The following is a 215,864-nucleotide window of genomic DNA, read 5'->3' as shown; positions in this document are numbered from 1 at the left end:
CAACCCGCCTCAGCAAGTCAGGCCAGAAACCCTCACCAGCGCTCCGTCCCGGTGTGAGCGGCGATATAGGCCCCACAGACACACCTGTAAACACCCTTGTCGCACTTTCCTCAGACGAAATGAAACGCGCTCAGGACGGTGAAGTTGCGCCCTGCACCCCTGCGCTGAAGTTTTCCGTGATGTGCTGGCCCAGCCTTCGCGCCAGCGGCAGGTCGTCGCGCACGCGCATCGCCACTCCGAACTCCGGCAAAGGCGGAAGCCCATCCTCTCCATCCAGGAACCGCAGCCCGGACGGCAGGGTACCGGAGAGGCCGAAGCTGACCGCGAGACCCGCCAGGGCGATGGCCTGCGTCCCCGTCTGGGAGGCCGAATGATAGGCCACCCGCCAGGCCAGGCCGGACTGATCCAGCCTCTCGATCACGGACCTGCCCCACGGGCAGCTGTTCGGGCACAGCGCCACCGGCAAGGGGCGGCGGAGATGCACTGGTCGGTCCGTGGCCCCGATCCAACGGAGCGGCCCCCGCCAGAGCAGCTCGGACTGCACGCCTGGCGCCTCGTTGCCGGCGGAAAACAGCGTCAGGTCCAGACTGCCCGCATCGTAGCATGTCAGGAGGTCCGTGCTCGGCAGGCAGATCACCTCGATCTCCACCGCCGGGTGGCTTTCCGCGAAGCGCGCGAGGATCTCCGGCAGCCAGACCAGGGCGTAGTCGTCCGGCGAGCCCAGGCGAACGTGGCCGGTCAGCTCCGGCGTCCTGAAGCCCGCGACGATCTCGTCGTTCATCTCCAGCAGCCGCCGTGCCCGGTCCAGGAGCCAGAGACCGGCGGCGCTGGGTGTGAGGCCGCGCGGCGAGCGTTGCAGGAGGCTCTGCCCCAGCGTGTCCTCGAGCCGCCGCATCTGCATGGACACCGCGGACTGGGTTCGCCCCACGGCCTGGGCGGCTCGCGTGATGCTGCCGCCCTCCGCCACGAGCACGAAGGAGCGCAGGAGGTCGGGGTCGATCCCGGGTGGCAAGGCGAGCATGGGTATCAACATCGCTGATGGAGAACGTCAAAACAACTCGTTTCCATCATCGCCACGGCAGGCCGATATCGTCGTCACGCTTCAACAAGGAATCGGTGCCATGTCGGCTCATCTTTTCCCCTCCTCCGGTCTTTCAAGGACGAGCCGGGCGGTTGCCAGCCCGGTCCGGCCGCATCCGCTCGCCCGCTCCACCAGTCTGATCGACGCCATTCGCGACATGACGCGTGTCATTACGAGCCGCCGCCTCCTGGGCCAGCTGGATGACCGGATGCTGTCGGATATCGGCATCAGCCGTAGCGAGGCCCTGGAGGAAGCGGCCCGCATGCCCTGGGACACGGCACCCCGCCACCCGCTGTGAGTCGCCCGCAGCCTCCCGGCACCGGCCCCTGCCCCGGCTGCGTCGGTTCCGAAATCGCTTGACCTCGCGGCAGGCCGCACCGAGAACACCATGGCAACATGGTTCGGGACCTGGGAGGCTTTCCGCGCGATGAAGCAGGTTCTGGACAAGGAGGCTCTGCGGGCAGCACTTCGTCGCAGGCAACTCCGGCGCGCCGCTGCGGGGCACGCTGACGGGAGGAGTGACCTCTCCTTCGGTGAAGCTCTCGACGCCACCCTGCCGTTCGGCCGCGGTCTCGTCGGCGCGGCAGTCCACGGCATTCTGGCGGCAGACCGGGACCGCGTGCTGAGCTTCGCCATGACGCTCGCGGCCCGCACCGAGGGCGACATCGCCTGGATCGCGGCCTCCCATCCCGTACAGACCCTGACGCACGGCAGGTTCGGGCTGGCGACCGCGCGGCTGCTTCTCGCGCGCAGCGAGGATGAGGACGAACTCCTCTGGGCCGCCGAGGAAACCCTGCGCTCGCCCGCCGTCTCCGTGACGCTGCTGGAGCTGGAGGGCTGGGACGACGCGGCGCTGCGCCGCCTGCAACTCGCGGCCGAGACGGGTGGCGGGATGTGCCTGTGCCTCCTGCCGGAAGACGGCGGGCGGCACCGCCAGGCGTCGCTTGCCACCCAGTGGCGGGTCACCGACGGCAGCGGCGGCCGGCGCTCCGCCAACCGCTTCGCCGACCCGTGGTGGGAGGTGGAGCTGCTGGGCGCGCGCGGTCCGGCGCGGAGGTGGAACATCACCTGGCGCGCGGCGGCGGAGGTCCTGGTGGCCGAGGACCTCGCCCATGCAGATCGTGAGGAAGCCTTCGCCGACTGAGCGGGCGGCCTATCGCAGAACCAGCGCCCTGGGATTGCCGCCGAGATCGCGCCGGCAGCCCAGAACCTCATAACCGTGTCCGCGGAACAGCCCGCTGACCGACACTTCCTGGTCGGACCCGATCTCCAGTACGGCGTGGCCGCCGGGAGCCAGCCGGTCGCGCAGCCGTTCCGCCAGCAGGCGATAGGCCACCAGCCCGTCCGCGCCGCCGTCCAGAGCGGTGCGCGGCTCGTGGCGCGACACTTCCGGCATCAGCCCGTCGATCGCATCGGTCTCGATGTAGGGCGGGTTCGACACGATGAGGTCGAACTGCCCCGACAGCGCATCGTCCCAGGAACCCGTCACGAAGGCTGCCCGTTCCGCCAGACCGTTGCGGGCGGCGTTGCGGCCCGCGAGCCTCGCCGCCCCTTCCACCAGATCCACCCCGATCCCGAAGGCGCGCGGCAGTTCCGACAGCAGCGCCAGCAGCAGCGCCCCGGTTCCGGTGCCGAGGTCGAGGATGCGCAGCGGCGCCTCACGGTCGAGCGGCAGCTCCAGCGCTGCCTCCACCAGTGTTTCCGTGTCGGCCCGTGGGATCAGCGTGTCGGGCGAGGTTTCGAGGTCCAGCGTCCAGAAGCCGGCGCTTCCCAGAAGGTAGGCCATCGGCGTGCCTTGCAGCCGGCGCTCCAGCATCGCGGCGAAGTCCCGCGCTGCCTCGGGCGCCACCGGCTGGCGCGGTTCCCGCAACAGCGCCGCCTCGTCGGTGTTGAGCGCGTGCGCCAGCAGCATCCGCGCTTCCATGCGCGGCTGCGGGATGGCGGCGGCGCGCAGGTGCTGCCCGGCCCGGCAAAGGAAGGCCCCCACCGTTCCGGCAGGATCGGCGCACTCCACCCCGCTACTCCCCTTCGGCCGCCAGGCGCGCCGCCTGATCCTCCGCGGTGAGGGCCGAGACGATCTCCTCGAACTCGCCCAGCATCACGCGGTCGATCTTGTGCAGCGTCAGCCCGATCCGGTGGTCGGTGACCCGCCCCTGCGGGAAGTTGTAGGTGCGGATGCGCTCCGAGCGATCGCCCGTGCCGACCTGGGCACGGCGCGCGTCGCCGCGGCTGGCATCGGCGGCGGAGCGCTGCGCCTCGAAGATCCGGGCGCGCAGCACCTTCATCGCCTTGGCGCGGTTCTTGTGCTGGGACCGTTCCTCCTGCATCGCCACCACGGTGCCGGTCGGCAGGTGGGTGATGCGCACGGCGCTGTCGGTCTTGTTGACGTGCTGGCCGCCGGCGCCCGAGGCGCGATAGGTGTCGATCCGCAGGTCCTTCTCGTCGATCTGCACGTCCACCTCCTCGGCCTCGGGAAGAACCGCGACCGTCACGGTGGAGGTGTGGATGCGCCCCTGCGTCTCGGTGGCCGGCACGCGCTGGACCCTGTGCACGCCGGACTCGAACTTCAGCCGCGCGAAGACGCCCTTGCCGGCGACCTCGGCACTGGCGCCCTTCACGCCGCCCAGCTCGCTCTCGTCGTATTCCAGCACCTCGAAGCGCCAGCCCTGCGCCTCGGCGAAGCGCTGGTAGGCGCGGAACAGCTCCGCCGCGAAGAGCGCCGCCTCGTCGCCGCCGGCGGCCGGGCGAACCTCCAGGATGGCGCTGCGCTCATCCGCCGCGTCGCGCGGCAGCAGCATGAGGCGGACCTCCCGCTCCAGCACCGGAACGGCTTCCCGCTGCGACTGGTATTCCGCCTCGGCGAGCTCGCGCATCTCCGGGTCGGATAGCAGCTGCTCCGCCTCGTCGCGCGCCCGCTCTGCCGCGCGCAGCTGCTCGACCTTCTCCACCAGCGGCTCGAGTTCGCTCAACTCCTTGCTGAGCGTGCCGACGCGCGAGCCTTCCGCCGTGTTGATGGCGGCGCGCAGCTCATCCGCGCGAAGGAGAAGCCGGTCGAGCTTCTGCGGCAGGGCCATGCGTCAGCCCCCAGCCAGCGCCGTGGCCAGCTCCGCCAGCGCGACCTCGCGCTGTGTGCCGGCGTCGAGGTCCTTGAGCTGCGCCACGCCGCGCGCCGCCTCATCCTCACCGATCAGCACCGCGGCGCGCGCGTTCAGCTTGTTGGCGCGCTCCATGCGGCGCTTGGTGTTGCCCTTGTAGGCGACCTCCGCCGCCACGCCCGCCCGGCGCAACAGCTGGACGGCCGAGATCGCGGCGGCCTCCGCCCCCTCGCCCACCGGGATCACCGCCACGGGACGCGGGGCCGCGGGCGCGGCCTCGCACAGCATGGACAGGCGCTCGATCCCCGCGGCCCAGCCGACGGAAGGCGTGTGCGGCCCGCCCATTTCCTCCACCAGCCCGTCGTAGCGGCCACCCGCCATCACGGTGCCCTGGGCGCCGAGGCGGTCGGTGACGAACTCGAAGGCGGTGTGGCTGTAGTAGTCGAGGCCGCGCACGATGTTGGGGTTGACGCGGAACGGCACGCCGAACCCGTCCAGGAAGCGGCGTACCGCGTCGTAGTGCGCCCGCGCCGCCTCGGTGAGGTGATCGTGGATCGACGGTGCGTCGGCCACCAGCGCCTTGTCGCCCGGGTCCTTGCTGTCGAGGATGCGCAGCGGGTTCTTCTCGAGCCGCGTCTGGCTGTCGGCCGACAGCGCCTCGCGGTGGCCGGAGAAGTAGCTTACCAGCGCCGCGCGGTGGGCGTCGCGGGAGGCTGCGTCGCCCAGCGTGTTGATCTCCAGCACGGTGCCGGCGCTGATGCCCAGCTCCTCTTGGATGTGCCAGCCGCAAGCGATCGCCTCGGCATCCGACAGCGGCTCGGATGCGCCGAGGATCTCGCAGCCGATCTGGTGGAACTGGCGGTAGCGGCCCTTCTGCGGCCGCTCGTAGCGGAACATCGGCCCAGCGTAGAAGACCTTACGCGGCAGGTTGCCCTGCGTCAGCCCGTTGCTCACCAGCGCGCGGCAGATGCCGGCGGTGCCTTCCGGGCGCAGCGTCAGGCTGTCGCCGCCGCGGTCAGGGAAGGTGTACATCTCCTTGGACACGACGTCCGAGGTTTCGCCGAGCGAGCGCGAGAACACCCGTGTGTCCTCGAAGATGGGCGTGGCCCATTCCTCGAAGCCGTAGAGCGAGGCGATGCGCCGCGCCGTGGTGATGACGTGGTGGTGTCGGGCGAAATCCTCGCCGACGAGGTCTCGGGTGCCGCGGGCGGGCTGAAGCTGGCTGGCCATGATCGGGCGATCAGTTACCACCGCCCGCGCCGTGGCGCGAGGCGGGGCAGGTTCCGGACCGACCATTCCGCGCACGTTATGCGCGCGGCTGGCACCCGTCGCCCGCCGTGCCGCCCCGCCGAGGGGCGCCGCCCGCCAGCATCAGCGCGGCGGACGGGGCCGGATCGGCCCGTCGTTTCCGCCTGGCCCCGGGGGGGCTTACTCCGCCGCCTGGGGCGCTTCGAGGGCGGCGGCGTTGCTCAGCGCCTCCAGCCGCGCGGCCTCGGCCTTCTCGGCCTGCAGCGCGGCCGCCTTGGCTTCCACCAGGCCCACGATGTGCTCGATCATGTCGCCGCCATCGACCGTGTGGTCGGTCTTGCCGGCGGCGTAGACCATGTGACGGCCGCCGCCGCCGCCGGTGACGCCGAGGTCGGTCATCAGCGCCTCGCCCGGGCCGTTCACCACGCAGCCGATGATGCTCAGGCTCATCGGCACCTCGATGTGCGCCAGCCGCTCCTCGAGGGTGGCCACCGTCTCGATCACGTTGAAGCCCTGACGGGCACAGGACGGGCAGGAGATGATCTTCACGCCGCGGTGGCGCAGGCCCAGCGTCTTGAGCATCTCCCAGCCGACATGGACCTCTTCTTCCGGCTCGGCCGAGAGCGACACGCGGATGGTGTCGCCAATGCCGGCCCAGAGGAGGTTGCCCATGCCGATGGCGCTCTTCACCGTGCCGGCACGCTTGCCGCCCGCCTCGGTGATGCCGACGTGCAGCGGGTGGTCGCAGGCATCCGCCAGCGCCGTATAGGCCGCCACCGCCAGGAAGACGTCGGAGGCCTTCACGCTGATCTTGAACTCGTCGAAGCCGTTCTGCAGCAGGTGGTCGGCGTGCCACAGGGCGGACTCGACCAGCGCCTCGGGGTTCGGCTCGCCGTACTTCTCCAGCAGGTGGCGCTCCAGCGAGCCGGCATTCACGCCGATGCGGATCGAGCAGCCGTAGTCGCGGGCGGCCTTGATGACCTCCTTCACCCGTTCCGGCGATCCGATGTTGCCCGGGTTGATGCGCAGGCAGGCGGCGCCGTTCTGCGCGGCCTCGATGGCGCGCTTGTAGTGGAAGTGGATGTCCGCCACGACCGGGACGTTCACCTCGTGGGTGATCTCCTTCAGCGCCGCGGTGGCTTCCGGCGTCGGGCAGGACACGCGCACGATGTCCACGCCCGCGACCTCGGCCCGCCGGATTTGCGCCACCGTGGCCTCGACGTCCTCGGTGGGCGTGTTGGTCATGGTCTGCACCGAGATCGGGGCGTCGCCGCCGACAAGCACCTTGCCCACCCGGATCTGACGGGAAGGACGGCGCTGGATCTGCTGGTAGGGGCGATAGGACATGCGTGTTCCCGTGCGGCCGGCGAAATCAGGGCCCGGTGTTTGCTGGCGCCGCGGAATATGGCGCCCACGGGCCTTCCGGCCAAGCCTTAGCCCGGAAACCGGGCCTGAGGAACCGCGCAGAGTGGCTGGCCAGCCCTGCGCGGCCGGGCTTCAGCCGGGGGCGGAGGCGCGGAGACGCTCCGGATCGAGCGAGAGGTCACGCACCACGCCGGTCCGGCCGGAGAGTGCCGAGCTCGCCTGGCCGTCCACCGTGATTTCCAGGGCTTCCGCCTTGCCGGTGGTCAGGGTCATGCCCTCCCCCATCGGCACGCTGTAGCTCTCGCCCGGGCGCAGCACGCGGCTGAAGAGCGGCCGGCTGGACCCCTTGGCCCGCACCTGGACCCAGGAGCCTTCCTCGGCGCCGGGACCCTGCCCCTGGGCGGCGCGCAGGACGATCCTGCCCTGGCCTTCCACCTGCACCGGCGCCGCGGGCGTCGTGGGCGCGGCCGGCGCCGCCGTCTGCGCCGGCGCGGCGGGGCCGGCCGGCGTGCCGGCGGTGGGTGCCGGACCGACTGGCGCGGGTGCGCCGCCCTGGGCGGGCTGCGTCGGCGCTCCCGGAGTTGGCCGGCCCTGCGGTGCGTTCGCGGCCACCGTGGATTGCGGCAGGTTAGCGCCCGCCGGCGTTTGCGGCGGGTTCGTGCCCGCGGGGGGCTGCGCAACGGTTGCGCTGGGGGAAGGCTGCGGCGTGACGGCCCCGCGTCCGGCGCCGGTCGCCGGCACGCCGGCTGGCCCCGGCGCCGGGGACCCAGCGGGCGGAACCGCGGCCGCCGGGGTGCCGGCAGCGCCCGGGGCGGGCGTCGTCTGGCCGAGGCTGGGCGGCACAACCGGCGCCGCGTCGCGCTGCGCGGTTTCCAGCCGTGCGGGCGGCTCCTGCACCTCGTCCACCGTTCGATTGTTCGAGCCGGTCCATTCCCACCAGGCGATATAGCTGCCGATCGCCAGCACGCCGCCGATCAGGATCACCGCACCCGCGGGCACCCCGCGCTTGGGGACGGGTTCCGGAAACACCAGGTCGGTGCGGGCGGCCGCCCCCGGCGCCACGCCGTCGCGGAAGCGGCGGGTGAGCTCCGCCGCGTCGAGCCCCATCGCCTGCGCATAGGAACGCACGAAACCCAGCGCGTAGGCCGGGGCCGGAAGGTTGTCCCCGCGCCCTTCCTCGATGGCCGCGAGGTAGCGGCGGTTGATGCGGAGATGGTCGGCCATCTCCTCGATGCTGACGCCGAGCGCCAGGCGCGAGGCACGCAGTTCCTCTCCGACCCGGGCGGCTTCGGCGGAGATCATGGCGGTATTCCTGGGCATGCGCGTCACGTCATCGGGCAAGAGCCGAGACCTATCGTGCCGCACCGGCGGCGGCAAACCCCCCGCCCGCCGAAACTCCGCGGGCCGAAATGGCGGCCGCGGCCTGGGCCACCAGCTCCGCCACGATGGCCGCGGCCGGCTCCTCGCGCGACACCATGCCGACGGACTGGCCGGCCATCACCGAGCCGTTCTCGACGTCGCCCTCCATCACGGCGCGACGCAGGGCACCGGCCCAGAAATGCTCGATGTCGAGCTGCGCGGCCTCCTTGGTCAGCTCCCCGGCCCGGAAGCGGCGGATGACCTCGGCCTGGTGCTGGAGAAAGAGCTTGGTGCCGGTGTTCTGCAGGGCGCGCACCGGGATCACGGGAAAGTTCTCGTCGAGCTGAACCGTGGGCAGGGCGTCGCGCGCCGCGCCGCGCAGGAAGGCCTGCTTGAAGCGTGGGTGGGCGATGCTCTCGCTGGCACACACGAAGCGGGTGCCGAGCTGCGCGCCGGCAGCCCCCATTTCGAGATAGGAGAGGATCGCCTCGCCACGTCCGATGCCGCCGGCAACGTACACCGGCACGTCGCGGATATGCGGCAGGATTTCCTGCGCCAGCACGTTCAGCGACACCGGGCCGATATGGCCGCCCGCCTCGCTGCCCTCGATCACCAGCGCGTCGGCGCCCGAGCGCACGAGCTTCTTGGCCAGCGCCAGCGCCGGGGCGAAGCAGACCACCTTCACGCCGCCATCCTTGGCCTTGCGGATCGCGGGGCCGGGCGGGATGCCGCCGGCGAAGACGATGTGGCTGATGCCGGCGTCGAGGCAGACCTGCACCAGCTCATCGAGGCGCGGGTGCATGGTGATCAGGTTCACGCCGAAGGGCTTCTTCGTCAGCGCCTGGGTGGCCGCGATCTCCTCCGCCAGGCGCGGCGGCTCCATCGCGCCGCAGGCCAGCACGCCGAAGGCACCGGCCTCGCTCAGTGCCGCCACCAGGTTGCGCTCGCTCACCCAGCTCATCGCCCCGCCCAGGATCGCCCAGCGCGAGCCGAAGAAGCGCGCGCCGCGCTCCATCAGCCGGTCGAGCTCGGCCACCGCCATGGCATCGGGGGCTGCGGGATCAGCGGCAGGAGTCTGGGTGGGCGTCAGCGCGTCCATAGAAGTGGCTTTCAGTTTGCCGGCGCGTCGAGGCCGTAGGCGGTGTGCAGGGCGCGCACCGCAAGTTCGGTGTATTCCACGCCGATCAGCACGCTGGTCTTGATCTCGCTGGTGGAGATGACCTGGATGTTGATGCCCTTCTCGGCCAGCGTGTTGAACATCGTGGCGGCGACGCCCGCGTGCGAGCGCATGCCGATGCCCACGATGGAGATCTTGGCGACCTCGGGATCGGCCAGGATCTTCTCGAAGCCGATCTTATCACGCGCGGCGTTGAGTGTTTCCTGGGCGCGCGGCAGGTCGGCCTTGCCCACCGTGAAGGTCATGTCCGTGGTGCCGTCGGCGCCCAGGTTCTGGACGATCATGTCCACGTTCACGTTGTTGGCCGAGAGCGGCCCGAAGACGTGCGCCGCGATGCCCGGCGTGTCCGGCAGGCGGCGAAGGGTGATCTTGGCCTCGTCGCGCGAATAGGCGACGCCGGTCACAACGGGCTGTTCCACGATTTCGTCCTCATCGACCACGAGGGAGCCAGGCTTGTCCTCGAAGGAGGACAGCACCTGCACCCGAACCTTCTGCTTCATCGCGAGCTCGACCGAGCGCGTTTGCAGCACTTTCGCACCCACCGAGGCGAGTTCCAGCATTTCCTCGAAGCTCACGCGCTCCAGCTTGCGGGCGCGCGGCACGATGCGGGGGTCGGTGGTGTAGATGCCGTCCACGTCGGTGTAGATGTCGCAGCGATCCGCCTTCACCGCGGCCGCGATCGCCACCGCCGACAGGTCGGAACCGCCACGGCCCAGCGTGGTAATGCGCTCGCGCGGGCCGATGCCCTGGAAGCCCGCGATCACCGGCACCTGGCCTGCCTGCATGCGCTCGATCAGCGCGGCGCCGTCGATTTCCTCGACGCGGGCCTTGCCGTGCGAGCCGTCGGTGCGGATGGGGATCTGCCAGCCCTGCCAGGAACGGGCGTCCACGCCCTCGGTCTGCAGCGCGATGGCAGTGAGGCCGGTGGTCACCTGCTCCCCGGTCGCGACCACGGTGTCGTATTCCCGCGCGTCGTGCAGCGGCGAGAGCTGCGTGCACCAGGCCACCAGCTGGTTGGTAGCGCCCGACATGGCGGACACCACCACGGCGACCTCGTGGCCGGCCTCGACCTCGCGCTTCACGCGGCGGGCGACGTTGCGGATACGGTCCAGGTCGGCGACGGAGGTGCCGCCGAACTTCATCACGATGCGGGCCATGGTGCCGGGCGTGTTCCGGTTTCTGGGCGGCCGCCGGTTGCGTGCCGCGAAGGGTCGGGACAGATACCGGTGAGGCGGGGAGGCTGCAACCTCCACCTCGCGTAAACTGGAGCACAGCATGTCCGGCACGGCGCGGCCCGATGAGATCCGCAAGTTCGATGCCCTGGCGGCGCGCTGGTGGGACCCGAGGGGTCCCATGGCGCCGCTGCACGCGATGAACCCGCTGCGCTGCGGCTGGATCGCCGAGCGGCTGGCGCCCGGGGGTGACCTCAGCGGATTGCGGATCTTGGACGTGGGCTGCGGCGCCGGCCTCGCCGCCGAGGCCCTGGCGCGCCGCGGGGCCGAGGTCACCGCGATCGACGCGTCCGTGGAAGCCCTCGCGGTGGCCCGGCAGCACGCGGAGGGCTCGGGCCTGCCCATCGACTACCGTTGCGCGCCGCCGGAAGCGCTGGAAGGCGAGTGGGACGCGGTGGTGTCGCTGGAGGTCGTGGAGCACGTCGACCACCGTCCGGACTTCCTGCGCGCCCTGGCGGCTCGGACCCGGCCCGGCGGCGCGGTGTTCCTGTCCACGCTGAACCGGACCCCGCGCTCCTTCGTGATGGCCAAGCTCGGCGCGGAATACGTGTTCCGCCTGCTGGCGCGCGGCACCCATGACTGGCGCAAGTTCGTGTCCCCGGCCGAACTCGGCGCGGAACTGCGGCAGGTCGGGCTGCGCGTGACCGACATCGCGGGCATGAGCTTCAGCCCGATCGAGCGCCGCTGGAAGGCGACGCGCGACGTCGGGATCAACTACATCCTGATGGCCCGCAGGGACTGACGGCGCCGGGCGGCGGCCTCAGCCGTCCGAGCGGGGTACCCAGGGGATACGGGCGATCTCGATGCCGTCGTCCAGCAGCGCCTCCGCCTCGGCCTCGGTCGCCTCACCGTAGATCCCGCGCCGTTCGCTCTCGCCCGCATGCATGCGCCGGGCCTCCTCGGCGAAGTCGGCGCCGACGTGGTCGCAGTTCTGCTCGACCTCGGCCCGCAGCCGCTGCAGCAGCGCCAGCATCTGCGCCGGCATCGGCCCGGCGGCGATCTGCTGCCGCGACTCGCTTTCCGGAGCCGGCTCCGGCGTTGCGGCGGGCTCGGCCCTGCCCTTCGCCAGGGCCGGCGCCATCAGGGCACGGGACACCTCCGTCGTACCGCAGACCGGGCATTCAACCAGGGCGGCGGCGGCCATCTTCTCGAAGCCGGTGCTGCTGTGGAACCAGCCGTCGAACTCGTGTCCGGCATCGCAACGCAGCTGGTAGTGAATCATCCTTGTTCCATCTTTCGTTGCCGGCGCCGCCCATCGGGGCGGCCACACGGCGTCCGGCCGGAGGGCCGTCGTCCGGCAGGTCAGGCGGCCAGCAAAGCGTCCAACTTGCCGGCGCGGTCCAGCGCGAACAGGTCGTCACAGCCGCCGATCGCGGCACCATCGATGAAAATCTGCGGCACGGTGGTCCTGCCGCCCGAGCGCGACACCGCGGCCTGACGGGCTTCGGACCCGTTCGGCGCGTCGATCTCCTCGAAGGAGGCGCCCTTACGGCTCAGCAGCATCTTGGCGCGCGAGCAGTAGGGGCAGAATGGGGTGGTATAGATCTCGACCTTGGCCATGTTGCTCAATTCGGGTCGCTCCGTGATCCGGTCAAGCGCTCTGCGCGTGGCGGAGGCATGTTGCCACGTTCAGCCTCCCGCAGTTGCGGATCGGGCACACGCGCCGCGGCCAGCACGTCCACCCCGGCGGCACCCGCGAGGAGCAGGACCTCCGCGCAGGCGCCGGCGGTCGCCCCGGTGGTGAGGACGTCGTCCACCAGCAGGATTCGCCTGCCATGGACCGCTCCCGCGGCCCGGCGATGCAGGGCGAAGACACCGGAAACCGCGCTGGCCCGCTGCGACGGGTTCAGGCCGCCCAGCGAAGTGGTGGGCCTGCATCGCCGCAACCCGTTGGGCAGCCAGGGCTTGCCGCTGAGCCGGGAAAGCTCGGCCGCCAGGAGCGCCGCCTGGTTGTAGCGGCGCCGCAGCAGCCGCCGCCAGTGCAGCGGCACCGGCACCAGCAGGTCCGCCGCGTCGAGGAGTTCCTGACCGGCCCGGGCCATGTGGCGCGCGATCGGGCGGGCGAGTTCCGGCCGGTCACCATGCTTGAAGGGCAGCAGGAGGCGCTTCGAGCCCCCGTCGTACAGGAAGGCCGAGCGACCGCGCCCAAAGGGCAGCGCGGCGTCGGCACAGCGCGGGCATAGGCAGAACAGGTCTTCCTTCACCCCCTGCCCTTCGTGCTGCAGCGGCACGCCGCAGGCGTCGCAGAAGGGTGGCACGATGACGTGCAGGCCGCGAAAGCAGTCGGCGCAAAGGCTCCCGTGATCCGAAACGATCTGCCGGCAGGCAAGGCACGTCGGCGGGAGAACGGCGTCGATGACCCGCGCGCCGGCCCTGCCAACCAGACGCCCGCCCCGGCGCAGCGCTTCGAGCGGCACCGCGCTGCCCCCGCTGCCCGAAAGCGAGGCGATGACGGACCGGAAGCGTAAGCTCATCGCGCCGCTCCCGCGCGAGGGAACCGGGCTTCCGGCGGTGCCCGCCGCAGCGCTGGCCTTACCAGCAGCTTCGGGCGGTCCGGAACCGGATTTCCCGACCGGTGACGCCCGCCCCCCTGGCGCCGCCCCGCCCGCTGCGCCATCTCGGCACCATGGCTTCCGCGCACATGATCTTTGACCGCCACCTTCTCGCGCTGCGCCGCGCGCGGGCGGCGCAGCGCGTCGAGCGGGTCCTGCCGGTTCTGGAGGACGCGGCGGACCGGCTGCTCGACCGGCTGGACGACATCACCCTGCGCTTCCGGCACGCGCTGGACCTGGGCGGGCGCGGGGTCGTGGCGCCGCGGCTGCGGCAGCGCGGCGTGGAACACGTGGTCTCGCTCGACCTCGCCCCGGCGATGGCCCGGATCGCCGGCGGCCATCCCGTGGCGGGCGACGAGGAATGGCTTCCCTTCGCGCCCGGCAGCTTCGACCTGATCGTGGCGAACCTGTCGCTGCACTGGGTCAACGACCTGCCCGGCGCCCTGATCCAGCTGCGCCAGGCGCTGCGTCCCGACGGACTGCTGCTGGCCAGCCTGCCGGCGCTGGGAACGCTGCAGAACCTGCGCGAAGCCCTGGCGACCGCCGAGCACGAGCAGCGGGGCGGCGTGTCCCCCCGCGTCTCGCCCTTTCCGGAGATTTCGGACGGCGCCGCGCTGCTGCAGCGCGCCGGCTTCGCGTTGCCAGTGGCGGATGCGGAAACCATGACTCTGGCCTATCGCTCGCCGATAGGGCTGCTGCGCGACCTCCAGGCCGCGGGCGAAAGCAACGCCGTGCTGGCGCGCGCACCTGGCGTGCCGCCCCGCGCCCTGCTGCCCGCCACCCTCGCGCAGATGCAGGATGAGCAGGGGCAGATCAGCGTCACGCTGCGGCTGCTGACCCTGACGGGCTGGGCGCCCGCGCCGACCCAGCAGCAACCCGCGCGGCCGGGAAGCGCCACGGTCCGCCTGGCCGACGCGCTGGGGGCCGAGGAGCACAAGCTGGGCGAAACGCCGCCCGGCCGCCTCCCCCACTAAAGGAACGGCCGCCAGCGGCATCGCCCGTCGTTCCGCGCCAGGTCGGGCGCCCCGCAAGGGCGCGCCGCAGCCGGCAACGTTGCCAGCGGCAGCAGCCCGTGCGGCCGCGTCATTCGAAGCGGTAGCGGGCGAACAGCATGCCCCGCGTCTCGTTCCAGTCGGCCGAGCGGTCATACCGCAGCAGACCGCCCAACCTGAGCTGCGGCGTCAGGCTGTATTCCAGGTCGAGGCGGACGCCGCCCACCACGGTGGTCTTGGTCTGCCCCGGGTAGTAGGCGAGCTTGGTCGAATCGGTCGCCGCCTGCGCCACCGCGGCCGCCTGCAGCCCGGGATCGTCCGGGAAGACCTCGGAGCGATCCTCCTTGAAGTGCGCCACGCCGATCTGGCCGCCCAGGCGATAAGCCAGGTTGCCGATCCGCTGCCGGTAATCGACCGGGATGTTCGCCGCCACGAAGTTCTGCGGGCTGAAGTAGCCGCCCTGGCCCGCGGTGAAGAAGCGCAGGTTCTTGTCGTAGCCGAAGTAAACGAGATCGAGCCCGGCCGTGAGCTCACTGTCGGGCCGGCGGAAGATGGTCTGGCTCAGGCCGGCACCGGCTTCCACGCGGGTGTTGTCGGCCACTCCCTTGCCCTCGAAGCTCGAGTAGCCGCCGCCGGCGTAGAAACTCGTATCGCCGACGGTGTATTCCAGCTGTCCGCGGCCGGTGTTGCGCACCACGCCACCCCAGCTGCGCCCGGTCAGCGGATCCTTCTGCCCGGCCCATGACAGCAGGCTGTCCGTCACGGCGCGACGTTCGCCGGTCACCCGCAGGCGGAGGTTGTCGGTCAGCCCGGGCGCGAGTTCCACGCCGCCCACCAGGTTCTGCTGGCGGAAGCCGAGCGGGGTGGAGCCGACATCCAGGCTGACGTTGTCGCGCGTGTAGCCGATGCCCAGCGCCACGCCCGAGGCGGTGCTGTCGGTGGGCTGGTAGCGCTGCGCCGCATCCGCGGTGATGGCCGTCGTGGTGCCGCCGAGCGACAACCCGTTGGTACCGAAGCGGCGCAGGCTGGCGGTGTCGGAGCCCAGGTTTCCGGCGTCCAAGGTATAGGCCTGGGCCCGCGCCGTGATGCGGCCGCCGATGCCGGGCATGGCGGCGGAGCTTTCCACGCCGCCCGAGAACTCCCGCAGCTTGTCGAGGCCGCTGCTACCCGAACGGAAGCGGGCCGCGAAGTTCGGTGTCAAGCGGGATGCTGCCTCCTCACGCACCTGCGCCAACTGACGGTCGATATCGGTCAGCAGCGGGTCGCTGACGCCGGGACCGGTGGTGCTGCTGGCCAGCTGCAGCGAGGCGGTGCCGCTGCCGGCCAGCGCCGCGGTGCGGAACGGGTTGCCGCCGCTGCTCGCCACGGCGGTTGTGGTCGCCGCCGGTGAGCCGGGGACGGTGGGCAGGTCGGGCGACACGCCGAGCTGTGCCCGGCGCTGTTCCGCAGCGCGCTCCAGCGCGGCCCTGGCGCGCAGGCTGTCGCCCTGAGCACGCGCGATCTGGGCTTCCAAGATCGAAATGCGGGGGTCGTTCGGCGTCAGGGCGCGCCCTTCCGCCAGGAGCTGCTCGGCACGCGATGAGTCCCGCGCGGCCACGGCGGCATTGGCGGCCGCGAGGCGGGCATCGGCGTTGCGCGGGTCGCGCTGCAGCACGGCTTCCGCGATCTGCTGCGCCTGCTCGGGCTGCCTGGCCCCCTGGTAAAGGCGTGCCAGCGCGAGGTTGGCCGCCGGGTCCTGCGGGTTGGCCCGCAGCGCCGGTGCCAGCCGGTCATAGGCCGCTGCCTGATCGCCGGCCTCGTTCAGCTGGTCGCTGCTGCGGATGGCGAAGCCGGTCTGCAGGCCGGCCAGCTGCCGACGGTCATCGGCGCTCAGGCGCGGGTCGGCGCTGGCCGCGCTCAGGATCGGCGCGGCATCCGCCGCCAAGCCTGCCTCCAGCATCGCGCCGGCCAGGGCAATCCTGGCGCCCGGCCCCGCGGCGCGGTTCGTGGCGAGGGCGACGCGCGCCACCTCGGCCGCGCCCTGCCGGTCACCGGCATTGCCGAGAACGCGCACGGCCTGGGCCGCCGCGTCGCCGGTCGGATCGGGCCGCGTCGCGATCTGCAGCAGCCGCTGCCGCGCGAGGTCGGGCCGGCCGTAGCGCAGCGGCTCGGCCGCCGCGGCGATCTCGCGCTCGGTCTGGGCGGTACGCAGGAGGCGCGACGCGTCGGCGGTGCGCAGCCGCACGGGGATGCGCTCCACGTAGCTCGCCGCGTCGGTGCTGCGCCCTTCTTCCTGCGCCAACAGCGCCGAGGCGTAGAGCGCGTCGGCGGATGCGTTGCGCCCGACCAGCTCGTCCATCACCGCGCGTCCCTCGGCACCGCGGCCCTGCCGCACCAGGGCGCGGGCAAGGTCGAGGCGCGTCCAGGGATCGTCCGGGTTGGAGGCTACGGCCACGCGCAGCAGCGCCGCGGCCGCTTCCGGGTCGGCGGTCCGCTGCGCTTCGGCCCGCAGCTGCTCGGCCCGCGTGGCCGCGGCGGCATTGGCGAAGCTGGCGCCGCGCTGCGCCGCAAGCTGCTCGGCCTCGGCGAAGCGACCCTGCGCCTGCAGCGCGTCGTAGAGGCCGGACAGAGCGCCCGGTAGGTTGGGGCGGCGGGCCAGCGCCGCGCGGTAGCGCTGCTCCGCCCCCGTGGCGTCACCCTGGCGCAGCGCGATGTCGCCCAGCAGCGTGTCCGCGTCGGGCTGCTCGCCGCCACCCTGGCGCGACGCGCGTTCCAGCGCCGCGATGGCCTGATCCGTCTGGCCGCGCGCCAGCTGCGAGCGTGCCGCGTTTACCACGCCGACATCGCTGGCGCCGGCCAGCGCCCTGCCCCACTTGCGCCGGCCGTCCTGCGGGTCGCCGGCGATGGCGCGGCTGAGCAGCTGCCGGGCTTCGGCATTGCGGCCCTGGCGCAGCCGCACCAACCCCAGACCGCCGAGCGCGTCGGGATCCTGCGGCGACTGGTTCAGCACGTTCTGGAAAGCGTCCTGCGCCGCCGCGACGCGGTTGCCGTTCAACGCGTCGAAACCGGTCTGGCGAAGCGTGGCCAGCTCGTCCTGCGGCGTGCGCGGCGGGTTCCGGGCTTGGTCGAGCCTTTGGCGCGCCTGCTGGTCGTCGGGGAAGCGCTGGAGATAGGACTCCAACCCCTGCGCGGCGGCCGGGCTCGCCCCTTCCCAGCCCAGGGCGTCGCGCCAGGCTGCCCTGGCCTGTGCGCCCACGGTCGGATCCTGTGAAAGCTGCTCCAGCCGCCGGATGCCTTCGGCGCGCGAAGCCTCGCGCCAGGTGAGCGTCTGGGCATAGGCGAGCTGGTTGCGGGCGTTCGACGGGTTGCTGCGGGCCACGCTTTCCAGCCCGTTGCGCCCTTCGGCGTAGTTCTCCGGAACACCAGCCAGCGTCTGGTAGTATTCGACCGCGTAGTTGTCGGGCGGCGTGCCGCCGGCGAACAGCTGCCGGTAGATCGCGACGGCCTCGGCCTGGTGGCCGGATTGCGCCAGGCGACGCGCTTCCGCGATCCGGGCGGGATCGGCGCTGGCGCCGCGCACCTGGGTCTCGGTGCGCGACACGCGCGGGTCGTTGGGTGCCAGGCGACGCAGCCGGGCCGTGTAGTTGTCCGCCTGCTGCCGGTCCCCCTGCTGCGCTGCGGCCTCGGCGGCGGCGGCCAGCGCGTCGGGGTTCTGCGGTGCGGAGACCAGGGCGCGCTGGAGCACGCGCAAGGCCTGATCCGGCCGGTTCTGGGCCTGCCAGTACTTGGCCTGATCGAGCAGGACTTGGACGCCGCGATCGACCTCCTGCGCGTTGCCGGTGGCGACCCAGGCCGGGATGATCGCACAGCCGGACAGCAGGGCCAGCGCGAAGCGCGACGGTGCTGGGTGCAAAGCCTTCGTCCTCATGAAGTGCGCGTGCGCAGGCGCAGCGCCGCACGACGGCGGATGAGCCAGTAGGAGGGGATCGCCAGGAACACGGCGGCCACCACCAGGATCAGCAGGATCAGGTCAGGCCGGTTGCCGAGGTAGAGCTGCGGCCACATCCAGACCGGCAGCTCGCCCACCGAGTAGGACGGGCTGATCCGGAAGGATTCCACCTTGCCGCCGGAGAGCCATGCGACGTCGCCCTGGATCCTCGGCTGCTGCGCCGGGTCGCGCAGGGCTGCCAGCATCGCCTCGACCCCCTGCGGGCTCGTGCCCGTCAGCGCCACCACCGAGCGGCCGCTGCGCAGCGGGCTCTGCACCGCCAGCAGCATGCCCTGCCCGTCGGAGGGCGCCGCGACCGTGGTGGACAGGCGCTCACGGTCCTGCAGACGGTCGTCCGACAGGAACAGGTTGCGGAAGTTTTCCAGCGCATCGGGCAACGCGACGTTGAGCCGGTTGCCCTCAAGGGTGATCGGCCCGTCGTGCAGGAGGCGGCTGAACGCCGGAACCCGGTTCAGCGCGCCCACGATCAGCAGGTTGCGGTCCGCGGCGGCCTCGACCCCGCTGGAGCGCACCACCTGTATCTTAGTGGCCGGGAAGCCGACATTGGCGGACAGGCGGCCCACCAGCCCCATGGTGGTCGACAGCTCCAGGCTGTTCGCCTGGTCGGGCAGTACCAGCGCCGTGTCGGACAGGTCGGCCAGCCGCGTGTAGGGGTAGCCGGAGCCCGCGAAGAAGGCGAGGTTCGGCAGGGTCGTGTAACGATAGGCGCGCGACAGATCGATGGTGCTGTCCGGATCCACCGCGGCCCGGATGTCGCCCGGGATCGCGGTGCAGTCGCCACGGTTGAGCGGGCGCATGTCGAAGCGCATCTGCAGCTCGTTCAGGCCGAAGATCAGGTAGGGCGGCAGGCCCGCCAGACCTTCCGCGCGGTCGCTCGACGCGGACTGGCCGAGCTGACGCTGCAGGAGGTTCCAGGGCCAGCCCGGATCACCTTCGCGCAGCGGCAGCGACTTCAGGTAGTTGTCGTTGAGCGACACGTCGAGGCGCGAAACCTGAAGGTCGAGCACCGGGCCGGGCGGGGCGCGGAAGCGCAGGTCCACCGGCAGGGGCCGCTGCCGCCAGGTATAAACGTCGGGCGCCGTGCGGAACGGGATGGCGATGTTGCCGGGCGCGAAGCCGTAGGACTGCAGTTCCGACGGATCCACGAGCTCGCCGAGCTTCACCGGCCGATCGCTGCGGATCCAGCGCGGGGCGTCGTAGGGCTGGCGCGCGGGCGCGTCCTGGAGCGTGACCTGCGCCACCTCACCCGACAGCGTGGCGCGCGAGGTGGCCAGCGCCTGCGCGGCGGTGGCGGCCTCGGGCGCGGTCCGCCCGCCGATGATCAGCAGCTGCCCGTCCGGGTCGTTGGGATTGGCCACTACGGCCAAGGTCGGGCCGGAGATCTGCGGCAGGGTGAGGCCCGGGACACTGTCGTTGCCGACCGCGATCACCACCGCGTTGCCGCGCGCCGGAAGGCTGGCGGACACGGGGAAGCTGGCGCCGCGATAATCCGCCTGCACGGCGAACCAGGAGGAGGCGATGATCGCCGCCCGCGCCGCGTCGGTGCCGCCGCGGTCCACCACCACGAAGGGCAGAACCAGCTCGGAGCGAAGCAGGCGCGCGTCGAAGAAGGGTGCCGGAAGCCGCGCCAGGTCGCGCGGCAGCGGCAGGCGCTCGGTGGTCAGCTGCAGGTAGGACTGGTCGGAGATCGTCGACCAGAGCAGGCCCGAGAGCGGATCGTTGCATTCCACGGCGTAGCGACCGGTGAAGCGGAAGTTCAGCCGGTTGGTGTCCGCGAAGAAGGCGGGATTGATCGGGAATTCCAGCGGTCCGAAGCTCGGCTTGGCGCGGTCGGGCGTGATGGTGCCGACGAACTGCTCGTTCAGCGTCACCGCCAGCTGCGACAGTTCGGGGATCAGCGAGGGGCTGGTGGCACCCTGGAGAACCAGTTTCGCGTCGGTGACCACCTCGTCCGCGCGTAGGCCGAACAGCACGCCCTGCAGGTCCGTCAGGCCGCGCAGCTGCATCGGCGAGCGCAGGCCGAGCTGCGTCAGCGTCAGCTTGCGCTGCCGACCGTTATCCGCGGCCGCTACGGCAGGAGTGGCCGTCGGTGCGGGGTCGGGCGCGAAGGCCGTAGGCGGGGGCGACACCGCGGGGGCCGACGCGGTCGGCGTCGGCAGCACGCCGGGAATGGCCGCCGGTGCGGGTGCGGCGCCGGGCCGCCCGGGCGGCACCTGCGCCGCCGCGTGCTGCGCCGCAAGGCCCAGGCCGATCGCGAGGAGCCACGACGCCGCGCGGCGCGATCCGCTTGCCGGCGGCGTCTTGGTGCGCGCCACGGCGCGCTGCCGAGCCTTGCGGTTGCGGCGGAGCGACAGCTGGCTGTCACCCCGTAGCAGGCCGCGGATACTGACGGCGACCTCGTAGAGCGCCCGCAGAGGGCGGTCGTGCCGGACGTCATCCCAGTGCAACCAGCTGTCGGCACGACCAAGAACAACTCGCGTCACGTTACCCTCATCGCGCACGTCTTTCGGTGCGAATCGCAGTTGGAGACGATTGTTCTGCCACCGAAGGATGCGGGCTGGCAGGGAAACTCGCTCGGAACCCAGGTCGACATCCATCGTCACCAGCTCGTCGTCGCCGATGTTCTCCGGCGCCGCCGCCTCGAGCGCGGCGCCACCGAGCGACAGGTCCAGCGTGCGCCCGCTCACGACCCGACCATCGGCCAGGATCATGTCGGCCGGCAGCACGGCGGCGACGCGCGCGCGCTCACGCACCTGCCGGCGTTCGCGGCCAACCGCGATGCCGGCCAGCACGATAAACAGCGACAGCGACACCCACAGTGTGTTCAGGGCATAGGCCTGGAAGGGCAAGGTGCCGAAGGAGGTGGTGAAGAGGCCCCAGAGCCCCGAGGCGAGGCCTACCGCCAGCACGGCAGCCAGGCAGGCATTCGGCCCCACGGCGCGACGGTCGAAGAAGCCTTCCTCGAGCACGCCGCCCTTGTCGGTGACGTTGAACTTGCCCTTTCGCGGGTCCCACAGCGTCGCCAGCATCACCGGCAGCAGCCAGAGCGTCAGCACGGTCTCGTAGATTTCGGACCAGAAGGAATGGCGCACCGAGCCCTGCAGGCGGCTGTTGGTGGCCACCGCGTGCACCACGTGCGGCCCGGCATAGGCGGCGATGGCCAGCGGCGAGGCCGCGATCAGGTTCTGACCGAACAGCAGGAAGGCCAGCGGCGAGGTCAGGAAGACGAAGCGTGGCAGCGGAAACATGAAGTGCCACATCGAGGACACGTAGCAGAAGCGCTGCGCCAGCTTCAGCCCGGGCCCCAGCAGCGGGTTCTCGACGCGGAAGATCTGGATCATGCCGCGCGCCCAGCGCATGCGCTGACCGATATGCAGCGCCAGGCGCTCCGTCGCGAGGCCGGCGGCCAGCGGCAGGCGGATATAGGCGGTGTTCCAGCCGCGGCGCTGCATCTTCAGCGAGCAGTGGCAGTCTTCCGTCACCGTCTGGTGCGGCACGCCGCCCACTTCTTCGAGCGCCGTCCGGCGCAGCACGGCGCAGGAGCCGCAGAAGAAGGTCGCGTTCCACAGGTCATTGCCGGCCTGGATCAGGCCGTAGAACAACAGGCCTTCGTTGGGCACGCGCTGGCCGGAGGCGAGGTTCCGCTCGAAGGGATCGGGGCTGTAGAAGTGGTGCGGCGTTTGCAGCATGCCGATGCGCTTGTCGCGCAGCATCCAACCCAACGTCATCTGCGGGAAGGCGCGAACCGGGACGTGATCGCAGTCGAAGATCACGATGAACTCGCCTGACGTCTTGGTCAGGGCGTGGTTGATGTTGCCGGCCTTGGCGCCCTTGTTGTCGGGGCGGATCATGTAGCCGCAGCCGATATCCTCGGCGAACTTGCGGAACTCCTCACGCCGGCCGTCGTCCAGGATGTAGACGTTCATCCGGTCCTTGGGCCAGTCCATGGCGAGCGCCCCGAAAACGGACGGCTTCACCACCGACATCGGCTCGTTGTAGGTCGGGATGAAGACGTCGATCACCGGCCACTGCTCCGGATCGTCGGGCAGCGGCACGGGCTTGCGCTCCAGCGGCCACAAGGACTGCAGGTAGGCCAGGAGCAGGGCCACCACGGCGTACATTTCCGCCATCAGCAGGCCTGTACCGAGGAAGGTCGCCCAGAAGCCCGAGTAGTCCAGCGTGTCGGTCAGGCGCCAGTAAAGGTAGCGTGCCGAGATCAGCACGGAGCTCATCACCAGGAAGAAGTTGGCGCCCCGACCGCGCAGCCGGCTGGCGATCAGGAACAGCAGGAAGCCGCCGATGGCCAGCCAGCTTTGCTGCTCGGCATCCAGCGGCGCCACGACGAAGGGAAGGCCCAGCACCAAGCCGAGCACGGTCAACAGGACGCTGACGGGTTTCTTCCGGGTGAGCGAACGCAAGGACCTCATCGGCTAACCCCAGGCCTGGAAGGACGCGGGCCGCGTTTGCGGCAGGAGTTCGGACAGGGCCTGTGTCACCTCGCGGATGTCATCAGCCGCCTGGGAACGTGTCGTCGTCTCGAGCAGGAGCTTCTGGCAGGCGAGCGCTTCCATCAGCGCCTCGTCGCGCGTGACCGCCCCCAGCAGGCGCCACCCGGCATGTCGCGCCACGGCTTCCGCGGCGGCGCGAGAGGGGCGCGAGGCCATGTCCACCTCGTTGATCACGACGCGCAGCCGCCGGGTGATCTCGGAGCCCACGGCCTGCCCCAGGAAGCGGCCGCTCTCGATCTCGGGCAGCAAGGCCGCGCTGATGACCTCCGCCTTGAGAACGCAGAGCAGCACCGTGGCCATCGGCGCCAGCAGCGCCAGCGTCGCGGAGGGGCCGGGCGGCAGGTCGGCCACGATCGTCAGGTCCGGGTCGGACAGCAGCGCCTGCATCGGCCCGCGGATCAGGTCCGGCTGGCGCGCCACGGCGGCGTCCAGCGTCAGGGCCGCATGGAGGTCCAGGCTGCCGTAAGGAAGCAGGGTGACGCCGCTGCTGGTGGAGCGAAGCGCGCTCTGCCAGTCCACCTGCGCCGGCATGCCGTTGGACCAGCCGGCGCCATCGCGCATCGACATGCCGAAATGCAGTCGCAGCGCGTTCTGGGGATCGAAGTCGATCGCGAGCACGCGGCGACCGTTGCGCTGGAGTTCGTGCGCGATGTTGGCCGACAGGGTGGTTTTGCCGACGCCACCCTTGGGCGAGGCGAAGCAGATCAGAGGCATTTTTTGCCCTACCTACGTTGCGCGAAAGGCGCGCTGAAATTCGGCTGGGTGGAAGGGGCCGCCCGCGCGACGCCACGCAGCAGCTCGGACAGGCTCGGCTTGGCGGCGGCCGCAGCCCCGCGGCCGTCCCCGGCATGGAGGTGCTCCATGGTGCGGTCGAGTTCTTCCAGGAGCTCGTAGCGCGGCTCGGCGGAAGGAATCGGCGGCCGGCCATGAGTGGCTGGCGCTTCCCGCTGTTCCGGCACTTCCCAGAACAGCTTCGCCTGCGCGTCCTGCCAGGCGGGAACCGGCGGCGGCGGCGCGGGCGGCATGCGCCCGCCCGGGAAGCCCACGGGCATGCCGTGTCCACCCTGGAACGCTGCCGCGGGCGCTTCCCCATGCGAAGAGCTCTGATTGGCGGGCGCCAACGGAGCCCTTCCGGGGAAAGCATCGTGGCGCTGGTGCTGCGCCACCGGGGCACCCTCCGCCATGGCGCCGGGCATGGCGCGGAGCATGGAACCCGGCGTGGCGCCCGGCATAACGGCCGGCATGGCACCGGGCACTGTCCCCCCCGCCGGCGACGGCGGCGTGGCCGGAGCAGGCGACCAGGCGGGAAAGGACGGCGCAGGCTGAACTGCGGCAGGATCGGTCGCCCGGAGGGGCTGAGGCATCCCGGCTTGGAGAATCCCGGGTTGGGGCATCGCAGCCTGAGGCATCGCAGCCTGGGGCATCCCGACCTGCGGCCCGACCGCGGCGGCGTGGACGGGCGGGGCCGCGGTCGGGATGGCCGGCGGGGCCGGGGGCGCCGGGTGGCTCAGTTGCTGCAGGAGCGAGGGAGCAGGCGCGCTCGCCTCCATGGCCGAGGGCTCGGACGGTTCCTCGGGCGGCGCGGGCTCGGCAGGGGGCGGCGGCACGCGGCGCACGGCCTCGTTGCCGAAGCTGCGATAGCGAAGCCCCGGGGCATTCAGCGCCACGGTGACGCGCGAAACGTCCGGATCAGACATTCGGCTGGGTTCCTTCGACGCTCATCGGGAGGATCGGATTTGCGGCGCCTGGGACGCCGGCGGAGGGAGGGTGCGGGGGCATGGAGACTCGCCGATCAGCGCTCATCGGCCGCCATCTGGGTGAGAAGGATGAGGGCCGAGGAGTAGTAGTCCATGGTGTCCGTCAGCAGCGGCGCGACCGCGTTCCCGCCCCTGCCTGGCGCGTCGCCCGACACGAGCCGGGCGACGGCCTCGATGCCGGGCGGGGCCGCGTAGGGGCTCACCTGCGCCGTCCGCAGGTTGACCCAGGCCGGAAGATGCCGCGCCGAGGCACGCCACAGCGCCTCCGGTCCGAGCAGCCCCGGTTCCTCGGACATGCCGCTCCAGTAGAGCCAGAGCGGAACGCGCACGGCATCGTAGGAGAAGCGCTCCGGCCAGTCGGCCGCGGCGTCGACGCTGCCGTCGCGGCGCGACACCGTCACCCAGTCGGCCGGCAGGGCGGCGGGGCCGAGGCAGGCGGCGCGGATCAGGTGGAGCCCGTCGCTCACCACGTCGATCCAGAGAGGGTCCGGCAGTGCAGCGGCCAGCGTCCGGATCATCGGAAAGGCGTAGTAGGACGGGTTGGCGACGATGCCGGCCTCCCGCTCGAAGCCCTTCTCGCCGGGCAGCAGGATGATCCTGCCGCCCACGCGCCGCAGCAGCAGGCGCAGGATATCCTGCGCGATCAGCCGGCCGCTGTCGCGCCATTCGGCACGGTTCCAGCGGCTGCCGGCCTCGCACAGCGCGGCGGCGATGAAGATGTCGCCATCGGTGGCGTTGTTGAAGTCGTCCGGCACTCCTTGCGCGGACGGGGTCCAGCGCCAGGCATGCAGGCGGTCCGTCGGCCGGCGCAGGTAGCGGCGGGTCCAGGCGTAGATGCGCTCGAAACTGTCCTGGTCACCCGCGCGCAGCGCGAAGAGCATGCCCCAGCCCTGCCCTTCCGAATGCGAGACCCCGTCATTGCCGGTGTCCACGATCCGTCCGTCCTGGGCGAGGAAGCGGGCGGCGAAGCGCTGCCAATTGTTCTGGAAACCCACGGTCGCCGCGCCAGCCGTCTCGAGGCACAGGGGAGCGGCTGCCAGGCACCGCAGTGCCTGCCGCCTCGACCATGCTGCTGCGTGAACGGACGCGATAACCAGAGCTCCCGAGCCGAATCCCATTTGCATCATAGACGCACGTTCTGGTTGTGCGAATCTGAATGGTGCGGCCTGCCACCCGAAAGACTGATCTTTCTTCGCACGCAGCAAGATAGGATTTGATTGTGGCTTTCGCGTCCCACCTCCTGCTTTGACAGGCAGAGGTGCTTGGTTCATGCGAACGGTGCATCCGGGCGGGCACCGGACGCGCATCGGCCACGGGAAGGATTGCGGAATGTCGACGGAACAAGGGTCGGGCGTGACCGTGGTGGATCACCCCCTGGTGCAGCACAAGCTCACGTTGCTGCGGCGCCGGCACACCGCGACCGGCGAGTTCCGCAACCTCGCGCGCGAGATCAGCCTGCTGATGGCCTACGAGGTGACGCGCAATCTTCCGCTGGAGCGCGTGACGATCGAGACGCCGCTGGAAACCATGGAAGCGCCGCTGCTGTCGGGAAAGAAGCTCTGCTTCGTGTCGATCCTGCGCGCGGGCGACGGCTTGCTGCAGGGAATGCTCGACCTCGTACCGTCGGCCCGCGTGGGCCATGTCGGCCTGTACCGTGACCCTGTGACGCGCGAGCCGGTGCAGTACTACCTGAAGTTGCCGGAAGACATCGCCTCGCGGCAGGTCATCGCGGTGGATCCCATGCTGGCCACGGGCCACTCCGCCGCGGCGGCCGTGACCTGCATCAAGCAGGCCGGCGCGAGCCAGGTCAGCTTCGTGTGCCTGCTCGCCGCCCCGGAAGGACTTGCGGTTTTCTCCGCGGCCCATCCCGACGTTCCGGTGTTCACGGCCTCGGTGGATCGGGAGCTCGACAGCCACGCCTATATCCGGCCCGGTCTTGGCGACGCGGGGGACCGCCTGTTCGGCACCAAGTAGCTTTCCTGCCATGCGCAGGACCCAGTTGATGATGCAAGCGATTATCATTAACTGGGCGCCTCGGCAGCAGGAGGCTCGTGGCCTTGTCCACTCCGCAGGCAGATCACGGCAGGCTGGCGTCGGCGCTCCCGGCCCTGGCGGAGTTGCTGCAGGGGCCCCTGGAGTTCGCGCGTGAAAGCCTGGTGCTCGGGGAGACGGTGCCCGGCGCCCTTCCCTGCCGCGAGCTGCTGCGGCCGGAGGTCCTGCGGGAGGTCCTGAACCGCTACGCCACCCGCTATCCCGGCCGGAACCGGCGGGCGGTGGTGTCGCTCTGGACCCAGGCCTACGCGCTGCGGCTGATCTACCCGGTGGTGGCGGCCAACCTCGCGCTGCACCGGCAGCTTCCGGTCTCGATCGAGGAAGCCTGCATCCTGCTGGACCCGCAGGGAACGCCGCTCGGCTTCGAGCTGCCGCATGCCGGCGAGGAACTCGCCGAGACCTCCTGCTTCGGCTGCTGCGCGGCGCTGTTGGACCACCACCTGACGCCCCTCGCCCGCGCTCTGGCGGAGGCCGGCGAATTGGGAGAGCGCCTGTTCTGGAGCAACGTCAGCGTCCGGGTCGCCGGCACGATCAGGCTGTTGCGGAACGTCCGGGCTGATATGGGCGGCGAGGAGCTTCTGAGTTCCCGCTGCCGTCCGGACGGCACGGAGAACCCCCTGTACCGCACCTTGCAGCCCCGCTCCTGCGAGCTCGGCTGCACGCTGCGCCGGCGCGTCTGCTGCCTGCGCTACATGCTTCCTGGGCTGGAAACTGGCTGCGGCGAAAGCTGCCCAATGTCCGCCTGCGACCGGGTGCCGGAAAAGGCCGCGCTGAACTAGGCTTCGCGCAGGCCAGGAAACGCCAGGGACGCGACACACCGTCCCCAAGGTTTTCCACAGATTTTGTGGGTAACTTCCCTCCCACACGCCGGCCTCTTCCGCTCGTCTCCCTTCGGAAACATTCCGGCATCCCTCTTGCTAGACGCCGCGGCGCGGGCATTACGGCCGGGCCGAGGCCGCGACGCGGCCGGCATGTCGCGCAAGGGGAGGTTCCATGGAAACGTCGCAGCCCTCGGCTGATCTGCTGATCGACGCCGACAACGAGGTCGCGATCCGTCAGGAATTGACCCTGGTGGCGATGGGCAAGCGCCCGGCCGACCGCTGCCTGCGCGTCGGACGGCTGCTGGACGTCCATACCCGCACCTGGATCGAGGATGCGGAGATTGTCATCCACGGCCGGCGCATCGCCTATGTCGGACCGGCCGGAAGCTTTCCGGGCACGGTGAAGGAGCGCGTCCACGAGCCTGATCTCGCGGCTGTTCCGGGCTTCGGCGAGGTGCACAAGCACATCGAAAGCTCACACCTGACGCCGGAATGGGAAGCGGCGCTGGTGCTGCCGCGCGGCAATACCTGGACCTGCGAGGCGAGCCACGAATTCTCCAACGTCGACGGCCCGAACAACCTGCCCTTCTGGCTGGAAGCGCGTCGTCGCGGCTCGCCGCTCAAGATCTTCCCCCTGCCCGGCTCCGCCGTGCCGCCCACGGCCTACGAGTCCGGCGGCGGCTGGTTCGGCGAGGCGGAGCAGTCCGGCTTCCTGCGCGACAGCCTGATGGTGGCGGGGCTGGATGAGGTCATGGACTGGCCCGCGGTCTGGAACCCGGAGAACCCGTCCTACGATCGCCTCTGGGGCATGATCCGCGCCACCTTCGCCGGCCGCGGCGTGGTCGAGGGCCACGGCGCCGGTCTGCGGGAGCTGCCGGAGATCAACGCCTTCGCCGCGGCGGGCCTCGCCTCCGACCACGAGGCCTGGAGCCCGGAGGAGGTGTGGGAAAAGCTGCGGCACGGCATCTTCACCGAGCTGCGCCCCTACTCGATGGACCAGGTGATTCCCTGGCTGCTGCAGAAGGGGCTGGCGGACTGGTCGCAGATCGCCTTCACCACCGACGACCGCAGCGCGTCCGACACGATCCGCCTGGGCGCCAGCGACCACAACGCCCGCACCGCGATCAAGCTGGGCCTGGCACCCGAGATCGCCATCCAGTGCGTCACGCTGAACCCCGCGCGCCACATGCGGCTGACGCCCTGGGTCGGCAGCCTGGCGCCCGGCCGCTTCGCCGACATCGTGCTGCTGCGTGACGTGGCGTCGCTGGAGATCGCCAAGGTCTGGGCCGACGGCCGCCCGGTCGGCGAAGGCACACGCTTCCTGGGTGAGGTCCCGCGGATCGAATGGCCGGCCTGGGCCACCCGCACCGTCAACATCCCGCAGCCTGTCACGGCGGAACAGTTCCGCATTCCCGCCCCGGGGCCGGGGGAGACGGCGCAGGCCGCGCTGCTGCGCCCGTTCCACTGGAACGACGGCTTCATCACCATGGCGCTGCCGGTGCGCGACGGCGCGGTGCAGCGCGACGAGGGGCGCAACGTCACCAAATTCGCCATCGTGGACCGCTTCCACGGGCAGGGCGCCGTGGCGCGCATGTTCTGGCTCGGCTGCGGACCGCGAACGCCGGGCACCGCCCTCGCCTGCTCCGTCGCGCACGACAAGCACAACATCTGGGCTGTCGGCTCCTGCGACCAGGCGATGGCCGATGCGGTGAACGCGCTGCGCGAGATCGGCGGCGGCTGGGCGCTGGTGCGCGAAGGCAGGCTCGTGGCCACCGTGCGCTACGAGGTCGGCGGGCTGATGACCTGCCGCCCGGCGGAGGAGCTGAACGCTGAGATGCAGCACCTCTACGACGAGGGCGAGAAGGTGGAGTGGATGTACGAACCCACCTTCCACCCACGCTGGTTCCCCGGTTTCCCCGAGCGGCTGATCTTCGCGACGCTGACCTGCGCACCCTGGCAATGGGTGCTGGTGGCGCCGTCGGAGCAGGTGCCGGAAGGCTTCGTGAATGTGCAGACCGGGCAGACGCACCCGGTCGTCTGGTGAAAGGCCAAACTCGATGAGCACCACGCTGAACCGCCCGGCCAGCGCGGCCCCGCCAGGCACGGCGGGCGGGCCGCTGGACCGTTTCTTCCGCCTGCGCGAGCGCGGGACCTCGGTGCCGCAGGAGATGATCGCCGGCCTCACCACCTTCTTCGCCATGGCCTACATTATCGCCGTGAACCCGGCGATCATGTCGCAGGCCGGGATGGACCGGGGTGACCTGGTGATCGCCACCGCGCTCGCCGCGATCTTCGGCTGCGTGATGATGGGGCTGACCGCCAACCTGCCGCTCGCGGTCGCGCCGGCCATGGGCTCCAACGTCATCTTCACCTTCACGCTGGTGAAGGGCATGGGCGTTCCCTGGCAGGGCGCGCTGGCGATGGTGGCCTTCACCGGCGCGATCTTCCTCGTGCTCAGCCTGACCAAGCTGCGCGAGAAGGTCGCCAAGGACGTGCCGGAGGTGCTGAAGGTCGGTATTTCGGCCGCGGTCGGCGCCTATATCGTGTTCATCGCGCTGCGCGGCGCGGGCTTCGTGGTGAGCAATTCCAGCACCTTCGTGGCGCTTGGCTCGCTGCGGGAACCCTCGGTGCTGCTGACGCTGGCCGCCATCCTGGTGACGCCGATGCTGGTGGCGCGGCGCATCCCCGGCGCGCTGGTGATCTCGATCGCCGTGCTGACCCTGATCGGCGCCTTCGTGCCCCTGCCCAACGGCACGATGATGACCAAGGCGCCGGGCGCCTTCTTCGCCCTGCCGCACTGGCCGAGCTCGACCTTCATGGCGCTCGACTTCTCCTACATGTTCGCGAACTTCTTCGTGATCCTGCCGATCCTGTTCTACTTCGTTTGCGCCGAGTTCTTCTCGACGCTGGCCACCGTGATCGGCGTGACCGGTGCCGCGAACCTCCGCCGCCCGGACGGCTCCATCCCCAACGCCACTGCGGCCTTCGCCACGGACGCCACCGCCACCGTCGTCGGCCCGATCCTAGGGACCTCGGTGGTGACAGCCTATATCGAGTCTGTCACCGGCGTTCAGGCGGGCGGCAAGACCGGCCTGACCTCGATCACCGTGGCGCTGGCTTTCGTGCTGGCGCTGTTCGTGTGGCCGGTCTTCACGGTGATCCCGGCGCAGGCGACCGCACCGGCGCTGGTGGTGGTGGGCGTGCTGATGCTGCAGGGCCTGGCGCGGATCGACATGACCGAGCTGATGAACGCCGTGCCCGTGGCGCTGACGATCCTGATCACGGTTCTCACCAACAACCTGATCAACGGCATGGCCATGGGCACACTGAGCTACATCCTGCTCCACCTCGCCACCGGCCGCGTGCGGGAGGTGACCGGCGTGGTCTGGGGTCTGGGCGTCGTGTTCATCGCCTATATCGCGGTGATGACGCGCCTGACCTGATTTCCCGGCATCCGTGCTGACCGTTTCCACGGAGGGATCGCCACAACGCGGGGCGATCCATCCCGTCGTCGAGGAACCAGGCTGACATGTCAGGAGAGACCGATTGGGCCGGGCAAACGCTCGGCGTGATCCTGGCTGGTGGACTGGCCCGGCGCATGGGCGGCGGCGACAAGCCGCTCCGCCCTCTCGGCCAGGGCACAATGCTGGATCAGGTGGTCGCGCGGCTGCGGCCGCAGGTGGCGGAGCTGGTGTTGAACGCCAACGGCGATCCTCAGCGCTTCGCCTCTTCGAAACTGCCCGTGGTGGCGGACCGGATGGCGGATCACCCCGGTCCCCTCGCGGGTGTTGCGGCGGCGCTGCACTGGGCCGCCGAGAACCGGCCCGCATTGCGCTGGGTCGCCACGGTGCCGGGTGACACGCCCTTCCTGCCGATGGATTTCGTCGCGCGGCTCCACGCGGCCCGGCTCCGGGCCGGCACCGTGCTGGCCTGCGCGGCGACGGCGGGCCGGACGCATCCGCCGGCCGCGCTCTGGCCCGTAGCCCTGCGCGATGATCTGGAATTCGCGCTTCGGGCAGGCGAACGGAAGATCGACCGCTGGACGGCGCGTCACGGCTGCGCCTCGGCGTCCTGGGACGATGGCGGGGCGGACCCGTTCTTCAATGCCAACACGCCCGAGGAACTGCACGAGGCGGAGCAACGCCTCCTGGCGAATACCGAGCGGCGCTGAGCCTTCGCGGCGTCGCCCGGGATGACCCGCTGTTGCGGACCGCCGGACGTTCCGCGGCTGTGTTCCCCGTGCTGGCGGCGAGGCGATCGGTGGCCGCGGAACACGCCGCCCAGTCGGAGGCTGCGTCAGCGGCTCCAGGGCAAGGCGGAGGCGAGCACCAGGTCCGCGATGCGCCCGATATCGTCCAGCGCCGCCCAGGGAAGATCAGCAGCCGGCGCTACGTCGGAGGCCACGGCGCGAATGGCGGGGTCTTCCGGGTGCAGCCACGGCTTGCCGTTGGCGGCACGGTGGACCTCAAGCTTCGGATGGCTGCCGCGCTTGAAGCCCTCGATCACGACGAGATCGACCGGCGAAAGCCGTGACAGCAGGAAGTCCAGTTCGGGCTCGGGCGCGCCGCGCAGCTCGGTCATCATGGCCCAGCGCCGCGACGAGGAAATCAGGACCTGCTCCGCACCGGCCAGGCGATGGCTGTGGCTGTCCTTGCCCGGCTGATCCAGGTCGAACTCGTGATGCGCGTGCTTGAGGGTGGAAACACTCAACCCCCGTTCCTTCAACACGGGAATGAGCCGGGTCACCAGCGTCGTCTTGCCGGCACCGCTCCATCCCGCAAGGCCGATGATGCGCATGGTTCCGCCCGGTCCAACCTCAGTCATGCCAACCGGATGAACCATGCCGCACGGGCTCGCAACCTCGCTTCGACGCGGCGAAGCGGAAAGCGCGATCAGAGATTCGGGAAGGGAGAGGAATTCGTTGCAAGCCGGCTCGGCTTGCAGCGACGCGGCCCGGTGATCCGGGCCGCGGCACTGAAGTCAGGGGCGAGGTAAACCCTCGCCCCTGTTTCGCTCAGGCCGCCAGGGCGGGCACGGCGCCGTTCAGGCGGGCGCGGATGGCCTGGACCACCTCGCCACCGTCGGCGGGCAGGCGGGGCACCAGGCGATCGGCGCTGTCGCTGCCCTCGAAGTCGGCGTGCAGCATCTCGGCCGCGCCGCCGTTGGTGAAGGCGTGGCGGTTGCCGGTGTCGAGGTAGCTTTCCGACGCGGCACCCTCGGCCACCAGCACGTCGTGCTGCTCGAGCTCCACGTGCCAGTAGGTCACGGTGGCGCGGGCGGTTTCCTGGACAATGCTGTCACCGTTGATCAGGAGGTGCGCCGGCACCAGCGCGCCGTCGATCCACATGCAGTGGTCGGGCGACACGACGAGGTCACGCACCGGCAGTCCCTCACCCAGCGAGCCGGCCAGGAAGCGCACCGGCTGAACCTTCGCCGGCTGCGGATGGCGCAGCAGGTCGACCTGGCGGAAGCCGATCCACTTCACCGGCGCCCAGTCGCCATGGCGACCCGACACCGTGCGCACCACGTCGCCGGCACGGAGGTCTTCCACCGTCACCAGGCCGCGGGTCGTCTCGATGCGCGTGCCCGTCACGTAGCAGGGAAGGTTCGCGAACGTGACGGTCCGGTCGGAGAAGACATAGTTGGTGAAGCCCTGGGTGGTCGTGGTGGCACCGTTGCCGGCCACGGTCGCCGAGTTGGTCGCGTCGTTCACCGTGAAGGAGTAGGTGGCGAAGGCGTTGGCGAACTGAACGGTGTCGGTGCCGCCGCCGCCGATCAGCGAGTCGCTGCCGCCGCCGCCGCTGATCGTATCGTTGCCGAGCCCACCGTTGATGGTGTCGTTGCCGCTGCCGCCGGTGATGACGTTGTCCAGGGCATTGCCGTTACCGATGAAGTTGCCGGTGCCGGTGAAGGTCAGGTTCTCGAGGTAGTTGCCGAGCGTGTAGGTGTTGAGCGTCGTGTTGACGAGGTCGGTGCCGGAATTGTCCTGCTCCACCACCACGTCGCCGACGTTGTCGACGACGTAGACGTCGCCGGAGCTGCCACCCACCATGGAGTCGGCGCCCGCACCACCATCGAGCGTGTCGCTGCCGCCCGAGCCGATCAGCGTATCGTTGCCGGCACCACCGTCGAGGCGGTCATTGCCGCTGCCGCCGGTGATGGTGTTGTCCTGGTCGTTGCCGGTGCCGATGAAGTTGCCCGAGCCCGCGAAGGTCAGGTTCTCGACGTTGGCCGTCAGCGTGGTCAGGTTGGCCGTGGTGACGACGGTATCGGTGCCCTCACCGGCTGCCTCGGTGACGAGGTCGAAGGCGCTGTCCGTGTAATAGGTGTCGTTGCCGGAACCGCCGGCCATGGAGTCGTCACCCGTGCCGCCGTCCAGCGTGTCGTTGCCGGCACCACCCACCAGCGTATCCGCGCCGGCCAGGCCGCTCAGGTAGTTGCTGGTGCCGTTGCCGGTGATGACGTTGTTCAGCTCGTTGCCGTTGCCGGTGATGGTGCCGGTGCCGACGAAGGTCAGGTTCTCGACATTGGCACCGAGCGTGTAGTTCGAGGCCGTCGTGTTGACGGTGTCGATGCCCTCGTTCGCCGCCTCGACGACGACGTCGCTGGGGTTGTCGGTCAGGTACAGGTCGTTGCCCGCGCCACCCACCATGCTGTCGATGCCCGCGCCGCCATCCAGCACGTCGTCGCCGGCGCCACCGAGCAGCGTGTCGTTGCCGGCGTCACCGAACATGGTGTCGTTGCCGGCGCCGCCGATCAGGCTGTCGTTGCTGTCGCCCGAGGCGCTCAGCAGGCTGAGGTCGAGGCCGACATTGACCTGGGCGATACCCAGCAGGCTGGCGTCGGCAGCGAGCGTGCTGCCGCTGCCGCCGATGATCAGGTCGTTGCCGTCGCCACCGTTGAGGGTGTCGCTGCCGTTGCCGCCGATCAGGGTGTCGTTGCCAGCGAGGGCGTCGCCGGAACTATCGTTTCCGTCAGCGATGTTGAGGAGGCCCAACAGCGACGCCGGAGCGTAGGTGTCGTTCCCGGTGGTTGGCGTACCGTTCGGGTTGCCGAGGGTCGGATTTGAGTACGGCAAATTTATCTCCTGTCAGAAATTTACCGACCCAACGGCCTGACCGTTCTGACAGGCGAACTGGATCGTCAGGAGCACTGGTAAATAAAGTATGAATGTTCCGCTAGCGAGAATCTTTTGCTCTGCACAACTTTTTGGCGAGTTGGGCAGAATCTCTGACGTTTTGGTTGCACCCTGCAGTGAAAAATCACGGCACTAAGCCAGGTTAGGCGCCGGGCCATGTCGAGTAGCTCTCAACCCCAGGTGACTGCCGGCTCGCGAAAAGGCTACGAATCGCTTTGTTTCGGACGTCGCAGACCACCAGGACCCGGATGAGAAACGATCAGATTTCCCTTTCCCGCCTCTCGGACGAGGTCGAGGCGCTGAGTCCCGCCTTCACCGCCGTCGCGGATCGCATCTGGGGCCATGCCGAACTGCGCTTTGCCGAGCACGCCTCTGTGGAGGAGCAGATCGCGGCGCTGGAAGCGCATGGTTTCCGGGTCACCCGTGCGGTGGCTGGTCTCCCCACCGCCTTCGTGGCGGAGGCGGGCTCCGGCGGACCGGTTGTCGGCTTCCTGGGTGAATTCGACGCCTTGGCCGGGTTGAGCCAGGAGGCCGGCCGCGCCGAGCAGCACGCCCTGGTTGCAGGCGGCAGCGGCCACGGCTGCGGCCATAACCTGCTGGGCGCCGGCGCCATGCTGGCCGCAGTCGCGGCGCGCGATTCGCTGGCGGCCAACGGGCTGGAAGGCACGATCCGCTACTACGGCTGTCCGGGTGAGGAAGGCGGCTCCGGCAAGACCTTCATGGCGCGCGAGGGTGTCTTCGACGATCTCGACCTCGCGGTGTCGTGGCACCCCGGGGTGGTGAGCAGCGTCATGTCGTCGCGCTCGCTCGCCAATTTTCAGGTGTATTTCCGCTTCCATGGCCGCGCCTCGCATGCCGCGGGCTCACCCTGGCTCGGCCGGTCCGCGCTCGACGCGGTGGAGCTGATGAATGTCGGCGTGAACTACCTGCGCGAGCACATGCCGCTGGACTGCCGCGTTCACTACGCCATCACCAACAGCGGCGGCGTGTCGCCCAACGTGGTGCAGGCCGAGGCCGAGGTGCTCTACCTGATCCGCGGCCCCCGGGTGCGCGAGGCGCAGGCACTGTTCGAGCGAGTGAAGGCCTGCGCCGAAGGGGCGGCCATCATGACCGGCACGCGCATGGAGATGGAGATCGACAAGGCCTGTTCCGACACGGTGCCGAACACGGTGCTGGAGATGCGGATGCACGAGAACCTGCAACAGCTGGGCGCCCCCGCCTTCAATGCCGAGGACCTGCGCCTCGCCGAGGCCATCCGCGCCTCGCTGAGCGAGGAGGACCTCGCCGACAGCGTCGCCTCTATGGGCGGCGAGCCGTCGCTGGCGGCCGAGCCGCTGCACCGGAGGGTGCTCCCCTTCGACGGAACCTCCCGCCCCGGCAACGGCTCCACCGACGTGGGCGATGTCAGCCAGATCGTGCCGACCGTGCAGTGCTGGGGCGCCACCTGGGCGATCGGCACGCCCTTTCACACCTGGCAGGCCGTGGCGCAGGGCAAGAGCCCCGGCGCACACAAGGGCATGGTGCAGGCCGCCAAGGCAATGGCGGCAACGGCGCTGGACGCGCTGCGCGATCCCGAGCTGCTGCGGCGCGCGAAGGAGGAGCTGCGGGAGCGGACCGGGGGCCGTCCCTACGAGTGCCCCATCCCAGCCGACGTCCTGGCGCCGCCGCTGCGCGCCGCAGCCCGGGCGGCCAAGCGAGCCGACTGATCGCCGCGGGCACGTCCTGACGCGCCCGCCCGTCGTGTCGGCGCGTTCAGCCGCGCCCCGGCAGGCGAGGCCAGCCCGCCGGCTGGCCTCACGTCTCTCTCAGCGACACATGAGTACTGGGATGGCGGCGTGCTCCAGCACATGCCGCGTGACGCCGCCCAGGATCAGCTGCCGCAGCCGCGAGTGACTGTAGGCGCCCATGCAGAGCAGGTCCGCGTCGAAATCGGTCGCCGCCGCGAGCAGGCCCGCGCCGACGTCCTTGCTGATCGGCTGGAACTCGCGCGTCTCGGCCTTGATGCCGTGCCAGCGCAGGTAGGACAGCATGCCCTGAACATTGGGGCCGCGGCGGTGATAGGCCGTGGAATGCAGCAGTTGCACCGCCTCGGCATGGTGCAGCCAGGGCAGCGAGGCCGCGATGGCGGCGGCGCTCTCGGCGGTGCCGTTCCAGGCGCAGCAGACCCGGGTGCCGATCGTCTGGGGCGGCTGCTGGGGGGCGATCAGCACCGGCCGGCCGCTGTCGAACAGGATGGCGTGCAGCGCGTCGGAAGAGGACACGTCCTCGCCCGCCTCGGTATGCGGCACCACCGCCAGGTCATAGAGGCGCGACTGCTGCGCCACGAGGTCTTCCTCGCGCCCGGCCACGCTCTCGAAGCTCAGCGTGGCGGCATCGGCCTTGTTGGCGCTCTCGGCGGTGGTGGCGATCACCACGTCCTTGCCGTCCACGAAGCGGTCGAACAGTTCCCGCACGCGGGAGGCGCGGTCGCCGCTTTCGCGCTCGGTGGCCGCCATCATCTCCTCGATCATGGCGCCCGACAGGCCCTCGCCCGCCAGCGGCGCGACGTCGCGGGCATCCACCCGGACGTGCATGCAATGAACGTGGCTGTGCCAGATGCGCGCCACCATCAGGGCGGTCTGGAGCGCTGCCTCACCGGAGGCGGTGCCGGTCAGCGGCAGGAGAAGTCGGCGGTAAGCCATGGTGCTGGTTCCTTATGGGCCCGGCGTTCCTGTGCGGGCGGCGCGGCAGGGACTCCGTCCCGCCGCGTCACCGCGCAGCCGCAGATGTGGCACAATCCCGGGGCGTCCCGCCAGCGGAGCGCCGCGCGGGACGTGAGCCCAGCTTCAGGGATACAGCCGCTGCGTGGCCCAGCCCTCGCCGGTCCGCGTGAAGACGCGACGGTCATGGAGGCGATACGGCGCGTCCTGCCAGAACTCGACCACCGTCGGCACCACCCGGAAGCCGCCCCAGTGCTCCGGCCGCGGCACGTCCTCGCCCGGGAAACGGGCCTCCACCTCGCGCAGCGCGGCCTCGAGCTCGGCCCGGTCGCGCAGCGGCTGCGACTGACGCGAGGCCCAGGCACCCAGCCGGGACGTCCGCGCCCGCGAAGCGTAGTAGCTGTCGGACTCCTCGGCCGAGGCACGTTCCACCCGCCCCTCCACCCGCACCTGCCGGTGCAGGGTCTTCCAGTGGAAGCAGAGCGCGACCTGCGGGTTGGCCGCCATCTCCTCACCCTTGCGGCCGGTGTAGTGGGAATGAAACACGAAGCCGCGCGGATCGACGCTCTTGAGTAGCACGATGCGCGCAGCCGGCCTGCCGTCGGGCGTCGCGGTGGCCAGGCACACGGCGTTCGGATCGTTCGGCTCGCTCTGCTCCGCGTCCGCCATCCAGCGGTCGAACAGTGGGAACGGATCGGTGGCACGCTCGAAGTCAGTGCTGGCGTCCAGGGTGGCGTTCATGGTCCCTTCCCTCTTGCCGGGTCAGGAGGCATGTGCCACCCCTCCCCGCCTGCCGCAACATACGCCAGCCGGTTTCCCCAGCCGGTTGCTGGGACTGTGATCCGCTATGAACGAAGCCGCCGCCAACGAACAACCTGCCACCGGAACCCTGATGGCGGGCAAGCGCGGCCTGGTCATGGGCGTGGCCAACGACCGCTCCATCGCCTGGGCCATCGCCCGCGCCGTTGCCGCCCAGGGCGGGGAGCTCGCCTTCACCTATCAGGGCGAGGCGCTGGAGAAGCGGGTGCGGCCGCTGGCGGCCAGCATCGGCAGCGACCTGGTGATGCCCTGCGACGTGACCGACGATGCCTCCGTGGAGGCGACCTTCGCCGCGCTGGCACAGCGCTGGGGCAAGATCGACTTCCTGGTGCACGCCATCGGCTTCGCCAACAAGGACTACCTGCGCGGCCGCTACCTCGACACGCCGCGCGACGCCTTTCTGCAGGCGATGGACATCTCCTGCTTCTCCTTCGTGTCGGTGTCGCGCCACGCGGCGGCGATGATGAACCCCGGCGGCTCGCTGCTGACGCTGACCTACCTGGGTGCCGAGCGGGTGATGCCGCACTACAACGTCATGGGCGTGGCCAAGGCGGCGCTGGAGGCCTCGGTGCGCTACATGGCCACCGACCTCGGCGTCGACGACATCCGGGTCAACGCCATCTCCGCCGGGCCGATCAAGACGCTGGCGGCCTCGGGCATCGGCGACTTCCGCTACATCCTGCGCTGGAACCAGTACAACGCGCCGCTGCGCCGCAACGTCGGCCTGGAGGAGGTCGGCAAGTCCGGCCTCTATTTCCTGAGCGACCTGAGCTCGGGCGTGACGGGCGAGGTCCATCACGTCGACTGCGGCTACCACGTCGTCGGCATGAAGAACCCCGACGCCCCCGACATTACCGTCGAGAAGGGCTGATCCGGCACCGGCCGGGCGCGCAGGACCCCGCATGTCGCACAACAGCTTCGGCCACCTGTTCCGGGTCACCACCTGGGGCGAGAGCCACGGGCCGGCGATCGGCTGCGTGGTGGATGGCTGCCCGCCGGGCCTGCGGCTCAGCGAGGCCGACATCCAGCCTTATCTCGACCGCCGCCGCCCCGGACAGTCGAAGCTGGTGACGCAGCGGCAGGAGCCTGACGAGGTCCGCATCCTGTCCGGCGTCTTCGAGGGATTGACCACCGGCACGCCGATCGCGCTGGAGATCACCAACCAGGACCAGCGCTCCCGCGACTATGGCGAGATCGCGCAGCGCTTCCGCCCCGGTCACGCCGACCTCGCCTATCACCTGAAGTATGGCGTTCGGGACTACCGCGGCGGCGGGCGCTCCTCGGCGCGGGAAACCGCGATGCGGGTGGCGGCAGGCGCCATCGCCCGCCTGGTGCTGGGCCCCGAGGTGGTGATCCGCGGCGCCATGGCCCAGCTCGGTGCCGACCCGGTGGATCGTGCGGCCTGGGACTGGGACGAGGTCGCGCGCAACGAGTTGTTCTGCCCGGACCCGACGGCGGTGCCCCGCTGGACCGAAACGCTGACCGCGGTGCGCAAGAACGGCAGCAGCCTCGGCGCGGTGATCGAGGTTGTGGCGGAAGGGACCCCGCCGGGACTCGGTGCGCCGATCTACGGCAAGCTCGACGCCGACCTCGCCGGCGCGCTGATGAGCATCAACGCGGTCAAGGGCGTGGAGATCGGCGAAGGCTTTTCCGCCGCCGCCCTGACCGGCGAGGCGAATGCCGACGAGATGCGCATGGGCCCCGACGGTACGGTGGAGTTCCTGAGCAACCACGCCGGCGGCGTGCTCGGCGGCATCTCCACGGGTCAGCCGGTGGTCGCCCGCTTCGCGGTGAAGCCCACCTCCTCGATCCTGCAGCCCCGCCGCTCGGTGGATCAGCAGGGTCGCGAGGTGGAGCTGGTGACCAAGGGGCGGCACGACCCCTGCGTGGGCCTGCGCGCCGTGCCGGTGGGCGAGGCGATGGTGGCCTGCGTCCTGGCCGATCACCTGCTGCGGCACCGGGCGCAGAACCCCGCCGCGCCGACGCAGGCACGCCTCCCACGAAACTGACCGTTCCTTCACGCAGACGTTCGTTGACGCTCCGCCACCGTTCTGGCTTTGAGAGGGTCCCGGCTGTGTGAGGATGGTTAAACGTGTCCGCCACCGAAACGCAGGCTGATCCTGGGTTCATGGAAAACTTCCTGGATCTGGCAGGCAAACCGGCCTGGCTGCAGCGCGTCGCCGAGATCAGCGAAACGATCCGCAACCGAACGCTGGGCGCCCGCGCCGCGCAGCAGCGGCACGCCATGGAACTGGCGCTCGCCCGCCTTTGCGCCCCGAGCAAGGAGGCGCGGAGCGGCGATCGGGCGGAGCGTTGCGTCACCACCTTCGCGCGGGAAGCCGTGCAGCTCGCGGCCAACCTTCCCCCTGGCCCGCGGGAGCGCTTCCGCGAGCTCCTGGCCGCGGGGCTGACGGGACAGGCGAACCTCATTCCCCTGTTTCACATGCTGCGCGTCGCCGCGCTGCAGCGCTCCCGGGGCTTCGAGGTCCATCATGCCGGCCTGCTCGACGGTGCCGCCTTCGACCTGCTGATCCGCCGCGACGGGGCCGAGGCCGAGATCGTCTGCGACACCATGTCGGCCGAGGAAGGCCGCCCGCTGCATCGCACGGGCTGGTGCGCCCTGGTGGACCGGGTGAACCCGGACCTGCACACCTGGCTGTCCGCCCATCCGGGCCGCTACGTGCTGAAGATGACCCTGCCCGAGGGGCTGAAGGCGCCGGACCACGTTGCGGAGCTGCACCGGCGCATCACCGCCATGCTGTCGGCCCGCTCGCGCCAGGACACGGATGCCGATGCCGTGCTGAAGCTCGACCCGCTGCTGCTGGCCGGAGCGCAGGCGGAACTGCCGAGCAGCCTGCGCGCCCAGTTCGGACCCGATGCCCACCTGGCGGTGGCCGGTAATCCCGCGGGCGGCAGCGTCTTCGTCCTGGCCGCGCGCTCGGGCCGGGAGAACGACATCGCCGCCGCCGTGTGCCGCCGCCTCGTCGCCGCCACCGAACGGCTGAGCGGCACCCGTCCTGGCATCCTGTCGATCTTCCTCGACGATCTCGAGCCGGGCGAGTGGCGCGGCCTGCGCGACCGGCTGGAGCTCGAGGGCGCCGTGCGCCGCTTCCTGACCACCGCCGAAGCCCGCAAGGTGGTGGCCGTGACCTGCGCGTCCCGGATGGAACTTCTGGAGGTGCAGCCCCCTGCCGGCGTCGCCGAGGGGGAGATGCGGTACCGCAACCCGTCGCATCCCCAGGCCAAGCTCGGTCCCTTGCAGCCGGCGATCGCCTCCTCGCTCTGATTCGGCAGCATCTTAAAACCTTGGTGAAGGCTGCACGTTTTTGTTGCTGCCCGTCGGGCGGCTGCGGCACACTCCTGACCTTGCTGCAGCGCAACATCAGTGTTGAGGGACAACCTTCATGACTGAGCCTTCCCTAGCGGGGCCTCGCATGACCGAGTCGGAATTCGAGGCACGGCTGAAGGAACTCGACCGGCTGATCAACGATCCGGAAGTTCGTATGGACCCGGAACGGGTCTGGAGCCTGCTGGCCGAGGTTTCTGCCGGTCCCAGCGCCACGCCCGTGCTGCCGGCCGTTACCGTGCCTTCTGCCGGGCTCCGCCTCGGCCACTGACCGCGGAGGCTCAGCGCCTCCGCGCGGCGATCAGGAACTCCCGATTGCCTTCCGGTCCCGTGATGGGACTGGCCTCGATCCCGAGAACTTCCCAGCCTTCCAGCCCGCCCCACCACTGGCGGATGGTGTCGCAGACATCCCGATGGACCTGCGGGTCGCGCACGACCCCACCCTTTCCCACCAGCCCCGGCCCTGCCTCGAACTGCGGCTTGATCAGCGCGACGGCCCAGCCGCCGCTGCCGACGCGCGACAGGGCTGCCGGCAGCACGGTGCGCAGCCCGATAAAGGAAGCGTCGCAGACCACGGCCTGCACCGGCTCGGGCACCTGTTCCTCGGTGAGGTGGCGAGCATTGGTGCGCTCCAGCACCACCACGCGGTCGTCTTGCCGCAGCTTCCAGGCAAGCTGCCCATGGCCCACATCCACCGCGTAGACCCTGGCGGCGCCCTTCTGCAGCAGGACGTCGGTGAAGCCGCCGGTGGAGGCCCCGACATCGATGGCCACCAGCCCGGCCGGGTCCAGCGCGAAGTGGTCGATCGCGTGGGCGAGTTTGATGCCGCCACGCGACACCCAGGAATGCTCCTGGCCGCGGACCTCCAGCGGCGTGTCGAGCCGCAGCATCTGCCCGGCCTTGTCGACCCGCGCCTCGCCCGAGAACACCTTGCCCGCGAGGATCAGCGCCTGTGCCCGCGTCCGGCTTTCCACGAGCCCGCGGTCGACCAGGATCTGGTCGACCCGCAGCTTGCCGGCCGGCTTGGTCCCGGCCTCCGTCACGCCCTGGCGGGTGCCGAGGTCGCGGACGCCGCGCCGCCCAGTGCCGAGAGCGCCGCCGCGATGATGTGCGGCGCGTTCAACTCGGCCTCGTCATACTGCTTGCGCGGCGCGTTATGGTCGATGTAGCGATCGGGAAGCGTCATCGGACGGAAGCGCAGCCCGCCGTCCAGCAACCCCTTCCAGGCGAGGTGCTGCGCCACCAGGCTGCCGAAGCCGCCCACCGAGCCTTCCTCGACCGTGATCAGCACGCTGTGCTCGCGGGCCAGTCGCTCCACCAGCTCGGTGTCCAGGGGCTTGGCGAAGCGGGCATCGGCCACGGTGCAGGACAGCCCGCGCGAGGCCAGCTCCTCGGCCGCCTTCATGCATTCCGCGAGGCGGGTGCCGTAGCTCAGCAGCGCCACGGCGCTGCCCTGGCGCAGGACGCGGCCCTTGCCGATCGGCAGGATCTCGCCCCGTTCCGGCAGCGCGAGGCCGGTGCCCTCGCCGCGCGGGTAGCGGAAGGCGATCGGCCCGTCGTCGTAGGCCGCCGCGGTGGCCGTCATGTGCACCAGCTCGACCTCGTCGGCTGGCGCCATCAGCACCATGTTCGGCAGGCAGCCGAGATAGGCGATGTCGAAGGAACCCGCATGGGTGGCGCCGTCGGCCCCCACCAGCCCGGCGCGGTCCATCGCGAAGCGGACTGGCAGGTTCTGCAGCGCCACGTCGTGCATCACCTGGTCGTAGGCGCGCTGGAGAAAGGTCGAGTAGATCACCACGAAGGGCTTCATCCCCTCCGTCGCCATGCCGGCGGCGAAGGTGACGGCGTGCTGCTCCGCGATGCCCACGTCGAAGGTGCGGTCCGGATAGGCCTTGCCGAACAGGTCCAGCCCGGTGCCCGAGGGCATGGCGGCGGTGATCGCCACGATGCGGTCGTCGGCCTTGGCCTCGGCCATCAGCGACTGCGCGAAGACCTTGGTATAGGCCGGCGGGCCGGGCGGGGCCTTCTGCTGCTCGCCGGTGATGACGTTGAACTTCTGCACGCCGTGGTACTTGTCGGCGGCGGCCTCGGCCGGGGCGTAGCCCTTGCCCTTCTTGGTCACGACGTGGAGCAGCACGGGCTGCCCCTTCTCGGCGTCGCGCAGGTTGCGCAGCACCGGCATCAGCGCGTCGAGGTCGTGCCCGTCAATGGGGCCCACGTAGTAGAAGCCCAGTTCCTCGAACAGCGTGCCGCCCGTGAGCAACCCGCGGGCGTACTCGTCGGCCCGCTCCGCCGCGCGGGCCAGCGGCGCCGGGAAGCGCTTGGCCAGCCGCGCCATCACGTCGCGGATCGACAGGAAGGGGCGCGACGAGATCAGCCGCGACAGGTAGGAACTCAGCGCCCCCACCGGCGGCGCGATCGACATATCGTTGTCGTTCAGCACCACGATCAGGCGCGACTTCATGGCGCCGGCGTTGTTCATGGCCTCGTAGGCCATGCCCGCCGACATCGCGCCGTCACCGATCACCGCCACCACGTTGCGCGCATCGCCCTGGAGGTCGCGCGCCACGGCCATGCCGAGGCCGGCCGAGATCGAGGTCGAGGAATGCGCCGCGCCGAAGGGGTCGTACTCGCTCTCGCTCCGTCGCGTGAAGCCGGACAGCCCGCCCGGCTGGCGCAGGGTGCGGATGCGGTCGCGGCGCCCGGTCAGGATCTTGTGCGGGTAGGCCTGGTGGCCGACGTCCCACAGCAGCCGGTCGCTGGGCGTGTCGAACACGGCATGGATCGCCAGCGTCAGCTCCACCACGCCGAGCGAGGCGCCGAGGTGACCGCCGGTGGTGGAGACCGCGTCGATGGTCTCGGCGCGAAGCTCGGCCGCGATCTGCTTCAGCTGCTCGGTCGAGAAGTTCCGCAGGTCGGCCGGCGTGCGAACGCGGTCGAGCAGCGGCGTGCTGGGTCGTGACATCGTTTCCTCCGGCCGCGACTTGAGATCAGTTCCGCCGGGCAATGGCGTAGTCGGCGAGTAGCCGCAACAATTCTGCCTTCTCGCCGAAGCTGTCGAGATGCGATCGGGCCTGGGAGACCAGTCGTTCCGCCTGCGCACGAGCACGCTCGAGGCCCAGCAGGCTCACCAGCGTCGCCTTGCCGGCGCCGGCGTCCTTGCCGGTCGCCTTGCCGGTTTCCTCCGCCGTGGCGGTGGCGTCCAGCAGATCATCGGCGATCTGGAAGGCGGTGCCGAGATCGTGACCGTAGTTGCAAAGTGCCGAGCGCTGCGACTGGTTCGCCTTACCCAAGATCGCGCCGGCCTCGGCCGAAAATTCAATGAGGCGCCCGGTCTTGAGCAGCTGGAGTCGACCGACCTCCGCCTGGGTCAGCGGCTCAACGGCGCTCTCGGCCAAGATGTCGAGCATCTGCCCGCCCACCATGCCGCGCGCGCCCGAGGCCAGTGCCAGCTCCAGGCACAGCTCGGCCCGCACGGCGGGTTCGGGATGGGTGTCGGGCGCGGCCAGCACGGCGAAGGCCTGTGTTTGCAGCGCGTCGCCCACCAGGATTGCGGTGGCCTCGTCCCACTTCTTGTGAACGGTCGGCTTGCCGCGGCGCAGGTCGTCGTCGTCCATCGCCGGCAGGTCGTCATGCACCAGCGAGTAGGCGTGGAGCATCTCCACCGCGGCCGCGACGCGCAGCGCCGAGTTGCGCGCCACGTTGAACTGCCGCCCGCCTTCCAGCACCAGGAAGCCGCGCATCCGCTTGCCGCCGCCCATGGCGGCGTAGCGCATCGCAGCAAACAGGGAGGCCTCGGGCCCTTCCTCGCGCGGCAGCAGAACGTCCAGCGCCTGCTCGATCTCGGCCTGCGCCTGGGCGAGGCCGTGCTTCAACTCGATCGCGCTCATTCCTCGATCTCCCGCAGGGCGGGCCCGTTGGGTCCGGGAACAATGGCCTGAACACGCTGCTCGGCCTCGGCCAGCTTGCGCTCGCAATGGGTGCGCAGCTCGGTCCCGCGGGTGTAGCTCGTGATCGCGGCTTCCAACGAGGCATCCCCCCGCTCCAGCCGGCGGACGATGTCCTCGAGCTCGCGCAACGCGTCCTCGAAGGACAGCGTCTCCACGGGAGGCGGCGTATCGGTCATAGATCTCGTTTTCCAGCAGGCATCGTGTCAGGCGTCCATCAGGGCCTGAACATGCGTGGCCACGGAACGGGCCAGCGCGGCGAGGTCGTAGCCTCCTTCGAGCAAGGATACCACCCTTCCCCCGCAAACCTCACGCGCCACCTCGCAGATGGCAGCCGTGACGCGGCGGAAATCCTCCTCCTCCAGCCGCAGCTGCGCCAGCGGGTCGCGCGCATGGGCGTCGAAGCCGGCCGAGATCACGATCAGCTCCGGCGCGAAGCGGCGAAGCTCGGGCAGGATGGTGCCCTCCCAGGCCTGGTGGAAGGCTTCGGAGCGGCTGCCCGGCGCCAGGGGCAGGTTCCAGATGTTGCCGCAGCCACGCTCCTCCGCCGCGCCGGTGCCGGGATAGAGCGGCATCTGGTGGGTGGAGGCGAAGAACACGCCGGGATCGTTTCCGAAAGCGGCCTGGCTGCCGTTGCCGTGATGCACGTCGAAGTCCAGCAGCGCCACGCGGCGCAGCCCGTGCACCTGCTGGGCGTGGCGCACCGCCACCGCGGCGTTGCCGAACAGGCAGAAACCCATGGCCTGAGCGGGCTCAGCATGGTGGCCGGGCGGCCGAACGGCGCAGAAGGCCCGGCGCACCCCGCCGGCCAGGACGGCGTCCACCGCCGCCACCCCGGCACCGGCCGCCCGCAACGCCGCCTCGGTGCTGTGCTCGCCCACCGCCGTATCCGGATCGAGCCGGATGGTCTCGCCCGGGCCCGGATGCAGGCTCAGGAGGGTTTCGACGTGGTCGGGCGTGTGGACGCGGAGCAGCTGTTCCCGCGTTGCCAGCGGCGCTTCCTCGCGCAGCAGGGTAGAGAATTTCTGCGCTTCCAGCGCCTCGACGACCCGGCGCAGCCGTTCCGGGCACTCCGGCGCCTCCGGCCCCATGTCGTGGCCGAGGCAGGCGCGGTGCGTCAGCAGAAGCACGCTCACCCCGCGTCCTTCGCCACCTCGTCGCGCTTTCGCAGGGTGAAGCGGTACAGGCCCGAGCCCTCGCTGAAGCCCACCAGCGCGTGACCGGTTTCCCGCGCGTAGGCCTGGAAGTCCTTCACGCTGGCCGGATCAGTGGCGAGGACCGTCAGCCGCGCGCCGGCCGGAAGTGACCGCAAGGCCTTGTTCGCCTTGAGCACTGGCAAGGGACAGGTCAGCCCTTTCACGTCGAGCACGGTTTCGCTCATGGAGAATATACCAACACCCCGCACCCATCGCTGTCCAGCCGCTTCCCGTGCCCCGTGGGTGCGCTAGGTTGCGACGCAGATCGGAGGAGCACGGACAAGGCATGTGGATCAAGCTGGGCCTGGACCTCGGCGGCACGAAGACCGAGATCGTGGCCATGGACGAGGCCGGGCGCGTGCTGCTGCGCCGCCGCCGGCCGACGCCGCAGGCCTACGGGGAGATCCTGGGCAACATCGTGGGCCTGGTGACCGAGGCGGAGGCCGAGCTGCGCTCCCCGCCCGGGACGCGCCACACGATCGGCCTGGGCATCCCGGGCAGCATCAGCCCGGCGACGGGGCTGGTGCGCAACGCCAACACCCAGGAGCTGAACGGCAACCCCCTCGACCGCGACCTTCAGGCGGCGCTGGGCCGCGAGGTGCGGATCATGAACGACGCCAACTGCCTGGCGGTGAGCGAGGCCGCCGACGGCGCTGGCAAAGGCTACGGCGTGGTCTTCGCGATCATCCTGGGCACCGGCGTCGGGGCCGGCATCGTGGTGCACGGCCGCGCGCTCGACGGGCCGAACCGCATCGCCGGGGAATGGGGGCATTCGCCCCTGCCCTGGATGAAGCCGGAAGAACTGCCGGGCACCCGCTGCTGGTGCGGCCACAGCAACTGCCTCGAAACCTACCTGTCCGGGCCGGGCCTCGCGGTGGATACCTTCGGCCCCGGGCAGCGGGACGCCTCCTCCATCGAGCAGAAGGCCGCGGCCGGCGACCCGCTCGCCCGGGCCGGCCTCGCCCGCCACGCCGACCGGCTGGCGCGCGCGCTGGCGAACCTCGTGAACACGCTGGACCCGGACGTCATCGTGCTGGGCGGCGGGGTGTCCAACATGCAGCACCCGTACCGGGAGGTGCCGCGGCTGATGGAGCCGCTGATCTTCGGAGACTCGCACAGCATCAACATCGTTCAGGCCAAGCACGGCGACAGTTCGGGCGTATTCGGCGCGGCCCGGCTCTGGGATCACGGCTGAGGCGGCCGGGGCGGCGAGCAGCACGCCGTCCGCCGGGGCGCCCGTCAGGAAGGCGGGATCGGCACCGGTACGGTCTCGCCCTGCCGGGCGGCGCGCAGCTCGTCGCGGATCTCGGTCAGCAGCTTCTCTTCCGCGGTGGGTCCCGCCTCCTTCTTCTCGCCCGGGATGCTCCCGGTCAGGTGCAGGCGCGCCAGGATCTTCAGGAGCCAGAAGATCGCTAGCGCCACGATCACGAACTTGATCAGCGTGTTGATGAAGTTGCCGATCGCCAGAACCGCGGCGCCACCCTGGCGCGTTGCTTCGAGCGACGTAGCGCGATCACCGGCCAACACGATGAAGATGTTCGAAAAGTCGATCCGGCCGACCAGCAGTCCGAGAACCGGGTTGATCAAGTCTTCCACCAGGCTGTTGACGATGCCGGTGAAGGCGGCACCGATCACCACGCCGACCGCGAGATCGATGACGCTGCCGCGGGCAATGAAGCCCTTGAACTGACGTAGCCAGGCCGGTTCGCGCGAAATTCTCTCCAACAACATCCGCTGTCCTTTCCCTTCAGGTTCTGGGGCGACCCGCGATCGCGCGTTCCCGAGGTGCGAACGGGTCAGAGGCTGTCGGGCTGCGCGTGCTGCGGTTTCGACGGGACCGCGGCCCAGCGCTGCATCTTTGTCATAATGGACCACAAACTCCCGCTTCGCACCGTCGTTACGCGATCAGACATGCTTTCGCCCCGCGAAGCCTTGTAGCTTCCGCCGCGCGGCATGATCCGGCCGATTCGTGGAGAATGAGAATGAACAGGAACTACCTCACGGCGCTTGCCGTGGTGCTCGCTATCGGCGGCGGGAGCGTTGCGGCCCAGGCGCAGGTCCCGACCACCCAGAACACCCCGGGCGCCACGCCGCGCGACAACAGCGGCGCCGGGTCGTCGGCGATCGACACCTCGCCCCGCCTGAGCGCGCCGCCGACCTCACGCAGCCAGTACGGCGCCTCGCCGCGCGACAACAGCGCGGCCGGCTCTTCCGCCGTCGACACCCGCCCGATGAGCCGCCAGCGGACGACCTACTCGACCGCAGGCTCTACTCCCCGCGACAACAGCGACGCCGGCTCCTCCGCGGTGGAGGGTGGCCCCGGCACCGGCCCGGCTCGCCTGCGCCGCCTGAACCCGCGGACGTCGCGCGCCGCGGCGCCTGCCGCGAGCAGCGCCTACATGGGCGGCGGCGGCGTGTTCGAGCGTGGTGCCGACGGCACCCTGCGCCCGATGCGCTGAGTTCGGATGGATGGCCCCACGGGCCGTCCCCCCTGCTTCGGAACGCCGCCGCGGACCCCCGCGGCGGCGTTTCTCGTTGTACCGCCCGGCCGTCAGGCCGCGACGGGAGGCTTCGCGGCTAAAGTGGTTCCCGCGAGCTGCGTCCGCACCAGTTCCGCGAAGCGGCCGTTGAGGGCGACGAGCTCGTCAAAGGTCCCGCGCTCCGCCACCAGCCCCGCCTCGAAGACCAGGATCTCGTCGGCGTCGCGCACGGTCGACAGCCGGTGGGCGATGATGAAGGTGGTGCGGCCGGTCATCAGCGCCTTGAGCGCCCGCTGCACGCGGGCCTCGGTTGCGGTGTCGAGGGCGGAGGTCGCCTCGTCCAGGATCAGCACCGGCGGGTCCTTCAACAGCGCCCTCGCGATCGACAGGCGCTGCTTCTGCCCACCCGACAGCGTACTGCCGCGCTCGCCGATCAGCGTGTCGTAGCCCAGCGGCTGGCGCACGATGAAGTCGTGCGCCTCCGCCATCCGGCAGGCGTGCTCGATCTGCTCCTGCGTCGCGTCGGGCCGGCCGACCAGCAGGTTTTCCCGGATCGTCCGGTTGAACAGCATGGAGTCCTGGAAGACCACGCCGATGTTGCTGCGCAGGCTGTTGAGCGACAGGTCACGCAGGTCGTGACCGTCCAGGGTGATGCTGCCTTCCACTGGGTCCCAGATGCGCTGCAGCAGCGACATCGCGGTGGACTTGCCCGCACCTGTCTGACCGACCAGCGCCACGGTCCGGCCGGGCGGCGCGTCGAAGCTCACGTCGCGCAGGATGCGCGGCCCGCCGGGATAGCCGAAGGCGACCTTCTCGAAATGAACCGCGCCCTGGGCCCGCGGCAGGTTCACGGCTCCCATCTTCTCCGGCACCGAGGACCGGGCGTCGAGCACCGCGAACATTTCGCGCAGTGCCGGCGCCTGGAGCAGCAGGCGCGACGCGAAGCCGACCGCTCCCTCCATGCGGGCGATCAGCATGTTCGCGAAGCCCATGAAGGTGACGATCTCACCCACCGAGGCTTGGCCGCGCATGTGCAGCCAGGTTCCCAGCACGAAGATCGAGATGATGCAGATGGTGGAACAGGCGCGGGTCAGCACCGTCACCACCGCCCACCAGTTCAGCACCGGGAACTGGTGCGCCAGAACCTGGCGGACGATGTCGCCGAACATCTGGCTCTCGGCATGGACGCGCGTGAAGGCCTGCACCACGGTCACGTTGGACAGGGCATCCTGGACGTTGCCGGCGAGGTTCGACTGCAGCCCCTCGACCTTCTCCTGCGCCGACTGCGTCCGCCGGATCACGAACACCGACACGCCCGCGAAGACGATCACCAGCGCGATCAGCAGCAGCGACAGGCGCCAGTTCAGGAACACCGTCAGCGGCAGCAGCACCAGCGCCGAGATGAAGGTCATCAGGTGTTCGCGGAAGAAGCCGAGCCAGATGGAGAACAGATTGTCGGTTCCCGCCAGCATCACCTTCATGATGCGGCCCGACTGCGTGTCACCGTGGAAGGACAACGGCAGGTTCAACACATGCTGGAAGAACCGGTGCATGGAGCTCAGCCGGTTGCGGTGAGACATGCGGTCGGCCAGCAGCGAGGTCGCGACGTTGGCGGCGATTCCCGTCACGCCCACGGCGGACCAGACGACCAACAGGGCCGTCGCTTGGCGCCAGATTTCGTTGGAAGGCAAGCGTCCGGTGGCGGACAGAACATCAATGACCCGTCCGAACAGCACGGGCTCCAGGAACTGCAGGCCGGCCAGGGCGAGTGCCGCGAGGGCAAGCCCGATCGCCACCCAGCGATCCGGGGCGAGAAGGCCGAGAACCCGGCCGTAAAGACGCAGAAATCCCATGAACCTGTTCCGTGCCCCTACGCCCTGCTCCGCCCCGGCTGATTGCCGGTGCGGCGCTGCCCACAGTGGTCAACCGCATGCCCGATTGCTGGCGGGAGGTCGAGACCAAGGCGGATGAGCGGGTAGCGCGCCGATTACGGATCAGTTGCAGCGCGACAGGACGCCTCACGCGGCCCCGGCCGCCGGCGGGGGCCGGAAAGGGAGAGCCGGTTCGCTCCCCCTTCGATCGCGTAGCCTTACTTCGGCGCGAGAACCATGATCATCTGGCGATTCTCAAGGCGCGGCATGGACTCCACCTTCACGGTCTCGCCCAGTTCGGTGCGGATGCGCTCCAGCACCTTGGCGCCGAGATCCTGGTGCGCCATCTCGCGACCACGGAACCGCAGCGTCACCTTGACCTTGTCGCCTTCCTCGATGAAGGAGCGGGCCGCGCGCATCTTCACCTCGTAATCATGGTCATCAATGTTCGGGCGAACCTTGATTTCCTTGATCTCGACGATCTTCTGCTTCTTGCGGGCCTCGTTGGCCTTCTTCTGCTGCTCGTACTTGTACTTGCCGTAGTCCGTGATCTTGCAGACGGGCGGCACGGCGTTCGGGCTGATCTCGAGCAGGTCCATGCCGACGTCGTAGGCGCGCAGAAGGGCATCACGCGCGCTCATCACGCCGAGCATCTCGCCATCCTGGTCGATCAGTCGGACCTGCGGAACGCGGATATCTTCGTTCACGCGCGGACCGTCGCGGGTGGGCAGCTGGTTCGGAATTGGGCCTCTGGCCAGGGGTATCTCCTGTTGTAATTTCGGGAATGGGATGAGTTATGGTGCGCGGCCTAGGCCGCTGCAACCACGATCTCGGTCTTGCTGTCAGGCGGTGCAACCTCGGCCGCCAGCCGGGCCACCGCCTCGGCCAGGGTCAGGGTTTCCTGCTCCCGCCCCGGCAGGCGGCGCAGCACGAGCTTGCCTTCCTCCGCCTCGCGCCGGCCCAGCACCGCCAGGACGGGCACGCGGGCGGCGATGTGGTCGGCCACCTTGCGGTTGATCTTCTCGTTGCGCACGTCGAGCTCGGCCCGGACGCCCGCAGCCCGCAGCGCCTGCACGACCTCACGCGCATAGGTGTCGGCGTCGCTGACGATGGTCGCCACCACCACCTGCACCGGCGCCAGCCACAGCGGGAAGCGCCCGGCGTGCTCCTCGATCAGGATGCCGAGGAAGCGCTCGAAGGAGCCCAGGATGGCGCGGTGCAGCATCACCGGCCGCTTGCGGGAGCCGTCCTCGGCCACGTACTCGGCACCCAGGCGCTCGGGCAGCACGAAGTCGACCTGCAGCGTGCCGCACTGCCAGTCGCGGCCGATCGCGTCGCGCAGCACGAACTCCAGCTTGGGGCCGTAGAAGGCGCCCTCGCCCGGGTTCATCTCGTACTCGACGCCGGCGATGCGGCAGGCCTCGTGCAGCGCGCCCTCGGCCTGGTCCCACACCGCGTCGGTGCCGGAGCGGCTTTCGGGGCGGTCGGAGAACTTCACCCGGAAGTTCTCGAAGCCGAGATCCCGGTAGATCGAGCTCAGCAGCGCCACGAAGCGCGCCGTTTCCGCCGCCACCTGCTCCTCGGTGCAAAAGATATGGGCGTCGTCCTGCGTGAAACCGCGGACCCGCATGATGCCGTGCAGCGCGCCCGAGGGCTCGTAGCGGTGGCAGGCGCCGAACTCGGCCATGCGCATCGGCAGCTCGCGGTAGGAGCGCAGGCCGTGGTTGAAGATCTGCACGTGGCAGGGGCAGTTCATCGGCTTGAGCGCCAGGACGCGGTCCTTCTCGGACTCATCCTCCACCGTCGCGATGAACATGTTCTGCCGGTAGTTGTCCCAGTGGCCGGATTCGACCCAGAGGCGCCGGTCCACCAGCTGCGGCGTGCGGACCTCCTGGTAGTCGGCCTCGTCGAGCCGGCGGCGCATGTAGTCCTGAAGCACCGAGTAGAGCTTCCAGCCCTTGGGGTGCCAGAAGATGCTGCCCACCGCCTCTTCCTGGAGGTGGAACAGGTCCATCTCCCGGCCGATCTTGCGGTGGTCGCGGCGCTCCGCCTCCTCAAGCTGGAGGAGGTGGGCGTCGAGTTCCTTCTGGTCGCGCCAGGCCGTGCCGTAGATGCGGCTGAGCATGGCGTTGCGGTGGTCACCCCGCCAATAGGCGCCGGCGACCTTCATCAGCTTGAAAGCCCCGCCCACGTCGCCGGTGCCGCGCATGTGCGGGCCGCGGCACAGGTCGAGCCACTCGCCCTGGCGGTAGATGCTGATCGGCACGTCCACCGGCAGGTCGCGGATCAACTCGGCCTTGTAGCGCTCGCCACGCTCCTCGAAGAAGCGGATCGCTTCCTCGCGCGGCCATTCCTCGCGCTCGAAGGGGCTGTTGCGCGCCACGATCTCGCGCATCTTGGCCTCGATCGCGGCGAAGTCCTCCGGCGTGAAGGGCTCGTTGCGGGCGAAGTCGTAGTAGAAGCCGTTCTCGATCGACGGGCCGATCGTCACCTGCGTGCCGGGAAACAGCGCCTGCACCGCTTCCGCCAGCACGTGCGCCGCGTCGTGCCGGATCATCTCCAGCGCTTCCGGGTCCTTGCGGGTGATGAAGCGGACCTTGGCATCCCGCTCGATCGGGGTCGCGAGGTCCACCAGCTTGCCGTCCAGCTCCATCGCCAGCGCGGCCTTGGCCAGCCCCGGGCCGATCGAGGCCGCGACCGTGGTGCCCGTGACCGTCCCGTCGAACGACCGGGAAGATCCGTCGGGCAGCGTGATCGCGAGCATCTGTATCAACCGTTCCTCATGGGTGGGAAAACCGGCGCGACCTTTGCGGTGCGCCGCCTCCAGCGTCAAGGAGATGGAGATGGTGATCCAGCCCTACCCGCGTCGAGATCGCGCAGGGCTGTCATGACCTCCCCGGCCGGGAGCGCCGACAACGGCTCCCGCCGCAGCAGCCGCACCGCCCGGCCGCGCGGGGCGGCGAGGCGCGGGTCGCTGTCCTCGCCGAACAGGGCGAGAGTCGGGCAGCCCACCGCCGCGGCCAGGTGCGTCGGCCCCGTGTCGTTGCCCACCGTGGCCCGGGCACGCCGCGCCACGGCGCCGAGCTCGAACAGGGTGGTCCGGCCGGTCAGGTCAACGGCGTCGGGCCGCGCACTCAGGATCGCGGCGGCGAGGTCGCGCTCGGAGGGGCCGCCCGCCACGGCGACTGGGCCGGGCAGCAGGGCCGCCAGCGCCGGGAAATGCGGCCAGCGCTTGAGCGGGCGCTGCGGGCTGGCGCCGGGCACCAGCAGCGTGAAGCCGTCCGGCAGCGCCAGCTGCGCGAGCCCGGCATCCAGCCAGCCGAGATCGGGCGCGGGGAAGCGGGTGATCCCCGCCTGCTCCAGCTGTTCCCGCTGCCGCTCCAGCGTGTGCATCGCGTCCCGGTCCGGGTTGCGGTGCGGGTGGCTGGCGCCCGCGGCGATGCCGGACCACTCGGCACCCCCGCCCACCAGCCAGCGGTAGCGCGACGAGCGGGACGAGGTCTGGAGGTCATAGACCCGGTCGAATCGCGCCCCGCGCAGCTGCCGCGCCAGTTGCCACGATGCCGCCAAGCCGCGCGGGCGCCCGTTCTCCCACACCGCATCGAACCAGGGCGAGCGCCGGGCGAGTTCCGCGAAGGGCGGCGTGGTCAGCAGGGTGATTTCGGCACGGGGATGATGCGCCCGGATCGCGGCGAAGGGGCCGAAGCCCAGCACCACGTCGCCCAGCGCCGAAAGCTTGATAACCAGGATCCTCACAGCAGCTCGCGGTACACGGCCAGCGTCGCCTCCTGCATGGCGGCGGTGGTGTAGCGCGCCTCCACCGCCATCCTGGCGCGGCGGCCCATGGCCTGCCGCTCGGCTTCCGGCAGCGCCAGCGCCTGGCCGATCGCCGCCGCCAGCGCCGCCGGATCGTCCGGTGCGACGCGCCAGCCGGTGACGCCCTGCTCCACGGTTTCGCGCGGCGCGCCGAGGTCGGAGGCGATCACCGGGCGCTCCATCGCCTGCGCCTCGATCACGGTGCGGCCGAAGGGCTCCGGCTTGGTGCTGGCATGGATCACGAGGTCGGCCAGCGTCAGCGCCGCCGGCATGTCGCGCTCCACCCCCGGCATCACCACCCGACCGGTGAGACCCAGCGCCGCGATGTCGCGCTCCAGCTCCGCGCGATAGGCGCCCTCGCCCACCAGCACCCCGAAGGCGCCTGCGGCCTCGGGCCGGGCGAGCGCGCGCAGCAGCACGCCCTGCCCTTTCCAGCGCGTCAGCCGGCCCGGCAGCATCACCACCGGCCGTTCCGCCGGGATGCCCCAGCGCCGGCGCAGCGCCTCAGCCCGTGCCGGCGACACGCGGGCGGGGTCGAAGCTGTCCACCTCCACCCCGCGCGGGATCAGCCGCAGCCGGTCCGGCCCGACCCCGTACCGGCCGCGGATCACGCCCGCGACGTGCTCGCTGATGGCGATCACCCGCTCGCCCCGCGCCATGACGGAGTTGTAGAATCGCTTGCCCGGAAAGTCCTCGCTGTAGACGCCGTGATAGGTCGTCACGAAATGCGCCCCGCTTCGCCGCGCGGCGATCAGCGCCGACCAGGCCGGGAAGCGGGAACGGGCGTGAACGATCCCGATCCCCTCCTCACGGATCAGGCCACTCAGGGCCGCGGCATTGCGCCACAGTGCCAGCGGCGACTTGCGGTGGAGCGGCAGGGTGACGTGCTGCGCCCCGGCGGCCTCCACCTCCTCGGCCAGGGCACCGCCGGCCGAGGCCACGAAGGCGCGGAAGCCGCCCGCCACCAGGGCGCGGGCGATCTCCACGGTGCCGCGCTCCACGCCGCCGGAACGGAGCGCGGGGAGGACCTGCAGGACGGCGGCGCTGGCTGGCATCACGGCGCGCTGTAGAGCAGTTTCGCCCTACGTGAAATCAGGGGGCGAAATCAGGGCGCGAAATCGGCCGGCCCCGGAACCTTCCGGCGCCGCCCCGCGTGCCGTGACCCCGATGCCCCCTGGACGGCGCGGCGGCGCGGGTCCAGCACTTGCGCCGGGAACACCAAGGAGGATCGCATGACCATGCAGGCGGAACTGCCGCAGGACTGGCAGCAGGGCAGCTTCGCGGCGCGGCTGGCCACGCCGGAGGGGCCGGTGGTGCTCGGTGTCACGGGCGGCCGGGCCTATGACCTGACCCCCGCCTTCGGCACGGTCAGCGCCTGGTTCGAGAGCGACGACCCCGTGGCCGCGATCACCGCCCGCGGCGTGCCGCTGGAGCTCGACCTCGCCGCGGCGCTGGCGGAAGGCCGGTTGCTGGCGCCGGTGGACCTGCAGGCGATCAAGGCCTGCGGCGTCACCTATGTCCGCTCGATGCTGGAGCGCGTGATCGAGGAACGCTGCCGCGGCGATGCCTCCCGCGCCGAATCGATCCGTGCCGAGGTGCGCGAGATCATCGGCGACGACTTGGCCGAGCTGCGCCCCGGCAGCGAGGAAGCGATGCGGGTCAAGGAAGCGCTGATGGAAAAGGGCTGGTGGAGCCAGTACCTCGAGGTCGGCATCGGCGCCGATGCGGAGGTCTTCACCAAGGGCCAGCCCATGAGCGCGGTGGGCCCCGCGGCCGCCATCGGCGTGAACCCCGCTTCCGCTTGGTCCAATCCGGAGCCCGAGGCGGTGCTGGCGGTGGATTCGCAGGGCCGCATCCTCGGCGCCACGCTGGGCAACGACGTGAACCTGCGCGACATCGAGGGCCGCTCGGCGCTGCTGCTCGGCCGCGCCAAGGACAACAACGCCGCCTGCGCCCTGGGCCCAGCGATCCGCTTCTTTGATGGTGACTTCACCCTCGACGACGTGCGCGGGGCCAAGGTGCAGCTCACCATCGAGGGCCGCGACGGCTTCCACCTCGACGACCAGGGCGAGATCGGCAGCATCAGCCGCGACCCGGAAGACTTGGTGAGGCAGTCCATCAACGCCCACCACCAGTATCCGGACGGCTTCGTGCTGTTTCTCGGCACGCCCTTCTCGCCCACCAAGGACCGCGGCGCGCCGGGAATGGGCTTCACCCATCAGACGGGCGACCGGGTCCGCATCGCTTCCCCGCGCCTGGGCGCGCTGTGCAACACCGTGCTGCCCACCGATCAGTGCCCGCCCTGGCGCTTCGGCACGGGCGCGCTGCTGCGCTCGCTCGCCGCGCGCGGCCTGCCCCGGGCGGCGCCCTGATGCGGGAGGAAACCGGCACCCTCGATCGCGACGGCACCGCGCTCGCCTGGGCGAGCCTGCCCGGGGCGGGGCCGACGGTGGTGTTCCTGGGCGGCTTCCGCTCCGACATGACCGGCAGCAAGGCGATCTTCCTGCGCGACCACTGCGCCGCGCGCGGACAGGCCTTCCTGCGCCTCGACTATTCCGGCCACGGCGCCAGCGGCGGCCGCTTCGAGGACGGCACGATCACCCGCTGGACGGAGGACGCGGCCGCGGTGATCGCGGCCCGCGCGCCCGGGCCGCTGGTGCTGGTGGGCTCCTCCATGGGGGGCTGGATCGCCCTGCTCCTGGCCCGACGCTGGGGTCCGGAGCGTGTCCGCGCCCTGGTCGGCATCGCCGCCGCGCCGGACTTCACCGAGGAGCTGATCCCGGCCGAGCTGACGGTGGCCGACCACGAGGCGCTGGCGCGCGACGGCGTCACCTATCGTCCGTCGGAATACGGCGACCCGGTTCCCTTTACCGCCGCGCTGCTGCGCGACGGCGCCCGCAACCTCGTTCTGCGCGACCGGCGCCGGCTAGGGTGCCCCGTTCACCTGCTGCAGGGCATGGCCGACCCGGACGTGCCCTGGCGCCACGCGCTGCGGATCGTGGAGGCGCTGGACGACCCGGGCGTGCTGCTGACGCTGATCAAGGACGGCGACCACCGCCTGTCCCGTCCGTCAGACCTCGTTCTGCTCGCCCGCGCCCTCGACCCGCTCCTGCGCAAGGATGCCGCGTAGCCCCTCACGATAGGTCGGATACCGCCACTCAAGACCCAGCGCGACCTTGGTGAGGCGGTTCTCCACCCGCCGGTTCTCGCTCCAGAAGGAGCGGGCCATGGGCGACATCGTCGCCACCGCCTCCTCGAAGGGGATCGCCGGCGGCACCGGAAGCCCGAGCAGCCGCGCGGCCTCGGCCACCATGGCGGCGGTTTCCACCGGCTCGTCATCCACGAGGTGCAGGACCCGGCGCCCCTCTGCCGGTTTGTCCGCCGCGGCCACCACGGCCCGCGCGATGTCGTCGCGGTGGATGCGGGAAAACACGTGGCCTGGTCTCGCCACCCGCCTGGCCTGTCCCGCGCGGAGGTCATCGAACGGGCTGCGCCCCGGACCGTAGATGCCGCCGACCCGGAACAGGTCGAGCGACAGGCCCGGACGCAGGAGCGCCGCCCATTCCTCCTCCGCCCGGAGCCTCCGCCGGGACCGGTCCTGCTGCGGCCGCGGCTCCGTCCGCTCGTCCACCGCCGCACCGCCACGATCCCCGTAAACGCCGGTGGTGGACAGGTAGCCGAGCCAGCGCAGCGCCGGAGCCGCCCCGATCGCACTGGCCCAGGCCAAGAGAACGGGATCACCCTCCTCGCGGCCCGGGGGAACCGTGGAGATGACGTGCGTCGCCGCAAGGATGGCCGGACCGGCCGCGCCGAACGGCACCACGGCGAAGCCGTCGCGCTGCTCCACCGATTCCGCGCCGCGCGAGGTGACCTGCACCGCGAAGCCCGCCGCCGCGGCCGCGCGCGAGATCGTGTAACCGGTGTAGCCCAGGCCGAAGACCAGCATCCGCCCGCGCGACGTCGCACCGAGTGGCGCCGCCGCGGAGGGAGCGTTAGATTGCGGCACGATGCGTCGTCCTTTCCGAACACTGCTGCTGGGTGCATTCGCGGCAGCCGTGCTGGCCGCGGCAGCCGGTGGTGGGGTCTACCTTCAGCGCCGCGGCGCCGCGCCCGTTCCGGCCGCGACCGAGGAAAGCCTGCCGATCCCGCCGGAGCCGCCCCTGGTCGAGGATAGTCCGGAATATGTCCGCTGCCTCGCCCTGGTCCGCAGCGACCCGCAGGAAGCGCTCAGCACCGCGGAAGCCTGGATCGCCAATGGCGGCACCGACGGGGCGCGCCATTGCCAGGCGCTGTCGCTGCTCGCCACCGGGGAGCCGGAGCGCGCCGCGCCGCGCCTCGAGGAACTCGGCACCCATGCCGGCATCAGCAACACCGCCCGGGCCGCCATCTACGGTCAGGCCGGGCAGGCCTGGATGGCGGCGGGCGACGTGAACCGCGCCTACGGCGCCGTCACCCTGGCGCTGTCGCTGACGCCCAACGATCCGGACCTGCTGGTGGACCGGGCCGCCGCCGCCGGCGCGCTGGGCCGCTTCAACGAGGCGCTGGACGATGCCACGCACGCCACGACGCTCGACGCCGACCGGCCCGATGCCTGGGTGTACCGGGCGGCGGCGCTGCGTCACCTGAACCGCACCCAGGAAGCGCTGCGCGACGTGGAGCGGGCGTTGAACATCGAGCCGGACAACGCCGAGGCCCTGCTGGAACGGGGCATCCTGCGGCAGCTCAACAGCGACATGGAGGGTGCACGCCAGGACTGGGAGCGGGCGATCACGGCCGCGCCCGACAGCGCCGCGGCCGAGCTCGCCCAGCAGAACCTCGAGCTGAGCGAGGCCGGGCCGGCGGCACGCTGAGGCTCTAGCCGGCGACCGTGGCGACCGAACCGCCGTCGATCCGCAGGTTCGCGCCGTTGATGAAGCTGGCCTGTTCCGAGCACAGGAAGGCCACCGCCGCCGCCACTTCCTCGGACCGGCCGCGCCGCCGAAGCTCCAGGTGCGGCCGTTCCTCCCGCAGGAAGCTGCTGACCGCCTCGTCGAAGGAGGTGCCGTTCTTCTCGGCCCGCTTCTCCATCATCGCGTCCGTCATCGGTGTCGCCACGAAGGCCGGCGCCACGGAATTCACCAGCACGCCGTGCCGGGAATAGGCCTTGGACAAGCCCTTGGTGAGGTTCTGCAACGCCGCCTTGGCCGCGCAGTAGGGAAGCTCGTCCGGATAGGGCTGCATCGCGTCCTCGGAGGAGAACAGCACGATCCGCCCCCAGCCGCGGTCGCGCATCCCGGTCACGACGCCGCGGACGATGCGCACCGCCGTCATGAGGTCGGCGTTCAGTGCCTCCATCCAGTCCTCGTCGGTCAGGGTATGGAAGTCGCCGGTCGGACCGGTGATGCCTGCGGCGTTGACCAGGATGTCGACGGGACCGAAGCCCGCCTCGGCGGCCCGGATCAGCGCCTCGACCTCCGCGGGCTTCGTGAGGTCGGCCGCGACGGGGAGGACCTCGCCCGACAGCGTGGCGGCCGCCTTTTCCAGGCCGGCCTGCTCCTTGTCGGACAGGACGACCCTGACCCCTTCGGCCAGCAGCAGGCGCGCGGTGTCGAGGCCCATGCCCGAACCGCCGCCGGTGACGATCGCCACCCGCCCCTTGATGCCCAGATCCATCGCCTCGTCCCTCCTCCGGTTCAGGCGGATGACGTGGGGCTGCCCGGTAGTTTGCAAAGGCGCCTCGGCACGAAAGGGCCCCATGGAGGACCCGGCGGGGACCCGGCGGCGGACTGCGCCCGGGCCCGGCCTTTCCCGAAGCGGAGTGCCTTAGAAGTCGAGGTCCGCGTAGTGCGGCGGCGGGGTGACGCCGCTCACCCGCTCGCTCAGCAGCGGGCGGAAGGACGGGCGCGACTTGACGCGGGCGTACCACTCCTTGGCCCCATCGGACTGCGTCCAATCCACGTCGTTGATGTAGTCCAGCGACGACAGGTGGGCCGCCGCCGTGAGGTCTGCCAGCGACAGCGAGTTCCCCGCGAGCCAGGTGCGGGTTTCCGCCAGCCAGCCGAGGTATTCGAGGTGGCCCTTGATGTTGCTGTAGCCCGCCCGCAGCGCCGTTCCGTCCGGGTTGCCCCGGTTGAGAACGCGCTTGAACTGCTTCTCGTGCAGGAGGTTGCGCGTCACCTCGTCGTTGAACTTGCCGTCGAACCAGGCCACCAGCCGGCGGACCTCGGCCCGTTCCGCATGGGTGCGGCCCAGCAGCGGCGTGTCCGGGTAGGCCTCGTCCAGGTACTCGCAGATCACGTAGGAGTCCGCGAGGACCAGCCCGTTCTCCTCCACCAGCACGGGAACCATGCCGGCGGGGTTGAGCTGCAGGAACTCCTCGCGCCGCTCCCAGACCCGCTCATTGCGCAGGTCAAAGGGAATGCGCTTCTCCTGGAGAGCGAGGCGCACTTTGCGGCAATGGGGCGAAAGGGGGAGATGATACAGGACGCGCACAGGGCTGAATTACGGCAGCAGGCGCGGGGCGCCAACTCCCGATCCGCCGTGTTGCGCGCTGTTAACGCCGGAATTGCGAGATTACCGTGCCCATAGCGTGAACGATCCGGAATTGGCGTAAAAACATCCGACGTGCCGGGCGGTGTGACACCTTCAGCCTGCCCGGGCGGCGTGACCGTGCGGGTGCCGGGGCAGCATGACACGTTCGGCGTGCCAGGGCGGCACGACAGGTTCGGCGTGCCAGGGCGGCACGACGCGATCGCCGTGCCGCCCCACCGGTGCCTCACTCCGCCGCGACGGCGATCTCCTGCCGCGGGTGGCTGAGCAGCTTGGCGTAATCCTTCGGCACGATGTGCCAGAAGTTCTCGCGCTCCACCGCCCAGTCGTTCAGCAGGCGCGCCGCGAGCGGCGAGCCGGTTTCCTTGGCGTGGCGCCCGATCAGCCCCAGCAGGTGCTTTTCCCAGTGCAGCGAGGCCAGCCGGCCCCACAGCAGGGTGTCGGCGTTCAGCCGCCGCTCGAAGGTGCGGTCGGCATCCCAGGCGAAGGCCATGCCGCCGGTGAAGCCGGCGCCGAAGTTGTCGCCGACCGGGCCCAGGATCACCACCGTACCGCCGGTCATGTACTCGCAGCCGTTGGCACCCACGCCCTCGATCACCGCGTCGGCGCCGGAGTTGCGCACGGCGAAGCGCTCGCCCGCCTGCCCCGCCGCGAACAGCTCACCCGCCGTGGCACCGTAGAGGCAGGTGTTGCCGACGATGCTGTTCTCGTTCCACACGATATTGGCGTTGTTGCCCGGCCGGATCACGATCGTGCCGCCCGACAGCCCCTTGCCGACGTAGTCGTTGGCATCGCCCCGCACCTCGAGCTTGAGGCCCTGCACCGCGAAGGCGCCCAGCGACTGCCCGGCATTGCCGCGCAGGCGCACCGTCAGGTGCCCGGGCTGCAGCCCCTTCATCCCGAACTGCCGCACGAGTCGCGACGAGGTCTTGGTACCGATCGCGCGGTGGGTGTTCCGGATGTTGTACTGGAGCTGCATCTTCTCGCCCCGCTCGAACAACGGCGCGGCGTCGCGCAGCATGTCGGCGTCCAGCGTCTCGGGCACCTCGTTGCGGCCCTCGATCGTGCAGTAGGGCTTCTGCCCGCCCGAATCCGCCTGCACCAGCAGCGGGTTGAGGTCGAGGTCGTCCAGGTCCTCGGCGCCGCGGCTCACCTGCTTGAGCAGGTCGGTGCGGCCGATCACGTCCTCCAGCTTGCGGAAGCCGAGCTCGGCCAGGATCTCGCGCACTTCCTCGGCAATGAAGGAGAAGAGGTTGATGACCTTTTCCGGCGTGCCGGTGAACTTGGCGCGCAGCTTCTCGTCCTGGGTGCAGACGCCCACCGGGCAGGTGTTGCTGTGGCACTGGCGCACCATGATGCAGCCCATCGCCACCAGCGAAGCGGTGCCGATGCCGAACTCCTCGGCGCCCAGCATCGCCGCCACCACCACGTCGCGCCCGGTCTTGAGGCCGCCGTCGGTGCGCAGCTTCACCCGGTGGCGCAGCCGGTTCAGCTGCAGCACCTGGTGCGTCTCGGTCAGCCCCATCTCCCAGGGCAGGCCGGCATACTTGATCGAAGTCACCGGGCTCGCACCCGTGCCGCCGGAATGGCCCGACACCAGGATCGCGTCGGCCTTGGCCTTGGCCACGCCCGCCGCGATGGTGCCGATACCCGAGCGCGCCACCAGCTTCACGCAGACCGTGGCATCCGGGTTGATCTGCTTGAGGTCGTAGATGAGCTGCGCCAGGTCCTCGATCGAGTAGATGTCGTGGTGCGGCGGCGGCGAGATCAGCGTCACGCCCGGCGTGGCGTGGCGCAGCTTGCCGATCAGCTCCGTCACCTTGAAGCCGGGCAGCTGCCCGCCCTCGCCCGGCTTGGCGCCCTGCGCCACCTTGATCTCGATCTCGCGGCAATCGTTCAGGTACTGCGCCGTGACGCCGAAGCGCCCCGAGGCCACCTGCTTGATGGCGCTCGACGCGTTGTCGCCGTTGGCGCGCGGCTTGGCGCGCTCCGGGTCCTCGCCGCCCTCGCCGCTGTCGGAGCGCGCCCCGATTCGGTTCATGGCGATGCTCAGCGTCTCGTGCGCCTCGACGCCCAGCGCGCCCAGCGAGATACCCGGCGCCAGCAGGCGCTTGCGGATCTCGGTGACGCTCTCGACCTCCTCCAGCGCGATCGGCCTGGCGACCTCGGAGCGGAAATCGAGCAGGTCGCGCAGCGCCACCGCCGGCTGTCGGCGCACCGCCTCGCTGTAGCGCTTGAACAGCTGGTAGCTTTCGGAGTCGACGGCCTTCTGCAGCGCGTGGATCAGCGTGCCATCGAAGGCGTGCGCCTCGCCGCGGCGACGCAGCTTGTAGAGGCCGCCCACCGGCAGCGTCACCGCGTCGGCGTTCCAGGCGGTGCGATGGAGGCGCAGCAGCCGCTGGGCGATGCCACCCAACCCGATGCCGGAGATGCGCGACGGCGTGCCGGGGAAGAACTCCGCCACCAGCGAGCGGGACAGGCCGATGGCCTCGAAGTTCATGCCGCCGCGATAGGAGGACAGCACGCCGATGCCCATCTTGGACATCACCTTCAGCAGCCCCTTGTCCACCGCCTTGCGGTAGCGCTCGACGCACTGCTCCAGGCTCAGGTCGCCCAGCAGCCCGCGGCGGTGCCGGTCGGCGATGCTGTCCTGCGCCAGATAGGCGTTCACCGTGGTGGCGCCGGCGCCGATCAGCACCGCGAAGTTATGGACGTCCACGCACTCGGCCGAGCGCACGTTGACCGAGCAGAAGGTCCGCAGCGAGTGGCGCACGAGGTGCGTGTGCACCGCGCCCACCGCCAGGATCATCGGGATCACGCAGCGGTCCGGCCCCTGCGCCTCGTCGGTCAGGATCACGTGGGCGCAGCCGGAGCGCACGCCCTCCTCCGCCTCGCGCCGGGCGCGGTCGATGGCGCGGCGCAGGCCGGCCTCGCCCTCGGCCACGGGGAAGGTGCAGTCCACGGTCGCGACGCTGGTCCCCATGTAGGACCGCATCGCCTCGAACTCGCCGTTGCTCAGCACCGGGCTGTCGAGCATCAGCATGTCGCACTGCGTCGGGTCCTCGTCGAGGATGTTCCCGAGATTGCCCAGCCGGGTCTTGATCGTCATCACCCGCGTTTCGCGCAAGGAGTCGATCGGCGGGTTGGTGACCTGGCTGAAGGTCTGGCGGAAATAGTGGTGCAGACCCCGGTACTGTTCGCTCAGCACCGCGATGGGCGTGTCGTCGCCCATCGAACCGATCGCCTCGGCCGCGTCCTCCACCATCGGGTGCAGGATCTGCTCCAGCTCCTCCAGCGTGTAGCCGACCGCCAGCTGGCGGCGGCGCAGCTGCTCCACCGAGGGTGCCTGCGGCTCACCCTGGTCAGGGCGCACGAGGCCGTCGATGCGGGTGGTGCGATTGATCCACTGGCCGAACGGCTTCCGGGCGGCGAGCGTGTCCTTCATCTCCTCGTCGGAGAAGAACTTCGCGTCTTCGAGGTCCACGCCGATGCACTGGCCGGGCCCGACGCGGCCCTTGGCCAGGACCTTGTCGTCGGCGATCTTCACCATGCCCGTTTCGGAGCCCACGAAGAGCAGCCGGTCCGTCGTGGTGGTGTAGCGCAGCGGCCGCAGCCCGTTGCGGTCGAGCCCCGCGATCACCCAGCGCCCGTCAGTGCCGCACACCGCGGCCGGCCCGTCCCAGGGCTCCATCACCGCGTTGCAGTACAGGAACAGGTCGCGGTGCGCCTCGGGCATGGTGGCGTTGCTGCCCACGCTCTCGGGGATCAGCATCGACTTCACCATCGGCGCGTCGCGCCCGGCCCGCACCAGCAGCTCGAACACGTTGTCCAGCGTCGCGGTGTCGGAGCCGCCGGCCTGCACCACCGGCTTGATGTCGTCCATGTAGGGGTCGAGCAGCGGGTGGGAGAGCCGCGTCTCGTGAGACTTCATCCAGTTGATGTTGCCGTGGACGGTGTTGATCTCGCCGTTATGGGCGATCATCCGGAAGGGCTGCGCCAGCCGCCAGGTCGGGAAGGTGTTGGTGGAATAGCGCTGGTGGAAGATGGCGAAGCGCGAGATGAAGCGCTCGTCCAGCAGGTCCGGGTAGAACTCCGTCAGGCTCTCGGCCAGGAACATGCCCTTGTAGATCACCGAGCGGCAGCTCAGCGAGCACAGGTAGAGCTCCGCCACCTGCGCCGCGATGGCCTCCTTCTCGATCCGCCGGCGGATCACGTAGAGGTCGCGCTCCATCACCGCGGGGTCGCGGTTCTCCGGGTCCCAGATCAGGATCTGCTCGATCTCGGGGCGGGTGGCATTGGCCTTCTCGCCGATGCACGACACGTCGATCGGCACCTGCCGCCAGCCATAGATGGCGTAGCCGGCGTTGAGGATCTCGACCTCGATGATCTGGCGGCAGCGTTCCTGCGCGCCGAAATCGGTCTTGGGCAGGAACACCATGCCCACGCCGATGCGGCCCGGGCGCAGCCGGTCGCCGCCGCGCTCCACCACCTCGGCAAAGAAGTTCTGCGGGATCTCGACGTGGATGCCGGCGCCGTCGCCGGTCTTGCCGTCGGCATCCACGGCGCCGCGGTGCCACACGGCCCGCAGCGCGTCGATGCCGGCCTGCACGACCTCGCGCCGTGCCACGCCGTCGAGCGCTGCCACCAGGCCCACGCCGCAGGCGTCGTGCTCAAACGTGTCCACGAAGGCCTGATCCCTCAGGACCGCCTCGTCGCGCGCGTGCGCGGCCAGGTACTCGTTCATGTCGGCGGTGTTCATGTCTGCGGCCTCCCGCGGCGTCACAGGTTGATGCCCTTGGCGCGCAGGGCGTCGCGGTTCTTGGCGATGGCGTCGGTGATCACGCGGCCGGCCCAGCCCTGGGCCACCGCCATGGTCTGCTGGGTGATCTGCGGCGTCAGCGTCAGGCTCTTGCGGCCCAGCGGCGTGTCGTAGAAGGCCTTGAGCTGCGCGATTTCTTCCACTGTGAAGTTCTGCGCCCAGACCCCGGCCGCGAGCTCCACGAAGTCGCCCGACTGCGCCTTGATCTCGGGCAGGATGGCGTCGTCCAGCACCGTGGCGATGTCGGCCGCCGGCACCTTAGGCGCCACCGCCTGCATCTGCTGCAGCATCGAGGAGCGCATCAGCGGCATCATCTGGTCGATGGTCGCCTTGAGGTTCAGCGAATTGGCCAGTTCCCGCGCCGCCGCCATGCGCTCGGGCGCCACGGGCTGCGTCGCGCCACCGTTCGGCATCGCGGGCATCGGCGCCGCGGGCACGGGCGCCGTGGGCGCCGGCCTCGCCGGTGCAGGCGCCTGGGCCAGCGCGCTGCCGCCGGCCAGCGGCAGCAGGACGGCGACGGCCAGCGCCGCGCTCCGGAAGCTGTTCATGCGCGTCACTCCGCCGCCTGCGGCACGCTGCCGCGCGCCTCGTACCAGAGCTCGATCCGGTCCGCCGCGTCGCGGCCGTCGCGGATGCCCCAGACCACGAGGCTGGCACCCCGCACGATGTCGCCCGCCGCGAAGACGCCCGGCACGCTGGTCATCATGCTGCGGTGGTCCACCTGCAGCGTGCCCCAGCGCGACACCCGCAGCGACGGCTCGTTGAACATCGCCGGCAGGTCCTCGGGGTCGAAGCCCAGCGCCTTGATCACCAGGTCGGCGGGCTCGGTGTATTCGCTGCCAGCCAACGGCACGACCTGCTGGCGGCCCGTGGCGTCGGGCATGCCCAGGTGCATCCGCACCGCCTGCACGCCGGTCACCTGCCCCTGCTCGCCGGTGAAGAACTTCGGCGCGGCGAGCCAGGCGAAGCGGATGCCCTCTTCCTCGGCGTTCTTCACCTCGCGCATCGAGCCCGGCATGTTGGCCTTGTCGCGCCGGTACAGGCAGGTGACCGAGGCCGCGCCCTGACGGACGGAGGTGCGCACGCAGTCCATCGCCGTGTCGCCGCCGCCGATCACCACCACACGCTTGCCCTCGGCGTTCAGCGCCCCGCTGTCGAAGGCCTCGACGGCGTCGCCCAGCCCCTTTCGGTTGGAGGCGATCAGGAAGTCCAGCGCCGGCACCACGCCCTGGAGGTCGTTGCCCGGAACCTCGACGTCGCGCGCCCGGTACACGCCGGTGGCGATCAGCACCGCGTCGTGGCGCCCGCGCAGCTCCTCGAAGGAGATGTCGCGGCCGATCTCCACGTTCAGCTCGAAGCGGATGCCGCCGGCCTCGAACTGCCGCCAGCGGCGCACCACGATGTCCTTCTCGAGCTTGAAGTTCGGAATGCCGTAGATCATCAGCCCGCCGACGCGGTCGTGCCGGTCGTACACCGTGACCTGCCAGCCGCGCGTCCGCAGCCGCTCCGCCGCCGCCAGCCCGGCCGGACCCGCGCCAATGATGCCGATCGATCGATCCAGCTCCCGCAGCGGGGTCGGCGGCTTGACCCAGCCCCGGTCCCAGGCGGTGTCGGTGATGAACTTCTCCACCGCGCCGATGGTGACGGATTCGAAGCCCTTCTCGATGACGCAATTGCCTTCGCACAGCCGGTCCTGCGGGCAAACGCGGCCGCAGACCTCCGGAAAGGTGTTGGTGGCCGCGGCGATCTCGTAGGCCTCTTCCAGCCGGTTCTCGGCCGTGAGCTTCAGCCAGTCGGGGATGTTGTTGTTGAGCGGGCAGTGAACCTGACAGAAGGGCACGCCGCACTGCGAACAGCGGCTGGCCTGTTCTTCCGCCCGAGCCGTGGCGAAGGGCGCGTAGATCTCGCCGAAATCCTCGCGACGTGCCTGGGCTTCGCGCTTGTCCGGCTGGTGCTGCTGCAGGCGCACGAACTGAAGCATGCGTTCGGCCATGTGTATTCCTCCGCTCGGCACGCCGGGCAGGACACGGCGCATCAGTCGGAGCGCCTATGCCACGAGAATTTTCAGTCCGCGAGCCGAAAAGCGCCGACTATGTCAGTATACCTGACCCGAAAATCCACGCTTTCCAATGCGAATGATTATCGACTGTCAATATCGCCAGATGTTGCGTCCGTTCCGGACCTATCCGACCTCGCTCCGCTTACCGCCGCCGACACGGTAACGCCCAAGATAGGATGGCAGCACAACCTCCATCGGCGTTGGTTCCACCCCCAGCTCCGCCAGCCCCGGCAGAGTGCCGGACACCACGTTGTCCTGCCTTAGCATCACGATCTGGTCCTGCGTGATCGGCGGGTTGGGCAGGAAGCCGAGCAGCTTGGCCTGAAGCCTTGCGATCCCTTCCGGGATTTCCACCACCCGACGCCGGCGTTGGACGATCTCCAGCATGGTTTCCATCAGCTCCCGGAAGGTCGCGACGCGGGGACCGCCGAGCTCGAAGGTTTTGCCGGCGGCATCCTCGCGGGTGATCGCCGCCTCCACCGCTTCCGCGACGTCGCCCACGTAAACCGGCTGGAAACGGGTGTTGCCGCCGATCACCGGCAGCACCGGCAGGAGGCGGGTCATCGCGGCGAAGCGGTTGAAGAACTGGTCCTCCGCCCCGAACACGATCGAGGGGCGCAGGATCACCGCTTGCGGAAAGGCCGCGCGGACCGCGGCCTCGCCTTCCGCCTTGGAGCGGCCATAGGCGCTCTCGCTCCCCGCGCTGGCGCCGATCGCCGAGATCTGCACCAGGTGCCGCACACCGGCCGCAGCGCTCATCCGCGCGATTCGACCCGCCGCCTCGGCCTGGAGGCGCCCGAAGTCGCCGGCCTTGCGTTCCGCCAGCACGCCCACGAGGTTGACCACCACCTCGGCACCCGCCACCGCCCGGGCCACGGAGGCGTCTTGGCTGAGGTCCACCGACAGCGCGACGATCTGCCCGACCCTGCCCGAGGTCATCCGGCGGCGCGCCGCGTCCGGGAAACGGGTGGCGATCCGCACGACGTAGTCCAACCGCGCCAGCCGCTGCACAACGTAGTGCCCGATGAAGCCCGAGCCGCCGAAAACAGTCGCCACCCGCCGTGTCGTCATCTGGTCCTGTCTTCCGCGCCTGCGTTGCAGCGAAACAATATGGAGCGCCCCGCCAGCCGCCAAGCCGAGCACCGGACACGCCCTCGGCAGCGACCCCTTGAGGAACCGCCGCAGGGCCGCTTGACGGGTTCCGGCCTCCCCCTTATGAGCGGCCCCACACCGCGCCGAATTGCCCAGGTGGCGGAATTGGTAGACGCGCTGGCTTCAGGTGCCAGTGATCGCAAGGTCGTGAAGGTTCGAGTCCTTTCCTGGGCACCATCGGTTCAGCCGTTTCGGCGGTAACGGATGGTTCGGCAACTGGTTCAAACCGCTCGTTCAGCGGACTGAGAATGAACGGAACTCCACCTGCCCAGGTGGCGGAATTGGTAGACGCGCTGGCTTCAGGTGCCAGTGATCGCAAGGTCGTGAAGGTTCGAGTCCTTTCCTGGGCACCATGCCCGTCCCTGCCCGCAGCTTTCCCTCTCCACCTCGGCTGAATACCGTTCGCCCGCCACCCGTGCCGGGCGCAGGGGCACCAGAGCCATGGGAAGCAGCACCCTCTTCATGCCGAGCAGCACCGTCCACCTCCACCGGCACGACCTGCCGCCCGACCTCAAGCTCGGTCCGATGGTGGCGGTGGACACCGAGACGATGGGCCTCAACCCGCATCGCGACCGGCTCTGCCTCGTGCAGCTCTCCGCCGGCGACGGCGTGGCGCATTGCGTGCAGATCGTGCCGGAAACCTTGGGCGGCCGCGGCGCCGACTGCCCGAACCTGAAGCAGCTGCTCAGCGACCCGGCGACGGTGAAGCTGTTCCACTTCGCCCGCTTCGACGTGGCCATCCTGCGCAAGAGCCTGGGCGTCACGGTCGCGCCGGTCCGCTGCACCAAGATCGCGTCCAAGCTGGTGCGGACCTTCACCGACCGCCATGGGTTGAAGGAATTGTGCCGGGAACTCCTGGGTGTGGACATCAGCAAGCAGCAGCAGAGCAGCGACTGGGGCGCGGCCGAGCTGACCACGGAGCAGCTGCAATACGCCGCCTCCGACGTGCTGCACCTTCACGCCCTCTGGGCCCGGCTGGAAGCGCTGCTGGTGCGCGAGGGACGGCTGGAGCTGGCGGAACACTGCTTCCGCTTCCTGCCCGCGCGCGGCGAACTCGACCTCCTGGGCTACGTCGAGCCGGACATCTTTTCCCACTAGATCCGGCGCATGGGGCACGGCGCCGCCATGGCACGGTTCTTGATACAATCCGCCGTTCGAGGCGCGTTGACCGGATCGGGGCGCCACCCCATAACGGCACGGTGAACGCCCCTTTTCACGATCCGGACCTCGCCGCGGGCCGCCGCGTGCTGGAGATCGAGGCAGCGGGCCTTTCCGCCATGGCCTCGTCGCTCGATGGCAGCTTCGCGGCCGCCGTGCTGCTGCTGTCGCGCGCCACCGGCCGCGTGGTGGTGTCGGGCATGGGCAAGTCGGGCCACGTCGCTCGCAAGGTCGCGGCCACCTTCGCCTCCACCGGCACGCCCGCGCAGTTCGTCCACCCTGGCGAGGCCTCGCACGGCGACCTCGGCATGATCGTGGCGGGCGACGCGGTGCTGGCCATCTCCAACAGCGGCGAAACGAGTGAGTTGTCGGACCTGGTGGCGCATACCCGCCGCTTCGCCCTGCCGCTGATCTCGATCTCAGGACGTGCCGGCAGCACCCTGGCACGCGCCGCCGACGTGTCGCTGGTGCTGCCCGACGTGCCGGAAGCCTGCCCGCACGGGCTGGCGCCCACCACCTCCACCACGCTGCAACTGGCCCTCGGTGACGCGCTGGCCGTGGCGCTGCTGGAACGCCGCGGCTTCACCGCCGCCGATTTCCGCGTCTTCCATCCCGGCGGCAAGCTCGGCGTCCAGCTGCAGCGGGTGCGCGACCTGATGCATGCCGGCGAGGCCGTGCCGATCGGCGCGCCGGAGATGCGGATGGATGCGGCGCTGGTGCTGATGACGGCCAAGCGCCTGGGCTGCCTCGGCGTGGTGTCGGAGAACCGCCTCGTCGGCATCATCACCGATGGCGACCTGCGCCGCGCCATGGATGCCGGCACCGCCGATCTCCTGTCCCGCCCGGCCGCGGCGGTGATGACGCAGCACCCGCTGACCATCGGACCCGACGCGCTGGCGGCCGAGGCGCTGCGGATCATGAACGAGCGCTCGATCACCACCCTGTTCGTGGTGGATGCGGCGGGCGCCCCGGTGGGACTGCTGCACGTCCACGACCTCCTGCGGGCCGGCGTGGCATGAGCGGCGCGCGCCAGCCGCGGCCGGACCGCCCTTCCCCGGCTGCAGCGCCCGTCGGGCGGACGGATTTCGTCGCGCGCGACGCGGTGCGCGACATCCCCGTGCCCTCCCGCGCCCGCCGGAGCTATTCGCGCGGCGCCATGCTGCGGCGGCGCTGGACGGTGCGGCTGGCGAAGTTCCTGCTGCCGCTGGGCGCGCTGGCGCTGCTGGCGGCGATCGCCTTCTGGCCGGAGCTGCAGCGCAACGAGGACCAGGCGCGCGTCGCCTTCCGGCGGATGAGCCAGAACGTCGCCGACGCGGTTCGCGTGGTCGCCCCCCGCTACCAGGGCGTCGACGACGAGAACCGCCCCTACAACGTGACCGCCGACAGCGCGACGCAGGCGGGCCAGGACGCGCCCATCGCGCTGGAAAAGCCCAAGGCCGACCTGATGCTCTCGGGCAACGAGTGGGTCTACCTTGAGAGCGACAGCGGCCTCTACGACAAGACCAGGGATATGCTCGACCTGCGGGGCAATGTGACGATCTTCCACGACAACGGCATGACCTTCCGCACCGAGGTCGCGCATGTGCAGATGAAGGAAGGCCGCGCCGAAGGCGACAGGCCCGTGGCCGCCCAGGGCTCCTTCGGCACCATCACCGGCGACGGCTTCCGCATCGAGGATCGCGGGCAGGACGTGTTCTTCACCGGCAATACCCACGCCATGCTGGAAGGCAGCCGCTGATGCCCCGCCTCACCCTCGCCGCGCTGCTGGCCGGCACGGCACTCGCGGCCGCCCTGCCCCTCGCCGCGCCCGCGCTGGCGCAGCCGGTGGACATGACCGGCGGCGGGCCGGTCGAGGTCACCTCCACCAACGGCATCGAGTGGCGCCAGAACGAGCAGGTGGTGATCGCCACCGGCAATGCCCGGGCCGTGCGCGACGGCGTGACGCTGCAGGCCGCGCGCCTGATCGCCCGCTACCGCAACAAGGCGGGCGGTGCCGCGCCGGCCGGCCAGCCGGCCTCCGCCCAGCCTGCGCCGGCGCAGCCGGCCGCCGACACCGGCGCGACCCCGCTCTCGGGCGGCGAGATCTGGCGCCTCGAGGCCGAGGGCAACGTCCATATCGACACCGACACCGACCATGCCCAGGGCGACCGCGCCGTGTACGACATGGACCAGGCGGTAATGGTGCTGACCGGGCGCAACCTGAAGCTCACCACCACCGACGACACCATCGTGGCGCGCGACAGCCTGGAATACTGGCCGCAGAAGCGCATGGCCGTGGCGCGCGGCGCCGCCAGCGCCGTGACCAGCGACAACCGTCGCATCGCCGGCGACACGCTGGTGGGCTACTTCCTGGAACAGGCGGCAACCCCGCAGCCCCCGGCACGCCCCGCCGCGGCCCGCCCGAACCAGCCGCCGCCCCGCCGCGTGCCGGGCGAAGGCTCCAAGCTCGACCGCGTGGAGGTCTTCGGCAACGTCGAGATCCGCACCGAGCAGGAGGTCGTGCGCGGCGATCGCGGCATCTACAGCCCCGTCACCGGCACCGCGCGCCTGCTGGGCAGCGTCCGCATCACCCGCGGGCAAAACCAGCTGAACGGCTCCGAGGCCATCGTGGACATGCGCTCCGGCGTGGCGCGTCTGGTCTCGGCCCCCGGCACCCGCGTCCAGGGCCTCGTGGTGCCGGGCAGCAACCAGCCGCCGGCGGGCAACGCCGCGCCCGCGAACCGCAACGGAGCCCCGGCACGATGAGCGTTTCCACCGCCGACCGGCTGGCCTCCGCCCAGGGTGACACCCGGACCGGCCTCGTCGCCCGCGGGCTGGGCAAGCGCTACAAGAAGCGACCCGTGGTGCGCGGCGTGTCGCTGAACCTCCGGCGCGGAGAGGCCGTGGGGCTGCTGGGGCCCAACGGCGCCGGCAAGACCACGACCTTCTACATGATGACCGGCCTCGTCCGCCCGGATGAGGGCCAGGTGTTCCTTGACGGCCACGACGTGACGATGCTGCCGATGTACCGGCGCGCGCGCCTGGGCCTGGGCTACCTGCCGCAGGAAGCCTCGATCTTCCGCGGCCTGTCGGTGGAGGACAACATCCGCGCGGCGCTGGAGGTCGTGGAACCCAAGCGCGAGCGGCGCGAGGAAATGCTGGACGGGCTGCTGAGCGAGTTCGGCATCGCCCACCTGCGCCGCGCCCCGGCCCTGGCGCTGTCGGGCGGTGAGCGCCGGCGCTGCGAGATCGCCCGCGCCCTGGCCACGCATCCGGACTACATCCTGCTCGACGAGCCGCTGGCCGGCATCGACCCCATCGCGGTGGGCGAGATCCGCGACCTGGTGAAGCACCTGAAGAACCGCGAGATCGGCGTGCTGATCACCGACCACAACGTGCGCGAAACGCTCGAGATCATCGACCGCGCCTACATCCTCCACGACGGGCAGGTCCTGATGGAAGGCAGCCCGCAGGACATCGTGGGGAATGAGGACGTGCGCCGCGTGTATCTCGGGGAAAGCTTCACGCTCTAGCGCATGAGCTTCTCCCTCGGGCCAAGGCTGGATCTGCGTCAATCCCAGTCGCTGGTGATGACGCCGCAGCTGCGGCAGGCCATCAAGCTGCTGCAGTCCTCGAACCTCGAGGTCGTGGCCTTCGTCGAGGAAGAGCTGGAGCGCAACCCGCTGCTGGAGCGGGAAGAGAACGACGCCCCCGCCGAGCCGCCCCCGGACGAGCGGCACCTGGGCGACACCCCCGCCCCGCGCGAGGAAACGCCGCTCGACCTCCACGACACGCAGAACCTGTACGAGGCGACGGAAGCGCCGGCCGGCGGCCGCGCCGGCGGCTCCGGCTTCGAGGAGGATGATCGCGGCATCGACGAGCTGGCGCGCGAGCGCCCCCGTTCGCTGCGCGACGAGCTGGCCGAGCAGGCGCGGCTGGCCTTCGGTGACCCGGGCGAGCGGCTGATCGCGGGCCAGATGATCGCGATGATCGACGCCGCCGGCCGCCTGCCGGTGACCGACGCCGCGATCGCCGCGGCCCTGGGTTGTGCCGAGGCGATGGTGGCCGGGGTGCGCCGCCGGATGCAGCGCTTCGAGCCGGTGGGCCTGTTCTGCCGCGACCTCGCGGAATGCCTGGCGGTGCAGCTGGCCGAGAAGAACCGGCTCGACCCCGCCATGCAGGCGCTGCTCGACAATCTCGACCTCCTGGCCCGGCGCGACCTGCCGGCGCTGCTGCGGCTGTGCGGCGTGGACATCGCCGACCTGACCGACATGATCGCCGAGATCCGGCGCCTCGACCCGAAGCCCGGCGCCTCCTTCGACGACACGCCCGCAGCGACGCTGGTGCCCGACGTGCTGATGCGACGCGCGCCCGACGGCAGCTGGCTGCTGGAACTGAACCCGGAAACGCTGCCGCGCGTGCTGGTGAACCGCGGCTTCCACGCCACCGCCCACGTCGCCGCCCGCACGCGCGAGGAGAAGGCCTTCCTGGCCGAGAAGCTGCAGAGCGCCAACTGGCTGGTGAAATCGCTGGAACAGCGCGCCAGCACCATCCTCAAGGTGTCGGCCGAGATCGTCCGCCGTCAGGACGGCTTCTTCCAGCACGGCATCGCGCACCTGCGCCCGCTGATCCTGCGCGACGTGGCCGAGGCTGTGGAGATGCACGAGAGCACCGTGTCGCGCGTCACCGCCAACAAGTACATCGCCACGCCACGCGGCACCTTCGAGCTGAAGTTCTTCTTCACCACGGCGATCGCGGGCACCTCGGGCGAAACCTTTTCGGCCGAAGCCATCCGTCATCGCATCCGCGGCATGGTGGATGCGGAACGTCCGGATGACATCCTGTCAGATGACGCAATCGTGGAGGTTTTGCGTCAGGAAGGGGTGGACATCGCCCGCCGCACGGTGGCCAAATACCGGGACGCGCTGCGCATCCCCAGTTCAGTGCAGCGCAAGCGGGAAAAGGCCGCTCCGGTCTTCTAGACTGGTGAAACTTGGACCGGAGGGGAACCTTTCCGCACCTGAGGCAGAAAGGAGCTTCACTCCAAGATGCATATCATGGTTGCTGGGAAGCAGGTCGAAACGGGTGACGCCCTGAAGGTCTACGTGGCCGACGGGCTGGAAACCATGGCGCGCAAGTATTTCGACGACGCGCTCGAAGCCAACGTCACCTTTCATCGCAGTCGCGGGTTGTTCGGCTGCGACATCAATCTTCATGCGGGACGCGGGGTGAGTTACCGCGCCGAGGGCGAGGGCGAGGATGCCCACCGCGCCTTCCAGGACGCCGTCACCCATGTCGCCAAGCAGCTTCGCCGCCATCGCCGGCGGATCAACGAGCACGCGCGCTGCGAGGCCGGCGTCCGCAAGCCGGACGTGGCGGATGCGGGCGAGATCGGCCTGGTGGAGCTGCCAGCCCTCCGCATGTAAAAAAACGGGCCGGGGCCTCCTGCTGGGAGGAGGCCCCTAACCCGCCCTGTCGCATTGCCCTGCGGCGCGAAGCCTTGCGCACCCCACCTCAGTGGAGGGAAACGGGCTCCATGTCATTCTGGATGATCGCCGCCTTGGCCAGGTCCGCCGAAGGCGCGGCGCCGATCGGCGTGCCGTCGGCCGAGTGGATGGCCACCGCCTGCACGCCGTCCACCAGGACCGGACGGAGATAGGCCATCTGTTCCAGCCCGAAGCTGGCCCAGTCGGCATCGGAGAGCGGCGCCAGCATGGTCGGCTGCGGCTGCATGTCATGGTTCATCGGGCAGCACTCCCGGGGCGCCCCCGCATCGCGGCAAGACAGCCCCTTCCTTCTGTGGCCTCCTTCCCGAACGCCAGGATCGGCGCCGGGTTCGGCCTAACTGTTTGAAAAAAGGTTGGCGACGAGTTCAGTCGCCGGAATCCACCGGCTCAGCCTCGCCACTGGGCAGCGGCCGGCCCAATCCGTTGATGCGGATGGTACGGACGCGAACCTCCGGCTGCGGCCGGCGAAGGTCGACGTGCAGCAGCCCATTGTCGAGCCAGGCGCCCTCGACCTCGATCCCCTCGGCCAGCACGAAGGCGCGCTGGAACTGACGGGCGGCGATGCCGCGGTGGATGAAGACGCGCCCCTCGACCTCGTCCTTCTGCCGGCCGCGGATCACCAGCTGGTTGTCTTCCTGGGTGATCTGAAGGTCGTCCATCGAGAAGCCGGCGACGGCCAGCGTGATCCGCAGCCGGTCGGCGGCGGTCTGCTCGATGTTGTAGGGCGGGTATCCCTCGGCGTTCTTCTGCACCCGGTCGAGCATCTGCTCGAGGTGGTCGAAGCCGAGAAACAGCGGCGAGCCGAAAACGGACGAACGTGACACGATCCCTGGTGCCTCCTCGTGCATGAGCGAGACGCGCAGCCGGCCCGAAGCACCGCGCTGCGACCGGCAATGTCGTGTGGCGGCGGCCTCGTTGCAAGCCCGGTGCCCCACGCCGCAACGGGTCGGCGCAACAGCGTCTATAGAGTGCTCCCGCAGTGCATTGCGCAGGCCCCGCCCGGTCGCTAGATGCGGCGCATCATGGCGGATGCCCCTCCTCTCCCGATCCTGCTGCTTCCCGACGCGCGGCTGCGCCTCAAGGCGCGCCCCGTGGCGGAAGGCGACGCGGACGCCGTGCGCGCGCTGGCGCCGCGCATGCTGGCGGCGATGTACGCGGCGCCCGGCATCGGCCTCGCCGCGCCGCAGGTCGGTGAGTCGCTGCGCCTGATCACCGTGGACCTGCAGCCGGAGGAGCGGCGCGAGCCCTTCGTGATGGTGAATCCGGAGATCGTGGAGGCCAGCCGCGAGATCGCGCAGCGCGAGGAAGGCTGCCTGTCCATCCCCGACCAGTACGCGGAGGTGCAGCGGCCCGCCACGGTGAAGGTGCGCTGGCGCGACCTCGACGGCACGCGGCGGGAGATGGTGGCCGACGAGCTCATGGCCACCTGCGTCCAGCACGAGATCGACCACCTCGACGGCGTGCTGTTCATCGACCACCTGAGCCCGCTCAAGCGCAACATGCTGCTGCGGCGCTACAACAAGGACCAGCGGCTCAAGGCGCTGGAAGGCTGATGGCCCCCGCGCCGGCAGCGCTGCGCCTCGCCTTCATGGGCAGCCCCGACTTCGCCGTGCCCGCCCTGCGGGCGCTGGTGGAGGCCGGGCACGAGGTCGCTGCCGTGTACTGCCAGCCGCCGCGTCCGGCCGGGCGTGGCCAGCGCGAAACCCCCTGCCCCGTCCACCGCGCGGCGCTGGAACTCGGTTTGCCGGTGCGCACGCCGGCGCGCGTGCGGCGCGACGCGGCGGAGCACGCCGCGTTCCGCGCGCTGGATCTCGACGCCGCAGTGGTGGCGGCCTACGGCCTGATCCTGCCGCCCGAGATGCTGGAAGCGCCGCGCCGCGGCTGCCTGAACATCCACGCCTCGCTGCTGCCCCGCTGGCGGGGCGCCGCGCCGATTCACGCCGCCCTGCTGGCCGGCGACCGGGAAACCGGCATCACGACCATGCAGATGGACGAGGGGCTGGACACCGGTGCCGCCCTGCTGCGCGAGGCGACGCCCATCGGCCCGCACGACACCACCGCCACGCTGCACGACCGCTTGGCCGAGATCGGCGCGCGGCTGATCCTGCGCACCCTGGCCGAAGCCCCGCCTCCTGTGCCGCAGCCGGCGGAGGGCGCCACCTACGCGCCCAAGCTCAGCAAGGCCGACGCCGCGCTGGACTGGACGCAGCCCGCCGAGGCGATCGAGCGCCGGGTGCGGGCGATGAATCCCTGGCCCGGCACGCAGTTCCGCGTGGGCGAGGAGGTGGTGCGGGTGCTTGCCGCCGAAGTCGCGGAGCCGGCGCCTGACGCTGCGCTGCCCGGGACGGTGCTGGATAACAGCCCGCGCGTGGCCTGCGGCAACGGCACGGCGCTGCGCCTCCTGCGCCTCCAGCGCCAGGGCCGCGGGCCGCTGGAGGCCGCCGCCTTCCTGCGCGGCTTCGCGCTGCCGGTCGGGACGGTGCTTTCTTGATCGCTCGGTCGGACAGGCCGGGCTGATGCCGTTCTACGCCCTGCAGATCGAGTATGACGGCGCGCCTTATGCCGGCTGGCAGCGCCAGGAGAACGCCCCCAGCATCCAGCAGCTGATCGAGGAGGCCGCGGCGCCGCTGAACGGCGGCCAGCCCGCCGCCACGGTCGCCGCCGGGCGCACGGATGCCGGCGTGCACGCCGTGGGCCAGGTGGCGCGGATCGAGATCGCCCTGGACCTGCCGCCCGAGCGGGTGCGCGAGGCGATCAACGCCCGCACCCGCCCCCATCCCGTCGCCGTGGTGGCCGCGGCCCGCGCCCCGGAAGGTTGGAACGCGCGCTTCTCCGCCACCAGGCGCGGCTACCGTTACCGCATCCTCGACCGGCCGGCGCGCCCGGCCCTGGACCTCGGCCGGGTCTGGCACCTGCCCCGCCGCCTCGACGCGGCGGCGATGCACGCGGCCGCACAAGGGCTGCTGGGCCGGCACGACTTTTCCGCCTTTCGCGCCAGCGCCTGCCAGGCCAAGGACGCGCTCCGCACCCTCGACCGCCTCGATGTATTCCGTGACGGTGACGAAATAATAATTCTGGCTGAGGCGAGGTCCTTTCTTCATCATCAGGTCCGCAACATGGTGGGCACACTGGCCGAGGTCGGATCAGGTCGTCGTTCCGTCTCGTGGCCGGCAGAGGTGCTGGCGAGGTGTGAACGTCGCCTGGCTGGCCAGACCGCGCCCGCCGAGGGACTATGTTTCACCTTTGTCAGCTACGATGCGCCGCTCGAATGGGGTTAGGCCCTTGTGCCGTGTCGTCTGATCCTCAATGAGGCATGACCATGGCCGACATGATGACCGCTGATCCGACTCGAGAGCATGCCGAGGCCGCGGAAGCGCGCGGCGACTTCGCCGAGGCCGCCGCTCTCTGGTCGAGGCTGGCGGCCGCCTCGCCCGACAGCGCCGATCTTCAGTACCGCCTCGGCAATGCGCTGCGGGTGGCGGGGGACCAGCAGGGGGCCATCACCGCGCTGGAGCGCGCCGTGTCGCTGGGCTACGGCCCGCCCTGGGCGCACATGGCGCTGGGTCACATGGCAACCGGTGCCGGGCGCAACCTGATGGCCCTGACGCATTTCCGCGCCGCCTCGGCGATCGACCCGAACTACCTGGAGCCCCGCTTCATGCAGGCCTTCAGCGCCAAGGAAGCGGAATGGTTCGACCTCGCCCGCAGGCTGTTCCGGGCGCTGCCGGCCGAACTGCCGGCCTGGTGGGACAGCACGCGCCACCAGGCCTACGTCCATCACGATCGCTCCCTCGAGGTCGCCCGGCGGCTGCTGCGGCAGCGTCGCACGGGCGGCGCCTTCGGCACGCCGGAAATGCTGCACCTGTCGGAAAAGCTGATCGAGCTCGGCAGGCTGCGGCGCGCGGAGCGGCTGCTGGAGAAGGTCACCCCGAGCCATCCCCGCCGCACCATGCTGCTGCTCCGTCTGGTGCTGCGCCGCGACGGCGCCGCCGCCGCGGCCGAGATGGCCCGTGCCGTTCCCGGCGAGCTCGTCAGGCAGCCCGACGTGGCGGTGCAGGCGGCGCGGAACTGCCTCGAGGCGAACCAGCTCGATCAGGCCATCGCCCTGCTGGAAGCCGTGCCGCCGGAACAGCAGAACGGGGCCACCCGCGTGGTCCTCAGCAACATCCTGCTGACGGGCAGCCGGGCGGAGCAGCTGCGCGACATGACGCGACGCTGGGTCGCCGCCATGCCCGAGGTCACCGAGCCGCACCGCTACCTCCTGTCGGCGGAGCGCCTGGCCGGGCGCCTGCCGCTGCTGCAGGAAAGCGGCGAGCCGATCACCGACCTGCCGCCGATCCCGCTGATCCAGTACTGGCACGACGGCAAGGTGCCCGAGGACGTGGCGCAGCTCATGGCGGGGTGGCGGGAGAACAATCCCGGCGTGCAGCACCGCGTTTACAGCGAGGAAACGGCCCGCGACTTCCTCCGGAACCGCTTCGGGGCCGACGCCATCACCTGCTTCGAGCGCTCCACCCACGCCGCCATGCAGGCCGACCTGTTCCGGCTGTACTTCCTGGTGGCCGAGGGCGGTATCTACGTGGATGCGGACGAGGTCAGCCAGCGCCCGCTCGACCCCGTTCGGGCGGCGCTGCGCGAAGCGGAGCTGGTGCTGGCCCTGGCTGATGGCGTGCCGACCTATGCCAACAACTTCTTCTTCGTGGCGCGGCCGAACTCCACCGTGCTGACCCGGGCGCTGGAGGATGCGCAAAGCCGCCTGCTGGGCGATCCCAATCGCAAGCCGGCCATCTGGGACGTCACCGGGCCCGGCTGCATCACCCGGGCGCTCGGCAACGCGTTGCTGGCGATCGAGGACCCGGCGGAAGCACGCCGTCTCGCGGTCGCGCTGACGCTGAAGCACTACCGCTCCTTCTCGCTGACCGAGGACAATCTCGGCTACAAGAAGCGGCCCGAAGGGAACTGGCGCCTGGCCTGATCCGTCGCGGGCGCCCGGCCTGCCGTGGGCGCCCAGGCGAGGCGTCCGCGGGGCAGGCCGGGCTCCGCGGAGCGCGGGACCTCCGCCGCACTGCCTTGAGGCCGTGTTGCCGGACCACGCCGTCGTCGCCCGCCATTCATCTCGGAATGCTTACCGGAACGCGGCCGCGTCAGCGCCGTCAGTGTCCCGACAGCAGTTCCACGAAGCCCGTCAGGAACAGGCTGATCGCCACGTCGAGCGCCACGAAGCCGACGGCGCGGCCGCCCGGCAGGCCCAGCGCCTCGCGCGCCACGAACCATTCGAGCCAGAGCGTGTAGCCCGCCGTGACGATGCCGAGCCAGCTGCCCACGAGGCCCGTGGGCACCGGCAGGATCAGCACCAGCAGCAGGTACTGCACCACGTTGCACCAGTTCCAGGCGGCGATGAAGCGCGGCCAGCGCTGGAGCACGCCCAGGCGCTCCGCCGTCCAGCGCGAGGCCAGGGCGTAGCCGGCCCAGGAGGCGGCATAGGCCGACAGGTCGGCCACCAGCGAGGCGAGGTCGGGCGAGCTGTCCGACGAAAGGAGGCGCAGGCCGAGAAAGGCCGGCAGGCAGAGCGCCGCGGCCCAGAAGGAGCGCGCCACGCCCTCCGGCGACAGCGCCGCCAGCAGCAGCCCTTCCGCCCGGCCGCGCGCCAGCAGGAAGGCGCCGTGCAGCCCGGCCGAGATCTGCAGCCGCAGCGGCGGAATTTGCGCCGGGTCGTTCAGCCCAGGCACTCCCGGATGATGGCGTCGTAGGTGCGGGCCAGGGCACGCAGCTCCTCCACCGGGGTACACTCGTCCACCTTGTGCATGGTGGTGCCCACCGCGCCGAACTCCGCCACCGGGCAATGATGCGTGATGAAACGCGCGTCCGAGGTGCCGCCGCCGGTGTCGAGCTGCGGCTCCTGCCCGGTGGTGGTGGCGACGGCGCGGCGGATCGCCTCCACGAAGGGCCCTGGCTGCGTCAGGAAGCTTTCGCCCGAGCACGAGAAGCGCGTCTCGTGGCGCGGCGCCTCGGCCTCCAGCGCCGCGCGGATGCTGGCCTCCAGGCTCGCCGCGGTGTGGAGGTTGTTGAAGCGGATGTTCAGCGTGGCCCGCGCCTCGGCCGGCACGACGTTGGTGGCGGGGTTGCCCACGTCGAAGGTGGTGACCTGGAGCGAGGAGGCCTCGAACCACTCGCTGCCCCGGTCCAGCGGCGCGGCCGTCAGCCGGTGCAGCACGCGCACGAGGCGGTGCACCGGGTTGTCGGCGCGCTGCGGATAGGCGACGTGCCCCTGCGTGCCCTGAACCGTCAGGTAAGCGGTCAGGCTGCCGCGGCGGCCGATCTTGACCGTGTCGCCCAGCACCGCCTTGGAGGTCGGCTCGCCCACCAGGCACATGTCCGGGGTGTGGCCGTTGGCCGCCATCCAGTCGAGGACGCGCACCGTGCCGTCATGGGCGTCGCCTTCCTCGTCGCCGGTGACCAGGAAGGAGAGCGAGCCGCGTCCCTGCGGCCGGTGCGCCGCCGCGATCATGGCTGCCAGCCCGCCCTTCATGTCGGTGGCGCCGCGGCCGAACAGCGTGCCGTTCTCCACCGTGGCCGCGAAGGGATCGTGCCGCCAGCCCTCGTAGCCGCCATCGGCGCGCGCGGCACCAGGCGGCACCACGTCGGTATGGCCGGCGAGGCAGAGATGCGGCCCCCCTTCGCCGCGGCGGGCGAAGAGGTTCTCGGTCTCGTTGAAGCGCAGCCGGGTGCAGTGGAAGCCCAGCGGCCCGAGGATGCTCTCGATCACCGCCAGCGCGCCGTCATCGGCAGGCGTGACGGAACGGCAGCGGATCAGCGCCTGCGCGATCGGCAGCGGGTCGGCGACGAGGCCGTGCACGGGGGCACCCGACGCGATGGCATCGGAGGCATCCATCCGGGGTTCTGCTGGGGCTTCCATGCTGGTCGGGCTCAGTCGCGCAGCAGCTCGTTGATCGAGGTCTTGGAGCGCGTCTGCGCGTCCACGCGCTTCACGATCACGGCGCAGTAGAGGCTCGGCCCCGGCGTGCCGTCCGGAAGCGGCTTGCCGGGCAGCGAGCCCGGCACCACCACGGAGAAGGGCGGCACATGGCCCACGAAGATCTCGCCGGTGGCGCGGTCGATGATCTTGGTGGAGGCGCCGAGGAAGACGCCCATGGAGAGCACCGAGCCCTCGCCCACGATCACGCCCTCGGCCACCTCGGAGCGCGCGCCCACGAAGCAGTTGTCGCCGATCACCACCGGGTTGGCCTGCAGCGGCTCCAGCACGCCGCCGATGCCGGCACCGCCGGAGATGTGGCAGTTCTTGCCGATCTGGGCGCAGGACCCGATCGTGGCCCAGGTGTCCACCATCGTGTTCTCATCCACGTAGGCGCCGAGGTTCACGAAGGAGGGCATCAGCACCACGCCCTTGCCGATAAAGGCGGAGCGGCGGACCACGGCGCCCGGCACCGCGCGGAAGCCGGCCTCGCGGAAGCGGTTCTCGCCCCAGTCCCGGAACTTCAGCGGCACCTTGTCGTAGGCGCCCAGGCCGACCTCCATGGGGGCGCTATCTTCCAGGCGGAAAGACAGCAGCACCGCCTGCTTCAGCCACTGGTTGACGCGCCAGCCGCCCTGCCCGTCCGGCTCCGCCACGCGGGCCCGGCCAGCGTCGAGCAGTTCCAGCGCGGTTTCCACCGCCTCGCGGTCCGCACCCTGCGTCCCGGGGGAAAGCTCGGCCCGGCGGTCCCAAAGGGCCTCGATGGTCTGTTGCAGCGCCGTGAGTTCCATGGCCGGTCCGTGTTCCGCGAATTTCGCCGGTCGAGGGCAAGGTGGGGGAGGCGCGCAGGGCCGACACCCGCCGGCAGATCCGGCGGAACCCGCGCCCGGCCCCTGTCGCGCGGGCGCCCCGGCCTGTCAACGGCGCGGAGGAGCGGCGCGGGGCAACGGCGCGGCCGCACCGCCGGCGGCCAGTGCGGGGATGGCGGGCAGGCCACCCTTCGCCTTACCATCTTACTATCTTACCATCTTACTTCCTTACTTTCCTGCCACAGGCGAGGTGCCGGCGCGATGTTCTGGATCGGGGGCGGCACCGTGCCGCGCAGCAGCGGCCGCGTGCCGCGCGGGGCGGCCAGCCTGCACTACGAGAGCGTGGGCGAAGGCCCGGCGGTGATCTTCGCGCACGGCATGGGCGGCAGCCACATGAGCTGGTGGCAGCAGGTGCCGGCGCTGGCGGAGCGCTTCCGCTGCGTCACCTTCGCCCATCGCGGCTTCCACCCCTCCACCGACCCCGACGGGCTGGGCCCCGACGGCTTCGCCGAGGACCTGCTGGCGCTGCTCGATCACCTCGGGATCGAGCAGGCGGCGCTGGTGGGGCAGTCCATGGGCGGCTGGAGCTGCCTCGAGGTGGCGCTGCGCTGGCCGGAGCGGGTGCGGGCGCTGGTGATGTCGGCGACCTCGGGCACGATCGACCACGCCACCGCCACCGGCCGCTCCGACTGGGACAACCAGGCGGTGGTGACGCGACAGGCGCTGCTCGGGCGCGGCATCCACCCCGCGATGGGCGAGCGCGCGGCGCGGGAACAGCCGGCGCTGCACCTGCTCTACCGGCAGATCGACGAGGCCTCGGCGGTGCGCGACAAGGAGGCGCTGCGACGGCGCCTCGCCGCCGGCCGGCTGCGCCACGCCGACGCGGTACGGCAGCTGCGGATGCCGGTGCTCTTCGTGGCGGGCGCCGAGGACGTGGTGTTCCCGCCCGCCGCCGCGCTGGCGCTGGCGGAACGCTGCGGCGCCCGGGTCGAGATCGTGCCGGAATGCGGCCACTCGCCCTATTTCGAGCGGGCCGAGCTGTTCAACCGCATGCTGGCGGGTTTCCTCGCTTGAGCGGGGCCGCGGGCCGGGTGGTGGCGCTCAGCCGGTCCGGCGAGCACCGCTTCAGCAAGGCGCCAACCGACTCGGTGCGGCTGCTGGAAGGGCTCGGCGTCGAGGGCGACGCGCACCTGGGCACCACGGTGCAGCACCTGTCGCGCGTGGCGGTGGATCCCACCCAGCCGAACCTCCGCCAGGTTCACCTGATCCACCGGCAACTGCTGGAGGAACTGCTGGAGCAGGGCTTCGCGCTCCGACCGGGCGACCTCGGCGAGAACGTGCTGACCGAGGGGCTCGACCTGCTGGGGATGCCGGTGGGCACGCGCCTCGCGCTGGGCGAGGCGGAGGTGGAGCTGACCGGTCTGCGCAACCCCTGCGCCCAGATCGAGCGGTTCCGCCCGGGGCTGCTGGCACGGGTGCTGGGGCGCGACGCGCGGGGCCGGGTGGTGCGCAAGGCCGGCGTCATGGCGGTGGTGCGACGCGGCGGGATGGTGCGGCGTGGCGACGCGGTGGTGACGCAGCTGCCGCCCCTGCCCCACCATCCGCTGGAACGGGTCTGAGGGCGGTTGGTTATAGGAATTTAAACCTTTAAGTGGCGGCGGGTCAAGCCCGGACTCAGCCGTTCAGGAACAGGTGCTCCACCAGGATCTTGCTGCCGAGGCCGACCAGGAACAGGCCGCCCAGCCCTTCGGCCCAGCGCCCGCAACGGCCGCCGACATGGCGGCCCACCACCATGCCGACCATGGCCATGGCGCAGGTCGCGAGGCCGATCGCCCCCGCCACCACCGCGATGTTCACATCGAGGAAGACCAGCGACACGCCCACCGCCATGGCGTCGAGGCTGGTGCCGACGGCGGTGGCCAGCAGCACGCCCAACCCGTGGCGGCGCGGCCTCGCCGCCTCGGTGTCCGCCTTGGGGCGCAGGGCGCCGAGCACCATGCGGCCGCCGATCACCGCCAGCAGCGCGAAGGCGATCCAGTGGTCCACCGCCGCGATCACGGCGCTGGCGGCGAAGCCGGCGAGCCAGCCCAGGAGCGGCGTGATGGCTTCCACCGTTCCGAAGACCACGCCGGTGCGGAACACCTCGCGCCAGCGGGGCCGGTCCAGCGCGGCGCCTTTGGCCAGCGAGGCCGCGAAAGCGTCGGCCGACATGCTCAGCGACAGCAGCGCGATGGCGATGGGCGACATGGAGGAAACATCCCGGCTGAAACGGCAGAGCCGCCGCCTTAGCGGGATGTTCTCAATGAATCAACAGCTGAACAGCTGTTTGATTGTTTGTTCCGACCTTCAGCGCTTGATCAGCGTGCCGGGCCCGGCATCGGTGAACAGCTCCGCCAGCACGGCGTGCGGCACGCGGCCGTCCAGGATCACGGCGCCCTCGACGCCCTGTTCCACCGCCTCGATGCAGGTTTCGACCTTGGGGATCATGCCGCCGGAGATCATGCCGCTGGCGATGCCCTCGCGCACCTCGGCCACCGTCATCTCGGGGATGAGGTTCTTGTTGCCGTCCAGCACGCCGGGCACGTCGGTCAGCATCAGCAGCCGCGCGGCCTTGAGCGCGCCGGCGATGGCGCCGGCCGCGGTGTCGGCGTTGATGTTGAGGGTCTGGCCGGTGCTGTCGACGCCCACCGGCGCTACCACCGGCACGATGTCGGCGCCGATCAGCAGCTGCAGCACCTTGGTGTCCACGCGCTCGGGTTCGCCCACGAAGCCCAGGTCGATCTCGCGCTCCTCGCCGGTCTGCGGGTCGCGCAGGCGGCGCAGCGCCCGGCGCGCGGTGATCAGGTTGCCGTCCTTGCCGCTGATGCCGACCGCGATGGCGCCGGCGCGGGTGATGGCCTCGGCCACCTGCTTATTGACGGAGCCGGCGAGCACCATCTCGACGATGTCCACCGTGCGCTCGTCGGTGACGCGCAGGCCCTGGATAAAGGTGGACTGCACGTCGAGCTGCTTGAGCATGGCGTTGATCTGCGGGCCGCCGCCATGGACCACCACCGGGTTCACGCCGACCTGTTCCAGCAGCGCGATGTCGCAGCCGAAGCGGAAGGCGGTGTCTTCCTCGCCCATCGCGTGGCCGCCGTACTTCACCACCACGATCTGGTCGTCGTAGCGCTTCAGGAAAGGCAGGGCGCCGGAGAGCAGCGCGATGTTGTCGCGGGGGGTGTCGGACATGACGGGCGCTCCGATCAGCTTTGGCGGCACGGCCGGAGGGGACCGGGCGCGCCCCTCGCCCTTTGCGGGCAGGGCGGGGATGGGTCAAGGGGGCGGCGTTCCCGAGGGTGCGGCGGGCTGGGCCGGCGGCGGCGAACACGAGAAGGGGCTTCGTCCCACACGGCCGGCCTCGTCCCGGAGGACAGCCCCGGACGACAGCCCCGGACGACAGCAGCAGCGGAGTGCCGCGCTCCCGGAACCGGAAAGGTCACGAAGCTGTCCATGATCCTTCACCCGCACCGCCTCGGTTCCGTGCCGTAACGTCACCGAACTGCCCCACCATTGCGGTGTGCGGGAAGCGTGGCGAGCGGGGGCGAGGTGGGCGTCAGGAACTTCCTGATCGAAGGCGTGTCGGGGACGGGCAAGACATCGGTCGCCACCGAGCTGCAGCGGCGCGGCTTCCACGCCATCCACGGCGACCGCGAACTGGCCTACCGGGGCGATCCCCTGACGGGGACGCCGCTGGAGGGCCCGATGCCGGACGATCCGGCGGTGGATTTCGCGCACCGGCACCACCTCTGGGACCTTGGCAAGGTCCGCGCCCTCTTGGGTGACCGGACGCGGCCGGTGTCGTTCTTCTGCGGCGGCTCGCGGAACGTCGGCCGCTTCGTGGAGCTGTTCGACGGGGTCTTCGTTCTCGAGGTCGACGCGGCGACGCTGAGGCAGCGGCTGTCCGGCAGGCCCCGGGACGAGTTCGGCGGCGGGGCGGCGGAGCAGCTGTTCATCCTGCACCTGCATGCGACGCGGGAAGACGTCCCCCGCGATGCGACGGTGATCGACGCCACCGCACCGCTCCGCTCGGTGGTGGACGAGATCCTGCGGCGGTGCGGGGAGGTTGCGGCGGACCGGTCGGGCTAGTCGCGTTCGCCCGTGGTGGCCGGTGTTGGGGGCGGGTCTGGCCTGGGGCCGCTGCGACGAAGGGAAGTGCCTGGTCCGGCGGCCGGCGTGCCGGTCAGGTCGGCGACACGCTCCCCGACGCGGCCTCCAGGCCCGCCGCTTCCCTGAGCCGGGCGCCGCCGCGCGGGGATGCGGGGCGCGGCGTCTCCGCGCGCGCGGGCTGTGCCTGCTCCTCCCCGGCCGGCGATGCCGGGGCACGCGACCGCGCCCCGAAGCGCAGGCGGGGCCGGCCGTCCATCGCCGGCTGCTCCACCGCCAGGTGCGCGACCCAGGCGAGCGGCAGCGCCACCGAGATCGACAGCACGGCGATCAGCGCGATCCGTTCCGCCGGGCCGGTCAGCGCGGCGGCCGCCACCACCGGCCCCGCGATCGCCGCGCCCAGCGGGTGAAGAAGGTAGAACGGGTAGCTGATGCGGCCGAGCAGCACGAGCGGGGCGCGCCGCAGCACCGCCGGGTTCAGCGCGCCGGCACTGCCCAGCAGGGCGACGGCGCCCGCCATCTCGGCCAGGCGCCCGGCGCCGGAGCGGCCGAGGAACAGGTTGCCGCAGCACAGCAGCAGCAGGCCGAGCCACAGCGTCGCGGGGCGCCACAGCCGTCGCGGCATCGCGTCGATCAGGGCGCCGAGCAGGAAGGCCGGAAAGAACAGGGCGAAGTTCCAGCCACGAAAGAACACGGCCACCGAGCCCAGCGCCAGTAGCGCCAGCAGCGCCCCGCCGGGGCGGCCGCGCACCAGCCGGTGCAGCACGAAGAGCGCCAGCGAGCAGACCAGCTCCACCTGCAGCGTCCAGGTCACGCCCAGCAGGTCCGTGCGGAGCAGCAGGATGTTCTCCACCAGGGTCGCCACGCTGGCACCTTTCAGCAGCGCCACCGGGATGCTGGCCACCAGCACCGTGGGCAGGAGCCGGTACAGGCGGCCCGCGACGTAGTCCGGCAGTTCCCGCGTGAAGCGCAGCGCGGGTGGCGCGGCGTCGCCGCGTTGCCGCGCCAGCGAGCGGTCGAAGGAGCGCCAAAGCACGTGGCCGCTGAGCACGAAGAACAGCGTCACCGCGGCGTCGCTGGGAAAAACGAGGTAGAGCAGCCGGCCCAGCAGCGCCGTGCCGTCGAGATGTGGCAGGTCGCGCCAGGTCGCGGCCCAGGCGGCAAGGCCGGTCACCGCGAGGTTGCTGTGCCCCAGCGCCACGGCCAGGGCGGCCAGTCCGCGAAGGCTGTCCAGCGCGTGATTTCTCGCCGCCACCCGCGACACTCCCCCTGCCTCGGGGCGTTTCTAGGAAAGTTCTCGGCGCTGTGAAACAGAGGAGGCGTGAGGATGCCGTCATTGTCCGGAGTGGGTGAACAAGCCTTCCGGCATGCGCCCGATTTTCGCGATGTTGCGGCGCACCAAGTCTGGAGCCTCAGTCGGCCGTCCCTTGCCGGGCCTGGCCGCGATCATCTCCAGGACATCTTCCCGTGTTTCGTTTTCGTCCGTTCCTCCTTGCCGTCGCGCTCGGCCTCGCCGCCACCGGCGGCGTGCCGGCCGCCCGTGCGGCGGAGGGCTACGACAGCCTGCGGCATTTCCCGGTGAGCCGCTTCACCGAGGGCTCGACGCCCCGCGACAACAGCAACACCGGTTCCTCGGCCGTGCGCGGCGGACCTCGCTACGGCATGGCGGTGAGCCGCTTCACGCCCGGCTCGACGCCGCGCGACAACAGCGGCGCCGGTTCCTCGGCCGTGCGTGGCGGGCCGCGCTACGCGATGGCGGTGAGCCGCTTCACCCCGGGCTCGACGCCCACCGACAACACCGATGCCGGCTCCTCGGCGCGGGGCGGCTTCGGCACGGGGCCCTTCGGCCAGGGGATCGACGATGTCGGGCGGTGACAGGTGGGGCGGCGACGGGCCGGGCGTTGCCGGCCACCCCTTTCGGGGCGGCGAAGCCGGGTGGGGTTAGGCACCGATCCTCGTGGGGATCAGACCGGTGCCCCCGACTTCGCCGCGCCGATCAAGCGGTGCGGAATTGGGGGTTCCGACGCACCGCTGGGACGCCACAGGGATGTCCAGGCAGGAGGGGACGTTGCGGGGGGAGCTCTGCGGCGCGTCGGGGCGAGGCGTCGGGGTCGCCTGCCTCGGTGACGTGCGGCTGGGCTCCGGCCTCGTGCCGGCATCGGAGCAGTCCGGCCGGGCGGCTTGGACGGCTAGGGGCCGGGGCGACGACACAGAGCACAACGAGTTCCTGCCTTAACGGACCTTCCCTGGGGCAGAACGGTCTTACGATCTCGTGAGGATTCGCGGAAAGCACGCTACGGTTGAAATGCGGCAAGTGAGCCGCACTGTTGCCGTTATGCCTCAGTTCCCGTGAGGCGGGGGTCGGGGGCCGCCAGCGCGGCGAGCTCCGCCCGCAGTTCCTCGATGCCGGTGCCGTCCTCACTGCTGGTGGTGACCACCACCGGGTGGGCGGCGGCGCGTTCGCGCACGAAGCCGGCCACTTCCTCCTGCCGCTTGCGCAGCCAGTAGGGCTTGGCGCTGTCGGCCTTGGTCAGCACGATCTGGAAGGGCACCGCGGCCTCGCCCAGCAGGTCCATGGCCGCGAGGTCGGAAGCCTTGGTCTCGATCCGTGCGTCGAGCATCAGCACCACGCGCATCAGATTGGGGCGGCCGCGCAGGTAGTCGAACATCAGCCCCTGCCAGTCTTCCTTCACCTGCTTGGCGGCCTGGGCGTAGCCGTAGCCCGGCATGTCCACCAGGGTCAGGCGACCGCGCCCTTCCTCGCCGAGTTCGAAGAAGTTCAGCTGCTTGGTGCGGCCGGGCGTGTTGCTGACGCGCGCCAGCGTCTTCTGCCCGGTCAGCGCGTTGACCAGCGACGACTTGCCGACGTTGGAGCGGCCGCAGAAGGCGACCTCCGGCAGGGTGAAGGCCGGAAGCTGGTCGATGCGCTGCGAGGCGTAGGTGAAGCGGCAGGGCCGGGCAAAGAGCAGCCGCCCTGCCTCGAGCCAGGCCCGGCGTTCCGCCGCATCGGCCGGACCGCCCAGGAGTTCCGGGGCGGGTGGCGGCGCTTCCACGACGGGTGCCGGGCGCGGGGGCGGCGCCGGACGTGGGGCGGGCTTCGCCGGCGGGGTTGCCATGTCGTCCGCGTCGTCCTCGGCCCAGGTCGCCGCGCCGGAGGAAGCCATCCGGTCCGGCGACGTCAGGGCTTCCGGCGAGGAGTCCGGCCGGTTTGCTCCCGCGCCAGCGCCCTGCCCCGGCCGCTGGCCGCGCGGCCCCGGGCGGGCGCCGGCGGCCTTGCCGCGGGAAGGAGGGCCACCGCGGCCCTTCGCTCCGCCCCTGGTGCTCACGTGCTGGGGATCGCCTTCTGCGCCCGGCGCTGGGCGCGGTCGTGGCGGCTGATCCAGGCCTGCTGGATCACGGTGAGCAGGTTGTTCCAGCTCCAGTAGATCACCAGGCCCGCCGGGTAGCTGGCCAGCATGAAGGTGAAGATCAGCGGCATCCAGGTGAACAGCTTGGCCTGCACCGGGTCGGGCGGCGCCGGGTTCAGCTTCTGCTGCGCGAACATGGTGAAGCCCATCACGATCGCCCAGGCCGGCATGTGCAGCATCTGCGGCGGATCCCAGGGGATCAGGCCGAAGAGGGTGAACAGGTTGGTCGGGTCGGGCGCCGACAGGTCGTGGATCCAGCCGAAGAAGGGCGCGTGGCGCATCTCGATGGTGACGTAGAGCACCTTGTAGAGCGCGAAGAAGACCGGGATCTGGATCAGCAGCGGCAGACAGCCGGAGGCGGGGTTCACCTTCTCCGTCTTGTAGAGCGCCATGGTCTCCTGCTGCTGGCGCGCCGGATCGTCCTTATACTTGGCGCGGATCTCCTGCATCTTCGGCGCCAGGTTCTTCATGCGCGCCATCGCCTTGTAGGACTTGTTGGCGAGCGGGAAGAACAGCGCCTTGAGGCAGATCGTGAAGATCATGATCGCCACGCCGAAGTTGCCCACCAGCCCGAACAGCCAGTCCAGCGCGTAGAAGAAGGGCTTGGTCAGGAAGTAGAACCAGCCGAAGTCCACCGCCTTGTCGAAGTCGGGGATGCCGAGGTTGTCGCGGTAGGCATCCAGCGTCTTCACCTCCTTGGCGCCCGCGAAGAGGCGGGTGGCGAAGCTGGCATTGGCGCCCGGCGCGACGGTCAGCGGCGCGGTGGTGGAGAAGTCGACCTGGTAGCGGTCGTCGGAACCCGCGGGCGAGCCGGGGGGCGCGGCCTCGGCGCCGGTGGCGGTGCTGTGGCGGAAGGTGGCGCGGTCGGCGGCGTCCTGCTTCACGGGCGCCAGCGCGGCCAGCCAGTACTTGTCGGTGAAGCCGGCCCAGCCGCCGTTCGAGTCCTCGGTGAAGGCCACGCCCTGCGCCTTGTTGGCGGCGTCCTTGCCGGCGGCCCACTTCACTTCCTGCAGCCGGCCGCCGAGCACGCCGACGTAGCCCTCGTGCAGCAGGTAGGAGCTGGCGGTCTGGGGCGTGTGCTCGCGCCGCACGCGGCTCCAGGGCAGGAGCTGCACCGGGGCAGCGCCGTTGTTGATCACGCGCTGCTCGGCGGTGAACATGAAGCGGTCGTCCACCGACACCACCAGCTCGAACACCTGGCCCTGGCCGTTGTCCCAGCGCAGCGTCACCGGGGTGGAGGGCGTCAGCGATCCGGTGCCCTCGCGCGTCCAGTCGGTGTCCGGGCCGGGCACGGGAGTGCTGTCGGCCGCGGTCCAGCCCCACTGCGCGTAATAGGGCGCGGGCTCGCCGCGGGGCGCGAACATCCGCACCTGCGGCGAATCCGGCGCCACGGTTTCGCGGTAGTTGCGCAGCACCAGGTCGTCGAGGCGGGCGCCGCGCAGGTTCAGGCTGCCCGACAGGCTCGCGGTCTGGATCGGCAGGTGCTCGGCCGGGTTGCGCGGCGGCGGGGCATTGGCCGGCGTCGGCGCGGGCGAGGCGACGCCGGGCGGCAGCGGCTGGGTCGGCGCCTCGCGGGCCTGTTCCTGCTGCTGTCGCTGCTGCTGGACGCCGGGGCGGTTCCAGAGCTCGAAGCCCAGCAGGATGGCGATCGAGATCGTGATCGCGACGAGCAGACGCTTGTTGTCCATGGGTTCAACCGTTCTCGCGGGCGGCAACAGCAGGTGGGACAGGGTCCCAGCCGCCCGGGTTCCAGGGGTGGCAGCGGAGGATGCGCCGGGCGCTCAGCCAGGCACCGCGGGCGGCGCCGTGCGTGCGAAGGGCCTCCAGCGCGTAGTCGCTGCAATGGGGATGGAAGCGGCAGTGGCTGCCGATCAGGGGGCGCAGCCCGTAGCGGTAGCCGTGGACGCCGGCGGTCAGCACGGCGGCGGCAGGCGTCAGGGGCTCGCGCGGCGGGGGCCGGTGCAGCGGGGCGGCGGTCACGATTCGGCCCTCCCCCCTCCGGCCGAAGTGGCGACGGGTGCCGTGACAACGGCCTCCGTGCCGGGGGACGCGCTGGTGGCGGGCGCCGGCAGCGGACCGGCGCCGGATGGCGCGGCGTCGGGCGATCGGTCGTGGGATGTCACGCGGCTGGCCGGGGGCATGTCGGCTCGCGGTGCCCGCTCCTCGCCAGCGCGCTCGCGCGCGGTGCCGTCCCCGGACGCGGTCACACCAGCGGCGGCCACACCGGGCGCCGTCACCCCGGCCTGGCGCAGCGCGCCGCGCAGGTCGCCCAGCAGCGTGTTCCAGGGGCGCGTGATCGCGCCGTCGCGCGCCACCAGCACGAGGTCCCAGCCCCGCGGCGCCTGTTCGGGCGCGGAGCCGTGCAGCATCTCGTGCGCGGCCGCGCGCAGCCGCCGCTTGGCCCGGTTACGGACCACGGCGTTGCCGAGCTTCTTGGTGGCGGTGAAGCCGACGCGCAGCGGCGCGCCGGTGTCGCCCAGAGCCTGCAGGAGCAGGCCCGGCCGTGCCGCGCGCTTGCCTTGTCCGGCGACGCGAAGGAACTCGCGCCGGCGCTTCAGGCGCGGCAGGGCCATGGTGGTGTTGCCGTGCGCCGTCCGCTCAGGCGGACAAGCGCTTGCGGCCCTTGGCACGGCGGTTGGCCAGGACCTTGCGGCCGCCCACGGTCTCGAGACGGGCGCGGAAGCCGTGCCGGCGCTTCCGGACGAGCTTGGAGGGCTGATAGGTACGCTTCACGGCTCAGGGCTCCGTCAGAAAATCAGTATGTGCCGGGGATTTCACCCGTGCGCGCCACCGGTGCCGGTCGGGCCGGGCATGGCGTCGCGCATGACAGGGGGCGCCGAACGGGGTTCGACGCGGTGGGGCGCTGTATAGGAACGGTGCGGCGTGCTCGTCAATCACGCAGGCGGCCCCCGGGGGCGTTCCGGCGCGGTTTCGGGCGATTCCTAGCCGTTGGCCGGGTACGGGCGATGACGTTTCGCCCCCGCGCCGCCATAACGGGGGCCATGCCCGATACCGACATCGCCGTGATCGGCGCCGGCAGCGCCGGTCTCGCCACCGCCCTCCTTGCCGCGGCGCTCGGCCGCAAGGTCACGCTGTTCGAGCGTGACGAGCCCGGCGGCCGCCGCCTCCATGAACGTCTTCCCGCCGAAGCCCTCGCCGCCTGCGCCCGACGCGCGGCCGCGGTGCGCGAGGGCGGGCGCTTCGGCGTGGCGGCGGCGGACCTGCGGATCGACTGGGCCGCCGTGCGCCGGCACGGGCGCGACACGGCGGACGCGCTGCGCCCGGAATCCGGCTTCGCCCGGCTGCGCGCCATGGGCGTCGAGGTCGTGCCGGCCGCCGCGCATTTCGCCTCGCCGGAGGAGGTGGAAGCCGGGGGCCGCCGCTGGCGCTTCCGGCGCTGCGTGGTGGCCACGGGCTCGCAGCCCGCGCTTCCGGCGGGGCTGCTGGGGCTGGCGGAGGTCGCGGCGCTGACGCCCGCCACGCTGCACCACCTGTCCGACCCGCCCGGTCACCTGCTGGTGCTGGGCGGCACCGAGGACGCGGTGGCGGCGGCCGAGGCGCATGCGCTGCTGGGCTGCCTGGTGACGCTGGTGGTGCCCGGCGGCGCGCTGCTGCCGGACCACGATGCGGAGGCCGTGTCGCTGCTGCGCGAATCGCTGGAACGGGCCGGGGTCGCGGTGATCGAGGGCGAGGCCGTGCGGGTCGAGCGCCGCCCCGTTCCCGCCACGGCGGGAGCATCGCCGGCGGGAGGCATGGCCGCTTCGGGAGCGTCGCTGGTGGGCGACGAGGCGGTGCGGGCCGCCGAGGTCGAGCTGCTGCTGGCCGACGGGCGCCGCGTCGCCGGCACGCACCTGCTGCTGGCTGTCGGGCGGGTGCCCAGGCTGGTGCCGCTGGACCTCGCGGCGGCGGGGATGGAGGCCGGCGCGGCGGGCCTGCGCTGCGACCGCCGGCTGCGGGTGCCGGGCAACCGCCGGGTCTGGGTGGCGGGCAGCGTGGCCGATCCGCAGGGCACGGGGCCGCGCCTGGACGCGGCGGAGGATCACGCGGGGCAGATCCTGCGCGGCATGCTGTGGCGCCTGCCGGGCGGACGGCCCGCGGCGCCGGCGCGGCTGGTCGGCACGCGGGCGGAGCTGCTGCAGATCGGCGAGACCGAGGCGGCGGCGCGGGGGCGGTCCGACGCGGTGCGGGTGCAGCGCCTGGGCCTGGGCGACAACGGTCGTGCGGTGGCGGGCGGCGCCGGCCCCGGGCTGGTGAAGCTGGTCACCGGGCCGGGCGGTCGGCTGCTCGGCGCCACGGTGCTGGCACCGGACGCGGGCGAGATGGCGGGGATGTTCTCGGCGCTGCTGGGCCAGCGGCTCGGACGCCTGGCCTCCCTGCCCTTGCCGCCCGAAGCCGTCGCGCGGGCGGCGCGGCGCGCGGCGGTGGAATTCCACGCGCCGATGCTGCGCGAACCCTGGCTGCGGCGCTGGACAGGTTTCGCGCGGTTCCTGCCTTGACGCGCGGCGCCGGCCTGCAGGGGCGGGCCGGCCCTGCCCCGCCACGGGGCCAGGCGTCTCCGTTGATGTTTACCGGGAACCGGCCGGGCGCCAGCCTCAATCGTTGGCCTGGCGCAAGGCTTCGCAAACGGCCTCGGTGACCTCCTTCGTGGTCGCCCTGCCGCCGAGATCCGGCGTGTGCAGCGCGGGATCGGCCGTCACCTTCTCCACCGCACGCATCAACCGCTCCGCCGCCGGCTTCTCGCCGAGGTGCTCCAGCATCATCGCCGCGGTCCAGAAGGTGGCGACCGGATTGGCGATGCCCTTGCCGGTGATGTCGAAGGCCGAGCCGTGGATCGGCTCGAACATGGAGGGCGCGTCGCGCTCGGGGTTGATGTTGGCCGTGGGCGCGATGCCGAGCGACCCGGCCAGCGCCGCCGCGAGGTCCGACAGGATGTCGGCGTGCAGGTTGGTGGCGACGATGGTGTCCAGGCTCTCGGGCTTGATGACCATGCGCATGGTCATGGCGTCCACCAGCATCTTGTCCCAGGTCACGTCCGGGAACTCGGCGGCCACCTCGGCCGCGATCTCGTCCCACATCACCATGGCGTGCCGCTGGGCGTTGCTCTTGGTCACCACGGTCAGCAGCTTGCGCGGCCGGCCCTGCGCCAGCCTGAAGGCGTAGCGCATGATGCGCTGCACGCCCGCGCGGGTCATCAGCGACACGTCCTGGGCGGCCTCGATCGGCAGGCCCTTGTGGACGCGGCCGCCGACGCCGGAATACTCGCCTTCCGAGTTCTCGCGCACGATCACCCAGTCCAGCTCCGGTCCGGATACGTTGCGCAGCGGGCTGGTGATGCCGGGCAGGATGCGCGTCGGCCGGACGTTGGCGTACTGGTCGAGCGGCTGGCAGATGGCCAGGCGCAGGCCCCAGAGGGTGACGTGGTCGGGAATGTCCGGAGCGCCCACGGCGCCGAACAGGATCGCGTCGAAGGCGCGGAGCTGGTCGGCGCCGTCGGCCGGCATCATCACGCCGTGCCGGCGGTAGTAGTCCGAGCCCCAGTCGAAGTCCTGGAACTCGAGGGCGAAGCCGCGGTCACGTTCGGCACAGGCCTTGAGCGCCTGGACGCCGGCCTCGACCACCTCGGGGCCGATCCCGTCGCCGCCCATCGAAGCGATTTTATAGGTGCGCACCTGTGTCTCCTTGTCTCGGTGGAAGCGCCGCGTCGTGCCGGTCACCCGGCTCCGGGCCGGCACCGTTGCGACCATGCCGGGGGGGGGCACCCGGATCGGGGCGCCGGCATGTCAGGCCCGGAAGTCAGGCTTCAGTCGGCGTAAACACCGGCCGCCTGGATGATCGGCCGCCATTTCGCGACCTCCTGCGCCAGGAACTGCCGGTGGAAGGCCGGCGTCGCCTGTTCCGGTGGCGCCACCTCCGTCACCAGCTCCGCGAAGCGGGCGCGCAGGCGGTCCTCGCGCAATGCGGCACGGAGTGCGGTGGAAAGGCGCTCCTGTACCGCCTGAGGCGTGGCGGCGGGGACGTAGAGGCCGTGCCACGTGCTCATCACGATGCTCGGCTGGCCTGCCTCGGCCGTGGTGGGCAGGTCCAGCCCCGGCACCCGCTGGTCGAGCGTAACGGCGTAGCTCCGGATGCGATTGTCGCGGATGAACGGGGCCGTATTGGTCGCCTGGTCGCAGAAGACGTCGATGCGCCCCGCCATCATCTCCGTCAGCACGGGCGCGGAGCCACGGAAGGCAACCGTGGTCAGGCTTTTCTGCGCCGCGTACTGCATGAGGATGCCGCAAAGGTGGTTCGCGCCGCCCACCCCGGCATGCGCGAGGGTCAGCCGGTCCCCTTGCCGCCGGATCTCTGCCATCAGCCCGGCGAGGTCGCTCGCCGGGAAGTCCGGCCGGGCCACGATCGTCATGGCGGCATTGGACACGAGGCCCAGCGGCGCGAAGGATTTTTCCACGTCGTAGGGCAGGTTGCGGTACAGCGTGGCGGAGGTCGCGTGGCCGATGTGGTGGGCCAGGATCGTGTAGCCATCCGGCCGGGCGTTCGCCACGCGCGCCGCGGCGATGGTGCCGCCGGCCCCCGTCACGTTCTCCACCACCACCGGCTGACCGAGGTCCTTCGCCATGCCCTCGGCAACCAGCCGGTTGATGACGTCGGTCGGACCGCCGGCCGCGAACGGAACGATGATGGTGACCGCGCGGGTCGGGAACGGCGTTTGTGCCTGCACGGTCGGGGCGGCCAGCACCAAGGGCAGGACAGCCAGAAAACTGCGACGTTTCATGCGGAGATTCCCCCTTTCTTCTTGTTCTGTTGAGCGAAGTCACACCCGGCGCCTGGCGCTCGTCCTTCCGGCTTCGTTGCGATGCGGTCCTTCTGGTGACGTCTGCAGCGTGCCGTTGCCGCCGGAGCGCCCGGTTGAACGCCGTTTCGCAGGATGTCCCGGCGCCGCCGAGTAATCCACCTTCGTCCTCCTGTTCGCCGGAGGAAAAGCAGGTCGGAGAGCGTGATCAGGCCTGTGGCCTGTCTGCTTGCGGATCCCTCCAGGTCTGGGCGGTGCCTCCGCCCGCGGCCGAGCACGACCGATCAGGCCGGCCTCAGCGGCCGCCACGATGCCATCAGCCGAAGACGGCGCCGCGTCCGGCCCGTGACCATGAGCATCTTCCGAGCCCTCTTCCGGATGCACCGGCGGAGGGCAAAAACGATTTTCGGCTCCCGCTCGGGCTCCGGAAAGCAGAACCATCCCCTCCGGCGCCGATCTTTGCACGCCACGGCTACTGCGGATCGTGGTGCGTCGCGGCGAAGATGGGGCGCATGAACCAGACGCCGCCCGGGTCCGCCCGACGCTCCTTCCTGCTCGCCTCGGCGGGCCTCCTGTCCGCCGCAGCACTGGCCCGGCCGCACCTCGCGCGGGCCGCGGCGCCGCCGCTGCGCGTGGCCAATCAGAAGGGCGGGCTGCGCTCGCTGCTGGAGGCTTCGGGCGAGGCCGCGAAGCTGAGCTTCCCGATCGAGTGGAGCGAGTTCCCGGCGGCGGCTCCGCTGCTGGAAGCGCTGTCGGCCGAGGCGGTGGACGTGGGCACCATGGGCGACCTGGCCTTTCTGGGCGTCTTCGCCTCGGGCGCGCCGGTGCGGGCCTATGCCGCCACCCGGGCCGATCCGCGCTCGCAGGCGATCCTGGTGCGGGGCGACTCCGCGGCGCGCGGGCTGGCGGACCTGCGCGGCAGGAAGGTCGCGGCCAATCGCGGCGGCTGGGGGCAGTTCCTGCTGCTCGCGGCGGCGGAGCGGGCGGGGCTGCCGCTGGATGCCGTGGAGCCCGCAGCACTCGGGCCGGCCGAGGCGGCGCTGGCCTTCCGCTCCGGCTCGGTGGACGGCTGGGCCATCTGGGAGCCCTACGTGTCGATCGAGGTGGCGCAGTTCGGGGCCCGGGTGATCGAGGACGGCACCGGCATCACGCCCACCGTGAGCTTCCTGGCGGCGCACCAGCGTCCCTTGCGGGAGCGGCGGGACCAGCTGGCGGAGCTGCTGCGGGCGCAGCAGGCGGGCTGGCGCTGGGCGGCCGGGAACGTCGATGCCTATGCCGCGGCCAATGCGCGGCTGACGCGGCTGCCCGAGGCGCCGGTGCAGGCGGCCTTTCGCAGGCAGGCGACGCGGGCGATCCCGATCGACGCCGCCGTGGTGGCGGAGCTGCAGGCGGCGGCCGACCGCGCCGCGCGCTACGGCGTGATCCGGCAGCGGATCGCCGTGGCGGATGCGCTGGACACCGGCTTCAGCCTGGCCGCCGGCTGAGGCGCGGGGCCGGACGGGGCAGAAGGGCACACGGCGTCCGGCTTCTCAGCGCGCGACCCAGCGGAGTTGCGGCGCCTGCCCGTGGCGCAGCAGCACGAAGGCGTTCTGCCCGAAGCGCCGGGCCAGCACGGCGCCCCGCCGGGCGTCGAGGGGCAGGAGGCGCTGCGCCTCCTGCCAGCGCCCAGTGCCGGAACAGCCCGCGAGGGTCGGAACGCGGTGTGTCGCGTCCGCCAGCCGTCGCGCGGCGCGGCGGTTCCAGCCGGGCGCGCGGCGTCGACTGGCGGGGTTGTCGGCGGTCAGCAGCACGGCCTCCCGCACGCGCAGGGCACGCAGCAGCGCCGCGGCGGCCGGGTCGCGCCGACCGATGCGCAGCACCACCGGGCCAGCGGGGCCGTCCACGCGATAGGGCGTGCGGCGATAGGCGGGCTCCAGCGTCGCGCGGCGGGTGGTCAACGGTGCAGCGCCACGACGGCCCCGTTCCCGTATCCCGCCGCGCCGGCCGCCGCGCCCATGCGTCCCCTCCTCCGTTGCAACCTTGCCCGTCGCGGCGCGTCGAACCCCGTGGCCGAGGAGGCGACCCATGAAGCTTTACCGTGCGCAGCATACCTGCGCGATCGGCATCCACGTCGTGCTGGAAGAGATCGGTGCTCCCTACACCACCGAGGAACTGCCGGTGGCGGCGCTGTCGGAGCCGGCGTTCCGGCGCATCAACCCCAAGGGCAAGGTTCCGACCGTTGAGCGCGACGACGGCTCGGTGCTGACGGAATACGGCGCCATCGCGACCTGGCTGGCCCGCCAGCACCCGGAGGCCGGGCTGCTGCCTGAGGACCCGGAGGCCGAGGCGCGGATGCGGGAGGCCATGGATTACGCCGTGGGCACGCTGCACGCCCAGGGCTTCGGCCGCATCTTCATGCCGGCGAAGTTCGAGCCGCCGGACCTCGTGCACAAAGCCGGGCTCGGCGCCTCGTCGGTCAAGGCGCTGGGGCGGGAGATGGTGGAGCAGGGTTTCGCCATCCTCGATGCCGGGCTGGCCGGCCGGGAATGGGTGGCGGGGGACCGCTACAGCATCGGCGACTCGGCGCTGTTCTACTGCGAGCGCTGGGCGCCGCAGGTCGGGATCGAGCTGCCCGCCAACCTCGCCGCGCATTTCGAGCGGATGAAGGCGCGGCCCGCGGTGCGCCGTGTGCTGGAGGTCTGGGGCGAGGCGCCCTGAGGCAGGCTCACCCGTCTGGCCCGCGGCGACCTGGTTCACCCGATCGGTTCGAGGTGGCCCGGTTCAGCCGACCTTGCTGCCGAACGGTTCACACGACCGGAGCAACGCGCGGCGGGCGGAGGCGGGCGGGGTTGCCGACCGCGACGCCGCCGGCAGGCACGTCGCGCGTGACCACGCTGCCGGCGCCGATGATGGCGTCGTCGCCCACCGTGACACCCGGCAGGATCAGTGCGCCCGCGCCGATCCAGACATTGGCGCCGATGCGGATCGGCTGGCCGAACTCCAGCATTGCGCGCCGCTGCGCCGGGTCGCGCGGATGATCGGCAGTGAGGATCTGCACGCCTGGGCCGATCTGGGTGCCGTCGCCGATCGTGACCGCGACCACATCGAGGATGCAGCAGTTGAAGTTGAGGAACACGCCGCGGCCGAGACGGATGTTGTAGCCGTAGTCGCAGTGGAAGGGCGGGCGGATGTTGCAGTTCGCGCCGACGCTGCCGAAGGCTTCCTCCAGCAGCGCCTGACGCTCGGCCTGCGTCAGCGTGTTGGTGCGGTTGTAGCGGTCCATCCATTCCGAGATGCGGCGGTTGTCGGCCGCGAGCTCGGGATCGTCGGCGGTGTAGAGCTCGCCGGCCAGCATCCGCTGCTTCTGGCTTCGCATGGTCATGCCTTCTTCCTCGCGCGGCCCCTGCCCTGCCGGACGCGGCGCCCGGGGCTGCCGTTTCGCGCAGGGTGGCCGTGACACCCGGCCGATGCGTACATATGTACACATAGCCTGGGGCACAAGTCACGGCCTCTGCCATCCTGGCTCTCGATCAACCGGGGGAACCTGCGTGCCCGCTGCCCAGCGACGCCACGATCCGGATCGCCGCGCCCGGATCGTCGCGGCCACGCTTGACGTGATCGCCGAATTCGGGGTCGCGGGAACGACGCACCGGCGGGTCGCCGCCGCGGCGGACGTGCCGCTGGGCTCGATGACCTATCATTTCAGCGGCATGGACGCCCTGCTGACGGAGGCCTTCACCCTGCTCGCCGACACGGTCTCGGCGCGGTTCACGGAGCGGCTGGCGGCGGCCACCGGCCCCGAGGAGGCCTGCGAGGCAGTGGTGGATATCGTGATGGGCGAAGGCTGGGCGACGCCGCGCAACATGCTGCTCACCTACGAGCTCTACGCCTTTGCCGCGCGCAGGCCCGCGCTGCAGGACGTGATGCGCGGCTGGATGCGCAAGAGCCGCGTGGCGCTTGAGCAGCACTTCCCGCCGCACACGGCCAGGGTGCTCGACGCCATGATCGAGGGGCTGTCGATCCACCGCTCGGTGGATGCGCGGCCGGCGGACCGGGAGGAGGTCCGCTCCGTCGTTCGCCGGCTGGTGGGCTGAGATACCGGCGCGGGCCGGGTGGCGGGACCGCCGTCGGGTCGGCGCCCGGCGGAGTGTGCCCCGCCCCGTACTCAGTCCAGCTGCAGCAGCACGCCCTTGAGGTAGGCGCTCTCGGGCAGCGCCGGGTGGACCGGGTGGTCGGGCCCGGCGCCGTGAATGCCCAGGATGCGGCCGTCGCGGCGGGCGCGTCGCATGCCCTCGATCACGGCGTCGGTGAACTCGCCGGTGCCGACGTGGTGCGAGCAGGAGGCGATGAACAGGAAGCCGCCGGGTGAGACCAGCGCCGCCGAAAGGCGCGCCAGGCGGGCATAGGCGCGGATCGCGGCGTCGTGGTCCTTGCGCGACTTGGCAAAGGCCGGCGGGTCCGACACCACGACGCCGAAGCTGCGGTTCTGGTCCCGCAGGCGCGCCAGCACCTCCATCGCGTCGCCGCGCAGGAACTCCACCCGGTCGATCAGCCCGTTGGCTTCGGCGGTGCGGCGCGCGGTGTCGAGCGCGTGCTCGGAACGGTCCAGCAGCGTCACGCGCTCCGCCCCTGCCCGCGCCGCCTGGAGGCCGAAGCCGCCGGTATGGGTAAAGGCGTCCAGCACCGTCTGCCCCGCCGCCAGCGCCGCGACGCGGGCGCGGTTGGGCCGCTGGTCGTAGAACCAGCCGGTCTTCTGCCCGGCATCCGGGTCCACGGTGAAGCGGACGCCGCCTTCCTCGATCGTGGCCGAAGCGTCCTGGCCATGGAGGAGCCGGCTTTCCAGCGGCAGTCCTTCCAGGGCGCGGACGCAGCTGTCGTTGCGCGCCACCACGGCGCGCAGCGGGATGAGGTCGAGAAGCGCCGCCAGGATTTCCGACGTCGCCGCTTCCATGCCGGCGGTGTTGGCCTGAAGCGTGGCGACCTCGCCATGGCGGTCGATCACCAGGCCCGGCAGCCCGTCGGCCTCGGCGTGGACCAGGCGGTAATAGGGCGCGTCGCGCAGTTTTTCGCGCAGCCGCAGCGCCGCGGCGAGGCGGGCGCGCCAGAAACCGCGGTCGATGACGGCTACCGGGTCGGGCGAGAGGCGGCGGGCGGCGATCAGGGAATGCGGGTTGAAGTGGAAGGTGCCGAAGCGGGTGCCGTCATCGCCCTCGAGCCGCACCACGCTGCCGGGCGGCAGGGCGCGCGCGGCGGCGGTCATGTTGATCTCGTTGGAAAAGGCCCAGGGGTGGCCGGCGCGCAGGCGGCGGTCGCGGCCGGGCTGAAGGCGCAGGGTCGGGCAGCGGCCCTCCGGGCGGGAGGCGGCGGCCGTGTCGGCTTGGGGATCGGTCATGGGGCGGCGGACCATGCCGGTGCGGGCGCGCGGTGGCAATGTGCGCGCGCGCAACGCTGGTGCCGGCGCCGCGTGAAGGGTGCGGGCGCCCTGTCCCCGGTGCCCTGCCCTGCGACGCGGCCCCAGTGATCTGGCTCCTGTGAGTTGGCCCCTGTGAGTTGGCCCCAGCGACTTGGCGCCTGTGATCTGGCGCCCGTGAGTCGGCGTCTGCCACCTGAGCCCTGCGACCTGGCCTTCGTGCTCCGGCCATCACGGCCTGGCACCCCCGCGCGGTGTTCCGCCCGGTGTCCCCGCCTGCTGCCTCAGGGGTGCTGGCGGTGGCCGGAAACGCCCTGCCTCAGCTGCCCACCCAGCGCGCCACCAGGTAGGCCACGCCCGCCGCCAGACCGCCGATCAGCGCCGTCTGCAGCGCACTGCGAAGCGGCGGCATCCCGATCGCCCGCGCCTTGAGCCAGCCGAAGCCCAGCAGCGCCAGCCCGGTGAGGACGCAGGACAGTTGCAGCGCCGCGTGCGTGTCGGCCAGCAGCACGTAGGGCAGCAGCGGCACGAGGCCGCCCGCCACGTAAGCGCCGCCGATCGTCACCGCCGAGCGCGGCGCCTCCGCAGGGTCGGGGGCGCTGAGCTCCAGCTCGTGGCGCATCATGAAGTCGATCCAGCGTTCCCGGTCGGCGCAGATCGCGTCGGTGGCCTGTTGCAGCGCCGGGCCGCGCAGCCCGTCGCGGTGAAACACGGCCATGACCTCCCAGCGCTCGCGCTCCGGGTAGAGGACGGTTTCCTCCGCCTCGCGGCGGCGCTCGTTGCGGTAGTGGTCGAGTTCGGTGCGGGCGGCGAGGAAGCCGCCCAGGCCCATCGCCACGCAGCCCGCCGCGATCTCGGCCAGGCCGGCGGTGACGATCACCGCGTTGGCGGCCACCGCGCCGGACAGCCCGGCCGCCAGCGCGAAGGGCACCGTCAGCCCGTCGGCGGTGCCGATCACGAGGTCACGCACGGTCTGCGAGGCGGTGAAGTGTTCTTCCCCGTGCGGGGGTCCGGCCGGCATCGGCGGCAGGGAATCAGGGTCGGCGAGAACGGCGTCCATGCGGCGCAGCCTAGGCGCCGCCGCCGGCGTCGCCCAACCCCAAAACAGCGTTACCGCTTTGTTTTCGCTATTGATAATGACTTTGCGTCGCCGTCGCAACCGCGGCGGCGTCGGACGGGCCCGGCGCGAGGGATGGCCCGGTCGGGTTGGCGAGGCGCCCGCGCGCCTTTATGAGGGGCGGCGTCGGAGAACCCTGCCTTGGCCACTGCTGAACCAGATTCCGGGGCGCCCGCGCCGCCGAACCCCTCCCTCGCGGCACAGGCCGCCATCCTGGCGCAACCCGCCACGGCACAGCGGCGGATGGCCGATGCCATCCGGGTGCTGGCGATCGACGCGGTGGAAAAGGCCAAGTCCGGCCATCCCGGCATGCCGATGGGCATGGCCGACGTGGCGACGGTGCTGTGGACCCGCTTCCTGAAGATGGATGCCGACGACCCGCGCTGGGCCGATCGCGACCGTTTCATCCTGTCGGCCGGCCACGGCTCCATGCTGATGTACGCGCTGCTGCACCTCACGGGTCAGGCGGGCATGGGCATCGAGGAGATCAAGCGCTTCCGGCAGCTGCACTCGCCCGCCGCCGGCCACCCCGAATACGGCGAGCATCCGGGCATCGAGATGACCACCGGGCCGCTGGGCCAGGGCATCTCGACGGCCGTGGGCTTCGCCATGGCGGAGCGGATGATGGCGGCGCGCTTCGGCAAGTCGCTGGTGGACCACCGCACCTGGGTGATCGCCTCGGACGGCGACCTGCAGGAAGGCATCAGCCACGAGGCCTCGTCGCTGGCGGCGCACCTGAAGCTGAACAAGCTCTGCGTGCTGTGGGATGACAACCACATCTCGATCGACGGCGACACGGCGGTGTCCTTCACCGAGGACGTGCTGGCCCGCTACCGCGCCTATGGCTGGGCGACGCGGCGCATCAACGGCCACGACCACGAGGAGATCGCCTCGGCGCTGAGCTGGGCGCAGAAGTCGCGCAAGCCGGTGATCATCGCCTGCCGCACCATCATCGGCTTCTCGGCGCCCAAGAAGGCCGGCACCGCCGCCAGCCACGGCGCGGCGCTGGGACCGGACGAGGCCTCGGCCGCCAAGTCGGCGCTGGGCTGGAACCACGCGCCCTTCGAGATCCCGGAAGGGATCAAGGGCGAGTGGGAGGCGGCCGGGCGCCGCGATGCCGGCACGCGCCGTTCCTGGCTCAAGCGGCTGGCCAAGCACCCGCAGCGCGACGAGTTCGAGCGCGCCGTGGCGGGCCGCCTGCCGGAAGGCTGGCAGGAAAGCTTCGCCGCCTACAAGGCCAAGGTCGCCGAGGACAAGCCCAAGATCGCCAGCCGCATCGCCTCGCAGCGCGCGCTGGAGGTGCTGGTGCCCGCGATCCCGGAAATGGTGGGCGGATCGGCCGACCTGACCGGGTCCAACAACACCAACGTCAAGGGCATCCCCTCGATCAACCCGGACAACTTCGCCGGGCGCTACGTGCATTACGGCATCCGCGAGCACGGCATGGCGGCGGCGATGAATGGCATGGCGCTGCACGGCGGCGTCATCCCGTATTCGGGCACCTTCCTGGTGTTCGCCGATTACCTGCGGCCGTCGCTGCGGCTGGCGGCGCTGATGGGCATCCGCGCCATCCACGTGCTGACGCATGACAGCATCGGGCTGGGCGAGGACGGGCCGACGCACCAGCCGGTGGAAACGCTGGCCTCGCTGCGCGCCATTCCGAACCTGTGCACCTTCCGCCCAGCCGACACGCTGGAAACCGCGGAATGCTGGGAGATCGCGGTGCGGCGCCAGGACGGGCCGAGCGTGCTGGCGCTGAGTCGGCAGAACCTGCCCGCGCTGCGCGACGATGCGGGCGAGAACCGCTCCGCCCGCGGCGGCTACGTGATCCGCGAGGCTTCCGCCGAGCGGAAGGCCACGATTATCGCCACGGGGTCCGAGGTGCATATCGCGGTGGCCGCGGCCGAGACGCTGGAGGCCGAGGGAATTCCCGTGGCCGTCGTGTCGATGCCGTGCTGGGAGCTGTTCGCGCTGCAGGACGTGCAGCACCAGCAGGCCGTGCTGGGCACCGCGCCGCGCGTCGGCGTGGAAGCGGCGCTGCGCTTCGGCTGGGACCGCTGGATCGGCGCTGACGGGATTTTCATCGGAATGCAGGGCTTCGGCGCTAGCGCGCCGGCGGAACAACTGTATCCCCATTTCGGCATCACCGCGGACGCCATCGCTGCGGCCGTGCGCAAGTCCATTTCGTAACAAGAGCGAAGGAAGGGTCTACGCCATGGCCGTGAAGGTTGCCATCAACGGGTTCGGGCGCATCGGGCGCCTGGTTCTGCGCGCCGCCTGCGAGAGCGCGCGCGACGACGTCGAGTTCGTCGCGATCAACGACCTCGGCTCGGTCGAGGCGAACGCGCACCTGTTCCGCTACGACAGCGTCCATGGCCGCTTCCCCGGCGAGGTGATCGTCGAGGGTGACAGCATCACCATCAAGGCCCATGGCAAGACCTGGGGCCCCATCAAGGTGACGGCCGAGCGCGACCCGACCAAGCTCCAGTGGCAGGGCGTGGACGTGGCGGCCGAGTGCACCGGCATCTTCACCGCGCGCGAGAAGGCGCAGGTCCTGCTGGGCACGGGTGCGCGCAAGGTGCTGATCTCGGCGCCGGGCGAGAACTCCGACAAGACCGTCGTGTACGGCGTCAACCACGAGACGCTGACGGCCGAGGACAAGATCGTGTCCAACGCGTCCTGCACCACCAACTGCCTCGCGCCGGTCGCCAAGATCCTGCACGAGAAGTTCGGCATCCTGCGCGGCTACATGGTCACCATCCACGCCTATACGGGCGATCAGAACACCGTGGACACGCTGCACAAGGACCTGCACCGCGCCCGCGCCGCCGCCGTTTCCGCCATCCCGACCTCGACCGGTGCGGCCAAGGCCGTCGGCCTCGTGCTGCCGGAGCTGAAGGGCAAGCTGGACGGCACCGCCATCCGCATCCCGACGCCGAACGTGTCGCTCGTCAGCCTCGACTTCGTGCCGGCCAAGACCGACGGCCTGACCAAGGAGGCGATCAACGCGGTGATGAAGGAGGCCTCCGAGAGCGGGCCGCTGAAGGGCATCCTCGGCTACAACACGGCGCCGCTGGTCTCGATCGACTTCAACCACGACCCGCATTCCTCGACCTTCGACGCCACGCAGACGCAGGTGGTCGATGGCGGGCTGGTCCGGGTGATGAGCTGGTACGACAACGAGTGGGGCTTCTCCAACCGGATGAGCGACACCGCGGCCTACTACGGCAAGCTGTAAGGAACGACGCGCATGGCCGCTTTCCGCACGCTCGACGATCTCGCCGACCCGCGTGGGAAGCGGGTGCTGGTTCGCGCCGACCTGAACCTGCCGGTTCGGGACGGCGTGATCACCGACATGACGCGCATCGAGCGGCTGGTGCCGACGGTGCGCGAGCTGTCGGACAAGGGGGCGCGGGTGATCCTGTGCTCCCACTTCGACCGGCCCAAGGGCAAGGTCGTGCCGTCCATGTCGCTGCGGCCGATGGCGGACGCGCTGAGCAAGGCGCTGAACAAGCCGGTGGCCTTTGCCGACGACTGCGTGGGCCCGGTGGCCGAGGCAGCGGTGGCGAAGCTCTCCGATGGTGAGGTGCTGCTGCTGGAGAACACCCGCTTCCACGCGGGTGAGGAAAAGAACGACCCGGCGCTGGCGCAGGCGCTGGCGAAGCTGGCCGACGTCTACGTCAACGACGCGTTTTCCGCGGCCCACCGCGCGCACGCCTCGACCGAGGGCGTGGCGAAGCTGATCCCGGCCTATGCCGGGCGGCTGATGCAGGAGGAGCTGCAGGCCCTCGACGCGGCACTAGGCAATCCGGCGCGGCCGGTGGTGGCGATCGTGGGCGGGTCCAAGGTGTCCACCAAGCTCGACCTGCTGGGCAACCTGTCGCGGAAGGTCGACGTGCTGGTGATCGGCGGCGCCATGGCCAATACCTTCCTGGCGGCGCAGGGCCATTCCGTCGGCAAGTCGCTGCAGGAAGCCGAGATGCACGACACGGCGCGGCAGATCCTGCGGGACGCCGCGGCGGCGAACTGCGAGATCCTGCTGCCGAGCGACCTCGTGGTGTCGCCGCGCTTCGAGGCGAACCCGCCCACCAAGACGGTGCGGGTCGACGCGGTGCCGGACGACATGATGGCGCTCGACGTCGGGCCTGACACGGTGGAGGCGATCGAGGGCAAGCTTCGGCAGGCCTCGACGCTGGTGTGGAACGGGCCGCTGGGCGCCTTCGAGACGCCGCCCTTCGACACCGCGACCGTGGCGGTGGCGCAGAGCGTCGCGGCGCTGGGCGACAGCGCGGGCCTCAAGAGCATCGGCGGCGGCGGCGACACGGTGTCGGCGCTGCGCCACGCCGGCGTGTCGGAGCGCATGACCTACGTGTCCTCAGCCGGCGGCGCCTTCCTGGAATGGCTGGAAGGCAAGACCCTGCCGGGCGTGGCGGCGCTGGAAACGCACTGAGGCGCAACCGCTTCGGGTGATCGGGGCCGCGGCGGGGACACCTGCCACGGCCTTTTTCGTGCCCGCCCGCGACGGGGCAGCACGATGGGAGCGTTCAGCCGCCGCGACGCGCCGGGCGCGCTACTTCGCCGGCCAGGACGCCGTGTCGCCCAGGAGGCGGATCGGCCGGCCATCGAGGAAATGGAGGATGTTCTCCACCGTCTGGCCGTACATCTGGCGATAGTTCTCGCGCGACACGTAGCCGATATGCGAGGTCGCCGTGACCTTGCCCATGGTGCGGAACGGGTGGACGGCGGGCAGCGGCTCGGCATCGAAGACGTCGAGGGCGGCGCCGGCCAGCCGGTCCTCGCGCAGCGCGGCGATTAGCGCGGCCTCCTCCACGATCGGCCCGCGCGAGGTGTTCACTAGGATCGCGTCGGGCTTCATCAGCGCGAGCTCCGCGGCGCCGATCAGCCCTCGCGTACGCTCCGACAGCACGAGGTGGATGCTGACGATGTCGCTGCGTCGCAGCAGGTCTTCCTTGGGGACCCAGGTGGCGCCGTGCTCGGCCGCGCGATCGGGCGTCAGGTTCTGGCTCCAGGCCAGGACATCCATGCCGAAGGCGCGGGCGTAGCGGGCCATGGCCTGGCCGATCTTGCCCAGGCCCAGCAGGCCCAGCGTCCTGCCCGACAGTTCCCGCCCCACCGAAACCTGCCAGCCGCCGGAGCGGAACGAGGCGAACTCGGCCGGCAGATGGCGGGCGGCCGATTGCAGCAGCGCCCAGGCGAGCTCCGGCGTGGCCGTGCTCGCGCCGCCGGTGCCGCACACCGTGACGCCGCGCTCGCGCGCCGCGTCGAGGTCGATGGCGGCGTTGCGGGCGCCGGTGGTGGCGATCAGCCGCAGCCGCGGCAGGGCTTCGATGGTGGCGCGGTCGAAGGGCGTGCGCTCGCGCATCGCGACCACCGCGTCGAAGGGTGCCAGCCGCGTGAGCGTGGTTTCCGGCTTGGTGGCGGGGCCGGTGAAGACGGTGATGTCCGCCCTGCCCCGCAGCGCGCCCCAGTCGGCGGCGGTGCTGGCGACGTCCTGGTAGTCATCGAGGATCGCGAGGCGGAAGCCCGGCTTGCTGGCACTCATAGCGTGACTCCGGAGGACACGGATTCTGCGGATGATCTTGGCACAGGATGCCCGCGCCGCCAGGGCTGGCTTCGCTGCGGCAATGGGCTGCACGGCATGGTTGCGGAACCGCGTTGCAGCACGATGTGCGCGACCCCCGCAATTGGTTTCGCCTCGCGGCCGCAACATCGTCCGCTCCCGCTCTCGTGATTGGCGGGTTCGGGAAACCGGCCGATTTCCTTGCGACAACTTGGTTTGGAGACCTCATGTCCGTGGCAATGAGTGGGCGCCGTCTCGGCGTGGCCATCGTCGGTGTCGGTGGCGCCGTGGCGACCACTGCAATCGCCGGCATCGAAGCCATCCGGCGAGGCTCCAACGCGCGCGACGGACTGCCGCTGGCCAATGTCGCCGTGCCCGGCCTGGTTCCCTACGGGGACATGGTGTTCGGCGGCTGGGACCTGAACGGCCAGGACCTGCACGCGGCCGCGGCCGAGCACGGCGTGCTGACGCCTGTTCAGCTCGACGAGGCGCAAGGGTCGATGGCGGCGATGAAGCCTTGGCCGGCGGTGGGCAGCGGCGAGTTCTGCCGCAACATCGACGGCGCCAACAAGTACGAGGCCGAGGGTCATCGTGCCGCGGTGCGCAAGATCCGCGCCGACCTCCAGCGCTTCCGCCAGGACAGCGGCGCCGAGGGCGTGGTGGTGATCAACCTCGCCTCCACCGAACGCTGGCCGGAGGATGTCGAGGCCTTCTTCTCGCTCGACGCCTTTGAGCGGGCGATGGACGACAACCATCCGGCGATCGGGCCCGCGATGCTCTACGCCTATGCCGCGATCGAGGAAGGCGTCGGCTACGGCAACTTCACGCCGTCGCTCGCGGCCGACATTCCGGCGCTGGCGGAGTTCGCCAGGCAGCGCAACGTCCCGGTGGCGGGCAAGGACGGCAAGACCGGCCAGACCTTCATGAAGACGGTGCTGGCGCCGGCCTTCCGCGACCGCGCGCTGCACGTCGACGGCTGGTTCTCCACGAATATTCTGGGCAACCGCGACGGTCTCGCGCTGAAGGACCCGAGCAGCCTGCAGTCGAAGCTCAACACCAAGGGCGACGTGCTGGCCGGCATCCTGGGCTATCCGGTCGAGGATCACCTGGTGGATATCCGTTATTACCGCCCGCGCGGCGACGACAAGGAAGCCTGGGACAACATCGACGTGTCAGGCTTCATGGGCCAGCGGATGCAGATCAAGGTGAACTTCCTGTGCAAGGACAGCGTGCTGGCGGCGCCGCTGGCGCTGGAGATCGCGCGCGTGCTCGACCTCGCGCAGCAGCGCGGCGACGGCGGGGCGCAGGACCAGCTGGGCGTGTTCTTTAAGGCGCCGCAAACGCGCGACGGCCGCCCGCCCGAGCACGGCTTCCCGGCGCAGCAGCGCAACCTGATGGACTGGCTGTCGCGGGACAGCTGAGGTGGAGGCGAGCGCGGCGGGTCACGCGACGACCCTGACCCCTGCCCTGCGGCCGCTGCTGGAGGAGCTGGGCGAGCTCAAGCGCGTCCGCTCTGCCGGGCGCGAGGGTTCCATCGCCACGCGGCTGTTTCAGGCGGGCTGGGCCCGGCTGGTGGCGGGCGAGACCACCGAGGCCGCGATGCGCGCCACCGTGGCCGACGCGCTGGCGGCGGCGCGCCTGGGCGACCTCGACGCCGCGGCGCTCGGGGCTGCCGGGATGACGGCGGCGGAGATCCTGGCGGTGCGGCGGCGGGCGGTGGAGGAGGTTTCGGCCGAGTTCCCGCCGGAACTGCGGGCGCTGCTGCAGGCAGGGCTGGAAGCGGCGCCGGCGCCGCAGGTGGCGCTGCCGCGCTTCGTTGGGCAGCTGGCGGAACAGCCGCGGGCGGGCGTGACCTGCCCCGGCAAGCCGCGCCTGCTGCTGGAGCCGCCGGAAAACCATGCCGAGCACTGCCTGATCGTTGCGGTCTACGGCGTGGTGCTGGCGCCTCGCTACGGTGCCGACCCGGCCACGGTGTTCCTGGCCTCGATGGCGCACCACCTGCACAACGCCCTGCTGCCCGACAGCGGCTTCACCGGTGAGGTTCTGCTGGGCGACCGGCTGGAACCCGTCTTCGCGCGGGCGACGGAGATCGCGCTGGAGGAACTGCCGGGGCCGCTGCGCGACGCGGTGGTGGTGGCGCGGCGGATCCTGCCCGATGCCGAGAGCGGTGACAGCAAGACCTTTCACGCCGCCGACACGCTGGACCGGGTGCTGCAGATCGCGCAGCACCTGCGGGCCGGGCAGACCACGATGCACTACGTGCTGCACGACATGGCACTGGTGCACGAAGGTGCGGTGAAGGACTTCCAGGACGTGGTTCTGCGCGAAACGGGCCTGTTGTGAGCGGCGGTGCTGCCGCGACGGGGCTGCTCTCGCCGGCGACCGGCCGGGTGCTGACTCAGGACACGCCGCACTCGCTGACCGATGGCGAGACGCGCTGGCCGCTGGTGGACGGCATCGCCTTCCTGCGCCTGGGGCGCGAGGCGCTGGCGGCTTCGGCGATCGAGCGGCTGGATGCCGGCGACCGCGAAGGCGCGCTGGTGGTCCTGTTGGCGGATCAGGACGACTGGTGGCGCGGCCCCACGGCCGAGCCCGAGGCACTGCGGCGACTGGTGCGTGAGGCTGACACGCTGACGCTGCGCGATGCCATGGCGCTGCTGAGCTGGGGGCCGGTCGCGACCTATTTCGCGCATCGTTGGAGCGACCCGACCTTCCTGGCGGGCCTGGCGCTGGTGCGGGCGCACTGGGCGGGGCCGGCCACGGCCTTCGAGCTCGCCTGCGGCATCGGGCACCACCTGCGCGCGCTCGGCGAGCAGGGCGTGCGGGCCAGCGGCGGCGACGTGGTCTTCGCCAAGCTCTGGGTGGCGCGGCAATGGGTGGCGCCGGAGGCGGAGCTCGTGTGCTTCGACGCCGGAAAGCCCTGGCCGATCGCGGCGGGCAGCATCGACCTCGTGTGCTGCCACGACGCCTTCTATTTCCTGGAGCCGAAGCGCGAGATCCTCCATCGGCTGCGGGCGCTGCGCGCGCCGGGCGGCGTGCTGGCGGTGTCGCATATCCACAACCGCGACTGGCCCAACATGTCGGCGGGCTCGGCCATGCAGGCTGGGGACGTGGCGGCGCTGTTCCCCCAGGCCACGGTCTACGACGATGCCGAGCTGACGCGGGCGCTGGCGGAGGAACGGGCGCCGGTCGGCGCGCCGGTGGCCTCGCTGGGCGGGGTGGAAGCCTTCTCGCTGGCGGAAGGGCCGGGTGTCGGCCCGGCGCAGGCGGTCACGGGCGGGATCGCCCTGCCGGCCGGGGGCGCGGCGCTGCGGCGCAACCCGCTCTACGGCGAGGACGGCACGGTGCGCTGGCCCTCGGAGCGCTACGAGACCGAGTACGGGCCGCGGGCGACCTATCCGCAGCACTCCGACGCGCCGGAGCGCGGGGTGATGGACTCGGCGACGCGGACCCGGGCGCTCCGTCGCGAGATGCTGCATCTGCCGGACCGCTGGTGATGGCGGACGGCGACAGGCCTTTCGGCTGGGGCGTGGTGGGCTTCGGCTGGGTGGCGCGCGACTACGCCGTGCCGGGGCTCCTGGCCTCGGGCGGGCGGCTGGCGGCGGTGTTCGACCCGGATGCCGAGGCGCAGCGGCTGGCGGGGGAGATGGGCGCCACGGCGCACCCGACGCTGGACGCCCTGCTGCGCGATCCGGCGGTGGAGGCGATCTACGTCGCCACCCCGAACCACCTCCACCGCGCGGCGGTGGAAGCGGCCGCGGCGGCGGGCGTGCCGGTGCTGTGCGAGAAGCCGATGGCCGCCACGCTCACGGATGCCGAGGCGATGGCGGCGGCCGTCGAGCGTGCCGGCGTGCTCTACGGCACCGCGTTCGACCAGCGGCACCATCCGGCACATGTTGCGCTGCGCGAGGCGATCCGGGGCGGGCTGATCGGCACGGTGACGGCGGTGCGGATCGCCTATTGCTGCTGGCTGGGGCGGGAATGGACTTCCCTGCCCGGGCACGGGAACTGGCGGGCGGATGCGGCGCAGGCGGGCGGCGGGGCGCTGATGGACCTGGCGCCGCATGGGTTGGACCTCACGCAGTTCCTGCTGGAGGAGCCGGTCGTGGAGGTCGTGGCGATGACGCAGCGGCGGGTGCAGGACTACGCCGTGGACGACGGTGCCGTGATCCTTGGGCGCACGGCGTCGGGCGTGCTCTTGCAGCAGCACAACAGCTACAACTGCCCGGACGCCCTGCCCCGCCGGCGGCTGGAGGTTTTGGGCAGCCGCGGTCAGGTGGTGGCCGAGAACACCATGGGCCAGACCGCCGGCGGCACGCTGACTCATACCGATGCGGCCGGTGTCGTGGCCGCCCTGCCCTTCGGCGACCAGGATGTTTCGCCCTTCGCGCGGCAGATGGCCGCCTTCGCGGCCGCGGCGCGCGGGGCTCCGCATGATTTCAGCGGCGCGCGTGACATCGCCACGATGCGCCTCCTCCACCAAGCCTACGCGAGTGACCCACGATGCCGTTGAAGCCCTATGCCTGCGGGAATTGCGGGTTCTGGCAGAAGTACTTCGCCACGCCGCCCGACTGCCCCGTCTGCACCGACACGCGCAACGACCTGCCGGAGGATGGCTGGGACTTCTGGGACGAGGGGCGCGTGGCGGCGCACCTCACCGGTTCCTGGCGCGATCTCGGGCGCGGGCTGATCGCCTTCCGGACGGCGCCGCGCTTCGGGCTGGACGGGATCGGCTGGCTCCTGCTGCACGAGGACGGCAACGTCGCGTTCGAGGCGGCGCCCTACTACACCGCGCCGATGCGGGATGAGATCCGCCGGCTGGGCGGCATCCGCTACCTGTCGGGCTCGCATTGCCACGGCTACGGCGCGCTGTGGCAGTTGCAGGACGTGTTCGAGCCCGATTTCCTGGCGATCCAGCGCGAGGACCTGCGCATGACCAAGGCCATGCGGGTGAACTACCCCTATGACGACGTGCTGGAGCTGCGGCCGGGCGTGACGCTGCACCATGTCGGCGGGCACTACGAAGGGCAGTCGGTGCTGCACGACGCGACGCGCGGCATCCTGTTCTGCGGCGACGCCTTCAAGGTCGACCAGGACGCGGCCGGCAACAACCTGGCGGTGTCGTCGCACAAGGCCTTCCACAAGGACATCCCGCTCACCCGGCGCGAGGTGGAGAAGTACCGCGACGTGATTGGGGCACTGCGCTTCGACACGATCTGCACGCCCTTCGAGTACGCGCCGGGCATCACCACGGAGATGGCGGTGCGGGCGCTCGACGCGCAGGTGGTGCCGGTGCCCGAGGTGCGTCGCGTGCCGATGGCGACGCTGCGGGCGGATGCGGCCGGGGCGACGGGCGGCGCTGCGGCCGGTGCCGTGGGCGCTGGTACGGCAACAGGTGCGACGGAAGCCGGTGCGACGGAGATGGGCCTGTGAGCATGAGCCTCGAAGACGTGGCGGTGGCCTTTCGCGAAAGCCTGCCGGCCGAAAGCGAGATCAGCGTCTTCCGCATCGACGCGCTGGACCGCACCGGCATCCCCGTGTCGCAGGCCAACCTGCTGCTGCCCGATGAGCCGGCGACCACCGGCTACGGCTACGGCTTCGAGCCGATCGAGGCCGAGGTCGGCGCGCTGGGGGAGCTCTGCGAGGAGGTCCATGCCGGCAAGGCGGTGGCGCGCATCCCGGCGGTGACGGGTTCCTACGGCGAGATGGTACGCCAGCACGGCCGGCGCGGCGTGGTGGACCCGATGACGCTCTGCCTTTCGGCGGGGAGCGACTACACGGATGAGCTGCCGCTGCGCTGGGTCGAGGGGCGGCGGTATCCCAGCGACGAGTCCGTCTGGGTGCCGCGGGAATGGGTGGCGGCCTACCCTTATCAGCTCGGCGAGGCGCCGCGGCTGATCACGCCGATCACCAACGGTCTGGGCGCGGGCTTCGACCATGCGCATGCGCTGGCGCACGGCATCATGGAGCTGACGCAGCGCGACGGAAACGTGGTGAGCTTCCGCGCACTGGACCAGGGCGTGGTGGTCGACCCGGAAGGCATCCAGGACCGGCAGGTCGTGGCGCTGATGGAGCGGCTGCGGGCGGATGGCATCAACGTCACCGTCAAGCTGGCCTCGGCGGACATGGGCATCCCTGACCTCTACGTGGTGGGCGATGATCGCGGGCAGCCTGTCTGCCCGATCCAGGTCACGGCCTGCGGCGAGGCCTCCCACCCCGACCGGGAGCGCGCGCTGCGCAAGGCGCTGCTGGAATTCGCCGGATCGCGCGCCCGCAAGGCGGCGACGCACGGGCCGATCGAGCTGCTGCGCAGCGTGATGCCGCGCGGCTATGCCGACCGGCAGATGGCGGTTGCCATGGTCGAGGAAGAAGAGAACCGCGCGCTGGAGGCGATGACCGATTGGGTGGCGCAGGACGCCGCCTGGCTGAAGCAGCGGCTGTCCAACAGCGTGTTCAGTGAGCGGCGGCGCGTGCGCTTCACCGACCTGCCGACGGTGGAGCCCGCGGCGATCGCGAACAGCACCGACCGGCTGAACCTCCTGCAGGGGCGCCTTGCGGATGAGGGGCTGGATCTGATCATGGTGGACCTGTCGCCGCCCGACGGGCCGGTGAAGGTGGTGCGCGCGGTCGTGCCGGGGATCGAGATGGAAACCATGTCGTACCACCGCATCGGCTGGCGCGGCGTGCGGCGGCTGCGCGAGCGCGACGATCCGCTGATCCTCGGTGCGCCGCGCGAGGGTGCGAAGCGCGTGATGCTGCGCCCCGCCGACGAGGAGCGCTGTGGCGGCCCGGCCTGGTTCGACGCGGCGCTGGCGGACCGGATCGTGGGCGACCTTTACCCGCTCTATCGGGAGCCCGGCACCTTTTCCGCCCAGATGCGTCTGCGGCAGCGGCGGGAGCGCGGGGCATGAGCTTGCGCTACGCCTTCAACACCAACGGCACCGCGAACCACCGCATCGACCACGCCGTGGCGCTGATCGCCGACAGCGGCTTCGACGGCGTGGCGCTGACGCTGGACCACGGCTTCCTCGACCCGATGGAGGAGGGCTGGGAGCAGCGAACCGAGGCGCTGGCGCGCGATCTTTCCGCGCGGGGTTTGGGCAGCGTGATCGAGACGGGCGCGCGCTTCCTGCTCGACCCACGGGCCAAGCACGAGCCGACCTTCGTGTCCGCCACGGGGCGGGAACGCCGGGTGGCTTTCCTTCAGCGCGCGGTGGATATCGCGGCGATGCTGGGCAGCGAGGCGGTGTCCTTCTGGGCCGGCGTGCCGAAGCCCGGCGTGGACGTGGTGCAGGCGCAGGCCTGGCTGATCGAGGGCGTGGCGCAGGTCCTGGAATACGCCGAAAAACGTGGCGTGGTGGCGGCGCTGGAGCCGGAGCCCGGGATGCTGTGCGAAACCGTGGATGACTGGAACGGCATGCGCAAAAGCCTGCCCGGGCTCAAGCTGGCGCTGGACCTCGGCCACCTGCTGGTGACGGAGGAGCGCGAGCCGCCCGCCGCGGTGCGAGAGTTCCGCGACGTGCTGGGCACGGTCACCATCGAGGACATGCGGCGCGGCGACCACACACACCTGCCCTTCGGCGAGGGCGACATGCCGGTGGCGGAGTGCCTCGCCGCGTTGCGCGAGATCGACTTCCGCGGCCTGATCTGCGTGGAGCTTTCGCGCGAGAGCCACCGGGCGGACGTGATGGTGCCACGCTCGCTCGCCGCGCTGCGGGACGCCGAAGAGGGGCTGGCGGCATGAGGGTCCTGTTCTGCTCCCGCCGCTTCTGGCCGGCGATCAGCGGCATGAGCGTTTATGCCGAGAACCTCCTGCGCGAGTTGGTGGCGGCGGGCCACGACGTGACCATGGTGAGCCAGTTCCGCGGCGACGCGGCGGGCACCAAGGTCTACGGCGGCGGCGACCCGCCGCCGGTGGAGGGCGTGCGGGTACTCGGCCGGCGCTCGCTCGGTGAGGAAAACGGCGGCGACTTCGAGCGCGACGTGCAGGACATGGTGGACACCATCCTGGCGGAGCATCGTCGCGAGCCCTTCGACCTCCTGCACGCGCAGTACGGCTATCCGAACGGCTGGGCGGTGCTGCTGGCGGCGCGCGAACTCGGCATTCCGACCGTCGTGTCGATCCAGGGCGGAGACGGGCATTGGGTGGGCTCGTGTTGCGAGACGCACCGGCGCGCCATGGTGGACGTGATCGACCATGCCAACGCGGTGCTGATCGGCTGCGAGAGCTTCGCGCAGGAGGTGGTGGAACGTCTCGGCGTGGCGCGCGACAGCTTCACCATCGTGCCGGGCGCGGTGGATGTGCGCCGCTTCACCCCGGCGCCGGAGCGCGAGCCGGGCGATGCGGCGGAGCCGGTGCGGCTGCTGTACCACGGGCGGGTGGACCGGCGGAAAGGCGCGCTCGACTTCCTCGACGCGCTGGCGATTCTGCGCGACGAGGGCACGCCTTTCGCCGCCACGATCTCCGGCATCGGGCCGGATTTCGACCCGTCGCGCGAGAAGGCCGCGGCGCTGGGGCTGGAGGTCGCCTTCCCCGGCTACGCCGATTACCATGCGGCGCCGGCGCTCTACCGCGAGGCGGACGTCTTCGTGTCGCCGACCTATGCCGAGGGGTTCAGCAACACGATCCTGGAAGCCATGGCGAGCGGGCTGCCCTCGGTGTCGTGCTACGCCGTGGGCGTGGTGGACTGCCTCCGCGATGGCGAGAACGGGTTGCTGTCGCAGCCGGGCGACATCCCTGCGCTGGCCAGCAACCTGCGGCGGATCATCACCGACGGGCCATTGCGGCGGCGGCTGGCGGCGGCGGCGCTGCGGGAATGCCGTGACACCTATTCCTGGACGGCGGTGGGGCGGCAGATCATGGGTGTTTACGCCGAGGTCGCGGGACAGAAGCCCAGCCTCGGCTTCGACCCGGTGCTGCCGGTGGACCCGACTTGCCGCTTCCGGGCGACGCCGCACCTGCTCTGACGCATGCCCACCGTTCTCGCCATCTCGCCGCACCTGGACGACGCCGTGTTCTCGGCGGGCGGCACGCTGGCGCGCCTCGCGGCCGAAGGGTGGGAGGTGGTTGTGCTGACGGTGTTCACCGGCAGCGTCGCCGACCCCACAGGCTTCGCGCTGGCCTGCCAGCTGGACAAGGGCCTGTCGCCCGAGGTCGACTACATGGCGCTGCGGCGGGCGGAGGATGCGCGAGCCTGCGCCGCGTTGGGCGCCCGGGCGGAATGGCTGCCGTTCCGGGAAGCGCCGCACCGGGGATACCGCAGCGCGCCGGAGCTTTTCGCCAATGTGCGGGAGGATGACCGCATCGACGCCCCGGTGGCGGAGGCGCTGCGGAAGGCCGTGGCGCGCTGGCAGCCGGCGATGATCCTGGCGCCGCAGGCGGTGGGTGGGCACGTCGACCACGTCCAGGTGGTGCGGGCGATCGACCAATCGCACCCGTCGGCGCCGGTGCTGTGGTGGACGGACTGGCCCTATGCCGCGCGGCCCCACAGCCACCCCGCCCGGCCTTTCGCCGTGCGGATGGAGGCGCTGCCGGAGCAGGCCGTCGCCATCGACCCGGCGCCGAGGCTCGCGGCCTGCGCGGCCTACGCCACGCAGCTGGGCTTCCAGTTCGGCGGGGCGGCGGGGCTGGAGCGGGCGCTGGCGGAGGCCGGCACCGTGGAACGGTTCCGGGTCGAGCGCGACCTGGCGAAGGCCTGGCCGGGGGTTGGCGGAGCCTCGCCGGACGGGGCGCGGTGAACGCGCAGCCGGCGGCGGAAACCGGTGCCGGCGGCCCCGCCGCGACATCGGGTGGCACCGCGCGCGGCATCGCCACGCCGGCGGCCCTTGCCAACCCGGCCGAGGTGGAACGGCGCCGCCTGCTGCTGCGGGAGCCGCATATGCGCGCCCTGGCGGCGCTGTCGCGGCGGCTGCGGCGGGACACCGGCATGGCCGTGCCGGATGCGGACCCGTTGGACGGCGGCGTCGCGGCGCGGGTGCTGATCCTGCTGGAAACGCCAGGCCCGGCGATCGGCCGGACGAATTTCGTGTCGCGCGACAATGCCACGCCGACCGCGCGCAACCTGCGCCGCTTCACCGTGGCGGCGGGCCTCCGTCGCGAGGACACGCTGATCTGGAACACGATCCCCTTCGTGATCCACGCGCCCGGGGCGCTGAACCGCTCGCCCAAGGCTGCCGAGGTGCGGGCGGGCGTGGCGCTGCTGCCACCGCTGCTGCGCCTCCTGCCGGCGCTGCGGGTGGTGGTGCTGGCGGGCCGCGTCGCGAGGTCGGCGGCAGCCGCATGCCATGAGGCACTGAGCGGCGTGACGGTCATGGAGATGCCACATCCGAGCCCTACGATTGTCTGCACCAGCCCGGAGGTTCCGGCACGCATCCTGGCGACCCTCAGCGAGGCCGCCGCGATCCTGGCGCGTGAAGGGGTTCCGGCTGTGCGGGAGATAAAGGTTTGACCACGGTTCTGGTCACGGGCGGCGCCGGCTACATCGGCAGCCACGCCGTGCTGGCCTTGCGCGATGCGGGCTTCGAGGTCGTTGTGCTGGACAACCTGTCCGCCGGCTTCCGGGAAGCCGTGCCCGAAGGCGTGCCGCTGGTGGAAGGCTCGGTGCGCGACACCGCGCTGGTGACCGACGCGCTGCGCCGGCATGGCGCCACGGCGGTGCTGCACTTCGCGGGCTCGCTGGTGGTGCCGGAAAGCCTGGAGCAGCCGCTGCTGTACTGGGAAAACAACCTCGGCGGCACGCTCTCGGTGCTGCGGGCCTGCGAGGCGGCGGGCGTCGGGCAGCTGGTCTTCTCCTCCACCGCCGCGGTCTACGGCATGCCGGACTCGGGGCTGGTGGACGAGGACGTGCCGCCCTGCCCGATCAACCCCTACGGCGCCAGCAAGGCGGCGGCGGAGCGGCTGGTGGCCGACGCGGCCGGGCCGCTGGCCTTACGCAGCGTGGTGCTGCGCTACTTCAACGTGGCGGGCGCCGACCCGGCGGGACGCGCGGGGCAGCGCACGGCGCGGGCGACCCATCTCCTCAAGGTCGCCTGCGAGGTGGCGGTGGGGCAGCGCGCCGAGGTCCAGGTTTTCGGCACCGACTACGCCACGCCCGACGGCACGGGGGTACGCGACTTCATCCACGTGTCCGACCTGGCCGAGGCGCATGTGGCCGCCCTCCGGCACCTCCAGCGGGGCGGCGACAGCCTGTTGCTGAACTGCGGCTACGGCACCGGCCATTCCGTGCTCGAGGTGCTGCGGGCGGTGGAGCGCGTCAGCGGGCGCGCGCTGCCGGTGCGCAACCTCGCGCGCCGGGCGGGCGACGCCCCGGCCCTGGTGGCGCGGGCGGAGCGTATCCGCACGCTGCTGGGCTGGCAGCCGAGGCTGGAGGGGCTGGATGGCATCGTGTCCTCGGCCCTCGCCTGGGAACGCCGGATGCAGGCGGAGCGCCTGGAGAACGTGGCGTGAGCGCGCTTCCGGATTTCGGCGCCATCACGCGCGTGGACCGGCATTCCGCCACGGGCACCGTGCCCCGTGGGCCGCGCGCCGTGCCGCCGGCGGTGCTGCGGCGCCGTCGGGCGCTGCTGCTGGCCCTGACGGTGCTGAGCGCGCTGGCGATGCTGGCGTTGGTGGTGCGCGTCCTGGCGCCGGGCGGATGGAGCGCCTGGGAAGTCCTGATCCTCGTCTGCGCGGTGGTTCAGCTGCCGTGGTTCGGCCTGTCGGTGGCCACGGGGCTGATCGGCGGCGCGATCGCGCTGTTCGCGCGCGATCCGGCAGCGGCGGTGCTGCCGGCGCTGCGCGGTTTGCAGCCGGAGGCGCCGATCCGCACGCGGACGCTGCTGGCGATCTGCGTCCGCGACGAGCCGATGAGCGAGGTCCTGCCGCCGGTGGAGAGGCTGCTGCGGGCGCTGGAGGCTTCGGGCCACGGCGCTGCCTTCAGCATCGGCGTGCTGTCGGACACGGCGCGGCCGGAGAACGCGGCCGAGGAGGAGCGCGCGATGCGTGTGCTGGCCGCGGCCCACCGGCCCGGCGCCGTGCTGTACCGCCGACGCCTGAGCAACGAGGGCTACAAGGCCGGCAACGTCATGGAGTTCCTGGACAACCACGCCCGGGACTTCGACTTCATGATGGTGCTGGATGCGGATTCCGAGATGTCGGCCGCGACGGTGCTGCGCATGGTGCGGGTGGCCGAGGCCGACGAGCGCTGCGCCATCCTGCAGTCCAACATCGCCGGCGCCCCGGCGCGGGCGAGCTTCGGCCGGCTGACCGGCTTCGGCGCCCGGCACGGCGGCCGCATCTGGGTGTATGGCCAGGCCTGGTGGCAGGACGACCAGGGCCCCTACTGGGGGCACAACGCGCTGGTGCGCATCGCCCCGTTCCGCGCGCATTGCCGCCTGCCGGCCATGGCCGACGGCACGCCGATCCTGAGCCACGACTACGTGGAGGCCGCGACGCTGCAGGGCGCGGGCTGGGCCGTGCGCGTCCTGCCGGAGGACGAGGGCTCGCTGGAAGCGCATCCGCCGCACGCCATGGCCTACCTGAAGCGGGAGCTGCGCTGGGCGGCGGGCAACATGCAGTGGATGGGGCTGCTGCGCGAGCGGCGCCTGTCGACGCTGGGGCGCTTCCAGATGGCGCAGGCGGTGGCTTACTACCTGCTGATCCCCTTCTCCTTCGCGCTGATGCCGCTGGCCGCGATCAACGCCGCGACGGGCGGTGCGGCCGGAACGCCGCGCCCCTGGTTGCTGCTGCTGCTCGTGCTGCTCTGGGGCCTGCCGCAGCTGGCGAAGTTCGCGGGCTACGCGCAGGCCATCCTGCGGCCGGGTCCCGGCGTGACGCGCGGGCCGATGCTGGCGGAGCTCCTGTTCACCACCCTGTTCGAGCCGGTGGCGGGCTTCGACCGCGTGGTGGTGCTGGGGCGCCTGCTGCTCGGCGGCGGGCGCGGCTGGCCGGGGCAGGAGCGGCTGGAGCGGGACCTCGAATGGTCGGAGGCGGTGGGCTATTTCTGGCCGCACACGCTGTGCGGGCTGGTGATGGCGGCGCTGTTCGCCTCGGCCGGGCTGTTTCCGCTGCTGGCCGCCCTGCCCTTCATCGGCGGGCTGATCCTGGCGGTGCCCTTCGCGGTGGTGACCTCGGTCGTGTCCGACACGCGGTTCCCGACCGGCGGATTGGCCGAGAGCCGGGAAAAGGTGCGCGCCTGACGCCTGGGCGCGGGGGTGTTCCCCGCGCCGTTCCGGCTCCAGGCAGGGTCAGTGGCCGGGTCCCGTTTTACCGAGCTGCCCCCGGCCCCGTCCTGCTTGGACACCCCTTGCCTGGAGCGGCCCTTCGTCTGGCCTCCTGGCGCAGACCTTCCTGCTCAGGCGCCGCCCCAGTTCATCGTCAGGCCGCCATCCATCACGAAGGTCTGGCCGGTGACGTAGTCCGCCGCGTCGGAAGCCAGGAACAGGGCGAGGCCCGCGATTTCCTCCGGCTGGCCGACACGGCCCCAGGGGATTTCCTTCAGCGCTTCCTCGAGCTTCTGCGGGTCCTGAACGCGCTCCTCCGTCATGGGGGTCTCGATCAGGCCGGGGGCGATGTTGTTGACGTTGATCTTCATGGGCGCGAGCTCGACCGACAGCGAGCGGGTGAGCGAGCCGACGCCGGCCTTGCTCATGCCGTAGGGGGCGCTCTCGTCGGTGGGCAGGTGCTGGGCAACCGAGCTGATCGTCACGATGCGGCCCTTGCCGCCGTGCTGCTTGCGCAGGCGGATGAACTCGCGGCAGCAGAAGAGCGGGCCCATCAGGTTGGTGCGCAGGACGCGCTCCATCAGCTCGTCCTCCATCTCGGCCACGGGCACGCCGCCCATGCCCTTGCCGGCGTTGTTGACCAGCAGGTCCACGGTGCCGAGCTCCGCGGCCTTGGTGAACATGGCCTTCACCGCGGCCGGGTCGCCGACATCGCCCTGGAAGACCACGGCGCGGCGGCCGGCGGCCTCGACGCGGCGGCGGGTCTCCTCGGCGCCCGCCTGGTCGGTGTGGAAGGCGATGCAGACATCCGCGCCCTCCTGGGCGAAGAGCGTCGCGATGGCCTGACCGATGCCGGAATCCGCGCCGGTGACGATGGCGATGCGGTTCTGGAGCTTCATGGTGGCGTTTCCCTGGGCTGCTGGGACGGGGGTCCACCCCACCAACGCTCGGGCCACTGGATCGGCATCAGCTGAACAGGCGCCGGATGCGCTCTTGATCCGGCAGACGGAACCGGCTGCGGGTGGAGCGGTCCTTTCAGCGCTGACGCTTTCCACGCTGTTCAACAGGTTGGCGAACTATCCTTCATCGTTTTCTCAGCTGAGCAATGTCGGCGAGGCCGCGACGGTAGCATCGCCCGGCGCTCGCGGGCGGCCCGTGGTGCCGTTCAGGCCAGCGGCGGTTCGCGCAGCAGGTCTTCGAGGTCGAGGCGGCGGGTGAACATCGCGAGCTTGCCGTCCGGACCGTGCGGCCACTCATTCTCTGCCCGGTCCCAGTAGAGTTCCACGCCGTTCTGGTCCGGGTCGCGCAGGTAAAGCGCCTCGCTGACGCCGTGGTCCGAGGCGCCGTCGAGCGGGATTCCGGCGCGGCGAAGGCGGCGCAGCGCGTCGGCCAGGGCGGCGCGGGTGGGATAGAGGATGGCGGTGTGGAACAGCCCGGTGGTGCCGGGCGCCGGCGGGCGGCCGCCCAAGCTCTCCCAGGTGTTGAGGCCGATGTGATGGTGGTAGCCGCCGGCCGACAGGAAAGCCGCCTGCGTGCCGTAGCGCTGGGTCAGCGCGAAGCCCAGCACGTCGCGGTAGAAGCCCAGCGCCCGGTCGAGATCGGCGACCTTCAGGTGAACGTGGCCGATGCGGGTGCCGGGATGCACCGGCGTGACGACGACAGCTTCGGAGGGTGAAACGCGGTCGGACATGGGGGCGGCTCCTGCTTCAGGACCGAACCCTAGGGCGCCGCGCCCCGCTGCCGCCATCCCGCACGGTGAATGAACGCCATCAGGTGCCGCGCCGCCGGGGTGTTCCCAGTCGGGCGCCCCCCGAGAGCTGGCGCATTCTGGGTCGGCGCACCGTGGGCCAGGGCGCCGGCTGCCGCGGCGCCGTCAGGCCGGGGCGCCGTCCAGCACGTGAAGGCAGCTCGTCACCGTGCCGTTCCAGCTTTCGGCCCGCAGCAGCCCGCAGAGATGCACGGCCGAGCCGTTGGCGCCCAGCAGCAGCTGCGCCAGCGGCCCGTCCTTGGCGCGGAAGCACACGGCCTTGAGGCGCGCGCCGTCCTCGCCCTCCAGGAAGGCGCGCACAGTGGCGCCCTCCTTGCCCACGCGGTCGGCGCGCACGATGCGGGCGCGGCGCAGGGCGAAGACCGGTTCCTCGTTGCCGGCGCCGAAGGGAGCCAGGCGCCCGACCTCACCCGCGAAGCCGGTGGTGGCGGCGGCAACCGTCAGCGTTCCCTCGATCGGTAGGTCGGCGGCGGTGGGCAGCGCGTTGGCGTGGCCCAGGCGTTCCTCAAGGAAGCGGCGGACCTCCTCGAGGCGTTCCAGCGGAAACGAGAAGCCGGCGGCCATGGCGTGGCCACCGCCGGTCAGGAACAGGCCTGACTGCCGCGCGGCGATCACCGCGGCGCCGAGGTCCACCCCGGCGACGGAGCGGCCGGAGCCGCGTGCCACGCCTTCGGCCACGGCGGCCACCAGGGCGGGGCGGTTGAAGCGTTCCTTGACCCGGCCCGCCACGATGCCGACGACGCCGGGGTGCCAGCCCTCGCCGGTCACTAGGATCACCGGCAGGCCGGACTCGGCCTGCGCCTGGGCATCGGCGAAGGCGCGCTGGAGGACTTCGGCCTCGACCTCCTGCCGGCGGCGGTTGGTCTGGTCGAGGCGCTCGGCAATGGCGCGCGCTTCGATCGGGTCGTCGCCGGCCAGCAGCCGCAGCGCGAGGTCCGGTTCGCCGATGCGGCCTGAAGCGTTGATGCGCGGGCCCAGCACGAAGCCCAGCGTATGCGCGGTGGGCGCGTCCTTGACGGCGCCGACTTCCAGCAGCGCGGCGATGCCGGGGCGCTCGCGCCGCGACATGACCTTGAGGCCCTGCGCCACCAGCGCGCGGTTCAGGCCGATCAGCGGCATCACGTCGCACACGGTGGCCAGCGCCACGAGGTCGAGGTGACGCAGCAGGCGCGGCTCGTCGCGATGGGCGAAGAAGCCGGTGCGGCGCAGGTCGCGATGGAGGGCGACGGCGGCCAGGAACACCACCGCGGCGGCGCAAAGGTAGCCGAGCCCGGAGGTGCAATCGAGGCGGTTGGGGTTCACCGCCGCCACCACCGCGGGCGGCGGGCCTTCGGACTTGTGGTGGTCGAGGATCACCACGTCGGCGCGGCCCTGCGCCACCGCCAGCGCGTCATGCGCCGCGATGCCGCAGTCCACGCAGATGATCAGCGCCGCGCCCTCGTCGCACAGGCGCGCGATGGCGGCGGGGTTGGGGCCGTAGCCTTCCAGCACGCGGTCGGGGATGTAGTGCGCCACCTCCACGCCCAGGTCGCGCAGCACCAGCACCGCCAGCGCGCCGGAACAGGCGCCGTCCACGTCGTAGTCGCCGTAGACCGCCACCCTCTCGCCGCGGCGCACAGCCTCGGCCAGGCGCGCGGCGGCGGCGTCCATGTCGCGCAGGGTGGAGGGGTCGGGCATGGTGGCCCGCAGCGTCGGGTCGAGGAACTCGGCCGCGCGCTCCGGCCCGACGCCGCGCGCGGCCAGCATCCGACCGACGATCTCGGACAGGTTCAGCCGCTGCGCGATGGCCATGCCGGTGCGCTCGTCGCCGCCGCGCCACAGCCAGCGGCGGCCGGTGACGCTGCGGTCGACGCCGAGCACGGTGCCGCCCGCCGCCGGCGGAGCGGCTGGGGAGGCCGCGCCGGGCAACCCGCTGTCCGGCGCCGTCCCGGCGAGGGCTGTTCCGGAAAGCGCCGGGTGATCAGCCAAAGAACTTGCCGGGCTTGCGGGTCAGGTTGTGATGGCCCTCGACGTAGCGGACGGTGCCGGTCTTGGAGCGCATGACGATGGAATGCGTGATGGCGCCGAGCTTGGTGCGGCGAACGCCGCGCAGGAAGGCGCCCGAGGTCACGCCGGTGGCGGCGAACATCACCTCGCCCTTGGCCATCTCGTCCACGGCGAACTTCTTGTTCGGATCGGTGATGCCCATGGCGCGGGCGCGCTCGATCTGCCCTTCGTCCTCATACAGGAGGCGGCCCTGCATCTGGCCGCCGATGCAGCGCAGCGCGGCGGCCGCCAGCACGCCCTCGGGCGCGCCGCCGGAGCCGATATACATGTCCACGCCGGACTCCGGCTGGGCGCAGGCCACCACGCCCGCCACGTCGCCGTCGGGCAGCAGCATGATGCGCGCACCGGCCGCGCGGCAGGCCGCGATGATCTCGGCATGGCGGGGACGGTCGAGGGTGCAGACCACGAGGTCGTTGATCTCGACCTTCTTGGCGCGCGCGAGTTCACGCAGGTTCTCGGCGGGGCTGGCGTCAAGGTCCACCACGCCGGCGGGCAGGTCGGGGCCGACCGCCAGCTTGTCCATGTAGATGTCGGGCGCGTGGAGGAAGCCGCCATGCTCGGCCACCGCCAGCGTCGCGATGCTGTTCGGCCCGCCGGTGGCGCAGATGTTGGTGCCTTCCAGCGGGTCCACGGCGATGTCCACCTTCGGGCCGCCGGAGCCGACGGTTTCGCCGATGTAGAGCATCGGCGCCTCGTCCATTTCGCCCTCACCGATCACCACGGTGCCGGAGATGGCGACGGTGTCGAAGGCGCGGCGCATGGCGTCCACCGCGGCGCCGTCGGCGGAGTTCTTGTCGCCGCGGCCGATCCAGGAGGAACAGGCGAGCGCCGCGGCCTCGGTGACGCGCACCAGCTCCATCGCCAGGTTGCGGTCGACGGGAATGGGATTGCGCTTGATCTCGGACATGCGGCGGTTCCTCAGAAGGTTTCGATGCGGATCAGGGCGGGCGCCTCGACCACGGTGTCGAGCGATTCGATGCGGCGGATGGCGGCGCGGATGTTGCGCTCGGTGCTGTCGTGGGTGGTGAGCACCACCGGCACCGCCTCGCCCGGCGCGCGGCCGCGCTGGAGCATGGATTCCAGGCTGATCCCGGCGTCGCGCAGCGCGGCGGTGACGTCGGCGATCACGCCGGGGCGGTCCACCACCATCAGGCGCAGGTAATAGGCGCCGGCGCGGTTCTCCATCGGGATGGAGGGCACGGGCGACAGGTCGGCCAGCCCCGCGCCCCAGACCGGGGTGTGGCGTTCGCGCGCGATGTCGATCAGGTCCGCCACCACGGCCGAGGCGGTCGGACCGGCGCCGGCGCCCCTGCCCTCCAGCACGACGCGGCCCACGAAGTCGCCTTCCGCCACCACGGCGTTGAACACGCCGTCCACGCGGGCGAGCGGGTAGTCGGCCGGCACCATGCAGGGGTGCACGCGCGTCTCGATCCCGGCCTCGGTCCAGCGCGCCATGCCCAGCAGCTTGATGCGGTAGCCGAGGTCCTCGGCCAGCTTGATATCGAGGGCGGAAACGTTGCGGATGCCCTCGACATGCACGGCCGAGAAATCCACCGGACGGCCGAAGGCGAGGGCCGCCAGGATCGCCAGCTTGTGCGCGGCGTCGATGCCGTCGACGTCGAAGCTCGGGTCCGCTTCGGCGTAGCCCAGCTTCTGCGCCTCACCCAGCGCCTCGGTGAACTCCCGCCCGCGGTCGCGCATGGTGGAGAGGATGTAGTTGCAGGTGCCGTTGAGGATGCCGGTGACCTGGGTGAAGCGGTTGGCGGCCAGGCCCTCGCGCAGCGCCTTGATCACGGGGATGCCGCCGGCCACCGCGGCCTCGAAGGCGAGCGGCACGCGCTTGGCCTCGGCGGTGCGGGCGAGTGCGGCGCCGTGCACCGCGAGCAGCGCCTTGTTGGCGGTGACCACGGGCTTGCCGGCGGCCAGCGCGGCCTCGACGGTGGCGCGCGCCGTGCCTTCGGAGCCGCCGATCGCTTCCACCACCACGTCCACGGCCGGGTCGTTGGCCAGCGCGGTGGCGTCGTCGTACCAGCGCAGCCCTTCGATCGACAGGCCGCGGTCACGGGTGCGGTCGCGCGCCGCCACGGCGGTGACGGTGACGGCGCGGCCGGCGCGGGCCGCGATCAGCTCGGCATTCTTGCGGAGAAGTTCCAGCGTGCCGGCACCGACGGTGCCGAGGCCGGCGAGGCCGACTGCGAGGGGACGGGTCAAGCGCGAACGAGCTCCGGCGCGGTCTCGGAGGACGGACCGCCATTATCGGTGGCGAGGAAGGAGCGGATGCCGCGCAGCGCCTGCCGGATGCGGTGCGCGTTCTCGACGGTGGCGATGCGGACGTGGGTGTCGCCGTACTCGCCGAAGCCGATGCCGGGTGCCACCGCGACCTTGGCCTTGGCCAGCAGCAACTTGGAGAACTCGACCGAACCCAGCTGCGCGAAACGCTCCGGGATCGGCGCCCAAACGAACATCGAGCCCTCGGGCGTGGGCACGTCCCAGCCGGCCAACTTGAGGCCCTTCACCAGCAGGTCCCGGCGCTCGCGGTACAGGGTGCGCATCTCGGCCACGCAGTCCTGCGGGCCGTTCAGCGCGGCGGTGGCGGCGACCTGGATCGGCGTGAAGGCGCCGTAGTCGAGGTAGCTCTTCACCCGGGTCAGCGCCGCGATCAGCTTGCGGTTGCCGGCGGCGAAGCCCATGCGCCAGCCGGGCATGTTGTAGGTCTTGCTCATGGAGGTGAACTCCACCGCCACGTCCCGGGCGCCCGGCACCTCCAGGATCGAGGGCGGGACCTTGTCGCCGAAATACAGCTCGGCATAGGCGAGGTCGGAGAGCACGTAGAAGCCGTGCTGCTTCGCCATCGCCACGATCTCACGATAAAAATCGAGGTCCGCCAGCAGCGCCGTCGGGTTGGACGGGAAGTTCACGATCAGCGCGGTGGGCGTGGGCACCGAATGGCGCACGGCGCGGTCGATGGCGCGCAGCATTTCCTCATCCGGCGTGTGCGGGATGGAGCGAACTGACGCGCCGGCGATGATGAAGCCGAACTGATGGATCGGGTAGCTCGGGTTGGGCACCATGATGGTGTCGCCGGGCGAGGTGATCGCCTGCGCCAGGTTCGCCAGGCCCTCCTTGGAGCCCAGCGTGGCCACGACCTCGGTCTCCGGATCGAGCTCGACGTTGAAGCGGCGGGCGTAATAATTCGCCAGCGCCTTGCGCAGACCGGGGATGCCGCGGGACGCCGAGTAGCGGTGCGAGCGCGGGTCCTGCACCGCTTCCACCAGCTTGGCCACGATGTGCGGCGGCGTCGGGCTGTCCGGGTTGCCCATGCCGAGGTCCACGATGTCCTCCGCGGCCGCGCGCGCCCGGGCCTTGGCGCCGTTCACCTCGGCGAAGACGTAGGGCGGCAGGCGGCGGATGCGGTGGAAGTCGTCGCTCATGGCGTGGGGTGCTCTGTCGGGACGGCGCAGGGGTTGCAAAGGGGGATGCAGGGTAGCCGCAGCGGTCGCGCGACGCGAGGGTGCCGGTGCGGGAAAAGGGGGTGCGGGAACGGCGAGCAGGAAACGGGTGCGGGACGGGAGCGCGCCCGGCCGGCCGTTTCCCGCGCGGCCGCCCGCAACGCTGGGCCGGATGGGGCCGCGGCGCGCGGGTGCAGCGCCCGGGCGTCAGGGCGCGATGCGCGGCGGCGGCGGGGCGGCGGGCGCCAGGAGGTCGGGCGACGGCGGCGCCGGCGCGGTCAGCTCGGCCGGCGGGGCGGCCGGGGCGCTGCCGGGATCGGGCGTTCCGGCGCGAAGCTCGGCATTGGTGGGGGCCGGGCCAATCGGCGGCGCCGCGGCCAGGCGTGGCGGCGGCGGGGGTGCCGCCGGGATGATCGAGGCGCCCTCGGTCGCGGGTGCCGCCGGCACCGGCGCGCCCGGGGTGATCGGCTGGTCCACCGCGGCGCGGTTGGCGGCGAGCGAGGTGGTCAGCTCTTCCCGCACCGAAGCCTCGCCGCGCGTGGGCCGCACGGGAATGGTGCTGAGGTTGCGGTAGCCGTCGTTCTCGCCGGGCGGGGATTCGCGTCCCTCGAAGGGCTTGGCGGTGACCTGCCGGTAGAACTGCAGCGGCCCCTCGCCCGACGAGGTGGCGCAGCCCGCGAGCACCGGCAGCAGCACCAGCGCCGCGATGCGAAGCGCGGGTCGGGGCAGCATGGGCCGGGGCAGCATGGGCCGGAGCAGAAGCGGCCGCGCATCTGCGGCGCGCGGCCAAGGGCGCGCTTGTTCCGGCACCTGGGGACGCCTAGGTTTGACCTGCCTGTGGACCATCTCGCTCGCCTGTTCCCGCACCGGTGCGGTTTGCCGCAGTTCGGGCAGGGCGTGAAGCGGCCGCGCCATCGTGCCCTTCCCGCGCGGTCGCCCGTCGCGCGGGTGAGCGTCCACGGGCGGGGAAGCGCCGGAGGCAAAAACACGCCATGAGCCAGGAACCGACGGGCGGGAACGCCAAGGGCCAGGACTCCGGGAACGGGGACGCCAAGGGCCGCAAGCCCGCCGCGAGACCGGGCCGCCGCGCGCCGGGGGCCGTCCGGACCGTGGGCGCGAAGGAGCAGGTGCATGCCCAGCCCGCGAACGACCCGGGCATGGGCGACGCCGGCAGGAAGCAGGCGCGCGCCGCGCAGCCGGGTGCGAAGGGCCAGGACACGAAAGCAGGCACGAAGGTGCACGGCACGGCCCGGCCGAGCGCCGCCCAGCCGGATAAGAACGAGCCGGACATGAACGAACCGGGCGCGGCTGACCGGGTCGCGGCTGACCGGGGCGCGGAAAGCCGCGTCGCGGACGGTGGCGATACGCCGCGCAATGGCGACACGTCGCGGGATCAGACCGCGGCGACGGCAGCCCGCCCGGTGGAGGTGGCCCGCGAAGCGGCCGCCGGCGGCCTGGGCGCCGGCGAGAAGGGTTTCCCCGGCGGCAGCGCCCCGCGGCGCGGCGCGGCGGCTCCGCGCGCGCAGGCCACCACGCGCACGCCGGTTTCCCCGCGCGGCGCGGCGGAGGCGGGCTTCCGCCTGCCCGATCCGGAACTGGTGAGCCGCACCATGGCCGACGTGGCGGAACGCTCGCAGCGGCTGGTGAGCGAGTTCCTGCGCCGGCAGGAGGACGGGGTGCGCCAGCAGCCCGGCACCGGCGCGCGCGGCGGCGTGCTCGATCCCTTCAACATCGGCGGCGCCTTCGCCGAGATGACGGCGCGGCTGATGCAGAACCCGGCGCAGCTGATGCAGGCGCAGGTCGGCTTCTGGGGCGACTACCTGACGCTGTGGGGCAACACCGCGCGGCGGATGATGGGCGAGCAGGTGGCGCCGGTGATCGCCGAGGACGCGAAGGACAAGCGCTTCAAGGACGAGGCCTGGCGCGACAACGAGATCTTCGACTTCATCAAGCAGAGCTACCTGCTGTCGTCGCGCTACCTGCAGAACGTGGTGCGCGGCGCCGAAAGCAAGGACGATCCGAAGGCGGCGCAGAAGGTCGACTTCTACACGCGGCAGTTCGTGGACGCGATGAGCCCGACGAACTTCGTGATGACCAACCCGGAGGTGCTGCGCCGCACCGCCGAGACGGGCGGCGAGAACCTGCTCAAGGGTTTGAGCAACCTCCTGGCCGACCTGGAGCGCGGCAAGGGCAACCTGCGCATCTCCATGGTTGACCGCACCAAGTTCACCATCGGCAAGAACATCGCGGTGACGCCGGGCAAGGTGGTGTTCCGCAACGACCTGATGGAGCTGATCCAGTACGCGCCCACCACCGACAAGGTGCTGAAGCGGCCGCTGCTGATCCTGCCGCCCTGGATCAACAAGTTCTACGTGCTCGACCTCAAGCCCAAGAACTCCTTTATCCGCTGGGCGGTGTCGCAGGGGCACACGGTGTTCGTGTGTTCCTGGGTGAACCCGGACGAGTCGCTGGCCGAGAAGGGCTTCGACGACTACATGCGCGAGGGGCCCTACGCCGCGCTGGACGCCATCGAGCAGGCCACCGGGGAGCGGGAGGTGAACGCGGTCGGCTACTGCCTGGGCGGCACGCTGCTGGCCGCCACGCTGGCGCACATGGCCGCGAAGAACGACACCCGGGTCAAGAGCGCGACCTTCCTGACGACGATGGTGGATTTCGAGGAAGCGGGCGAGCTCGGCGTGTTTATCGACGAGGGGCAACTGCAGACGCTCGAAACCAAGATGAGCGAGCGCGGCTACCTGCCCGGCAGCGAGATGGCCAACACCTTCAACATGCTGCGCGCCAACGACCTCATCTGGAGCTTCGTGGTGCAGAACTACCTGCTGGGGCAGGAACCCTTCCCCTTCGACCTGCTCTACTGGAACGACGACAGCACGCGCATGCCGGCGCGGATGCACTCCTTCTACCTGCGTCGGATGTACCAGCAGAACGACCTGGTGAAGCCGGGCGCCATCACGCTGGACGGCGTGGCGCTGAACCTGCGCAAGATCGAGGTGCCGAGCTACCTGCTGTCCACGCGCGAGGACCATATCGCGCCCTGGCGCAGCGCTTATCGCGCGACGCAGATCTTCGGCGGGCAGACGCGCTTCGTGCTGGCGGCCTCGGGCCATATTGCCGGCGTGGTGAACCCGCCCGAGAGCGGCAAGTACAGCCACTGGGTCAACGAGACGCTCGACCCCTCCCCCGACACCTGGCTGGAGGGCGCCACGGAGCTGGCCGGATCCTGGTGGCCCGACTGGCAGCGCTGGGTGTCGGCGCAGGACCGCAGGCAGGTGCCGGCGCGCGTGCCCGGAAGCGGCAAGCTGCCGGCGCTGGCGGACGCGCCGGGCGACTACGTGCGGGTGATGGCGGGCGACTGAGCCGGTCGGGGATGGCGAGGCCTCCGCGCCGCCGTTCCGGCTCCGGCGACGGGACTCGCGCGTCGGAAGCCCCGGCGGTTCCCCTCCGCCGGTGAGACGTCAGTAGCCGGGCTGCAAGGCCCGGGTGCCGGTCACGCCGGGATCGGTCGCGGGCTGGACGATCCAGCCGCTCGTCTCGTCGAGGCGCGTGACCTCGCGCGCCAGGGCGCCGAGTGCGATCTCGCAGTTCGGCAGCGGGCCCGCATCCTTCAGCCGCTCCAGCGTGCGGTCGCCGCCGTCGCGGAAATGGCGCGCCGGCAGGGCGTCGGAGGCTCGGCCGGCATGGCCGGTCGAGAGTTCGCGCGCCGCGCGGGCCAGTTCCGTCGCGACTTCCTCGCCCGGGGAATTGGCCAGCACGCCCAGGCTCGCGCGCATTTCGTCGCGGCCGGCATAGACGCGCTCCTTCACGCCGGTGGGAATCGGGTTCCAGCGCGGATTCGCCGCGAGGTCGACGCTCAGCCATTCCAGGATCGCGGCCGCGCGGGCGGTGGCGGCCTGGTCGCCGCGCAGCGCGGCGCCGCCGTTGCGGAAGCTGCGGTCGAGCTCGGAGACGGCCTGGTGGCCCGGATCGCTGTCGTTGAGCAGGCCGGGCGGCGGCGGCACGAGGCGACGCGGCGTCCTCAGCTCCGCACAGGCGGAGAGTGCCAGAACCCCCGACGCGAGGGTGGCGGCGGGCAGCAGGTGGAGGAAGGAGCGACGGCGCATGGGCGGAGGCTGTAGCGCAGAAACCGCCGCGCCGGAATGCGGCGCGGCCTTTCGGATCACAGCAGGTCGCCGCCGAAATCCAGGTCCTTCTGCGCCAGCAGCAGCGCCAGGTTGGCTTGCGGCAGCTGCGGCAGGGCCGTGAGGCGATCCAGCGTGTCGGCCGAGAAGCTGGGCGGGCTGAGCACCTGCCGGGCGCGGGCGGTGTTGCCGTCGCGCAGCGCCGCCGCGGCATCCGACAGCCTGGACAGCACCACCGGGGACGGGGTGGAAGCCGGGATGCCCAGCGCCATGCGGAGGTTATCGCGCGCCGCCAGCGTGGCCGGGATGGTCAGCCGCTTGCTGTTCTTGAAGGCGAGGTCGTGCGGCATCTCCGCCGCCAGCCATTCCAGGCGGATGGCGGCGATGGCGGCGTCATAGGGCTTGCCGGCCACCCGGCTGGTGTCGCGGAACACCGGCTGCGCGCCGTACACGGCGGCCAGGACCGGTTCCTGCTGCGTGGCCGCGATGGCGGGCAGCGAGGGCGCGTTGTCGGGCGTCGCGCAGGCTGCGAGGCCAAGGAGCAGCGGCAGGACGAGGGCAGGACGTCGGAACATCGGCTTTACTCGGCGCGGAATTGTCTGAGGCAATGACGTCCCGTTGCCGCGGCGGTTTCTTCACCGTCGCGGCAACGGTTGCACCGGGGTCAGGCCGCCAGACGATCCAGCCCGGTGCTGAGGTCGAGGCCCAGCATGAGCCCGAGGTTCTGCACCGCCGCGCCGGACGCGCCCTTGCCGAGGTTGTCGAGCCGCGCCACCAGCACCGCGTGGTGCCGGGCCTCGTTGCCGAAGACCCGCAGTTCCAGCGCGTTGGTGTCGTTCAGCGCCTCGGGCTCCAGCTTGTTGTCGGCGGTGGCGGGCACGACCCGGACCCAGGCGGCGTTGCGGTAGCGTGCTTCCAGCGCCGCGCTCAGGTCGGCCGGGGTCGGGCTGCCTGGCAGCATGTCGAGGTGCAGCGGGATCGAGACCAGCATGCCCTGCCGGTAGTGCCCGACGCTGGGCACGAAGATCGGCCGGCGAGTCAGGCCGCCATACTTCTGCATCTCGGCCACGTGCTTGTGCTCCAGCCCCAGGCCGTAGAGCTCGAAGTTCGGGGCGCCCGTGCCCTCGTGCTCGGCGATCATCGCCTTGCCGCCGCCCGAATAGCCGGACACGGCATTGACGGTGACGGGATGGTCCGCCGGCAGCAGCCCGGCATCCACCAGCGGCCGCAGCAGCGCGATGGCGCCGGTGGGGTAGCAGCCGGGGTTGGACACGCGGCGCGAGGCCGCCACCGCCGCCGCCTGCTCGGGCGAAAGCTCGGGGAAGCCGTAGGTCCAGTTGGGATCGGTGCGGTGGGCGGTGGAAGCGTCGAGCAGCTTCGGCCCAGCCTCGCCGAGTTCGGCCACCATGGCCGCGGTTTCTTTGGCCGCGGCGTCGGGCAGGCAGAGCACCACCGCGTCCACCTCGCGCAGGAGGGCGCGCTTGGCCTCCGGGTCCTTGCGGCGCTCGGCCGGCAGGGAGCGCAGCGTGACCTCGGGCAGGTTGTTCAGGCGCTCCACGATCTGCAGGCCGGTGGTGCCGGATTCGCCGTCCACGAAGACGGCGGGCTGGAGACCCTTGAACATCATGCGGTGAAGCTCCTCGTCGCAGGAAGGCGCGGTCACGGGGGAATATGGACCGGGACCGGCCGTGGGAAAGCGGCAGCAGAAAAAGCAAGAAGGGCGGCCCCTCGCGGGACCGCCCTCCGTGTGTCGCGAACCTGTCGGGGTCCGGGCGCCAGCCGGCGCCCGCCCCGGCTCAGCGCTTGCTGAACTGGAAGCTTCGGCGGGCCTTGGCCTTGCCGTACTTCTTGCGCTCGACCACGCGCGGGTCGCGGGTCAGGAAGCCGGCCTTCTTCAGGATCGGGCGCAGGCCCGGCTCGTAGTAGGTCAGCGCGCGCGAAAGACCGTGACGGACCGCGCCGGCCTGGCCGGACAGACCGCCGCCGACCACGGTGCAGATCACGTCGAACTGCTGGTACCGGTCGGCCACCAGGAAGGGCTGGGCCAGCAGCATGCGCAGCACGGGGCGGGCGAAGTAGGTCGCCTGCGGCTTGCCGTTGATCACGATCTCGCCCTTGCCGGGCTTGATCCAGACGCGGGCGATCGCGTTCTTGCGGCGGCCCGTGGCGTAGGAGCGGCCCTGGGCGTCGCGCTTCGGCTCACGCGTGATCGCGGTGCCCTCGAGGCCCTCACCGGCCGGGGTGCCGGCGACGAGGGTCTTGAGGTCGGCGAGGGAGTTGGTGGTCTGGTTCTCGCTCACGATCAGGCCGCCTTGTTCTTGCGGTTCATCGCCGCGACGTCGAGCGTCGAGGGGGTCTGGCCGGCATGGGGATGCTCGCCGCCAGCGTAGACGTGGAGGTTGCGCATCTGCGCGCGGCCCAGCGGACCACGGGTGATCATGCGCTCCACGGCCTTCTCGATCACGCGCTCGGGGAAGCGGCCCTCGATGCGCTCACGGAAGGTGCGGCCCTTGACGCCGCCGGCGTAGCCGGTGTGCCAGTAGAAGACCGACTGCTCGGCCTTGGCGCCGGTGACGCGCACCTTGTCGGCGTTCACGATCACGACGTGATCGCCGCAGTCGACGTGCGGGGTGAAGGTGGGCTTGTGCTTCCCACGGAGGCGATTGGCTACGATGCTGGCGAGGCGGCCGAGCACGAGGCCCTCCGCGTCGATGAGCACCCAGTCCTTCTTGACCTCCGCCGGCTTGATCGAGCGGGTCTGCGTCGAGAGCATGTTGGTCCGGTGACTACTGGTAAATGACGGGGGCCGTATCGCCGTCCCGGCCCCGGGTGTCAAGCGAATTGCGCGCAGAATGGCGTGCAAAGCGGCGGAAAACCTTGGTTTTTGCCAAGTGGTAACGGGATACCGCATCCAGCAACAGCCGCTGCCCGCGCGGGCCGGTGCGCCCCGCCCGATCGTGTTACATCCTGTGGCGCCACGCTGCCCCGGCATGCCGGCGCCCCCATCTGTGCCCTGTGCGCAAGCTGCTCCTCCTGCTTCTCCCGCCCGTGCTGGTTCTCGCCGCCGCCTGGGGCGGGCTGCTGCAGCTGCCGCCGCGCTGGGATCCCTTCGCGCCGCTGGACCTCAGGGCCGAGCCGAATTTCATGACCGGCCCCAAGCTCGCCCGCATGGACTGGCAGGGGTCGAGCTGCTTCGCGGCCTTCGAAGCCTCCGGGCTGCCGCTGACGCGGTTGCCCGACAGCGCCGGCGGCCAGTGCCCGCTGGAGGACGTGGTGCGGATGCCCGCGACCGAGCCGGCGCTGGCGCCCGCAGGCCCGGTCGCGACCTGCGCCATGGCGGCGTCGTGGGAGCTGTTCGCCCGCTTCGCGGTGCAGCCCGCGGCGCTGGCGCATCTCGGGCAGCGGGTGGTGCGGGTGCGGCAGCTGGGCACCTTCAGCTGCCGCCCGGTGCGGACCGACAGCGGCCTCGGCACGCGGCTCAGCCAGCACGGCCGCGCCAACGCCCTTGATGTGGCGGGCTTCGTGCTGGAAGACGGGCGGGAGGTGAGCGTCGCGCGCGACTGGAACGATCCGGGCCCGCGCGGCGCCTTCCTGCGGGACGCGCACCGGGGCGCCTGCCGCTTCTTCAACGCCGTGCTGGGGCCGGACTACAACAACGTGCATCGCGACCACTTCCACCTCGACCGCGGACCCTGGCGGGCCTGCCGGTGAGCGGACTGCCCTCCCCTGCCCCGCTGCCCGGACCGGTGGCGGTGATCGGCGCCTCGGGACGGTCGGGGCAGGTGCTGTGCCGGGCGCTGCTGCAAGCCGGCGCGCAGGTGGTGCCGGTGGTGCGCGACGTCGCCCGCTGGCGGGATGCCGCGATCCACGGGGCCGAGGCACCGCGCCTGGCCGACCTGCGCGACGGGGAAGCGCTGCGGCGGGCGCTGGACGGGGTCGGGGCCGTGGCTTCCTGCGCCCATGCCCGCTTCGCCGAGGCCATCATCGCCGCCACGGCCGAGGAGGTGCGGCTGGTGCTGCTGGGCAGCACGCGGCGCTTCTCGCGCTGGGCGGACCGGCATGGCGACGGCGTTCGGGCCGGCGAGGCCGCGCTGATGCGCAGCGGCCGCCACGGCGTGATGCTGCACCCCACCATGATCTACGGCGCCCAGGGCGAGGACAACGTGCAGCGCCTGGCCGCGCTGATGCGCCGGTTGCCGGTTGCGCCGCTGCCGGGCGGCGGCCGCTCCCTGGTGCAGCCGATCCACCAGGACGACGTGGTGCGGGCGGTGATCGCCGCGCTGGGCCTGGACTGGGAGCAGCCGCGCGCCCTGGTGGTGGCGGGGCCCGAACCCCTGCCCTATCGCGATTTCCTCGGCGCGGTGTGCCGCGCGGCCGGCGTCCGCGTGCCGCCGGTGGTGCCGCTGCCGCTCTGGCCGCTGATCCTGGCGGCGCCGTTGACGCGGCTGTTGCCGCGCGTGCCGGTGGTGCGGGCGGCGGAGCTGCGGCGGCTGACGGAGGACAAGGCGTTCGACGTGGCGCCGATGCGCGCCGTGCTCGGGGTGGAGCCGCGGCCGCTCGTGCAAGGGCTGCGGCAGACCTTTGCGGCGTGAAGCCGGGCGGCCGGCGGCCCTGGCGGTAGGCCGCCCATAAGAAAGTCGTTCCGCGCTATAACATCGTGTCGAAGCCGGTTGTTTCGGCCTTCCACGGTGGGGCAGGACATAGGCTGCGCATCTCCTGCGTCGGGTCGGGAATGTGCGGGAGGTTTCAGCATGCCGCCGGGAATGAGCCGCCGCAGGGATCTGCTTCTTGTTGCCGGGGCGGGCGTCGCCTCGTTGGCGGCACCCCGCCGCCTTCGGGCGCAGGCGACGCCCGCGCGGAAGGTCAACATCGTGATGACCCAGGGCGTGTCCGGCCTCGCCCTGCACGAGCTCGCGCGGCAGCAGGGCTACTTCACCGAGGCCAGGATCGAGCCGAACGTCCTGCTCGTGTCCGACGGGGCCAAGTGCGTGGCGGCGCTGCTGAGCGGGGCCAGCGAGATCTGCATGTGGTCGGGCTTCAACCAGGTCACCCCGGCGATCGAGCGCGGCGGGGCGATGAAGATCCTGGCGGGCTCGCTCAGCCTGCCGTCGCTGGCGCTGTATTCCGCCAAGCCCGGCGTGCGGAAGTTGAGTGACCTAGAGGGCAAGGTGGTGGGCATCGGCGCGCCGGGCACCGTGCTGCACCAGATGATGGTCTATCTCATGACCAAGGAGAACGTCTCGGCCGACAAGGTGATGTTCCGCAACGTCGGCAGCAACGCGGACATCCTCAAGGCCGTGGTGGCGGGCACCGTGGATGCCGGCCTGTCCGACGTGGACGTCTTCGACCAGCAGGAGAAGTACGGCATCCACACGGTGGAGGGCGGGCTGCTGTGGGAAGCGATCCCGGACTACACCAACCAGGCCACCTACGCCTCGGACGCCGCGATCCGCGAGCATCGGGACGATCTGGTGCGGCTGCTGGCCGCCTATGCCAAGGCGTACCGCTACGTTTGCAGCCCGGAGTCCCGGGATGCCTTCATCAAGGCGCGGCAGACGGTCACGGGCGAGGCCGACACGCAGCACGCGATCAGCCAGTGGAGCTGGATCCAGAAGACCCAGCCCTATGCCAAGGACCTCATCCTGACCGACGAGCAGATCAACCTCGTGCAAAGGCTGAACATCCAGTTCAAAACGCAGCGGCAGGTGCTGCCGATCGAGAAGGTGGCCGACATGTCGCTGGCCCGCGATGCCGTGAAGATGCTGGCCTGAGGCAGCGCTGTCCCGGGCGGATCGACCCCGTGCCGGCGCCGACATTACGGGGCCGGGCGCCGGCCAAGGCGTGCCGGCAGGCACAGCGCGGCACGCCGCCCCCGACCGGACGCCCCCTTGGCTTGCCTTGGGCCCGGTGGTGCCGCTAACCCCCTTCGCCACGTTCCGGAGACCGCCATGCCCGTGCACAATCGCATCGCCGAATTCCACGACGAGATGACCGCCTGGCGGCACGACTTCCACCGCCATCCGGAGCTCTCCTACCAGGAGCACCGCACCGGCGGCCTGGTGGCGGAACGGCTGCGGGCCTTCGGCTGCGACGAGGTGGTGACCGGCCTGGCGCAGACCGGCGTGGTGGGCGTGATCCGCGGGAGCCGCGAGGGCGGGGCGATCGGCCTGCGCGCCGACATGGACGCGCTGCCGGTGGTGGAGGATACCGACCTTCCCTTCCGTTCCGCCACGCCCGGCGTGATGCACGCCTGCGGCCATGACGGGCACACCACCATGCTGCTGGGCGCGGCCAAGTACCTGGCGGAAACGCGCAACTTCGCCGGTACGGTCTACGTGATCTTTCAGCCGGCCGAGGAGCAGTTCGGCGGCGGCGGCGCCATGGTGCGCGAAGGCCTGTTCGAGCGCTTTCCGATGGATCGCATCTTCGGCATCCACAACTGGCCGGCGCTGCCGGCGGGGCAGTTCGGCTGGCGCGTCGGCCCGCTGATGGCGGCGGTGGCCAATATCGACATCACGGTGCACGGCACCGGCGCGCACGGCGCCATGCCGCACCAGGGCAACGACCCGGTGGTGATCGCGGCGCAGATCATCTCCGCGCTGCAGAGCGTGGTGTCGCGCAACGTCGAGCCCGCCGAGGCCGGCGTGGTCACGATTGCCCATGTCGAGGGCGGACACACCTTCAACGTCATTCCCGAAACGGTGCGGATGCGGGGCACCGCGCGCTGGTTTAAGCGCGAGGTCGGCGACCTGATCGAGCGCAAGGTGGTGGAGATCGCCACCGGCATCGCCGCCGCCTTCGGCGCGAAGGCCGAGGTGGTGTTCGAGCGCACCTACCCGGCCACCGTGAACGAGAGCGAGAGCACCCGCCTGGCCGAGCGCGCCGCCGCCACTGTGGTCGGCGCGGCGAAGGTGCGCGAGCTGTCGGCGCCCACCATGGGGGGCGAGGACTTCTCCTTCATGCTGGATGCCAAGGATGGCGCCTACCTGTTCCTGGGTGCCGGCACCGGGGCGGGCGATGCCGGGCTGCACCACCCGCAGTACCGCTTCAACGACGCGATCCTGCCGATGGGCGCGTCCTTCTTTGCGACGCTGGCGGAGCAGCTGCTGCCGCGCTGAGGACGCGGCGCTTGCGGCGGGGGGCGGCGGCCGCCAAGCTGCGGCGATGCGCCTGATCCCCTTCGCCGTGCTGATGCCCGTGGCCGTCCTCCTGGGGGGCTGCGTGCAGGTCGTGGCCCCGGACCCCTATTATTACGGCACGCCCGGCTCGGCCGCGGCGGCGGGGGCGGCGGCCGGCGCGCTGATGGGGGCCGCGGTGGATGCCGCCAATGCCCAGGCGCAGGCGCCGTACTACGAACCGCCCCCGCCGGTGCCGCCCTACGCGCCGCGCTACTGAGCCTCAGCCCGGCGCAGTCAGCGCGGCGGCGAGCCGGCTCCAGGCGGGCTCGTCCGGCGGCAGACCGAAGCGCAAGCGGTCCGGCATGGCGGCGAAACGCCTGATATGGATCCCGGCGCGACCTAGCCGGTCGTGGATCGCGACGGCCTCGGGATGGCGGGCCAGCCGGAACAGCGAGGTGCCGCCAACGATCTCCAGACCCGAGGTTTCCAGCAGCCGGTCCAGCCTTGTTGCCGCCGCCGCGCAGCGACGGGCGGCATCCCTGCGCCAGTCCTCATCTCCCAGCGCGGCGGTGCCGATCGCCAGCGCGGGGCCCGACACGCACCACGGCCCCAGCGCCTCGCGCAGCCGCGCCGCAAGCCTGGGCGGGGCCAGCGCGAAGCCGAGGCGCAGACCGGCCAGCCCGTAGGCTTTGCCGAAGGAGCGCAGCACCACCAGCCCTTCCCGCGGCAGCGAGGGCGCGAGGCTGAGGCCCGGCGCGTCCTCCATGTCCGCGAAGGCCTCGTCCACCACCAGCAGCGGCATCCTCGCCGCCAGGCCGAGCAGCGCCGCCGGATCGTGGCGGCGCCCGTCGGGATTGTTGGGGTTACACAGCACGCCCACGGGATGACGGGCCAGCGCCGCGGGCTCGGCGCAGGGAACCACCCGCGCCCCGGCCGCGGCCCAGCTGGCGGCGTGCTCGTTGTAGGTGGGCGTCAGCACCCCGACCGCGGCGGCGGGGATCAGGCGGGGCAGCAGGCCGATCAGCAGCTGCGTCCCGGGCGCCGCCACCACGGCCGCCGGGTCGCGCAGGCCAAAGGCGCGGGCTGCGGCGGCCTCCAGCCGGGCCTGGGCGGTGGGTTCGGGCAGGCGCGCCCAGCTTTCGGGCGGGAGCGGCGGCACGGGATAGGGCCAGGGGTTGATGCCGGTGGACAGGTCGATCCAGGGCTCCGGCGCTTCGGGAAAGCGGGCGCGGGCCGCGGCGAGGCTGCCGCCGTGCTCCCGCAAGGTGGCGCCGGTGGGCGGCGCCGGTGCCTCGCCCCGTGCTCCAGCGGGCACCGGGCGCTCTGCCGCCGGGCGCTTCGCCGTGCTAGCCCCCTGCCCGCGCCTCACGCGAGGGTCCGCCCCGACACCATTCCGACCCGAAGCGGCTTCACGTGCTCAACCTTCTTGTTCTGCTGCTGGTTCTGATCCTGGAGGCCGCCTTCGGCTACCCCGACGCGCTGTTCCGCGCCGTGCGGCACCCGGTGGTCTGGATGGGTGCGCTCATCGCATGGCTGGAGCGGAAGATGAACCGGCCGGGGGACCCGCCGCACCGTCGGCACGCCCTCGGCGTGGTGGCGCAGGCGGTGCTGCTGGTCGCCGTGGTGCTGCCCTGCGGCCTCATGCAGTTCGCGTTGTTCCGGCTCGGCGATGCCTGGGCGGCGGTGCCGGTGCTGGCGCTGCTGGCGGCGACGCTGCCGGCGCAGCGCTCGCTTTGGTCGCACGTGCGGGCGGTGGCGCTAGGGCTCGAGCGCGACGGCCTCGCGGGCGGACGGCGGGCGGTGGGGATGATCGTCGGGCGTGACACCGCGGTGCTGGACGAGGCCGGGGTGGTGCGGGCGGCGATCGAGAGCCTGGCCGAGAACTTCTCCGACGGCGTGGTGGCGCCGGCCTTCTGGTGCGGCGTGGCGGGCCTGCCGGGCATCGCGGGCTACAAGGCCGCCAACACCGCCGACAGCATGGTGGGTCACCGGACACCTCGCTACGAGCAATACGGCTGGGCCGCGGCGCGCTTCGACGACGTGGTGAACCTTCCGGCCTCGCGCCTCGCGGCGGGGTGGATCATCGCGGCGGCGGCGCTGACGCGCGGGGCGGATGCGCGCGGTGCCTGGCGGGCGGTGCGGCGCGACGCCGGCCGGCATCGCTCCCCCAACGCGGGCTGGCCGGAAGCGGCGATTGCCGGGGCGCTGGGGCTGCGCCTCGCCGGGCCGCGCGTCTACGGCAGCGTGCGGGTGGAGGACGGCTGGATGGGCGACGGGTGCGCGGAGGCGGGGGTGGCGGACCTTTGGCGGGCGCTGCACCTGTTCCGGCTGGCCTGCGCGGTGCAGCTTTGCGCCGTGGCGGCGCTGGTGCTGGGGCTGGCATTGGCGGGCTGAACGGGTGGGGGCCGCTGTTCCGGCCGGCCTGCGCGGTGCAGCTCTCCATCGCGCGGCCCGTGCTGGCGCTGGCGGGCTGAACGGCGTTTCCGCTGTTCCAGCCGACTCCCGCGAGCGCAGCCTTCCGCCGTGGCGGCGGGTGCGGCCGGGCTGCCGTCCGAGCATCGCCGCGCCGGCCTGACCCTGCCCTGACGCGCCGGGCGTCGCGTGTCAGGCGGCGATGGACAGCAGACGGTCCAGGTCGATATGCCGTTCCAGGTGCGCGGCCAGCGCGTCCAGCGCCGCCTCGACCTCGCCCTCGTGGTGGCGCGGTGCTGCGGCGTGGTTCAGCGAGGCCAGGAAACCGGCGCGCTGCCGGTCATCCCCGAACAGCCCATGGACGTAGGTACCCCGCACCAGCCCATCCGTTGACACCGCGCCGTCGTCGCGGCCGTCCGCCAGGCGCAGCAGCGGGCGTGCCGCGTCGGGACCGCCGGTTTGGCCCATGTGCATCTCGTAGCCGGTGAAGGGCGCGCCGTCGGCGAGGCTGTGGCCCGTGGCCGGGCTCAGCCGCTTGGTGCCGGTCAGCACCGTGTCCACCGCCAGCAGCCCGAGGCCGGCGACGGTGCCGGCGGGGCCTTCGATCCCCTCCGGGTCGGAGAGCGTCCGGCCGAGCATCTGGTAGCCACCGCAAAGCCCCAGCACTGCGCCGCCGCGCCGGCGATGGGCGGCGATGTCGATGTCCCATCCCGCCTCCCGCAGCGCCGCGAGGTCCGCGATCGTGGCCTTGGAGCCGGGCAGGATCACCGCGTCGCAGCCGGCGGGAACCGGCGTGCCGGGGCGCAGGAGAAGGAGCTCCACGCCCGGCTCCGCGGCCAGCGGGTCGAGGTCGTCGAAGTTGCTGATGCAGGGCAGCACCGGCACCGCGATACGCAGCGCCGCGTCGGGGTTGCGTGGGGCGGCCAGGTCCTGCGCGTCCTCGGCCGGCAGGCGGCGGGCGGCGTCGAGGAAGGGCACGAGGCCCAGCGGTGCCCAGCCGGTGCGGCGGGCGATCTCGGTCATGCCCTCGGCGAACAAGGTCGGGTCGCCGCGCATTCGGTTGACGATGAAGCCGCGGACCGTGGCGCGGTCGCCGTCGTCGAGCACTGTGTGGGTGCCGACGAGGCTGGCGATCACGCCGCCGCGGTCGATGTCGCCGATCACCACCACGGGTGTCGCGGTCACGCGGGCGAAGCCCATGTTGGCGATGTCGTTGCGGCGCAGGTTGATCTCGGAAGCGCTGCCGGCGCCTTCCACCAGCACGAGGTCGGCCTCCTCGCGCAGCCGACCGAAGCTGTCGAGCACGTGGGGCATCAGCGTCGGCTTGATCAGCTGGTAGTCGCGGGCCCTGGCGGTGCCGTGGACACGGCCCTGCACCACGATCTGGGAGCCCGTCTCGCTCTGAGGCTTCAGCAGCACGGGGTTCATGTGGACCGTGGGCGCCACGCCGGCCGCGCGGGCCTGCAGCGCCTGGGCCCGGCCGATCTCGCCGCCATCGGCGGTGACGGCGGCGTTGTTGCTCATGTTCTGCGGCTTGAAGGGACGCACGCGCAACCCGCGCCGGGCAAAGGCGCGGGCCAGACCCGCCACGATCAGCGACTTGCCGACCGAGGAGCCGGTGCCCTGGAACATGATCGCGCGGGTCACGGACAGCCCTTCCGGCGAGGCGGCAGGCCGCCCCCTGCCCTGGCTTGGCACGGCGCAACGGCTGCCGGGTGGCCCGGGCTTCCGCCGCTGTGCATCGGGCGACAAGCCCGCTGCCATCCTTGGCCGTGCATGGGCTAGAACTCGATGCCCTGCTGCGCCCGGACGCCGGCGGCGAAGTGGTGCTTCACCGGCTGCATCTCGGTCACGAGGTCGGCGGCGTCGAGCAGCGCCTGGGGCGCGTTGCGGCCGGTGACCACGACATGGAGGTCGGGCCGGCGGCCTTGCAGTGCCGCCACCACGGCGCCGGTGTCGAGGTAGCTGTAGCGCAGCGCGATGCAGAGTTCGTCCAGCACCAGCAGCGCAAGGTCGGGGCGCGCCATCATCGCGAGCGCCCGTTCCCAGGCGGCCGTGGCGGCGGCGACGTCGCGGGCGCGGTCCTGGGTTTCCCAGGTGAAGCCTTCCCCCATCGAGTGCCATTCCACCAGCGGGCCGAAGCCTTCCAGCACGGTGCGCTCACCGGTGCTCCAGGCGCCCTTGATGAATTGCACCACGCCGCAGGGCCGCCCGTGCCCCACCATGCGCAGCAGCAGGCCGAGGGCGGCGGTGGACTTGCCCTTGCCCGCGCCGGTGTTGACCAGCAGCAGCCCCTTCTCGACCGTCTTCGAGGCGACCTCCGCATCCTGCACCGCCTTGCGCGCGGCCATCTTGCGCCGGTGGCGGGCGGCCTCGTCGTCGGTGTCGCTGGCTGCGGGCGCGGCCGTGTTCGCGGGTGCGGCAGGGGCATCGTCGCGCATGGACGATTCGCCGGCCGTCATTTCACCACCATCGGCAGGCCCGCCACGGTGAAGACCACGCGGTCCGCCCGCGCGGCCAGGCGTTGGTGCAGCGTGCCGGCGGCGTCGCGGAAGCGCCGGGCGAGCGCGTTGTCGGGCACGATGCCCAGGCCGACCTCGTTGGACACCAAGACCGTGGCGGCGGTGCGCTGCATCAGCGCCGTTTCCAGCGCGTTCGCGGCGGCGTCGAGGTCGCGCTCACCGAGCAGGAGGTTGCTGAGCCAGAGCGTCAGGCAGTCCACCAGCGCCGGCTGCGTCCGGGCGCGCAGCAGGGCGGCCGGCAGGTCCAGCGGCGCTTCCACCGTCTGCCATTCCGCCCCGCGGCGTTCGCGATGGGTGGCGATGCGCTCGCGCATCTCGTCGTCGAAGGCCTGCGCCGTGGCGAGGTAGAGCCAGGGCTGGGGAAGCGCGGTGAAGAGTGACTCGGCGTGCCGGCTCTTGCCGGAACGGGCGCCGCCGAGAACCAGGGTAAGGCTCATGCGCGCGAAACTGCGCGGTTTGCGGCGCGGCGCCAAGGGCGGGCCGGGGCGGCGCGAAGATCGTTTGACTCGCACCCCGGGCGCCGCCTACGACCTCAGGCCGTGATGGTTCCCCCGCGAGGGGGATGAAAAGGGAACGCGGTCCGGGGCCCGTTCCGTGTCTGGCCGGTGCGCATCGCCGGCCGGACACCTCAGGTCCCAAAACCGCGGCTGCCCCCGCAACTGTAGGCGGAGAGCGTCCTGATCCAGAGCCACTGGCCCCCTCCGGGCGGCCGGGAAGGCGACCGGGACGCGCCTGTATCCGCGAGCCAGGAGACCTGCCATCCGCGTCTCGATCGTGCCACCGGGCGGGGTGCCCCGGCGGGCAGAGGTGCCTGGCCGCCGTGCCCGGCGCCGACCCTGCGTGCCGCCAGCGGGCGGTGTTCAGGGCGGTCCCACGCATCCCGGGTTGCTGCGCGTCGGGATCATCACGTTTTGCCAGAAGCCGCCTTTCTGCCGCCGCCCGACATGCCGGCCGACGCCGTGACATCGCATGAGCGCGCCTTGGCCGCTGGCGCGACCGCGCCGGCCCCGGGTGACCAGGGCTCCGGCCGCCCTGCCCCATCCGCACCGGAAACCGCCGTCGCCCCGGCCGCGCCGGTCACCACCCTGCACGTCTGCACCACCTGCCGCGCCGGCCTCGCGCTGGGCGAGGGCGAGGTGCCGGAAGGGCAGAAGCTGTTCGACGCCGTGGCCGCGGCGCTGGCCGCCGCGCCGGAGGCGCCGGTGGTGCTGCGCGCCTCGACCTGCATGGCCAATTGCGAGCGCGGCTGCTCGGCCGCCCTCACGGCGCCCGGCAAGTGGCAGTACCTGCTGGCGGGGCTCGATCCGGCGATGGGGGCGGACCTCGTGAGCTACGGGCGCGCCTACGCCGCCACGGCGACGGGCACGGTGATGCCGTCGAAGCGCCCGGCCTCGCTGCGCCACGCGGTCCTCGGCCGCGTGCCGCCCTTCACCCCGGCGGGCGACCCTGCTCCCGCCACGCGGGCGTCGGTCATCCAGGCACCGGTTCCTCAGCCGTCGGTCCCCCAGGCGTCAGTCCCCCAGGCGTCGGTCTCCCAAGTGCCGATCTCCCCGGCACCGGGCCTTCAGGCACCGATCCTCGAGGCATCGACTTCCCCGGCAACGGCGACCCGGACACCGATTCCCCAGGCAACACCAGTTCCCCAGACGAGCGAGAACGCCTCATGAGCGACGTGCGAAAGATCCCGGCCACCATCGTCACCGGCTTCCTGGGGGCCGGAAAGACCACGCTGGTGCGGCACCTGATGACGCAGGCGAACGGCCGGCGCATCGCCATCATCGTGAACGAGTTCGGCTCGCTGGGCATCGATGGCGAGACGCTGCGCTCCTGCGGGATCGAAGGCTGCGAGGAGGAGAACATCGTCGAACTGGCCAATGGCTGTCTGTGCTGCACCGTGGCGGACGAGTTCCTGCCCACCATGCAGGCGCTGCTCGACCGCCCCAACCCGCCCGAGCACATCCTGATCGAGACCTCGGGTCTCGCGCTGCCCAAGCCGCTGATCAAGGCCTTCAACTGGCCGGGCATCCGGTCGCGCGTCACGGTGGACGGGGTGGTGACGGTGGTGGACGGGCCGGCCGTGGCGGCGGGCCGCTTCGCCGATGATCCGGAGGCCGTGGCGGCGCAGCGCGCGGCGGACGAATCGCTCGACCACGACAACCCCTTGGCCGAGGTCTACGAGGACCAGCTGATGTCGGCCGACCTCGTGGTGCTCAACAAGTCCGACCTGCTGGACACCGCCGAGGCCGGGCGCGTGCGGGAGGAGATCACGGCGGCCATCCCGCGCGCGGTGAAGGTGGTGGCGGCCGAGAACGGGCGCCTCGACGCCGCGGTGCTGCTGGGGCTTGAAGCGGCGGCGGAGGACGACCTGGCGGCGCGGCCCTCGCACCACGATGCCGAGGACGGGGCGCACGAGCACGATGACTTCCGCTCCTTCGTGGCGGTGATGCCCGAGGCGCCCTCCCCCGAGGCTGTCGTGGCGCGGCTGCGCGCCGTCGCCGAAGCGCACGACGTGCTGCGGATGAAGGGCTACGTGGCGGTGGAGGGGAAGCCGATGCGGCTGGAGGTGCAGGGCGTCGGCGCCCGCTTCCGCCACGGCTTCGACCGCGCCTGGACGCCGGGCGAGGCACGCGCGGGGCGCGTGGTGGTGATCGCGCAGACCGGCATGGACGAGGCCGCGATCGCGGACGCCATCGCGGCGCCGTTTACGGCGGACGCCGCCGCCGCGGTCGCGGCGGGATAGCACGCGGTGCACATCCTTCTCCGCGAAGCGCGCACGCTGGATGAGGCCGAGGCGGCGGTGGATCTCGAGCAGGAGCCGGCGCCGCTGGCCCTGCTGAGCTTCTCCGACAGCGACCTCGGCGCGGTGGCCGGCGCCTGGGAGCGGATGCGGGATGTGCCCGAGATGCGACTGGCGCGGCTCGCTTCGCTGCGCCACCCGATGTCGGTGGACCTTTACCTTCAGCAGACGCTGGCGGCGGCGCGCTGCGTCGTGGTGCGGCTGCTGGGCGGGCTGGAATACTGGCGCTACGGCGCGGAGGAACTGGCGGCGCTGTGCCGGGCCGAGGGGATCGCGCTGGCGCTGCTTCCCGGCGACGGGCGCGACGACGAGCGGCTGCGGGCGATGTCCACGGTGGCGGCGGCGCAGTGGGGCCGGCTGGACGCGCTGCTGCGCGAGGGCGGGCCGCGCAACGCGGCCTCGGCGATCCGGCTGATGCGGCACCTGGCCGGGCTCGGCGCGGATGACGGCGCGCTGGTGGAGCGGCTGCCGGCCTGGGGCGAACATCCCCTGCCCAGCGAGGACCCGCCGGACGCGCCGCTGGCGGCGGTGGTGTTCTACCGGTCTCACCTGCTGTCGGGCGACACCGCGCCGGTAGAGGCACTGGCGGCGGCGCTGCGGGCGCGGGGCCTGCGGGTGCGCGCCCTGTTCGTGGACAGTTTGAAGACCGCCGCCACGGCGGCCGGCGTGGCGGTGTCCTTGCGGGGCTGGTGCCCGGCGGTGGTGCTCAACGTCACCGCCTTCTCGGCCCGCCGCGAGGACGCCGGCTCGCCGCTCGACGCCGCGGGCGTGCCGGTGCTGCAACTGGTGGTGGCGAGCTCCTCGCGGGACGCCTGGGTGGCCTCGTCGCGCGGGCTGGGGCAGAGCGACCTGGCGGCGCAGGTCGCCCTGCCGGAGCTGGACGGGCGGCTGCTCACCGGCGCGGTCGCCTTCAAGACGGAAGCGCCTCCGGTGGCCGGGCTGCAATTCGCCCGCGCCGTGCTGGCGCCCTCGCCGGACGGGATCGCGCTGGCGGCGGAGCGGGCCGCCGACTGGGCGCGGCTGCGGCTGGCCTCGCCGGGTGAGCGGCGGGTGGCGGTGGTGCTGTCGGACTATCCGGGCGTCGGCGGGCAGGAAGGGCACGCCGTGGGGCTCGACAGCTTCGCGAGCCTGGCCGCGCTGCTGCGGCGGCTGCGCGAGGCGGGGTACCGGGTGGGCGGTGGGGATGCGCCGGACACGGCCTCGCCGGCTGGGGCGCAGTCGGACGGAGTGCTGCCGGACAGCGACGCGCTGGCAGAGGCGCTGTGCCGGGGCGAGGCGCGGCCGGTGCTGACGCTGGCGGCCTATCGCGACGGCTTCCGCACCTTGCCCGCCGCCCTGCGTGAGGCTGTCCTCCAGGCCTGGGGGGAACCGGAAGCCGATCCGCTGCTGCGCGACGGCGCCTTCCACCTGCGGCACCTGCGCCTCGGCCAGTGCCTCGTGGCGGTGCAGCCCGATCGCGGCGACCCGGCGGCGCGGAAGGCGAGCTATCACGATCCCGACCTGCCGCCGCGGCACGGCTTCCTGGCCTTCTACCTTTGGCTGCGCCGGGCGGAGCGCATCCATGCCCTGGTGCATCTCGGCACCCACGGCTCGCTGGAATGGCTGCCGGGCAAGGCGGTGGCGCTGTCGGACGGCTGCGCCCCGGTGGCGATCGCGGGCGGGCTGCCGGTGATCTACCCTTTCATCGTCAGCAATCCCGGCGAGGCGGCGGTGGCAAAGCGCCGGCTGGGCGCGGTGACGGTCGGTCACCTGACGCCGCCGCTGCGTCCTGCCGGCCTCGGGGCGGAGGGCGCGGTGCTGGAGCGGCTGATCGACGAGTACGCCGCGGCCGACGGGCTCGACCGCCGGCGCACCGCGATGCTGCGGGGCGAGATCCTCGGGCGCGCGGCGGCTTGCGGGCTACTGCGGGAAAGCGGTGCCGAGGTTCCAGCCGGCGAGGCGTCGGAGGAACAGGCGCTGGCGCGGCTGGATGCCTACCTGTGCGACGTGAAGGAAATGCAGATCCGCGACGGGCTGCACGTTTTCGGTGAGCCCCCGGCCGCCGAGCGCCGCGCCCTGCTGCTGGAAGCGCTGGAGCGGTCCTGCCCGGAGGTCGCGCCCGCCGCGCTGGCCGCCGCGCTGGACCGGAGTGCGGGGGCCGAGGCGGCGGCGCTGCTGGCGGCGCTGGACGGGCGGATGGTGGCGCCAGGCCCGGCGGGCGCGCCGAGCCGGGGGCGAGCCGACGTGCTGCCCACCGGGCGCAACCTGTTCGCGCTCGATCCCAGGACGGTGCCGACGCGATCGGCGCTGGTGCTGGCGGAAAAGGCGGCGGCGGAACTGCTGCGCCGGCACCGGCAGGAACAGGGCGACCACCTGCGCTCCGCCGTGATCGACCTTTGGGGCAGCGCCACGCTGCGCACCGGTGGCGAGGAGCTGGCGCTGGCGCTGGTGCTGATGGGCGTCGTGCCGCTGTGGGATGCGGGCTCGGGCCGCGCCAGCGGGGTCGAGGTCGTGCCGCTGGCGCTGCTGGACCGGCCGCGCGTGGACGTGACGCTGCGGATCTCGGGCCTGTTCCGCGACGCCTTCCCGGCGCAGATCGCGCTGTTCGACATGGCGGTCGCCGCGGTGGCGGCGCGCGACGAGGCGGCGGCCTGGAACCCGCTGGCGGCGGCGTTGTCGGGGATGGAGGACGCGGCGCGGCGCGAGGCCGCGGTGCGGATCTTCGGCGCGGCGCCGGGACAGTACGGCACGGGGCTGGAGGACCGGCTGGCGCGCGGCGGCTGGAACGGGCGGGCGGAGCTGGCGGCGCTCTACGTCGAGGGTTCGGCGGCGGGCTATGCGCAGGGGCGCGAGGGCGTCGCGGCGCCGGCGGCCTTCCGGGCGCGGGTCGCCGCGGCGGAAGCCTTTCTCCACACGCAGGACCATGCCGAGACGGACCTGCTGGACAGCCCCGACTACGCCGCCCATGCCGGCGGCTTCGCGGCGGCGGCCGCCGCCGAGGGGAGCGCGCCGGCGCTCTACCACGCCGACACCAGCCGGCCCGACGCGCCGCGCCTGCGTTCGCTGCCGGAGGAGATCGCGCGGGTGGTCCGGGGGCGCGCCGCCAACCGGCGCTGGATCGAGGGGCAGATGCGCCACGGGCGGCGCGGCGCGGCCGAGATCGCGCGCGCGGTGGAGGCGTTGCACGGTTTCGCCGCCACGCTGCCGGTCCGCCTCGACGCGCAGTTCGACCTGCTCCACGCCGCCACGCTGGAGGATCGGGAGGTGCGCGACTTCCTCGCGCAACACAATCCGGAGGCGCTGGCCGCGCTGCGCGCGCGCTTCCGCGAGGCGCTGGAGCGCGGGTTCTGGCAGCCGCGCCGCAACGCCGTGCTGGCGGAGCTCGACGGGCCGTGACGGTGCGCGGCTGGTGCCCCAGCCTGGCGGAGCCGATGCGCTCCGGCGACGGCTGGATCGTGCGGATCAAGCCGCGCCGGCACGGGCTGTCGGCCGCGCAGGCCCGGAGGCTGGCGGCGGAGGCACGGCGGTGGGGCGCGGGCTGGATCGGGTTGACCAACCGCGCGAACCTCCAGGTGCGGGGCCTCGACGATGGTGCGATCGGGCCCTTCGCCGCGGCGATGCTGCGCGCGGGGCTGGCGGAAGCCGACCCGGCGGTGGAGCGGCAGCGCAACCTCCTCCCGCCGGTGCTGCTGGGGAGCGACCCGGCACTGGGCCAACGGTTGGAAGCGTTGCTCGACGGGCTGGAGGCGGTGCTGGGCGACCGCTCCGCCGGCGCGCTGCCGGGCAAGTTCGGGCTGACCGTCGAGGGTGGCGGCGTCCTGCCGCTGGGCGAGGTGGCAGGCGACCTGCACCTGCGGGCGGTGGGCGACGCGGTGTGGCTGCGGCCCGACGGTGCGCGCCTGGCGCTGCGCTGCCGCTGGGACGAGGCGGCGGAAGCGGCGTCGCGGCTGATCCGCCTCTTTCTGGACCGGCGCGGCGAGGCGCGGCGCCTGCGCGGGCTGGTCTCGGCGCTGGGCGAGGACGGGTTCTGGGCGGCGGCAGGCCTGGTGGCGGAACAGCCCCCTACCCCCTTCGCCTCGGCACCGGCGGCCGGGTTCCGGGGCTACGCGGGCACGGCGCGCGGCTTCGCGGCGGCCGGCCTGCCGCTGGGGCGGCTGGACCCCGAGGCACTGGATGGGATGGCGACGCTGGCTGAGCGCTTCGGCGACGGCACGCTGCGGGTGACGCCCTGGCGGCTCCTGCTGCTGCCGGGCGTGGCGCGCGCGGATGCGGCGGAGGTGCTGCAGCGGCTGCGGCGGGTGGGCGGCATCACTGAGGCGGCGGACCCGCGCCTGCGGCTGCTCGCCTGCCCAGGAGCGCCGCATTGTGCGAGCGGCACCGTGGACACCGCCGCGGCGGCGGCGCGGCTGCTGGCGCTGGGCGCCGTGCCGGCGCGGGGATTGCTGCACCTCTCGGGCTGCGGCAAAGGCTGCGCGCATCCCGGCACGGCCGGGGCCGTGCTGGTGGGCGGCGCGGACGGCCGCTACGGGCTGGTGCGCGGCGGCACGGCGCGCGACCTGCCGGCGGCGGTCGGCCTCACCATCGAGGAGGCCGCGTCGCTGCTACGGGCCACGGGGGATGCCGAAGGGCAGGAAACGGCATGAGCTACGACTACATCCGCGACGGCGCCGAAATTTACCGCCAGTCCTTCGCGACGATCCGCGCCGAGGCCGACCTGTCCGGCTTCTCGCCCATCGAGGCGCGGGTGGCGGTGCGGGTGATCCACGCCTGCGGCATGGTGGAGGTGACGCGCGCCCTGCGCTTCGGGCCGGGCTTCGCGGAAGCGGCGCGAACGGCACTGCTGCGCGGCGCGCCGATCCTGTGCGACGCCAAGATGGTGGCGCACGGCATCACCCGCCCGCGCCTGCCGGCCGGCAACGCCGTGGTCTGTACGCTCGACGCGCCCGAGGTGCCGGCGCTGGCGAAGCGCATCGGCAACACGCGCTCGGCCGCGGCGCTGGATCTGTGGGGCGAGCAGCTCGGCGGCGCCGTGGTGGCGATCGGCAACGCGCCCACCGCGCTGTTTCACCTGCTGGAGATGCTGGACGCCGGGGCGCCGCGCCCGGCCGCGGTGATCGGGTTGCCGGTGGGCTTCGTTGGCGCGGCCGAGAGCAAGCAGGCGCTGCGGGAACGCCACGACGTGCCCTGGATGATCGTTGAGGGCCGGCTGGGCGGCAGCGCCATGACGGTCGCCGCAGTGAATGCGCTGGCAAGCGAGGCGGAATAGGTGGCGGGAACGCTCTACACGCTGGGCCTGGGACCCGGCGATCCGGAGCTGGTGACGGTGAAGGCCGCCCGGCTGCTGCGCGAGGCGGCGACGGTGGCCTACTTCGCCAAGGCCGGCCGGTCGGGCCACGCGCGCACGATCGCCGCCGGCTACCTGCGGCCCGAGGTGCGGGAGCTGCGCCTCGAATACCCCTTCACCACCGAGGTCCCGCTCCGCGACCCGCGCTACGCCGAGGGCATGACGCGGTTCTACGAGGACTGCGCCGCGCGGCTGGCGGAGGCGCTGCGGGGTGGCGACGTGGCGCTGCTGTGCGAGGGCGACCCGTTCTTCTACGGCTCCTCCATGTACCTGTATGACCGGCTGCGCGACGAGTTCCCGCAGGAGGTGGTGCCCGGCATCACCGCCATGAGCGGCTGCTGGACCCGCGCCGGGGAGCCGATCGTGCACGGCGACGACGTGCTGACGGTGCTGCCCGGCACCCTGTCGGCGGAGCGCCTGGCGGAGCGGCTGCGCGGCGGCGACGCGGCGGTGGTGATGAAGGTGGGCCGCAACCTGCCCAAGATCCGCGCCGCGCTGGAAGCCGCTGGGCTGGCGGAGCGCGCGATCTACGTGGAGCGCGGCACCCAGGCGACGGAGCGCATCCTGCCGCTGCGCGAGGCGGGCGACGGGCCGGCGCCGTACTTCTCGCTCGTGCTGGTGCCGGGGCGGCAGCGGCCACGATGACGGGGAACGGAACGGACGGCGCCGACACGGTGCCTGCCCAGGGCAAGGCCGGTGGGGTCGATGCACGGGGCTCCGCGGCTGACGGCGTGACCGGCACGCGCGCCGGGGCCGGCGCCGGCGGCGCGGACGGTCCACCGGTTCCGGGCGGATGGCTGCGCGTCGTGGGGCTGGGCCCCGGCGGCGCCGGGCTGGTGACGCCCGAGGTGTCCGAGACTCTCCGCACCGCCACCGACGCGGTGGGCTACGGCCCCTACCTCGCCCGCGTGCCGGCGCGGTCGGGCCTGCGGTGCCACGCCTCCGACAACCGGGTGGAGCTGGAGCGCGCCGCGGCGGCGCTGCGGCTGGCGGCGGAAGGCCGCCGCGTCGCGGTGGTGTCGGCCGGCGATGCCGGCGTCTTCGGCATGGCCGCGGCGCTGTTCGAGGCAATGGAGCGGGGGCCCGTCAGCTGGCGGGAGATCGACCTCGCGGTGCTGCCTGGGGTCTCGGCGATGTTCGCGGTGGCGGCGCGGGCCGGGGCGCCGCTGGGGCATGATTTCTGCGCCATCTCGCTGTCCGACAACCTCAAGCCCTGGGCACTGGTGGAGCACCGGCTGCGGCTGGCGGCGGAAGCGGGGTTCACGGTGGCGCTCTACAACCCGATCTCGCGCGCCCGCCCCTGGCAATTGGGCCGGGCCTTCGAGCTGCTGCGCGAGGTCCTGCCGGCGGTCATCCCGGTGATCTTCGCCACGGCCGTGTCGCGCGCGGATGAGCGCGTGGTCGTCACCACGCTGGGCGAGGCGCTGCCGGCCATGGCGGACATGCGGACGCTGGTGATGGTGGGCACGGCGGAAACGCGGCTGCTGCCCCGCGCCGACGGCGGGTCCTGGGTTTACGCGCCGCGCTCCGCCCCGGACAGCGGCCCGGCCTCGCTGGCGGGCGACGCGGCGCAATCCGCCGTCGCGCCGGGCGAGGACGCGGCGCCAGCTTCCGCCCGTGTCACTGTCCCCGGCGGCAGCACGGGCGCGGGCCAGGCGACGGAGCCTGCCGCGGCGGGCGAGGACGCGGCGCCGTGACGCAGCAGCCAGCGCAGCGCCGCCCCGGCATCGGGCACGGTCTCGGCCGCAGGCAGCGTTGGCCGCGCCACCATCACCACCGGCAGTTCCAGCGCCCGCGCCGCCGCGAGCTTCGCCGCGCTGGCGGTGCCGCCGGAGTTCTTGGACACGATCACCTCGACTCCGTGCCGGAGCAGCAGCGCCCGTTCCGCCGCCTCGGTGAAGGGGCCGGCATCGGTGATGCAGGTGGCGCCGGGCGGCAGGCTGTCCGGATCGGGCGGCTCGATGGAGCGGACGAGGTAGCGGTGCTGCGGCGCGTCGCGAAAGGGCCGCAGCTCCTTCTGGCCCACGGTCAGCAGCACGCGGCGCGGCACGGTGCCGAGCGCGGCCGCGGCGGCCGCTATGTCGGGCACGATGGCCCAGCGGTCGCCCTCGCCCGCCGTCCAGGCCGGCCGGTCGAGGCGGAGCAGCGGCAGCCCCGCGAGGCGGGCGGCCGCGACGGCGTTCGCCGACATGGCCGCGGCGAAGGGATGGGTCGCGTCCACCAGCAGCTGCACGCCCGCCCCGCCGAGGAAGCGCGTCAGACCTTCCACGCCGCCGAAGCCGCCGCTGCGGCTCGGCAGGGGCTGCGGGCGCGGCGCGCGGGTGCGGCCGGCCAGCGAGAGCAGCGCGTCGAAGCGCGCATGGCCCGCCAGCAGCCGGGCCAGGGCGGAGGCCTCGGTGCTGCCGCCCAGGATCAGGACGCGGGTCGGTGGGATGCTCATGCGGCCGACCGTAGCACGCGGCGGCCGCGGCTCCGCCCCTGCCCGCCTCTTCCGCCACGCCCGGTCCTTCCATGGGCGCATCTCCCCTGTGTCCGGGCGGCTCCGGCACCATGACGGGCCTTCCCTCATCCGCGGGGCCAGCCATCAGCCCCGCTGCCCACTCCGCGCCCTGGCTCAGCGTGCTGGGTATCGGCGAGGACGGGCCGGAGGCGATGGCGCCCGCAGCCCGCGCGCTGCTGGGTGCCGCCGCCCATGTCTTCGGCGGGGCGCGGCACCTAGCGCTGGCGGCACCGCTGATCCGCGGCACGGCGCATCCCTGGCCCAGCCCGATGCGGGACGGCTACCGCGCGATCCTCGAACATCGTGGGGAGGCCGTGGTGGTGCTGGCCTCGGGCGATCCCTTCTGCTTCGGCGTCGGGTCGGCGCTGCGGGCGTTGGTGGGGGACGGCGAGATGCTGTGCCTTCCGGCGCCCTCCGCCTTCTCGCTGGCCCGGGCGCGGCTGGGCTGGGCCATGCAGGAGGTGGCGGAGCTTTCCTTCTGCGGCCGCCCGATCGAGGCCATGCGGCCGCGCCTGCAGCCGGGCGCGCGGCTGCTCTGCCTGTCGGCCGATGCCGCGACGCCGGCGCAGGTGGCGGCCTACCTGCGGGCGGAAGGCTTCGGCGCGAGCCGACTGATCCTCCTGGAAGCGCTGGGCGCGGCGCGGGAGCGGGTGCGCGACATCACGGCCGGCGTTCCGGCAACGGTGGACCCGCTGAACATGCTGGCGGTCGAGGTGGTGGCAGAGCCGGGTGCCCGCGTCCTGCCGCTCGCGCCCGGGCTGCCGGATGCGTGGTTCGAGAATGACGGGCAGATCACCAAGCGCGAGATCCGGGCCATGACGCTCTCCGCCCTGGCGCCGCGCGAGGGCGAGCTGTTGTGGGACCTGGGCGCGGGCTCCGGCTCGGTCTCGATCGAGTGGATGCTGCAGCACCCGCGCAATCGCGCCGTCGCGGTGGAAGCGCGCGCGGACCGGGCGGCGCGGGCCACGCGCAACGCCCTGTCGCTGGGCGTCCCGGGCTTGCGGGTGGTGACGGGCACGGTGCCGGAGGCTCTGGCGGGGCTGGAGCCGCCGGATGCCGTCTTCGTGGGCGGCGGGGCCAGCGTTCCGGGTGTGTTGGACGCCGGCTGGGCGGCGCTGCGGCCCGGCGGGCGGATCGTGGCCAACGTGGTGACGGTGGAAGGCGAGATGGCGCTGCTGCGCGCCTGGGAGCGCTGGGGCGGCGCGCTGACGCGCATCGGCGTGGAGCGGCTGGACCGGGTCGGCCGGATGCACGGGATGCGTCCGGCCATGACGGTGACGCAGTGGAGCGCGGTACGCGCCGGGGCGGCCTCGTGACCGCCGCGACGAGCGCCGTCGTGGCCGGGATCGGCTGCCGCCCGGGATGCGAGGCGGCGGAGGTCGTGGCGCTGGTGCGCCGGGCGGAGCGCGAGGCCGGGCGGCGCGCCGGGCTGCTGGCGGTGCCGGCCTTCCGCGCTGCGCTGCCCGCCCTGCTGTCCGCCGCGGACGAGATGGCGCTGCCCGTCGCGACCGTGACGCAGGATGCGCTGCTGGCGGTGCAGGACCGTTGCCCGACGCGTTCGGAGCGAGCGGCGCGGGAACATGGGATCGCCTCGGTGGCGGAGGGCTGCGCGCTGGCGGCGGCCGGGGATGGCGGGCGGCTGATCCTGCCGCGCATCGCCTCGGCCGCTGTGACCTGCGCGCTAGCCGAGGTGGAGGAGGTTCGGTGACGGTCCATTTCATCGGCGCCGGGCCGGGTGCGCCCGACCTGCTGACGCTGCGCGGGCGCGACATCCTCGCGCGCTCGCCCGTTTGTCTTTACGCCGGCTCCATCGTGCCGGCGGCGATGCTGGAACACTGTCCGCCGGGCGCGCGGCTGGTGGATACGGCGCCGCTCAGCCTCGACGAGATCGAGCGCGAGGTCGTGGCCGCCCACGCGGCGGGGCAGGACGTGGCGCGGCTGCACAGCGGCGACCTGTCGATCTACTCGGCCCTGGCGGAGCAGCTGCGTCGGCTCGACGCGCTGGGCATCCCCTACACGCTGACGCCGGGCGTGCCGGCTTTCGCCGCCGCCGCCGCGGCCCTGCGCCGGGAGTTGACGGTGCCGGAGGTGGCGCAGAGCGTGGTGCTGACGCGCATGCCGGGCCGCGCCTCGCGGATGCCGGAGCGCGAGGACCTGGCGGCTTTCGCGGCGACCGGGGCGACGCTGGCGATCCACCTGGCGGTACACGCGCTGCCGCGGATCGTCGAGGTGCTGCAACCGATCCACGGCGCGGAGTGCCCGGTTGCCGTGGTGGTGCGGGCGAGCTGGCCGGATGAGCGCGTGGTGCGCGGCACGCTGGGCGACATCCTGGACCGGATGGCGGAGGCGCCGGCCGAGCGCACGGCGCTGGTGCTGGTGGGGCGGGCGCTGGAGACCGAGGATTTCCGCGAGAGCGCGCTGTATTCGCCCGACTACCAGAGGCGCTTCCGCGGCCGCGACGGCGGCGCCCAGTTCGCGCCTGCCGAGGCCGAGCCCGCTCAGGCACCTGCTGCCCAGCCTGTCTCCGCTCAGGCCACCCCGTCCCGAGCCGAAGGCGGCGAGACGTGACGGAACGGCGCCTGCCCCATCGGCCGGCCCTCGCGGTCGAAGATCAGCACCTCCAGCTGCGTATCGGCGCCGAGCAGCACGTGCGCGGCGGTTTCCCAGGCCCGCAGCGCCACCGCGTCGCCCAGCGCGAAGCCGGCCGCCGCGGCATGGTTGAAGGCTTCCGCCACGGTGTTGCTCGCGCGGATCGCGGCGGGCAGCGCGTCGGGCGCCGCGAGCTCGGCCGCCAGCGCCGCCAGGGCGTCGAGGTCGGCGCTGCCGCGCTTCGAGTGGAGGTCGAGGCGGCCCTGCGCCAGCTTGGTGATCTTGGCGACGCCGCCGGCCACGGTGACGCGCTCCACGGGGTGGCGGCGGAGGTATTTCAGCATGCCGCCGACGAAGTCGCCCATGTCGATCAGCGCGGCTTCCGTCAGCCCGTGATGGGCGCGCACCGCGGCCTCGGAGCTGCTGCCGGTGGCGCCCGCCAGGTGGGTCAGGCCGGTGGCGCGGGCCACGTCGATGCCGCGATGGATGCTGTGGATCCAGGCGGAGCAAGAATAGGGCACCACGATGCCGGTGGTGCCCAGCACCGACAGCCCGCCCAGGATGCCGAGGCGGCCGTTGAGCGTCCGCTCGGCCAGCACCTCGCCGCCGGGGATCGAGACCTCCACCACCGCGTCGGCCGCGCCGTTGGGTGCCAGGGCGTCGAGCGCCGCGGTGATCATGCGGCGCGGCACGGGGTTGATCGCGGGCTCGCCGGGCGGCAGCGGCAGGCCGGGGCGGGTGACCGTGCCGACGCCGGGGCCGGCGCGGAACTGTATGCCGCTGCCTGGTGCGGCGTGGCGCACCGTGACGCGGATCAGCGCGCCGTGGGTCACGTCCGGGTCGTCACCCGCATCCTTCACCACCGCAGCGGTGGCCGAGCCCTCACCCAGGTTGGTTTCCGCCAACGCGAAGGCGGGCTCCTCGCCACCGGGCAGGTGGATGGAGATGGGATCGGGGAAGTCGCCGGTCAGCAACGCGGCGTAGGCGGCCTTGGCCGCCGCCGTGGCGCAGGCCCCGGTGGTCCAGCCGCGCCGCAGCGGGGGCACGGAGGCTGCCTCGGCTGGGGGTTCCGGTTCCACGCGCGGCAACATAGGGGCTCGCGCCGGAACTGTCATGCCGCGGGGCTTACGCGGAAGGGCGGAGTGGGTGCGGAGGCCTGCGTGCGGGTGGTGCTATCCCTGTCTTCCTGGCCCTGCGCCGCGTCACTCCCCCGCCCTCCTTCGCAGCCGAAATTCCCGGCGTTCTCCCACTCCTCATGCTGTCAGCGGAGCATCCCGTGAACGGCCCCGATCCGCGTGGCCTGATGGTGGCGGCCCCCCGCTCCGGCTCGGGCAAGACCACGGTGATGCTGGCGCTGCTCTCGGCGCTGCGCCGGCGCGGCGTGCGGGTGCGGGCGGCGAAGTCCGGGCCGGACTACATCGACGGCGCCTTTCACGAGGCGGCCACCGGCTTTAGCAGCCCCAACCTCGACAGCTGGGCCATGCCGCCGCCGCTGCTGCGCGCGGTGGCCGCGGGGGCTGTCGGAGGGCCTGCCGCGCCGGGTGCGGCGGTTCCGGGGGCTTTCCCCACGGCCGGCGGTGATGCCGACGGTTCCGGCGGCGCGCTGCTGCTGGCGGAGGCCTCCATGGGGCTCTTCGACGGGCTCGGCACCGAGGACGGGCGCTCCGGCAGTTCGGCGGACGTGGCGGCGGCGCTGGGGTTGCCGGTGCTGCTGGTGCTCGACGTCAGCGGGCAGTCGCAGTCCGCGGCCGCGGTGGCACGGGGCTTCGCCACGCATCGGCCCGACGTTGCGGTGGCCGGCGTGGTGCTGAACCGGGTGGCGAGCCCGCGCCACCGCGACGGCGCCGTCAGGGCCATGGAGCAGGCCGGGATCGCCGTCCTGGGCTGCCTCGGGCGCGAACCCGCGATCGCCCTGCCGGAGCGGCACCTGGGGCTGGTGCAGGCGCGCGAGCTCGGCACCCTGCCCGCGCTGCTGGCGCGACTGGCGGAGCTGGGCGAGAGCGCGCTCGACCTCGACGCGATCCTGCGCGCCGCGCGGCCGGTCGCGGCCGTGGCGGAGCCGGGCGGCGCGGCGCTGCCGCCGCCGGGACAGCGCGTGGCACTGGCCTCGGACGCGGCGTTCAGCTTCGCCTACCCGCATCTCCTGGCAGGATGGCGGCGGCTGGGGGCGGAGATCCATCCCTTCTCGCCGCTGGCGGACGAGGCGCCCCCGGAGGGGTGCGACAGCTGCTGGCTGCCGGGCGGCTATCCCGAGCTGCATGCCGGGCGGCTGGCGGCGAGTGGGCGCTTCCTCGGTGGCTTGCGGGACTTCGCGCGGGACCGGCCGGTGCATGGTGAGTGCGGCGGCTACATGGTGCTGGGCCAGGCGATCACCGATGCGGCCGGGGAGCGGCATGCCATGGCCGGGCTGCTGGGGCACGAGACGAGCTTCGCCCGGCGGCGCATGACGCTCGGCTACCGCGAAGCGCGGCTGCTGCGCGACGGTCCGCTGGGGCCGGCCGGCACGCTGCTGCGCGGCCACGAGTTCCACTACGCCACCGAGAGCGAGGCGACCGGCGGCGAAGCGCGCTTTGCCGCGCTGCGCGACGGCCACGGCAAGCCGCTGGGCGAGGCCGGCGGGCAGCGGGGGCGGGTCAGCGGCTCCTTCTTCCACGCCATCGCGCGGGCGGAACCCTGACACCGAAGCCCCGACACGGGGCAGTCCTGACATGGGAAGGCTCTGACGCCGGGCGGACGCACCGCCCAACCATGACCAGCGCCGCGACGCCCCGGATGCGCGCGGAACTAGGAGTTTCGATGCCGATCATCGAGGATTTCGCCGCGCTCCGGCGGCTCTGCACCGAAGTATCGGTGGGCGACGAGGCCGCCGCCGCGGCGGTGGTGTCGCGCCAGGCACGGCTGACCAAGCCCGCGGGGAGCCTGGGCCGGCTGGAAGCGCTGGTGGCCTGGCTCGCCCGTTGGCAGGGCCGGGCGGAACCCGCGCTGGAGCGGGTGGAGGTGCTGGTCTTCGCCGGCAATCACGGCGTGGTGCAACAGGGCGTCTCGCCCTTCCCGCCCGAGGTGACGGCGCAGATGGTGGCCAACTACGCGGTCGGGGGGGCAGCCATCAACCAGATCGCCGCGGTGGCCGGGGCGCGGCTGCGGGTGGTGCCGCTGCGCCTCGACGACCCGACCGGCGACATGACGGACCACCCGGCGATGGACGAGCCCGCCTTCCTCGACGCGGTGCGCGCCGGGTGGGATGCCGTGGAACCCGGCACCGACCTGCTCTGCCTCGGCGAGATGGGGATCGGCAACACCACCGCCGCGGCGGCGCTGGCGGCCGGGTTGTTCGGTGGCGGCGGGCGGCGCTGGGCCGGGCGCGGCACCGGGCTCGACGAAGCCGGCCTCGCGCGCAAGCAGGCGGTGGTGGACGCGGCCGTGCGGCGCCACGCCGCGCTGGCGGGCGATCCGCTGCGCCTCGCGGCGGCGCTGGGCGGGCGGGAACTGGCGGCGATCCTGGGCGCCACCCTGGCTGCGCGGCACCACGGCGTGCCGGTGTTGCTGGACGGTTTCGTGTGCGGCGCGGCCGTGGCGCCGCTGCGGGTGCTCCGGCCGGACGGGCTGGACCACGCGGCGGCGGCGCACCGCTCGGCGGAACATGGCGGGGCGGAGCTGCTGCGCGAACTCGAACTGGAGCCGCTGCTCGACCTCGGGCTGCGGCTGGGCGAGGCCAGCGGCGCGGCCCTGGCGGTGCCGATCCTGCGCGCGGCGCTCGCCTGTCATCAGGGGATGGCGACCTTCGGCGAGGCCGGGGTGTCGGACCGCCCCGCGTGACGCCGCTGCGCCGCCGGGGTGCCGAGCTGGTGCTGGCGGCCATGGTGCTGACCCGGCTGCCGGTGGCGCGCTGGGCCCCGCGGGAGATGCTGCCGCTGGGCGGCACCGTCTGGGCCTTCCCCCTGGTGGGCGCGGCGGTCGGGGCGATCGGAGGGCTGGGCTACGGGCTGGGCTGCGCGGCGGGCCTGCCGACGGTGCTGTCGGCGGGGTGGACGCTGGTGGGGCTGCTGATGCTCACGGGCGGGTTGCACGAGGACGGGCTGGCCGACACCGCCGACGGCTTCGGCGGCGGTCGCACCGTGGCGCGGAAGCTGGAGATCATGCGCGACAGCCGCATCGGCTCCTACGGCGTGCTGGCGCTGATCCTGTCGCTCGGCCTGAGGGGCGCGGCACTGGTGTCGCTGCGGGAGCCTACGCTGGTGCTGGCCGCGCTGGTGGCTGCCGGGGCGCTGGGGCGGGGTGCGATCCTGGTCCTGCTGCGGCTGGAAGGTGCGGCGCGGCCGGACGGGCTGGCGGCGGCGCTGGGGCGACCGGGCGCGGGCGTCACCGCGACGGGGCTGTTGCTGGCAGGGTTGTCGTGCCTCGCCCTGCCCCCGATGGCGGCCGCGCTGTCGTCGGTGGCGGCGGTTGGCTGCGCCGTGGCGGTCGGCAGGATGGCCCGCCGGCAGGTGGGCGGCCACACGGGCGACGTGCTGGGCGCGGCGGAGCAGGTGACGGAAGCGGTGGTGCTGAGCCTCCTTGCCGCCATGCTCGCGCGCTGAGGTCAGGCGGAACGGCGCGGGCCAGCATCCGTCGGCAGGGTGACTAGCGTGACGCTGCCGCAGGACGGTGTGGCGGCCAGCAGGTCGGGGTTCTCGCCGCGCAGCATCGCCGGCAGGAGGCGCAGAGGGCCGCCATGCGCCACCACCACCGCGTCGCCCTCCTGTTGCAGCAGATGGTTCGCGACGCCGCGCAGGCGGACGGTGAAGGCGGTCGTGCTTTCGCCGCCGGAGGCCGTGAAGCCGGCCGGGTCGGCGGCCCAGCGGTCCAGGGCGTCGCGCGGGATGCTGTCCCAGGACCGGCCCTCCCAATCGCCGAAGTCGAATTCCAGCAGCGCCGGGTCGAGGCAGGCGGGCGGGGCCTCAAGCGCCGCGGCCAAGGCCCGGCAGCGCTCGGCGGGGCTGCAGTACCAGCGGGGCGAGCGGAGCGGTTGCAGCGCCGCCAGGATCACCCGGCGCTCCTCCGGCAGGATGGCGCGGGCCTCCAGGTCGAGGCGGCCGTAACAAAGGCCGGGCGGCGCCACCACCGGCAGGTGGCGCAGCAGGGCGACGCGGCGGCTCAGCCGGTGTGGCCGCCGCGCGCCGGCGCCTCGCTTTCCATCAGCATGGCGCGCACCGCGTGCTTAAAGGGCGTGAAGTGGTTGCCCAGGCGCAGCGCCGCGTGGCGGGCAAGCCGGGCGGGCAGGCTGCTCTCGCTGTAGAGGCGCGCCACGAGGTTGGTGCCGGTGTAGATCGGCCAGGTGGCGCGGCGATGCGCGGATTCGTAGCGGTGCAGCGCCCGCGGGTCGGCCACGTCCCGCCCGGCGCGCAGTGCGGCGCGGATCGCCTGCGCCAGCGTGTCGGCGCCGCGCAGGCCGAGGTTGAAGCCGTGCGCGGTGACGGGGTGCATGCCCACCGCCGCGTCGCCGATCAGCGCGAAGCGCGGCGCCACGAAGCGGCGGGCATAGGTGGTCGCCAGCGGGTAGACGTGCCGCCCCCCGATCAGCCGCATCCGGCCGAGACGGGCGCGGTAGCGGCGGGTGATCTCCTCGCTGAACTCCTCGGCCGGTGCCTTGGCGAGGCGCTCGATCTCGGGCGCCGGCAGGGTCAGCACCAGCGAGGACACGCGGCCGTTGAGCGGCAGCATGGCGACCGTCTGCGCCTCGTCGAACCATTCCGTGGCGACGTGCTCGTGGTCGCCCTCATGCGCGAGGCGACCCACCAGCATGGAGCGGCCGAAGTCGTGCGCGTCGGCGGCGATGCCGTGGAAGCGACGCATCGCCGAGAAGCGCGTGTCGGCTCCCACCACGAGCCGCGCGCGCAGCACCTGCCCATCGGCCAGGGTGACGCGACCGGTCTCGCCCTCGGTGGCGGCGGAGACCACCTCGACGCCGCACAACAGCGTCAGACCCTCCTGTTCGGCGAGGCTGCGGAACAGGGCGCGGCGGATCAGGTGGTTGGACACCAGCTGGCCCAGCGCCGCCTCGGGCCGATCCTCGACATCAAAACGCAGGGCGTAGGGCGAGGAACCGTTCAGCACCCGCGCCTCGCGCAGGGCGGAGGGCGCCTCGGCCGGGATGTGCGCCCAGGCGCCGAGCTGTCGCAGCAGGTGCTGGGAATGATGGGTGAGCGCGATCTCGCGGCCATCGGGCGCCGGCTCCGCCAGCGTCGCCTCGTCCTGGCGTTCCACCACCGCGAGGCGCAGGCCGGTGCCGGCGAGGCTGCGGGCGAAGGCCAGGCCCACCGGGCCGCCGCCCACGATCACCACGTCGAAGGGCCCGGGTTCGGCAGGGCCGGCGCCGGGCGACGCCGCGTCGGCACGCGGGCTGGCGGGCTGCGGGGAACCAGCCTGCGGGGAAGAGGAGTCGGACTGCGGGGGGTCGAACTGCATCGCCGGGCTTCGGGGCTCCAACATGGCCGTATTCTCAATCCGGCATATGGGAGCGTGCGCGAGAAAGGCGAGCGTTGGGGGAGGCGTTAAGGGGTGGGGCGACCTACGGGGCTCGAACCCGTGACATCCACGACCACAACGTGGCGCTCTACCAGCTGAGCTAAGGCCGCCGCACGCGGCGGGGTTTAGGGCGGCAGGCCGGGTGTCGTCAATCCCGCCCGCCGCAGATCACACCGCCTTCGCGAAGGGTGCCCTCTCCTTCCAGGCGGCCAGGCGGCTCAGCGCCTCGTCCAGCACGGCGTCGGTCTTGCAGAAGGCGAAGCGCGCGTAGTGCGTCGGCGCGTCGGGGCCGGCGTAGAAGGCGCTGACCGGGATCGCGGTGACCTTGGCCGCCTCGGTGATGTGGCGGCAGAAGGCCACATCGTCGCCGGTGAAGCCCAGCGGGCGGAAGTCGGCGGTGATGAAATAGGAACCCTGCGCCGGCAGCACCCCGAAGCCCAGGCCCCGCAGCCCCGCCGCCAGCCGGTCGCGCTTGCGGGCGAGGTCGTCGGCGAGCTCGGTGAAGTAGCTGTCTTCCTTGGCAAGGCCGAAGGCCACGGCGCGCTGGAGGTTGGGCGGCGTGGTGAAGGTCAGGTTCTGGTGCGCCTTGGCCACGTTGGCGGCCAGCGAACGGTCGCAGGTGATGTAGCCCACCTTCCAGCCGGTCAGGCTGAAGGTCTTGCCGGCCGAGCCGATGCGCAGGCAGCGCTCGCGCATGCCGGGCAGCGTCATCAGCGGGATGTGGCGCCAGCCGTCGAAGGTGAGGTGCTCGTAGACCTCGTCGCAGATGGCGTAGCAGTCGTGCCGCTCCACCAAGTCGGCGATAAAGGCGAGCTCGGCCGCGGTGAAGACCTTGCCCGCCGGGTTCATCGGCGTGTTGAGCAGGATCGCCTTGGTCTTCGGGCCGAAGGCGGCGGCGAGCTCGGCGCGCGGCAGCTCCCACTTGGGCGGCGAAAGTCGCACCAGCTTGGCGGTGGCGCCCAGCAGCCGCACCACCGGCAGGTAGGTGTCGTAGAGGGGCTCGATCAGCACGACCTCGTCGCCAGGGTCCACCACCGCCATCAGCGCGGCGGTGAGCGCTTCCGTGGCGCCGGAGGTGACGACGACCTCGGAAGCGGGGTCGATCTCCAGCCCGTAGAAGCGGCGGTTGGCCTCGGCCACCGCCTGCCGCAGCTCCGGCAGGCCGGTGAGCGGCGGGTACTGGTTGCGGTTGTCCAGCAGCGCGTCGGCCGCGGCCTTGACCACGTCGGCCGGCCCTTCCTGTTCCGGAAAGCCCTGGCCGAGGTTGATGGCGCCGTGCTGCACCGCCAGGGCCGACATCACGGTGAACACGGTGGTGCCGGTCGCGGAAAGGAGGCTGTTCTGCGGCTTCATGGCGGGATCGGTCTTGCCTCGCTGTGTTCCGGCGACGTGGGCGGCCGGGGATGGCGCGCCGCGTCCGGCCGCCAGGATCGGAAGGGTTCGGCCCGAAACAGGAGGCCACGTCCGGGCGACGTCGCGCTCCCGCTTCGGGCCAAGAGGGGTCGGCGCGATATTGGGGGTGCGGGCAGGAGGGTGCAACAAGACCTTCCTGCATGACTGCACCAGAATTAAGCAGCATGCCGCCGGGATTAGCGCTCCCACGCCCGGGCGGGGGTGAAAACAGGTGGCCGTGGCCATTGCCCGCGCGGCACGGGGCGTGCAACACCGTCCCACGATCCTCGCCTGGCGGGAAACCTGTTCTGCGCCGTTTGAGCCGGCGCGAGGTGGTCGGGGAACGCAACGCGTGCCGCAGCCTGACGCGGCGCCGGGAGACGAGACGCAGAGCCGATGAAGAAGATCGAGGCCATCATCAAGCCCTTCAAGCTCGACGAGGTGAAGGACGCGCTGCACGAGATCGGGCTCCAGGGCCTGACCGTCGTGGAGGCCAAGGGATTCGGCCGGCAGAAAGGGCATACGGAACTCTACCGCGGCGCCGAGTACGTCGTGGACTTCCTGCCCAAGGTGAAGATTGAGGTGATCTGCCCCGACGACCTGGCGGAACGCGCGATCGAGGCGATCTCGGCCGCGGCGCGCACGGGGCGCATCGGTGACGGCAAGATCTTCGTGAGCGAGGTGCAGGAGGTGATCCGCATCCGCACCGGGGAGCGCGGCGAGGACGCCGTCTGATCTTCTGAGGAATTCCGGCCGCGAGGCGACGCCCCGGGTAAGCCGGGCGAGCGCCGGCGCGGCTGGCTGGATGCGGGGCAAACCCGCGCAACGTGACTGCCCAAACGCAGGGAAACAGGACCGACACGATGGCGAAGCAGCCCGCAGCATCCCCGGGGATCCCGGAAGGCGTCTCCCGGGTCATGGAGATGATCAAGGAGAACTCCGTCGAGTACGTGGACTTCCGCTTCACCGACCCGAAGGGCAAGTGGCAGCACACGGCGCAGCACGTCTCGACCGTGTCCGAGGACACCTTCGTCGACGGCATCATGTTCGACGGCTCCTCGATCGCCGGCTGGAAGGCCATCAACGAGTCCGACATGATCCTCATGCCCGACCCGCTGAACGCCTGCATGGACCCGTTCTCGGCCAAGCCGCAGCTGATCCTGTTCTGCGACATCATCGAGCCCTCGACCGGCCAGGCCTATGGCCGTGACCCGCGCGGCACCGCCAAGAAGGCCGAGGCCTACGTCGCGGCGTCGGGCATCGGCGACACGGTGCTGGTGGGCGCCGAGGCCGAGTTCTTCGTGTTCGACGACGTGAAGTTCGGCACCGGCGGCAACTTCGGCAGCTACCGCCTCGAGAGCGTCGAGGGTCCGGGCGCCAACATGAAGGACTACCCGGAAGGCAACATGGGTCACCGCCCGCTGGTGAAGGGCGGCTACTTCCCGGTGGCTCCGGTGGATTCCGAGGTCGACCTGCGCGCCGAGATGCTCTCGACCATGATCGAGATGGGCCTGCCGGGCGAGAAGCACCACCACGAGGTGGCGCAGTCGCAGCACGAGCTGGGAACCCGCTTCGGCAAGCTGCTGACCATGGCCGACCAGATGCAGATCTATAAGTACTGCGTCCACAACGTCGCCCACAGCTACGGCAAGACCGCGACCTTCATGCCGAAGCCGATCTACGGCGACAACGGCTCGGGCATGCACACGCACCTGTCCATCTGGAAGGATGGCAAGCCGATGTTCGCGGGCAACGGCTACGCCGACCTGTCGGAGATGTGCCTCTACGCGATCGGCGGCATCATCAAGCATGCCAAGGCGATCAATGCCTTCACCAACCCCTCGACCAATTCCTACAAGCGCCTGATCCCGGGCTTCGAGGCGCCGGTGCTGCTGGCCTACTCGGCGCGCAACCGCTCGGCCTCCTGCCGCATCCCCTACACCACCAGCCCGAAGGCCAAGCGCGTCGAGGTCCGCTTCCCCGACCCGACCGCGAACCCCTACCTGTCCTTCGCGGCCCTCACCATGGCCGCCATGGACGGGATCAAGAACAAGATCCATCCGGGTGAGCCGATGGACAAGGACCTGTACGACCTGCCGCCGGAGGAGCTGAAGGACATCCCGACGGTGTGCGGCTCGCTGCGTGAGGCGCTGGAGAGCCTGGCTGCCGACCACGAGTTCCTGCTGGCCGGCGACGTGTTCTCGAAGGAGCAGATCGAGAGCTACATCGAGCTGAAGTGGCAGGACGTGTTCCGCTTCGAGCACACCCCGCACCCGGTCGAGTTCGAGATGTACTACTCGGCCTGAGGGTTGTTCCCTCCGGTCCATGGAAAGGGCGCCTCCGGGCGCCCTTTCTGCGTTCCGGGGGGCGGGATTCCGGGCATCGGCGCCGTGATTGGCGCTCCGGCGCCGGGCCCGCTACAATCTGCGCTATCTTGAACAAGACATCAGATCCGGCCGTCCTGACCGCCCTCCGGCAGGCCACGGCACCGCTGCACGAACGTCTCGACCGGCTGGTTGATCTCGACCGGAGCACCAGCGACCACCAGGCCTACCGGCGCCTGCTGTCGGCGATGTTGTCGGGGATCGCGCCCGTCGAGGCGTCGCTACGGGGCTTCGACTGGGTCGGGGCCGGCCTCGATGCCGAGGTGGCGACATGGCGCGCGCCGCTGCTGCGGCGCGACCTGGAGGTGCTCGGGGAAGCGCCCATCCAGGCGCCGCCGGACGCACCCTCCCCCGCCCCCTACCCGTCGCGCTCGGCCGCCTTCGGCGCCCTTTACGTGATCGAGGGCGCGGCGCTGGGCGGGCAGGTGATCTTCCGGCAGGCGCGCGAGCGGCTCGGCATCACGGCGGAGCAAGGCGGCGCCTTTCATGCCGCGCATGGCCGCCCGCCCGTCGGCGAGAGCTGGCGCCGCTTCCGCAATGCATTGGAAACACATTGTCTCGATACGGAGGCGGCCGTGCAGGCGGCGGTCCGGACTTTCCTTGACCTCGAAGCCCGGCTGGCGCCACTCCTGTCCCCCATGTCCGCAGCGGAACGTGCATGAGCCTGAACGACCAGCGATCCACGGACCGTGACCTCGCCCTGGACACGACCAACTGCGATCGCGAGCCGATTCAGGTCCCCGGTGCCATCCAGCCGCACGGGCTCCTGCTGGTGCTGGACCCGGCCGACCACCGGGTGCTGCAGGCGGCCGGCGACGCGGCGGGGCTGATCGGACGACCTCTCGGGAGCCTGCACGGCCTTTCGGCGGCCGAGCTGTTGGGCGAGGCTGTCGCGGCGGCGTTGCGCCGGCCCGCGGCGCTGTCGCCCGGCGGCGGCCTGCCGATGTGGAACTTCGAGGCGCTGGAACTCGCCCCCGGGCGCCGCTTCGACGCGCAGGTGCGCAGCCAGGCCGCGGGGCTGGTGGTGGAGCTGGAATGCCTCGGCCTGCCGGGGCCGGACCTGCGCCCCAACGCCCTGTCGCTGGTGCAGGCGATGATGGGCCACCTCCAGGGCGCCGACACGCCGAAGACCTTCTGCCAGGCCGCGGTGGAGCAGGTGCGCACGGTCACCGGCTTCGACCGGGTGATGCTGTACCGCTTCCTGCCCGACGACACCGGGTCGGTCATCGCCGAGGCGCGGGCGGAGGGCATCGGTTCCTACATGGACCTGCACTTCCCGGCCTCGGACATTCCGAAGCAGGCGCGGCAGCTGTATCTGCGGAACTGGCTGCGGCTGATCCCCGACGCGACCTACGTGCCGCAGCCGCTGGTGCCGGCGGTCAGCCCCCTCACCGGGGCGGTGCTGGACATGTCCGACTGCGCGCTGCGCTCGGTCTCGCCCATCCACCTCCAGTACCTGCGCAACATGGGCGTGCAGGCCTCCATGTCGATGTCGGTGGTGCGCGGCGGCAAGCTCTGGGGCCTGATCGCCTGCCATCATCGCCGCCCCTGGCACCTAGCGCCGTCGCTGCGCACGGCCTGCGAGTTGTTCGCCCAGATGTTCTCCTTGCAGCTCGAAGCGATCGAGCAGCGCGAGGAGCACGCCTACAGCCTGAAGATGCGCCACGTGCACGAGCATCTCGTGAACGTCATGGCGGCCGAGGAGAAGCTGGCGGAAGGGCTGATCCGCCACCGCCCGAACCTGCTGGACTACGTTCAGGCCGAGGGCGTCGCGCTGTGGATCGACGGGCAGTATTCGGCCGGCGGCAACACCCCCTCCGAGCGCGAGGTGCGCGAGCTCGCCGCCTGGCTGAGCGAGATTGCCGGCGACGGGGTGGTGGCGCTGGACCGGCTGTCCGAGGTTTACCCGCCCGCCGCGGCCTATAGCGGCATCGCCAGCGGCGTGCTGGCCTTGTCGGTCAGCCGCGACCCGCTCGACTTCATCCTGTGGTTCCGGCCCGAGGTGGTGGAGACCATCCACTGGGCCGGCAACCCCGACAAGCCGGTGGAGCACGGCCCGCATGGCGCCACGCTGACGCCGCGTTCCTCCTTCGCGGCCTGGACCGAGACGGTGCGTGGCCGTTCCCGCCCCTGGCGTCCGGTGGAGGTCGAGGCGGCGCAGGCGCTGCATGTCAGCCTGCTGGAGGTCGTGCTGCGTCGCATCGACCAGGTCACGCAGGAACGCTCCAGGGCGCGTGAGCAGCAGGAGCTGCTGATGGCCGAGCTGGACCACCGGGTGAAGAACACCCTGGCCAATATCCAGGCGCTGGTGCGGCACACGCGCTCCGGCGCCGGCAACCTCGAGAACTTCGTCCACGACTTCGACCGCCGCATCCGCGCCATGGCGGTGGCGCACAGCCTGCTGACCACCGCGCGCTGGGAAGGCGCCGACCTGCGCGCGCTGATCGAGGAGGAGCTGCGGCCCTATCGCGCGAGCGAGGCCGACCGCGCCGTGATCACCGGGCCGACCCTGCGCCTGAAGCCCAAGGCCGCCCTGGCGGTGAGCCTGGCGCTGCATGAGCTCGCGACCAACGCCGCGAAGTACGGCGCGCTGTCGGTGCCGCAGGGGCGGGTTTCGGTGGTGTGGTCGGTGCGTGACGGCGAGGTGGTGCTCGACTGGATCGAGAGTGGCGGCCCCACGGTGCGCAAGCCGACCCGGCGCGGCTTCGGCTCCACAGTGGTGGAACGCGGGCTGAGCTACGAGCTGGGCGGCACCTCGAAGCTCGACTTCGATCCGGCGGGCCTGCGCTGCGTGGTGACCATCCCGCTCAAGCAGCTGGTGGACTCCTCGCTGCCCGCCGCGGCGCCGGAGCCGCCGCGGCCGGCCGAGATCCCGCTCGCCTCGCTCGAGGGCAAGCGGCTGCTGGTGGTGGAGGACGGCGCGCTCGTGGCCATGCAGGTGGCCGACGCGCTGGAACAGCGGGGCGCCAGCGTGGCGGGCCCGGCCGCCAACCTGACCCAGGCCATCCGCCTCGCGGTGACGGAGGCGCTGGACGGGGCGCTGCTGGACGTGGACCTCGACGGTGAAACGGTGTTTCCGGTGGCCGACGTGCTGCGGGAGCGGAAGGTCCCCTTCCTGTTCACCACCGGCTTCGACGCGGCGACGACCCTGCCGGAGCGGTTTCGCGGGCTGAAGGTGCTGACCAAGCCCTACAGCGGCGACGACGCGGCCGATGCCCTGGCGGCGCTGCTGACGGTGCATCAGGCCGGCTGACCGCTTGCGGGTCCTGTGGCTTCGCGGACCGATCGGGTGCGGCAAGACCGCCGTGGGCCGCGTCCTGGCCGAGCAGCTGCCCGGGGGATTGTTCCAGGACGGGGATGACCTGCCGGTCGCACCGGACGTGGCACCGGCGGAGCGCTGGCGCCGCCGGCGGCTGGGCCTGTTGCGCCTGGCGGAGGCACGGGCGGGCGGGCCCGGGACCCTGGTGCTGACCTATCCGCTGCTTCCGCTGGAGGTCGCCGCCGTTCGCCGCCGGCTCCGGCGCGCCGGCCTGCGCTGCCTCGTGGTCACGCTCACCACCTCGCTGCGCAGGAACCTCGATCCGCCGGGACCGCGGCGGCTCGATGCGGCGGAGCGCCTGCGCATCCGGCAGATGCGTAGCGAGGGACATGCCCGGGGAACCGGCTGGACGGGGCTCTCGCTGCCCAATCTGGCTGCAAGGCCGGCCTGGACCGCGGCGCGTTGCCGTAAACTCGCCGGATCGCAATTGCCTCGCCCCTGGTGATGCCATGACATGGCAGCGCTGTCTCAAGGGGGATTCGGATTTTGGACTCGTTCTTCGGCCTGCGCGAGCACGGCACCACGCCGCGCACGGAGATCGCGGCCGGCTTCGCCACCTTCCTGACGATGGTCTACATCGTCGTGGTGAACCCCGGCATCATGGCGGCGGCCGGCATCGACCACGGCGCCGCTTTCGTGGCGACCTGCGTGGCCGCGGCGATCGGCTCGCTGCTGATGGGGCTGCTCGCGAACTATCCGATCGCGCTGGCGCCGGGGATGGGGCTCAACGCTTACTTCAGCTTCGCCGTGGTGGGCGGGATGCACATCCCCTGGCAGGTGGCGCTGGGCGCGGTGTTCGTGTCGGGGGTGATCTTCCTGGCGGTGTCGCTGATCGGCATCCGGGAATGGCTGATCAACACCATCCCCCTCTCGCTCAAGCTCGGCATCGCGGCGGGGATCGGCTTCTTTCTGGGGCTGATCGGGCTTCAGGGCATGGGCGTGGTGGTGGCGAGCCCGGCCACCATGGTCAACCTGGGGACGCTCACCACGACGAAGACGCTGCTGTCCTGCATCGGCTTCCTGCTGATCGCGGGCATGGTGGCGCGGCGCGTGCCGGGCGCGATCATCCTGGGCATCCTCGTCACGGCGGCGCTGGGCATCCCCTTCGGCCTGACCAGCTTCGGTGGCATTGCTTCCTTCCCGCCCTCGCTGGCGCCGACCTTCCTACAGCTCGACATCTCGGGCGCGCTCGGCCTGGGCATCGCCGGCATCGTGTTCACCTTCTTTATCGTGGATCTGCTGGACAATGCCGGCACGCTGATCGGCACCACGCACCGCGCCGGGCTGATGAACCCGGACGGCACGGTGCCGCGCCTGGGCCGCGCTCTGCTGGCCGACAGCGGCGGCGCAATTATGGGTTCGGTGCTCGGAACCTCGACCACCACCAGCTACATCGAGAGCGCGGCGGGCATCGAGGCGGGCGGGCGCACGGGGCTGACGGCGGTCACGGTGGCGGTGCTCTTCGCGCTGACGCTGTTCTTCGCGCCGCTGGCGACCTCGATCCCGGGCTATGCCACCGCGCCGGCGCTGGTCTTCGTGGCCTGCCTGATGGCCAAGTCGCTGCGCGACGTGAACTGGGACGACCTGACGGACTACCTGCCGGCGGTCGTCACCGCGGTCGCGATGCCCTTTACCTTCTCGATCGCCACGGGGATCGGGCTCGGCTTCATCACCTACGCTGTGGTGAAGCTGCTGGCGGGCAAGGGTGGGCAGGTTTCGGGCGCCGTCTGGCTGATCGCGCTGCTGTCGGCGGTGAAGTTCACCCTGGGCGCCGGCTGACGGGCCGAACAGGGCCGGGGGCTCCCTCCCCGGCCGGAACGCACCCCCGCCGGCCATGCCGGGCGGGGTTGCCGCTGGAGGCGCAGGCCTCGTGTGGCGCCGGGTCAGCCGGCGGCGGAGATCATCTCCCGCACCATGGGGTAGATCTCGTTGTTCCAGCGCCGGCCGTTGAACACGCCGTAGTGGCCGACACCGGCCTGGACGTGATTGCGCTTCCGGCTGTCCGGAACGTTGCGGCAGAGTTCCAGCGCGGCGGCGGTCTGGCCGATCGAGCAGATGTCGTCCCGCTCCGCTTCCACCGTCAGGATCGAGGTGTCGCGGATGGCCTCCGGCCGCACCAGGCGGCCGTTGACCCGCAGCTTGCCCTCGGCCAGGTCGTGATCCTGGAACACCGAACGGACGGTTTGGAGGTAGAACTCGGCCGGCAGGTCCATCACCGCCATGTACTCGTCGTAGAAGCGGCGATGCGCCAGGGCGGGCACCTCGTCGCCTGAGACGAGGTGCCGGAACTGGTCCTCGTAGGCCTTCTGGTGGCGGTCCGGATTCATGCTCATGAAGGCGCAGAGCTGCAGCACGCCGGGGTAGACGCGCCGGCCGGCACCGGCGAAGCGCCAGGGCACCTGATCGATCAGGTGCTGCTCGAACCACTCGATGGAATGTTCGGTAGCGAAGTGGTTCACCGCCGTCGGGTTCACGCGCGTGTCGATCGGGCCCGCCATCAGCGTCAGGCTGCGCGGGCGGCAGGGATGGTCTTCCTCGGCCATCAGCGCGGCGGCCGCCAAGACGGGAACCGCGGGCTGGCAGACGGCCACCGCGTGGGCGCCAGGGCCGATGGCCTCCAGGAAGGTCTGGATGTGCTCCACGAAGTCGTCGAAGCCGAACTGCCCGGCCGCGAGCGGCACGTCCCGGGCATTGTGCCAGTCGGTGATGTAGACGTCGTAGTGCTGCAGCATGGTCGCAGCCGTGCCGCGCAGCAGGGTCGCGAAGTGGCCCGACATCGGCGCCACCAGCAGCACCGGCGGCTGCGGCTGGTCCAGCTCCTTGCGGAAGTGCAGCAGCGTGGCGAAGGGGGTGCGGTGCGTCGCCTCCTCACGCACCGCGACCGTCTGGTTGCCCACGGTCACCTCGGTGAAGCCGAAAGGCGGCCGGACATGCGTGGTGCGGGCCCCGCCGAAGATGTCGAGCATGGCCGCCCACTGGCGGAGCTGAAAGACTTCGGGGACGGTGCGGTCGAACTGGCGGAGAAGTCTGCTGGTTCCGGCGGCCACTGTCTGGAACGGCGCAAGGAAGTCCTGCTGCGCCTGATACAAGTCGTACTGGAACATCTTGCAGCCGCTCTCCGTTGGTGCGCACCAGCCGGGTAACGGGGCTACCCAGGCCCGAGATGCACCGATCGTTCTGATCATAAATGGGCATCCCGAGTCGCATAGCGAAGGTTTTTTCGCGGTGCGAACGACAAGGGTCCGCCAGCGGGCGAAGTTGCAACACTCCGGCCCGCCGGTTCCACGCGCTGGCATGGCAAGTGCCGAGCCCCTCGATCCGCGCGGTACCGTTACGCTGTAAAATCGACGGAGGAGGTTGGTTCAAGCGGGCACCACCGCATGGCAGCTGTCCACCGCCGCCATGGCATCCCCGATGCAACCTTCGTCGTCCGCTCGCGCTGGCGCGGAGGAGGACGCGAACGGCGTCCCGCAAAATCCTTATCAGCCCCTCAAGGAGCTTCGAACCATGGCTAAGCACCCCGGCAAGGGCGACACCGGCTTTTCCGGCACCCGCTGGCCCACCCGCAACAGCGTCGGCGAGAACGCCAAGAACGTTTCGCTCGCCACGCTGCAGGCCCTGCTGGTGGACGGCATCGACCTCTACAACTGCACCCGCCAGGCCCACTGGAACCTGAAGGGCACGAACTTTATCGGCCTGCACGAGATGCTGGAGGGCTTCTACAACGCCCTGAACGAGGAAACCGACCTGCTGGCCGAGCGCATGGTGCTGCTGGGCGGCGTGGCCAACGGCGTGACGCAGAACCTCACCACCAGCCGCCTGCCCCCCTACCCCGCGGACCTGCTGGACAGCATCGGCCACGTGAAGGAGCTGGCGGACCGCTACGCCCAGGTCGGCAAGGCGCTGCGCGACGGCATCGACGAGACCGACGACGCCGGTGACGCCGACACGGCCGACCTGCTGACCGAGCTGTCGCGCGCCATCGACAAGAAGCTCTGGATGCTGGAAGCCCATCTGCACGGCCACGGCACCCAGCCCAACCCCGCCTGAACCGCGGAAAGGTTGCGATTCCGCCCCGCCCGAACTACCTTCGGGCGGGGAACCGGAACACAACATGAACGATCTGTTCGGCGGTCGCCCTCCGAAAGGGGCCGCCACGCAAAGCTACTCCGCGGCCGATATCGAGGTTCTGGAAGGGCTCGAGCCCGTCCGTCGCCGTCCTGGCATGTATATCGGCGGCACCGACGAGAACGCCCTGCACCACCTCGCGGCCGAGGTGATCGACAACTCGATGGACGAGGCCGTCGCCGGCCATGCCGACCGAATCGAGGTGACGCTGGAGGCCGGCAACTGGCTGACGGTGCGCGACAACGGCCGCGGCATCCCGGTGGACCCGCATCCGAAATTCCCGAAGCTGTCGGCGCTGGAGGTGATCCTCACCACGCTGCACTCGGGCGGCAAGTTCTCCGGCAAGGCCTACGACACCTCGGGCGGCCTCCACGGCGTCGGCTCCTCGGTGGTGAACGCGCTCAGCGAGCGCATGGAGGTCGAGGTCGCGCGCGACCGGACCCTCTGGACCCAGGCCTACGAGCGCGGCAAGCCGCTGACGAAGCTCAAGAACGCTGGCACGGTCCACAACCGGCGCGGCACGACGATCCGCTTCCGGCCGGATGACGAGATCTTCGGGGCGCTCGCCTTCTCGCCGGCCCGGCTGTACCGGCTGTGCCGCTCCAAGGCCTACCTGTACCGCGGCGTCGAGATCCGCTGGAACTGCGACCCGGCGATCATCAAGGACGAGACGCCGGCGAGCGCCACGCTGCACTTCCCGGGCGGCCTCGGCGACTTCCTGGCGGCCGCGATCGAGAACCGCTCGCCGGTGGTGCCCGCCCCCTGGGCTGGCGAGGCCACCTTCCCCGACGGGCAGGGCCGCGCCGAATGGGCGGTGACCTGGCTGGAACAGGGCGAGGGTTTCCTCAACGCCTATGCCAACACCATCCCGACGCCGCTGGGCGGCACGCACGAGGCCGGGCTGCGCAACGCGCTGGTGAAGGGGCTGCGCGCCTACGGTGAGCTGAAGAAGGAAAAGCGCGCCGCCAGCGTCACGGCCGAGGACCTGTTCGGCGGCATGGCGGCGATGCTCAGCGTCTTTATCCGCGACCCGCAGTTCCAGGGGCAGACCAAGGACAAGCTGACCTCGCCCGAGGCCGCCAAGCTGGTCGAGGCGGGCCTGCGCGACCACTTCGACCACTGGCTGACGGGTGATACGCGCTCGGCCGACAACCTTCTGGCCTGGGCGATCGAGCGGGCGGAGGAACGCCAGCGCCGGCGCGAGCAGAAGGACACGCCGCGCAAGTCCGCGACGCGCCGCCTGCGGCTGCCGGGCAAGCTGGCGGACTGTTCCTCGGAGAACGCCGCCTCGACCGAGCTCTTCCTGGTGGAGGGTGACTCGGCCGGCGGCTCCGCCAAGCAGGCGCGCGACCGGCAGACCCAGGCGGTGCTGCCGCTGCGCGGCAAGATCCTGAACGTCGCCTCGGCCTCCACCGAGAAGCTGCGCGGCAATCAGGAGCTGAAGGACCTGATCGAGGCGCTGGGCTGCGGCGCGGGGGAACGCTTCGACCTGGCGCGGATGCGCTACGGCCGCGTCATCATCATGACCGACGCCGACGTGGACGGGGCGCATATCGCGGCGCTGCTGATGACCTTCTTCTACAAGGAACTGCCGGAGCTGGTGCGGCAGGAGCGCGTGTTCCTGGCGCAGCCGCCGCTGTATCGCCTGCAGTCCGGCGCGACCTCGGTTTATGCCCGCGACGACGCGGATCTGGACCGGGTGCGCAAGCGCAGCTTCAAGCCGTCGCAGAAGGTCGAGGTCAGCCGCTTCAAGGGCCTGGGCGAAATGCCGCCCATGTCGCTGAAGGAAACCACCATGGACCCGCGCAAGCGCACGCTGCTGAAGGTGGTGCTGCCGCCCGAGGAGCGTGCCCACACCGCGGAGCTGATGGAAGCGCTGATGGGCCGCAAGCCCGAGCTGCGCTTCCGCTTCATCCAGGAAAACGCCGCCCGCCTGGATGCCGAGGCCGTGGACGCCTGATCCGGCCTCCCCTCACCCGCCGCGCGGCCGTTCGGTGTTGCGCGCGGCGGTTTCGGGGCCCTCGTCGTGCCGGTCGTTGGCCGCGGCCGGCTTGACCTCCTGCCCTTCGCGCAGCCGCTGGAGGTTGTTGGTGGCGATCACCGTGCCGGGCTCTAGGTCCCGCACCGCGGTGTTGTCGCCGAACTCGGCCTCGACCTGCACCGGGCGGGTGTGCACCGTCTTATTGTCCTCCACCACGTAGACGATCCGCTGGTTCAGGCGGGTGGCCAGCGCCACGCTGGGCACCAGGATGCGGTCGCGCTGCCCAGCCTGTACCTGCACCCGCACGAAGTCGCCCGGCGTCAGCGAGGCGTCGGCATTGCCCAGGCGCGAGCGAACCAGGCTGCGCGCCGTGCGCGGGTTGAAGCGGTTGTCGATCTTCACGACCTCGGCCTCGCGCCCATTGGGCTTCCCGTCGGCACCGAGCAGCAGGATCTTGGCCTGTTCGTTCCGCCCCTGCGCTGCCGTCAGCGCGCGCAGGTCGTCCGAGGACAGCGCAACCTGAATCTCGATGGGGTCCATCTGCGCCACGGTGACCAGCGCGGTGGTGTCGGCGCTGACGAGATCGCCCGGCACGATGTCGGTGATGCCGGTGCGGCCGTCGAAGGGCGCGCGGATGACGCTGTATTCGAGGTTCAGCTGTTGCTGCGCGATCTGCGCCTGGGCCGCCTGCAGCTGCCCGTTGGCCGTGTCGCGGTCGCGCGACACCTCATCGAGCTTCTCGTCCGAGGCGTAGCCCTGCCGGGTCAGCGGGCGGTAGCGTTCCAGCTGTTCCCGGGCGAAATCGAGCGTCGCCTGCGCCTGGCTCTGCTGTGCCTGCGCCGCGAGAAGGGCGGCCTGGAAGGGCCTGGGGTCGATGCGGAACAGGATGTCGCCCCGCTTCACCGCCGCCCCGGGGTTGAAGGAGCGCTCCACCACCGTTCCGGTGACCCGGGCGCGCAGCTCCACGTCGAGCGGTGCCACCACCGTGCCGGTGTACTCGGTGGTGACGGGCAGGGTTTCGCGGCGCACCTCGGCGGTCTGCACCTCGACCGGCGCCGGCTGGGAGGCGGTGGCGGCGGGTTTGCTGAAGGGCGGCAGCCCGTAGTGGTGCCAGGCGTAGCCCGCGCCCGCGAGCACCACCACGCCCGCCAGAAGGAACCAGGCACCTCGCTTCACGCTCAACCTCCGGGTGATGCGGGACGCCGGCGCTTCTGCCGCGTCTCACAAGGGGAGAAACCGCGTTCTGGGCCAACCGTTTCCAAACGAGGCCATAGGGATCTGTGGCCGCTTCCCGTGATGGCGAGGTGCCCATGGCCGGATTTTTCATCGGGCGCCCGATCTTCGCCGCCGTCATCTCGATCGTGATCGCGCTGATCGGCGCCGTGTACGTCACGGTGCTGCCGATCGCACAATTTCCCGACTTCGCGCCGCCGGTGATCCAGATTTCCGCCACCTACACGGGCGCTGGGGCGCAGGAAGCCGCCGACGCCGTGGCCACGCCGCTGGAACAGGAGATCAACGGCGCGCAGGACCTGATCTACATTTCCTCCAACACCACCAACGACGGCTCCGTCACGGTGGAGGCGACCTTCAAGGTCGGCTACGACCTGAACGCCGCCGCGGCCGACGTCCTGACGCGCATCAACCGGGCCCAGGCGCAGCTGCCGGAATCCGTGGTCAACCAGGGCATTCAGGTCCGCAAGACCGGGCGGCAGCTGCTGGGGACCGTGGCGCTCTATCCTGCGGATGGCGCCAACTACGACCAGCTCTTCCTCAGCAACTACGCCGAAACCCAGGTCATCAAGCAGCTGCTGCGCGTCACCGGCATCGGCAACGTCAACAACTACAGCAACAAGCGCTTCGCCATCCGCCTCTGGCTCGACCCGACGCGGATGGAGGCGCTGGCCATCGATCCGGCGGCGGTGATGACCGCGGTGGAACAGCAGAACGTCCAGGTGACGGCGGGCTCCGTCGGCAAGCCGCCGCAGGGCAGCGGCACGGCCTTCGAGCTGCAGCTCACCAGCCCGCCGCGCCTGAACACCCCGCAGCAGTTCGAGGACATCATCCTGCGCGCCAACCCGGACGGTTCGGTGGTGCGGGTGCGCGACGTCGGGCGGGTGGAGCTCGGCGCCGAGATCTACGGCACGGATGCCGGCTTCTCCGGCAAGCCGGCCGCGGCGCTGGGCATCTTCCAGAGCCCGGGCTCCAACGCCGTGGACGTGATGAACGGCGTGCGCTCGCAGATGGAGGAGCTGTCGAAGCGCTTCCCGCCCGGCATGCGCTACGAGATCGCCTCCGACCGCACCGCCTTCGTGCGCGTGGCGCTGGAGGAGGTGGTGATCACGCTGGGGATCGCCATCGTGCTGGTGGTGGTGGTGACCTACGTCTTTCTCCAGAGCTGGCGGGCGACGCTGATCCCCTGCATCGCCATCCCGGTCTCGATCCTGGGCACCTTCGCGCCGATGGGGCTGCTGGGCTTCTCGCTCAACACGCTGAGCCTGCTCGGGCTGGTGCTGGCGGTGGGGCTGGTGGTGGATGACGCCATCGTGGTGGTGGAGAATGCCGAGCGCCACATCGAGGAAGGCGAGGAACCCGCCGAGGCCGCCCGGTCCGCCCTGGGCGAGGTGGTCGGGCCGGTGATCGCCACCACGCTGGTGCTGCTGGCGCTGTTCATCCCCGTGGCCTTCATCCCCGGCATCACGGGGCAGCTCTACAACCAGTTCGCCCTGACCATCGCGATCTCGGTGGGGTTGTCGGCCGTGGTCTCGCTGACTCTGACGCCGGCGCTCTGCGCGCTGCTGCTGCGGCCCAAGCCGTCGGGGGAGGAAGCGAAGCAGGAGCGGAAGGGCTGGCTGTGGCGGCTGCGGGCGCCGCTGCGCTGGTTCGACCGCGGGCTGGACCGGGCTGGCCAGGGCGTCGTCCGCTCGGTCGCCGTGCTCGGTCGCAAGGTCCTGCTGATGGGCCTGTGCTTCCTGGTGCTGGTCGGCGCAACGGGCTGGATGTTCCTGCACCGCCCGACCTCCTTCGTGCCGGAAGAGGACCAGGGCTACTTCTTCCTGAACGTGGAGCTTCCCGAGGGCGCCTCGCAGGAGCGCACGCTGGCGGTGATGCGCCGCGCCAGCGAGCGGCTGCGCAAGGAGGACCAGGTCCTCAACACGGTGGAGATCGGCGGCCGCTCCTTTATCGCCGACGCCACGGCCTCCTTCTACGGCTTCATGATCCCGACGCTGAAGCCCTGGAGCGACCGCAAGGAAAGCTCCACCGAGATCATCGACCGGCTGCGCAAGGATTTAGCGGACGAGCCGGACGCGCGCATCCGCATCGTCAACCCGGCGCCCCTGCCCGGCATCGGCTCGCGCGGCGGCCTCACCCTGCAGGTGGAGGATCGCGGCAACGGCGAGCGCGACGCCTTCCGCGGCGTGGTGGACGACTTCATCGGCAAGCTGGGCAAGCTGCCGGAGGTGCAGTCGGCCTTCACCACCGCCAACGAGGGCGTGCCGCAATACTTCCTCGACATCGACCGGGCGAAGGCGGAACAGCTCGGCGTCAACCTCCAGACGCTGTTCGACGGGCTCGGCGTTTATGTCGGCTCCTCGCTGGTGAACCGCTTCAACCGCTTCGGCCTGGTGTACCAGGTCTACATCCAGGGCGATGCCGAAGCGCGCAAGCGGATCGAGGACCTGAATCGCCTGACGGTGCTCAACAGCCAGGGCGAGCCGGTGCAGATCGGCACGCTGGTGAAGCTGCGCTTCGTGACCGGGCCGACGGCGGTGCAGCACTACAACACCTACCCGTCCTACGAGGTCTCGATCACGCCCGATCCCGGTTCTTCCTCCGGCGCGGCGCTGCGGGCGGTGGAGGAGCTGGCCCAGCGGGAGCTGCCCTCGGAATACGTGGTGGAATGGACCGAGACGGCCTACCAGCAGAAAGAGGCGGGCGGCTTCGCACCGCTGATCTTCGCGCTGGGCGTGGTGCTGGTGTTCCTGGTGCTGGCCGCCCAGTACGAGAGCTGGATGCTGCCGCTGGTGGTGATCCTGAGCGTGCCGCTGGCGGTGTTCGGCGCCATGCTGGCGCTCACGCTGCGCAGCCTGTCGCTCGACGTCTTCGCGCAGATCGGGCTGCTGATGCTGGTGGGCCTGGCCGCCAAGAACGCCATCCTGATCGTGGCCTTCGCCGAGGAGCGCGTCGGCGACGGGGAGGAACCCGTGAAGGCGGCGCAGGACGCGGCGAAGCTGCGGCTGCGGCCGATCCTGATGACCTCCTTCGCCTTTATCCTGGGCACGCTGCCGCTGGCCATCGCCAGTGGCGCCGGGGCGAATTCGCGCGTCTCGATCGGCACCACGGTGGTGGGCGGGTTGCTGGTGGCGACGATGCTCACCCTCTTCGTGACGCCCGCGTTCTTCATCTTCGCCGAACGCCTGCGCGAATGGCGCCGCCCGCGCGGCGAAGCAGCGGCGGACGCGGGCGCGCAGCCGGCGCCGGCGGCGGAGTAACGGGCCCCAGACCTTCCCGGCCCGGCGGTCAGTCCGCCAGCCAGCCGCGCAGCAGCGCCGTCACGGCCTCCGGCGCTTCCATTGGCGGCAGGTGGCCGCAGCGCGCGAGTTCCCCGTAGCGCGCGCCGGGGATCAGGCTGGCCATCTCCCGGGAACGCTCCGGCGGCGTCACGCGGTCGTCCTCGCCCACGGCCACCAGCGTCGGAACGGCAATCGCCGGCAGACCCGGGCGGAAGTCAGGGCGACCCAGGATGGCGGTCTGCTGCCGGATGAACACGTCGCGCCCGAGTTCCCGCGCCATGGCCATCACCACCTCGCCCACCGGCCCGCCGACGTGGTCCGCGTGCACCAGTTCCGGCAGGAGGCGCGGGGTGACGCCGCGGAAGCGTTCGGGCGGGTTGGCGCGGCAGATCGCCAGCAGGCCCTGCCGCCGCCGCCGCTGCTCCGGGGCATCCGGCCGGGCGGAGGTGTCGAACAGCGCCAGGCGGGAAACGCGGGCGGGCTGCTGGCGCATGATTTCCAGCGCCACGTAGCCGCCCATCGACAACCCGCCGAGCAGGAAGTGCTCGGGTGCGGTGTCCAGCACGCGCCGGGCCATGGCCTCCACCGAGTCGTCCTGGGTCAGGTCGGCGATCCTTACCTCGGCCACGTCGCGGAGGCCTTCCCGCTGCGCCTGCCAGAGGCGGCGATCGTTGAGCAGGCCGGGAAGCAGGATCAGGGTCGGGCGCACGGCCTGGGCTTAGTTGCTGGCCGGTTGGCCGTCCAGCGGCGGAAAAACTTGCGTTCGTTGCAGGTGATGCGCATATGCCGCCTGTCTGGGTAATGGGTTCGCGCGGCCGACGATCGCGGCGGGCTTCCCGGACGGCAGAGGAGCCGCGGAAAGGCCGCGGCGCAAACTGCCCGGCTGTCAGATGCCGGGCGCCGCAGGACCGATCTGAACTTGAACGAACCACGTGACGAACACGAGGCGGCCCTGGCCGCCGACCAGCGCCATGACCTGATGACCCCCTCGCCGGCCGTGCCCGCCGGCGACGTGGTGCAGCCGGACAACCCGGCCGAGGCGACCACCGAGGAATCGGCGCCGCAGTTCTACGAGAACGTCGCCGTTCCCAACACCGACGTGCCGCCTGAGGGTGGCGCCACCGAGCCGGGCCCGATCGTGCCGGAAGACGTGTCTCCCGTGCCGGGTGCCTCTGCCGAGGAAACCGCCGAGTTCGCGCGCGAGAGCGCAGGGTCGCTGCCGGACGAGGATGCCGCACCCGCGCCGTCGACTGACGCCGAGGCCGCCGCATCCATCCCCTCCACCGAGGCTTCGGCTGCCGCCGCCACAGCGTCCACCGACACCGCCGTGCCCGCGCCTTCGAGCGACACCGAAGCGGCCACGGCCGCGCTGGCCGCCGAGGCGGAGGGAGCCGACCTCGACGACGTCGCGGCCGTGTCCTTTGAACTTACGGGCGAGACCGAGCGCCAGCCTTCCACGGAGCAGTCCGCCACCGACGAGGCGGCCGACCTGGGCGACGTGCTCGCGACGGAGGCCTCCGTGGAAGAGGCCGAGCCGCTGCCGGGCTTCGACACTCTGGGTCTTGGCGAGGAGCTGCTGCGCGGCATCGCCGAGGCGGGCTACGTCACGCCGACCCCGATCCAGGCGCAGGCCATCCCCATCGTGCTGATGGGCCGCGATGTGCTGGGCGTGGCCCAGACCGGCACCGGCAAGACCGCGTCCTTCGTGCTGCCGATGATGGACATCCTCAGCGGCTCGCGCGCCAAGGCGCGGATGCCGCGGTCCCTCATCCTGGAGCCGACCCGCGAGCTGGCGCTGCAGGTTGCCGAGAACTTCGTGAAGTACGGCAAGCACCTGAAGCTCAACCACGCGCTGCTGATCGGCGGCGAAAGCATGGACGAGCAGAAGGCGATCCTGAACCAGGGTGTCGACGTGCTGATCGCCACGCCCGGCCGGCTGCTGGACCTGTTCGACCGCGGCCGCATCCTGCTGGCGGACTGCAAGATCCTGGTGATCGACGAGGCTGACCGGATGCTGGACATGGGGTTCATCCCCGATGTCGAGCGCATCGTGTCGATGCTGCCGCCGCTGCGCCAGACGCTGTTCTTCTCGGCCACCATGGCGCCCGAGATCCGCAAGCTGGCCGACGCCTTCCTGCAGAACCCCAAGGAGATCAAGGTGTCGCGGGCGGCCTCGGTGGCCACCACGATCACCACCGGCGTGCTGATGGTGCAGCCGCACGACAAGCGCGAGGCGCTGCGCCAGCTGGTCCGGCGCGAGCAGGTCAAGAACGCGCTGATCTTCTGCAACCGCAAGCGCGACGTGGACGTGCTGTTCAAGTCGCTGAAGAAGCACGGCTTCTCGGTGGGCTCCCTCCATGGCGACATGGAGCAGTCGGCGCGCTTCGCCACGCTGAACAAGTTCAAGGCCGATGAGCTGCAGCTGCTGGTCTGCTCCGACGTCGCGGCGCGCGGCATCGACATCGGCGGCCTGAGCCACGTCTTCAACTTCGACGTGCCCTTCCACGCCGAGGACTACGTGCACCGCATCGGCCGCACCGGCCGTGCCGGTCGCGAGGGCCATGCCTACACGCTCTGCACGCCCGACGACATGAAGCTGCTGGGCGCGGTGGAGAAGCTGACCGGCAAGCCCATCCCGCGCATGACGCTGGAAGGTCTGGACAGCGTTGATCCGGACACCCTGGCCGAGGCGGCGGAACGTCCCTCGCGCGGCGGCCGTGGCCGCCGTGACGAGCGCGGGCGCGATAACAACCGTGGCCGCGGCGCCGGCCGGCGGGAAGATGAGCGTCCGCGCGCCGAGGAGCGCCCGCGTGGCGAGGATCGCGCGCGCGACGAGGAGCGTGGTTCGCATGAGGAGCGCGGCCGCGGCCGCCGGGACTCCGAAGCCCCGCGGCACGAGCGCCAGGAGGCCCCGCGCGAGTACCGCGGGCGGGACGACCGCCCGTATCGCCGTGACGACCGGCGCGACCGCGACGACCTGGGCCCGCCGGTGCGCGGCTTCGGCGACAGCGTTCCCGCCTTCATGCTGATCCCGATCCCTCGCCCGCGCCGCCACGACGACGCGGCCGAAGCCTCCACCGAGGCGGAAGCGGCCTGAATGGCAACCCCCGGCCTGGCACTCCGGTGCCGAGCCGGGGAAGCCGGTCGGGGCATCGCCCCGGCATCCGGCCTTCCTGTTCCACGCCCAAGATGAACGACATGCTGGAAGTTGAGGTCACCGCCGTCGGCTCTGCCGGCGACGGGATTGCCACTTTGGGCGACGGCCGGACCGTCGCCCTGCCCTTCACCCTGCCCGGCGAGCGCGTCACGGCGCGCGAGACCGGGCGGCGCGGCGAGGTGGTGCTGGCGGAAGCCGAGGCGGTGCTGCAGCCCGGTCCGGACCGCGTCGCACCGCCCTGCCGGCACTTCGGCATCTGCGGCGGCTGCGCCCTGCAGCACTGGGCCGAGGCGCCGTACCGCGCCTGGAAGCGCCGGCGCCTCGTGGAAGCGCTGGAGCGCGCCGGCTTCGCGGATGCGCCGGTGGGCGAGTGCGCCCCCTGCCCGCCGCGCACACGACGCCGGGCCGACCTGGCGATCCGGCAGGTGGCGGATGGCGTGGCGATCGGCTTCCACGCCCGCGGCGACGCCCGGGTCGTGGACATGCGGGAATGCCACGTCCTCCATCCCACGATCTTCGCTCTGCTGGAGCCGCTGCGCACCCTGGTCGCGAAGCTGCGGGGCTTCCGGCGCGAAGGCTCGGCGCTGATCAACCTGCTCGACAGCGGGCCGGACCTGCTGCTGCGCACCGACGACGCGCTGACACCCGGGGACCGGCAGCTGCTGGCGGCTTTCGCGGCGGAGCACGGCGTCCGCCGCATCGCCTGGGCCAAGGGGCAGGACGTGCCGGAGATGGGGGCGCAGACCGGCACGGTCGGCCTGCGCCTCGGCGACGCGACCGTGGCGCCCGCGCCGGGTGCCTTCCTGCAGGCGGCGCCGGAGGGCGAGGCCGCCATCGTGGCCGCCGTGATCGCGGGGCTGCCGCGCAAGCTGCCGGCCAAGGCGCGCGTGGCGGATCTTTACGCCGGCGTCGGCACGATCAGTCTGCCCCTGTCGCGCCACGTCCGGGTGGAGGCCTTCGAGGGCGAGGCCGCGGCCGTGGCGGCGCTGAGCGCCGGGGCCAACGCCGCCGGAGCCCGCGTCACGGCGAAGCGACGCGACCTCGCGCGGCAGCCGCTGCTGCTGCCGGAACTCGCGAGTTATGCCACGGTGGTGCTGGACCCGCCCTTCAACGGTGCCGCGGAACAGATGGCGCTGATCGCCCGCTCCAAGCTCCGCCGCGTGATCTACGTGTCGTGCAACCCGGCCGCCCTGGCGCGCGACGCGGCGTTGCTGCGCAAGGCGAACTGGCGGGTCGAGGCCGCGACGCCGGTGGACCAGTTCCTGTGGTCGCCGCACCTCGAGGCCGTGGTGACCTTTGCACAGGCTTAACCGGCGGCGGGGTTGAGCCCGGCGGCGAGTGGCTTAAGTCGAAGCCAGTCACCGACGGGAACGCAAACCTATGGCTTCAGCTGACAACGCCGCCCAGGCGCCGGGCTTCTACCGCTTCCAGCTCGGCAACCTCCGGGCCCTGACCGTGAATGACGGTTTCTTCCGCAAGCCCGGCTCGCCCGCCGAGCTCATCCGCAATGCCGGCGAGGAGGAGGTTCACGCCGCGCTGCGCGAGGCCTTCCTGCCGGAAAACCATCTCGACCTGCTGTTCACCGTGCCCTTCCTTGAGACGCCGCAGGGCCTCATCGCCTTCGACATCGGCACGGGCGGCAATTTCGGGCCGAACTCCGGCAAGCTCGCCGCCAACCTGCGCGCGGCGGGCTACGGGCCCGAGGACGTGGCGCACATCGTGTTCACGCACCTCCATGTGGACCACTGCTCGGGCCTGACGGATGGCGAGGGCCGGGCGCTCTACCCGCGCGCGCAGCTGCACGTGCCGAAGCCGGAAGCGGATTACTGGCTGAGCGAGGAGGAGGCCCGCAAGGCGCCGGAAGACGCGCGCGGCGGCTTCGACAATGCCCGCCGGCGCTTCGCCCCCTACGAGGGCCGGATGACGCTGTTCACCCCGGGCGAGGAAGTGCTGCCCGGCATCCGTTCGGTGCCGACGCATGGCCATACGCCGGGCCACACCTCCTTCCTGGTGGAGGATGGCGGCGAAACCCTGCTGATCCTGGGCGACGTCACCAACCGGCCGGAGCTGTTCCTGGTGCACCCGACCTGGCAGCTGGTGTTCGACTCGAACGGTGATCAGGCGGTGGCGACGCGCCGCAGCGTGCTCGATCAGGCGGCGGCGGACAGGCTGCTCGTCGCCGCCTTCCACTGGCCCTTCCCGGCTCTGGGCCATGTCGCCAAGACCGCCGACGGGTATCGCATGACGCCCGTCGTCTGGTCCGCCGAAGGGAAGTAAGCCCGCAACCGCCCTCGTTTGCGCGGGGGCGGGATGCTCTCAGACGTGGAAGCTTTCGCCGCAGCCGCAGCGACCCTTCTCGTTCGGGTTCACGAAGGTGAAGCCCGCCGACATCTGCTTGACCTCGTAATCCATGGTCGTGCCGATCAGGAACAGCGTCGCCTTGCGGTCCACCAGCACGGTGACGCCCTTGTCGGTCACGACCTCGTCGCCCAGGCCGGGCTCGTCGGCCCAGCTGAGGTCGTAGGCCATGCCGGAGCAACCCTTGGTGCTGACGGCGATGCGCAGGTACTTGCCGTTCTCGCCGCGCTCGTAGAGGCCACGCAGGCGCTCGGCCGCGGCGTCGGACAGCGACATCAGCGGCGGCAGGGCGCGCTTCGGTTTCGGAGGGGCTGAAGTGGTCGTGCTCAAGGCGGCAACCTTTCTTCTCGGTTCAGTGACGGCGGGCGCCGTCAGTACATGTTCAGGGCGAGGCGCGCGTCCTCGCTCATCCGGCTCTGGTCCCAGGGCGGATCCCAGACGACTTCCACCTGCACGTCGGTCACGTTGGGCACGGCGCTGACGGCGGCGTTGACCATGTCGGGCAGTTCCTGCGCCGAGGGGCAGGACGGCGTGGTCAGCGTCATCTCGACCTTGACCGTGCCGTCGTCGCCGATCTCCACCGCGTAGATCAGACCCATCTCGTAGATGTCGACGGGGATCTCCGGGTCGAAGACGGTCTTCAGCGCCGCGAGAACGGCGTCCTCGCTGATGCCTTCCGGCGCCGGCGGCGGGATCTCGCCGTCGGGGGTCCAGCTGCCGTGGTTCGGTGGCGTATCACTCACTCGACGCCTCCTTGCCGCCATCCAGGGCGGCGTTCAGGGTGTGCCAGGCGAGCGTCGCGCACTTCACCCGGCTGGGATATTCGGCGACGCCGCCCAGGACCTGCAACCGGTCCATGTCGTCGGCGAGAGCGCCGCCGCATTCGGGGCAGGTGCCGGTCATGGCGAGGTCGCGGAACTTGGAACCCAGCTCCTTCGCCTCGGCCGCGGTCTTGCCGCGCACGGTTTCCGTCATCAGCGAGGCGCTGGCCATGGAGATGGCGCAGCCCTTGCCCTGAAAGGCGGCATCGGCGACGCGGCCATCGGGGTCGAGCTTGACCCAAAGCTCCATCCGGTCGCCGCACATCGGGTTGTCGCCGCGCGCCGTGCGGTCCGCGTCGTCGAGGCGGCGGAAGTTCCGCGGCTTGCGGCCGTGGTCGAGGATGACCTCCTGGTAGAGGTCGCGCAGATCATCGAACATTACGCGAAGAACTCCCGTGCCTTAGCCAGGGCGTCGGCGAAGTAGTCCACTTCCTCGTGCGTCGTGTAGAGGCCGAAGGAAGCGCGCACCGTGCTTTCCACCCCGAAGCGGCGGTGCAGCGGCTCAGCACAGTGGCGGCCGGCGCGGACGCAGATGCCGGCGCGATCGAGCAGCGTGGCCATGTCGTGCGCGTGGGCGTTGTCGAGGCTGAGCGCGAAGACGCCGCCCCGATCCTTCGCCCGACCCAGCAGCGTCACGCCCTCGAGCTCGGTCAGGCGACGCATGGCATGCTGCACCAGCGACTGCTCATGCGCCTCGATCCGCTCCATGCCGATGGCCTCGACGTAGTCGATCGCGGCGGTCAGGCCGATGGCCTCGATGATCGGCGGCGTGCCGGCCTCGAAGCGCAGCGGCGGCGGCGCGAAGAGGGAGCGCTCCAGCCCAACCTCGGTGATCATGTCGCCGCCGCCCATGAAGGGCGGCATCTGCTCCAGCACCTCGAGCCGGCCATAGAGCACGCCCAGCCCGGTCGGGCCGTACAGCTTGTGCGCGGTGAAGACGTAGAAGTCGCAGCCGATCGCCTGCACGTCGATCTTACGGTGCACCGCGCCCTGCGAGCCGTCGAACATCACCTTCGCGCCCTTGGCGTGCGCCATCTCGACGATGCGGCGCAGCGGCACCACGGTGCCCAGCACGTTGCTCATGTGGGCGATCGAGACCAGCCCGACCTTGCCGTCGGCGAGCTTCGCCTCGAGGTCGTCCAGGTCCAGCTCGCCCTCGTCGGTGACGCGGCAGATGCGCAGCTCCGTGCCGTGGTCGTCGCGCAGCATCTGCCAGGGCACGAGGTTGGCGTGGTGCTCCATCTCGCTCACCAGCACCGCCTGCCCGGGCTTGAGCACGCCGCGGCCGAAGGAATGGGCCACGAGGTTGATCGCCTGGGTGGAGCCGGTGCCGGTGAGCACGATCTCGCGCTCATCCGCCGCGTTGATGAAGCGCGCGACGGAGATGCGCGTCGCCTCGTAGGCCTCGGTCGCCTGCTCGCTCAGGTGATAGGCGCCGCGATGGACGTTGGCGTAGGCCGCCTCCATCATGCCTTTCATCGCCTCGATCACGGCGCGCGGCTTCTGGGCCGAAGCACCGCTGTCGAGGAAGACGAGCTTCTTGCCGCGACGCGTTTGCCCGAGGATCGGGAAATCCTCGCGAACGCGCGCGACGTCGAAGGCAGCCGGGGCGACCGAACCGTCCATGGTGTTACGCAGCCTCTCCTTCCGGCGGCAGGCTCAGCCCGCCATGCTTCGTCCACCACACCGCGATCGCCTCTTCCAGCGCGGCGCGAGCGGTGTCGCTGCGGACGATCTCGATGGCCTCATCGAGGAAGGCGCGCACCAGCATGGCCCGCGCCTGATCGCCCGGCACACCGCGCGAGCGCAGGTAGAAGAGCTGGTCCGGGTCCAGGGCGCCCACGGTCGCGCCGTGCGAGCACTTCACGTCGTCGGCGTAGATTTCCAGCTGCGGCTTGCTGTCCATCTCCGCATCCTCGGAGAGCAGCAGCGACTGGTTCATCTGGTAGCCGTCGGTCTTCTGCGCCGGGCGACGCACCAGGATCTTGCCCTGGAACACGCCGCGCGACTTGCCGGTCAGCACGGTCTTCACCGTCTGCCGGCTGGCGCAGTCGGGCTCGTTGTGCTCGATCAGCGTGGTCACGTCGGCCACCTGCCCGTCGGAGGCGAGCTGCGCGCCGTTCAGGTGCGCCTCCGCCTTGGGACCGGCCAGGATCAGGTGGATCTCGCAGCGCGACACCTTGCCGCCGGCGTTCAGCGCGAAGGCGTCGTAGACGCCGCCACCCGCCACGCGGACGTTGATCTGCGCGAGGTGGTATGCCGTGTCCGGCTCCCGCTGCGCGCGGACATGGATCAGGTTGGCACCTTCCGCCACGTCGATGTCGAAGACCGGGTTGTGGAAGTGCTGGCTGCCTTCGGGTCCGGTGGCGGTCTCGATCAGCGACAGCTTCGCGCCGCGCGCCAGACGGATCTGGTGGCGGGGGTGGAAAGCCATCGCCGCCGGGCCGGTGGCCACGGACAGGATCTCGATCTCGCCGCCATCCACGCCTTCGCCGAGCTCGAGCACCAGCCCGTCCTCGAACAGCATGGCGTTCAGCGCTTCCAGCGGACGCTCGGAGTCGGGGCGGCCCATATGCGCCACGGCCTCGTGCAGCGCCTCGCTCAGGGGGCGGGCACCTTCGGGCAGGGTGGACAGCTCAGCGCGGAAGCGGCCGTCCAGGAACACCGCGCGATGGGCGCAGCGGGCCACCGGCAGGGCGGGTGCGTCCTCGACGGCCAGCAGCGCCTCGCGGAACTCGGCGCGGGAAAGCTGCGACAGGTCGGTGTAGCGCCAGGCCTCGACGCGGCGCGTCGGCAGGCCGGTGGCGCGGAACACCTCGGCCGCCTCGGCACGCAGCGCCGCCACCGCCGGGATCGCGGCGCCCGGCAGGTGGTCGTTCAGCCCCTCGAAGCGCTGAAGGAAGCTGGTGCCGCCGGGCGTGTGGGTCGGAAAGGCGCTCACGCCGCCTCCTCGACGACCGTGGCGTAGCCCTCGGCCTCCAAGCGGTGCGCCAGCTCCGGCCCGCCGGACTTGATGATGCGGCCGTTCGCCAGAACATGGACGCGGTCGGGCACGATGTAGTCCAGCAGGCGCTGGTAGTGGGTGATCACCAGCGACGAGAAGTTCGGGCCGCGCTGGGCGTTCACGCCATCGGCCACGATCTTCAGCGCGTCGATGTCGAGGCCGCTGTCGGTCTCGTCCAGGATGGCGATCTTGGGCTGCAACAGGGCCATCTGCAGCACCTCGTTGCGCTTCTTCTCGCCGCCCGAGAAGCCGACGTTGACGCCGCGCTTGAGCATGTCCTCGGGCATGGACAGGGCGCGCATGCGCTCGCGAGCCAGCTTGAGGAACTGCATGGCGTCGTACTCGCTCTCGCCGCGGGTGCGGCGGATCGCGTTCAGCGCCGTGCGCAGGAAGTTGGCGTTACCCACGCCCGGCAGCTCCACCGGGTACTGGAAGGCCAGGAACAGGCCGGCGGCGGCGCGCTCCTCGGGCTCCATCTCCAGCAGGTCGCGGCCGTCGAAGGTGGCGGTGCCGCCGGTGACCTCGTAGCCTTCGCGGCCCGACAGCACGTAGCTCAGCGTCGACTTGCCCGAACCGTTCGGGCCCATGATGGCGTGGACCTCGCCCGTCGGCACCTCGAGGTCGATCCCGCGAAGGATCTCCTTGCCGTCGATCTCGGCGGTCAGTCCCTGAATCTTCAACATCGTTCTAGCGCACCTCTCGACGGCTGACCGCGACGGTCAGCCGACACTCCCTTCCAGGCTGATCTGGAGGAGCTTCTGCGCCTCCACAGCGAATTCCATCGGCAGCTCCTGCAGCACCTCGCGGCAGAAGCCGTTCACGATCAGGCCGACCGCGTCTTCCTGCGACAGCCCGCGCTGCCGGCAATAGAACAGCTGGTCCTCGGCGATGCGCGAGGTCGTGGCCTCGTGCTCCACCTTGGCCGACATGCAGCGGTTCTCGATGTAGGGCACCGTGTGGGCGCCGCACTGATCCCCGATCAGCAGGCTGTCGCACTGCGTGAAGTTGCGGGCGTTCTTGGCCTTCGGGCTGATCTTCACCAGGCCACGATAGGTGCTGTCCGACTTGCCGGCGCTGATCGTCTTGGCGACGATGGTCGACTTGGTGTTGGCACCCAGGTGGATCATCTTGGTGCCGGTGTCGGCCTGCTGGTGGTTGTTGGTGATCGCCACCGAGTAGAACTCGCCCACCGAGTCGTCGCCCTGCAGGATGCAGCTCGGGTACTTCCAGGTGATGGCGGAGCCCGTCTCGACCTGCGTCCAGCTCACCTTCGACCGGGCGCCGCGGCAGGCCGCGCGCTTGGTGACGAAGTTGTAGATGCCGCCCTGCCCGTTCTCATCGCCCGGGTACCAGTTCTGCACCGTGGAGTACTTGATGGTCGCATCCGTGTGCGCGACCAGCTCCACCACCGCGGCGTGCAGCTGGTTCTCATCGCGCTGCGGCGCCGTGCAGCCCTCGAGGTAGGACACGGTGGCGCCTTCCTCGGCGATGATCAGCGTGCGCTCGAACTGGCCCGTGCTCTTGGCGTTGATGCGGAAATAGGTGCTCAGGTCCATCGGGCAGCGGACGCCCTTGGGGATGTACACGAAAGACCCGTCGGTGAAGACGGCGCTGTTCAGCGCGGCGAAGTAGTTGTCGCCCGCCGGCACCACCGAGCCCAGGTACTCGCGCACGAGGTCGCCGTGCTCGCGCACCGCCTCGGAGATGGAGCAGAAGATGATGCCCTCCTTCTCCAGCCGGCCCTTGAAGGTGGTGGCCACCGACACGCTGTCGAACACGGCATCCACGGCCACCGTCGGCTCGACGCCGGCCAGCAGCTCCTGCTCGCGGATGGGGATGCCGAGCTTGGCGTAGGTCTTCAGCAGCTCCGGGTCGACCTCATCGAGGGACTTCGGACCGGCCTTCTGCTTCGGGGCGGCGTAGTAGTGCGCGTCCTGGTAGTCGATCGGCGGGTAGACGACCTTGGCCCACTCAGGCTCGACCATCTTCTGCCAGGCGGCGAAAGCCTTCAGGCGCCAGGCGAGCAGCCACTCCGGCTCCTCCTTCTTGGCGGAGATGAAACGAACGATGTCCTCGTTCAGGCCCCGGGGGGCCATGTCCATCTCGATATCCGTCTCGAAGCCCCACTTGTAGGTGGACTGGGTGACGGACTCGACAGCATCGATCGTCTCGGCGACGGCGGGCATGCGCGTGTCCTTACTCGGCCGCCAGCGCCACCGGCTCGGCCGGGCGCGGGCGATGGGATGAACAGGAAATGGGGTTGGCGAGGTCGGCCACGGTCACGGCCGCCAGCGCGTTGCGGATCGCGTCGTTGACGGGGTCCCAGCGGCCGCGCACCGGGCAGAGCGCCTCGGCCTCGCAACTGCCGGACGCACCGTCCACGCAGGCCGTGAGCGCGATCGGCCCGTCCACGGCGACGATGACCTGCGACAGCGCAACCTCATGGAGGGGGCGGGCCAGGCGGTATCCACCGCGCGAGCCCCGCACGCCCTCCACCAGGCCGGCCTGGCCCAGGTTCTTGAGCACCTTGGCGACCGTCGGCTCGGCGACGCCGGTGGCGGCGGCGAGGTCCGGCGCGGTGCACAGACCTTGTTCCCGACCGAGCCGGGCGAGGACCACGACGGCGTAGTCCGTGAGTTTCGACAGCCGAAGCACGTCGCTCTCCTCGGAGGTTGGTTGAAACTGGACCAGAAAAGTCCGGTATGCGGCAGATGCGGTCGGCGGCCGCTTTTGTCAAGCCGCGTCAATGACTTGCAAACCACTCGCAACCGCAGGCTTTGACCTCCTGCCGGGCCGGTGAGAACCTTCGCAGCCGATGGATGCACCCTGTTCCGAGCACCGTGATCGCCCTCGCCCTCCCGTGGCGCCCCGGCCGGCCGCGAGCCTGATCCTTTGGCGCCGGCATCGGGACGCGCTGCAGGTACTCATGGGCCGACGGAGCGCTGGACACCGGTTCATGCCCGGCTACCTCGTGTTTCCGGGTGGCAGAGTTGATGACGGCGACCACGTCGCGGCAGTGGCCGCCGGTCTTCGACCGGAAGTGGCTGCCCTGCTGACCGGACATGGCTCCTCCGGCCGTGTCGGCGATCTGCCGCGGGCTCTCGCGGTCGCCGCTGCGCGGGAGTTGTTCGAGGAAACCGGTCTCACCCTCGGCTGCCCTGACATGTCAGAGGTGTTTCATCCGGATCTTTCGAGCCTGCGCTACCTGGGACGCGCCGTGACGCCGTCCTGGTCGCCCGTGCGCTTCGACGCACGCTTCTTCGCCGCCCCGGCCTGCGCGGCGCAGGGGGAGGTCCGCGACAGCGCCGAACTGGAAGATGTCGGCTGGTATCCGGCGGACGTGACCGGTGCGACGGTCGCGCCGATCACCGCGCGGGTGCTATCGGCATTCCGCGACGCCATGATGCTGCTCGCCCAGGGAGGCTGGCCGCCGCCGGCCTGCTTCACGGTGCCGAGCTGAAGGAGAACGAGCGATGGAAACACGCGCCGCGGTGGCCTGGGCCGCCGGCAAGCCGCTGACGATCGAGACAGTTCGCGTCGAGGGCCCCAAGCCCGGCGAGGTGCTGGTGGAGATCATGGCCACCGGCGTCTGCCACACCGATGCCTACACCCTCTCAGGCGCGGATTCGGAGGGCAAGTTCCCGGCGATCCTGGGGCACGAAGGCGCCGGCATCGTGCGCGAGATCGGCGCGGGCGTGACCAGCGTGAAGGTCGGCGACCACGTGATCCCGCTCTACACGCCCGAATGCCGCAACTGTAAGTCCTGCCTGTCGCAGCGCACCAACCTCTGCACCGCGATCCGCTCCACCCAGGGCCAGGGCGTGATGCCCGACGGCACCTCGCGCTTCCACTGCTCCCCCGTCCTGGGCGAACCCACCGGCGCCGCGCCAGTGCGCAGCCAGGCCAGCGGCGACACCGTGTTCCACTACATGGGCTGCTCAACCTTCGCGAACTTCACGGTGCTGCCCGAGATCGCGGTGGCCAAGGTCCGCGAGGACGCGCCCTTCGACAAGATCTGCTACATCGGCTGCGGCGTGACCACGGGCATCGGCGCGGTGATCAACACCGCCAAGGTCTGGCCCGGCGCCAACGTGGTGGTGTTCGGCCTGGGCGGCATCGGGCTGAACGTCATTCAGGGCGCGCGCATGGTGGGCGCCGACAAGATCGTCGGCGTGGACATCAATCCGTCCAAGCGCGAGATGGCGCAGCGCTTCGGCATGACCGACTTCATCAACCCGCGCGAGGTCGGGAACGACAAGGTGGTGCAGGCCATCCTGGACATCACCGGCGGCGGCGCGGACTTCTCTTTCGACTGCACCGGCAACACGGAGGTGATGCGCCAGGCGCTGGAATGCTGCCACCGCGGCTGGGGCGAGAGCATCATCATCGGCGTGGCCGAGGCGGGCAAGGAAATCTCCACCCGTCCCTTCCAGCTGGTGACGGGCCGCGTGTGGAAGGGCTCGGCCTTCGGCGGCGCGCGCGGTCGCACCGACGTGCCGAAGATCGTGGATTGGTACATGCAGGGCAAGATCGAGATCGACAGCCTGATCACCCACACCATGCCGCTCGAAGAGATCAACCACGCCTTCGACCTGATGCACGAGGGCAAGTCGATCCGCTCCGTGATCGTGTACTGATGGAGGTCGTCTCCCGCACCCGCTCCTTCGGTGGCGAGCAGCTGGTTTGCCGCCACGCGAGCGAGGCGACCGGCACCGCGATGCGCTTCGCGGTGTTCGTGCCGCCGGCGGCCTCGCGCGGCCCGGTGCCGGTGCTGTGGTTCCTGGCGGGCCTGACCTGCACCGAGGCCAACTTCACCGAGAAGGCCGGGGCGCAACGCGTCGCGGCCGAGCTCGGCCTGATGCTGGTGGCGCCCGACACCTCGCCCCGTGGCGAGGGCGTGGCGGATGATCCGGCCTACGACCTGGGCCAGGGCGCAGGCTTCTACCTCGACGCCACCGAGGCGCCCTGGGCGCCGCATTTCCGGATGGAGCAGTGGATCACCGGTGAGCTGCCGGGGGTCGTGGCGGCGAACCTGCCGGCCGACATGGCGCGGCAGGGGATCACCGGCCATTCCATGGGCGGCCACGGGGCACTGACGCTGGCGCTGCGACATCCCGGCCGCTATCGCTCGGTTTCCGCCTTCGCGCCGATCTCCTCGCCCACGCGCTGCCCCTGGGGCGAGAAGGCGCTGGCGGCCTATCTCGGCGCAGACCGGGCGGCGTGGCGGGCGCACGACGCCGCCACGCTGATCGCCGACGGCGCGCGGGTGGCCGAAATCCTGGTGGACCAGGGCACGGCGGACCAGTTCCTCGACGGGCAGCTCAAGCCGCAGCTGCTGCGCGAGGCCTGCGAGGCGGCCGGCATCCCGCTGCAGTTGCGGATGCAGGACGCCTACGACCATTCCTACTTTTTCGTGGCGAGCTTCGTGGCCGACCACCTGCGCTGGCACGCCGAGCGACTCGCGCGCTGAACGCGATTCCCGGCGCCCTCCGGTAGTCAGGCCGGGCGGGCGCCGGTAGGGTCCGGGGCAGATCGCGCAAGGGCAACCGAGGCATGAGCATCACCCAGGACACTTCACGGGCCGTGACCGACGGCGCCGCCCCTGCCCCGGCCGACCCCGCCGTCGCCTTTGAGCTGCCCCAACGCATCAAGGACCTCGGCTCCAGCCAGATTGCCGAGATCGCCGACCTCGCGCGCGAAGACCCCGACGTCATCAAGCTGTGGATCGGCGAAGGCGACCTCGCCAGTCCGGAGCCGGTGGTGGAAGCCGCCTACGCCGCGATGCGCGCGGGCCAGACGCGCTACACCTATTCCCTGGGCCTGCCGAAGCTGCGGGAAGCGCTGTCCGACTACCATCGCCGCCACTGGGACGTGGAGGTCGCGCCGTCGCGCTTCTCGATCACTTCGGGTGGCATGAACGCGGTGATGCAGGCCTTCCAGGCGGTGCTGGAGCCGGGCGACGAGGTGATCCATCCCTCCCCCGCCTGGCCCAACCTCGGCGAGGCCGCGCATATCTGCGGCGGCGTGCTGGTGCCCGTGGCGCTGCGCCGCGACGCGGCCGGCGACTTCGTGTTGCGGCTGGAAGACATCTTCGACGCGGTGACGGAGCGCACCAGGGTCATCGTCATCAACTCGCCCTCCAACCCCACGGGCTGGGTGATGCCGCGCGAGGACATGCGGCGGCTGGCGGAGTTCGCGCGCGAGCGGAACCTCTGGATCCTGTCGGACGAGGTGTACAACCACTTCACCTACGGCAATGCCATCGCGCCCTCCTTCCTGGAGGTCTGCACGCCCGGAGACCGGCTGCTGGTGACCAACACGTTCAGCAAGAACTGGGCGATGACCGGCTGGCGCGCCGGCTGGGTGATCTACCCTGAAGGGCTGGGGCCGGTCTTTGCCAAGCTGAACCAGTACAACACCACCTCGATCCCGACCTTTATCCAGCACGCGGCGGTGGTGGCGCTGGAACAGGGCGACGGCTTCATCCGCACCATGGTCGGCCGCTGCGCCGAGAGCCGGCAGATCTTCGTGGATGGGCTGTCGCGCCTGCCGGGCGTGACGCTGAGCGTGCCGGAGGGCGCCTTCTACCTGTTCGTGAAGGTCGAGGGCGAGCCGCACGCGCGCGACCTGGCGCGGCGCATCCTGCGCGAGGCCAAGGTCGGCGTGGCGCCGGGCACCGCCTTCGGCGAGGCCGGCGAAGGTTGCTTCCGCCTGTGCTTCGCCGTGTCGCCGGAACTGGCGCGCGAGGCCATGGCGCGGCTGAACACCTTCTTCGAGCGCCGCGCGTCGCGCTGACGGCCGGCTGACGGAACGACAAACCCCGGCGCCGCCCGCGCCGGGCTCGTGCCGCATCGCGCGCCTCAGCGGCGGCGGTAGCCTTCCGGCGACGCCGTGATCCGCCCTTCGCCAGCCAGCTTGATGAGGTGGGCCAGCACGCTGCCGGCCGCCCCGGCGGCGAGGCGGGGATCGAGCGCCACACCGTAGATCAGCGGAACCAGTTCCGCGGCCGTCATCGGCGCTGCGCCGTCCAGCGCCCGGAGGATCGCGGCCTCGCGCTCTTCCCGGTGCCGGCGCAGCGCGGCGAGAAAGGGGGCGGGTTCCTCCAGCACCGGTCCATGCCCCGGCAGCAGCAGCCGGTCATCCCGCGCGGCGATCCGCGCCAGCGAGCGCATATAGTCCGCCATGCTGCCGTCGGGCGGGGTCACCGCGGTGGTGGACCAGGCCATGACGTGATCGCCGCTGAACAGGATGCCGGTGCCCTCCAGCGCGAAGCAGAGGTGCGTCGGGCAGTGGCCCGGGGTGTGCAGCGCCCGCAGCAGCCCGGCCTCGGTCGGCACGGTCGCCTCGTCGGGGAGGACGACATCCGGCCGGAAGCGCGTGTCGGCGCCCGGTCCCACCAGCGGCCCGTGCGCGCCGAATCCCGACACCGGGGCGCCGGTCAGTCGTTGCAGCGCGGGCGCCCCGGCGGAATGGTCGAGATGCGTGTGCGTCACCAGGATGCGCACGATCCGCCCTGCCCCGGCGGCGCCGAGGATGGCCTCGCGATGCTCCGGCAGGTCGGGGCCGGGGTCGATCAGCGTGACTTCGCTCTGTCCCAGGAGCCAGGTGTTGGTGCCGGTAAAGGTCAGCGGCCCGGGGTTCGGGCAGAGCAGGCGCCGAATGCCTGGCGCGACGTCTTCCGCCACCCCTGGCCGTGCGTGGTCCTCGCGCCGAAAGGCCGGTGGCGCGTCGTCAGACCGGGGCGCGGCAGCCTCGCGCCGGGCCGGCCGGGCGGCCTCGCCATCCCGGTCCGCCGGCATGGACAGGCCCGGGCGCGGGGTCGGCGAGGGTTTGCTCATGATGCCTTGCGCCGCATCTCGCCCGGCAGGATCGCGAGGCCGGCACCCACGATCAGCACCGCACCCGCCATCATCGCCAGGCTCGGCGCGTCGCCGAACAGCAGCCAGCCCACCGCGGTCGCCCAGATCAGGCTGCAGTAGGTATAGGGCCCCAGCGCCGAAACCTGTGCCGAGGCGAAGGCCTCGGTCTGCAGCACCTGCCCGAGCCCGCCCATGGTGCCCAGCAGCACCAGCAGCGCAAAATGCGTCCAGCCCGGCGTCACCCACACGAAGGGCAGCACGAAGAACAGGATCGCCGTCATCAGGATCGCCTGCCACAGCGTGATGGTGGTGCTGGCCTCGGTGGCCGAGAGCTGGCGGATCTGCAGCGTCGAGAGCGCCGAGATGAGGCCCTGTGCCACCGCCATGCCGTAGGCCCAAGGCGGCGCGCCGGAACCGCTGCCGCCGAGCAGCCCCTGGTTCAGCGCCACGATGATCACGCCGGCAAAGCCCACCACCACCGCGGCCCAGCGCTGAAAGCCCGGATGCTCGCCCAGGAAGGGGATGGCCAGCACCGTGATGAACAGCGGCTGCGTGTAGCTCAGCACCTGCTGCTCCGCGAGCGGGAGGTAGTTCAGCGCCGCGAAGGACATCGACATCCCGAGCAGACCCGTGGTGGCGCGCATCACGTGGCCGCCGAAGCGCTTGGTGCGCAGGATCACGCCGCGGCGCGACGCGATCAGCAGCACCATCGGCAACGAGAACAGGTTGCGGAAGAACAGCAGTTCCGCCGTTGGCAGGTCGCGGCTGAGATGCTTGATCAGCGCGTTCATCAACGCGAAGACCAGGCCCGCGGCCACGATCAGCGTCGCGCCGCGCCGGAGATCGTGCCTCACGAGGCGCGGGCCCGCGCCGGGGGCGGCAGCGGCGTCGTCACCGGCCGCGGCGGGGTGGCGGGGCCGGGCATGGCCAGGGCCTCGCTGGCGATGCGCTGGCTGTTGAGGCGGACGCGCTCGCGGTGGAGGTTAAACAGCCCGGCCGCGATCACCACCACGGCGCCGATGATCGTGGTCCAGCTCGGCAGCTCTCCCCAGATCGCGAGGCCCAGGCCAAGGCCCCACAGGATCGGCGAATACTCGATCGGCGCCAGCACGCTGACCGGCGCCATGGCGTAGGCGCGGGCGATGGTGAAGTGCATGAAGCCGTAGAACATGCTGCACATTGCCAGCAGCAGCAGCGTGGTCGGGCGCGGGATGAAGTGCTCGGCCGGAAAGAAGGGGTAGCTCGCGATGCCGCCCAGGATCTGCGCCACCATCAGCCAGAAGGCGATGGATTCCGGCCGGTCGGTGCGCGCCAGCATGCGCGTCCAGATGCGGGTGACCGCCAGCAGCGTCACCGCCAGCAGCATCAGCAGCGACTCCGGCCGCCACAGCGCACCGCCGGGCTGGAGCATGAACAGGACGCCCGCCAGGCCGACCGTGGTGCTGGTCCAGCGCCGCCAGCCGACCTTCTCGCCCAGCAGCGGCACCGCCATGACGGTCAGGATCAGCGGCGTGGTGGCCGCCACCACGTAGGTGTCCACCAGCGACATGCCGCGGGTCCAGGCCACGTAGTAGAGCAGCGACACCAGGCAGTTGAAGGCGCCGCGCCCGAACAGAAGCCAGCCATTGTGCGGGCGCAGCGTGGCCAGCGCCCCCCGGCGCCACGACTGGCCCAGCAGCAGCACCGACAGCGCCCCGAAGCAGCCGCGCCAGAACATCGCCCCGGCGCTGCCGACCTCCGGCAGGACCCACTTCAACGCGGCGTCGGAAAAGGTGTTGAGAAGGTAGGACAGGGTGACGAGGCCGATGGCCTTGACGGTGTTGTCCAGCCGGTTGGCGGTGCTGGGCGCAGTTTCGGTCAAGGATCTTCCTCGTGTGTCGGCCGACTGTTCGCGCCGGTTCCGGTCATGGTGGTGTGGCCGGCGCCGGACCGGATGCCCGGCGCCCCCGTGGATCGCGGTTCCGGCTGCGGTCAGTCGTCGCGCACGAAGAGACGGTAGCCCTCGATCTCGCCTTGCTGGTGGTAGTGCCGCCAGGTCGCCGCGAAGAGGGGGTGGCGGCTGAAGTACTCGACGAAGTCGAACTCGCGCCCGCACCAGGGAATCCCCGGGTTGCGGTCAATCAGCACGGCGGCCGGGGGCGCCTTCGCGAAGTCCTCGGCCACGGTGCGGTACACGAAGAACTCCGCGCGGCTCATCTCCCAGGGCTGGCGGTAGCGCTCACCGTCGGCGGGGCAGCTGCGGTACACGCCCTGCAGCAGCCACATGTTCATGGTGCGTAGCGTGGACTGTGCCTGGGCGTAGTTCAGCGCCGGATAGACCGGGAAGATGTCGGGGCTGAGGATCAGCAGCCGCTCACCATAGGCTTCCCCCCGCAGCCAGGCGGTCAGCCGCCCCGCCTTGGTGTCGGCGAACTGGATCTCGCGGAAGGGCGCCTCGCCGCCGCGGACCGCCACGAAGCCCAGCGCCGCCGCGGCCACCAGCCCGAGGACCGGCGCGGCGCGGCGGGCGCCGGCGGGCGGCAGGTTGCGGTCCACCCAGCGCGCCGCGAGCAGCCCCGCCAGCACGCCGCCCAGCATCAGGATCGGCGCGACGTGGTAGGTCCAGCCCTTGTGCTGCACCCAGGCGGAGGCGAAGGCACCGGTCGCCGACAGCGCCAGCACCAGCGACAGGTTGCCGGCCTCACGCCGCAGGGCAAAGGGCAACAGCAGCGCCAGCAGCACCGTGGCCGCGCCCATCTGCGGCGTCAGCAGCACCTGCCACAGGCTCTGCCCGCCCTGGTCCAGGTAGTACTGCCAGACCAGCGGCACGACGTAGCCGAGATAAGCCGGAAACAGCACCGGGATGCTGAGGAGGTAGAGCAGCCAGACCCCCGCCATCACCCAGGGCACCGGGTCGCGGAAGCCGCGCCGGGGCCCCTGGCGCAGCAGCAGCGCGGCCTCCACCAGCGCCGGCACCGCCAGGAAATGCGGCTTGAGCGCGAAGCCCAGCGCGGCGATCACGGCGACACCCAGCCGCAGGCGCGGCGCGGTCGGCACCCCGTCAGCGCGGCGCGCGGCCAGGATGGCGTAGGGCAGCGCCAGCGTCGCCATCAGCACCTCGCGCTGGCCGAAGTCGTAGCCCGAGACCACGGCGGCCAGCGGCAGCAGCGCCGAAAGCACGGCGGCCTCGGCCACACCCTCCACCCGGTCCCGCCGCAGGCGGGCGCAGAGCCACAGGCTCAGCCCCGCCAGCGCCACGAGGCACAGCTGCAGCGCCGCCACGCTGCCGATCGGCGTCCACGCCGCGATCGCCGCGGGCACGAGGTTCAGCACGAAGATCAGTGGCGGGTTGACGTCGATCAGCTCGGTGTAGAGGTGCTCGCCCGCCAGCCAGCGTTCGGAAAAGTTCAGCACCGCGGCGACGTCGTGGTTCAGCGGCGGCGAGAGCACGGTCGCGAGGAACAGCACCGCCGGCAGGTGCGTGGCGAGGCGGATCAACCAGGCCCGCCAGGCCAGGCCGAGCCTCGGCAGCGCCGGTGCGGCACCGTCCCGGAGCGTATCCGGAACGGCATCGGCGACGATGCTTGAAGTCGGCGGGGGCGGTGGTGTCTTCATCATCCGTGCGTCGCGGCATCGCTTCCCGGCCAGCCGCGCCGATCGGGCTTGCCAGAGGATTGCGGCGGAGACTAGGCGGCTTTGCCTTGCCGCGGCCGTGAGCGTCGGAAAAACTGCGCCGCATCGTGGAAGCCGACGAATACGCCCTGATGGATCGGGCCGAGGACGGCATGTGGTGGTACCGCGCCGCCCATGCCCGCCTGGCCGAGCTGCTGCAGCAGCGGATCGCCGTCGCCTCACGCGCGACGGGCGAGCCGTTGCTCGACCTCGGCTGCGGCACCGGCGGCGTCTTGCGCGCCCTGCGCACCGCCCTGCCCGGTCTGCAGCTCGTGGGGTTGGACTACGACGCGGGGGCGGCCCGCCGCGCGTCGCGCAAGGCCCTGGCGCCGGTGACCTGCGGCGACGCCAACCGCCTGCCCTTCCGTGACCGCTGCTTCCGCGCCGCGGTGTCGGTGGACGTGCTGTGCCACCGCAACGTGGAGGAGGACGCGATGCTGGAGGAGCTGCACCGCGTCCTGGTTCCGGGGGGGCTGCTGGTGCTGAACCTTCCGGCCTTCCGCTGGCTGCACTCCGCCCATGACCGGCGGGTGCACAATGCCCGCCGCTACACCGCCCCCGAGGCGCACAGGCTGCTGCGTCGGGCCGGCTTCGCCGAGATCGAGGCGCGCTACTGGAACAGCCTGCTGCTGCCGCTGATGGTGCTGCAGCGCAAGCTGCTGGCCCGGCGCCGCGACGCGCCGAGCGACGTGGCGCCCTTCCCGCCCTGGCTCGACCGGCTGCTGGGCGGCGTGGATGCCGCCGAGCAACGGCTCGCCCGCGCCGGGCTCCGCTTCCCGGCCGGCGGCTCCATCCTTGTCACCGCGATCCGCCGCTGAGCGGCGCCCCCCCCCCCCTGTCCCCCGAGGTTCCCACAGAGATGTCCCCCATGCCGCCCCTGCCTGATCCGCGCCACGCGCCCGGCCTGTCGATCGTGGTGCCCGTGTACCGCGGCGCCGCCACGGTCGGGCTGCTGGTGGAGGCGCTGTCGGCGCTGCGGCCCGAGGGCGGACTCGAGATCGTGCTGGTGAACGACGGCAGCCCCGACGAGTCCGGGGCGGTGTGCCGGGCACTGGTGGCCGGCGCCACGGTGCCGGTCACCTACGTCGAGCACGCCAGGAACTTCGGCGAGCACAACGCGGTCATGAGCGGTCTGCGGCAGGCGCGCGGCCGCTACGTCATCACCATGGACGACGACCTGCAGAACCCGCCGGAGGAGGTGGTGCGGCTGTACGACCACGCGCGCCTGGGCGACTGGGACGTGGTCTACACCCGCTATGCCGAGAAGAAGCACGCGGCCTGGCGCAACCTCGGCTCGCGCTTCGCCAACGGCGTGGCGGACGGGCTGCTGGACAAGCCGCGCGGCCTGTACCTCAGCTCCTTCCGCTGCATGTCGGCGCTGGTGGTGCGCGAGGTCACCCGCTACGGCGGCCCCTATCCCTATATCGACGGGCTGATCATGCAGGTCACCCAGCGCATCGACTCGATCGAGGTGAAGCACTTCGCCCGCACCGAGGGCCGGTCGAACTACACCATGCGCCGGCTCGTCCGGCTGTGGCTGAACCTCGCCACCAGCTTCTCGGTGAAGCCGCTGCGCTTCGCGGGGCTGACCGGGCTGGCCATGGGTGTGCTGGGCCTCGTCGGTGCGGTGCTGGTGGTGGCGGAAGCGCTGAGCAGCGGCACGCCCTCGGGCTGGGCCTCGCTGATGGTGGCGGTGCTGCTGATCGCCGGCGTGCAGTTCGTGATGCTGGGCGTGCTCGGGGAGTATGTCGGCCGCGCCTTCCTATCGGCCAACGGCAAGCCTCAGGGCGTGGTGCGGGAGATCCTGCGCGCCGAGCCCGCCGCCGGGCGCGAGGTGCCGGCCGCGCTGTCGGACGCGCCGTGACGGCCCACTGGCTGGCCCTGGTCGCCGCCATCGCCACCTCGCTGCTGGGGCAGGTGCTGCTCAAGGCCGGGACGCTGGGGGATGGCGGCTTCCTCCAGCAGCTGCTGCGCTGGCAGACGGTGATCGGCCTGGGCTTCTACGGCGGGGCGGCGCTGCTCTACATCGTGGCGCTGCGCCGCCTGCCAATGAGCGTCGCCCTGCCCTGCACCGCGGTGTCCTACGTGGTGGCCGCGGTGGTCGGGCATTTCGGCTTCGGCGAAGCGCTGGGGGCGGCGAAAATCGCGGCGCTGGCGCTGATCTGCGCCGGCGTGGCCCTGCTGGCCGCGGTCGCCTGAAGGGTCCCGGCCGACCCCCAGCGGAAACGGGGTGGTGCCTGACGCCTCAGCAGGGCTCGGCGACGAAGGTCTGGCTCGGGCGGATGAACTCGTCCTGCGCCGCCACGGTCAGGATCTCGCGCGATCCAGCCTCGGCGGTGCGGCTCAGCAGCCCGTGGATCGAGGAGGCGGCGGAGGACACCGCCACCCGGGCATCGCCCCAGCGCAGGCGGTGGAACAGGAACAGCGCCGCGATGGCATCCCCCGCGCCGTTGATCGAGATCGGCAGCAGCGGCGTGCGGACCCGCCAGAAGTGCCCCTTCTCGGCTGCCAGCATCTCGATGCTGTCCGCCGGCGTGTCCTCCACCCGCAGCGAGGTCACCAGGACGCAGCCGGGGCCGCGCGCCTGCAGCGCCACCACCGCCGCCTTGGCGTCGGCGATCGTGGTGACGGTGCGGCCCGACAGCTGCTCCAGCTCGAACTGGTTGGGCGTGATGATGTCGGCCAGCGGCACCGCGCGGTCGCGCATGAACTCCGGAATGCCGAGGCGCACGAAGACGCCGCGGCCGGTGTCGCCGATCACCGGGTCGCAGCAGTAGAGCGCCTTGGGGTTGGCGGCCCGGACGGTGGCCACGGCCTCCAGGATCGCCTCGCCGATCGCGGCCTCGCCCATGTAGCCCGACAGCACCGCGTCGCAGCTGCCCAGCACCCCACGCTCGGCGATGCCGGCCACGAGGTCACGGATCAGCTCCGCCCCGAAGACCTGCCCGCGCCAGGTGCCGTAGCCGGTGTGGTTGGAGAACTGCACGGTGTTGACCGCCCAGACCTCGGCGCCCAGGCGCTGGAGCGGGAACACGGCGGAAGCGTTGCCGACATGGCCGTAGGCGACCCAGGACTGGATGGAAAGGATGTTCACCAGGACCCTCCGTGGCAGCAGCGGAACCGCGCCTGCTTGCCCCGGAAGGGGCGCCGTTGGAAGGGCCCGGACGGTGCCACGACCGGGTGGGCCACGAACAAGTAGGCCGCGGCCGCGAGGGGCTACGGGGCGGGTTGCGCCGCGGGACCCCGGCCGCTAGAAGCCGCGTTTCCGCAAGCCCGGTCGGCATCGGGCACTGCCAAACGACAGAGAACCCCGATGAAGTCCGATATTCACCCCGACTACCACGAGATCAATGTCATCATGACCGATGGCACGACCTTCAAGACCCGTTCCTGCATGGGCAAGGAAGGCGACACGTTGCGCCTGGACATCGATCCGAAGTCCCACCCGGCCTGGACGGGCGTGCAGCGCATCGTGGACACGGGCGGGCAGATCGCCAAGTTCAACAAGAAGTTCGCCGGCATCGGCGTTCGCAAGGGCTGAGGCGTCCGGGCCGGCTCCGGCCGGCTCGCATCCAGTTGAACGACCGAAGGCCGCTTTCCCCGCGGAAGACGGCTTTTCCGGCCCTGGCGGGGGCCTTGAAGCCGCCCTTCTCCTCGACCATCTTTGCGGCGTTGGCGATGCCCGATCGGGGTCGCCGGCGCGGTTCGGACGTACCGGGCATCGCCCTCGCGGGATGCAGCATGGCACGACGGGCCGGAACATCCGCAGGACCTTGCTTTCGAGGAGGTTTTTCCGTGAACGCTTTCGACATTTCTCCCCTGCTGCGCACCGCCATCGGCTTTGACCGCATGGCCCGCCTGGCCGACACGGCCCGCGCCGCGTCTGAGGGGTCTTCCTACCCGCCCTACAACATCGAGCGCGTGGCCGACGACGCCTACGTGCTGACCATGGCGGTGGCGGGCTTCGGTCCCGATAACATCGAGATCACGTCCCAGGACAACACCCTGACCATCGCGGGCAAGGCGCCCGAGGCCGAGGATGGCCGCCGCTACCTGCACCGCGGCATTGCGGGCCGCGCCTTCGAGCGTCGCTTCGTGCTGGCGGACCACATCCAGGTCCAGGGCGCGGACATGCAGAACGGCCTTCTCCACGTGTCGCTCAAGCGTGAGGTGCCCGAGGCCCTGAAGCCCCGCCGCATCGCCATCGCCGGCAGCGCGCCCAAGGCCATCGAGATCGCCAACGAGGCCGAGGCCTCGCAGCAGGCGGCCTGAACGACGCCGCTCCCCGACCTTCCGGTCGGGGTCTGAGATCGGGGGCGGTCGGCGGAGCGATCCGCCGGCCGCACTCGTTTCATCCCTGCCCAGCCCGGGGAAGAATGTGGCAAACTTTGACCGGGCCCACGCCTCTCCCTATATCGGCCGGCAACGAATGGCGGTGGGGCTCCCCCGCGACACCACGCGCGGCCTCCCCCGCGCCGGGCACTCCAGAGGTTTCACCAGATGTCCACTCCCTTGATGCCCAAGGCCACCGCCGTGTGGCTGATCGACAAGACCTCGCTGACCTTCGACCAGGTGGCCGACTTCGTGGGCATGCACCCGCTCGAGGTCCAGGCCATCGCCGATGGCGAGGTCGCGCAGGGGATCGTGGGCTACGACCCGGTGGCCAATGGCCAGCTGACGCGCGAGGAGATCGCGCGTTGCGAGGGCTCGCCCGACACGCGCCTCAAGCTGCTGACCAGCGCCATCCCGCTGCCCAAGAAGCGAGGCAAGGGCGCGCGCTACATCCCCGTGTCGAAGCGCACCGACCGCCCGGACGGCATCGCCTGGCTGCTGCGCAACCACCCGGAGCTGACCGACGCTCAGATCGAGAAGCTGCTCGCCACGACCAAGGAAACCATCGCCAAGGTCCGTGACCGCACGCACATCAACACCGCCACCATCAAGCCACGCGACCCGGTGATCCTGGGCCTGTGCACCCAGAGCGAGCTCAACGCCGTGGTGGCCTCCGCCGCCGAGCGCGGCTCGGGCGCGCCGCCGGCCAACATGCCGGTGGTGGAGGACGAGGAGGAAGAGGCGCACTGAGCGCCCCTTCCCAGCCGATCATCCGAAGGGAGGGCCGGGTCAGCCGGCCTTCCCGGCCTCGGGGGCGGCGTCGCTCTCCTTGAGGCGCGTCAGCAGGGTCAGCACGGCGGCTTCCTCGGGCCGGAGCTGGTCGATCCTGTGGCGCAGCTCGTTGCGCGCCTCGTCGGAGATTTCCAGCACGAGGCTGCCGGCGAGGTAGGAGTCCAGCACGTTGGGGTGGACGTAGCACTTCCGGCACACCGCCGGCGTGTTGCCCAGGCGCGAGGCCACCTTCTCGATCGCGGCGCGGATGTTCTTCTTGGCCGCGGCCTGGGTGTCCACCTTCTCGAATTCCCGCAGCGCCAGCGCCGCCAGCACCGTGCCGGACCAGGTGCGGAAGTCCTTGGCGGTGATGTTCTGCCCGGTGATCTCGTGCAGGTAGCTGTTCACGTCGTTCGAGGTGACGTCGTGGATCTCGCCATCCCCGTCGCGGTACTGGAACAGCTCCTGCCCCGGCAGGTCCTGGCACGCCTTGACGATGCGTGCGACGCGGCGGTCGGTGTGCCGCAGCTTCCATTCCTTGCCGCTCTTGCCGCGAAAGGAGAAACGCATCTCCTCGCCCCGCACGCTCACGTGCTCGTTCTGGAGCGTGGTCAGGCCGTAGGACCCGTTCTGCTCGACATAGTCGTCGTTGCCGACCCGGATCAGGGTGTTTTCCAGCAGCGACACCACCACCGCCAGGACCTTTTCGCGCTGGAGGCCGGGCCGCTTCATGTCCTCGGCCACCCGCTGGCGGATCTGCGGCAGCAGCGCCGCGAATTCCGCCATGTGCTCGTACTTCGTGGCGTCGCGCACTTCGCGCCAGCGCTGGTGGTAGCGGTACTGCTTTCGCCCCTTGTCGTCGCGCCCGGTGGCCTGGATGTGGCCGTTGGCGTGGGGGCAGATCCACACGTCCTTATAGGCCGGCGGGATGGCGAGCGAGCGGATGCGCTCCAGCACCGCCTCGTCCTTGACGGGCTGCCCCTTGCTGTCGCGGTAGCTGAAGCCCTTGCCGCTGCGCCGCCGCGTGATCCCGGGTGCCTCGTCCGACACGTAGCGCAACCCGGCCGAGAGCGCCGCGTCGCGTGGATCCACGATGGTTTGTACGGCGGACGGATCGTCGAGCGGCATGAATTCCTCGCACGGCGCCGCGGAGAGAGCGCCCGCGAGGCAAAACCCGGGCGGGGTGCCGCGGTTGCGGCCGCCGGCGCCCGGGCCGGTCGCCTGCCCCCGTCAGGGGATACCGGTCACGGCACCCCCGCGGGCAGGACGCGAAACGGGAAGGCTCAGGCGCTGCCGGCGGAGCGCAGCCGCTCCATCTCCTCCTTGAGACGGAGCTTTTCCTTTTTCAGGCGTGCCAGCTCGGCCTCGTCAGGCTTGGGACGGAGCGCTTCCGCCGACAACTTGGCGTCGAGCGTGGCGTGACGGTCCTCAAGCGATCTCAGGCGAGGAGCGTTGTGCATCAGCCTTTGTTCCTTCTCCCGTTCTCGGCGGCTGTCATGGCCGCCGGGGACATGTTATGGCCCTGGCAGACCGTCCGTGCGACCCCTCTTCGGAACCGTTCCCGCCAGAATGCTCGCCGATCGCGACAGCCTCCTCCGCCGCCTGCACGAGCTCCGAAGCGAGCATCGTGACCTCGATTCCGTGATCGTCCGGCTTGAGACGGCCCCGACCGACCAGCTCCACATGCAGCGGCTGAAGAAGCGCAAGCTGAAGCTCAAGGACGAGATCACCTGGCTGGAATCCCAGATCGTTCCGGACATCATCGCGTGAGCACCACCGCCGACACGACGCCGCCCCTGGTCGGCGTGATCATGGGCAGCCGCTCCGACTGGGAAACCATGCGCCACGCCAGCGACGTGCTGACGGAGCTGGGCATCGCGCACGAGACGCGCGTCGTCTCGGCCCACCGCACGCCGGAGCGCCTTTACGACTACGCGCGGACGGCGCGCGACCGCGGCCTGCGCGTGGTGATCGCGGGCGCCGGCGGGGCGGCCCACCTGCCCGGCATGGCGGCCGCGATGACGCCGCTGCCGGTGCTGGGCGTGCCGGTGGAAAGCCACGCGCTGAAGGGCATGGACAGCCTGCTGTCCATCGCCCAGATGCCCGCCGGCATCCCGGTCGGCACGCTGGCCATCGGCCGCGCCGGTGCGGTGAATGCGGGGCTTCTCGCCGCGGCGATCCTGGCGGTGAGCGATCCTGCGCTGGCCGGACGCCTCGACAACTACCGTCGCCGGCAGAGCGAGTCCGTGGCGGAGACCCCGGCTTGAGCGCCGGGCGCAACACCCCGCTCCCGCCCAACGCCACGATCGGCATCCTGGGCGGCGGCCAGCTCGGCCGCATGACCGCGATGGCCGCGGCCCGGCTGGGCTACCGCTGCCACGTCTACGACCCCGCCGACGACAGCCCCGGAATGCAGGTTTCGGCCGCCCGCACCGTGGCGGGCTTCGAGGACAGGGCGGCGCTGGAGCGCTTCGCCCACGCGGTGGACGTGGTGACCTTCGAGTTCGAGAACGTCCCGGTCGCGTCGGTGGAGCTGTTGTCGCGCCTGGTGCCCTGCCGCCCCGGGCCGCACGCCCTGTCGGTGTGCCAGGACCGCCTGCAGGAAAAGCGCTTCCTGGCCGAGGCCGGCGTCTCGGTGGCACCCTGGCGCGCCGTCACCAGCCGGGCGGAGCTGGACGAGGCCGTGGTGGCGCTGGGCCTGCCGGCGGTGCTGAAGACCACGCGCCTGGGCTATGACGGCCGCGGTCAGGCGGTGCTGCGCAGCGCCGCGGACCTCGATGCCGCCTGGGAACGCCTGTCACCCCGGCCGCTGATCCTGGAAGCCTTCGTGCCCTTCGCGATGGAGGTTTCGGCCATCGCGGTGCGCGGGGTGGACGGCACCACCGTCACCTACGACGCCACCGAGAACCGGCACGCGCACCACATCCTCGACCTGTCCTTCGCCCCGGCCCGGGTGAGCGAGGCGGTGGCCGCCGCGGCGCGCGAGCACGCCGCCCGGGTGGCGGCGGCGCTGGACCTGGTGGGCGTCATGGCGCTGGAACTCTTCGTGCTGCCGGACGGCACGCTGCTGGGCAACGAGATCGCGCCCCGGCCGCATAATTCCGGACACTGGACTCCGGAAGCCTGCCGCGCCGGGCAGTTCGAGCAGCATGCCCGCGCCGTGGCGGGCCTGCCGCTGGGCGACACGGAGCGGCGTGCCGACGCGGTAATGCGCAACCTGGTGGGGCCGGAGGGCATGGCGCGTTGGCCGGCGCTGGTTGGCGCCGCGGATGTCGTGGTACAGCTCTACGGCAAGGCCGAGGCGCGGCCCGGTCGCAAGATGGGTCATGCCAACCTTCTTCTTCCGGTCGGCACCCTTGCCGGATTGCCGGACGCCGAGATTTTCGCCCAGATCTGACCCGGCCATCGTTGCGTTGCACAACCGCCACAGTGATGCGGAAACGTGACGCATGCGCCTCCACTCGGCTCCTTACGGTGTTAGAAGCATCGCACGCCGTGTTCGGACTCGAGGGGAGTTCCTCAGTGCGCGGCGCGATGCCCGGAACGGGATCGAGGGGAGAACGATATGAGCTTCCGTAAGGCGCTGCTCGCGGCGACCGTCGTGTCGCTGCCGCTGGCCGCCCAGGCACAGCCCGTATCCGGCGTGTACATCGCCGGTGGCGGCGGTGCGAACTGGGTGCAGTCCACCCGCAACAACGTTGACGACGACAGCAGCTTCCTCGTCCGCAGCGGCCTGCCCAACGACAGCCTGAAGGCCAAGTACGAGCTCGGCTTCGGCGGCGTGCTGAGCGTCGGCTACGGCTTCGGCAACGGCCTGCGCCTCGAGGCGGAGGGCGACTACCGCCAGAACGACATCGACGACATCCAGCTCTTCGGCGTGCGCGGCTACGGCATCGGCGGCACCCAGCGCACCTACGGCGCGATGGGCAACGTGTTCTACGACTTCGCCCTGCCGAGCTTCATTCCGCAGTACCTGCCCGTCGTGCCGTACATCGGCGCCGGCGTCGGTTACCAGTGGACCGACATCAACAACGGCAACGCGCGCTTCGGCACCAACAGCCGCATCCACTTCGACGATCGCGACGGTCAGTTCGCCTACCAGGGCATCGCCGGCCTCGCCTTCCCGATCGCGGCCGTGCCGGGCCTGTCGGTGACCGCCGAGTACCGCTTCCTCGGCACCCTGTCGCCCGACCTGAACGCCTCGATCGAGCGCGTGAACGCCGCTGGCCAGCCGGTCGCGACCCTGGCCCGCACCAAGGTCGAGCTCGACAACTTCAACCACTCGGCGTTCCTGGGCCTGCGCTACGCCTTCAACGCGCCGCGTCCGGCCCCGGCCCCCGTGCCGCCGGTTGCCACCCCGGCGCCGCAGGAAACGGCCCGCACCTACCTCGTGTTCTTTGACTGGGATCGTTCGGACCTGACGGACCGCGCGCGCCAGATCATTGCCGAGGCGGCGCAGAACAGCCGTTCGGGCGGCGTGACGCGCCTGGAAGTGTCGGGCCACGCCGACCGTTCGGGCACGCCGCAGTACAACCAGCGCCTGTCGCAGCGCCGCGCCGACACCGTGGCGGCCGAGCTGGCCCGCAACGGCGTGGCTCGCTCGCAGATGACGGTGCAGGCCTTCGGCGAGAGCCGTCCGCTGGTCGCCACCGCCGACGGCGTGCGCGAGCCGCAGAACCGCCGCGTCGAGATCGTCCTGCGCTGATCGCGCGGGCGACCTCAACCGTCGCTTGACCAGGGAGGGCCGGTCCGCAAGGACCGGCCCTCTCCTTTTGTGTTCCCGAGAGCACAGGGTGTCACAAGTGACACAAATGCTTCTCTGTCCCGTCGGGTAGAACTTACAAGCTTGTTACGCCCCCTTTAGGATTGCACCGTTACGGCACGAGTCCCGCTCCTTCAGGACGAAGACAGGCGGGAGTTGCCCTTCTCGGGATCCCATTTCTTGACCTTTAAGCAGCTTCTTCTGTCCGCCTTCGTGGCCGCCCTTCCGCTGGCCGCTCAGGCGCAGCCGGTCAGCGGCCTGTATTTCGGCGCCGGCGCCGGCTTCAATGGCCTCCAGAGCACGAAGGACACGCTCTGGGGCCCGAACAGTATCCTCAATCCCCTGCTTGGCACCGCCAACGGTGAGGTGAAGACCACCTTCGAGCCCGGTTGGGGCGTGGTGGGCAGCGTCGGCTGGGGCTTCGGCAACGGTCTGCGGGTCGAGGTCGAGGGCAACTATCGTCGCAACAACGTGGATGAGGTCCGAACCTTCGGCCGCCAGAACCTGGCCTCGCAGGGCAGCATCCGCTCCTACGGCGCGATGGGCAACGTGTTCTACGACTTCGCCCTGCCGAGCTTCGTTCCGCAGTACCTGCCCGTCGTTCCCTACATCGGCGCGGGTGCCGGCTACGTTTGGAGCGAGTACCACCGGGTGGGTGCGGCCTTCGCCACCAACGGCCGCGTGACGGGCGCTTATGCCGCGGATGACCGCGACGGCCGCTTCGCCTACCAGGGCATCGCCGGCCTCGCCTTCCCGGTCGCGGCCGTGCCTGGCCTGTCGGTGACCGCCGAGTACCGTTTCCTCGGCACCCTGTCGCCCAAGGTGGACAGTGTTGTGGTGGGCCGCTTCGGCTACGCCACGGGCCGTACCGAAGTCGACAGCTACAACCACTCGGCGTTCCTGGGCCTGCGCTACGCCTTCAACGCACCGCGTCCGGCCCCGGCCCCCGTGCCGCCTGCCGCTGCCCCGGCGGCGACGCAGGAAGCTGCCCGCACCTACCTCGTGTTCTTTGACTGGGATCGTTCGGACCTGACGGACCGCGCGCGCCAGATCATTGCCGAGGCGGCGCAGAACAGCCGCACCGCCGGTGTGACGCGCATCGAAGTGTCGG

The 215,864-nt window shown here is 71.5% G+C and carries 195 protein-coding genes, 3 tRNA genes, 3 pseudogenes and 1 riboswitch; of the genes and pseudogenes, 102 read left to right on the top strand and 99 right to left on the bottom strand.

Features of this window, described 5'->3' with window-relative positions; all coding sequences use genetic code 11:
• Nucleotides 1-130 precede the first annotated feature (130 nt).
• Nucleotides 131-1,021 (bottom strand): LysR substrate-binding domain-containing protein, encoded by an 891-nt coding sequence (locus ACFFGY_RS14640; protein ID WP_377045232.1) that lies wholly within the window; start codon nucleotides 1,019-1,021, stop codon nucleotides 131-133.
• Between ACFFGY_RS14640 and ACFFGY_RS14635 the strand changes: the two genes are divergently transcribed.
• On the top strand, nucleotides 1,020-1,379 hold the full coding sequence (locus ACFFGY_RS14635; protein ID WP_377045231.1) for a DUF1127 domain-containing protein: 360 nt from the start codon (nucleotides 1,020-1,022) through the stop codon (nucleotides 1,377-1,379). The genes ACFFGY_RS14640 and ACFFGY_RS14635 overlap by 2 nt on opposite strands.
• 129 nt (nucleotides 1,380-1,508) lie before the next feature.
• Nucleotides 1,509-2,225 (top strand): ImuA family protein, encoded by a 717-nt coding sequence (locus ACFFGY_RS14630; protein ID WP_377045230.1) that lies wholly within the window; start codon nucleotides 1,509-1,511, stop codon nucleotides 2,223-2,225.
• Between the two features lie 9 nt (nucleotides 2,226-2,234).
• On the opposite strand, the gene prmC is transcribed toward ACFFGY_RS14630, so the two are convergent.
• The 7 genes from prmC to ACFFGY_RS14595 form a co-directional block, all read right to left on the bottom strand.
• Nucleotides 2,235-3,095 carry a peptide chain release factor N(5)-glutamine methyltransferase gene (prmC, locus tag ACFFGY_RS14625; RefSeq protein WP_377045229.1) on the bottom strand — a complete coding sequence of 287 codons (861 nt, stop codon included), beginning with the start codon at nucleotides 3,093-3,095 and terminating at the stop codon, nucleotides 2,235-2,237.
• A 4-nt stretch (nucleotides 3,096-3,099) separates the two neighbouring features.
• Complete coding sequence (prfA, locus tag ACFFGY_RS14620; RefSeq protein WP_377045228.1) at nucleotides 3,100-4,155, bottom strand: peptide chain release factor 1; 1,056 nt, start codon at nucleotides 4,153-4,155, stop codon at nucleotides 3,100-3,102.
• A 3-nt stretch (nucleotides 4,156-4,158) separates the two neighbouring features.
• Entirely contained in the window at nucleotides 4,159-5,406 is a 1,248-nt protein-coding gene (gene hisS / locus ACFFGY_RS14615; protein WP_377045227.1) for a histidine--tRNA ligase, read from the bottom strand.
• Nucleotides 5,407-5,604: 198 nt separating this feature from the next.
• Nucleotides 5,605-6,771: a flavodoxin-dependent (E)-4-hydroxy-3-methylbut-2-enyl-diphosphate synthase gene (ispG, locus tag ACFFGY_RS14610; protein ID WP_377045226.1), complete on the bottom strand. Its 1,167-nt coding sequence runs from the start codon at nucleotides 6,769-6,771 to the stop codon at nucleotides 5,605-5,607.
• Between the two features lie 150 nt (nucleotides 6,772-6,921).
• Entirely contained in the window at nucleotides 6,922-8,091 is a 1,170-nt protein-coding gene (locus ACFFGY_RS14605; protein ID WP_377045225.1) for a helix-turn-helix domain-containing protein, read from the bottom strand.
• A gap of 49 nt (nucleotides 8,092-8,140) precedes the next feature.
• Nucleotides 8,141-9,247 (bottom strand): NAD(P)H-dependent flavin oxidoreductase, encoded by a 1,107-nt coding sequence (locus tag ACFFGY_RS14600; protein WP_377045224.1) that lies wholly within the window; start codon nucleotides 9,245-9,247, stop codon nucleotides 8,141-8,143.
• A gap of 11 nt (nucleotides 9,248-9,258) precedes the next feature.
• Nucleotides 9,259-10,482: an aspartate kinase gene (locus ACFFGY_RS14595; RefSeq protein ID WP_377045223.1), complete on the bottom strand. Its 1,224-nt coding sequence runs from the start codon at nucleotides 10,480-10,482 to the stop codon at nucleotides 9,259-9,261.
• 118 nt (nucleotides 10,483-10,600) lie between these two features.
• Between ACFFGY_RS14595 and ubiG the strand changes: the two genes are divergently transcribed.
• Complete coding sequence (gene ubiG / locus ACFFGY_RS14590; protein WP_377045222.1) at nucleotides 10,601-11,299, top strand: bifunctional 2-polyprenyl-6-hydroxyphenol methylase/3-demethylubiquinol 3-O-methyltransferase UbiG; 699 nt, start codon at nucleotides 10,601-10,603, stop codon at nucleotides 11,297-11,299.
• Nucleotides 11,300-11,317: 18 nt separating this feature from the next.
• On the opposite strand, the gene ACFFGY_RS14585 is transcribed toward ubiG, so the two are convergent.
• From ACFFGY_RS14585 to ACFFGY_RS14575, 3 genes are all read right to left on the bottom strand, one after another.
• Entirely contained in the window at nucleotides 11,318-11,779 is a 462-nt protein-coding gene (locus ACFFGY_RS14585) for a DUF1178 family protein (protein ID WP_377045221.1), read from the bottom strand.
• Between the two features lie 80 nt (nucleotides 11,780-11,859).
• A complete protein-coding gene (gene grxC / locus ACFFGY_RS14580) occupies nucleotides 11,860-12,117 on the bottom strand; it encodes a glutaredoxin 3 (RefSeq protein WP_377045220.1) in 258 nt (85 codons plus the stop codon).
• Nucleotides 12,118-12,122: 5 nt separating this feature from the next.
• Nucleotides 12,123-13,031 carry a ComF family protein gene (locus ACFFGY_RS14575; protein WP_377045219.1) on the bottom strand — a complete coding sequence of 303 codons (909 nt, stop codon included), beginning with the start codon at nucleotides 13,029-13,031 and terminating at the stop codon, nucleotides 12,123-12,125.
• Nucleotides 13,032-13,183: 152 nt separating this feature from the next.
• Here ACFFGY_RS14575 and ACFFGY_RS14570 point away from each other — a divergent pair, with 152 nt between their 5' ends.
• Nucleotides 13,184-14,083: a methyltransferase domain-containing protein gene (locus ACFFGY_RS14570; protein ID WP_377045246.1), complete on the top strand. Its 900-nt coding sequence runs from the start codon at nucleotides 13,184-13,186 to the stop codon at nucleotides 14,081-14,083.
• Between the two features lie 109 nt (nucleotides 14,084-14,192).
• On the opposite strand, the gene ACFFGY_RS14565 is transcribed toward ACFFGY_RS14570, so the two are convergent.
• From ACFFGY_RS14565 to ACFFGY_RS14545, 5 genes are all read right to left on the bottom strand, one after another.
• Nucleotides 14,193-17,993, bottom strand: a complete 3,801-nt coding sequence (locus ACFFGY_RS14565; RefSeq protein WP_377045218.1) for a cellulose biosynthesis protein BcsC — start codon at nucleotides 17,991-17,993, stop codon at nucleotides 14,193-14,195.
• Between the two features lie 11 nt (nucleotides 17,994-18,004).
• The gene (bcsA, locus tag ACFFGY_RS14560; RefSeq protein ID WP_377045217.1) at nucleotides 18,005-22,516 is read right to left on the bottom strand and encodes a UDP-forming cellulose synthase catalytic subunit; all 4,512 of its coding nucleotides are present in this window, start codon (nucleotides 22,514-22,516) and stop codon (nucleotides 18,005-18,007) included.
• 3 nt (nucleotides 22,517-22,519) lie between these two features.
• Entirely contained in the window at nucleotides 22,520-23,311 is a 792-nt protein-coding gene (gene bcsQ / locus ACFFGY_RS14555) for a cellulose biosynthesis protein BcsQ (protein ID WP_377045216.1), read from the bottom strand.
• A gap of 8 nt (nucleotides 23,312-23,319) precedes the next feature.
• A complete protein-coding gene (locus ACFFGY_RS14550; RefSeq protein WP_377045215.1) occupies nucleotides 23,320-23,649 on the bottom strand; it encodes a hypothetical protein in 330 nt (109 codons plus the stop codon).
• A gap of 740 nt (nucleotides 23,650-24,389) precedes the next feature.
• A complete protein-coding gene (locus ACFFGY_RS14545; RefSeq protein WP_377045214.1) occupies nucleotides 24,390-25,349 on the bottom strand; it encodes a glycosyl hydrolase family 8 in 960 nt (319 codons plus the stop codon).
• Nucleotides 25,350-25,683: 334 nt separating this feature from the next.
• Here ACFFGY_RS14545 and upp point away from each other — a divergent pair, with 334 nt between their 5' ends.
• The 5 genes from upp to mobA all read left to right on the top strand — a co-directional run bounded on the left by upp (nucleotide 25,684) and on the right by mobA (nucleotide 31,398).
• Nucleotides 25,684-26,328: a uracil phosphoribosyltransferase gene (gene upp, locus ACFFGY_RS14540; protein WP_377045213.1), complete on the top strand. Its 645-nt coding sequence runs from the start codon at nucleotides 25,684-25,686 to the stop codon at nucleotides 26,326-26,328.
• A gap of 83 nt (nucleotides 26,329-26,411) precedes the next feature.
• Nucleotides 26,412-27,185, top strand: coding sequence for a siderophore-iron reductase FhuF (gene fhuF / locus ACFFGY_RS14535; protein ID WP_377045212.1), 774 nt, complete (start codon nucleotides 26,412-26,414; stop codon nucleotides 27,183-27,185).
• 214 nt (nucleotides 27,186-27,399) lie between these two features.
• Nucleotides 27,400-29,271 carry an adenine deaminase gene (locus ACFFGY_RS14530; protein ID WP_377045211.1) on the top strand — a complete coding sequence of 624 codons (1,872 nt, stop codon included), beginning with the start codon at nucleotides 27,400-27,402 and terminating at the stop codon, nucleotides 29,269-29,271.
• Between the two features lie 13 nt (nucleotides 29,272-29,284).
• Entirely contained in the window at nucleotides 29,285-30,670 is a 1,386-nt protein-coding gene (locus ACFFGY_RS14525; protein ID WP_377045210.1) for an NCS2 family permease, read from the top strand.
• A gap of 86 nt (nucleotides 30,671-30,756) precedes the next feature.
• Nucleotides 30,757-31,398 carry a molybdenum cofactor guanylyltransferase MobA gene (mobA, locus tag ACFFGY_RS14520; protein ID WP_377045209.1) on the top strand — a complete coding sequence of 214 codons (642 nt, stop codon included), beginning with the start codon at nucleotides 30,757-30,759 and terminating at the stop codon, nucleotides 31,396-31,398.
• Nucleotides 31,399-31,523: 125 nt separating this feature from the next.
• On the opposite strand, the gene mobB is transcribed toward mobA, so the two are convergent.
• On the bottom strand, nucleotides 31,524-32,024 hold the full coding sequence (mobB, locus tag ACFFGY_RS14515; protein WP_377045208.1) for a molybdopterin-guanine dinucleotide biosynthesis protein B: 501 nt from the start codon (nucleotides 32,022-32,024) through the stop codon (nucleotides 31,524-31,526).
• 217 nt (nucleotides 32,025-32,241) lie between these two features.
• Nucleotides 32,242-34,305 carry a Hint domain-containing protein gene (locus ACFFGY_RS14510; RefSeq protein ID WP_377045207.1) on the bottom strand — a complete coding sequence of 688 codons (2,064 nt, stop codon included), beginning with the start codon at nucleotides 34,303-34,305 and terminating at the stop codon, nucleotides 32,242-32,244.
• 308 nt (nucleotides 34,306-34,613) lie between these two features.
• Here ACFFGY_RS14510 and ACFFGY_RS14505 point away from each other — a divergent pair, with 308 nt between their 5' ends.
• Nucleotides 34,614-36,071: a M20 family metallopeptidase gene (locus tag ACFFGY_RS14505; protein ID WP_377045206.1), complete on the top strand. Its 1,458-nt coding sequence runs from the start codon at nucleotides 34,614-34,616 to the stop codon at nucleotides 36,069-36,071.
• A gap of 99 nt (nucleotides 36,072-36,170) precedes the next feature.
• Here the strand turns inward: ACFFGY_RS14505 and ACFFGY_RS14500 are convergent, their stop codons facing one another.
• Together ACFFGY_RS14500 and pdxH are read right to left on the bottom strand one after the other, a co-directional pair.
• A complete protein-coding gene (locus ACFFGY_RS14500; RefSeq protein ID WP_377045205.1) occupies nucleotides 36,171-37,046 on the bottom strand; it encodes a universal stress protein in 876 nt (291 codons plus the stop codon).
• A gap of 144 nt (nucleotides 37,047-37,190) precedes the next feature.
• Nucleotides 37,191-37,805 (bottom strand): pyridoxamine 5'-phosphate oxidase, encoded by a 615-nt coding sequence (gene pdxH, locus ACFFGY_RS14495; RefSeq protein WP_377045204.1) that lies wholly within the window; start codon nucleotides 37,803-37,805, stop codon nucleotides 37,191-37,193.
• A 106-nt stretch (nucleotides 37,806-37,911) separates the two neighbouring features.
• Here pdxH and fabI point away from each other — a divergent pair, with 106 nt between their 5' ends.
• The 4 genes from fabI (at nucleotide 37,912) to ACFFGY_RS14475 (ending at nucleotide 41,500) form a co-directional block, all read left to right on the top strand.
• Entirely contained in the window at nucleotides 37,912-38,754 is an 843-nt protein-coding gene (fabI, locus tag ACFFGY_RS14490) for an enoyl-ACP reductase FabI (RefSeq protein WP_377045203.1), read from the top strand.
• A gap of 31 nt (nucleotides 38,755-38,785) precedes the next feature.
• Entirely contained in the window at nucleotides 38,786-39,892 is a 1,107-nt protein-coding gene (gene aroC, locus ACFFGY_RS14485) for a chorismate synthase (RefSeq protein ID WP_377045202.1), read from the top strand.
• Between the two features lie 83 nt (nucleotides 39,893-39,975).
• A complete protein-coding gene (locus tag ACFFGY_RS14480) occupies nucleotides 39,976-41,169 on the top strand; it encodes a hypothetical protein (protein ID WP_377045201.1) in 1,194 nt (397 codons plus the stop codon).
• Nucleotides 41,170-41,317: 148 nt separating this feature from the next.
• Complete coding sequence (locus tag ACFFGY_RS14475; protein WP_377045200.1) at nucleotides 41,318-41,500, top strand: peptide chain release factor 1; 183 nt, start codon at nucleotides 41,318-41,320, stop codon at nucleotides 41,498-41,500.
• Nucleotides 41,501-41,510: 10 nt separating this feature from the next.
• On the opposite strand, the gene ACFFGY_RS14470 is transcribed toward ACFFGY_RS14475, so the two are convergent.
• From ACFFGY_RS14470 to ACFFGY_RS14445, 6 genes are read right to left on the bottom strand one after another with little or no spacing between them, the layout of a single operon-like run.
• Nucleotides 41,511-42,272 (bottom strand): TlyA family RNA methyltransferase, encoded by a 762-nt coding sequence (locus ACFFGY_RS14470; protein WP_377045199.1) that lies wholly within the window; start codon nucleotides 42,270-42,272, stop codon nucleotides 41,511-41,513.
• Complete coding sequence (dxs, locus tag ACFFGY_RS14465) at nucleotides 42,269-44,194, bottom strand: 1-deoxy-D-xylulose-5-phosphate synthase (RefSeq protein ID WP_377045198.1); 1,926 nt, start codon at nucleotides 44,192-44,194, stop codon at nucleotides 42,269-42,271. Before dxs ends, ACFFGY_RS14470 begins: the two co-directional genes overlap by 4 nt.
• A 25-nt stretch (nucleotides 44,195-44,219) precedes the next feature.
• Nucleotides 44,220-45,119 carry a polyprenyl synthetase family protein gene (locus tag ACFFGY_RS14460; protein WP_377045197.1) on the bottom strand — a complete coding sequence of 300 codons (900 nt, stop codon included), beginning with the start codon at nucleotides 45,117-45,119 and terminating at the stop codon, nucleotides 44,220-44,222.
• Nucleotides 45,116-45,355 (bottom strand): exodeoxyribonuclease VII small subunit, encoded by a 240-nt coding sequence (locus ACFFGY_RS14455; protein ID WP_377045196.1) that lies wholly within the window; start codon nucleotides 45,353-45,355, stop codon nucleotides 45,116-45,118. Before ACFFGY_RS14455 ends, ACFFGY_RS14460 begins: the two co-directional genes overlap by 4 nt.
• 27 nt (nucleotides 45,356-45,382) lie before the next feature.
• The gene (locus tag ACFFGY_RS14450; protein WP_377045195.1) at nucleotides 45,383-46,312 is read right to left on the bottom strand and encodes a histone deacetylase family protein; all 930 of its coding nucleotides are present in this window, start codon (nucleotides 46,310-46,312) and stop codon (nucleotides 45,383-45,385) included.
• Nucleotides 46,309-46,557 (bottom strand): sulfurtransferase TusA family protein, encoded by a 249-nt coding sequence (locus ACFFGY_RS14445; RefSeq protein ID WP_377045194.1) that lies wholly within the window; start codon nucleotides 46,555-46,557, stop codon nucleotides 46,309-46,311. Before ACFFGY_RS14445 ends, ACFFGY_RS14450 begins: the two co-directional genes overlap by 4 nt.
• Nucleotides 46,558-46,658: 101 nt before the next feature.
• On the opposite strand from ACFFGY_RS14445, the gene ACFFGY_RS14440 reads away from it, so the two are divergent.
• A complete protein-coding gene (locus tag ACFFGY_RS14440) occupies nucleotides 46,659-47,567 on the top strand; it encodes an ROK family protein (protein ID WP_377045193.1) in 909 nt (302 codons plus the stop codon).
• A 44-nt stretch (nucleotides 47,568-47,611) separates the two neighbouring features.
• Here ACFFGY_RS14440 and mscL read toward each other — a convergent pair whose 3' ends face one another.
• Nucleotides 47,612-48,103 (bottom strand): large conductance mechanosensitive channel protein MscL, encoded by a 492-nt coding sequence (gene mscL, locus ACFFGY_RS14435; protein WP_377045245.1) that lies wholly within the window; start codon nucleotides 48,101-48,103, stop codon nucleotides 47,612-47,614.
• Between the two features lie 251 nt (nucleotides 48,104-48,354).
• On the opposite strand from mscL, the gene ACFFGY_RS14430 reads away from it, so the two are divergent.
• Nucleotides 48,355-48,831 carry a hypothetical protein gene (locus ACFFGY_RS14430; protein ID WP_377045192.1) on the top strand — a complete coding sequence of 159 codons (477 nt, stop codon included), beginning with the start codon at nucleotides 48,355-48,357 and terminating at the stop codon, nucleotides 48,829-48,831.
• Between the two features lie 92 nt (nucleotides 48,832-48,923).
• On the opposite strand, the gene ACFFGY_RS14425 is transcribed toward ACFFGY_RS14430, so the two are convergent.
• From ACFFGY_RS14425 to ACFFGY_RS14405, 5 genes are all read right to left on the bottom strand, one after another.
• A complete protein-coding gene (locus tag ACFFGY_RS14425) occupies nucleotides 48,924-50,705 on the bottom strand; it encodes a glucan ABC transporter ATP-binding protein/ permease (protein WP_377045191.1) in 1,782 nt (593 codons plus the stop codon).
• A gap of 236 nt (nucleotides 50,706-50,941) precedes the next feature.
• A complete protein-coding gene (infC, locus tag ACFFGY_RS14420; RefSeq protein ID WP_377045244.1) occupies nucleotides 50,942-51,454 on the bottom strand; it encodes a translation initiation factor IF-3 in 513 nt (170 codons plus the stop codon).
• A gap of 77 nt (nucleotides 51,455-51,531) precedes the next feature.
• Nucleotides 51,532-53,487: a threonine--tRNA ligase gene (gene thrS / locus ACFFGY_RS14415; RefSeq protein ID WP_377045190.1), complete on the bottom strand. Its 1,956-nt coding sequence runs from the start codon at nucleotides 53,485-53,487 to the stop codon at nucleotides 51,532-51,534.
• 65 nt (nucleotides 53,488-53,552) lie between these two features.
• Nucleotides 53,553-54,479 (bottom strand): glycosyltransferase family 9 protein, encoded by a 927-nt coding sequence (locus tag ACFFGY_RS14410; protein WP_377045189.1) that lies wholly within the window; start codon nucleotides 54,477-54,479, stop codon nucleotides 53,553-53,555.
• The gene (locus ACFFGY_RS14405) at nucleotides 54,476-55,594 is read right to left on the bottom strand and encodes a glycosyltransferase family 4 protein (RefSeq protein WP_377045188.1); all 1,119 of its coding nucleotides are present in this window, start codon (nucleotides 55,592-55,594) and stop codon (nucleotides 54,476-54,478) included. The genes ACFFGY_RS14410 and ACFFGY_RS14405 overlap by 4 nt, the downstream gene beginning before the upstream one ends.
• A 177-nt stretch (nucleotides 55,595-55,771) precedes the next feature.
• Between ACFFGY_RS14405 and ACFFGY_RS14400 the strand changes: the two genes are divergently transcribed.
• The gene (locus ACFFGY_RS14400; RefSeq protein ID WP_377045187.1) at nucleotides 55,772-56,911 is read left to right on the top strand and encodes a fumarylacetoacetate hydrolase family protein; all 1,140 of its coding nucleotides are present in this window, start codon (nucleotides 55,772-55,774) and stop codon (nucleotides 56,909-56,911) included.
• Complete coding sequence (locus ACFFGY_RS14395) at nucleotides 56,911-57,669, top strand: alpha/beta fold hydrolase (RefSeq protein WP_377045186.1); 759 nt, start codon at nucleotides 56,911-56,913, stop codon at nucleotides 57,667-57,669. Before ACFFGY_RS14400 ends, ACFFGY_RS14395 begins: the two co-directional genes overlap by 1 nt.
• On the opposite strand, the gene ACFFGY_RS14390 is transcribed toward ACFFGY_RS14395, so the two are convergent.
• The gene (locus tag ACFFGY_RS14390; RefSeq protein WP_377045185.1) at nucleotides 57,610-58,545 is read right to left on the bottom strand and encodes an SDR family oxidoreductase; all 936 of its coding nucleotides are present in this window, start codon (nucleotides 58,543-58,545) and stop codon (nucleotides 57,610-57,612) included. The two genes, ACFFGY_RS14395 and ACFFGY_RS14390, sit on opposite strands and share 60 nt — an antisense overlap.
• Nucleotide 58,546: 1 nt before the next feature.
• On the opposite strand from ACFFGY_RS14390, the gene ACFFGY_RS14385 reads away from it, so the two are divergent.
• A complete protein-coding gene (locus ACFFGY_RS14385; RefSeq protein WP_377045184.1) occupies nucleotides 58,547-59,389 on the top strand; it encodes a tetratricopeptide repeat protein in 843 nt (280 codons plus the stop codon).
• Nucleotides 59,390-59,393: 4 nt separating this feature from the next.
• On the opposite strand, the gene ACFFGY_RS14380 is transcribed toward ACFFGY_RS14385, so the two are convergent.
• The 6 genes from ACFFGY_RS14380 to ACFFGY_RS14355 all read right to left on the bottom strand — a co-directional run bounded on the left by ACFFGY_RS14380 (nucleotide 59,394) and on the right by ACFFGY_RS14355 (nucleotide 69,016).
• Entirely contained in the window at nucleotides 59,394-60,191 is a 798-nt protein-coding gene (locus ACFFGY_RS14380) for an SDR family NAD(P)-dependent oxidoreductase (protein WP_377045183.1), read from the bottom strand.
• 150 nt (nucleotides 60,192-60,341) lie between these two features.
• Nucleotides 60,342-61,010 (bottom strand): FtsZ-binding protein FzlA, encoded by a 669-nt coding sequence (gene fzlA, locus ACFFGY_RS14375; RefSeq protein ID WP_377045182.1) that lies wholly within the window; start codon nucleotides 61,008-61,010, stop codon nucleotides 60,342-60,344.
• Between the two features lie 283 nt (nucleotides 61,011-61,293).
• A complete protein-coding gene (gene gltB, locus ACFFGY_RS14370) occupies nucleotides 61,294-65,826 on the bottom strand; it encodes a glutamate synthase large subunit (protein ID WP_377045181.1) in 4,533 nt (1,510 codons plus the stop codon).
• A 20-nt stretch (nucleotides 65,827-65,846) separates the two neighbouring features.
• A complete protein-coding gene (locus tag ACFFGY_RS14365) occupies nucleotides 65,847-66,434 on the bottom strand; it encodes a DUF2059 domain-containing protein (RefSeq protein ID WP_377045180.1) in 588 nt (195 codons plus the stop codon).
• A gap of 5 nt (nucleotides 66,435-66,439) precedes the next feature.
• A complete protein-coding gene (locus tag ACFFGY_RS14360) occupies nucleotides 66,440-67,879 on the bottom strand; it encodes an NAD(P)-dependent oxidoreductase (RefSeq protein WP_377045179.1) in 1,440 nt (479 codons plus the stop codon).
• A 189-nt stretch (nucleotides 67,880-68,068) separates the two neighbouring features.
• Nucleotides 68,069-69,016, bottom strand: a complete 948-nt coding sequence (locus ACFFGY_RS14355) for a complex I NDUFA9 subunit family protein (RefSeq protein WP_377045178.1) — start codon at nucleotides 69,014-69,016, stop codon at nucleotides 68,069-68,071.
• A gap of 171 nt (nucleotides 69,017-69,187) precedes the next feature.
• Between ACFFGY_RS14355 and ACFFGY_RS14350 the strand changes: the two genes are divergently transcribed.
• The 9 genes from ACFFGY_RS14350 (at nucleotide 69,188) to hpf (ending at nucleotide 75,660) form a co-directional block, all read left to right on the top strand.
• A tRNA-Leu gene (locus ACFFGY_RS14350) sits at nucleotides 69,188-69,274 on the top strand.
• Between the two features lie 89 nt (nucleotides 69,275-69,363).
• Nucleotides 69,364-69,450 (top strand) — tRNA-Leu (locus ACFFGY_RS14345).
• An 88-nt stretch (nucleotides 69,451-69,538) separates the two neighbouring features.
• Nucleotides 69,539-70,195 (top strand): ribonuclease D, encoded by a 657-nt coding sequence (locus tag ACFFGY_RS14340; protein WP_377045177.1) that lies wholly within the window; start codon nucleotides 69,539-69,541, stop codon nucleotides 70,193-70,195.
• A gap of 101 nt (nucleotides 70,196-70,296) precedes the next feature.
• Nucleotides 70,297-71,274: a KpsF/GutQ family sugar-phosphate isomerase gene (locus ACFFGY_RS14335; RefSeq protein ID WP_377045176.1), complete on the top strand. Its 978-nt coding sequence runs from the start codon at nucleotides 70,297-70,299 to the stop codon at nucleotides 71,272-71,274.
• Nucleotides 71,271-71,993 carry an LPS export ABC transporter periplasmic protein LptC gene (gene lptC, locus ACFFGY_RS14330; RefSeq protein ID WP_377045175.1) on the top strand — a complete coding sequence of 241 codons (723 nt, stop codon included), beginning with the start codon at nucleotides 71,271-71,273 and terminating at the stop codon, nucleotides 71,991-71,993. Before ACFFGY_RS14335 ends, lptC begins: the two co-directional genes overlap by 4 nt.
• Nucleotides 71,993-73,000 (top strand): LptA/OstA family protein, encoded by a 1,008-nt coding sequence (locus ACFFGY_RS14325; RefSeq protein WP_377045174.1) that lies wholly within the window; start codon nucleotides 71,993-71,995, stop codon nucleotides 72,998-73,000. Before lptC ends, ACFFGY_RS14325 begins: the two co-directional genes overlap by 1 nt.
• The gene (lptB, locus tag ACFFGY_RS14320; protein WP_377045173.1) at nucleotides 72,997-73,767 is read left to right on the top strand and encodes an LPS export ABC transporter ATP-binding protein; all 771 of its coding nucleotides are present in this window, start codon (nucleotides 72,997-72,999) and stop codon (nucleotides 73,765-73,767) included. The genes ACFFGY_RS14325 and lptB overlap by 4 nt, the downstream gene beginning before the upstream one ends.
• 3 nt (nucleotides 73,768-73,770) lie before the next feature.
• Nucleotides 73,771-75,216, top strand: coding sequence for an RNA polymerase factor sigma-54 (rpoN, locus tag ACFFGY_RS14315; RefSeq protein ID WP_377045172.1), 1,446 nt, complete (start codon nucleotides 73,771-73,773; stop codon nucleotides 75,214-75,216).
• 66 nt (nucleotides 75,217-75,282) lie between these two features.
• On the top strand, nucleotides 75,283-75,660 hold the full coding sequence (gene hpf / locus ACFFGY_RS14310; protein ID WP_377045171.1) for a ribosome hibernation-promoting factor, HPF/YfiA family: 378 nt from the start codon (nucleotides 75,283-75,285) through the stop codon (nucleotides 75,658-75,660).
• An 88-nt stretch (nucleotides 75,661-75,748) separates the two neighbouring features.
• Here the strand turns inward: hpf and ACFFGY_RS14305 are convergent, their stop codons facing one another.
• Nucleotides 75,749-75,979 carry a DUF1150 family protein gene (locus ACFFGY_RS14305; RefSeq protein WP_377045170.1) on the bottom strand — a complete coding sequence of 77 codons (231 nt, stop codon included), beginning with the start codon at nucleotides 75,977-75,979 and terminating at the stop codon, nucleotides 75,749-75,751.
• Between the two features lie 127 nt (nucleotides 75,980-76,106).
• Complete coding sequence (locus tag ACFFGY_RS14300) at nucleotides 76,107-76,589, bottom strand: Hsp20 family protein (protein ID WP_377045169.1); 483 nt, start codon at nucleotides 76,587-76,589, stop codon at nucleotides 76,107-76,109.
• Nucleotides 76,590-76,763: 174 nt separating this feature from the next.
• Here ACFFGY_RS14300 and def point away from each other — a divergent pair, with 174 nt between their 5' ends.
• The 4 genes from def to ACFFGY_RS14280 are packed head-to-tail and all read left to right on the top strand — an operon-like array spanning nucleotide 76,764 to nucleotide 80,716.
• Nucleotides 76,764-77,294 (top strand): peptide deformylase, encoded by a 531-nt coding sequence (def, locus tag ACFFGY_RS14295; protein WP_377045168.1) that lies wholly within the window; start codon nucleotides 76,764-76,766, stop codon nucleotides 77,292-77,294.
• Nucleotides 77,295-77,314: 20 nt separating this feature from the next.
• Entirely contained in the window at nucleotides 77,315-78,232 is a 918-nt protein-coding gene (gene fmt, locus ACFFGY_RS14290; RefSeq protein ID WP_377045243.1) for a methionyl-tRNA formyltransferase, read from the top strand.
• Nucleotides 78,233-78,257: 25 nt separating this feature from the next.
• Nucleotides 78,258-79,019, top strand: coding sequence for a tRNA pseudouridine(38-40) synthase TruA (gene truA / locus ACFFGY_RS14285; RefSeq protein ID WP_377045167.1), 762 nt, complete (start codon nucleotides 78,258-78,260; stop codon nucleotides 79,017-79,019).
• Between the two features lie 41 nt (nucleotides 79,020-79,060).
• A complete protein-coding gene (locus ACFFGY_RS14280; protein WP_377045166.1) occupies nucleotides 79,061-80,716 on the top strand; it encodes a glycosyltransferase in 1,656 nt (551 codons plus the stop codon).
• Nucleotides 80,717-80,894: 178 nt separating this feature from the next.
• Here ACFFGY_RS14280 and ACFFGY_RS14275 read toward each other — a convergent pair whose 3' ends face one another.
• From ACFFGY_RS14275 to dapD, 3 genes are read right to left on the bottom strand one after another with little or no spacing between them, the layout of a single operon-like run.
• Nucleotides 80,895-81,470, bottom strand: a complete 576-nt coding sequence (locus ACFFGY_RS14275; RefSeq protein WP_377045165.1) for a hypothetical protein — start codon at nucleotides 81,468-81,470, stop codon at nucleotides 80,895-80,897.
• Nucleotides 81,458-82,633, bottom strand: a complete 1,176-nt coding sequence (dapE, locus tag ACFFGY_RS14270; RefSeq protein WP_377045164.1) for a succinyl-diaminopimelate desuccinylase — start codon at nucleotides 82,631-82,633, stop codon at nucleotides 81,458-81,460. Before dapE ends, ACFFGY_RS14275 begins: the two co-directional genes overlap by 13 nt.
• A gap of 35 nt (nucleotides 82,634-82,668) precedes the next feature.
• Nucleotides 82,669-83,505 carry a 2,3,4,5-tetrahydropyridine-2,6-dicarboxylate N-succinyltransferase gene (gene dapD / locus ACFFGY_RS14265; protein WP_377045163.1) on the bottom strand — a complete coding sequence of 279 codons (837 nt, stop codon included), beginning with the start codon at nucleotides 83,503-83,505 and terminating at the stop codon, nucleotides 82,669-82,671.
• Between the two features lie 279 nt (nucleotides 83,506-83,784).
• Between dapD and ACFFGY_RS14260 the strand changes: the two genes are divergently transcribed.
• Nucleotides 83,785-84,597: an alpha/beta fold hydrolase gene (locus tag ACFFGY_RS14260; RefSeq protein ID WP_377045162.1), complete on the top strand. Its 813-nt coding sequence runs from the start codon at nucleotides 83,785-83,787 to the stop codon at nucleotides 84,595-84,597.
• Nucleotides 84,594-85,142 (top strand): MOSC domain-containing protein, encoded by a 549-nt coding sequence (locus ACFFGY_RS14255; protein ID WP_377045161.1) that lies wholly within the window; start codon nucleotides 84,594-84,596, stop codon nucleotides 85,140-85,142. Before ACFFGY_RS14260 ends, ACFFGY_RS14255 begins: the two co-directional genes overlap by 4 nt.
• 55 nt (nucleotides 85,143-85,197) lie before the next feature.
• Here the strand turns inward: ACFFGY_RS14255 and ACFFGY_RS14250 are convergent, their stop codons facing one another.
• Both ACFFGY_RS14250 and argB read right to left on the bottom strand, forming a co-directional pair.
• Complete coding sequence (locus ACFFGY_RS14250) at nucleotides 85,198-85,770, bottom strand: manganese efflux pump MntP (RefSeq protein WP_377045160.1); 573 nt, start codon at nucleotides 85,768-85,770, stop codon at nucleotides 85,198-85,200.
• 99 nt (nucleotides 85,771-85,869) lie between these two features.
• A complete protein-coding gene (gene argB / locus ACFFGY_RS14245; RefSeq protein WP_377045159.1) occupies nucleotides 85,870-86,754 on the bottom strand; it encodes an acetylglutamate kinase in 885 nt (294 codons plus the stop codon).
• A gap of 339 nt (nucleotides 86,755-87,093) precedes the next feature.
• Here argB and ACFFGY_RS14240 point away from each other — a divergent pair, with 339 nt between their 5' ends.
• Nucleotides 87,094-87,651: a DEAD/DEAH box helicase family protein gene (locus ACFFGY_RS14240; protein WP_377045158.1), complete on the top strand. Its 558-nt coding sequence runs from the start codon at nucleotides 87,094-87,096 to the stop codon at nucleotides 87,649-87,651.
• Between the two features lie 94 nt (nucleotides 87,652-87,745).
• Here ACFFGY_RS14240 and ACFFGY_RS14235 read toward each other — a convergent pair whose 3' ends face one another.
• Nucleotides 87,746-88,924, bottom strand: a complete 1,179-nt coding sequence (locus ACFFGY_RS14235) for an acyltransferase family protein (RefSeq protein WP_377045157.1) — start codon at nucleotides 88,922-88,924, stop codon at nucleotides 87,746-87,748.
• A gap of 212 nt (nucleotides 88,925-89,136) precedes the next feature.
• On the opposite strand from ACFFGY_RS14235, the gene ACFFGY_RS14230 reads away from it, so the two are divergent.
• Nucleotides 89,137-89,544 carry a hypothetical protein gene (locus ACFFGY_RS14230; protein ID WP_377045156.1) on the top strand — a complete coding sequence of 136 codons (408 nt, stop codon included), beginning with the start codon at nucleotides 89,137-89,139 and terminating at the stop codon, nucleotides 89,542-89,544.
• A gap of 458 nt (nucleotides 89,545-90,002) precedes the next feature.
• Here ACFFGY_RS14230 and yihA read toward each other — a convergent pair whose 3' ends face one another.
• The 5 genes and pseudogenes from yihA to rpmH form a co-directional block, all read right to left on the bottom strand.
• Nucleotides 90,003-90,833, bottom strand: coding sequence for a ribosome biogenesis GTP-binding protein YihA/YsxC (gene yihA / locus ACFFGY_RS14225; protein ID WP_377045155.1), 831 nt, complete (start codon nucleotides 90,831-90,833; stop codon nucleotides 90,003-90,005).
• A gap of 158 nt (nucleotides 90,834-90,991) precedes the next feature.
• Nucleotides 90,992-92,764, bottom strand: coding sequence for a membrane protein insertase YidC (gene yidC / locus ACFFGY_RS14220; RefSeq protein ID WP_377045154.1), 1,773 nt, complete (start codon nucleotides 92,762-92,764; stop codon nucleotides 90,992-90,994).
• 4 nt (nucleotides 92,765-92,768) lie between these two features.
• On the bottom strand, nucleotides 92,769-93,014 hold the full coding sequence (yidD, locus tag ACFFGY_RS14215; RefSeq protein WP_377045242.1) for a membrane protein insertion efficiency factor YidD: 246 nt from the start codon (nucleotides 93,012-93,014) through the stop codon (nucleotides 92,769-92,771).
• A 296-nt stretch (nucleotides 93,015-93,310) separates the two neighbouring features.
• A pseudogene (gene rnpA / locus ACFFGY_RS14210) lies at nucleotides 93,311-93,649 on the bottom strand (ribonuclease P protein component); the annotation flags it as partial.
• Between the two features lie 25 nt (nucleotides 93,650-93,674).
• Complete coding sequence (gene rpmH / locus ACFFGY_RS14205; protein ID WP_376092366.1) at nucleotides 93,675-93,809, bottom strand: 50S ribosomal protein L34; 135 nt, start codon at nucleotides 93,807-93,809, stop codon at nucleotides 93,675-93,677.
• A 269-nt stretch (nucleotides 93,810-94,078) separates the two neighbouring features.
• Here rpmH and ACFFGY_RS14200 point away from each other — a divergent pair, with 269 nt between their 5' ends.
• Nucleotides 94,079-95,572 carry an FAD-dependent oxidoreductase gene (locus ACFFGY_RS14200; RefSeq protein WP_377045153.1) on the top strand — a complete coding sequence of 498 codons (1,494 nt, stop codon included), beginning with the start codon at nucleotides 94,079-94,081 and terminating at the stop codon, nucleotides 95,570-95,572.
• A gap of 96 nt (nucleotides 95,573-95,668) precedes the next feature.
• On the opposite strand, the gene ACFFGY_RS14195 is transcribed toward ACFFGY_RS14200, so the two are convergent.
• Both ACFFGY_RS14195 and ACFFGY_RS14190 read right to left on the bottom strand, forming a co-directional pair.
• Nucleotides 95,669-96,745 (bottom strand): tartrate dehydrogenase, encoded by a 1,077-nt coding sequence (locus tag ACFFGY_RS14195; RefSeq protein WP_377045152.1) that lies wholly within the window; start codon nucleotides 96,743-96,745, stop codon nucleotides 95,669-95,671.
• Between the two features lie 131 nt (nucleotides 96,746-96,876).
• On the bottom strand, nucleotides 96,877-97,848 hold the full coding sequence (locus ACFFGY_RS14190) for a tripartite tricarboxylate transporter substrate-binding protein (RefSeq protein ID WP_377045151.1): 972 nt from the start codon (nucleotides 97,846-97,848) through the stop codon (nucleotides 96,877-96,879).
• 530 nt (nucleotides 97,849-98,378) lie between these two features.
• Here ACFFGY_RS14190 and ACFFGY_RS14185 point away from each other — a divergent pair.
• Nucleotides 98,379-99,350: an aliphatic sulfonate ABC transporter substrate-binding protein gene (locus tag ACFFGY_RS14185; protein WP_377045150.1), complete on the top strand. Its 972-nt coding sequence runs from the start codon at nucleotides 98,379-98,381 to the stop codon at nucleotides 99,348-99,350.
• Nucleotides 99,351-99,395: 45 nt separating this feature from the next.
• Here ACFFGY_RS14185 and ACFFGY_RS14180 read toward each other — a convergent pair whose 3' ends face one another.
• Nucleotides 99,396-99,803, bottom strand: coding sequence for a DUF3293 domain-containing protein (locus ACFFGY_RS14180; RefSeq protein WP_377045149.1), 408 nt, complete (start codon nucleotides 99,801-99,803; stop codon nucleotides 99,396-99,398).
• Between the two features lie 127 nt (nucleotides 99,804-99,930).
• On the opposite strand from ACFFGY_RS14180, the gene ACFFGY_RS14175 reads away from it, so the two are divergent.
• A complete protein-coding gene (locus ACFFGY_RS14175; RefSeq protein WP_377045148.1) occupies nucleotides 99,931-100,563 on the top strand; it encodes a glutathione S-transferase family protein in 633 nt (210 codons plus the stop codon).
• Between the two features lie 88 nt (nucleotides 100,564-100,651).
• On the opposite strand, the gene ACFFGY_RS14170 is transcribed toward ACFFGY_RS14175, so the two are convergent.
• The gene (locus ACFFGY_RS14170; protein ID WP_377045147.1) at nucleotides 100,652-101,227 is read right to left on the bottom strand and encodes a sugar O-acetyltransferase; all 576 of its coding nucleotides are present in this window, start codon (nucleotides 101,225-101,227) and stop codon (nucleotides 100,652-100,654) included.
• Nucleotides 101,228-101,393: 166 nt separating this feature from the next.
• Here ACFFGY_RS14170 and ACFFGY_RS14165 point away from each other — a divergent pair, with 166 nt between their 5' ends.
• Nucleotides 101,394-101,939, top strand: coding sequence for a TetR/AcrR family transcriptional regulator (locus ACFFGY_RS14165; protein ID WP_377045146.1), 546 nt, complete (start codon nucleotides 101,394-101,396; stop codon nucleotides 101,937-101,939).
• A 71-nt stretch (nucleotides 101,940-102,010) separates the two neighbouring features.
• Here ACFFGY_RS14165 and ACFFGY_RS14160 read toward each other — a convergent pair whose 3' ends face one another.
• Both ACFFGY_RS14160 and ACFFGY_RS14155 read right to left on the bottom strand, forming a co-directional pair.
• Complete coding sequence (locus ACFFGY_RS14160; protein WP_377045145.1) at nucleotides 102,011-103,237, bottom strand: class I SAM-dependent rRNA methyltransferase; 1,227 nt, start codon at nucleotides 103,235-103,237, stop codon at nucleotides 102,011-102,013.
• A gap of 337 nt (nucleotides 103,238-103,574) precedes the next feature.
• Nucleotides 103,575-104,315 carry a VIT1/CCC1 transporter family protein gene (locus ACFFGY_RS14155; RefSeq protein WP_377045144.1) on the bottom strand — a complete coding sequence of 247 codons (741 nt, stop codon included), beginning with the start codon at nucleotides 104,313-104,315 and terminating at the stop codon, nucleotides 103,575-103,577.
• Nucleotides 104,316-104,615: 300 nt separating this feature from the next.
• Here ACFFGY_RS14155 and tkt point away from each other — a divergent pair, with 300 nt between their 5' ends.
• Genes tkt through ACFFGY_RS14140 form a run of 3 tightly spaced genes read left to right on the top strand, consistent with a single transcriptional unit; the run spans nucleotide 104,616 to nucleotide 108,822 of the window.
• On the top strand, nucleotides 104,616-106,562 hold the full coding sequence (gene tkt, locus ACFFGY_RS14150; RefSeq protein WP_377045143.1) for a transketolase: 1,947 nt from the start codon (nucleotides 104,616-104,618) through the stop codon (nucleotides 106,560-106,562).
• A gap of 25 nt (nucleotides 106,563-106,587) precedes the next feature.
• On the top strand, nucleotides 106,588-107,610 hold the full coding sequence (gene gap / locus ACFFGY_RS14145) for a type I glyceraldehyde-3-phosphate dehydrogenase (protein ID WP_377045142.1): 1,023 nt from the start codon (nucleotides 106,588-106,590) through the stop codon (nucleotides 107,608-107,610).
• 12 nt (nucleotides 107,611-107,622) lie between these two features.
• Nucleotides 107,623-108,822 (top strand): phosphoglycerate kinase, encoded by a 1,200-nt coding sequence (locus tag ACFFGY_RS14140; RefSeq protein ID WP_377045141.1) that lies wholly within the window; start codon nucleotides 107,623-107,625, stop codon nucleotides 108,820-108,822.
• 120 nt (nucleotides 108,823-108,942) lie between these two features.
• On the opposite strand, the gene ACFFGY_RS14135 is transcribed toward ACFFGY_RS14140, so the two are convergent.
• Complete coding sequence (locus ACFFGY_RS14135; protein WP_377045140.1) at nucleotides 108,943-109,935, bottom strand: D-2-hydroxyacid dehydrogenase family protein; 993 nt, start codon at nucleotides 109,933-109,935, stop codon at nucleotides 108,943-108,945.
• 245 nt (nucleotides 109,936-110,180) lie between these two features.
• Between ACFFGY_RS14135 and ACFFGY_RS14130 the strand changes: the two genes are divergently transcribed.
• Genes ACFFGY_RS14130 through mdoH form a run of 12 tightly spaced genes read left to right on the top strand, consistent with a single transcriptional unit; the run spans nucleotide 110,181 to nucleotide 123,129 of the window.
• Complete coding sequence (locus ACFFGY_RS14130) at nucleotides 110,181-111,374, top strand: inositol-3-phosphate synthase (RefSeq protein WP_377045139.1); 1,194 nt, start codon at nucleotides 110,181-110,183, stop codon at nucleotides 111,372-111,374.
• A gap of 1 nt (nucleotide 111,375) precedes the next feature.
• A complete protein-coding gene (locus ACFFGY_RS14125) occupies nucleotides 111,376-112,296 on the top strand; it encodes an HD domain-containing protein (protein ID WP_377045138.1) in 921 nt (306 codons plus the stop codon).
• The gene (locus ACFFGY_RS14120) at nucleotides 112,293-113,450 is read left to right on the top strand and encodes a class I SAM-dependent methyltransferase (protein WP_377045137.1); all 1,158 of its coding nucleotides are present in this window, start codon (nucleotides 112,293-112,295) and stop codon (nucleotides 113,448-113,450) included. Before ACFFGY_RS14125 ends, ACFFGY_RS14120 begins: the two co-directional genes overlap by 4 nt.
• Nucleotides 113,450-114,466: a Gfo/Idh/MocA family protein gene (locus tag ACFFGY_RS14115; protein WP_377045136.1), complete on the top strand. Its 1,017-nt coding sequence runs from the start codon at nucleotides 113,450-113,452 to the stop codon at nucleotides 114,464-114,466. Before ACFFGY_RS14120 ends, ACFFGY_RS14115 begins: the two co-directional genes overlap by 1 nt.
• Nucleotides 114,457-115,386, top strand: coding sequence for an MBL fold metallo-hydrolase (locus ACFFGY_RS14110; RefSeq protein WP_377045135.1), 930 nt, complete (start codon nucleotides 114,457-114,459; stop codon nucleotides 115,384-115,386). The genes ACFFGY_RS14115 and ACFFGY_RS14110 overlap by 10 nt, the downstream gene beginning before the upstream one ends.
• Before the next feature lie 2 nt (nucleotides 115,387-115,388).
• A complete protein-coding gene (locus ACFFGY_RS14105) occupies nucleotides 115,389-116,864 on the top strand; it encodes a YcaO-like family protein (RefSeq protein ID WP_377045134.1) in 1,476 nt (491 codons plus the stop codon).
• Entirely contained in the window at nucleotides 116,861-117,697 is an 837-nt protein-coding gene (locus ACFFGY_RS14100; RefSeq protein WP_377045133.1) for a sugar phosphate isomerase/epimerase family protein, read from the top strand. Before ACFFGY_RS14105 ends, ACFFGY_RS14100 begins: the two co-directional genes overlap by 4 nt.
• Nucleotides 117,694-118,920, top strand: a complete 1,227-nt coding sequence (locus ACFFGY_RS14095) for a glycosyltransferase family 4 protein (RefSeq protein WP_377045132.1) — start codon at nucleotides 117,694-117,696, stop codon at nucleotides 118,918-118,920. The genes ACFFGY_RS14100 and ACFFGY_RS14095 overlap by 4 nt, the downstream gene beginning before the upstream one ends.
• A 3-nt stretch (nucleotides 118,921-118,923) precedes the next feature.
• Complete coding sequence (locus ACFFGY_RS14090) at nucleotides 118,924-119,691, top strand: PIG-L deacetylase family protein (RefSeq protein ID WP_377045131.1); 768 nt, start codon at nucleotides 118,924-118,926, stop codon at nucleotides 119,689-119,691.
• Nucleotides 119,688-120,401 carry a uracil-DNA glycosylase gene (locus ACFFGY_RS14085; protein WP_377045130.1) on the top strand — a complete coding sequence of 238 codons (714 nt, stop codon included), beginning with the start codon at nucleotides 119,688-119,690 and terminating at the stop codon, nucleotides 120,399-120,401. Before ACFFGY_RS14090 ends, ACFFGY_RS14085 begins: the two co-directional genes overlap by 4 nt.
• Entirely contained in the window at nucleotides 120,398-121,399 is a 1,002-nt protein-coding gene (gene galE, locus ACFFGY_RS14080) for a UDP-glucose 4-epimerase GalE (RefSeq protein ID WP_377045129.1), read from the top strand. The genes ACFFGY_RS14085 and galE overlap by 4 nt, the downstream gene beginning before the upstream one ends.
• Entirely contained in the window at nucleotides 121,396-123,129 is a 1,734-nt protein-coding gene (mdoH, locus tag ACFFGY_RS14075; RefSeq protein ID WP_377045128.1) for a glucans biosynthesis glucosyltransferase MdoH, read from the top strand. The genes galE and mdoH overlap by 4 nt, the downstream gene beginning before the upstream one ends.
• Nucleotides 123,130-123,284: 155 nt before the next feature.
• Here the strand turns inward: mdoH and ACFFGY_RS14070 are convergent, their stop codons facing one another.
• From ACFFGY_RS14070 to ACFFGY_RS14040, 7 genes are all read right to left on the bottom strand, one after another.
• Nucleotides 123,285-124,052, bottom strand: a complete 768-nt coding sequence (locus tag ACFFGY_RS14070) for an SDR family NAD(P)-dependent oxidoreductase (protein ID WP_377045127.1) — start codon at nucleotides 124,050-124,052, stop codon at nucleotides 123,285-123,287.
• A gap of 266 nt (nucleotides 124,053-124,318) precedes the next feature.
• Nucleotides 124,319-124,843: a VOC family protein gene (locus ACFFGY_RS14065; protein WP_377045126.1), complete on the bottom strand. Its 525-nt coding sequence runs from the start codon at nucleotides 124,841-124,843 to the stop codon at nucleotides 124,319-124,321.
• Between the two features lie 183 nt (nucleotides 124,844-125,026).
• Nucleotides 125,027-126,712 (bottom strand): single-stranded-DNA-specific exonuclease RecJ, encoded by a 1,686-nt coding sequence (gene recJ, locus ACFFGY_RS14060; RefSeq protein ID WP_377045241.1) that lies wholly within the window; start codon nucleotides 126,710-126,712, stop codon nucleotides 125,027-125,029.
• A gap of 169 nt (nucleotides 126,713-126,881) precedes the next feature.
• Nucleotides 126,882-127,874, bottom strand: a complete 993-nt coding sequence (gene glpX, locus ACFFGY_RS14055; protein ID WP_377045125.1) for a class II fructose-bisphosphatase — start codon at nucleotides 127,872-127,874, stop codon at nucleotides 126,882-126,884.
• Nucleotides 127,875-127,885: 11 nt separating this feature from the next.
• Nucleotides 127,886-129,178: a homoserine dehydrogenase gene (locus ACFFGY_RS14050; RefSeq protein ID WP_377045124.1), complete on the bottom strand. Its 1,293-nt coding sequence runs from the start codon at nucleotides 129,176-129,178 to the stop codon at nucleotides 127,886-127,888.
• On the bottom strand, nucleotides 129,175-130,398 hold the full coding sequence (locus tag ACFFGY_RS14045; RefSeq protein WP_377045123.1) for an LL-diaminopimelate aminotransferase: 1,224 nt from the start codon (nucleotides 130,396-130,398) through the stop codon (nucleotides 129,175-129,177). The genes ACFFGY_RS14050 and ACFFGY_RS14045 overlap by 4 nt, the downstream gene beginning before the upstream one ends.
• 225 nt (nucleotides 130,399-130,623) lie before the next feature.
• The gene (locus ACFFGY_RS14040) at nucleotides 130,624-131,148 is read right to left on the bottom strand and encodes a hypothetical protein (protein ID WP_377045122.1); all 525 of its coding nucleotides are present in this window, start codon (nucleotides 131,146-131,148) and stop codon (nucleotides 130,624-130,626) included.
• 557 nt (nucleotides 131,149-131,705) lie between these two features.
• Here ACFFGY_RS14040 and ACFFGY_RS14035 point away from each other — a divergent pair.
• A complete protein-coding gene (locus ACFFGY_RS14035) occupies nucleotides 131,706-133,793 on the top strand; it encodes a PHA/PHB synthase family protein (protein ID WP_456316169.1) in 2,088 nt (695 codons plus the stop codon).
• Between the two features lie 99 nt (nucleotides 133,794-133,892).
• On the opposite strand, the gene ACFFGY_RS14030 is transcribed toward ACFFGY_RS14035, so the two are convergent.
• The 5 genes from ACFFGY_RS14030 to rplM form a co-directional block, all read right to left on the bottom strand.
• Entirely contained in the window at nucleotides 133,893-134,537 is a 645-nt protein-coding gene (locus tag ACFFGY_RS14030; RefSeq protein WP_377045121.1) for a hypothetical protein, read from the bottom strand.
• 56 nt (nucleotides 134,538-134,593) lie between these two features.
• The gene (locus tag ACFFGY_RS14025) at nucleotides 134,594-135,130 is read right to left on the bottom strand and encodes a hypothetical protein (RefSeq protein WP_377045120.1); all 537 of its coding nucleotides are present in this window, start codon (nucleotides 135,128-135,130) and stop codon (nucleotides 134,594-134,596) included.
• Nucleotides 135,131-135,219: 89 nt separating this feature from the next.
• Nucleotides 135,220-136,179 (bottom strand): N-acetyl-gamma-glutamyl-phosphate reductase, encoded by a 960-nt coding sequence (gene argC / locus ACFFGY_RS14020; protein ID WP_377045239.1) that lies wholly within the window; start codon nucleotides 136,177-136,179, stop codon nucleotides 135,220-135,222.
• A gap of 172 nt (nucleotides 136,180-136,351) precedes the next feature.
• Entirely contained in the window at nucleotides 136,352-136,855 is a 504-nt protein-coding gene (gene rpsI / locus ACFFGY_RS14015; protein WP_377045119.1) for a 30S ribosomal protein S9, read from the bottom strand.
• A 2-nt stretch (nucleotides 136,856-136,857) separates the two neighbouring features.
• Nucleotides 136,858-137,328 carry a 50S ribosomal protein L13 gene (rplM, locus tag ACFFGY_RS14010; protein ID WP_377045118.1) on the bottom strand — a complete coding sequence of 157 codons (471 nt, stop codon included), beginning with the start codon at nucleotides 137,326-137,328 and terminating at the stop codon, nucleotides 136,858-136,860.
• Between the two features lie 242 nt (nucleotides 137,329-137,570).
• Between rplM and ACFFGY_RS14005 the strand changes: the two genes are divergently transcribed.
• From ACFFGY_RS14005 to ACFFGY_RS13985, 5 genes are all read left to right on the top strand, one after another.
• Nucleotides 137,571-138,266 carry an extensin-like domain-containing protein gene (locus ACFFGY_RS14005; RefSeq protein ID WP_377045117.1) on the top strand — a complete coding sequence of 232 codons (696 nt, stop codon included), beginning with the start codon at nucleotides 137,571-137,573 and terminating at the stop codon, nucleotides 138,264-138,266.
• A gap of 5 nt (nucleotides 138,267-138,271) precedes the next feature.
• Nucleotides 138,272-139,147 carry an SDR family oxidoreductase gene (locus tag ACFFGY_RS14000; protein ID WP_377045238.1) on the top strand — a complete coding sequence of 292 codons (876 nt, stop codon included), beginning with the start codon at nucleotides 138,272-138,274 and terminating at the stop codon, nucleotides 139,145-139,147.
• Between the two features lie 171 nt (nucleotides 139,148-139,318).
• Nucleotides 139,319-140,326 carry an ABC transporter substrate-binding protein gene (locus tag ACFFGY_RS13995; RefSeq protein ID WP_377045116.1) on the top strand — a complete coding sequence of 336 codons (1,008 nt, stop codon included), beginning with the start codon at nucleotides 139,319-139,321 and terminating at the stop codon, nucleotides 140,324-140,326.
• A 177-nt stretch (nucleotides 140,327-140,503) separates the two neighbouring features.
• Entirely contained in the window at nucleotides 140,504-141,673 is a 1,170-nt protein-coding gene (locus ACFFGY_RS13990) for a M20 aminoacylase family protein (protein ID WP_377045115.1), read from the top strand.
• A 46-nt stretch (nucleotides 141,674-141,719) separates the two neighbouring features.
• Nucleotides 141,720-141,950 carry a hypothetical protein gene (locus ACFFGY_RS13985; protein WP_377045114.1) on the top strand — a complete coding sequence of 77 codons (231 nt, stop codon included), beginning with the start codon at nucleotides 141,720-141,722 and terminating at the stop codon, nucleotides 141,948-141,950.
• Between the two features lie 3 nt (nucleotides 141,951-141,953).
• Here the strand turns inward: ACFFGY_RS13985 and cobD are convergent, their stop codons facing one another.
• On the bottom strand, nucleotides 141,954-142,988 hold the full coding sequence (gene cobD / locus ACFFGY_RS13980; RefSeq protein WP_377045113.1) for a threonine-phosphate decarboxylase CobD: 1,035 nt from the start codon (nucleotides 142,986-142,988) through the stop codon (nucleotides 141,954-141,956).
• A 98-nt stretch (nucleotides 142,989-143,086) separates the two neighbouring features.
• Here cobD and cbiB point away from each other — a divergent pair, with 98 nt between their 5' ends.
• Nucleotides 143,087-144,067, top strand: coding sequence for an adenosylcobinamide-phosphate synthase CbiB (gene cbiB, locus ACFFGY_RS13975; protein ID WP_377045112.1), 981 nt, complete (start codon nucleotides 143,087-143,089; stop codon nucleotides 144,065-144,067).
• A gap of 210 nt (nucleotides 144,068-144,277) precedes the next feature.
• On the opposite strand, the gene ACFFGY_RS13970 is transcribed toward cbiB, so the two are convergent.
• The 3 genes from ACFFGY_RS13970 to cobU all read right to left on the bottom strand — a co-directional run bounded on the left by ACFFGY_RS13970 (nucleotide 144,278) and on the right by cobU (nucleotide 147,044).
• Entirely contained in the window at nucleotides 144,278-145,717 is a 1,440-nt protein-coding gene (locus ACFFGY_RS13970) for a cobyric acid synthase (RefSeq protein WP_377045237.1), read from the bottom strand.
• Nucleotides 145,718-145,866: 149 nt separating this feature from the next.
• Complete coding sequence (gene cobO / locus ACFFGY_RS13965; RefSeq protein WP_377045111.1) at nucleotides 145,867-146,526, bottom strand: cob(I)yrinic acid a,c-diamide adenosyltransferase; 660 nt, start codon at nucleotides 146,524-146,526, stop codon at nucleotides 145,867-145,869.
• A gap of 17 nt (nucleotides 146,527-146,543) precedes the next feature.
• Nucleotides 146,544-147,044: a bifunctional adenosylcobinamide kinase/adenosylcobinamide-phosphate guanylyltransferase gene (gene cobU, locus ACFFGY_RS13960; protein WP_377045110.1), complete on the bottom strand. Its 501-nt coding sequence runs from the start codon at nucleotides 147,042-147,044 to the stop codon at nucleotides 146,544-146,546.
• An 89-nt stretch (nucleotides 147,045-147,133) separates the two neighbouring features.
• A riboswitch (cobalamin riboswitch) is annotated at nucleotides 147,134-147,383 on the top strand.
• Nucleotides 147,384-147,518: 135 nt separating this feature from the next.
• On the opposite strand from cobU, the gene ACFFGY_RS13955 reads away from it, so the two are divergent.
• From ACFFGY_RS13955 to cobJ, 7 genes and pseudogenes are all read left to right on the top strand, one after another.
• Nucleotides 147,519-148,274 (top strand): DUF1636 family protein, encoded by a 756-nt coding sequence (locus ACFFGY_RS13955; RefSeq protein ID WP_377045109.1) that lies wholly within the window; start codon nucleotides 147,519-147,521, stop codon nucleotides 148,272-148,274.
• On the top strand, nucleotides 148,271-149,347 hold the full coding sequence (gene cobW, locus ACFFGY_RS13950) for a cobalamin biosynthesis protein CobW (RefSeq protein ID WP_377045108.1): 1,077 nt from the start codon (nucleotides 148,271-148,273) through the stop codon (nucleotides 149,345-149,347). Before ACFFGY_RS13955 ends, cobW begins: the two co-directional genes overlap by 4 nt.
• Before the next feature lie 6 nt (nucleotides 149,348-149,353).
• Entirely contained in the window at nucleotides 149,354-152,779 is a 3,426-nt protein-coding gene (cobN, locus tag ACFFGY_RS13945) for a cobaltochelatase subunit CobN (protein WP_377045107.1), read from the top strand.
• On the top strand, nucleotides 152,776-154,026 hold the full coding sequence (gene cobG / locus ACFFGY_RS13940) for a precorrin-3B synthase (RefSeq protein WP_377045106.1): 1,251 nt from the start codon (nucleotides 152,776-152,778) through the stop codon (nucleotides 154,024-154,026). The genes cobN and cobG overlap by 4 nt, the downstream gene beginning before the upstream one ends.
• Nucleotides 154,023-154,649, top strand: coding sequence for a precorrin-8X methylmutase (locus ACFFGY_RS13935; RefSeq protein ID WP_377045105.1), 627 nt, complete (start codon nucleotides 154,023-154,025; stop codon nucleotides 154,647-154,649). Before cobG ends, ACFFGY_RS13935 begins: the two co-directional genes overlap by 4 nt.
• On the top strand, nucleotides 154,650-155,372 hold the full coding sequence (locus ACFFGY_RS13930; RefSeq protein WP_377045104.1) for a precorrin-2 C(20)-methyltransferase: 723 nt from the start codon (nucleotides 154,650-154,652) through the stop codon (nucleotides 155,370-155,372).
• Nucleotides 155,373-155,524: 152 nt separating this feature from the next.
• Nucleotides 155,525-156,253 (top strand): annotated as a pseudogene (gene cobJ / locus ACFFGY_RS13925) (precorrin-3B C(17)-methyltransferase); the annotation flags it as partial.
• Here cobJ and ACFFGY_RS13920 read toward each other — a convergent pair.
• On the bottom strand, nucleotides 156,241-157,167 hold the full coding sequence (locus ACFFGY_RS13920) for a cobalt-precorrin-6A reductase (protein ID WP_456316168.1): 927 nt from the start codon (nucleotides 157,165-157,167) through the stop codon (nucleotides 156,241-156,243). The pseudogene cobJ and the gene ACFFGY_RS13920 overlap by 13 nt on opposite strands.
• Nucleotides 157,168-157,277: 110 nt before the next feature.
• On the opposite strand from ACFFGY_RS13920, the gene cbiE reads away from it, so the two are divergent.
• From cbiE to cobM, 3 genes and pseudogenes are all read left to right on the top strand, one after another.
• Nucleotides 157,278-158,543 carry a precorrin-6y C5,15-methyltransferase (decarboxylating) subunit CbiE gene (gene cbiE / locus ACFFGY_RS13915; protein ID WP_377045102.1) on the top strand — a complete coding sequence of 422 codons (1,266 nt, stop codon included), beginning with the start codon at nucleotides 157,278-157,280 and terminating at the stop codon, nucleotides 158,541-158,543.
• Nucleotides 158,540-158,935 carry a cobalamin biosynthesis protein gene (locus ACFFGY_RS13910; protein ID WP_377045101.1) on the top strand — a complete coding sequence of 132 codons (396 nt, stop codon included), beginning with the start codon at nucleotides 158,540-158,542 and terminating at the stop codon, nucleotides 158,933-158,935. Before cbiE ends, ACFFGY_RS13910 begins: the two co-directional genes overlap by 4 nt.
• Nucleotides 158,932-159,681, top strand: a pseudogene (cobM, locus tag ACFFGY_RS13905) (precorrin-4 C(11)-methyltransferase); the annotation flags it as partial. The gene ACFFGY_RS13910 and the pseudogene cobM, both read left to right, overlap by 4 nt.
• A 74-nt stretch (nucleotides 159,682-159,755) precedes the next feature.
• On the opposite strand, the gene ACFFGY_RS13900 reads toward cobM, so the two are convergent.
• Nucleotides 159,756-160,907 carry a cobalt-precorrin-5B (C(1))-methyltransferase gene (locus ACFFGY_RS13900; RefSeq protein WP_377045100.1) on the bottom strand — a complete coding sequence of 384 codons (1,152 nt, stop codon included), beginning with the start codon at nucleotides 160,905-160,907 and terminating at the stop codon, nucleotides 159,756-159,758.
• 212 nt (nucleotides 160,908-161,119) lie between these two features.
• On the opposite strand from ACFFGY_RS13900, the gene ACFFGY_RS13895 reads away from it, so the two are divergent.
• From ACFFGY_RS13895 to cobS, 3 genes are all read left to right on the top strand, one after another.
• Entirely contained in the window at nucleotides 161,120-162,493 is a 1,374-nt protein-coding gene (locus tag ACFFGY_RS13895; protein ID WP_377045236.1) for a cobyrinate a,c-diamide synthase, read from the top strand.
• A gap of 119 nt (nucleotides 162,494-162,612) precedes the next feature.
• Nucleotides 162,613-163,632, top strand: a complete 1,020-nt coding sequence (gene cobT / locus ACFFGY_RS13890) for a nicotinate-nucleotide--dimethylbenzimidazole phosphoribosyltransferase (RefSeq protein WP_377045099.1) — start codon at nucleotides 162,613-162,615, stop codon at nucleotides 163,630-163,632.
• The gene (cobS, locus tag ACFFGY_RS13885) at nucleotides 163,629-164,393 is read left to right on the top strand and encodes an adenosylcobinamide-GDP ribazoletransferase (RefSeq protein ID WP_377045098.1); all 765 of its coding nucleotides are present in this window, start codon (nucleotides 163,629-163,631) and stop codon (nucleotides 164,391-164,393) included. Before cobT ends, cobS begins: the two co-directional genes overlap by 4 nt.
• Before the next feature lie 2 nt (nucleotides 164,394-164,395).
• Here the strand turns inward: cobS and ACFFGY_RS13880 are convergent, their stop codons facing one another.
• The 4 genes from ACFFGY_RS13880 to ACFFGY_RS13865 all read right to left on the bottom strand — a co-directional run bounded on the left by ACFFGY_RS13880 (nucleotide 164,396) and on the right by ACFFGY_RS13865 (nucleotide 167,673).
• Nucleotides 164,396-164,917, bottom strand: a complete 522-nt coding sequence (locus ACFFGY_RS13880; protein WP_377045097.1) for a histidine phosphatase family protein — start codon at nucleotides 164,915-164,917, stop codon at nucleotides 164,396-164,398.
• Between the two features lie 32 nt (nucleotides 164,918-164,949).
• A complete protein-coding gene (gene ubiM, locus ACFFGY_RS13875; protein ID WP_377045096.1) occupies nucleotides 164,950-166,284 on the bottom strand; it encodes a 5-demethoxyubiquinol-8 5-hydroxylase UbiM in 1,335 nt (444 codons plus the stop codon).
• Nucleotides 166,285-166,354: 70 nt separating this feature from the next.
• Nucleotides 166,355-166,430 (bottom strand) — tRNA-His (locus ACFFGY_RS13870).
• A 58-nt stretch (nucleotides 166,431-166,488) separates the two neighbouring features.
• The gene (locus ACFFGY_RS13865) at nucleotides 166,489-167,673 is read right to left on the bottom strand and encodes an aminotransferase (protein WP_377045095.1); all 1,185 of its coding nucleotides are present in this window, start codon (nucleotides 167,671-167,673) and stop codon (nucleotides 166,489-166,491) included.
• Nucleotides 167,674-168,108: 435 nt separating this feature from the next.
• On the opposite strand from ACFFGY_RS13865, the gene ACFFGY_RS13860 reads away from it, so the two are divergent.
• The 6 genes from ACFFGY_RS13860 to ACFFGY_RS13835 all read left to right on the top strand — a co-directional run bounded on the left by ACFFGY_RS13860 (nucleotide 168,109) and on the right by ACFFGY_RS13835 (nucleotide 175,194).
• On the top strand, nucleotides 168,109-168,447 hold the full coding sequence (locus ACFFGY_RS13860) for a P-II family nitrogen regulator (protein WP_377045094.1): 339 nt from the start codon (nucleotides 168,109-168,111) through the stop codon (nucleotides 168,445-168,447).
• 128 nt (nucleotides 168,448-168,575) lie between these two features.
• A complete protein-coding gene (gene glnA, locus ACFFGY_RS13855; protein ID WP_377045093.1) occupies nucleotides 168,576-170,018 on the top strand; it encodes a type I glutamate--ammonia ligase in 1,443 nt (480 codons plus the stop codon).
• A gap of 128 nt (nucleotides 170,019-170,146) precedes the next feature.
• A complete protein-coding gene (locus ACFFGY_RS13850) occupies nucleotides 170,147-170,758 on the top strand; it encodes a biliverdin-producing heme oxygenase (RefSeq protein WP_377045092.1) in 612 nt (203 codons plus the stop codon).
• Entirely contained in the window at nucleotides 170,755-173,349 is a 2,595-nt protein-coding gene (locus tag ACFFGY_RS13845; RefSeq protein WP_377045091.1) for an HWE histidine kinase domain-containing protein, read from the top strand. Before ACFFGY_RS13850 ends, ACFFGY_RS13845 begins: the two co-directional genes overlap by 4 nt.
• A gap of 52 nt (nucleotides 173,350-173,401) precedes the next feature.
• On the top strand, nucleotides 173,402-173,860 hold the full coding sequence (locus ACFFGY_RS13840; RefSeq protein WP_377045090.1) for a hypothetical protein: 459 nt from the start codon (nucleotides 173,402-173,404) through the stop codon (nucleotides 173,858-173,860).
• Nucleotides 173,861-173,901: 41 nt separating this feature from the next.
• Complete coding sequence (locus ACFFGY_RS13835; protein WP_377045089.1) at nucleotides 173,902-175,194, top strand: NCS2 family permease; 1,293 nt, start codon at nucleotides 173,902-173,904, stop codon at nucleotides 175,192-175,194.
• Nucleotides 175,195-175,298: 104 nt separating this feature from the next.
• On the opposite strand, the gene ACFFGY_RS13830 is transcribed toward ACFFGY_RS13835, so the two are convergent.
• The gene (locus ACFFGY_RS13830; RefSeq protein ID WP_377045088.1) at nucleotides 175,299-176,519 is read right to left on the bottom strand and encodes a polyhydroxyalkanoate depolymerase; all 1,221 of its coding nucleotides are present in this window, start codon (nucleotides 176,517-176,519) and stop codon (nucleotides 175,299-175,301) included.
• 403 nt (nucleotides 176,520-176,922) lie between these two features.
• Here ACFFGY_RS13830 and dps point away from each other — a divergent pair, with 403 nt between their 5' ends.
• Together dps and parE are read left to right on the top strand one after the other, a co-directional pair.
• The gene (gene dps / locus ACFFGY_RS13825; RefSeq protein WP_377045087.1) at nucleotides 176,923-177,465 is read left to right on the top strand and encodes a DNA starvation/stationary phase protection protein Dps; all 543 of its coding nucleotides are present in this window, start codon (nucleotides 176,923-176,925) and stop codon (nucleotides 177,463-177,465) included.
• Nucleotides 177,466-177,529: 64 nt separating this feature from the next.
• Entirely contained in the window at nucleotides 177,530-179,503 is a 1,974-nt protein-coding gene (gene parE, locus ACFFGY_RS13820) for a DNA topoisomerase IV subunit B (RefSeq protein WP_377045086.1), read from the top strand.
• A gap of 12 nt (nucleotides 179,504-179,515) precedes the next feature.
• On the opposite strand, the gene ACFFGY_RS13815 is transcribed toward parE, so the two are convergent.
• Nucleotides 179,516-180,700, bottom strand: a complete 1,185-nt coding sequence (locus tag ACFFGY_RS13815; RefSeq protein WP_377045085.1) for an efflux RND transporter periplasmic adaptor subunit — start codon at nucleotides 180,698-180,700, stop codon at nucleotides 179,516-179,518.
• A 134-nt stretch (nucleotides 180,701-180,834) separates the two neighbouring features.
• On the opposite strand from ACFFGY_RS13815, the gene ACFFGY_RS13810 reads away from it, so the two are divergent.
• Nucleotides 180,835-184,017 carry an efflux RND transporter permease subunit gene (locus tag ACFFGY_RS13810; protein ID WP_377045084.1) on the top strand — a complete coding sequence of 1,061 codons (3,183 nt, stop codon included), beginning with the start codon at nucleotides 180,835-180,837 and terminating at the stop codon, nucleotides 184,015-184,017.
• 28 nt (nucleotides 184,018-184,045) lie between these two features.
• Here ACFFGY_RS13810 and ACFFGY_RS13805 read toward each other — a convergent pair whose 3' ends face one another.
• Nucleotides 184,046-184,747 carry an alpha/beta fold hydrolase gene (locus tag ACFFGY_RS13805; protein ID WP_377045083.1) on the bottom strand — a complete coding sequence of 234 codons (702 nt, stop codon included), beginning with the start codon at nucleotides 184,745-184,747 and terminating at the stop codon, nucleotides 184,046-184,048.
• A 210-nt stretch (nucleotides 184,748-184,957) separates the two neighbouring features.
• On the opposite strand from ACFFGY_RS13805, the gene ACFFGY_RS13800 reads away from it, so the two are divergent.
• The 3 genes from ACFFGY_RS13800 to ACFFGY_RS13790 all read left to right on the top strand — a co-directional run bounded on the left by ACFFGY_RS13800 (nucleotide 184,958) and on the right by ACFFGY_RS13790 (nucleotide 189,472).
• Nucleotides 184,958-187,135, top strand: coding sequence for a DEAD/DEAH box helicase (locus tag ACFFGY_RS13800; RefSeq protein WP_408905888.1), 2,178 nt, complete (start codon nucleotides 184,958-184,960; stop codon nucleotides 187,133-187,135).
• A gap of 101 nt (nucleotides 187,136-187,236) precedes the next feature.
• A complete protein-coding gene (locus ACFFGY_RS13795) occupies nucleotides 187,237-188,505 on the top strand; it encodes a class I SAM-dependent RNA methyltransferase (RefSeq protein ID WP_377045082.1) in 1,269 nt (422 codons plus the stop codon).
• 70 nt (nucleotides 188,506-188,575) lie between these two features.
• The gene (locus ACFFGY_RS13790; RefSeq protein ID WP_377045081.1) at nucleotides 188,576-189,472 is read left to right on the top strand and encodes an MBL fold metallo-hydrolase; all 897 of its coding nucleotides are present in this window, start codon (nucleotides 188,576-188,578) and stop codon (nucleotides 189,470-189,472) included.
• 39 nt (nucleotides 189,473-189,511) lie between these two features.
• On the opposite strand, the gene ACFFGY_RS13785 is transcribed toward ACFFGY_RS13790, so the two are convergent.
• The 8 genes from ACFFGY_RS13785 to ACFFGY_RS13750 all read right to left on the bottom strand — a co-directional run bounded on the left by ACFFGY_RS13785 (nucleotide 189,512) and on the right by ACFFGY_RS13750 (nucleotide 196,033).
• Nucleotides 189,512-189,829, bottom strand: coding sequence for a HesB/IscA family protein (locus tag ACFFGY_RS13785; protein WP_377045234.1), 318 nt, complete (start codon nucleotides 189,827-189,829; stop codon nucleotides 189,512-189,514).
• 95 nt (nucleotides 189,830-189,924) lie between these two features.
• Nucleotides 189,925-190,317 carry an SUF system Fe-S cluster assembly protein gene (locus tag ACFFGY_RS13780; RefSeq protein WP_377045080.1) on the bottom strand — a complete coding sequence of 131 codons (393 nt, stop codon included), beginning with the start codon at nucleotides 190,315-190,317 and terminating at the stop codon, nucleotides 189,925-189,927.
• Nucleotides 190,289-190,753: a Fe-S cluster assembly sulfur transfer protein SufU gene (gene sufU, locus ACFFGY_RS13775; protein WP_377045079.1), complete on the bottom strand. Its 465-nt coding sequence runs from the start codon at nucleotides 190,751-190,753 to the stop codon at nucleotides 190,289-190,291. Before sufU ends, ACFFGY_RS13780 begins: the two co-directional genes overlap by 29 nt.
• Complete coding sequence (locus tag ACFFGY_RS13770; RefSeq protein WP_377045078.1) at nucleotides 190,753-192,000, bottom strand: aminotransferase class V-fold PLP-dependent enzyme; 1,248 nt, start codon at nucleotides 191,998-192,000, stop codon at nucleotides 190,753-190,755. The genes sufU and ACFFGY_RS13770 overlap by 1 nt, the downstream gene beginning before the upstream one ends.
• 4 nt (nucleotides 192,001-192,004) lie before the next feature.
• Nucleotides 192,005-193,315 (bottom strand): Fe-S cluster assembly protein SufD, encoded by a 1,311-nt coding sequence (sufD, locus tag ACFFGY_RS13765; RefSeq protein ID WP_377045077.1) that lies wholly within the window; start codon nucleotides 193,313-193,315, stop codon nucleotides 192,005-192,007.
• Nucleotides 193,312-194,061 (bottom strand): Fe-S cluster assembly ATPase SufC, encoded by a 750-nt coding sequence (gene sufC, locus ACFFGY_RS13760; protein WP_377045076.1) that lies wholly within the window; start codon nucleotides 194,059-194,061, stop codon nucleotides 193,312-193,314. Before sufC ends, sufD begins: the two co-directional genes overlap by 4 nt.
• A gap of 36 nt (nucleotides 194,062-194,097) precedes the next feature.
• Nucleotides 194,098-195,564: a Fe-S cluster assembly protein SufB gene (sufB, locus tag ACFFGY_RS13755; RefSeq protein WP_377045075.1), complete on the bottom strand. Its 1,467-nt coding sequence runs from the start codon at nucleotides 195,562-195,564 to the stop codon at nucleotides 194,098-194,100.
• A 10-nt stretch (nucleotides 195,565-195,574) separates the two neighbouring features.
• On the bottom strand, nucleotides 195,575-196,033 hold the full coding sequence (locus ACFFGY_RS13750) for an SUF system Fe-S cluster assembly regulator (RefSeq protein ID WP_377045074.1): 459 nt from the start codon (nucleotides 196,031-196,033) through the stop codon (nucleotides 195,575-195,577).
• 301 nt (nucleotides 196,034-196,334) lie between these two features.
• Here ACFFGY_RS13750 and ACFFGY_RS13745 point away from each other — a divergent pair, with 301 nt between their 5' ends.
• From ACFFGY_RS13745 to ACFFGY_RS13730, 4 genes are all read left to right on the top strand, one after another.
• On the top strand, nucleotides 196,335-196,838 hold the full coding sequence (locus ACFFGY_RS13745) for an NUDIX domain-containing protein (RefSeq protein WP_377045073.1): 504 nt from the start codon (nucleotides 196,335-196,337) through the stop codon (nucleotides 196,836-196,838).
• 13 nt (nucleotides 196,839-196,851) lie between these two features.
• A complete protein-coding gene (locus ACFFGY_RS13740; RefSeq protein WP_377045072.1) occupies nucleotides 196,852-198,015 on the top strand; it encodes an S-(hydroxymethyl)glutathione dehydrogenase/class III alcohol dehydrogenase in 1,164 nt (387 codons plus the stop codon).
• Nucleotides 198,015-198,848, top strand: coding sequence for an S-formylglutathione hydrolase (gene fghA / locus ACFFGY_RS13735; protein ID WP_377045071.1), 834 nt, complete (start codon nucleotides 198,015-198,017; stop codon nucleotides 198,846-198,848). Before ACFFGY_RS13740 ends, fghA begins: the two co-directional genes overlap by 1 nt.
• An 83-nt stretch (nucleotides 198,849-198,931) precedes the next feature.
• Nucleotides 198,932-200,173, top strand: a complete 1,242-nt coding sequence (locus tag ACFFGY_RS13730) for a pyridoxal phosphate-dependent aminotransferase (protein WP_377045070.1) — start codon at nucleotides 198,932-198,934, stop codon at nucleotides 200,171-200,173.
• A 65-nt stretch (nucleotides 200,174-200,238) separates the two neighbouring features.
• Here ACFFGY_RS13730 and ACFFGY_RS13725 read toward each other — a convergent pair whose 3' ends face one another.
• The 4 genes from ACFFGY_RS13725 to ACFFGY_RS13710 form a co-directional block, all read right to left on the bottom strand.
• Nucleotides 200,239-201,216 carry an MBL fold metallo-hydrolase gene (locus tag ACFFGY_RS13725; protein WP_377045069.1) on the bottom strand — a complete coding sequence of 326 codons (978 nt, stop codon included), beginning with the start codon at nucleotides 201,214-201,216 and terminating at the stop codon, nucleotides 200,239-200,241.
• Nucleotides 201,213-202,091: a DMT family transporter gene (locus tag ACFFGY_RS13720; protein WP_377045068.1), complete on the bottom strand. Its 879-nt coding sequence runs from the start codon at nucleotides 202,089-202,091 to the stop codon at nucleotides 201,213-201,215. The genes ACFFGY_RS13725 and ACFFGY_RS13720 overlap by 4 nt, the downstream gene beginning before the upstream one ends.
• Nucleotides 202,088-203,098, bottom strand: a complete 1,011-nt coding sequence (locus ACFFGY_RS13715; protein WP_377045067.1) for a DMT family transporter — start codon at nucleotides 203,096-203,098, stop codon at nucleotides 202,088-202,090. The genes ACFFGY_RS13720 and ACFFGY_RS13715 overlap by 4 nt, the downstream gene beginning before the upstream one ends.
• Nucleotides 203,099-203,208: 110 nt before the next feature.
• Nucleotides 203,209-204,834, bottom strand: a complete 1,626-nt coding sequence (locus ACFFGY_RS13710) for a DUF2339 domain-containing protein (protein ID WP_377045066.1) — start codon at nucleotides 204,832-204,834, stop codon at nucleotides 203,209-203,211.
• Between the two features lie 122 nt (nucleotides 204,835-204,956).
• On the opposite strand from ACFFGY_RS13710, the gene ACFFGY_RS13705 reads away from it, so the two are divergent.
• From ACFFGY_RS13705 to ACFFGY_RS13695, 3 genes are read left to right on the top strand one after another with little or no spacing between them, the layout of a single operon-like run.
• Nucleotides 204,957-205,706, top strand: coding sequence for a class I SAM-dependent methyltransferase (locus tag ACFFGY_RS13705; RefSeq protein WP_377045065.1), 750 nt, complete (start codon nucleotides 204,957-204,959; stop codon nucleotides 205,704-205,706).
• A 50-nt stretch (nucleotides 205,707-205,756) separates the two neighbouring features.
• A complete protein-coding gene (locus ACFFGY_RS13700) occupies nucleotides 205,757-206,752 on the top strand; it encodes a glycosyltransferase family 2 protein (RefSeq protein WP_377045064.1) in 996 nt (331 codons plus the stop codon).
• Nucleotides 206,749-207,087, top strand: a complete 339-nt coding sequence (locus tag ACFFGY_RS13695; protein WP_377045063.1) for an EamA family transporter — start codon at nucleotides 206,749-206,751, stop codon at nucleotides 207,085-207,087. The genes ACFFGY_RS13700 and ACFFGY_RS13695 overlap by 4 nt, the downstream gene beginning before the upstream one ends.
• Nucleotides 207,088-207,133: 46 nt before the next feature.
• On the opposite strand, the gene pdxY is transcribed toward ACFFGY_RS13695, so the two are convergent.
• Nucleotides 207,134-207,982, bottom strand: coding sequence for a pyridoxal kinase PdxY (pdxY, locus tag ACFFGY_RS13690; RefSeq protein WP_377045062.1), 849 nt, complete (start codon nucleotides 207,980-207,982; stop codon nucleotides 207,134-207,136).
• 219 nt (nucleotides 207,983-208,201) lie between these two features.
• Between pdxY and rpmE the strand changes: the two genes are divergently transcribed.
• From rpmE to ACFFGY_RS13675, 3 genes are all read left to right on the top strand, one after another.
• Nucleotides 208,202-208,429, top strand: coding sequence for a 50S ribosomal protein L31 (rpmE, locus tag ACFFGY_RS13685; protein ID WP_377045061.1), 228 nt, complete (start codon nucleotides 208,202-208,204; stop codon nucleotides 208,427-208,429).
• Between the two features lie 254 nt (nucleotides 208,430-208,683).
• Entirely contained in the window at nucleotides 208,684-209,160 is a 477-nt protein-coding gene (locus ACFFGY_RS13680) for an Hsp20 family protein (protein WP_377045060.1), read from the top strand.
• Between the two features lie 228 nt (nucleotides 209,161-209,388).
• Nucleotides 209,389-209,970 (top strand): DUF1013 domain-containing protein, encoded by a 582-nt coding sequence (locus tag ACFFGY_RS13675; RefSeq protein WP_377045059.1) that lies wholly within the window; start codon nucleotides 209,389-209,391, stop codon nucleotides 209,968-209,970.
• 39 nt (nucleotides 209,971-210,009) lie between these two features.
• Here the strand turns inward: ACFFGY_RS13675 and ACFFGY_RS13670 are convergent, their stop codons facing one another.
• Both ACFFGY_RS13670 and ACFFGY_RS13665 read right to left on the bottom strand, forming a co-directional pair.
• On the bottom strand, nucleotides 210,010-211,119 hold the full coding sequence (locus tag ACFFGY_RS13670) for a DNA topoisomerase IB (RefSeq protein WP_377045058.1): 1,110 nt from the start codon (nucleotides 211,117-211,119) through the stop codon (nucleotides 210,010-210,012).
• 155 nt (nucleotides 211,120-211,274) lie between these two features.
• On the bottom strand, nucleotides 211,275-211,451 hold the full coding sequence (locus tag ACFFGY_RS13665) for a YdcH family protein (protein ID WP_377045057.1): 177 nt from the start codon (nucleotides 211,449-211,451) through the stop codon (nucleotides 211,275-211,277).
• 109 nt (nucleotides 211,452-211,560) lie between these two features.
• Here ACFFGY_RS13665 and ACFFGY_RS13660 point away from each other — a divergent pair, with 109 nt between their 5' ends.
• From ACFFGY_RS13660 to ACFFGY_RS13640, 5 genes are all read left to right on the top strand, one after another.
• Nucleotides 211,561-211,761, top strand: a complete 201-nt coding sequence (locus tag ACFFGY_RS13660) for a YdcH family protein (RefSeq protein ID WP_377045056.1) — start codon at nucleotides 211,561-211,563, stop codon at nucleotides 211,759-211,761.
• Between the two features lie 41 nt (nucleotides 211,762-211,802).
• The gene (purE, locus tag ACFFGY_RS13655) at nucleotides 211,803-212,258 is read left to right on the top strand and encodes a 5-(carboxyamino)imidazole ribonucleotide mutase (RefSeq protein WP_377045233.1); all 456 of its coding nucleotides are present in this window, start codon (nucleotides 211,803-211,805) and stop codon (nucleotides 212,256-212,258) included.
• Nucleotides 212,255-213,388: a 5-(carboxyamino)imidazole ribonucleotide synthase gene (locus ACFFGY_RS13650; RefSeq protein WP_377045055.1), complete on the top strand. Its 1,134-nt coding sequence runs from the start codon at nucleotides 212,255-212,257 to the stop codon at nucleotides 213,386-213,388. The genes purE and ACFFGY_RS13650 overlap by 4 nt, the downstream gene beginning before the upstream one ends.
• A gap of 168 nt (nucleotides 213,389-213,556) precedes the next feature.
• Nucleotides 213,557-214,696 (top strand): OmpA family protein, encoded by a 1,140-nt coding sequence (locus tag ACFFGY_RS13645; RefSeq protein WP_377045054.1) that lies wholly within the window; start codon nucleotides 213,557-213,559, stop codon nucleotides 214,694-214,696.
• A gap of 237 nt (nucleotides 214,697-214,933) precedes the next feature.
• Nucleotides 214,934-215,864: outer membrane protein (locus tag ACFFGY_RS13640; RefSeq protein ID WP_377045053.1), on the top strand; the 931-nt coding region annotated here is incomplete at its 3' end.

Origin of the sequence: Roseomonas elaeocarpi (assembly GCF_042433915.1) — a bacterium.
Classification (GTDB): Bacteria; Pseudomonadota; Alphaproteobacteria; order Acetobacterales; family Acetobacteraceae; genus Roseomonas; species Roseomonas elaeocarpi.
The sequence above is the reverse complement of the archived record's forward strand: the minus strand, read 5'-3'. Positions and strand labels throughout refer to the sequence as shown.

Coding starts and splice junctions, on each gene's coding strand:
- ACFFGY_RS14635 (WP_377045231.1), top strand. CDS start 1,020: ATGGGTATCAACATCGCTGATGGAGAACGTCAAAACAACTCGTTTCCA.
- ACFFGY_RS14640 (WP_377045232.1), bottom strand. CDS start 1,021: ATGCTCGCCTTGCCACCCGGGATCGACCCCGACCTCCTGCGCTCCTTC.
- ACFFGY_RS14630 (WP_377045230.1), top strand. CDS start 1,509: ATGAAGCAGGTTCTGGACAAGGAGGCTCTGCGGGCAGCACTTCGTCGC.
- prfA (WP_377045228.1), bottom strand. CDS start 4,155: ATGGCCCTGCCGCAGAAGCTCGACCGGCTTCTCCTTCGCGCGGATGAG.
- hisS (WP_377045227.1), bottom strand. CDS start 5,406: ATGGCCAGCCAGCTTCAGCCCGCCCGCGGCACCCGAGACCTCGTCGGC.
- ispG (WP_377045226.1), bottom strand. CDS start 6,771: ATGTCCTATCGCCCCTACCAGCAGATCCAGCGCCGTCCTTCCCGTCAG.
- ACFFGY_RS14605 (WP_377045225.1), bottom strand. CDS start 8,091: ATGATCTCCGCCGAAGCCGCCCGGGTCGGAGAGGAACTGCGTGCCTCG.
- ACFFGY_RS14600 (WP_377045224.1), bottom strand. CDS start 9,247: ATGGACGCGCTGACGCCCACCCAGACTCCTGCCGCTGATCCCGCAGCC.
- ACFFGY_RS14595 (WP_377045223.1), bottom strand. CDS start 10,482: ATGGCCCGCATCGTGATGAAGTTCGGCGGCACCTCCGTCGCCGACCTG.
- ubiG (WP_377045222.1), top strand. CDS start 10,601: ATGTCCGGCACGGCGCGGCCCGATGAGATCCGCAAGTTCGATGCCCTG.
- ACFFGY_RS14585 (WP_377045221.1), bottom strand. CDS start 11,779: ATGATTCACTACCAGCTGCGTTGCGATGCCGGACACGAGTTCGACGGC.
- grxC (WP_377045220.1), bottom strand. CDS start 12,117: ATGGCCAAGGTCGAGATCTATACCACCCCATTCTGCCCCTACTGCTCG.
- ACFFGY_RS14575 (WP_377045219.1), bottom strand. CDS start 13,031: ATGAGCTTACGCTTCCGGTCCGTCATCGCCTCGCTTTCGGGCAGCGGG.
- ACFFGY_RS14570 (WP_377045246.1), top strand. CDS start 13,184: ATGGCTTCCGCGCACATGATCTTTGACCGCCACCTTCTCGCGCTGCGC.
- bcsA (WP_377045217.1), bottom strand. CDS start 22,516: ATGAGGTCCTTGCGTTCGCTCACCCGGAAGAAACCCGTCAGCGTCCTG.
- bcsQ (WP_377045216.1), bottom strand. CDS start 23,311: ATGCCTCTGATCTGCTTCGCCTCGCCCAAGGGTGGCGTCGGCAAAACC.
- ACFFGY_RS14550 (WP_377045215.1), bottom strand. CDS start 23,649: ATGCCCGTGGGCTTCCCGGGCGGGCGCATGCCGCCCGCGCCGCCGCCG.
- upp (WP_377045213.1), top strand. CDS start 25,684: ATGTCGACGGAACAAGGGTCGGGCGTGACCGTGGTGGATCACCCCCTG.
- ACFFGY_RS14530 (WP_377045211.1), top strand. CDS start 27,400: ATGGAAACGTCGCAGCCCTCGGCTGATCTGCTGATCGACGCCGACAAC.
- ACFFGY_RS14525 (WP_377045210.1), top strand. CDS start 29,285: ATGAGCACCACGCTGAACCGCCCGGCCAGCGCGGCCCCGCCAGGCACG.
- mobA (WP_377045209.1), top strand. CDS start 30,757: ATGTCAGGAGAGACCGATTGGGCCGGGCAAACGCTCGGCGTGATCCTG.
- mobB (WP_377045208.1), bottom strand. CDS start 32,024: ATGCGCATCATCGGCCTTGCGGGATGGAGCGGTGCCGGCAAGACGACG.
- ACFFGY_RS14505 (WP_377045206.1), top strand. CDS start 34,614: ATGAGAAACGATCAGATTTCCCTTTCCCGCCTCTCGGACGAGGTCGAG.
- ACFFGY_RS14500 (WP_377045205.1), bottom strand. CDS start 37,046: ATGGCTTACCGCCGACTTCTCCTGCCGCTGACCGGCACCGCCTCCGGT.
- pdxH (WP_377045204.1), bottom strand. CDS start 37,805: ATGAACGCCACCCTGGACGCCAGCACTGACTTCGAGCGTGCCACCGAT.
- fabI (WP_377045203.1), top strand. CDS start 37,912: ATGAACGAAGCCGCCGCCAACGAACAACCTGCCACCGGAACCCTGATG.
- aroC (WP_377045202.1), top strand. CDS start 38,786: ATGTCGCACAACAGCTTCGGCCACCTGTTCCGGGTCACCACCTGGGGC.
- ACFFGY_RS14475 (WP_377045200.1), top strand. CDS start 41,318: ATGACCGAGTCGGAATTCGAGGCACGGCTGAAGGAACTCGACCGGCTG.
- dxs (WP_377045198.1), bottom strand. CDS start 44,194: ATGTCACGACCCAGCACGCCGCTGCTCGACCGCGTTCGCACGCCGGCC.
- ACFFGY_RS14460 (WP_377045197.1), bottom strand. CDS start 45,119: ATGAGCGCGATCGAGTTGAAGCACGGCCTCGCCCAGGCGCAGGCCGAG.
- ACFFGY_RS14455 (WP_377045196.1), bottom strand. CDS start 45,355: ATGACCGATACGCCGCCTCCCGTGGAGACGCTGTCCTTCGAGGACGCG.
- ACFFGY_RS14445 (WP_377045194.1), bottom strand. CDS start 46,557: ATGAGCGAAACCGTGCTCGACGTGAAAGGGCTGACCTGTCCCTTGCCA.
- ACFFGY_RS14440 (WP_377045193.1), top strand. CDS start 46,659: ATGTGGATCAAGCTGGGCCTGGACCTCGGCGGCACGAAGACCGAGATC.
- mscL (WP_377045245.1), bottom strand. CDS start 48,103: ATGTTGTTGGAGAGAATTTCGCGCGAACCGGCCTGGCTACGTCAGTTC.
- ACFFGY_RS14430 (WP_377045192.1), top strand. CDS start 48,355: ATGAACAGGAACTACCTCACGGCGCTTGCCGTGGTGCTCGCTATCGGC.
- ACFFGY_RS14425 (WP_377045191.1), bottom strand. CDS start 50,705: ATGGGATTTCTGCGTCTTTACGGCCGGGTTCTCGGCCTTCTCGCCCCG.
- thrS (WP_377045190.1), bottom strand. CDS start 53,487: ATGCTCGCGATCACGCTGCCCGACGGATCTTCCCGGTCGTTCGACGGG.
- ACFFGY_RS14405 (WP_377045188.1), bottom strand. CDS start 55,594: ATGCCAGCCAGCGCCGCCGTCCTGCAGGTCCTCCCCGCGCTCCGTTCC.
- ACFFGY_RS14400 (WP_377045187.1), top strand. CDS start 55,772: ATGACCATGCAGGCGGAACTGCCGCAGGACTGGCAGCAGGGCAGCTTC.
- ACFFGY_RS14395 (WP_377045186.1), top strand. CDS start 56,911: ATGCGGGAGGAAACCGGCACCCTCGATCGCGACGGCACCGCGCTCGCC.
- ACFFGY_RS14385 (WP_377045184.1), top strand. CDS start 58,547: ATGCGTCGTCCTTTCCGAACACTGCTGCTGGGTGCATTCGCGGCAGCC.
- ACFFGY_RS14380 (WP_377045183.1), bottom strand. CDS start 60,191: ATGGATCTGGGCATCAAGGGGCGGGTGGCGATCGTCACCGGCGGCGGT.
- gltB (WP_377045181.1), bottom strand. CDS start 65,826: ATGAACACCGCCGACATGAACGAGTACCTGGCCGCGCACGCGCGCGAC.
- ACFFGY_RS14365 (WP_377045180.1), bottom strand. CDS start 66,434: ATGAACAGCTTCCGGAGCGCGGCGCTGGCCGTCGCCGTCCTGCTGCCG.
- ACFFGY_RS14360 (WP_377045179.1), bottom strand. CDS start 67,879: ATGGCCGAACGCATGCTTCAGTTCGTGCGCCTGCAGCAGCACCAGCCG.
- ACFFGY_RS14355 (WP_377045178.1), bottom strand. CDS start 69,016: ATGACGACACGGCGGGTGGCGACTGTTTTCGGCGGCTCGGGCTTCATC.
- ACFFGY_RS14340 (WP_377045177.1), top strand. CDS start 69,539: ATGGGAAGCAGCACCCTCTTCATGCCGAGCAGCACCGTCCACCTCCAC.
- lptC (WP_377045175.1), top strand. CDS start 71,271: ATGAGCGGCGCGCGCCAGCCGCGGCCGGACCGCCCTTCCCCGGCTGCA.
- ACFFGY_RS14325 (WP_377045174.1), top strand. CDS start 71,993: ATGCCCCGCCTCACCCTCGCCGCGCTGCTGGCCGGCACGGCACTCGCG.
- lptB (WP_377045173.1), top strand. CDS start 72,997: ATGAGCGTTTCCACCGCCGACCGGCTGGCCTCCGCCCAGGGTGACACC.
- rpoN (WP_377045172.1), top strand. CDS start 73,771: ATGAGCTTCTCCCTCGGGCCAAGGCTGGATCTGCGTCAATCCCAGTCG.
- hpf (WP_377045171.1), top strand. CDS start 75,283: ATGCATATCATGGTTGCTGGGAAGCAGGTCGAAACGGGTGACGCCCTG.
- ACFFGY_RS14305 (WP_377045170.1), bottom strand. CDS start 75,979: ATGAACCATGACATGCAGCCGCAGCCGACCATGCTGGCGCCGCTCTCC.
- ACFFGY_RS14300 (WP_377045169.1), bottom strand. CDS start 76,589: ATGCACGAGGAGGCACCAGGGATCGTGTCACGTTCGTCCGTTTTCGGC.
- def (WP_377045168.1), top strand. CDS start 76,764: ATGGCGGATGCCCCTCCTCTCCCGATCCTGCTGCTTCCCGACGCGCGG.
- truA (WP_377045167.1), top strand. CDS start 78,258: ATGCCGTTCTACGCCCTGCAGATCGAGTATGACGGCGCGCCTTATGCC.
- ACFFGY_RS14280 (WP_377045166.1), top strand. CDS start 79,061: ATGGCCGACATGATGACCGCTGATCCGACTCGAGAGCATGCCGAGGCC.
- dapE (WP_377045164.1), bottom strand. CDS start 82,633: ATGGATGCCTCCGATGCCATCGCGTCGGGTGCCCCCGTGCACGGCCTC.
- dapD (WP_377045163.1), bottom strand. CDS start 83,505: ATGGAACTCACGGCGCTGCAACAGACCATCGAGGCCCTTTGGGACCGC.
- ACFFGY_RS14260 (WP_377045162.1), top strand. CDS start 83,785: ATGTTCTGGATCGGGGGCGGCACCGTGCCGCGCAGCAGCGGCCGCGTG.
- ACFFGY_RS14250 (WP_377045160.1), bottom strand. CDS start 85,770: ATGTCGCCCATCGCCATCGCGCTGCTGTCGCTGAGCATGTCGGCCGAC.
- argB (WP_377045159.1), bottom strand. CDS start 86,754: ATGTCCGACACCCCCCGCGACAACATCGCGCTGCTCTCCGGCGCCCTG.
- yihA (WP_377045155.1), bottom strand. CDS start 90,833: ATGGCTTCCTCCGGCGCGGCGACCTGGGCCGAGGACGACGCGGACGAC.
- yidC (WP_377045154.1), bottom strand. CDS start 92,764: ATGGACAACAAGCGTCTGCTCGTCGCGATCACGATCTCGATCGCCATC.
- ACFFGY_RS14200 (WP_377045153.1), top strand. CDS start 94,079: ATGCCCGATACCGACATCGCCGTGATCGGCGCCGGCAGCGCCGGTCTC.
- ACFFGY_RS14190 (WP_377045151.1), bottom strand. CDS start 97,848: ATGAAACGTCGCAGTTTTCTGGCTGTCCTGCCCTTGGTGCTGGCCGCC.
- ACFFGY_RS14185 (WP_377045150.1), top strand. CDS start 98,379: ATGAACCAGACGCCGCCCGGGTCCGCCCGACGCTCCTTCCTGCTCGCC.
- ACFFGY_RS14175 (WP_377045148.1), top strand. CDS start 99,931: ATGAAGCTTTACCGTGCGCAGCATACCTGCGCGATCGGCATCCACGTC.
- ACFFGY_RS14170 (WP_377045147.1), bottom strand. CDS start 101,227: ATGACCATGCGAAGCCAGAAGCAGCGGATGCTGGCCGGCGAGCTCTAC.
- ACFFGY_RS14160 (WP_377045145.1), bottom strand. CDS start 103,237: ATGACCGATCCCCAAGCCGACACGGCCGCCGCCTCCCGCCCGGAGGGC.
- ACFFGY_RS14155 (WP_377045144.1), bottom strand. CDS start 104,315: ATGGACGCCGTTCTCGCCGACCCTGATTCCCTGCCGCCGATGCCGGCC.
- tkt (WP_377045143.1), top strand. CDS start 104,616: ATGGCCGATGCCATCCGGGTGCTGGCGATCGACGCGGTGGAAAAGGCC.
- gap (WP_377045142.1), top strand. CDS start 106,588: ATGGCCGTGAAGGTTGCCATCAACGGGTTCGGGCGCATCGGGCGCCTG.
- ACFFGY_RS14140 (WP_377045141.1), top strand. CDS start 107,623: ATGGCCGCTTTCCGCACGCTCGACGATCTCGCCGACCCGCGTGGGAAG.
- ACFFGY_RS14135 (WP_377045140.1), bottom strand. CDS start 109,935: ATGAGTGCCAGCAAGCCGGGCTTCCGCCTCGCGATCCTCGATGACTAC.
- ACFFGY_RS14130 (WP_377045139.1), top strand. CDS start 110,181: ATGTCCGTGGCAATGAGTGGGCGCCGTCTCGGCGTGGCCATCGTCGGT.
- ACFFGY_RS14115 (WP_377045136.1), top strand. CDS start 113,450: ATGGCGGACGGCGACAGGCCTTTCGGCTGGGGCGTGGTGGGCTTCGGC.
- ACFFGY_RS14110 (WP_377045135.1), top strand. CDS start 114,457: ATGCCGTTGAAGCCCTATGCCTGCGGGAATTGCGGGTTCTGGCAGAAG.
- ACFFGY_RS14105 (WP_377045134.1), top strand. CDS start 115,389: ATGAGCCTCGAAGACGTGGCGGTGGCCTTTCGCGAAAGCCTGCCGGCC.
- ACFFGY_RS14100 (WP_377045133.1), top strand. CDS start 116,861: ATGAGCTTGCGCTACGCCTTCAACACCAACGGCACCGCGAACCACCGC.
- ACFFGY_RS14095 (WP_377045132.1), top strand. CDS start 117,694: ATGAGGGTCCTGTTCTGCTCCCGCCGCTTCTGGCCGGCGATCAGCGGC.
- ACFFGY_RS14090 (WP_377045131.1), top strand. CDS start 118,924: ATGCCCACCGTTCTCGCCATCTCGCCGCACCTGGACGACGCCGTGTTC.
- ACFFGY_RS14070 (WP_377045127.1), bottom strand. CDS start 124,052: ATGAAGCTCCAGAACCGCATCGCCATCGTCACCGGCGCGGATTCCGGC.
- ACFFGY_RS14065 (WP_377045126.1), bottom strand. CDS start 124,843: ATGTCCGACCGCGTTTCACCCTCCGAAGCTGTCGTCGTCACGCCGGTG.
- recJ (WP_377045241.1), bottom strand. CDS start 126,712: ATGGCCATCGCGCAGCGGCTGAACCTGTCCGAGATCGTCGGTCGGATG.
- glpX (WP_377045125.1), bottom strand. CDS start 127,874: ATGTCCGAGATCAAGCGCAATCCCATTCCCGTCGACCGCAACCTGGCG.
- ACFFGY_RS14045 (WP_377045123.1), bottom strand. CDS start 130,398: ATGAGCGACGACTTCCACCGCATCCGCCGCCTGCCGCCCTACGTCTTC.
- ACFFGY_RS14040 (WP_377045122.1), bottom strand. CDS start 131,148: ATGCTGCCCCGACCCGCGCTTCGCATCGCGGCGCTGGTGCTGCTGCCG.
- ACFFGY_RS14035 (WP_456316169.1), top strand. CDS start 131,706: ATGAACGAACCGGGCGCGGCTGACCGGGTCGCGGCTGACCGGGGCGCG.
- ACFFGY_RS14030 (WP_377045121.1), bottom strand. CDS start 134,537: ATGCGCCGTCGCTCCTTCCTCCACCTGCTGCCCGCCGCCACCCTCGCG.
- ACFFGY_RS14025 (WP_377045120.1), bottom strand. CDS start 135,130: ATGTTCCGACGTCCTGCCCTCGTCCTGCCGCTGCTCCTTGGCCTCGCA.
- argC (WP_377045239.1), bottom strand. CDS start 136,179: ATGTTCAAGGGTCTCCAGCCCGCCGTCTTCGTGGACGGCGAATCCGGC.
- rplM (WP_377045118.1), bottom strand. CDS start 137,328: ATGCTCTCGACGCAGACCCGCTCGATCAAGCCGGCGGAGGTCAAGAAG.
- ACFFGY_RS13995 (WP_377045116.1), top strand. CDS start 139,319: ATGAGCCGCCGCAGGGATCTGCTTCTTGTTGCCGGGGCGGGCGTCGCC.
- ACFFGY_RS13990 (WP_377045115.1), top strand. CDS start 140,504: ATGCCCGTGCACAATCGCATCGCCGAATTCCACGACGAGATGACCGCC.
- ACFFGY_RS13985 (WP_377045114.1), top strand. CDS start 141,720: ATGCGCCTGATCCCCTTCGCCGTGCTGATGCCCGTGGCCGTCCTCCTG.
- ACFFGY_RS13970 (WP_377045237.1), bottom strand. CDS start 145,717: ATGTTCCAGGGCACCGGCTCCTCGGTCGGCAAGTCGCTGATCGTGGCG.
- cobO (WP_377045111.1), bottom strand. CDS start 146,526: ATGCGCGACGATGCCCCTGCCGCACCCGCGAACACGGCCGCGCCCGCA.
- cobU (WP_377045110.1), bottom strand. CDS start 147,044: ATGAGCCTTACCCTGGTTCTCGGCGGCGCCCGTTCCGGCAAGAGCCGG.
- cobW (WP_377045108.1), top strand. CDS start 148,271: ATGAGCGACGTGCGAAAGATCCCGGCCACCATCGTCACCGGCTTCCTG.
- ACFFGY_RS13935 (WP_377045105.1), top strand. CDS start 154,023: ATGAGCTACGACTACATCCGCGACGGCGCCGAAATTTACCGCCAGTCC.
- ACFFGY_RS13920 (WP_456316168.1), bottom strand. CDS start 157,167: ATGAGCATCCCACCGACCCGCGTCCTGATCCTGGGCGGCAGCACCGAG.
- cbiE (WP_377045102.1), top strand. CDS start 157,278: ATGACGGGCCTTCCCTCATCCGCGGGGCCAGCCATCAGCCCCGCTGCC.
- ACFFGY_RS13900 (WP_377045100.1), bottom strand. CDS start 160,907: ATGTTGCCGCGCGTGGAACCGGAACCCCCAGCCGAGGCAGCCTCCGTG.
- ACFFGY_RS13895 (WP_377045236.1), top strand. CDS start 161,120: ATGGTGGCGGCCCCCCGCTCCGGCTCGGGCAAGACCACGGTGATGCTG.
- cobT (WP_377045099.1), top strand. CDS start 162,613: ATGCCGATCATCGAGGATTTCGCCGCGCTCCGGCGGCTCTGCACCGAA.
- ubiM (WP_377045096.1), bottom strand. CDS start 166,284: ATGTTGGAGCCCCGAAGCCCGGCGATGCAGTTCGACCCCCCGCAGTCC.
- ACFFGY_RS13865 (WP_377045095.1), bottom strand. CDS start 167,673: ATGAAGCCGCAGAACAGCCTCCTTTCCGCGACCGGCACCACCGTGTTC.
- ACFFGY_RS13860 (WP_377045094.1), top strand. CDS start 168,109: ATGAAGAAGATCGAGGCCATCATCAAGCCCTTCAAGCTCGACGAGGTG.
- glnA (WP_377045093.1), top strand. CDS start 168,576: ATGGCGAAGCAGCCCGCAGCATCCCCGGGGATCCCGGAAGGCGTCTCC.
- ACFFGY_RS13845 (WP_377045091.1), top strand. CDS start 170,755: ATGAGCCTGAACGACCAGCGATCCACGGACCGTGACCTCGCCCTGGAC.
- ACFFGY_RS13830 (WP_377045088.1), bottom strand. CDS start 176,519: ATGTTCCAGTACGACTTGTATCAGGCGCAGCAGGACTTCCTTGCGCCG.
- dps (WP_377045087.1), top strand. CDS start 176,923: ATGGCTAAGCACCCCGGCAAGGGCGACACCGGCTTTTCCGGCACCCGC.
- parE (WP_377045086.1), top strand. CDS start 177,530: ATGAACGATCTGTTCGGCGGTCGCCCTCCGAAAGGGGCCGCCACGCAA.
- ACFFGY_RS13810 (WP_377045084.1), top strand. CDS start 180,835: ATGGCCGGATTTTTCATCGGGCGCCCGATCTTCGCCGCCGTCATCTCG.
- ACFFGY_RS13795 (WP_377045082.1), top strand. CDS start 187,237: ATGCTGGAAGTTGAGGTCACCGCCGTCGGCTCTGCCGGCGACGGGATT.
- ACFFGY_RS13790 (WP_377045081.1), top strand. CDS start 188,576: ATGGCTTCAGCTGACAACGCCGCCCAGGCGCCGGGCTTCTACCGCTTC.
- ACFFGY_RS13785 (WP_377045234.1), bottom strand. CDS start 189,829: ATGTCGCTGTCCGACGCCGCGGCCGAGCGCCTGCGTGGCCTCTACGAG.
- ACFFGY_RS13780 (WP_377045080.1), bottom strand. CDS start 190,317: ATGGCGGCAAGGAGGCGTCGAGTGAGTGATACGCCACCGAACCACGGC.
- sufU (WP_377045079.1), bottom strand. CDS start 190,753: ATGTTCGATGATCTGCGCGACCTCTACCAGGAGGTCATCCTCGACCAC.
- ACFFGY_RS13770 (WP_377045078.1), bottom strand. CDS start 192,000: ATGGACGGTTCGGTCGCCCCGGCTGCCTTCGACGTCGCGCGCGTTCGC.
- sufC (WP_377045076.1), bottom strand. CDS start 194,061: ATGTTGAAGATTCAGGGACTGACCGCCGAGATCGACGGCAAGGAGATC.
- sufB (WP_377045075.1), bottom strand. CDS start 195,564: ATGCCCGCCGTCGCCGAGACGATCGATGCTGTCGAGTCCGTCACCCAG.
- ACFFGY_RS13745 (WP_377045073.1), top strand. CDS start 196,335: ATGCCCGGCTACCTCGTGTTTCCGGGTGGCAGAGTTGATGACGGCGAC.
- ACFFGY_RS13740 (WP_377045072.1), top strand. CDS start 196,852: ATGGAAACACGCGCCGCGGTGGCCTGGGCCGCCGGCAAGCCGCTGACG.
- fghA (WP_377045071.1), top strand. CDS start 198,015: ATGGAGGTCGTCTCCCGCACCCGCTCCTTCGGTGGCGAGCAGCTGGTT.
- ACFFGY_RS13730 (WP_377045070.1), top strand. CDS start 198,932: ATGAGCATCACCCAGGACACTTCACGGGCCGTGACCGACGGCGCCGCC.
- ACFFGY_RS13725 (WP_377045069.1), bottom strand. CDS start 201,216: ATGAGCAAACCCTCGCCGACCCCGCGCCCGGGCCTGTCCATGCCGGCG.
- ACFFGY_RS13710 (WP_377045066.1), bottom strand. CDS start 204,834: ATGATGAAGACACCACCGCCCCCGCCGACTTCAAGCATCGTCGCCGAT.
- ACFFGY_RS13700 (WP_377045064.1), top strand. CDS start 205,757: ATGCCGCCCCTGCCTGATCCGCGCCACGCGCCCGGCCTGTCGATCGTG.
- rpmE (WP_377045061.1), top strand. CDS start 208,202: ATGAAGTCCGATATTCACCCCGACTACCACGAGATCAATGTCATCATG.
- ACFFGY_RS13675 (WP_377045059.1), top strand. CDS start 209,389: ATGTCCACTCCCTTGATGCCCAAGGCCACCGCCGTGTGGCTGATCGAC.
- ACFFGY_RS13670 (WP_377045058.1), bottom strand. CDS start 211,119: ATGCCGCTCGACGATCCGTCCGCCGTACAAACCATCGTGGATCCACGC.
- ACFFGY_RS13665 (WP_377045057.1), bottom strand. CDS start 211,451: ATGCACAACGCTCCTCGCCTGAGATCGCTTGAGGACCGTCACGCCACG.
- ACFFGY_RS13660 (WP_377045056.1), top strand. CDS start 211,561: ATGCTCGCCGATCGCGACAGCCTCCTCCGCCGCCTGCACGAGCTCCGA.
- purE (WP_377045233.1), top strand. CDS start 211,803: ATGGGCAGCCGCTCCGACTGGGAAACCATGCGCCACGCCAGCGACGTG.
- ACFFGY_RS13645 (WP_377045054.1), top strand. CDS start 213,557: ATGAGCTTCCGTAAGGCGCTGCTCGCGGCGACCGTCGTGTCGCTGCCG.